Source organism: Halomonas sp. Ps84H-12 (assembly GCF_024124725.1).
GTDB classification, from domain to species: Bacteria; Pseudomonadota; Gammaproteobacteria; order Pseudomonadales; family Halomonadaceae; genus Vreelandella; species Vreelandella aquamarina.
Window position 1 is genome coordinate 55,524 of the sequence record NZ_JAMXSJ010000001.1, and the last position, 176,590, is coordinate 232,113.

Consider the following 176,590-nt stretch of genomic DNA (forward strand, 5'->3'; position numbering starts at 1 on the left):
GCGCTGGCCCGCATCGAGCGTTACCGGGAGGAGCAGCCATGATTCCCCGTCGCCTGCGGCTTGGAGCCGCCGCCGTGCTGCTGTGCAGCGCCACGTCGAGCTTCGCCCTCAACACCGCCACCATCATCTCCTCAACCCTGTCGCCGGACTGCCTCGAATATCGCGTCACCGGGATCTGCTACTGGCTGTACTGCTCTCTGTCGGGCTGCTCGGTGCGCACCTCCATCAAGGTCAGGCACTACGTTCCCGACGCCGTGGTATCGAGCTACTCGAATACTGGGCAGAACCCGTGGATCGAAGTGCGGCCGATGAGCCCGCCCACCCCCTCGGCTCAGGCCGGCGGTGACGGCACCACCAACGAGGATCACGAGAACAACCTGGCGAAATTCAAGAACGCCGACGTCATTGGCCATCCGGGCGGTCAGGTGTTCAGCCAGTTCGCCTCGGCGTCCGGCTACATCTGCCAGGGTGCTGGCACTGCGTTCATGCCGTACCTGCTCAGCACCTTCGACACGCTGGCCTGGCGCTACAACATGCCCGAAGCCGTGTATCCCGAGTCGCTGATTCCCGGCATGCGCGAGATCGGCACCCGCACCCGGCTGAACCTGTGGGGCAACGTCTATCCCAGGGGCGGCTTCCTGCATCAGGCCGACGACTACAAGGCTGGCGCGGTCGTCGCCCAGCGCGCCGGCGACGTCGTAACCCGGCGCGGCCAACTGCATGTGTACCAGCCGCTGATGGCCAACGCGCGAGACGGCTACTGGCCGGCCGGCGCGTTGATCGAAAGCGATGCCAGCACCGGCAAGTGGCAGCGGCTGACGCCGCGCCTTTCCAACACCTGCACCGTGTTTCCCCATGCCGGGCACTTGCCACAGGCGCAACAGGGTGACTACGCGTGGGCGCTGTGGCGCCCGTACAGCTGCTGCCAGCGTCGCGGACAGGTGTTCCTCGGCAGCGTGGATTTCAATTGAGGGTTCCGCCATGAAGCATTCCGAGCTGACGACGCCGCACGACCGCCCCTCACGTCTCTGGCGGCCTGGCGCGCTGGCCTGCGCACTGGCCGTTGCCAGCGGGCTGGCGCTCGCCCAGAGCGGCGGCTTCCAGACCAGCGGCAGCGTGATCGGCGACGAGGTCATGTACTCGATCGGCGGTGGCAACGCCGTCTCGATGAGCGGTGCGGCCGGCATGCGCTCCCTCGGTGTCGGGGTTGGGTGGAACAGCAATCTGGTGTGCGGCGACATGAGCATCAGCACCACGATCCAGAACCAGCTCAACGGCCTGACGAATGGGTTTCAGAACATCATGAGCAACGTGATCCAGAGCGCGACCAGCGCCGTGGCGTCGCTCCCCGCGCTGATCATCCAGAGAGCGGACCCCGGCCTCTACAACCTGCTGACCAATGGTGTGCTCCAGGCAAGGCTGGATTTCGATCGCTCCAAGTTGACCTGCCGGTCGATGGCCGAACGCATGGCGGACATGGCCGGTGGCCAGTTGGGCTGGAGCCAGATGGCCGAAGGCATGGCGCTGCGTGATGCCGTGTCGAGCACGGATGCGGTGTCAGCCGTCGAGCAGGCCGAGACGCGCCGGGGCAATGACGGTGTGCCGTGGGTCGGCGGCAGTAACGCCGGCGGCGCCGGTCAGCCGTCGATCAAGGTGATGGGCGACGTGACGCGCGCGGGCTACAACCTTGTGAACGGGCGCAACGCGACCGATACGTCGGCCATCGATCCGGCGAGCTGCAACAGCCTGGCCTGCCAGACTTGGGCCTCACCGCAGCAAGCGGTCGAATGGGCCACGCGGGTGCTGGGCGAACAGGAGCAACGTACCTGCGACGCCTGCACAAAGACTGAGACGATTCCCGGCGTGGGCCTGCCCCCCCTCATTCAGGAGGAGTACGACGCCAAGCTGCAAACGCTGCAGGAGTTGATCAGCGGTGCGCGCAACACCACCTTCGAGAACCTTGCCGAGGCAGGCAGCGTGTCGTTGCCGATTACCCGCGGCGTCATCGAGGCGCTGCGCGATGAGCCGGATCAGCACGTGCTGGCGCAACGCCTGGCTTCGGAAGTGGCCCTGGCGTCGGTGCTGGAGAAGGCTCTGCTGCTGCAGCGCACCTTGCTGACCGGGCGCAAGGAGCCGAACGTCGCCGCCAACCAGTTGGCGACCGCCGCCGTCGACCAGGAAAGCGACTCGCTGGATCGGGAGATCTCCAACCTCAAGACCGAACTCGAACTGCGCCGCACGCTTGCCAACAACTCGCCGATGGCGATCATCCAGCGCCATGGAACCAGGGCCGCGGGCTCCCGGGGTATCTACGAAGGTGACCCCGTGCCGGATCGCCTCGACCAGTTGCAGCGGGCCAATCCGGGGAGCACGCCATGAACCTGACCTGGGGGCCGCGCTGGCTGCTCATCCGCAGGGTGGCGAAGGTGCTGCTGTGGGCGATGCTGCTGCTCGCGGCAGCCGTGCTCATCAACATCGTGGGCATCCACTTCCTCGGCAGCGTAGTCGGCTGGGAGCGCTGGCTCGTCGAGACCTCCGGTTTCTTCCTGCTGTGGCGGCTGTGCCTGTACGGGGCGACGGTCTGCGGCTGGGTCTGGATGCGTCGGCGTCTGCTGGCGCGTGAATCCGGCATGGAAGCCAGGCGTCGCCTCCTGCGCGCCGAAGTCGCCGGCGTGGTGGGAATCGTCGCGCTCGAGGCCAGCCTGCTGATGCAGGCGACGTAGCGGGAGGATGGCACATGACGCTGTTCACCACGGACTACCTGGAGTACTACCTGACCCTGCTGAGCTGGGTCATCCACAACGGAATTTGGGCGGTGCTCGTTTCCAGCGGTGTGTTCGCCATACCCTTCGTGGCGATCATCATCCAGGAATGGCTGCGCGCGCGAGCCGAAGGTGCGGACGAAGGAAATAAAGGCGCGCTGTCCTCGCTGCGCATCGAGAACCGTGTCTGGGTGGCGATCGTCGTGGTGATGTTCGCGGGCATCCCCTTCATCGACGTTGACCTCAACACCATCAAGTACGACCAGGCGCGCTCGGCGCAATGCCAGGTGAGCGTGCCCGAACCTGGAGAGACCGGCTGGTCGCAGTCGTTCAGCACGCTCAACAACCAGAGCGCACGCGTGCCGGTGTGGTGGGCGTTCATGCACGCGCTGTCGCGCGCGATCACCGGGGCCTCGGTTGCTGCCATCCCATGTGGAACCGACCTGCGGCAGATCCGTATGGAGATCAATGCCACACGCATCGACGACCCGGTTTTGGCGCAGGAAGTCGCCGATTTCACCCACGACTGCTACGGCCCGGCGCGCGCCAAGTTGTTTATGAACCGTCCGAATCTCGATGAAGCACAGATGCACGACGTCACCTGGATCGGCTCGCGGTTCTACCTCGACAACGCCGGCTACTACGACACCTACCGCGCAAGGGCGCCGCGCGATGGATGGGCCTACGACAGCAACCGGGATGCCGGCCTGGCGCAGGTGCCGAGCGGTGCCGGCTATCCGACCTGCCGCCAGTGGTGGAACGACAGCGGCAACGGCCTGCGCGCACGTCTGCTGGATCAGGTCGATCCCAGCCTGCTCAACCGTCTGGCCGGCTGGGCCGGTTTCCTGAGCCGCACCGAAGTGGATGACTCGGTGATCCGCACCATTGCCTCACCGCGCCAGCAGAAACTCAACCAGGGCAGCGTCTACACGGATTACGGCGGGCAAATCGACAAAACGCTGCCCAACGTCATCAACCGCGCCGCCAGCGATGTCGGGATGGCGGTTGGCGGGCTTGCCTATTTCCCGGCGATGGACGTCGTGCGCCAGGCCCTGCCGATGGTGCTGGCGTTCCTGAAAATGGCGCTGGTGATCTGCATCCCGATCGTCTTGCTGATCGGCACCTACGACCTGAAGACCGTTATCACGCTCACCGTCGTCCAGTTTGCATTGTTCTTCACCGACTTTTGGCTGCAACTGGCTCGATGGATCGACAGCACGATCCTCGATGCACTCTACGGTTGGGGGTTCGGATGGAACCGCCCGCATACCAACTTCGATCCCCTGATCGGATTGAACAACACATTCGGCGACATGCTGCTCAATTTCGTCATGGGAGCCATGTTCCTGGTACTGCCTGGATTCTGGATCGCGTCGCTGGGATGGGTCGGCTTTCGCGCAGGTCAGGCCATTCAAGGTATGACCGAAGGCACGAAGGGAGGTGCGCAGGCTGGCGGTAAAGGCGCCGGAGCCATGTCAGGTGGGAAGCTCAAGTAGAGCCGAACCTCAATCGTCCTTGTAATCGACGTGGGTGTGGTCGTTGTAGAGGTTCGGGTCGTACCCCGGCGTGTTGCGAAGCTCGTCCATATCGGTGAAAGGCCAGGCGTCTTCGTCCGGGGAGTTTGCCGCCGAGGCCCAGGCAGCCGCGGTGACGAACACCAGCAGCAGCGCAAGCCAGAAGGCCGCATAGAGCAGCACCCCCAGCACGGCGAGCTTGACGATCCACACCAGCGCGGTCGCGGCGCCGCTCGGCACGCCGACGGAGGCCAGCCACGCGACCGCCCGCCGTTCGCGACGCACGTAGCCCCGCCAGCCACGGCCGAGCCAGCGGCCGAAGCGTTCTGCGGTACTGCTACGGGGTCTAGTGTTCATGATCGTCACCTGCTTGTCTGCGTTACATGGTTGCTCCAGTGTGCGCCGGTGGCCACCACGGTGCGGCCAGCAATGCGGCATGTCTGCTGCGGGATTTCGGCCATCCGAGGCCATCCATGATTAGATTTATACACCAAATTCAATCATGAGGCTAATTTTCAAGCATTGTTCTGTTTCTGAGTGGTGATTGATTAGATTGTGACGTATATTTAGCCTATGAGTGTAAATACGCGGCATCAAGTAATCAAGCGGCTGCTGACGGAGCTTCCTCGTGGAGCCCCGTTCGACCTCGCCATGCTCGAATCCTACGGCGTGTCGCCCCAACTGGCCGCCCGCTACGCGGAAAGCGGCTGGTTGGTGCGTCTGGCGCATGGCGTCTATGCCTTCCCGAATGACGACTTCGACGTCAGCGGCGCCCTGCGGTTCCTGCAGGAGAGGGTCGCCGGCCTGCATGTGGGGGGCAAGAGCGCCTTGGCACTGCAGGGGGTACGGCACAACCTGGCTTCCCGGGAGACCTTGGTGCTCTGGGGTGACGCCCGCTTTGCGCTGCCAGCCTGGTTCACCCAGCGGTTCCCGGCGCGGTACGTCAACGCCAAGCTGTTCGACTGGCCCGACGATACGCTCCCCGGCAAGACCCTGCACACGCCGCCGGGGCAGGCAGCAGGCCTGCGGGTGGCGGTGCCGGAGCGCGCGGTTCTGGAGTTGCTCTACGAGACCGGCCCGCGGGAAAGCCTCGAAGAGGCCCGTAATCTGTTCGACGGCCTGCGATCGCCACGCAAGGATGTACTCGGACGCCTGCTGGCCTGCTGTACCAGCGTCAAGGCCGTGCGCCTGTTCCTGACCTGGGCTCGGGAAACTGGCGTCGTCGACGTCGATGCGCTGCTGGAGCAGTACCCGGTACGTACCGGCAGCAACAAGCGCTGGATGAGCCGCCTCGATGACGGCACCTTGCTGAGCCTGAACCCGCATGGATAAACACTACGCCGACACCGTTCGCCTGTTGCTGAACATCGCTCCCGACGTGTTCGACAACGACATCTTCGCCATGAAGGGCGGCACCGCCATCAACCTGTTCCTGCGGGACATGCCCCGCCTGTCCGTGGACATCGACGTGGTCTACCTGCCTTGGCAGACGCCGCGAGACGAGGCCTTGCAGGCCATCAACCAGGAGCTGGCCGCCATCGCGCAGCGCGTCGAACCCCTCGGCGTGCAGACACGCCTGATCCGCAGCAAGGATCTCGGGGATACCAAGCTGATCGCGGAGAACGAGAGCAGCCAGGTGAAGGTCGAGGTCAATGTGGTGTTTCGCGGCACCGTGCTACCCGCCACACGCAGTCCGCTGAGCGCTCGCACCAGCGATCTGTTCGGCGTCGAGTTCGATGTGCCGACCCTGGTTCCGGACGAGCTTTATGCCAGCAAGCTGGTCGCCGCCCTGGATCGCCAGCACCCTCGGGATCTGTTCGACGTCTGGCAGTTGTTCGAGAGCGGTGGCCTGACCGATGCGATGGTCGAGTGTTTCGTGGTCTATCTGGCGGGACACAACCGACCGACCCACGAAGTGCTGTTCGGCAACGACAAGGACATCACCGGCGAGTATGAGCGCGCCTTCGTCGGCATGACCGAGGTGGCTTGTCCGCTGGACGTCCTGCTCGATACCCGTGCCCGGCTCCGCCATGAGCTACCGAGACGACTCAGCGATGCCCACCGGCAGTTCCTGAGCGGGCTGACCCGCGCGCAACCCGACTGGTCACTGCTGCAATGCCCGCATGCCGACCAGTTGCCCGCACTGCGCTGGAAGTTCGCCAACCTGAGCACATTCCAGAAGCGCCGCCCGAAAGACTTCATCGCGCAGGCCGATGCTCTTGACGCCGGCCTGGCCGTAACCGCCTCCGGCGGCTGAGCCACCTCACCTGGCTCCACCTGGAAAAGGGGACTGCCCCAACATCCGTTTCTTTGTCGTCTGGCACCTGGTTACCGCCTATATGTAAAGGCTTTGAACAAGGGTCAAGGGCGGAAAGGGCAAGGGAATGGGGCGCAAGGGGAAAGGCCCTATCTGGAAAAGGAAAAGGCCCTGTCCCGCTCTCATTTCAGGTCACGGCGATGCTCGCTCTGTTCCAACGAAAACGGCCGCCATTGCCGGAGCCGGCACCGGCGACACCACCGAAAGGGCTGACGCGGCCGGAATCGGCCGCGTCCTTGCTGGCGACGCCGCGTCGGCGAAAGCTGATGGAGCACATCTGGCAGCGCACCTCGCTTTCGCGCAAGCAGTTCACCTCCCTGTACCGTGTGCCACTGGAGCGCTATGCCGAACTGGTGCAGATGTTCCCGGCGTCGGAAAGCCACCACCATGCTTACCTCGGCGGCATGCTCGACCATGGGCTGGAGATCGTCGCCTTCGCGCTCAAGCTGCGGCAATCGCATCTGCTGCCGGCTGGCGCAACACCGGAAGACCAGGCCGCCCAGGCCGAGGCCTGGACGGCGGCCACGGCCTATGCTGCGTTACTCCACGACATCGGCAAGATCGCGGTAGATCTCCACGTCGAGTACGAGGACGGCCGCGTCTGGCACCCCTGGCACGGGCCGCTGCTGCACCCCTATCGCTTCCGCTACAGGGACGACCGAGAGTATCGCCTGCATGGCGCAGCCACCGGCTTGCTCTACCATCAGTTACTCGATGCCGGCATCCTCGACTGGCTCAGCAGCTACCCAGCGCTATGGGCACCGCTGCTCTATGTGCTGGCCGGTCAGTATGAGCATGCGGGCGTGCTGGGCGAGCTCGTCGTTCAGGCGGATCGTGCATCCGTGGCTCAGGAGCTGGGGGGCGATCCCAGCCGCGCCATGGCCGCGCCCAAGCATGCCCTGCAGCGCAAGCTCATCGATGGACTTCGGTATTTGCTGAAGGAGGAGTTGAAGCTGAACCAGCCCCAGGCATCGGACGGCTGGCTGACACAGGATGCCTTGTGGCTGGTGAGCAAGACCGTCTCGGACAAGCTGCGCGCACATCTACTGTCACAAGGCATCGATGGCATCCCCTCGAACAACACGGCCGTCTTCAACGTGTTGCAGGATCACGGCATGCTGCAGCCGGCCCCGGACGGCAAGGCCATTTGGCGTGCCACGGTCAACAGCGAGGCTGGCTGGTCGCACAGTTTTACGCTGCTACGGATGTCACCAGCATTGATCTGGCAGCCGGATGAGCGTCCCGCTCCCTTCGCCGGAACGGTGACGGTGGAAGCGACTTCTGAAACGGGAACCGCCGAACAGCCCGCAGGCAGTTCGGATGAAGCCACCGGCAGCATCGAAACCTGTGCCGACAACATGGCTCTTGCTGCCGGACAGTCGCCTCCCACACCTGCGTCAGCCAACACGACTTTGCCCCAGCCGGAAGGGGAACCTCCTGCGGACGCGGTGGACGATCTGTTGTCCCTGTTCGGACAACCCGCTCAGGAGACCGGCGTAGAGCCCGAGCCCGCTGCTCAGCGCAACAGTGGCCCGCCGACAACTTCTGCCGAGCTGCCCACGAATACCGAAATCAGGCCACCAAAGAACTTGCCTGAAGCTCCTGACTGCGCGGTGCCATCCGGCGAGCACTTCATCGTCTGGCTCCGCCAAGGCATCCAGTCCCGTCGCCTCATCATCAACGATGCGAAAGCACTCGTGCATACCGTGGCGGATACGGTTTATCTGGTCAGCCCTGGCCTGTTTCAGCGCTACGCCCAGGAGCATCCCAGCATCTCGGCGCTCGCCAAGCAGGACAAGGTGCAGGACTGGCAATGGATACAGAAGCGCTTTGAAAAACTCGGACTTCACAGGAAACAGCCGTCGGGTTTGAATATCTGGACATGCGAAGTCATGGGGCCGCGAAAATCCCGTCGATTGCATGGCTACTTGCTCGAAGATCCGTCGCACATATTTGATACCGTTCCCCCGAACAATCCATACCTGTCGCTCAAATAGCAGCCTTCCGAGGAAGAGCCAGAGAGGTAGTTGAAGATGCTGATCGCCTGAGGTTTCTTCTCGTGATGTCAACGACCGCAGGCGAAAGCGCCGAGCGTCGTCGGCGAAGAATGCCTCACGGTCTTGAGCTTTGCGTGCAGACGCGTCCACAACAGCGCTTACAGGGTCCGACCGGGGTCCGCACCGGCGACTCCGCCCGTGACCACGGTCTTCCTTCAGCGGCTCACTGAAGACCGAGCGCCTTCATCAGCCTCGGCTTCTGGCTCGCGAAGGTGCCATAGAAGACCTCGTCGCCGACGATCGTGATCGGGGCCACGCGCACGCCGGTTCGTGACTTGGCCTCCGCGGAAATCTTCGGGTCGGTCAGGTCGCGCTCTTCAAACGCGATGCCCTGCTGGGACAACCACTCCTTTAGTGCCCGGCAGTCCGGGCAAGTTGGAGTGCTATAGATGAGGATGCGCGGGGTGTTGGCTTGGTTCATGGTCGTGCCTTCACTTGCCCCGAGCGACAAGCCAACTCTTCATCATGGCGATCTCGCCTTCCTGCGCGGAGATGACCTCCTGAGCCAACTTGCGGACCTCCGGGTTCTTGCCGTACTGCAGCGCCACCTTGGCCATGTCGATCGCACCCTGGTGGTGCGGGATCATGCCGCGCATGAAGTCCACATCGGCGTCGCCGCTGAAGTCGATCATCATGTCCGCATGCATGCGGTCGTTGCCGGCACGGTAGGCGGCCGTCGAGGCATCGCCCGAGCTGCCGGCCGCCGCCTGCTGGCCGTTGTCGCCCAGCCACTTGTTCATCATGGCGATCTCGCCTTCCTGCACGGTGATGACCTCCTGGGCCAGCTTGTGAACCTCCGGGTCCTTGCCGTACTGCAGCGCCACCTTGGCCATGTCGATCGCGCCCTGGTGGTGCGGGATCATGCCACGCATGAAATCGACGTCGGCGTTGCCAGTGAACTGCGCTCCCATCCCGGCGTGCATCTGGTCGTTCACGGCGCGATACGCGGTCGTGGAAGGACTGTCATTGGCCGAGGCGCTGGAGGGCATCGCGTGCCCTTGGTGACCTCCGCCCGCACTGGCCTGCATCGCTTCACCCGACGGGACGACCACCTTCTTCTGGACGGCCATCAGGCCGGCGGCGACCACGACGGCGCCCGCAATGAACAAGAGGCTGAACTTGTTGACCTTCATGAAAAAACTCCTTGAATGAGGTTGATGGGTTCACTGTAGGGCCTCCCATTGTTGGAAGGTCAAGCCCTTATTTCGCCCGTCACTTGGCGCTGCACGGCGGTGTGCCCATGCCCATTTCAGTTGCAAGTAATTCTCAACAAAGGTAGGATGTTAGGACGTTAATAGCGAGAGTCCAGGATCATGTCCCAGCAACCGAAAGTTCACGACACCAGCGATTTCCCCATCGTCCGCTTCGACGGCGCAAGCATCTACAACGGATACAGCAGCGCCTGGTGCGCGGAAATGGATGAACTCGTCGCCTGCGGAAAGCCCTTCGTGCTTATCTACGTCGCGGGAGGGCCAGAAGAGACTCTCGACGATCGCGCTCAGCGCGGCGTCTGGCTGAAGACTCACAAGGAGACGCTTGGCGGCACATTGCTCGCGCTCATCCACGTCGAACCGGATTCGGATAAGCGAGCCCAGTTGGAGGCCATGCTGCCAAAGCTCGTCCAGGCTTTCGGTACACCGCAGTCCACCCGGGCCACCCACGCCGATGCCGAGGCGCTGGCCCGGTATGTCCTGGCGGGTGGTCGCGTCGAAGATTCGATATGAACAGCACCGTCCGGTCGCTGTAGCGCACCAAGGGCCTATCCATGAGGACCGGCTACCGCGTGCTCTCCGGGAAACAACCCGCGTTCCGATCAACGGGGCCGGCGACCGGCTGCTCGATGGAAAGCGGCATTGCCAGCGCGGGAGTCGCGCTCGGATCAACCCGATTTCTCAAGTGCCGCAATCAGCGGAGCGACCACGTTCCGCACAGCCGCCGCAGCTGCTTCTCCATCCTGGCGCTCGATAGCATCCACGATCGCCTCATGGGTCGCGAGACCCGGCTCGGGCAGTTCCTTGTCCTTCAGCGCAGTCAGCGTGTTCATGCGGACCGAGTTCGCGAAGTAGCGGTACAGCTCAGCCAGCGCGCCGTTGCCGCACATCCCGGCGATCGCGCAGTGGAAAGCCGTATCGGCCTCGGCAAAGGCCGCGCTCGATGCGTGTTGCTCCTGCTCGCCGCGGGCCTTCAACAGTCGGCGCAGCAGCCCAACGTCCGCCTTGGACCGATGCACCGCGGCCAACCTGGCCGCCTCGGTTTCCAGCATGCAGCGCAACGCGAAGTGCTCTCGCAAGCCGGAACGCCCGACACGGCGCATGACCTCGGCCGGATCGATATTGGTTCGCACGTAGGTGCCATCACCCTGGCGGACTTCCAGGACCTGGCCGTGCGAGAGCACGCGAATGGCTTCCCGCACCGTGTTGCGGCCAACCTCCAGCATCTCGGCCAGTTCCTGCTCCCTGGGGATGCGCTCGCCGACCTTCCAGGCGCCTCCCTCGATCTGGCCGCGGATCAGCTCAATCGTCGAATCGACGAGCGAACGCCGCGGCGCCTGTGGGAGTGTGAAGCGGTTATTCATCGCGGTTCTCAAATGACGTAGAGACGGGAGCCCATCGGACCTCGATTGTAGCAACTCAGGCCTTATACATAGGATGATTCTATGTATTTGACAAAAGAGCAATTGCCGACGGCCTGTGCTTCGTTGCGCGCGACATGCGATTTTCCACCACGCCCGTGCGAGCGGGATTTTTTTCAACACCTTTTGGAGTATTTCGACCATGAACAACATGCAGCACGCCCTGTCATTCAGGCCCCTTCGTTCTTCAGACGGCTTGCGCTGCCGTCCGGTGCAGGCTTTGGGAGCGATATTCCTCGGGCTGGCTTCACTCGCCTATAGCGTCACGTCGCAGGCGGCAGATGAGCCAGAGAACGTGAAGGTGGTCCGGCAATACCTTGACGCCTGGAATGGCGGGCGAACCGACGCGATGGAAAAAGTGCTCGATTCCAACGTCGTCTATTTCAATACCAGCAATGAAGCGTCCCGCACTGGGCCTCAAGCCATTACCGAAGTCTCGCAGTTTCTGATGAAAATCCTGCCCGACCGAAAAATGAAAATCCGTTCGCAGCCGGTTGCCTCCGGCGATGGTGTGGCGATCGAGTGGGAATTCACCGCCACCAAGAACAGCAATGGCGGGACGTCGCCCTCCAGTTCGACCATCAGTTATTTCGGCGCGAGCTTCTTCCGTGTTTCGAACGGAAAGATTGTCTATGCCAGCGACTACTACAACCACAACACCATGCAGAAGCAGCTTCAGCAGTAACGTAAATCCGCAAACAGGAAATCACCGACATGTCCCGCTTCATCATGCACAAGCCCTCGGCGCCGCCAGCGCAGCGGTGAGGCAAGCGCTTTTCCTCAATCCAAGGTAATTGCGCTGGTGACTTGATGAATATCTGACACGCCGGTTATCGAGCCTTGTCTCGATGAAATAGAAATCCCGAATGAAACTACCAACCACGAAGCAGGAACTCCTTGACAAGGTTCGCGCCAGCCACCGAAAGCTCGGGGTAGAAGCTGCCACCATTCCCGCCAGCCACTACCGGCACACGGCCATGATCTGGCAGGAGCCGCGCCTGCATACCAACGCTGCGATGGTCCTGGTGGACGTCATCGTCTGGAACACGATGATCCTGCAGTTCGCGCATGATCGGACGCCTGGACCTTCGGCGTCCTTTTACTCGCCGAGTGCGATGGCGCAGCGGGCCGAGCGTCTTTCTGCCGGCTTCCAGCGCCGTTTCGCGGGCAGAGACCTTCGCGAGCTGGAAGCCATGCTCACGGAGGGACAGGACCGGGTGCTCGACTGCGTGGCGCACCATTCGAACGCCTCGCTTTTCGATCCCGCGTTGAGCCCGATGAAGACCCTCGGGCGCAAGATCCAGTTCTTCACCTCCACCGCCTACGACGACGCGCTGTCGAGGCTGCGCCAGTGGAAGCAGGTGCTGTAGCGGCCGAGGCGACCCACTGCGCGGAGCGCCTCTTGCACCGCTCCGATCAGACCGGAGCTGGCAGCGCCGGCTTTCGCGCGGCCTGCCACAGCAGCGGCACCAGGATCAGCGCCAGGGCCGGGAAGATCATCCAGTTGACCGCCTGCCAGCCCGAGCTGTGCAGGATCGATCCCGCGAGGAACGACACGGCCGCCGTGGCGGCGAAGACGAAGAAATCGTTCATGCCCTGCGCCTTGCTGCGCTCGGCCGGGGTGTGGCAATCGGTGACCATCGCCGTCGCGCCGATGAAGCTGAAGTTCCAGCCGATGCCCAGCAGCGCCAGCGAGCCCCAGAAGTGGGACAGGCCGAGCCCGCCCAGGGCCACCACCCCGGAGGCGGCGAGCAGCACCATGCCGACGGCGGTCACGCGCTCCTTGCCGTAGCGCACCATCAGTCGTCCTGTGAAAAAGCTCGGCCCGAACATCGCCAGCAGGTGCCACTGTATTCCTAGGGCGGCGTTGTCCACCGAATGCCCGTGGTTGACCATCGCCACCGGCGCGGCCGTCATCACGAACGCCATCACCCCATAGGACACCACGCCCGCAGCCACGGCCAGCAGATAGCGCGGCATCGCCAAGAGCTGCAGCACCGTCCGACCGCTATCGGCGACTGCTTCGGCCTGGGTCTGGCTCGGCGTGCGCAGCATCAGCAGGATCGGCAAGGCGATCAGCGGCAGCAGCGCCTGGCTGAGGAAGCTGCCAACGTAGGGCGTGCCCGCTACCGCATCGCGCGTGAAGATCACCAACTGCGGCCCGATGATGGCGCCCGCGAGACCGCCCACCATGACCCAGGAAATGGCCTTGGCCTTAAGCGCGTCCTCGGCGGTGACGGCGGCTGCGAAGCAGTAGCCCACAGCAGGAAATCGAACTATGAAACGAATAACCCCTTTCCTTCTGGTCGCAGTACTCGGGGGCACTGAAGCAGGCCAGCGTGTCTACTCATCGCGCATGAATTGCCTGACAACCTTTCAAATTTAGAGAAGATAAATTGAAGTTCTGACGGGAATTTCTCAGTAAAAGAATCCTATCTTTCTCGTCAACAGACTGAACGGCACCCCCTGAGTTTTTATGCATATATTCAAGATCGGCAAATTCTTTAATGATTCACCACAAAAAAGGCGGGAAGCCCATTGAGCGATCCCGTCATAGCAAAAAACTCAAACATGCTCACATCAGGAAACTTTACCCTGAAACGATCCCTTGAAATTTAAGCGCATAGTAATAATAAGATTTAGCCATTAGCCGAATCTTCCAAAGTTGGCGCACTGCTTGCTACGTTTTTAAGCGACTCCGCCATAGTGAAGTACGGAGACCACTGTTTTGCAAGTTGGTCAACCGTAAGTCCTGCGGAGATAATATAGGTTGCAGCTGCAATAACCTCTCCAGCAGATTCGCCTACCATATGAATACCCAGAATCCTTCCTGTCTCACGCTCGGATATCATCTTGATTATCCCTTTGTCGTGACGACTTACAATAGCACGTAGAACAAAGGAAACCGGAATTTCACGAACATCATAGGCAATTTGGGCCGCCTCAGCCTGCATAGGAGTCATGCCGACAGCAGCCATCTCGGGCGACGTGAAAATGACGCGGGGCAAGGCGGTGTAGTCTAGGGACCGAGGCTCGTTGCCCAGAGCATTGCTCGCGGCCACGGTCCCCTGCGCACTAGCGACATACACTAATTGAGCCATACCAGTGACATCGCCCGCTGCCCAGATGCGAGGATTTGAGGTTCGCAGATGTTCGTCCACAATTATTTCGCCTCGATCGCCCCTGGACACATTGACAGCATCCAAGTTGAGTCCTTCAGTTGCCGGACGGCGCCCCGTCGCTATGAGAATCTTATGGGCGAAAATTTGCTGAGTACGTCCTTCGGCGACGACAGTTGCAAGCACCCCGCTCTCGTGTGGTACGACGTTTGTCAGATTGGCGCCAGTATGGAACATGATGCCCTCCGCTGACAGCGCCTGCTCCAGTGCCGCAGAAATCGCGGGATCCTCGAACGGTGCAATTCGAGGAGCTATCTCGACCACTTCAACCTTGCTGCCCAGTCGAGCGAACAATTGACCTTGCTCCAGACCGATCGCATTGCCGCCGACGACCAGCATGGACTCAGGCACCTGCTCAAGGGACATGGCCGAGCCGGAAGTGAGAAAGTCCACCTCACTGAGGCCAGGAATGGAAGGAATGAATGGCGCTGCCCCACTGGCGATCAGTACCTGCTTGGCGTACACCAGGTTTGTGTTTCCGTCTGAGTCCGCGACGACGAGCGCTACGATATCTGGCTCATCTGACGCTACAAAGGTCGCCTTGCCGCGAAATACCGCAATACCTGCATCCTTGGGTGCTTGTACATGGAAAGACTGCCGGAAGTGCCCGATCATTTGATCTTTATCTCTGACAAGCAAAGACAAGTCGACAGGCCCGGCCGAGGTCGCTATACCTGGGAACTTCCCATGCGCAGCAGACATGCGAGCAGAAGCCGCCGCAAGCAACGTCTTTGAAGGAACGCATCCTACATTGAGACAGGTCCCTCCTGCCAACCCCTGTTCGATCATGGCGACTGTTTTGTCGAGCCTACGTGCTTCGTTCGCTGCGGCTCTAGCCGCCGAACCGGAACCTATCGTGACTAGATCATAGATGACGGAGGGCTGTTGTGCGGAAGCCGCTGTTGTCGTGTTCATAAAAGAAGCCTCAAGGAAATTGCAAAGAAAGAGACAGATCGGTCTCCTTGAGGGATTGTAGACAACCCTGTCTCCTTGTGTCAACATGTCGCGTATGAATCCTCACAACGATGAATAACATCATGGACAAAAAAGAACAGTTAGTCGCAACTGCCTTTAACCTTTTTTATAAGTACGGCATTCATGCTGTTGGCATCAATCGGGTACTTGAAGAGTCCGGCATTGCCAAGAAAACGCTATATAACCATTTCTCCAGCAAGGAAGATCTAATTGCTGCGACCGTCGAATATTGTGATCAGCAGTATTTCTCTTGGCTCGATTTGCGTTTGCACGAAGCGACGCCAGGTAGGGACGCCTTGTATGCCATGCTTGATGCTTTTGACGATCTGTTTCAGGGTCTCGATCAATCCAAGCCACTTTTCTTGGGTTGTTATTTCATTAATGTCAGCGCCGAATTCAGCAATCCGGATCATGATATACATAAGCTTTGCGCCCGAAACAAAGAGGCTATGCTGCGATGGATCACACACCACACTTCACTTGTCATAACGTCCAGAGAATCGATAGTTCAAATCTCTGAAACAATTGCTATGTTGCTTGAAGGGGCGATTATTCAGGCTCACGTTCTTGGAGATCTGCACGCTGCTCGCAAAGCCAAAGCCGTGGTTAAACTGCTTCTTGATAAATCTAACTAACTAACTAACTAACTAAATTCATCTGTCCATACAACTCTTTGACCATCAATAAAGGTGGAACGGCAAAGTAGCTTTCCGAAGTTTCAGCAGTGGAGACAAGTCGTGTAGTGCCGGAACGGGCCACTTATCGGCTTCCAGTCCTCGATCAATGCCCCAAGTCAAGTCAGTTGCAACCGTACCGCCCCTGCCACAGCAGCGGCACCAAGATCAGCGCCAAGGCCGGGAAGATCATCCAGTTGACCGCTTGCCAGCCCGAGCTGTGCAGGATCGACCCCGCGAGGAACGACACGGCCGCCGTGGCGGCGAAGACGAAGAAGTCGTTCATGCCCTGCGCCTTGCCCCGCTCGGCCGGGGTGTGGCAGTCGGTGACCATCGCCGTGGCGCCGATGAAACTGAAATTCCAGCCGATGCCCAGCAGCGCCAGCGAGCCCCAGAAGTGGGGCAGGCCGAGCCCGCCCAGGGCCACCACCCCGGAGGCGGCGAGCAGTACCATGCCGACGGCGGTCACGCGCTCCTTGCCGTAGCGCACCATCAGTCGTCCGGTGAAGAAGCTCGGCCCGAACATCGCCAGCAGGTGCCACTGGATGCCCAGGGCGGCGTTGTCCACCGAATGTCCATGGTTGACCATCGCTACAGGTGCGGCCGTCATCACGAACGCCATCACCCCATAGGACACCACGCCCGCAGCCACCGCCAGCAGATAGCGCGGCATCGCCAAGAGCTGCAGCACCGTCCGACCGCTATCGGCGACTGCTTCGGCCTGGGTCTGGCGCGGCGTGCGCAACATCAGCAGGATCGGCAAGGCGATCAGCGGCAGCAGCGCCTGGCTGAGGAAGCTGCCGACGTAGGGCGTGCCCGCTACCGCGTCGCGTGTGAAGATCACCAACTGCGGCCCGATGATGGCGCCCGCGAGGCCGCCCACCATGACCCAGGAAATGGCCTTGGCCTTGAGCGTGTCCTCGGCGGTGTCGGCGGCTGCGAAGCGGTAGCTCTGCACATACGCGCCGTAGAAGCCGGCCAGGAAGGTGCCGGCGCAGAAGATCCAGAACGAAGCCAGCATGATGCCCAGCGCGGCGATCAGGCCCGAGGCTACGCCGAAGCCGACCCCGACCACGTACCCGTTACGGCGGCCATGGTGCCGCATGATGAAGGCGGCAGGCAAGGTGCCGATGGCAAGACCCAGGCCGAACAGACTCACGGGCAAGGTGATCCAGGCCGAATTCTTGGCAAGCTGCTGGCCGACCAGCCCACCCAGCGACATCACGATGGGCGCGCTGGCGCCGCCGAGCGCCTGCGCGGCGGTGAGAACGCCGATGTTTCGGCGCGTGATGCTCTGGTCGGTCATGGGCGTCTTTCTTATTCGTTTGTCTGGCCGGAAATATTACACGCATGAATATATATTCAGTTATATGGACATGCGATGCTCACGAACCATCGCGAGCCGGTCCATCCTCGGAAGCCCCGGCGGAAGCAGCACCGTGCAGGGCCAATGCGAGCAGGTGCTCTTTCACCTGGATCAGTTGCTCCATGCGTTCCTCAACACAGGCGAGATGGCCTTGGACAGCCTGCCTTAGCAGCTCAGGTTCCAGGAACCCCTCATGTGCCCAACCCAGTAGGCGGCGCACGTCATCCAGGCCGATTCCCGAGGCACGGTAGTTGCGAATCAGGTGAAGCCGTTCGACATGGGCCGGGCCATAGCGCCGATAGTTGTTGCGTGACCGCTCCGGGGCTTGCAACAGGCCCTCCCGCTCGTAGAACCGAATGTTCTCCGGGGGGGTGCCCGTCAAGCGCGCAAGTTCACCGATCCTCATCCGGTTCTCCGTGCGCAACGATGGGGAACGCCGCCGTTGCGCATAGCCCTTATCCCGGCGACCGGGCGGATGGTTGCCCGGTGGCGCCCGATTGCACCGTGTGCTCAGTCCAGCCGCCACCCAGCGCCTTGTAGAGGTGGATGAGGTTGTTCAGCCGCGTCAGGCGCGTGCGCACCAGGGTCTGCTGCGCACCGTACTGTGTGCGTTGCGCATCGAGCAAGGTGAGGTTGTCGTCCACGCCTTCCTGGAAGCGTTGCTCGGCTAGTTGGTAGGCTTTCTGGCTAGCCGCTACCAGGAGCTGCTCCGAGCGGATCTGCTCATCAAGCGTGCGCTTGCCCGCCAAGCCGTCAGCCACCTCAGCAAAGGCCGCCTGGATAGACTTCTCGTAGTTGGCGATTTCGATCCTCTTTTGTACCTGTGCCACGTCCAGATTGGCTCGCAACGCGCCGCCGCGGAAGATGGGCAGCGTGATCTGCGGCAGGAAGCTCCAGGCCCGCGAGCCCGAATCGAACAGGCCGTCCAGCGAAGCGCTGGCCGTGCCCGCCGAGCCCGTGAGGCTAATCGTCGGGAAGAACGCGGCCCGCGCCGCGCCGATGTTGGCGTTGGCGCCGATCAGCATCTGCTCGGCGGCGCGGATGTCCGGCCGACGCGCGAGCAGTTCGGACGGCAGGCCGCTCGGCAGGTCGGTCGGCACGATGTCGTCCGGCAGCGCCACGGCCTCGTCAAGCTGCCGGGACAGCTCCGGCGTCAGCGGCTGGCCCAGCAGCAGCACCAGCGCGTTGCGGTCCTTGGCCGCCTGCCGCGTGTAGGCGGCGCGGTTGGCCTCGGCGGTGCGCAGCGCGATCTCCGCGCGGCGCAGGTCGAGCTGCGTGGAATTTCCCGCTTCCACCAGTTGGGTGGTCAGGTCATAGGAGCGCTTCTGTGTGGCGAGGGTGTCGCTCGTCAGGCGCAGCAGTTCCTGGTCGGCGCGCAGCGTGAGGTAGGCGCTGGCCACCTCGGACACCAGGCTCATCTGCGTGGCGATGCGGGTCTCGTCGAGGGCCAGGTAGGACGCCAGCGCCCGGTCGTTGAGGCTGCGGATGCGGCCCCACAGGTCCAGCTCCCAGGCGGCCGTCACCCCGGCCACGTCGTAGCGCCGGAGCACGTCGCTTTGCCCCGTGGTACTGAGGTCGGCCGGTACGCGCTCTGACGCGCCGCGGGCGGAAACGCCCAGGTTCGGCAGCATCTCGGCACGCTGGATACGGTACAGCGCCTGAGCCGCCTCCACGTTGAGCGCGGCTTTGTGCATGTCGCGGTTGTTCTCCAGCGAAATGCCGATCAACTGCTGCAGCAGCGGGTCGCGGAAGAAGTCCCGCCAACCGATCTCGGCCGTGATCGCGTCGTCGGGCGTCGCGGCCGCCAGTTCCACATAGGCCGCGCCCGAGGGATAGGCCGTGTCGATCGGCGCTGCGGGCCGGTCATACTTCGGTGCCATGGAGCAGCCAGCCAGCGCCGCCGCGAGGGCGAGCGGCGCCAGCGTCCTGGCGGGTCGTGTGAATGCGAAAGATGTTTTCATGTCGTATGTCCTCCTGGCCGTCATGCGTGCTGGTCGGTCATGCCGCCACGGGCATGGCGCGCTTCGCGGCGCAGCGCCAGCTTGCGCACCACAACGTAGAACACCGGCGTCAGCACCAGGCCGAATACCGTCACGCCCAGCATGCCGGCGAACACCGCGATGCCCATGGCGTGGCGCATCTCGGCGCCCGCACCGCTGGCCAGCACCAGCGGCACCACGCCAGCGATGAAGGCGAACGACGTCATCAAGATCGGGCGCAGCCGCAAGCGCGCGGCTTCGAGCACGGCTGCCAGCGGATCGGCCCCTTCGCTTTCCTTCGCGCGGGCGAACTCCACGATCAGGATCGCGTTCTTGGCAGCCAGGCCGACCAGCACCACGAAACCGATCTGCGTGAAGATGTTGTTGTCGCCCCCAGAGAGCCAGACGCCGGCGATCGCCGAGAGCAGCGCCATGGGTGCAATCAGCAGCACAGCGAACGGCAGCGACCAACTGTTGTACTGGGCCGCCAGGAACAGGAAGGCGAGCAGCACCGCCAGCGCGAAGATGTAGATCGCCGTGTTGCCAACCCGTTTTTCCTGGAAAGTCAGGTCCGTCCATTCGTAGGTCATACCGTCCGGCAGCGATTCGCTCACGATCTTCTCAATCGCGGCGGTGGCCTGGCCGGACGAGTAGCCCGGCGCTGGCCCGCCGCTGATGTCGGCCGAGGGAAAGCCGTTGTAATGCATCACCCGGTCGGGGCCGGAACTGCGCTCGATGGTCGCGATCGCGCTCAGCGGGATCATGTCGCCCGCTGCATTGCGCACCTTGAGCATGCCTATGTCCTCAGCCTGCATGCGGAACTGCGCATCGGCCTGGGCCATGACCCGGTAGGTGCGACCGAAGCGGTTGAAGTCGTTGACGTAGAGCGAGCCAAGGTTGACCTGCAGGGTGTCGAACACCTCGGTCAGCGATACGCCCTGCGACTTGGCCTTCACCCGGTCGATGTCCACCTGCAACTGCGGCGCATTGGTCTGGAAGCTGGCGAGCATGTTCGCCAGCTCGGGCGCCTGCATGGCCTTGCCCATGATCTGGCCCTGTGCCTGCGCAAGCGCCTCGGGACCCAGGCCCGCCCGGTCCTCGATCTGCAGCTTGAAGCCGCCCATCGAACCCAGGCCCGGCACCGGCGGCGGCGGGAAGATGCCAACGAAGCCGTCCGGGATCTGGCTGAACTTGCCCATGAGCTTGCCCTGGATGGCGAAGGCCGACAGCGACGGGTCCTTGCGCTCATCGAAGGGCTTGAGCATGGCGAACATCAGCGCGGTGTTCGGCTGGTTCACCGGTCCATTGACCGACAGGCCCGGGAAGGCCACCACGCTCTCGACGCCCGGCTCAGCCAGTGCGATCTTGGTCATCTCCTTGACGACCGCCTCGGTGCGATCCAGCGAGGCGCCGGTCGGAAGCTGGGCGATGCCCACGAGATAGTACTTGTCCTGGGCCGGCACGAAGCCCGCAGGCACCTTGTGGAAGCCCAGCCAGGTCAGGCCCAGGAAGCCGACGTAGAGCAGCAGCACGATGGCGCTGCCGCGCACCGCGCGGCGCACGCCCCCGACGTAGGAATTCGAGGCGCGATCGAAGAAGCGGTTGAAGCGGCGGAAGAAGCCGCCGAACACGCCGTCGATGATGCGCGTGAGACGATCGGGCTTGGCCGCGCCGTGGTGCGGCTTGAGCAGGATGGCGGCCAGCGCTGGCGACAGCGTAAGCGAGTTGATCGCCGACAGGATGGTCGAGAACGCGATGGTCAGCGCGAACTGGCGATAGAACTCGCCCTGCAGCCCCGACAGGAACGCCGAGGGGATGAAGACCGCTGCCAGCACCGAGGTGATGGCCAGGATCGGGCCAGTCACTTCATCCATCGCCTTGCGCGCCGCATCCTTGGGCGATTCGCCCAGCGCCATGTGGCGCTCCACGTTCTCCACCACCACGATGGCGTCATCCACCACGATGCCGATGGAGAGCACGAGGCCAAACAGCGACAGCGTGTTCAGCGAGAAGCCGAACATGTGCATCACCGCGAACGTGCCGACCAGCGAGACCGGCACGGCGATCAGTGGAATGATCGACGCGCGCCAAGATTGCAGGAACAGCACCACCACGATCACCACCAGCAGGGTGGCCTCAAGCAGCGTCATCGTCACGGACTTGAGTGAGGCGCGCACGAAGACGGTGGGATCGTAAGCAATGCGGTACTCCAGCCCTTGTGGAAAGTCCGCTTGCAAGCGCTCCATGGTGGCACGCACCGCGTCGGAAGTGTCCAGGGCGTTGGCACCGGGGCTTGTTAGAATTTGCAGGCCCACCGCGTTGTCGCCGTCGAGCAGGCCACGCATAGCATAGTTGTCAGCGCCCATCTGCAGTCGTGCTACGTCACGCAGCTTTGTCACCGCGCCTTGCTCACTGACATTGACAACGATGTCGCCGAATTGCTCTTCGGTGGTCAAGCGCCCCATCGCACTGACGCTGACCTGAAAGGCCGACGACGCATCGGGCTGCTGGCCCACTGAGCCGGCGACCACCTCCACGTTCTGCTCGCGGATGGCCGCGACCACATCGCCTGCCGTCAAGCCGCGTGAGGCTACTTTGGTCGGATCGAGCCAGACGCGCATGGCATATTCGCCCTCACCGCCGATGATTACGTTGGCAACCCCGGACAGTCGTGCGAGTTCGTCGCGCACATGCAGCATTGAGTAGTTGGAGACATAGAGCGGATCGTACTGATTGCCGGGCGAGAGCATATGCACGACCATCAGAATATCTGGCGACGTTTTTTCGGTGACTACACCGATGCGCTGCACCTCCTCGGGAAGGCGCGGCAGTGCTCGTGATACGCGGTTCTGTACCTGAATCTGGGCAAAGTCGGGGTCGATACCTTGCTGGAACGAAATGGTCAGCACCATTTGGCCGTCAGTCGCGGTCTGAGAGGCCATGTAGATCATGCCTTCGACGCCATTGACGGCCTGCTCCAGAGGCGCGGCCACCGTATCAGCGATCACCTGCGGATTTGCACCCGGGTAGCTGGCAGTTACTTGTACTGTGGGTGGGGTAACCGAGGGGTACTCGCTCAAGGGGAGTTGGAACACTGCCATCGCACCGGCAATCAGCATTAGCACCGAGAGCACAACGGCGAAGATTGGCCGGTTGATGAAGAAATGAGGGAATTTCATGAGCGGGACTCCTCCTCACCAGGACGGGTATCAGCCGCCGGACTGTCAGAGTGTTCCGTATCAGCCGCTGCGTCGCTTGAGTCGGCAGCGCCAGTGGACTGCTGCATCGGCACGACATTCGGCGTGATGGGCATGCCGGGGCGCACCAGCCCCTTGAGGACGATCTGTTCACCTTCATTCAGTCCGCCCTCGACGACACGCAGCCCGTCGCGTATCGGCCCGAGTTGGATAGGCCGGTATTGCGCCGTGCTTTCAGCATCGACCACCAGTACATAGTTGCGGTCCTGGTCACTGCCGACGGCCTGATCGTCAATCAGAATGGTCTGGCGCTCAGTGCCAGTAGCAAGTCTGGCTCGCGCAAACATGCCGGGCGTCAGATAACCGTCTGGATTGGGCATGACAGCCCTGGCGCGGACAGTGCCCGTGCCCCGATCAACCTGGTTACCGACAAAATCTAGCGTGCCCTGGAACGGAAAATTGTTGTCCTTGCCCAGGCCGACCTGGACGAGCAAGGCGCTGTTTTCTGGCCTGGAGGCGTCAGGGCGTGCATTGCCTATATGGTTGAGATAGGTGCCTTCGTCAATGTCGAAATAAACGTACATCGGATCGACCGAAACAATGGTCGTGAGCAGCGTTGCCGCGCCCGCGCCACCACCGCTGACCAGATTGCCCTCGGTCACCAGCATGCGATCCACCCGGCCTGCGATCGGTGCGGTCACCCGTGCATAGGACAGGTCGAGCCGGGCGGCAGCCACGCGGCTTTTGCCGCTTGAACCTGCGCCTGTCGTGCATTGCGTGCGGAGACAGCATCGTCATAGGTCTTGCGCGATACCGCACCGGTGGATACCAGCCGCTCGGCACGCTCGAAATCGCTTTGCGCCTGAGCGGTCAGCACTTCGGCCTGGTGCAGTTGTGCCTGAGCGGTGTCGAGAGCGACCTGGAAGGGGCGCGGATCAATCTGAAACAGCAACTGGCCCTTGCTGACCAGACTGCCTTCAGGGACGCTGACCGCGTCGATGGCGCCCCCGACGCGCGAACGTAGCTCCACCGTTTCAGGTGCGGCGAGGTAGCCCGTGAACTCGACCGTCGGTGTCATGGTGCGCACGATTACCTCGGCCACCGGCACCCGAGGCGCCATTGCGCCGGGAGGCCCGCCTGCAGCCGGCCCTTCATTGTTGGATGCGTTGCGGCTGACAACGGCAATGCCCACGCCAGCGACGATTGCCACCGCCAGCAGAACTACTCCAATTTTCTTTTTCATGATGAAAATGACCCTTGCTGTGTGCTCCGCCTCAAGACCACTGTGCGGCGTTGGTGAGGACTCTAGAGGTTTCAATAGTTGGAAGGTCAAGCTCCCGCGAGGAAAAAACTTCCCGGCTTCCCTGACCTCCGCCGTTGACCTTGTGATGGCGAAAGCCGGAGGCATCGAATCTCAACGTCACGAGAATCGGCACCTCCGGCGCACCTGCGGCACACTGGCTTAGCAATGCAGACCTATGTCCAGCCGCTGCCGTCAGTGCGCAGCCTGGGGCTGAGGCGAGCGCGTCGGATGGCCGGTGTCGCGGTCGTCGTCCACACTTTGGGCACCCTTGAACCTCAGCAGGCGCAGCGCATTGAGCGTGACCAGCGCTGTAGCGCCGGTATCGGCCAGAACCGCGACCCACAGGCCCGTCATGCCGAACACGGTGGTGACCAGAAACAAGCCCTTGAGGCCAAGTGCAAACACCACGTTTTGATGGATGTTCGCCATGGTGGCGCGTGACAGTGCTACCAAGTGCGCCACGTCCGTCACGCGGCTCTTGAGCAGCGCCGCATCTGCGGTTTCCAAGGCCACGTCCGTACCGCCACCCATGGCGATACCCACGTCGGCAGTCGCCAGAGCCGGCGCGTCATTGATGCCGTCGCCGACCATGGCCACCTTGGCATCACGCTTCATGTTGTTGACCAGATCCAGCTTGTCCTGCGGCAACAGTTCGGCCTTCCAGTCGATTCCCAAGCTGTCGGCAATGGCTTGTGCGGTACGCTGGTTGTCGCCCGTGAGCATCACGGAGCGAACGCCCATGGCCTTGAGCTGAGCGACACCTTCGCTTGCATCGCGGCGCGGCTCATCGCGCAACGCAAGCAGTCCCAGAGTCTCCTTGCTACGCTCGTCGAACAGAACCGCAACAGTCTTGCCGCTGTTCTCCAGCGCTTCGATTTCCTTACGCTGCTGGGCCGACAGCGTAGCTACCTGACCCGCGTGAGATGGGGAACCCACTGCCAGCATTTTGCCGCCCACAGTGGCTCGCACCGCTTTGCCGGCAATCGCCGATGCCTCCGATGCTTTGGGAATGGCCGTATCCGTGCTTTCTGCATGGACGACGATAGCCTTGGCCAGTGGGTGGTTCGACCCGGACTCGACGGCGGCGGCCAGCGCCAGCACCTGCTTTTGTCTGAGCTGACCAAAAGGAACTACCTCGGTCACGCGCGGCTTGCCCTCGGTCAGCGTGCCGGTTTTGTCGAAGGCGATGGAGCGGACACGGCCAATGGTTTCCAGCGCGTTGCCGCCTTTGATCAGCAGCCCTCGACGCGTCGCAACCGCAAGACCCGAGGCAATCGCCGCCGGAGTGGAGAGCACCAGTGCGCAGGGGCAGGCAATCAACAGAAGAGCCAGGCCACGGTACAGCCAGGTACTCCAGTCCCCCCCCATGGCCAACGGCGGCACCACCACGATCAGCGCGGCGATGGCCATTACGGCCGGGGTGTAGTAGCGGCTGAACTTCTCGATGAAGCGGGCCGTGGGCGCCTTGGAGGATTGCGCCTGTTCAACCAGTTGGATGATGCGCGAGATGGTGTTGTCCGACGCGGCCTTTTCCACCCGGACTTCCAGCACACCGTCGACGTTGATCGAGCCGGCGAAAACAGTGTTGCCAGCAGCCTTTTGACGCGGCACGGATTCTCCCGTGATCGGCGACTCATCGAGGCTGGATTCGCCACGCAGGATCTCTCCATCGGCAGGTACTCGGTCGCCTGGCCTGACCAATACAGTGTCATTGACCTTCAGCGAGGCAGCCGGGACGGTACGCTGACCTCCATTGGGATCGAGCAGCACCGCTGTCTTGGGAACCAGTGATGCCAGTGCCTTGATGCCAGCTCTGGCACGACCGGCGGCTACGCTTTCCAACAGCTCACCGACCGAGAACAGGAAGACCACTGCTGCTGCCTCTTCAGCCTCACCGATGAACAGCGCACCAATCGCAGCGACTGACATCAGGGTTTCAATGGAGAAAGGCGAACCGGATCTCGCCAGCGCGAACGCTTTGCGCGCAAATGGCGTGACACCCGCAATCACGGCAGCAGCGAATATCCATTCGCCGTAGAGCGGCAGCAGCAGGGTCATGGCATAGGCCGAAGCCATCAGCACACCCAATCCGATCACATGCTTGCCTTTTTTCGTCTGCCACCAGCGGCGGTTCTGAATGCTAGTGGCCGGGACAGAGACTGCGCCGGTATCAGAGCCGTCATGGCGGCGTACATCGGAGACTCCGAAACCCAGGCTCTTGATAGTCTTCTCGATGTCGCCGAGCTGCGTGGGAACGCCGGATGCGAGCGTCAGCTCCAGTGTCTCGGCGGTGAAGTTGATGCGTGCGTCGGACACGCCGACCATGCGCGCGAGGGCCGTTTCAATCTTGCCGACGCAACTGGCACAGTCCATGCCTTCGACGCGCATGGAGACGTTGGGTGGCGTGCTGGGTGCAGTACGGATGGCAGGAGCAGCCGCCGCGTGGTCATGCCCGCTGCAGGCTCCGTGCTCGTGGCCGTGGCCATGCTTGTGATCGTGTCCGTGGTCATCACCGCATGCCTTTCCGTGTGCATGATTGTGCCCGTGGTCGTGAGCATGCCCATGGTCATGGTGACCGCCGCAGCCGGCATGGCCATGCGCGTGGGCCGCCTGGCGCGGTACGGGCACCGGGGACACTTCGGACGTGGGCAGTTCCTGCACGTCGAAGCCCAGGGATCGGATTTTCTTGGCGATATCCCGCGTAGTCGCACGGCTGTGCGGTTCACGCCTCAAGATGAGCGTCTCGCTCGCAAAATTGACCTGCACGTCCGACAGGCCGTCGAGGCGGCCAAGGGCCGTCTCGATCTTGCCGACGCAGCTCGCGCAGTCCATCCCTTCAACGCGAAAGCCGAGGTGTTCCCCAGCTTCTTCGCTACGGTCTATTTTTTCCAAAGACATATCGATCTCCAATTTCTCCGAATACCTCACACGGTGGAATGCGCCGCAGACCGATCTGACCGCCTTATCAATAACAAACACATGGACATACGTTCATATGTTTGTTATGAAAAAAAGACATGTTCGTCCTTTTGGCTGCGATCCCCGATGGTTATGGTGTGCGGCGCACGTTCTCTCAGTTCTGGCGCTGTTGCAGGTAGTTCTGGAAGGCGACACGGTATGCAGGGCTGGATGTGTCGGGGGTTTGATCCCCAGCCCAGAACCGATCCAGCCCGGCGCGTTTCCATGCAGCCAGATCGGCTTGAACCTCGGCTCGCGTCAGCCCCACCTCCTGCTGATACTGCTCGCCGTCGCGCAGGTGACGATAGGTGTCGTATGTCGCGCGGTATTGCGAGCTGAACGTGTCGGTGCCGCCGTCGCCGCGTTCGAGTTTGTCTAAGCCGGCACGCTTCCACAGCGCCAGGTCGGCACGCACCTGATCTCTCGTCAAAGCGGTGGACTCACGGTAGTCGGCTCCCAGACGAAGTTGCAGGTAGTTTTTGTAAGCTTGGCGGTATTCCGAGCTGAAAGTGTCAGGCCCGGCGTCTCCCCCGGAAAGCTTATCCAGTCCGGCCTGCTTCCACGCCGCCAGGTCAGCGTTGACTTCCGCGCGCGAAACACCTGCGTCGAAGGGTTGGGCGCCTGCACCAGCCGCAACGAAGGCGGAAAGCAGAACTGCGACGTGAAATTTTTTGGACATCATCAATACTCCTTGACGTTACAAACAATGGCGTGGTGCTCACGCCTCCTTCAGTTGATTCATAGTCGAATAATAACACACATGAAGATATGTTCAATTGTTTATTTGAAGGTACGGATAGGCCTTTTCTGTTCCGGGGCAAGACCTCTGGTTTCAGGCAAAGCGACGAAGGGCTCTGGCCTCCACTCTGATATTGACCACCCAAAAAAAACGGCACGCCCCTTGCCAGAGCGTGCCGCACACATTTGCACACTCAGTCAATCGTCGGATCTATCCTCGGAAATGTGGGAAGCCATGTCCTGAAGCACCTGGCTGACGTGCTGATCCGCGATACCGTAAAAGATGTGCTTTGACTGGCGTTCGCCGCGCACGAGACGCGCGCCACGCAACAGCCGGAGGTGGTGGCTGACCAAGGACTGCGACAGATCGAGCGAGTCGGCGATATCTCCCACAGCGACCGATCCGCGCATGCAATGGAGCAAAATCTTCAACCGCGATTGGTCGCCCAGCAGACGGAAGGTTTCGGCCAGAACAGCGACGTCACTTTGCGACAGTGCAAGAACATCAGTAGCCGCGCCGTGGCTGGAGGTCGAACATTGCGCAATATCGGAGCTGATGGTTTTGCGGAACGTCATGGCTTCAAACCCTCAAGTGAACTGCGAGCCGGCTTGCACGGCCTCAATGCTTGTGACCAGAAGCGGAGTGGTCATGGTTGTGCCCACTGTGGTCATGGCCGCTGTGGGCATGACGGTCCGTCCTGGGTTGCAGGCTGCAGACGTTCTCGTCGGCTTCCGAGTTCCAGTCGATCCCGACCGTGGCGTGTTCGATGCTGAATTGCTCTCGAAGCACCGCCTCGACGCGCTTGACCACGGCTCGCGCTTCCTCGTCCACATTGGGTCGCACGTGTAGCGTGGCCATGGTGCGACCGGAGGTGAGTTGCCACACGTGAACATGGCTGACAGCCGCTAGGCCGGGAACGGCGCTCATCAGGCCTTGTTCCACCTTCTCCGGCGAAGCGTCCTCCGGCGCGCCCTCCAGCAGGATATGGATAGACTTGGCCAGGAGCTTCCAGGCGCTGCGCAGGATCAGCGCCGCCACCAGAACCGACAGGATGGGATCAATGGGCGTCCACCCCGTGAGATAGATGATGACCGCAGCGAGGATTGCTCCCACCGAGCCCAACAGGTCGCCTATCACATGCAGGATGGCACCTTTCACGTTGACGTGCTCGGTATCGCCGCGTGTCATGATCCACAGCACGAGCAGGTTTATCAGCAATCCCAACACGGCGACGATCATCATGGGGCCAGCCAGGATCACCGGCGGCGCTTGCAGCCGCCCCCATGCTTCATAGACGATCCAGGCGACGATGGCGAAGAGCGTGACGGCGTTGATGAAGCCGGCAAGTACCTCGAAGCGTAGATAGCCAAAGGTGCGCTTGCTGTCTGCGGCGCGGCTGCCGAACCGGAACGCCATATAGGCCAAGGCCAGCGCCATCGCATCGGTCAGCATGTGGCCCGCATCGGCCAGCAGCGCCAGCGAGCCGGAAATCACGCCGCCCACCGCCTCCACGATCATGAAGGTGAAGATCAGCACGAAGGAAATGAGAATCTTGCGCTGGTTGGCGCTGGTCACAGTTGGCACATGGCTGTGGTCGTGACCATGGTCATGTGAGTGAGAGTGGGACATGGGAGCCTCGGGCAAGTTAAATTTTGACTACGCGAGGAAATATAACACATGAACACATGTTCATGTGAAGTGTTTTATTTAGCCATACCAGTGTTCGTGGCGGATGCGTTGCAACGCCGCGGCAAGACAGCCCTGTGTGCTGCCATTGCCGAGAAGAGGCCTATCCTCTCGGCCAGATCCGGTGCAGATCGTCCACGATCAGCGAATGATGGTGTCTGCCCTGATCTGCGTGCGTTCGCAAATGAGGGTGATCCGCCGGTAGGTTTGGATGGTCATGGGTCAGATCGGACGGGGCGCTGGCCGGCCACAGCCGAAGCGCCAGCGCCACGCCACTTCGATTTCGCCCAGGCCGAAGCGCGCCTTCACGAGGACCACCGTGTTCACGATCACCATCGAGCCCGCGGCCGAGACGGCCAGGCTGATCGCCAGCAGGCCCGCAGGCGCGGCCGAAACGAGGAAGCAGAGCATCGTTCCCACGAACAGGTTGTGAAAGCTGATGACGGTCAGCAGCGCGGCGGCCAGCATTGGGGAAATCACGCTTTCCAGGTCGTAGGCCTGCGGGACAGCGACAGCGTCTTCTAGTGAGAATGCCTGCAGCAGCGGCCACCCACTGCTGCGCGTAATGGTAGGTTTTGCGATCCGCTCGGCTACTCGTCGTTGTGGTCTTCAGCAATGTGGATGGCCATGTCCAGCAGCACCTGGCTCACGTGCTGGTCGGCCACCTCATAGAAAATCTGCTTGGCCTGGCGCGCACCCTTGACCAGCCGAGCTCCACGCAGCAGCCGCAGATGGTGGCTGACCAGTGATTGCGAGAGGTCGAGGGTCTCCGCGATGTCCCCCACCGAAGTAGACCCCTTCATGCAGCACAGCATGATTTTCAGCCGCGAAGGATCGCCCAGGAGGCGGAAGGTTTCGGCCAGGATGGTTACATCATTGTGCGACAAGGATGTCAGATCGGCGCTTGCGCCGTGAGGTGTGCTTGCTGGTTTGCGTGAAGTCATTTGTCAAAAATTCCTGCTCTCGAACGGCTGTTCATGCCCTTCAGGATCAACGAGGCTGCGGCAGAGCGATCATGCGCAGCTAGGGATCTGGGAAAGCTTGGCAACCAGAACCCGCCGCACCTCTGTCGCCAGCGCTTTCCCAAACCAGACAGTACACATAAAAAAATATGCTTGACCTTCCCACGATGGTAAACCCTAAGCTTCCCTCATGTCGAATCTCAACTACGGGAAATAAACCATGAGCATGCCAATAATGAGTGATGCTCGCGCCACAGCAGCTGCGATCAGCCTGCCCATCGAGGGCATGACCTGCGCGAGCTGCGTCGGCCGAGTCGAGGCCGCCCTGGCCAAGGTCGAGGGCGTGGACACTGTGTCCGTCAATCTGGCTACCGAGCGGGCGGACATCCGCCTGGCTGGTCCTGTTGATCGCATGGCGCTGATTCAGGCGGTGGAGAAAGTGGGCTACGAGGTGCCGGCCGGCGTCACTGAACTGGCGATCGAGGGCATGACCTGCGCATCCTGCGTAGGCCGCGTCGAGAAGGCGCTCAAAGCCATACCAAGCGTCACGGAGGCCACGGTGAATCTGGCGACCGAGCGCGCCACCGTGCGCGGCTTGGCTGCCGTGGAAGATCTGATCGCGGCCGTAGACAAGGTTGGCTACGAAGCCCGCCTGGTCGATACCGGCGCACAGGCCGAAGATGAAGCAGCAGAAAAGAAGGACGCCGAGCGGGCCGAACTCAAGCGTGACCTGACCCTGGCCGGTCTGCTGACATTGCCGGTATTCGTGCTCGAAATGGGCTCGCACATGATTCCCGGCATGCACGAGTGGGTCATGAACACCATCGGCATGCAGCAGAATTGGTATATCCAGTTCGTACTGACCCTGCTGGTGCTGGCCATTCCGGGCCGGCGCTTCTATGAGAAGGGCTTTCCGGCCCTCGTGCGCCTGGGCCCGGACATGAACTCGCTCGTCGCGGTCGGCACGATGGCCGCGTTCGGCTTTTCGATGGTCGCCACCTTCGCGCCCGGCCTGCTGCCAGCAGGCACGGTGAACGTCTATTACGAGGCGGCTGCCGTCATCGTGACGCTGATCCTGCTCGGTCGCTTCCTGGAGGCGCGCGCGAAGGGTCGTACCTCCGAGGCCATCCAGCGGCTGGTCAAGCTGCAGGCCAAGGAGGCCCATGTGTTGCGTGACGGCCGTATGGTGGATATTCCCATCAACGACGTAGCCCTTGGCGACATCGTGGAAGTGCGTCCCGGCGAGCGCGTGCCGGTCGATGGCGAAATCACCGAGGGCCGCAGCTTCGTCGATGAGTCGATGATCACCGGCGAACCGATCCCGGTCGAAAAGGCTGCTGGCAGCACGGTGGTCGGTGGCACCGTCAACCAGAAAGGCGCGCTGACGCTGCGCGCCACCGCCGTGGGCGGGCAGACCATGCTGGCGCAGATCATCCGCATGGTCGAGCAGGCCCAGGGCTCGAAGCTGCCGATTCAGGCCGTGGTGGACAAGGTGACGTTGTGGTTCGTTCCGGCAGTGATGCTGGTCGCCTTGCTGACCTTTCTGGTCTGGCTCGTGTTTGGCCCGTCGCCCGCCCTGACTTTCGCCTTGGTCAACGCCGTAGCCGTGCTCATCATCGCCTGCCCGTGCGCTATGGGCTTGGCGACGCCGACCTCGATCATGGTCGGCACCGGCCGCGGCGCCGAGATGGGCGTGCTGTTCCGCAAGGGCGAGGCCTTGCAACTGCTCAAGGATGCCAAGGTGGTGGCCGTGGACAAGACCGGCACCCTGACAGAGGGTCGCCCGGTGCTGACCGACCTGGAAATCGCTGAAGGCTTCAGCCGCGACCCAGTGCTGGCGAAGGTCGCTGCCGTAGAATCTCGCTCGGAGCACCCGATTGCGCGCGCGATCGTCGAATCTGCGACAGAAGGTGGCATCGCGCTGCCGACCATGACCGATTTTGATTCGGTCACGGGCATGGGCGTGCGCGCAACCGTGGACGGTTCCCGTGTCGAGGTTGGCGCCGACCGCTACATGCGTTCGCTGGGCCTGGACGTCGGTGTATTCGCAGGCACTGCCGAGCGTCTGGGCAACGAGGGCAAATCACCGTTGTACGCCGCGATCGATGGCCGCCTGGCCGCCATCATCGCCGTGGCCGATCCGATCAAGGCTAGCACGCCCGCCGCCATCGCCGCGCTGCATCAGCTTGGCCTGAAAGTGGCAATGATCACCGGCGACAACGCGCGTACCGCACAGGCGATTGCCAAGCAACTGGGCATCGACGAGGTGGTGGCCGAAGTCCTGCCTGAAGGCAAGGTGGATGCGGTGCGCCGGCTGAAAGCCAGCCACGGCCAGATTGCTTACGTGGGTGACGGCATCAACGACGCCCCGGCGCTGGCCGAGGCCGACGTGGGCCTGGCAATCGGCACCGGCACTGACGTGGCAGTCGAGTCAGCCGACGTGGTGTTGATGTCCGGCGACCTGCGAGGCGTGCCCAACGCCATCGCGCTGTCGAAGGCTACGCTGGGCAATATCCGCCAAAACCTATTCTGGGCGTTTGGCTACAACACCGCGCTGATTCCGGTGGCCGCCGGGGCGCTGTACCCAGCATATGGGGTGTTGCTCTCGCCGATCTTCGCCGCCGGCGCGATGGCACTCTCCAGCGTGTTCGTGCTGGGCAACGCGCTACGCCTGCGCGGCTTTCGGCCGCCGCTGGCGGCGGATACCACTCATTGAGAAAGGGGAGGAAGACCATGAACATCGGTGAAGCATCCAAAGCATCCAAGGTCTCGGCCAAGATGATCCGCTACTACGAGCAGATCGGCCTGATTCCGCCAGCGGATCGTACCGAATCTGGCTATCGCACCTACACCCAGGCCGATATCCACCGGCTGCATTTCATCCGCCGCGCGCGCGATCTCGGCTTCTCGGTGGCCGAGATCACGAATCTGCTGGGCCTGTGGAACGACAAGTCGCGCCAGAGTGCCGACGTCAAGCGCCTGGCCCAACAGCACATCGCCGAACTGGACCGACGCATCGAGAGCATGCTGCAGATGACAGAAACGCTCAAGGCGTTGATTCATTGTTGCGCGGGTGATGAACGACCAGACTGCCCGATCCTTCAGACGCTGGAGCAACCCGACACCAGTGAAGACGAACCTGAAGAGCGCACTGGTGCCGTACCGCGCCGCTCGCACGGCACCAGAACAGCGAAACGCTCGCGCTGACGACCAGGAGAGACATGCCCAAAATCACTGTTCTTCCCCACTCAGAACTGGCACCTGAAGGCGCGGTGCTGAACGTGCCAGCAGGCACCTCGATTTGTGAGGCCCTGCTGGACAATGGCATCGAGATCGAGCATGCCTGCGACATGAGTTGCGCATGCACCACCTGCCATTGCATCGTGCGCAAGGGGTTCGACTCTCTAAACGAAGTCGAGGAGTGCGAGGACGACCTGCTCGACAGGGCCTGGGGACTGGAGGCGCAGTCGCGCCTGAGCTGCCAGGCCATCGTGTCGACAGAGGATCTGACCGTCGAAATCCCCAAGTACACGATTAACCACGCCAAGGAGAACCACTAGGGCCTGGCGTGCCGCCGCAGACACGCCGGCCTGTGGCCGGATTGTCCTGGCAGGTGGAGAACAGCCTGACGACCTACCCATGAGCCAGGCGCCTACACACTCTTGCGCCAGGGCGGGTTAGGGTAGAGAGGTAGTCTGAAGTCTTTTGCTCACGGTCGGCTCCGCCGACCTCCCTTAAGGAAGACCCCACAGGAGAAGTCCAGCATGTCTGCGCTCAAGCACGCCAAGCTCTACCGCATGGTCATGCCCGACCATACCTGCCCCTATGGGCTGAAGTCGCTCGATCTGCTCAAACGCAAGGGCTACAAGGTCGAGGACAAGCACTTGGCGAGCCGCGAGCAGACGGATGCGTTCAAGCAGGAACATGGAGTCGAAACCACGCCGCAGACGTTCATCGATGGGCGGCGCATAGGGGGCTACGACGAATTGCGTAAATTCTTCGACATGCCCGTGAAGGACAAGAACGCTGTGACCTATACCCCCGTGGTCGCGCTGTTCCTCATGGCCGCCGCGCTGGCGCTCGGGGCGAGTTGGGCCGCCTTCGGCCAGCTACCGGGCATTCAGACCGCAGAGTGGTTCGTGGCCTTTGCCATGTGCTTGCTGGCGTTGCAGAAACTCAAGAACGTGGACAGTTTCGCGACGATGTTCCTCAACTATGACCTGTTGGCCAAGCGCTGGGTGCGGTATGGCTATCTCTACCCGTTCGCAGAGGGTACCGCTGGCGTGTTGATGGTCGCGGGAGTGGGTATGTGGCTGTCGATTCCGCTGGCACTGTTCATCGGCACCGTCGGGGCCGTGTCGGTCTTCAAGGCGGTTTATGTCGATCGCCGGGAACTCAAGTGCGCCTGCGTGGGCGGGGACAGCAATGTACCGCTGGGCTTCGTATCCCTGACAGAGAACCTGATGATGGTGGCGATGGCCCTTTGGATGTGGGTCAAGGTCGCCTATTTCGGGATGCACTGAGCAACAACATGGCGCGTGCGCCAGCATCGCGGCCAACCTGCGTTCAGGTCGACCGCGATCGGATGTTACTGCGCGCGCGGCGGGAAACCAGCCTCGCGCAGGGCTGCGACGATCTGCCCTTCGGATGCCGACGTTTGCACCTCGACCCGGCGGGATGGCGGATCAGTGACGACACTGGCGTTGGGGTCGATCATCTGAATCGTCTTCGTCACGGTGCGGGCGCATCCACCGCAGGTCATGTCATCGAGATGGAATTGCATGGAAAACTCCTTTCGGGTTGGGGTGCTTGGCAGTTTGGTCCTTGCCACGGTTGGAAGGTCAAGTGGTAGTTGCATCGACGGGACGCAGCGGCTGCCAAGTTCCCTCACGCTGTCACTGACGCGCAACCTTATTGATTCGCGCCGATGGCATTTGCAACGAAGCCAAGCAGCACACCGTCATCAAGCCGGCTCCGATCCCTTATCAAGCTCCAGATCAGAGGCAGGAGGTCTTTTTTGATAAAATATATGAACATATGTATTATTGTTCAATCGAATCAATGGCCTTTTGCCCTGCCCTGAAGGGGAGCACCTGCTACTTCATCCACTGAGCACACTTCGGCATCAATGCGCCGTGGCCAATTGAATTGACCAAGATTGCTGAAGGACGCAACCATGGAACTTCGTCACCTGCGCTGCTTTGTGGCGGTCGCCGAAGAACTGCACTTCACACGAGCTGCCGAGCGCTTGCATATCGAACAATCCCCCCTGTCTCGAACGATCAAAGAGCTTGAGGATGAGCTAGGGGTAATACTTTTTGACCGAAACCGTCGAGGCACTGTGCTGACCCCCGCTGGAGCCGTGTTCTTGCAGGACGTCCGCAGACTGTTCACTGTTTTGGAGCATGCACGGGAGAACGTCCAGGCGGTCGCGGCGGGTCTGCGAGGGAGCCTGCGCATCGCTGTCTCCGATGGTGCAATCGATCCCAGGTTATCGGCGTTTCTGGCTCGTTGTCGCGCAGAAGAGCCGGAGGTCGAGATACGCCTATCCGAAGTACCTCTGGCCGAGCAACTGCGTGGTTTGCGATCAGGCGACTTCATGGCCGGATTCGCGCACACTGCCAACGTCGGTTACGGCATCGTCGCCGAACCGATCTGGCAAGACCCGCTGGTTATCGCGCTCCCCGCCCGCCACGAACTACTCGCTCACAAGAAGGTTCCGCTCCATACCCTCGGGGGGCATCCGCTCATCATGTGCGATCCCCAGGCGTGCGAAGGTTGCTGCCTCGAACTGGCTCGACTTCTTCGGCAACTGGAGCATGAACCGAACATCGTTGAGCACGCGTCCTCACTAGACATGATGCTCACCTTGGTCGGTGCAGGCTACGGCATCGGCTTCACGACGACGACCAGGATTACTGCTTACCAGCGCTCTGACGTTGTAATCCGCCCTCTGGCAGTGGAATCAGCGGTCATCACCACCTACTTGCTGTGGCCCGAAAACACCCGTTTGTCGGTTCCACTGGAGCAGTTCATTGCTCGGCTACGCGACCGATTGAGCGACTAAGGAAACTCTGAAAAAGACTTTCTGATTTGGCAAAATACCGCGACCCCACCCACCGAGTTTCCCGATGAAGCAGATGACCTTCGCCGACGCCGAGTACGCTGGCAAGCGCAAGCAAACCCGCAAGGAGTTGTTCCTGATCGAGATGGATCGGGTGGTGCCGTGGAAGGGCTTGATTGCTTTGATCGAGCCACATTATCCGAAGGGTGAAGGTGGCCGTCCGGCCTACCCGTTGATGGCGATGCTGCGTGTGCATCTGCTGCAGAACTGGTTCGGCTACAGCGATCCAGCGATGGAGGAAGCGCTGTACGAAACCACGATCCTGCGCCAGTTTGCCGGGCTGAACCTGGAGCGCATCCCCGACGAAACCACCATTCTCAACTTCCGCCGCTTGCTGGAGAAACACGAGCTGGCGGCCGGCATCCTCGCTGTCATCAATGGCTATCTGGGCGACCGCGGCCTGTCGCTGCGCCAGGGCACCATCGTCGATGCAACGCTGATCAATGCGCCCAGTTCGACCAAGAACAAGGACGGCAAGCGCGACCCGGAAATGCACCAGACCAAGAAGGGAAACCAGTATTATTTTGGCATGAAGGCCCACATCGGCGCCGATGACGAATCGGGTCTGGTGCACAGCGTAGTGGGCACGGCGGCCAATGTGGCGGATGTCACCCAGGTGGACAAATTGCTGCATGGCGACGAAAACGTGGTCTGCGCCGATGCAGGCTACACCGGTGTCGAAAAGCGGCCCGAGCATGAAGGACGTGAAGTTATCTGGCAGGTGGCGGCACGCCGCAGCACCTACAAAAAACTCGATAAGCGCAGCGTGCTGTACAAAGCCAAGCGCAAGATTGAAAAGGCCAAGGCTCAGGTGCGCGCCAAGGTCGAGCATCCGTTCCGGGTAATCAAGCGCCAGTTCGGTTACACCAAGGTGCGCTTTCGCGGCTTGGCCAAAAACACGGCGCAACTGGTGACACTGTTCGCTCTGTCGAACCTGTGGATGGCGCGCCGACATTTACTGGCGAATGCAGGAGAGGTGCGCCTGTAATGTGGAAAATGGCTGCCGCGAGGTGCTCGCGGCGGCTAAAAACACAGAAATAAGCGGGTGATCTGAGCGTTTTTGATCGATTTGCCGCTTTTAAAATCGGCAGGGGCTGAAGTCAGCCAGAAATACACAACTACTTCAGACCATCCCTAACGAAGCTGGCCAAAGAAGGCAAGGCTCAAGAGCCGTTGCCAGAACCAAGGTTGTCCTCTGTTGCAGTCATCAATTCAGCCGAACTTATCCTGAGCGCCACGGCAATTTTCAGTATCAGAGCCAACGTGGCCATGTGCTGCCCGCGCTCAATCTTGCCCATGTGAGAACGTTCGATCCCGGCCAGTGCAGCCAGTTCTTCCTGAGAGATTCCTTGCGCCTTGCGGGCGGCACGCACTGCCTCCCCGAAGGCCTGTGCTGGCTCGGCTTCAAATGTGGTTGTACCTGGGGGACGGCCTCGTTGAACTATACGCTTCTGCATTGACAGAAGCGTCGGGCAGCCATGAGAATTTAACCACGTTAAATTTAACTCATTGCTATCATATTGGGTTGCTTTTTTGCGGCCAGATAGCTTCGCGGGGCTCTCATGCACCACGCCACCAGCCGATCTTTCAAACTCGCTATAGCGCCCGGCGTACCATCCTCTCGGCTATCAACGCTTCTTGCCCTTCAGCGTGCAGAGGAACCGGATATCGCCATCACGTTCTTCGAGGTCGCAGGCGACGACCTAGCTGTCGGCCTTCAAGAAGGTCGCTACGACGCTGGGATGTCACTTCAAGATACGAGCGCCCCGAGCCTGAGCAGCCAGCCCTTATGGTGTGAAAACATGGCCGTTGCTGTACCGCCACGGTTCCCCTTACCGAACCAGGCGATGCTCACGGTTGCTGAGTTGTTGAGCTATCCCGTTTTTCGCTGGCAGGCAGAGGCCTGCCCCCTGCTGGATCAACGGCTGTCTTCCTTGGCGCCGCCGGTGGATCAGCAGAGCATTCAGCACGTCACTTCGTTCAAGCTGTTGGCCCTATGGGTCGCGGCTGGCTATGGTCTTGGCATCTCTGCGCAACCGCGCATCGAGCGCGCCCATGAGTGGAGGATTACGATGAGGCTGCCCTCGGATGGCCCCTACGAAATCGTGACCCACCTGCAGCGCCCCCACCGGCCAACCAATGCTGTTACGGAGCGGTTCGCGCGCAGAGCGCTGCAGGTTGCCAGGGCCGGCGCACGGTAATGACAACCTATGGCCGGGGCCACTTCCCGGCCATAGGTTGCAGCGTGCAGGTTAGGCTTCCTCAAGAACCACCGCACTATCCATCAGCCGACGAACGCTCTGCCGCACGTCCTCGGGGATCGGCTGTGGGATGACCGTCTCAGGGGCATCCGCATGCTCCTGACCGTTCGTGATGATCCGGATGATTTTGGCCAGATTGGTCGGCGTGACGGTATCGATGGCCGTCCGATCGCCCAATTCCGGATGCGGCCGGGTCAACATGCGGTACAGATCCCACGAATCCGCGTCCGGACACCGCTTCATGAGGGTTTGGGCCAGCTTTTGCTTGAGTGGCACCAATTGCCAATCGGGAACGCGTTGTCCCCGGTTGCCCAAACCGATGGACAGCAATTTGCCGGCTTTCAGTTCGCGGTTGATCTGGTCTTTGGACTTCCCGGCCAACTTGCCGAACAACTGAACCGGCATGTTGCACGGCAATTCGTAGATCTCGAGCATTTCCTCGCGCTCACGCTGGATCGCGGACACTTCCGGCTCCGGAACTGGCTCAGGGGGCGGCGGCACCTGTGACAGCCGCTGAAAGGTGCCTCCCGAGGCGTTTGCCGTCACGACGATGGGAGTTGCCGCTACCGGTGGGATGGTGCCAATAAAAGACGCTTCCTCGGCAGAAACGGTATTTTCCGCCTCTACCATCGTTGGCACCCCATCGATACGGATGGTGAGATGCACGCTGGCGGCCTCCACCTGGCCCTGCTCCAGCAGGTCGAGGCGATCGGCCCAATCCTGCATCATCCTGCGGCGCGGCTCCACGTGTTTGGCGTGGTTATAGGCTGAGCTCACCTTGTTCGGGTCCGAGTGCGAGAGTTGCGCGTCCACCCAAATCTTGGGGTAGCCGATTTCATTGAGCGCCGTCGAGAGGGTTCCACGAATACCGTGGCCGGTCAGTTGATCGTCGTAGCCCATGCGCTTCAAAGCCTGATTGAGCGTGTTCTCACTGATGCGCTTCTTGAGGTCGCTGCGATGCGTCAGCAGGTATCGCTGGGCTGGCCGCATTTCTCCCAAGAGGTGGCGTACGATCTCGACGGCCTGGATGGACAGCGGCACGATATAAGGCGGGATGTCTTGCGCACGCTTGCCAGCCTTGCGCATCTCGTCCAGAAGTTGCTTGACGCTCTCTGGCGGGATGATCCACAGACCCCGGTCGAGGTCGAACTGGTCCGGGGTCGCCAGCCGCAGCTCGCCAGTGCGCACTCCGGTCAAAAACAACAGCCGAATGCCGAGCTGGGTCTGCCAACCACGAGTGTTGTAATGCCTGAGCTTCTGGAGAAACGCGGGAAGCTGGGGCAGAAGCAGGTACGGGTTGTGGTTCACCGGAGGTTTAGGCTCGGCTACGACATCAAGATCCGAGGCCGGATTGATCTCCAGTCCCTCAACGATCACCAGAGCGTAGCGGAACATCTGCCGGAACCAGGTACGAATTTTTTCGGCGGTGGTGTAAGCCTTGCGTCCCTCAACCCTTGCCAGCACACCCAGCAGTTGGGGACGACGGATATCGTAGATCGACATCCTCCCGAGGGTGGGCAGCACATCGTTGTCGAAGATACGGAGTATCTGGGACATCGTGCTTTGCCGGCCTTCCTTGAGCTCCTTGCGGCGATGCTCGACCCAGGCGTCGAAAACCGCCTTGAAGGTGTATTCGGACGCCAGCTTGATCGCGTGCCGCTTCTGCTTACGGTCGGTGTGAGGATTGATGCCCTTGGCCAGGAGCGCCCGGGCCTCGTCACGCAATGCGCGTGCTTCGCGCAGGCCGATCTCAGGGTAGTTGCCCAGCGAGATGCGCTTTTGTTTGCCGAGCCAGTAGTAGCGCAGGTGCCACGACTTGCCGCCAGTGGGAGCGACGACCAGGCCGAGGCCATCGGTGTCGGGGAGGTTGTAGGCTTTGTCAGCGGCCTTGGCTTGCCGCACAGTCAGATCAGAGAGAGTCATCTTTGAGCTCCTAAGTTAAGAACTTAGACTCAATGCTCGTCACGACTCCCGCCCAACCCCAGCAACAATCCGGAACCGGCACCACCCGCATTCTTTGGCCTCAATTTTGGCCTCAAAAACGCTGGCTGTCAGTGGATTTCCATGGCTTTTGCTGGAATGAAAAAAGGGCCTTTCGGCCCTCTTTTCAACGACTTACAGACGTCAGTGGAAGTCTGTAGATCATAAATTGGAGCGGGAAAAGAGATTCGAACTCTCGACCCTCGCCTTGGCAAGGCGATGCTCTACCACTGAGCTATTCCCGCAACGCAAACAATACAGCGATATTTCATAAAGTGAGTGGCGTCCCATAAGGGGTTCGAACCCTTGTTACCGCCGTGAAAGGGCGGTGTCCTAGACCACTAGACGAATGGGACGTGCTGGAGCGGGAAAAGAGATTCGAACTCTCGACCCTCGCCTTGGCAAGGCGATGCTCTACCACTGAGCTATTCCCGCTTAACAAGCTATCACTCTACAAACTACTCACCATCGGAATGGCGTCCCATAAGGGGTTCGAACCCTTGTTACCGCCGTGAAAGGGCGGTGTCCTAGACCACTAGACGAATGGGACGTACTGGAGCGGGAAAAGAGATTCGAACTCTCGACCCTCGCCTTGGCAAGGCGATGCTCTACCACTGAGCTATTCCCGCAATTCCGATACCTTAACGATTTAAGTGGCGTCCCATAAGGGGTTCGAACCCTTGTTACCGCCGTGAAAGGGCGGTGTCCTAGACCACTAGACGAATGGGACGTTTCATTGCCTCGTCGAGGTGGCGCGTATGTTACCCAGACCTCATCTAGCTGTCAAGCACTCTGATATAGAAACGTTTATTGCCCCCTTGTTTGCATGGCTTTGCATGGCAACACCCAGGTGCCGCCTGCAGAATACGCCCCTACTCTAGCGATGCGTCTAGGCGATGCGCAAACTTAGTGCCAGAGCACGCCTTTTAGCAAAACCCCGCGTAACCTCTCTCCCAATCGGGCGGGGATACAAGCGGGAACCGCGCAGCGGTTCTAATCAGCTGTAGCCTGACTCTGCACATACTCTCTCAGTGTTTCGATAGTTGCCCCACCGGCACTACAGGCAAAGTAGGAGCGCGACCAGAGCGCTGCACGTTTGCTTTGCCGAGGTAGGTGGGTATTAAGTATTCGTATCCGGCGTGATGAAACCGATTTCAGGTTGTTCACCAACACCATGCGCCACCCAGACGGGCTGATTGAGAGCGCTCACGACCCACGCAGCAACGGCGGTGCCGCTAGCGTATAAAGCCCACTGGCGAATTTGGCGAGTTTCGCACATGCTGAACTTGGGCAGGCAGCCTATTGTCATTAGCCATAAGAAGGCCTAATGGTGATAGGCTAGTCTGCCAAGTAAGCCTCTGATTAACGGTAACCAGAGGGAGAGGAGATTCCCATGGCGAAAATTGAAAAATCCCCCGACGAGTGGCGCAAGCAGCTTACTCCCGAGCAGTACCGGGTTACCCGGGAGAAAGGCACCGAACGGCCGTTTACCGGTGACTACCAAGTGAGCGATGCCCAAGGTATCTATCACTGCGTTTGCTGCCACGCGCCATTGTTCGAGAATGAGCATAAGTTCGATGCGGGCTGCGGCTGGCCCAGCTTTGATCGCCCGTTGGGGGCTCGTTGTGTCGAGGAGCACCGCGATACGTCCCACGGCATGATTCGCACCGAAGTGGTCTGCTCGCACTGCAACGCTCATCTGGGCCACGTCTTTCCCGATGGACCTCCTGACACCACCGGTTTGCGCTACTGTATCAACTCGGTCTCGTTAGAGTTTCACCCTGACGAGTAACCACCGAAAGGAAGCACGGCAAGGCGGGCACCATCTGCTAGAATGGTCGCCCGCTTTTTTATGCTTGTATTTTTGTGCTTGTAGGAGAAACCCATGCTCGGCTGGTTCCCCGGACATATGAATAAGGCCCGCCGCCAGATCAAGGACGCGCTGCCAGAAATCGATGTGGTCATCGAGGTGCTCGATGCGCGCCTGCCCTACTCCAGCGCAAATCCCATGCTGGCCGAGCTGACCCGCCATAAGCCGGTGCTGAAAATTCTTTCCCGCGCCGACTTGGCCGACCCCGTTCGTACCGACGAGTGGGTGGCCTTTTTTGACGCCCAGGCAGACACTCGCGCCCTGGCGATTACCACCACCAATACCCGCGAGCTTAAGAAGATCCCCAAGCTCTGCCACGAACTGGCGGGAGCGGTGCGTGCCGACCGCGACGTGCGCGTGATGGTGATGGGCATCCCTAACGTAGGCAAATCGACGCTGATTAACGGCCTAGCCGGGCGCAAAATTGCCAAAACCGGCAACGAGCCGGCGGTCACCAAGCGCCAGCAAAAAGTACGCATTGATGGTCGAGTAGCGCTCATCGACACCCCTGGGGTGCTCTGGCCCAAAATCGAAGACCAAGCCAGCGCCTACCGCTTGGCGGCCAGCGGCGCGATTCGCGATACCGCCATTGAGTATACCGACGTGGCCATTGTTGCCAGCGCGGAGCTTGCCAAACGCTACCCCGCCGAGCTAACCGCCCGCTATAAGCTAAAAGCGCTGCCCACCTACGAAGCCCCCGTGGTGGAGGAAGTCGACGCCGACGGCCCGAAAAAGCCTGATTTTCTTGCTATTGCCGGGTTTGACGGCCACGCCATTCTCAAAGAAATCGCCGGAAAGCGCGGCGGCCTGCGCCCTGGCGGCGAAGTAGACCTGCACCGCGGCGCGGAAGTACTGCTGCATGAGTTACGCGATGGCAGGCTTGGCCGCGTCACGCTGGAAACCCCGGCAGATATTCCGCCGCCGCCAGCGCAAAACGACCAAGACAGCCCGGCCTCATCCGACGCATAATGAGCCACACGTCAAACACTTCCACGGCACTGGACACTTTTGGATAACGCACCCCATGGACACCCCGCAGCCTAGAGAATCACACACGCTGAAAAAATCACACAAACTGCACAACGTTTGCTACGACATTCGCGGCCCGGTACTCGACCACGCCAAGCGCCTGGAAGAGGAAGGCCAGCGAATCTTGAAGCTCAACATTGGCAACCCGGCACCGTTTGGCTTCGAAGCGCCGGAAGAGATTTTGCAGGACGTGATGCGCAACCTGCCCACCGCCCAGGGCTACTGTGATTCCAAAGGCCTCTACTCCGCCCGCAAGGCGATTATGCAGGAGTGCCAACGTAAGCAGATTCCTGGGGTGGGTATCGAAGATATCTATATTGGTAATGGCGTTTCTGAGCTAATCGTCATGGCCATGCAGGCGCTGTTGAACGATGGCGACGAAGTGCTGATCCCCGCGCCGGATTACCCGCTCTGGACAGCAGCCGCCCACCTTTCCGGCGGCCACGGCGTGCATTATCTGTGCGACGAGCAAGCCGACTGGGCACCGGATATCGCCGATATTCGCGCAAAAGTCACCAGCCGCACCCGCGCCATTGTGATTATCAACCCCAATAACCCCACCGGTGCGGTCTACCCGCCGGAAGTGGTGCGGGAAGTGTTGGATATTGCCCAAGAGCACAATCTGGTGGTGTTCTCCGATGAGATCTACGACAAGATTCTCTATGACGGCGTTGAGCACACCTCTACCGGCGCGCTGGCCGATGATGACCAGCTGGTGATCACCATGAACGGGCTGTCTAAAAGCTACCGCTGCGCGGGCTTTCGCTCTGGCTGGATGAGCATTTCCGGCACATTGGCCAAACAGCGGGCGCAGGACTTCATTCAAGGCCTTACTATGCTGGCCTCAATGCGGCTATGCGCCAACGTTCCTGCCCAGCACGCCATTCAAACGGCGCTAGGCGGTTATCAGTCGATCAACGATTTAATTCTGCCAGGCGGGCGTTTGCTGGCCCAGCGCGACATTACCGTTGAGAAGCTCAACGCAATTCCTGGGGTCTCCTGTGTAACGCCCAAAGGCGCTCTCTACGCCTTCCCACGTTTAGACCCCAAAGTATTCAACATCAAAGATGACCAACAGCTGGTGCTGGATCTGCTGTTGCAGGAAAAAATACTTCTGGTACAGGGCACCGCCTTTAACTGGCCAGAACCCGATCACGTGCGCATTGTCACGCTGCCCTGGGCCGACCAGCTCGGTGACGCGCTTGACCGCTTTGCCAATTTCTTGTCTCGCTATCGCCAGTAGTTATCGACATCAGTGATAGGCACACAACCAGCGACTTGAAACTGATATGAAAAGCACGTATCTAAGCCATCATTCTATTAACACTTGTTATGACCTTGAGGGAGATCTTAACCCATGATGCGAATCGTGCTGTTTTTAGCCACTAACTTAGCGGTGTTGCTGGTCGCCAGCATTACCCTGCGCCTGTTTGGCGTTGAGAGCTATCTCAACAGCCAAGGCATTAACTTCACCAGCCTACTGATCTTCTGCTTTGTGTTTGGTATGGCAGGCTCACTGGTCTCGCTGTTTATCTCCAAATGGATGGCGAAGCGCTCAACCGGCACGGTGGTTATCGAAACCCCGTCGAACGCCACCGAACAGTGGCTGGTAGACACCGTGGCCGAGCTTTCCCGCGAAGCGGGCATTAAGACGCCGGAAGTGGGCATTTTCCCCGCCCAGCAGTCCAACGCCTTTGCCACCGGCTGGAATAAAAACGATGCCCTGGTAGCGGTATCGGCGGGCTTGCTCAACCGCATGCGTCCTGAAGAAGTTCGCGCGGTGCTGGCGCACGAAATTGGCCACGTGGCTAACGGCGACATGGTGACGTTGGCGCTGATTCAGGGCGTGGTGAATACCTTCGTGATGTTCTTCGCCCGCATTGTCGCCCACTTGGTCGATAGCTTCCTGAAAAGCCGCAGCGACGGCGAAGGTGGCCTGGGCTTTATGGGCTATTTTGCAGTGGTGATGGTGGCAGAAATCGTCTTTGGCATCGTCGCTTCCGCGATTGTGGCTTGGTTCTCTCGCTACCGCGAGTACCGGGCTGATGAAGCGGGTGCCCGCTTGGCAGGCACCGGTGCGATGGTCAACGCCCTGGCACGTTTGAAGGCCGAAACCGAGATGCCCGACCAAATGCCGGACACCCTGCGTGCGATGGCCATCACCAAAGGCCAGACCCGCTCGCTGGTCGAGCAGCTGTTCGCCAGCCACCCGCCGCTGGATGACCGTATTCGCGCCCTAAAAGAAGCCGCTTACCGTCAGTAAGCTGTGAACGCTCAATAAGATACGCCAAGGCCCGCCAATGCGGGCCTTGTGCGTTTAGGTAAACCAATAATGCGTGTTAGCCGCAGCGCACCTGAAAGCCTGCCGCCTGAAGCGACGGCTGCAATGACACAGCGTCGTTTTCCAGAAAGACGGTGAGCGTGGCGAACTCGCGGCGCAGCGGGTAGTTGGCGCGGCAGCTATCAAAGCCCTTGGCAATCCCCTGGTGCGTCACCTGACGCTGCAAGGCATCGTGGTCGTGGCGCACGTCATACACGGCCCGAACACACAGCCGAAGTGCCTCTTCCACCGGCAGTGCGCTCTGCAACGTTAGCGTGGCCAGGGCTGGCGGCGGGCAGAGCTCGCTAAACGGCATACCGCTGGGCTGGTTTAACTGCGCTGCCAACGCTTGCTGAATCATCCAGGTGCCGCGCAGCTTGCCATCCAGACTATGTCCGGCAATATGTGGCGTTGCTAAAGCGACCAAATCACGCAGCCCTGCATCAATGTCCGGCTCGTCTTCCCAAACGTCTAACACGGCGGTGATATCACCCTTCCCTGCCAAACGACTGCGCAGCGCTAGGCCATCAATGCAGTCGCCACGCCCAGCGTTTAGCAGCAGCGTACCAGGGGCCAGCTCGTTGATGCGTTGGGCGTTCAGCAGTTGGTAGGTGGCGTGAGGGCCAGCCTTCACCAGCGGGGTGTGCAGGCAAATCACGTCGCACTCATCAATCAGTTTATCGAGTGACACAAAGCCGCTTGCGCCCTCTTGTTCCGCCCTGGGAGGGTCACACACCCGTACCGCAACGCCGAGCGCCTGTAGGCGACGCTGCAAACGGCTACCCACATTGCCTGCCCCAACAATCCCCACGGTTCGCTCCAGCAGCGGCCACCCTTCTCGCTCGCTCACCGTCAGCAGGCTGCTAAGCACATAATCGACCACCGCCTCCGCATTGCACCCCGGCGCGCTGGCAAAGCCAATATTGCGCTCTTTGAGATAATCGAGATCAATGTGGTCGGTGCCAATGGTGCAGGTGCCCACAAAGCGCACCGGGCTATCGGTAAGTAACGCGCGATTCACTTGAGTGATGGAGCGCACGATCAGCGCATCGGCATTTTGCAGGTCAGCCGCTCGGATCTCGCGGCCCGGCAAGCGGTGCAACGTACCCACGCCCCCAAAACAGGCGTCGGCGGCGGGGATATTAGCGTCGATAACAAGTTTCATAGGCGTTTTGGTATCCGGGCTTTACAATACGCCCGCAATGGCTTGCTGTGCAGGCATGATCAAGAAGTCGTTAAGGAGATGGGTGTGATCGTACGCTGGGAAACCGACCATGACTATGTGTTGGTGCATATTCACCAGGATATGTTCGGCGACTGGATTTTCAGCCGCGCCTGGGGACAAATAGGCACCCAGTTTGGCGGATTGAAGCACCAGTTAGCGGATAGCCTGGAGCAAGCACAGATGTGGCTGGAGGATGAAGCAACGATTCAATCCTCCCGCGGATTCCGCAAGGTGCTGGAAGCCGCCGACCACACACCGGCAGGCCAGGAAGCGATGCGCCAGCTGTCGCTATTAGACGCACTCTGACGCATCACCTGTTAGCCAGATTCGCCCGTTTCGTTAACCTAAGAAGCGCCGTCCATTGCGCTGATGCACCCCCACGGGGGGCGCTTGTTCCGGCGGCGTGGTGAGCGCGGCAAGTGCCGCCTCATCCAACCAGCCCCGCTCGTTCAACCAGTGGCTTAAACGCGCCACATCGAAGCCGCGATCCAGCTCAACGCCGTTGGCATCCACCAACACCGGAATCCGCGTGCCGTATTGCTCCACCAGTGCGTCGTCGTCGCTGATCTCGATGTGATGCAGCCTCACCTCTTGGTTGGCCAGAGTGGCCACCAGCGCCTCTAGCTGGGCGCACAAATGGCACCCCAGCGTCGTATAAATCGATAGTTCAATCATCGCCCTTGCTCTTTATCGGCTCAGGAGGAGTGGATCATGACGAGTGGTGCAGCAAAAACACGTGATGCAGATTGGTGCGCCGCTGGAAATCTGGATCGAAGGTGCGCGTGGTGATCTCCTCTACCGCGTAGCGCTCGCTCAGCGCTTCATCCAGCTTAAAGCGCCGCTGGTTGTTGGAGAACACCAGCGTACCGCCAGGGGCCAGGCGTGCCATGGCCAGTTCCACTAAGCGCGGGTGGTCGCGCTGCACATCCAGCGTGTCGCGCATCTTCTTCGAGTTTGAGAAGGTCGGCGGGTCCATAAAGATCAGATCAAACTGCGCGTTGGCGGTTTCCAGCCAGCGGAAGCAGTCATCACGCACCACACGGTGCAGCCTTGGGTCGAGCTTGTTGAGCGCAAAGTTGTCCCGCGCCCACTCCAGGTAGGTGTTGGACATATCCACGCTAACGCTATCGCTGGCCCCGCCCAGCGCGGCTTGCACAGTGGCCGTCGCGGTATAGCAGAACAGGTTGAGAAAGCGCTTACCGCTGGCCATCTCGCCGAGCATCCGACGTACCGGACGGTGGTCCAGAAACAGGCCAGTATCCAGATAATCGCGCAGGTTGACCCATAGCCGAGCGCTGCCCTCCTGCACTTCAAAACGCTCGCCGCTGGCTTCGCGCTTTTGGTACTGGGCCGCACCGGCTTGCCGCTCGCGGCGTTTGACATAAATCTTACTAGGGTCGACACCCAACGCCTCGGGCAGCACTTCCAGGGCATCGAACAGCCGTTTTTGCGCCTGCGCCGGGTTAATAGAGCTGGGCGCGGCGTACTCCTGCACATGCACGCGGTCGCCGTAACGATCTACCGCCAGCGCGTACTCCGGCATATCGGCATCGTAAATGCGGTAGCAGGTCTCACCGCTCTGCTTCAGCCACTTTTTCAGGCGTTTCTGGTTTTTCGCTAGACGATTGGCAAACATCTGCGCATTTTCCGACACCGCCGGTTTTGCAGTGCTGCTTGCCTGGGGCGCCACGCCCGCTTCTGACGGCTCACCGCTTTGCTGAGGCGCAGGACGAACACTGCCAATCTCCATTAACAGCAGTTTGGCATCCAGCGCGCCGTTTTTTAGCGCGTACTGTTTATGGGCACGCAGGCCTAAGCGGTGGCCAAGATCCGGGTTGCCAGTAAACATCGCTAGCGTCCAACCGGGGAACAGCGCCTTAGCTTTTTCACCGAGCTGGGCGTAAAGCTGCACCAGCTCAGGCAGCTCGCCCAAGCGCTCGCCGTAGGGCGGATTGGTGATCAATAGCCCCTGCTCGGCGGTCAGGGTCTCTGGCCGGGTTAGTTGAGCAAGGCTCTGGCCGTGGAGCGTTATCAGCGCAGGAATGCCCGCCCGCATGGCGTTAGATTTCGCGGCGGTCAGCGCTGCCGGGCTTTGATCAAAGCCCATCAGTTCCGTTTTGCAGCGTTTGCGGCCAATCGAGGCGCGTGCTTCAGCTTCGCGTTTTAATTCACTCCATACGGCCTCTTGATGGCCTGCCCAGCCGTGAAAGCCAAACCGCTCGCGGTTCAGGTTAGGGGCTTGGTCAGCTGCCATCAGCGCCGCCTCAATCAGCAGCGTACCCGCACCGCACAGCGGGTCAATCAGTGGCTCCCCCGCTTTGGCCCGCTCTGGCCAGCCGGCCCGCACCAGCAGTGCTGCCGCTAGGTTCTCTTTAAGCGGCGCGTGGCCCACATCGCGGCGGTAGCCACGGCGGTGCAGGCTCTCGCCAGAGAGATCGATCCCTAGGCTCAGGTTGGCCCGGTGCAGGTGGGCGTAAATGCGCAGGTCGGGGGTTTTGGTATCGACATTGGGCCGTTCTTGACCGGCCAGCTGTAGCGCATCCACCACGCCATCTTTCACCGTTTGTGCGCCAAACCGCGTGTGGCGAATGTGGTCGCTGCGGCCATGAAAATCCACGGCCAGCGTCTTACCGGGGACAAGGTGCTGGCTCCAGGAGATGCGTGCAACCACATCGCGCACCTGCTCTGCGGTCTCTATCATCGCTTCACGCGCCAGTAGCAAAATCACGCGGTTTGCTAAGCGAGACCACAAACATACCCGATAGGCGGTGGCTTGGTCGGCAGAAAAATAGACACCCGCCACAGTGGTTTTACCCGGTTCGGCGCCCAGGGCCGTGAGTTCGTCCGCCAGCAAGCCTTCAATGCCTTTAGGGCAGGTCGCCAGGAGGTTTAGGGGGGCAGTTTGGCTCAGCTCGGTCATGGTGATCGCCGCGCGTAACCGCGCGATATTCCTGTATATGGCAAATGAATGTATGTCTTATGACAATTTGATGGTCGACAAGTGACCCCATCATGGTCTAACAATAAGAGGGTAGCTACTAAAAACGCATGTGTTGCTTGTCAGGGTCATTATTGTGCATGTTTCATAACACCGGTAACGACCCATGGCTTGTTTGAGTTTGCCGCTTCTTCCGTTCTGCACGTGAGTGCTAGGCATTAGCGCTGAGGCAGCAGCTCACTCTTGAACTTGAAGTCACTTCTCGAAGTGGTGTTGGCAATCTGGGTAAAGCATGCCTATGGGCCTGCTGTTACTACGTTGCCTTGTGACCCACTTCTTATCAAAGGCTTTCATGCAAAGAGGTTAGCCAATGAAACGACAAAAACGTGATCGCTTCCAACGGGCTTATGTTCACGGCTATAAAGCGGGCATTACGGGTCGCTCCCGTGATGATTGTCCCAGTCAAGATGTCAATTTACGCGAGTATTGGATGAGTGGTTGGCGTGAAGGTCGCGGCGACCAGTGGGATGGAATGACCGGCGTTTCCGGTATTCATAAAAACCCCATGGTTATGACCTAGTTTATTTACCTTTTATACATACATTTGGAGAACGGAGCCCGCTGCCAAGCGGGCTTTTTAATGCCCCAGCGGTGGCCGCTTCATTCACCCTGCTTGAGCGCTTTCGCACACTGCTGTACCAGCGCTGGGCCTTGGTAAATCAAGCCTGAATAGAGCTGTACTAAGTCCGCACCAGCGGCCATTTTCGCCTTTGCCGCTTCACCGCTATCAATACCGCCCACACCAATAATTGGCAGCGTGGGGAGATGGGCGCGCAGCAGACGAATCACCGTGTTGGACGCCTCAAACACCGGCTTGCCAGAAAGCCCACCCGCTTCTTGAGCCTGGGGGTCATCACTGACCGCGTCCCGGGAAACGGTGGTATTGGTGGCAATCACGCCATCTAGCTCGTTACGGGCAATGCTGCCTGCCACTAATGCCACTTCCTCTTCGCTTATGTCTGGGGCAATTTTCACCAGCAACGGCACGTTGCGGCCTGCTTGGGCATCCAGCTCGCGGCTTTTAGCGCGAATGGGTCCCAAAAGAGCATCTAACTGTTCGCCAAACTGCAGCGTACGCAGCCCCGGCGTATTGGGTGATGAGATATTCACCGCAATGTAGTCCGCCACGCCGTGTACCGCGTTGAGGCAGGCCAGATAATCATCCAGCGCATGCTCAACCGAGGTGGTTAAGTTCTTGCCGATATTGATACCCACAATGCCGTTGTAGTGACGCTTTTTAACCTGGGCAACAAGATGCGCCACCCCTTTGTTGTTGAACCCAAAGCGGTTGATGATCGCCTCATGCCCAACTAGCCGAAACAGGCGCGGTTTGGGGTTACCCGGCTGTGCTTTAGGGGTCACGGTGCCCACTTCTACAAAGCCAAACCCCAGCTCGCCCAGCGCATCAAGGTGGTCGGCGTTTTTGTCCAGCCCGGCGGCAAGCCCGACCCGGTTAGGAAAGCGCAACCCCATGAGTTCGACAGGATCACTCACCGGCTCGCCATACACACGCTTAATGCCGCCCACCTTATGCAGCGCGTCAAGCGCGTTCAGCGCCATGCTATGGGTAGTTTCGGGGTCCAGGCGGAATAGCAGCGAGCGGGCAATTGGGTACATCAGCAAGACTCTCCTGAGCGGTGGGCGAAGTGCGGGGCGGGCGCAGTATAACGCACATCGCCCCCTCTTCGCAGAATGAAAAAAGCCGCGTCCTGGTCTCCCAGAGCGCGGCTTTTCGTTAGAACGTAGCTTTTCTCATAGAACCCGTAAGGGCTTATGCTTTGCTATCGCTCTCCGCTAAATCCACCAACTCACGAACCGCGACGGCAAACAGCGCGAATCCGCCTTCGCTTCCGCCACGCACTTCGTCGATCAAGCGGCACCAGCGGCGGTGTAGCTCGGCGTGCTGCTCCAACCACTGGGCCACCCGCTCCTGGGTGTCGCGGCCGCCCGCCTCCAGCTTCAAGACGCTTGTCGTCAGCGCTAGCTGCTGGCGGTCGATATCATCGCGGAAGGTTTCCCGCGCCTGCGCCTGCCAGGAGTCGCGCACCTCAAGGTGCGTGACCTGCTGAATCATCCAGGGTAGCTCCAGGCGGCTGCCGATTTCGTAGAACACCTCGGCTACCCGCTGGGGTTTCTCGTTGGTGATGCGGGCCGCTTGAATAATGCCCAGGCCAGCGTAGAGGCTCGGTGCCGCTGCCACGGTAGCAGTCAATGCTTCTGGCACACCAGCGGCTTGCAGCTCGTCGCAGCGCTTGCGCCATGCGACCTGCTCTTCACCGCTCAGCAACTCGCCAATGCTCTCCTGCAGCTGCGCTAAGCGCGGACCGAAGTACTCAATGGTGTCCTGGGTCGAAAGCCCCAGGTGCTGACGCAGGAACCAGCGTGTTGCACGGCGAATCATGCGCATCAGGTCCAGCATCATGGAGTACTGCACACGGCTGGGCACTTGGTTATCCAGTGCTTCAATCTGCGCCCATAAATCGGTCAGGTTGAAGGCATCCCGGGCGACGACGTAAGCGCGGGCAATGTCGGCTCGGCCAGCACCGGTCGAGTCCATCAAGCGGCGTACGAACACAATGCCCATGTGATCAACGAGGTCGTTAGCCACCTGCGTTGCCACGATTTCCCTCTTCAGGCGGTGGTCATACATCTCGGTTTGATAGCGCTCGGTGAGCACGGCGGGGAACAAGCGCTCCAGATGACGGTGAATATAGAGATCGTCCGGCACGTCAGAGTTGATCAAGTCGCCCTTCAGGGTGCTCTTGGCGTAGGAGATTAGTACCGACAGCTCCGGCAGGCGCATGCCCTGGTTGTTGCTGGCACGCTCTTTCAGAACGTCATCGGCAGGCAGGAATTCAAGCTCGCGGTCGATTTGACCGGCGGACTCCAGCTCGCTGATGAAGCGACGGTACGGCCCCATGCCCTGGTGAGACAGAATCTCCGACAGATCCAGCGCCTGGGTCTGGCGGTAGTTATCCAGAATCACTAGGTCGGCGACCTCTTCGGTCATGTCGGCCAGCAGTTGGTTACGCTGCTTGTCGGTCATATCGCCACGCTTGACCACTTCATCGATCAAGATTTTGATGTTGACCTCGTGATCCGAGCAGTTCACGCCGCCCGCGTTGTCGATAAAGTCGGTGTAGACGCGCACGCCGTTGGCGGCGGCTTCCATCCGGCCACGCTGGGTCAGGCCCAGGTTACCGCCCTCGCCGACCACGCGGCAGTTCAGCTCTTTACCGTTGATGCGCAGCGCATCGTTGGCTTTATCGCCCACGTCCGCATCGGTCTCTTCTGAGCTTTTCACATAGGTGCCGATACCGCCGTTCCAAATCAGATCCACCTTCGCCTTGAGCATGGCGCGAATCAGATCGTTAGGAGACAAGCGCGTTTCTTCGATACCAAACACCTGCTGCATTTCCGGCGTGATGGTGATCGACTTGGCGCTGCGGCTGAACACCCCACCCCCCTGGGAGATCAGTTCGCTGCTGTAATCTTCCCAGCTGGAGCGCGGCAGATTGAACAGGCGCTTGCGCTCGGCAAAGGCCGCTGCGGCATCCGGGTTCGGGTCGACGAAGATGTGCAGGTGGTTGAAGGCGCCCACCAATTGGATCTTATCGGAAAGGAGCATACCGTTACCGAACACGTCCCCCGCCATGTCACCGATACCCACCACGGTAAACAGGTCCTGCTGGGTGTTCACGCCCAGGTTGCGGAAGTGGCGCTTGACCGACTCCCAGGCGCCCCGTGCGGTGATCCCCATTTTCTTGTGGTCGTAGCCATTGGCGCCACCAGAGGCGAACGCATCCCCCAGCCAGTGGCCATACTCAATGGAAATTGCGTTGGCGATGTCCGAGAAAGTAGCGGTGCCTTTATCTGCGGCAACCACTAAGTAGGTGTCATCTTCATCGTGACGCACCACGTTTTGCGGCGGTACCACCTCGCCACCCACGAGATTATCGGTGACATCCAGCAGCGCGCGAATGAAGATTTGGTAGCACGCGATGCCTTCTTTCTGCTGGGTTTCGCGGTCGGCGTTTTCCGGCATGCGTTTGCACACAAAGCCGCCTTTCGCACCAACGGGCACGATTACCGCGTTTTTCACCTGCTGCGCTTTAACGAGGCCCAGCACTTCGGTACGGAAATCTTCAAGACGGTCCGACCAGCGCAGGCCGCCACGCGCCACTTTGCCACCGCGCAGGTGAACGCCTTCGACACGCGGCGAGCAGACGAAAATCTCGTAGGCCGGACGCGGCTTGGGCATACCGGTCACTTTTGACGGTTCAAGCTTGTAGGCAATGTAATCCTTGAAGCGGCCATCGCCAGTTTTCTGGTAATAGTTGGTGCGCAGCGTGGCCTGGATCAGCTCCATGAAACGGCGCAGCAGCTGGTCGTCATTGAGGCTGGCAACGCCTTCCAGGTGCTCGTTAAGGCGTGCTAAGCAGTCGTCTAGGTTACTGGGCTGTTGGGCCGGGTCGAAACGTAAGCGGAACAGCTCAACCAGGGTTTGGGTGATGGCCGGATAGTTGGCCAGCGTTGCAGCGATGTAGTCCTGGGACATGCCGAAGCGGATCTGTTTCAAATAGCGGGCATAGCCGCGCAACATAGCCACTTCACGCCAGTCCAGGCCAGCACTGATAATCAGACGGTTAAAGGCGTCATTATCGGCCTCGCCTGCCCAAATGCGCTTGAACGCTTCGCTGAAGGTGTCGCGCATTTCGCTCAGGTTGACGCCTTCGCGGCTATGCTCCAGCTCAAAGTCGTGAATCCAATAGCGCTGCTGCGGCGCATTGATATCGTAGGGGCGCTCGCCAATCACGCGCAGGCCGAGATTTTCCATCATCGGCAACACATCAGAGAGCGGAATTTGCGATTCGCGGTGGAACAGTTTCAGGTTCATGCCGCCCGCCTGCTCTTCCAGCGGGCGGTAGAGCGATAGCGACAGGTCATGGACACTATCCAAGGCTAACAGGTGGTGAACGTCAAATACCGCCGTGCGGGCATTGAAGTCTTCCCGGTAACTAGCGGAGAACGCATCGTGGAACTGATCGATCAGATGGTTAGCACGCTCTTCACCAAAACCTTCGACCATGGCTTCCTGCAGCTCGTCGCGCCAGCTGCGCGCCAAGCGGGCGACTTTGCTCTCCAAACGCTTCAGGTCGTACTGGCTGGGGGCATCGCCGTTAAAACGTAGAATGAGCTGGATACGCGCCAGCACCGACTCGGATAAGTAGGTATTGAAGTCGCCAAAGTGGGCATCCAACTCATCACACAGCATACCCTGAATGCGCTGGCGCAGGTCGGTAGAGAACACGTCCCGTGGTACAAACACCAGGCAGGAGTAGAACTTACCGCTGACATCGGCGCGGATAAACAGGCGCACCTGGCGGCGTTCACGAATATTGAGAATACCCAACGCGGTGCTGGCCAAGGATTCCGTGCTGATCTGGAACAGATCATCGCGGGGGTAGACTTCCAACACCTGCAGCAGCTGCTTGCCGTTGTGGCCCTGGGGGTTGAAGCCGGCGATATCCATCACGGCCTTGAGCTTGCGGCGCAGCAGCGGAATATTGCGCGGCGACTCGTTGTATACCGTGGCGGTGAACAAGCCAAAGAAACGACGCTCGCCGATCACATTGCCGTCATCGTCGTAGCGGTCGACGGTGATGTAGTCTGGATAAGTGGGGCGATGCACGCGGGAGTGGTGCGCGCTTTTGGCGAACGAGAGCAGTTGCGGCACCAGCACGTAGTCGTCGTGCTCGTCGATGCCCTCTTCGGTACGGATACGCTCACGGTAGCGCGGCTGATCTAGGCGGAATACGCCCAGCACGCTGTTAGGATCGCGCTGCAGCTCGTTACCGTCCAGCAGGTACTCGTCGTAGCCCAGGAAGGTGAAGTTATCCTTCAACAGCCACTCTAGGAAGGCAATGGCTTCTTCGTGGTCATCCGGGTCAATTTGCGGTGGGCAGCTCTTTTCCAGCTCTTGAATGGCGGAAGTAATCTGACCGCACATGGCATCGAAATCGCTCACGGCGGTACGCACATCGCGCAGCACTTCATGCAGATTGCGCTCAATTTTTGCCAGGAACTCAGCGTCGGTGTGGCGATCGACTTCGATCACAATCAGCGATTCACGGGCGTCCGGTGCATTCTCATCTTTGGGAGAGGTGAGCGCCTTCAGCTGATGCTGGCTATCACGGGCCACGGCGAACACGGCGTTTTGAATGGCGTGTACCGTTAGGCCGCGACGGTTGAGTTCGATGCGCACGGAGTCGACCAAAAACGGCATATCTTCATGGAGCACCGCCACAAAGGTGTGGGTCGACTGCCAACCATGCTCTTCAAAGTCCGGGTTAAAAATACGCACTTTGGGGCTTTGCGGGTCATGGTGCTGTAAAAACTGCCAGATGGAGAGCGTCGCGCCGTAAAGGTCATCCAACCGACGGTCTATTAGGTCTTCCACTGGTACCGTGGCGTAAAAGTGGCGCGCAAAGGCTTCGATGGCGGCCGCCCGTGCTGGCTCCAGTCGCGCTTCCAATCGCTCTTGTAGCTGCTTTAAAAGATCCCGCCGACTCTCTTCGATCGCAACGTAATGCATCCATCACCTCGACTGCCTGGGGCCACTACATAGGCCAAAAAAACGAAGGACAATAGGCCTTTAGGCCACTCTACCTGTTAGCTTACGCTACCCAGGACCGCCACCCTAACCAACTGACAGGTTATTCATGGAGTATGCCGCTTGTGCATCATAAGCACTATTGACAAGTTCAGCGTATCAGCTTTGTGAGGCCACTTGTGGCTGCCGACGGGTCAGCAACACACCACACTCACAGTGGTGGGTAAACGGGAACTGGTCAAATAGCGCAAAACGCTCAATATCGTGGGTCTTAGTCAGTAGCGTTAAGTTTTCGGCAAGCGTGGCCGGGTTGCATGAAATATAGACGATTTGAGCGTATTCGCTGATTTGTTGGCAGCTTTGCTCATCTAGCCCGGCCCTGGGCGGGTCGACTAACACGGTTGAAAAGTCATACTCGTCCAGCGCCATCTCGGCCACGCGGCGGCCCTCTTTTTCCCCTTTCAGTGCCAGTGCAAACTCTTCCGCCGACATGCGGGCCACGTGGGCATTGGTCACGCCATTGGCTTCAAGGTTGACGTTGGCGCTAGCGACGGAGGTACGTGAAATCTCGGTGGCCAGCACGCGACGGAAGTTCTCAGCCAGCGCAATGGTAAAGTTGCCGTTGCCGCAATATAGTTCCACCAGATCTTCTGTTTGGCGGCCTTGCGTGGCTTCTTTAGCCCAGCTCAGCATGGTTTGGCAAATATGCGCGTTGGGCTGGGTAAAGCTATTTTCTACCTGCTGGTAGTGCAGCGTGCGGCCATCCACCGTGAGCCGCTCCCATATGTGATCCTGGGTCAGTACCAGACGCTGCTTACGCGAACGGCCAATGATCATGATATCTAGGGCTTTTTCCAGAGCGCGGGCTTCGGCTTCCCAGGCATCGCCCAACGGGCGGTGATAAATCAGCGTGACCAGCGCTTCCCCGGAGAGCGTGGTTAAAAACTCCACCTGGAACAGGCGGCGGCGCAGCTCATCGCTGGCGAGAAAGGCCTCCCGCAGCTTGGGCATCAGCTCGTTGATCTGAGCGCTGGCCACAGGGAACTGGTCCAGGCGCACCACTCGCTTGTTCTTGGGGTTCTCTGTGTCGACCTCGAACATGGCATAGAACAGGTCATCCTCTTCGTGCCAAATACGAAACTCGCAGCGCTGGCGATAGTGACTAGGCGGTGAGGGATACACCTCCAGCGTCGGCGTATCGAACGCTGCAAAGGTACGTTCTACATAAGCTTTTTTATCAGCTAGCTGCTCGTCGTAGCGTGCTGGATCTACCGTAGGGATCGCCAAGGTGGCTCCTCATCACTCAGTATTAACATTGGAAAAAACGTTTTATGCACCGGCTGCCTAGCAGGCATCGGGCAGTGCGAGCGGCTGTGGTGCGTGAAAGCCGTAGCGGGCGAAGCCATCGGTAAGCGCCTGAGCAGGCGCCGTGGTGAAGCAACGGCCATCGTGTGCACTGCTCACCAGGGTAGTGGCCACCTGCCCCACCCGGCGGGCAATGGCATCACCGGAGTCTACCCATGTGATAGGCGCTGGTGCCAGCGTGACTAATAGTGGTTGCAGCAACGGAAAGTGAGTGCAGCCAAGCACGACAGTATCTAGCGCGGGGCTCTCTAGGGTGGCTTGCCATAGCGGCGCTAGCGCTTGCTGAATGCGCGGTGCGTTGAGCGGCGTTCCGGCTAGCCACGCTTCAGCTTCGGTAACCAGGGCATCTGCCGCTATTTTGGTCACCACGCAGTCACTGGCAAAGCTGTCGATTAGCCCCTGGGTATAGGGGCGATTCACCGTAGCCGTCGTCGCCAACAAGCCAATATGGCGCGATGTACTCATCAGCGCTGCCGGTTTAATCGCGGGCACGGTACCAATGACAGGAATTGAGAGCGTTTGGCGCAGCCCTTCTAGGGCAAGGGTGCTGGCAGTATTACAGGCAACCACCAGCACGCTGGCTTGGCACGCTTGGACTGCCGCCTGGCAAACCATCACAATCCGCTTAGCGAGGGTCGCATCGTCGCGCAGGCCGTAAGGTAGCCAAGCGTTGTCGCAGGCGTAGCACAGGGCAGCCGATGGATAGTGCTGGCGCAGCGCACGGGCAACGGAAAGCCCGCCCACGCCGGAATCAAAAATCAGTATAGGCCCTGACATTACCCCCACCTACCCAGTCCGTTATATTGAAACCCACGCTATTAAAACCAGCGTTCTTGAAACCAGCGTTCTTGAAACCAAGGCGTTAATACCCGCACTGCTTAGGCGGGTCCTGTGCTTCACTACCCCGCCAGCCGCCCATAAAAACGGGGCGTTAGTTTAACACGCCCCGTTAGGCTCAAAAGGGTTCACGGTTGAAAGAGTGGCAGGAAAGCGCTATAGCACTGGAACCTCTGCGCCGCACAGTTCAGCGTATAGCTCTGGATAGGCCATTTGCAGGCGCTCCAGCTCTTTTTCAGCGCCTTCGGGCAGCGCTTGGCGCAGCTCCTCCATATCCTCTTCGTTGAAATGCTGGTCGATCAGCGGGAAAAGCCCCTCCCGCTCGTGGCGCAGATAGCCGCGGTGGGCTTCCAGGTACGCTTTGAGATCTTCGGCAAAGCGATCCATGGGCAGGATGTTATCCATCAGGATCATATCGATATCTTGGGACAGACGCATTAAGCGCGGCTTTAGCTCGCGATAGTCGTTAGTCATTTGCTCCATCAGTGGGAGGTGCTCTGGAGCCTGGGTTTTGAGCCGTTCAACGCAGATGCGCTCAAGGGGCGTAGCAAAACCATCCATGTAGGACAAAATGTAATCGACCACCTCACGCATCAGTTGAAAGTCGGGCCGCTCGCCGTTGGCCAAGGTTTTATGCTTTAACTGCAGCACATGGAGCATTCGCGCCATGTTGGCATGATCTAGACGCAATTGGTTTAACATCGTGCCGTCTCCTTCGTAAGTGTTGTGCCTGCCGTTCTCCCTACAGAGCATTAGGCACACAATCATGAGCTGGGTTCTACTACACTAGCGTTAATCCTTGCCTTGCGCCTCTATGATGACTAACGCTGGTGGGCGCTTCTTATCGTTATGCCACAAGGTAGTCTGACGTTACCCTATTTACCACAGACACTTATTAAGCGTTAGTTGTCCAACGCCCCGATTTACAACGGAAGTTTATATGGATCTTTTTGAAGCCACTCCAGGTGAAGACGCTCCGCTTGCCTTTCGCATGCGCCCTTTGACGCTTGATGACTACATTGGCCAGCAGGCGCTTGTGGGGCCGGACAAACCGCTGCGCCGCATGGCGGAGTCGGGCGTAGTGCGCTCTATGATCTTGTGGGGGCCACCGGGCGTAGGCAAGACCACCCTGGCAGAGCTGTTAGCACGTGCATCTGAAGCGCATCTTGAGCACCTAAGTGCGGTGATGGCTGGCGTAAAAGAGATTCGTGCGGTGGTAGAGCGCGCTCGCCAGCGCTCCTCGCCCACGCTTCTCTTTTTAGATGAGATTCACCGTTTGAACAAGAGCCAACAGGACGCCCTGCTGCCTCATGTGGAGTCCGGCCTGTTAACGCTGATTGGCGCCACCACTGAAAACCCCTCCTTCGAGGTGAACTCAGCGCTGCTCTCACGCGCGCGTGTTTATGTGCTAAAGCCACTAACCCAGCAAGAGCTCATTCAGGTGATGCAGCAAGCATTGGCACATGACCAGCGCGGCCTGGGCAAGCGACCAATTGACATAGAGCCTGGCGTACTGGAAGCCCTCGCCCATGCTAGCGCGGGGGATGCCCGGAGAGCCTTAGGGCTACTGGAAACGGCTTGTGATTTTACCGAACAGCAAGATGGTCGCGAGGTGCTACGCAAAGCGGTACTGGCGGATGTAGTCGGCCATCAGTCCAGCGCGTTTGATAAGCAAGGCGATGCTTACTATGACCTGCTATCCGCCATCCATAAATCGATCCGATCGTCGCGCCCTGATGCCGCACTTTTGTACATGGCGCGCTTTATCCAGGGCGGCGGCGACCCATTGGATATCGTGCGGCGCTTAACCGCCATTGCCTCGGAAGACGTAGGCAATGCCGACCCGCGCGCCCTACCGCTCGTCATCGCCGCCTGGGATGCCTATTTGCGCCTGGGCGATTATGAGGGCCAACGGGCGATTGCCCATGCAGCGATTCATCTGGCAGTGGCACCTAAAAGTAACCGCATTGACCGGGCCTGGAAAAGCGCCCAGCAGTTTGTCCAGCAGCAGTCCCAGGTGGAAGTACCCACCTACCTGCGCAACGCACCTACCAAACTGATGGAGCAGCTAGGCCATGGCGAGGGCTACCGATATGCTCATAACGAAGCGGATGGCTATCCAGCGGGCAGCGCTCACGACTGTTGGCCGGAAGGCGTGCCGAAAACACGCTTTTACGAGCCGAGTCCGTTTGGCCAGGAGAAGCGGTTTGGGGAAATCATGGCGTGGCGGGAGCAGCGGGATCAGGAAGCAGATCAGGCACCCTAAAGTGCCTGATAAACTGTGTTAGCACGGTGAAGTAACCGCCAGAGATTTAAAGCTCTTCGCGGATAACGTCGGTGCCTTCAGGAATCTGGAAATCAAATAGGCCACGATCAATGCTGCCATTGCGAGTAATGTCGCTGAAGGTGATGGCGGTGCGCTGGCCAGTGCTGTCCATCATCCACAGCTCGGTCAGGATCTGACCTTCAAAGACCATGCTCAGCTCTTCAAATAGCGTGTCTGCCAGCGTAGGAATCAGCGTAAACACGTCATCGCCGTCCTGCTGCTCGTAAAACACATCGTAGCTGGCGGTTAGCTCATCGGCGCTACCTGACAGCAATAGCGCGGGCGTGTGGGTAACACGGTCATCCATCGCTTGCACGGTCACTTGCTCAAGATCTGGATCGTAAAGGTAGACATCTTCACCATCAGAGACCACGGTTTGCGAGTACGGAGCTTCAACTTCCCAACGCAGCATACCCGGGCGCGATAACCACATTTCCCCACGGGCACTCTGAAGACGCTCACCGCCACCATCCAGAATCTGCTGTTCAAAAGTCGCGTGGTAGTTTTCCAGAGGATCCAAGCGCTCGGTAAGCCGCTCTGCGGCCTCATTGGCCCACGCTGTCATCGGTGCAGCAAAGGTTAACCCGAGCGCACTGGCGGCAAGTACCAACGCAGGTGAGCGACGGTTAGAGGGTTCGCGCATGTTCTTTCTCCCTAGGCATTCATTGCCGAATAGCGGACGAGGCAAGGAGCGATAAGACGTTCCGTATGCCTCTCAGACGTAAAAAGCGCCGCAGGGTTTCGCCTGCGGCGCGACTTTCACGCTTATTGCATGATTGGTGAGGCCACGCTTAGTGACCAACCGGCGGCGGTGCCAGCACTTCGCGAGCACCGTTGGTGCCCATAGAGGAGACAACGCCTGCGCCCTCCATGGCTTCAACTAAGCGTGCCGCTCGGTTATAGCCAATTTTAAATCGCCGCTGCACGGCAGAAATCGAGGCCTTACGGGTCTCGGTCACAAACTGCACCGCTTCATCGTAAAGCGCATCCTGCTCGGCATCGTCGCCATCAATCCCTTCCGCTTCAAGCCCAGTTAGTGCATCCGCAGAAACACCGCCGGAAAGAATCTCCTCAATGTACTCAGGCTCGCCGCGACGCTTCCAATCATCGACCACCCGATGGACTTCATCGTCGTCCACGAAGGCACCGTGAACCCGATTAGGCGGCCCGGAACCGGCGGGCAGGTAGAGCATATCCCCATGTCCCAGCAGGCTCTCTGCCCCACCTTGATCCAGAATGGTACGCGAATCGATTCGCGAGGAGACCTGGAAGGCCATTCGCGAAGGAATGTTCGCCTTGATCAAACCAGTCACCACATCCACCGATGGACGCTGGGTGGCAAGAATCAGGTGAATACCGGCAGCCCGCGCTTTTTGTGCCAGACGTGCGATTAGCTCTTCGACTTTTTTGCCGACGATCATAAACATATCGGCAAACTCATCGATGACCACCACGATGTAGGGCAGCTTCTCCAGCACCGGCGGCGTTTGGTGCATCTCCCAGGGCTGCGGCTCCCATAATGGGTCGGCCACCTGGGCGCCGGCACGCTCGGCTTCGTCTAGGCGGGCGTTAAAGCCGGCAATATTACGTACGCCCATCGCCGCCATCAGCTTATAGCGACGCTCCATTTCCGCCACGCACCAGCGCAGGCTGTTGGCCGCCTCTTTCATATCGGTGACCACCGGCGCCAGCAGGTGCGGAATACCGTCATACACCGATAGCTCCAGCATCTTGGGGTCGACCATGATCAGCTTGAGCTCATCGGGTTTAGCCTTGAGCAGCATGGAGATCAGCATCGCGTTGACCCCCACCGATTTACCCGAACCGGTCGTACCGGCCACCAGCAGGTGGGGCATTTTGCCTAGGTTCGCGACCACCGGCCCACCGCCAATATCTTGGCCCAGCGCCATCGTTAGCGGTGAGCTCTCCTGCTGATAGCGGTCAGAGTCGATCACTTCACGCAGGCGAATCATCGCGCGGTGCGGGTTAGGAATTTCGATCCCCACCGTTGGCCGACCGGGAATGACCTCTACTACGCGAACGCTTTTCACCATCAGCGAACGAGCAAGGTCTTTCGCCAAATTGCTGATTTTGGAAACCTTCACCCCGGCAGCAGGCTTGATCTCGAAACGTGTAATGACCGGCCCCGGCCACGTATCGACCACTTCAGCTTTTACACCGTATTCACGTAACCTGACTTCCAGGAGTTCCGCCATATCGGCCAGCTGCTCATCCGTGTAGTTCGGCTGATGCGGCTCCGGCGGTGTGAGCAGCTGTAGGCTGGGCACCTCGCCCTCGGGCTCTGGAAGCGTTTCAAACGCTGGGCGCTGGCTCTGCAGATGCTCCACCGTCCACAGCGTGGGGCCGTTATCCGCTTCCTCCTCAACTTGCTCGGTAGAGAAGGTTGGCTCATGGCGCGAGCTGGCAGTAGTAGATGCGACAGGCCTGACGGATAACTCATCGTCATCTTCGTCATCCCACACTGGCTCTGGCACTACTTCCGGCACTCGCTCCCGGCGCGGTTCAGCCGCTATGGAGGGGGCTTGGTAGGCTGGCTGGCTGTCTTCACTGCGCAGCGTGACTGGTTCGGGGTGCTCTGACTCCGGCTCTGGGCGGCTCGTAAACGCGGTGGATGCTGATGGCTCAGTAGCTTCCGGTTCCCACTCATCGCGCGTTGCACGCAGCGGTACAGAAGCTGCATAGAGCTCACGCTCCTGCTCATCTTCAACCCGCAGCGGTTTATTGCTACCCAATTCATGGGTAGGTACCGGCTCGGGTGTTTCAGTTGGCGCAGGTGTTTCAGGCTTAGGCGCTGGAACTTTTTCAACTGCAGACTCAGGCTGTTGCGTTGGCTCCGGTTCTTTAGCGGATAACGACATTAGTGGTTCACTGGGCGCTTCTGGCTCCTGCGTCTTGGCAGGCGCTGGCGGAGTCGCTTCTGGCGCGGCCGTCCGAGGCTCTGAGGTGCTTTGCGGCTTCGCTCCATGGCGTTCGCTCAGTACAGTGGCTGCCTCCCAAGGAATGGAGGTATCCGCAGCAGATGTCTCTTCTTGCGTCTCTTCTGCAGGTGCTGAGAAGCTTGGCTCACGCCGCTCGCGACGACTTGATGGTGAACGCTCACTAACGGCAGGGCGCTCCTGCGGCGCAGGCGATTCACTGGCGCGAGGTGCAGCATTGACGGCTGGCGTCTCTTCTTTCTCATCTACAGCGTCCGTACTGGTATCGCTAGGCTCTGCCCAGGAGCGCTGCTTCACTTTTTTAGACGCCGCTTTAGCAGCCGCACGCACGGCAGCGCGCTCAGCACGCTTTTCGCGACCTTTAGCACGGCGAGCGCTAAACCATCCGCCGATACGGCACAGCTTGCGTCCAACTTCATCGGCCACCTGTAACCATGACATGCCGCTGAATAACGGGAAGCCAATCAGAATTAGCGCGGCGGCAATCAAGCCCACACCGCCGCTACTCACCAACGGTTTCAGCGTACCGACGAGCCCTTCGCCTAAAATACCGCCTGAGGCATAGGGCAGAATGCTATCTGGATGATAAAAGTGCAGTGCGCCCAGCATGGTCGTACCGAACATTAGCAACACCAAACCGCCTGCGCGCACGGCAATGGCCACCGGATCCAGCTCGAAACGCACCTGGCGTGAGCGCATCAGCCACCAAGCGGCGTAACCAAACATTCCCGGCCACCACAGGGCACTGGCCCCGAGCAGTGAATAGAGCACGTCGGCCAGCCATGCACCAACCGGGCCCATCCAGTTACGCACATCGGTTTCAGGCCCTTGGTACGACCAGCCGGGGTCGGCTGGATGGTAGCTAAACAGCGCCAATAGCAAAAAGACGCAGAGCGCCAGCATCACAACCACCACCCCTTCACGGGCGGATCCTTGCAGGCGCAAGCCAAACCGGCGCGCCTTATCCTTTGCGGCATTCACCCGCGTCGATGAATTAGAACTAGATGGTGACTGACGCGACTGTCGCTGCGTTCGCTTGTCTACCGCCTTATTTACTTTCAAGCGATTCTCCCTTTACACCACACGGTGTCTTTAATCCACTTGCGAGTTTGCATCATACCGAGCATCCTTCCGCCGTCACAGCGCTTCTATAGAAGCTATCAGCAACAGGAGCAAGCGATGCTACCTTGGCTCTCATCGCCACACCCTTCATTTCCATCTACCGAACAGGCATTGGAGTCTCCCAACGGCCTCCTAGCCGCCGGTGGAGAGCTTACACCAGCCTGGCTGGTAGACGCTTACCGGAAAGGGATATTTCCTTGGTATAGCGACAAGGACCCCATTTTATGGTGGAGCCCTGACCCGCGCATGATACTGCTGCCTGCTCAGTTTAAACGACGCCGCAGTCTAGCTAAACGGCTGCGACATGGTGGCTTTAGCGTGACACTAGATCAACAGTTCATCCAGGTCGTTGAGGCATGTGCTGCTCCCCGTAAAAATGAACCGGGCACTTGGATTAACCCGGATATGCGTCGTGCCTATCAGCGCCTTCACGAACTTGGCATCGCCCACAGCATTGAGGTACACCGTGACGGCGAGCTGGTCGGCGGGCTGTATGGGCTGGCCATGGGGCCAGTGTTCTTTGGTGAGTCGATGTTTTCACGTCAACCCGACGCTTCCAAAATTGCGCTGGCCTACTTGGCAGGCGCCATGCAACGCCATGGTGGTGAACTCATCGACTGCCAAATGCACACGCCGCATTTAGCCAGCCTGGGTGCGACAACAGTCGCCCGTAGCACGTTCATCAACTACCTTGAACAATGGTTGCCAGAAAAGGCTTTTCGCTTACCACCTGCCCATCAGACGCCATCCGTGCCTGCCTCACCATGGCTGGCGGCGATACCCTCAGGCGCTGAAGCAGAGTGACCGCGCCGTTTTTCACCAAGGAGGCAAGCCGTGAGTAGTAACGCTCCTCGCCGCCCTGTGCGGGATTTGCGCTTCTTCCTAACCGTTCCTCATGCCTGCAGCTATCTTCCTGGCAAAGAGGCAACAACACTGTTTCTGGATCCTCAGGAGTCGCCGGTGCCTGGGGTGTACGACTCGCTGTCTCTACTTGGCTTTCGACGCAGCGGACGCCACTTATACCGCCCTCACTGCGAGGGTTGCAATGCCTGCCGTTCGGTACGCATTCCAGTAGACGAATTTAGCGCCAACCGCACCCAGCGCAAACTTTGGCGACGCAATGCCGATATTGAAACCCGAGTGATTGCCGCACGCTTCGACGCGGCCCACTATGCGCTGTACGCCGACTATATTCGTCAGCGTCATGCCGATGGCGATATGTACCCCCCTAGCCGCGACCAATACCGTACCTTCTTAACGCTAGAAGAGCCCTATGCACACCTACTAGAGATGTATCTAGAGGGCGAACTGGTGGCCGTGGCAGCGTTTGACCAGCTAGAGCATGGTCTTTCGGCCATTTATACGTTTTTCAAAGTGGATGAGTCGCTTGAAAAGCGCTCGCTGGGCACCTTTGCTATCTTAAAGTTGATTGCGCTCTGCCAAGAAAAAGCGCTGCCGCACCTTTATCTCGGGTACTGGATTGAGGAGTGTCGTAAGATGCGCTACAAGCAAGCTTTTTCACCGATTGAACTGCTGGATGGGCGGCACTGGCGACCTATAATTCGTTAAACTGGTCAGCTTTTTTGCCTTGACGGCGGGCTTACGGCACAATATAGCGCTGTTTCTTAGGCGAGCAGGTTTGTGCCAACGCTTATTGAAACAACCATTCGACCAACCACGATGTAAAATAAGTGAGGATCTGCCTATATGGCACGCGAAGATCATATTGAAATGGAAGGCGTTATTGTTGATACCCTTCCCAACACCATGTTCCGGGTTGAGCTGGAAAACGGTCACGTTGTGACCGCTCACATCTCTGGCAAAATGCGTAAAAACTATATCCGCATTCTGACTGGCGACAAGGTCAAGGTAGAACTAACGCCCTACGACCTGTCCAAAGGCCGTATCGTTTATCGCTCGCGCTAAGCCTTGAGTGTGCCCTCAAGCAACGTCTGCTCACAGATCGCGTCCCACGGCTATTAGTAGCACCGCGTAACGACGGCGCCGCCCCCTGGAAACGACAACGCCCCGTCGAAGACAGGGCGCTGTGCGTGCTAGCGAGTATGCATTACTGCTTGTCGGTCATCTTAGCGCCCTTTTCAGGGCGCATCTGCCATTTCCGACTCTGTCGAAAGATGAAGCTCTCCCTCCTCCAGGCTAACATGGACGATACCACCGTGCTCGGCCAGCTCTCCAAACAGAATCATCTCTGCGAGTGGCTTCTTGAGCTTCTCTTGGATCAAGCGAGCCATCGGCCTTGCCCCCATATCCGGGTCGTAGCCTTTCTCTGCTAGCCAATCCCGGGCGACGTCGTCTACATCCAGCTGCACGCGCTTCTCGTCTAGTTGCGCTTGAAGCTCGATCAAGAACTTATCGACCACGTTGCGCACCACCGTCGTGGGCAGCGCATGGAATTGAATGATGCCGTCCAGGCGGTTACGGAATTCCGGCGAGAAGGTCCGACGAATCACTTCCATCGCATCCGTCGAGTGATCCTGACTCTGGAAACCGATAGAGCGACGCGATGCCTGCTCCGCCCCAGCGTTCGAGGTCATGATCAAAATCACATGGCGGAAGTCTGCCTCGCGGCCGTTGTTATCCGTCAAACGACCGTGATCCATGACCTGCAACAGCAGATTGAAAACTTCTGGATGCGCTTTTTCGATTTCGTCGAGAAGCAGCACGCAGTGCGGCTGTTTGGTGACGGCCTCGGTCAGTAGCCCACCCTGGTCATACCCCACATAGCCTGGAGGCGCACCGATCAAACGCGACACGGTGTGACGCTCCATGTACTCCGACATATCGAAACGCACCAGCTCAATGCCCATGATATGCGCCAGTTGCTTGGCTACTTCCGTTTTACCGACCCCAGTCGGGCCTGCGAACAGGAAGCTGCCCACGGGCTTATCGGGAGATTTCAGGCCCGCCCGGGAGAGCTTGATGGCCGCCGACAGTGAATCGATCGCTTCATCTTGACCAAACACCAACATTTTCAGGTCGCGGTCCAACTTCTCGAGCTGTTTACGATCCGAACTCGAGACGCTCTTCGGCGGAATGCGTGCAATGGAGGCCACCACGGCTTCCACCTGCTCCACATCGATCGTCGTAGCACGTACCTCAGGGGGTAGCATCCGCTGATGCGCACCCGCTTCGTCGATCACGTCGATCGCTTTATCGGGCAGGAAGCGATCGTTGATGTAGCGATCCGCCAACCGGGCCGCACTTTCCAACGCACCGTCGGTGTATTTCAGTTCGTGGTGCTCTTCGAAGCGCGAACGCAGCCCTTTGAGAATCTTGATGGTGTCCTCAACGGACGGTGCCAGCACGTCGACCTTTTGGAAGCGGCGTGCCAAGGCGCGGTCTTTCTCGAAAATTCCGCGGAACTCCTGGAACGTGGTCGAACCAATGCAGCGCAGCTCGCCTGAAGAGAGCAGCGGTTTCAACAGATTGGAAGCGTCCATCACGCCGCCCGAGGCAGCGCCCGCGCCAATGACCGTGTGAATCTCATCGATGAACAAGATGGCATTGGGCTGTTTACGCAGCTCGCTTAACAGACTCTTGAGGCGCTTTTCGAAATCGCCACGGTACTTGGTGCCTGCCAGTAGTGCGCCCATATCCAGTGAGTAAACCACCGCGTCGGCAATGACTTCCGGCACGTCTTCTTCGACGATGCGCTTGGCTAAGCCTTCGGCAATAGCGGTTTTACCCACACCCGCTTCACCCACCAGGAGTGGGTTATTTTTACGACGGCGGGCCAGAATTTGCACAACGCGCTCAAGTTCATGGTCGCGGCCAATCAGAGGGTCGATTTTACCCTGACGTGCCTGCTCATTGAGGTTGGTGGCGTAGCCGGTCAGCGGATGAGCAGCACCTTCAGCGCTCCCCTCTTCTGCGTCGTCACTCTCTTGAGAGGAAGGTGATGGCGACGGGCCATGACCAGAGACTTTAGAAATTCCGTGGGCGATGTAGTTCACCGCGTCTACCCGCGCCACGCTTTGTTGTTTAAGGAAGTAAACCGCTTGACTCTCTTGCTCGGAAAAGATGGCCACCAGCACATTAGCGCCAGTCACTTCGCTTTTACCGGAAGATTGAACATGGAATACAGCACGTTGCAGCACGCGCTGGAAACCAAGCGTTGGCTGAGTTTCACGGTCACCCTGACCTTCTGGGATCAGCGGTGTGGTCGAGTTAATGAAATCCTGCAGATCGGACCGCAGCTTGTCGAGGTTTGCCCCACACGCCTTCAGCACATCCACCGCAGAGGCATTGTCTAGCAGCGCCAGAAGCAGGTGCTCTACAGTCATGAATTCGTGGCGCTTTGAGCGAGCCACGGTGAAGGCCGTGTTCAGGGTCAGTTCAAGTTCTTTGCTCAGCATGGCAGTCCCCTTTTCGCTACTACCTAGGGTATATCGACACCTAGGGCTTGCGTCGGATCAGTTTAATCGACCGGCACTTTCAACATCGGGTACAAATGGCGTGGTTGCAAGCCCCTGCGCTACTTTTTTTCAACGTTACTCATTTTAAATAGGCTTAATCAGCAGCTTCGATGTCACTCATTAGCGGGTGCTCACATTCACGGGCATACTCATTCACTTGATAACTTTTAGTTTCAGCAATATCCCGGGTAAAAATGCCGCAGGTGGCTTTCCCCTGGGTGTGCACCGCCAACATCACCTGCACGGCTTTTTCGCTATCCATATTAAAAAAGCTTTGCAGCACTTCAACGACAAACTCCATGGGGGTGTAGTCGTCGTTATGCAACACCACTTTATATAAAGGCGGCTGTGCCAGCGCGGGCTCGGCCGACTGCACCGCTAAGTCATCATCGTGTTCTGGCATGCCTGGACGCGTCATGCCTGCCTGCAGAGTCGCGATCACGTCCAGAGGGTATGTATTAGGCATAAGTCACGTGCATCATCTTCTTGCTGCTGACAGTCAGGGCCTTGGATCAATTCAAAGACGAGGCTTTTACAGTCCAGGCTTCTACAGACTGTACACCTATGTATAAGACGCCTGCCATCAACAAGGGTTCATGAAAGGTAAAAAATTATCACACAGGAGAGAATAAAAATCCCTCGCCCGCAAGGCGGGCGAGGGATCGATCAGCCGTTGAAGCGCGACGGCTCAGCGGATGATCAGCCTTTGGACACCATGGCCAGCGCGTCGTTGAGGGTCTTGCTCGGGCGCATGGCCTGGCTGGCCAGCTCACGGTTGGGGTGGAAGTATCCCTGGATATCCACCGGCTGCCCCTGCACGCTGTTCAGCTCATCAACGATGGTGCTCTCGTTGGCTTGCAGCGTCTCTGCCAGACGACCAAACAGGGATTTCAGTTCGGCGTCCTGGCCCTGAGCGGCCAGTGCTTCTGCCCAGTACATTGCTAGGTAGAAGTGGCTGCCACGGTTATCCAGCTCGCCGACTTTACGCGATGGCGACTTGTTGCTGTCGAGGAATTTGCCATTGGCTTCATCCAGCGCTTTTGCCAACAGCGTCGCGCGGGCGTTACCGAAGGTGCTGCCCAGGTGCTCAAGCGACGCCGCCAGGGCCAGGAACTCACCCAGCGAATCCCAACGCAGGTGGTTCTCTTCCAGGAACTGCTGAACGTGCTTAGGTGCAGAACCGCCAGCGCCGGTTTCAAACAGGCCACCACCGTTCATCAGCGGTACGATAGAGAGCATCTTGGCGCTGGTGCCCAGTTCCATGATCGGGAACAGGTCGGTGAGGTAATCGCGCAGCACGTTACCAGTGACGGAGATGGTGTCTTCGCCTTTACGGATACGCTCCAAAGAAACCTTCATTGCATCGACCGGCGCGAGAATTCGGATATCCAGGCCAGCGGTGTCGTGATCTTTCAGGTACGTCTCGACCTTCTTGATCAGTTGCGCGTCGTGGGCACGGTTAGCGTCGAGCCAGAACAGTGCCGGGGCACCACTGTCGCGGGCACGGGTAACGGCCAGCTTCACCCAGTCTTGAATCGGCGCGTCTTTGGTCTGGCACATACGCCAGATATCGCCTGCTTCTACCGTGTGGCTAAACACAGTTTGGCCTGAATCGTCGGTGACCACGACAGTCCCGTCGGCAGGCATTTGGAAGGTTTTATCGTGAGAGCCGTACTCTTCGGCTTTCTGCGCCATCAGGCCCACGTTAGGTACGCTGCCCATGGTGGTCGGATCGAACGCGCCGTGCTGCTTGCAGTCTTCGATCACCGCCTGGTAAATGGTGGCGTAGCAGCGGTCAGGGATAACAGCCTTCGCATCTTGCAGCTCGTCATTCGCGTTCCACATCTTGCCGGAATCACGAATCATCGCCGGCATAGAGGCATCGATGATCACGTCGCTGGGCACATGCAGGTTGGTGATGCCTTTATGGGAGTTCACCATCGCCATGGCCGGGCGAGTTTGATAAAGGGCCTCTACATCGCCTTTGATCGCCTCTTGCTGGTCGCTGGGCAGCTTCTCAATAGCGCTGTAAAGGTCGCCGATACCGCTGTTCGGGTTGAAGCCAGCACTCTTCAGCACGTCAGCGTGCTTCTCCAGCACCTCTTTATAGAACTCTTCTACCACGATACCGAACATGATTGGGTCGGAGACCTTCATCATGGTGGCTTTCAAGTGCAGCGAGAACAGCACGCCGCTCTCTTTGGCATCGCTGATTTGGCTGTCAATAAAGCTGCGCAGACGGCGGCTACTCATGCTGGCGGCGTCAATGACTTCGCCTGCTTGTACCGCAAGACCCTCTTTTAGCACCACGTTGGTGCCATCTTTTTGCTGCAGCTCAATCTTCAGCGTGCCGGCTTTTTCCATCACCGCCGACTGTTCGCTGCCGTAGAAGTCGCCTTCGCTCATATGAGCCACATGGGACTTAGAGTCAGCGCTCCACTCACCCATGCGGTGCGGGTATTTGCGAGCGTAGTTTTTGACCGATTTCGGCGCGCGGCGGTCGGAGTTACCTTCGCGCAGCACCGGGTTTACCGCACTGCCCTTGACTTTGTCGTAACGCGCTTTAACGGAGGCTTCTTCGTCGTTTTTCGGCTCTTCCGGGTAGTCAGGCAGCGGGTAACCTTGGCTTTGCAGCTCTTTGATGGTTGCTTTTAGCTGCGGGCCAGAGGCGCTGATATTAGGTAGTTTGATAATATTGGCTTCAGGCGTCTTCGCCAGCTGACCAAGCTCCGCCAAGTCATCGCTCACGCGCTGCTCGTCGCTCAGAATATCCGGGAATTGTGCCAATACGCGGGCAGCAAGAGAAATATCGCGGGTCTCTACTTCGACACCGGCAGAGTCGGTAAAGGCATCAATGATGGGTAACAAAGAGTAGGTAGCGAGCGCAGGAGCTTCATCGGTGAGCGTATAAATGATCTTCGGCGTTTTAGACATTTTTGCGTTAACCTCTTTTTTTCGGTCGCTGTGATTATAAAAAATCCTGAGCTACGCGGCTCATTCAACGATTAGCCATGCCGCGAAGCGGGTGGAGCATCCTGTATGCGCTGCCCCTTTGGTCAGTCGGTGGTACTACTGGTCACTCGGTGGTTATTGCGGTAACGATGACGACAGATGAAAACGGTGGTCATCACGATGCCAACGGTTCATCTCAAACAGCTGCGCCAGATTATACCAGCGCTGCACTTTAACCGCATGAGCGATTGTCGACAAATCCTCCACCTCTAGTTCTTGGGACAGCTTGTGAGACGATGAGCACCTTATATTTACTGCACAAACCCTACCGTATGCTCTCCCAGTTTACCGATAGCCAGGGCAGAGCCACCTTGGCAGAAGTGATTCGCACCCCAGGGGTGTACGCCGCTGGCCGCCTTGATTTTGATTCTGAAGGCCTGCTGCTACTGAGTGATGACGGGGGCCTTATTCACCGCATTGCCCACCCCAAACACAAGCAGCCAAAAACCTATTGGGTGCAGCTTGAAGGCCACATTACCGATGAGGCCATCCGTGCGCTCAAAGTAGGCATTACGTTAAAAGATGGCCCAACCCTACCCGCCAAAGCGCGCCGTATAGCGCCGCCTGCTATTGCTGAACGTGACCCGCCGATCGACCCTAAGCGCCACCCTCTTACCAGTTGGCTGGAACTCACTATTAGCGAAGGCCGCAACCGCCAGGTGCGCCGCATGACTGCCCACGTGGGTTTTCCCACGTTGCGCCTGATTCGTGCGGCCATTGGCCCCTGGCAACTGGGCGACCTGGCACCTGGAGAATGGCGTAAAGAAACCCTGCACGCACCGCGCCCCGACAATGCCAAGCAGCCTCGCGCTGTGCCAAAAAAGGCTAAGCCAAAAAACGCCAAGCCGAAAAGCGCCTTACCAAAAGGCTCAGATACCAATAAAGCGCGTGCCGCAAAAGCAGCTCCCAAACGAAGCGCCAAATCCAGAGGCCCTAAAAAATGAATACGCCTTCTCCTACTGTTCGGCCAACCATTCGCAGCACGGTGGCCTGCGTGATTCAGCAGGGCGAGCATTTTTTAATGGTGGAAGAAGATAAAGGTGGTGCCCACACGCTCTTTAATCAGCCAGCCGGGCATGTGGAACTTGGTGAAGGGCCGGTAGCCGCCATACAGCGCGAGGTGCAAGAGGAAACGGCGTGGCAGGTAACGCTCACCGGCTATTTAGGGCTGTACGTTTTTCACACCCCAGAGGGAGAAACGTTTCATAGCCACGGATTTACCGGCGTCCCTGAACAGCCGCTCACCACGGCGATTGACCCAGCCATTGTGGCTACCCATTGGTTAACACGCGATGAGATCGTCGCACTCGCGGCCGCGCAGCGGTTAAGAAGCCCGCTGGTGCTGAAACGCATTGACGATGCCCTGAACCACCGTCACTTCCCGCTTTCGGTGATCCAAGAGTGAAGCACTCGAAGCATCGAGCCCCCATCGTGTATAATCGCCGCCCAATTGCACACCACTTCAACTGAGGATGCCAATGACATCCACCGATGGCACAGCCACCCAGGACACGTCAGACACCCACACCGCTGCCACTGGTAAAGTGATTGTCGGCATGTCCGGCGGCGTCGACTCCTCCGTTTCTGCTCTCCTTCTGCTCCAACAGGGGTACGACGTCGAAGGCCTGTTTATGAAAAACTGGGATGAAGACGACGGCACCGAATACTGCACGGCCAAAGAGGATTTGGCCGACGCGGAAGCCGTGTGCGCCAAGCTGGGTATCAAGCTTCATACCGCCAACTTCGCCGCCGAATATTGGGACAACGTTTTCGAGCATTTTCTAGCGGAGTACAAAGCGGGCCGTACGCCTAATCCCGACATCCTTTGTAACCGGGAGATCAAGTTTAAGGTCTTCTTAGAGTATGCCGAGATGCTGGGTGCCGACAAAATCGCCACCGGCCACTACGTGCGCCAAGGCATCCGTGACGGTCACCCGCGCCTGCTGAAAGGCCTGGATGGCAATAAAGACCAAAGCTACTTCCTACACGCGGTGCCAGAAGCGGCGATTGCCCGCACGCTGTTCCCGGTCGGTGAGCTTGAAAAACCCGAAGTGCGCGCGCTGGCGGAGCAGCACGACCTCGTCACCGCGAAGAAAAAGGACTCCACTGGTATCTGCTTTATCGGTGAGCGTCGTTTCCGCGACTTCCTGCAGCAGTACCTGCCCGCCCAGCCGGGCACCATCGAGACCCCTGAAGGCGATGAAATTGGCCAGCATATGGGCTTGATGTACTACACCCTGGGGCAGCGTCAAGGGTTAGGTATTGGCGGTTTGGCCAACTACTCCGAAGACCCCTGGTACGTGGCGGCAAAAGATCTCGAGCGCAACGTGCTGATCGTGGTGCAAGGCAAGCATCATCCGCTGCTTTACACCAATGCACTCGCCACCGAGGCGATGGACTGGGTCGCTGGAAAGCCGCCGGTTCAGCAAGGCCGCTTTACCGCCAAAACCCGCTACCGCCAAAGCGACTGCCCCTGCGAAATTGTCGCCCAGGCCGATGGCAGCGTTGAGGTCATTTTTGACGACCCGCAGTGGGCGGTCACGCCCGGCCAGTCGCTGGTGCTTTACGATAACGACATCTGCTTAGGCGGCGGCGTTATTCGCGCCACCTGGAATGCCTCGGAGACCGCTGCATGAGCGCAACCCCTATTCACCGCGCGCCCGACACCCCCGCCGCCCGCCAAGCCCTCGCCCTGGCGGGGGTCTTTCAAGCAGCAAGCCTCGTCGACGAGCTCGCCCGTACGGGACAAGTTGATACCCGTGCCTGGGAAACGCTGATCAACGCGACGGTAGACACCAACCCGGAAAGTTTTGAAGCCATCTACGGCGGCCACCCGAACAACCTACGCCGCGGGCTGGACACGCTGGAAGCGCTCGTCGGCCGCAAGCAGGCCAACCCGGTGGTATTGCGCTACGGATTTTCGCTGCTGCTGCTAATGAATAAGCTGCGCACCGACCGCCAGATGATGGACGTGTTAGGTCAAAAGCTGACCCATGTACAAGGTCAAGCAGAACACTTTGGCACTACCCACGAAAACGTCATTGCCAGCCTCGGTGAAACCTACCAAGAAACCATCTCAACGTTTAAAACGCGCATTGTGGTGCAGGGCGACCCCTCGCTACTGCAAACCCGCATGATGCCCGAACGGGTACGCGCCTGTTTAATGGCCGGCATTCGCTTTGCGCTGCTGTGGCATCAGCAGGGCGGCCGCCGCTGGAAGCTGGTGTTTCAACGCAAGGCGCTACGCCGAGCGCTGGATAACTTCAGCTAGCCGCCAAGACACCTTACTTTCGACCTCCGACTTTGACCACTCTGGAAACCAAGCCATGCAACTCTCTGCTCTGACCGCCCTTTCTCCCGTTGACGGCCGCTACGGCGCCAAAGCCGCCGCGCTACGTGAACACTTCAGCGAATTCGGCCTGATCCGTGCGCGCGTGATCGTGGAAGTGCGCTGGCTGCAGCGCCTTGCTGAGCACGGCCAGATTGTCGAAGTCCCGCCGCTTTCCGCAGAAGCCACCGCGTTTCTAGAGCAGCTTATTCGTGACTTCTCAGTCGATGACGCGGAGCGTATCAAAGAGATTGAGCGCACCACCAATCACGACGTTAAAGCGGTGGAGTACTTCCTAAAAGAGAAGATTGCAGGCCAAGCCGAGCTAAACGCCGTTACCGAATTTATCCACTTCGCCTGCACCAGTGAAGACATCAACAACCTCTCTTACGGCGTGATGCTGGCAGATGGCCTAAAAGCTATGCTGCCGACAATGCACGAAGTCGCCGATGAGATTGCCAAGCTGGCGATTGCCCATGCAGGCCAGCCGATGCTGTCACGCACCCATGGCCAAACGGCTAGCCCCACCACGCTAGGTAAAGAGATGGCTAACGTGGCGTATCGCCTCAAGCGCCAGCTCAAGCAGATCGAAAGCGTGGAGATTCTGGGCAAAATCAACGGTGCGGTCGGCAACTACAACGCCCACCTGACCACCTACCCAGATATCGACTGGGAAGCCAACGCGCGCACCTTTGTTGAAGGCTTGGGCTTAAGCTTTAACCCCTATACCACGCAAATCGAACCCCACGACTACATTGCCGAACTGTTCGATGCGATCTGCCGCTACAACACGATCCTGATCGACTTTGACCGCGACGTATGGGGCTATATTTCCCTGGGCTACTTCAAGCAGCGCACCGTAGAGGGCGAAATTGGCTCTTCCACCATGCCGCACAAGGTCAACCCGATTGACTTTGAAAACTCAGAAGGCAACCTGGGCCTCGCCAACGCGGTGATGAGCCACCTAGCACAGAAACTACCGATTTCTCGCTGGCAGCGCGACCTGACCGACTCCACCGTACTGCGTAACCTAGGCGTTGGCTTGGCCTATGGCCTGATTGGCTACCACGCTAGCCTTAAGGGCATCAGCAAGCTGGAAGCTAACCCGTCGCGCTTGGCAGAAGACCTGGATAACAGCTGGGAAGTACTGGCCGAGCCGATCCAAACCGTGATGCGTCGCTACGGCATTGAAAAGCCCTACGAGAAGCTCAAAGAACTTACTCGCGGCAAGCGTATTGACCAAGCGGGCTTTGCGGCCTTTATTGATACCCTTGAGCTGCCCGAGACGGTGAAAAATGAGCTGAAGGCGCTCTCGCCCGCCAGCTATATTGGTAATGCGAAGGCCCAGGCCGAAGCACTCAACCAGCGGCTTGCTGCACTCTAAACGACGCCCTGCGACACTAACGTAGCGCTCACTTGAACTAGGATAACGCCATGAGTCATCACGATAAGCCACTCACCCTGCTGGGCGATTTAACGCCCGCAGACTTCTTGGCCAACTACTGGCAACAGAAGCCACTGCTGATTCGTGGCGCTATCCCTGATTTCGTCAGCCCCATCGACCCCGACGAGCTGGCAGGTCTTGCCTGCGAACCGGGCGTCGAAGCGCGGCTGGTCGAAGAGAACGGCCCTGAAGGCCCTTGGCAGGTCTCCCATGGGCCGTTTGATAACGCTACCTTCGAGCGCCTTCCAGAAGGCCACTGGAGCCTACTGGTTCAAGCGGTGGATCACTATGTGCCCTCTATCGCTGCGCTGATGGAAGAGTTTGATTTTCTACCCCGCTGGCGGCTGGACGACATCATGGTGAGCTATGCACCGCCCGGCGGCAGTGTTGGCCCGCATATCGACCAGTATGATGTGTTTTTACTGCAGGCAAGCGGCCACCGTCGTTGGCAGCTTGGCGGCAAGCAGCCAGGTAATGCTCCCATCATTCAGGGCATCGACCTGCGCATTCTCGAATCTTTCGAGATTGAAGCAGGTTCTGACTGGACCCTGGCACCCGGCGACATGCTCTACCTCCCCCCCGGCTGGGCACATCACGGCGTCAGCCAAACCGACGACTGCATGACGATTTCGGTGGGTTTCCGGGCGCCCTCGGCCGACGAAGCCATCACCTCGTATGCCGATTATGTCGGCGAACAAATGTCGGACTCCCAGCGTTATAGCGATGCGGGCATGGCCCCTGCCGAGGAGGTAGGCGAGCTGGACGATGCCGCCGTCGAACGCATGCGCCAGTTTATTCTCTCCACCCTGGATAATCCTGAACAGGTTGCTCAGTGGTTTGGCCGCGTGATGACCCAGCCCAAATATATCGATCAAGTCGTGCCCCTCGAAGAGCCGATAAGCGAAGCCGACCTTGTTGCTCAACTACAAGACGGTGAGCCACTGTTCCATATGCCGGGTTCTCGCTTTGCATGGCGTAGCGATGCGTCAGGCACCACGCTATTTGTCGATGGCGACGGGCATACCTGCTCAGAGACTCTGGCAAAACGCCTCGCTGACCCAACGCCGATGTACGAAGAGGTGCTGGAAATTGACGGCGCTAAAGCGCTGATTACACAGCTCATCAACAGCGGCAGCCTTGGTTTTATGGGCGAAGGAGACGACGAGGAGTAAGGCGTGGAAGCGGTAACGGTAAAAAGTGGTAGTTGGGCATTACTGGGTGAGCCAGCCTCGCTGATTCGCCGAATCGTCTTTATCGACGAGCAGCAAGTTCCTCAAGAGGAAGAGTGGGATGGCCGCGATACGGAGTGCCTGCACTTTTTAGCCACTCTCAATGGCGAGCCGGTAGGCACCGCGCGACTGCTGCCCGATGGCCACATTGGCCGCGTTGCGGTACTTAGCAGCGCCCGAGGCACGGGCATTGGCTACCAGCTAATGGAGGCGGCCATTAAAGCCGCCCGCGAGGCCGGCCACTCTCATGCAGCGCTTAGCGCCCAGTTACATGCCCTCGCTTTCTATGAACGCCTGGGGTTTGTTGCCCACGGCGACGTGTTTATGGATGCAGGCATTCCCCATCGTGAGATGACGCTGTTTTTGTAGTGATTCAGTTCCAATGTCGCCAAGCGCCACCCCGTGTGGCGCTTTTTTGTGTTCGTAGTCAAAGCCATGACGAAAAACGACTACACAAACAGGGCGTTTGGCGTAGTCGCTGTCGTCGGACTACAACGCCGCATGCCCCCAAGTGACAATTGTTGAATCTCCTTGCCTAGTCGATAGTTATTGCACTGCAGCGTTAAGGACTCTCCTCTTCGGAGACACCGACACTGTGAAACGCAAAGCGCCACACCGCGACGTTTTATTAAGAGACGATGGGTGTAGAGACAGCGTCGCGAATTTGAATAATGCTGGAATCTATCTCGCAGGTGCAGCATAAGAACAAGCTAACGTGCGAACGACGATAACTCTGGAGGAATCAGCTCATGACAGGACTGCTCGACGATATCAAAGCCATGGCCCACCTTCGCGAAGCCCAAGGCGGCAAGTGGTCAGCCATCAAACCTGAATATGCTGCCCGTATGCGCGCTCAAAACCGTTTCCATACCGGTTTGGACATCGCTCGCTACACGGCCAAGATCATGCGCGACGACATGGCCGCCTACGATGCCGACACCTCCCAGTACACTCAGTCGTTGGGCTGCTGGCACGGTTTCATCGGTCAGCAAAAGCTCATCTCGATCAAGAAACACTTCGGCACCACCAAACGCCGCTACCTCTACCTCTCTGGATGGATGGTGGCAGCCCTGCGCTCCGAGTTCGGCCCGCTTCCCGACCAATCCATGCACGAGAAAACCTCGGTCTCGCACCTGATCGAAGAGCTCTATACCTTCTTGAAGCAAGCGGATGCCTGGGAACTCAACCACCTGTTCCGCGCCCTGGACGACGCCAAGGCGGCAGGCGATAGCGCTAAAGAGCAAGAGCTGATCAGCAAGATCGACAACTACGAAACGCATATCGTGCCGATTATTGCCGATATCGACGCCGGTTTCGGTAACGCCGAAGCCACCTACCTACTGGCCAAAAAATTCATTCAAGCGGGCGCTTGCTGTATCCAGCTCGAAAACCAGGTCTCCGACGAGAAGCAGTGCGGCCACCAGGATGGCAAGGTCACCGTTCCCCACGAAGACTTCCTGGCGAAGATCAACGCCGTGCGCTATGCCTTCTTGGAGCTGGGCGTAGAAGATGGCGTGATTGTAGCCCGCACCGACTCTCTGGGCGCTGGCCTGACCCAGAAGATCGCCGTCACCAACGAGCCGGGCGACCTGGGCGACCAGTACAACAGCTTCTTGGATGGGGACGTCATCGAGAACGCGGCAGACATCAACAACGGTGACGTCGTCATCAAGCAAAACGGCAAGCTGGTCAAGCCCAAGCGTTTAGCCTCGGGTCTCTACCAGTTCAAGCCGGGCACGGGGGAAGATCGCGTGGTGCTGGACTGCATCACCAGCCTGCAAAACGGTGCCGACCTGCTGTGGATCGAGACCGAAAAGCCCCACGTTGGCCAAATTGCTAGCATGGTGAACCGTATCCGCGAGGTGGTGCCGGATGCCAAGCTGGTCTACAACAACTCGCCCTCCTTCAACTGGACGCTCAACTTCCGTCAGCAGGTCTTCGATGCCTGGGAGAAAGAGGGCAAGGATGTCTCGGCTTACCAGCGCGACAAGCTGATGAGCGTGGAGTATGACAACACCGAACTTGGTCAATTGGCCGACGAGTGGACGCGTAACTTCCAGCGCGATAGCTCTCGCGAAGCAGGTATCTTCCACCACCTGATTACACTGCCCACGTACCACACCGCAGCGCTCTCTACCGACAACCTGGCTAAGGGCTACTTTGGCGACGAAGGTATGCTGGCCTATGTGGAAGGTGTGCAGCGTCAAGAGATCCGCCAAGGTATCGCCACTGTTAAGCACCAGGACATGGCAGGTTCTAACATCGGTGACGATCATAAAGAGTTCTTCCATGGCGACGCAGCGCTGAAAGCGGGCGGCAAAGACAACACCATGAATCAGTTCGGTTAATCAACCTTACTCGCAATACCTCCAGGAGGCTTCGGCCTCCTGTTTTTTGCCTTCCGTTTAATACTTTGCAATTAACCCAAACGCGTGCAAAATTTTTGCACACTGCTTTCTTAATGCCTGTCTACACTTTACTTTATGACCTTTTTTCTGGATGGCTGGTCAAAGCTGTACGATTCCGTTATCTTTTAACGAACGCTGTTCTAAAATAAATTGTACGCAACGCCTTGCGACCGATTCACGGCCATAGATGCTGATACCCACTGGAGGTTTTAATGAAACGTTTACTACCTGTTGCCGCGTTAAGCATTTTGACACTGGCTGGCTGCGCCAATACCGCGCCCTACTCCGGCGATGTTTACCGTGGTAACCAAGCGCAAACGGGGCAGAGCGTCAGCTATGGCACCATCGTGGCCGTTCGCCCCGTGCAAATTCAGGCCGATAGCCGCACCGGCAATTTGCTGGGTGGTGGCGGCGGCGCCGTGATTGGTGGCCTGCTGGGTAGCCAAATTGGCGGCGGTTCTGGCCGTCAGCTTGCCACCGTTGCTGGTGCCTTGGGCGGTGCCGTTGCCGGTACGGCCGCAGAAGATCGCGCCAACCGGATCAACGCACTGGAAATGGAAATTCGTCGTGATGATGGGACGGATGTGGTCGTCGTGCAAAGCGCCGATCGTCAGTACCAAGCAGGCCAACGGGTTCGTTTGATTGGCAGCGGTGCCAACCTGAGCGTTGCGCCTTACTAGCACCAGAGGTGCCCACTATTCGCCCGACGCTATACGCGTCGCGGCTCGTCAAAACAACAGCCCGGCCGATTTGGCCGGGCTGTTGTTTATTCAGCTATTTGACGATTCGAACCCAGGAGTGGACTCGATGGCGCGACTTAGTGGGCTATTCTGCTTGCCCAGTTGGCAAGTTTCATCACTACCAATGCAATCACCGCGAGCAAAATCGCCACCAGCAGCACATCTACAGGGCGAATCAAAGTTGTAGCACCCAATACGGCCAACGCAACCACCCACAAATAGCGGTTGCCGCCATGGGTTTTCAGCACGCTTGGCAGCATTTTATCTAGCCCCTGGCTAACGCCGTTTTCCCAACGCTTATTAGCAAAATAAGCAATCAGTACAAAGGCGATAACCCAAATTAAGAAGATAGTCATAACAGGCTCCGGTGAGTGTTATTTCAAGAGAAAAATTAATTGCTGTAGGGTATCCCTGCACACCCCCCGGCGCAATAGCGCTAAAGGCGTGGAGGTGGAAAAAGCCCGCTTACCCCCTGACAAGCTGGCCCACACGCGTTACCATGTTGGGACATGCACTCACCGAAAGGTTATTCAATGCAAATTGCGCAAAACTCGGTTGTCGCGTTCCACTACACCCTGACCAACGATGCAGGTGAGGTGCTAGACAGTTCTGAAGGCCGCGAGCCGCTGACGTATCTCCACGGCGCTGGCAACATCATCCCAGGCCTGGAAAAAGAGCTTGAAGGTCGTGTTGCTGGGGACAAACTGAACGTTAAAGTTTCCCCTGAAGAGGGTTACGGCGAAGTTCAAGAGCAGCTGCTGCAAGAAGTACCGCGTGATGCCTTCCAAGGTGTTGAAAGCATTGAGCCAGGTATGCAGTTCCAAGCGCAAACCCAAGGCGGCCCGCTCATGGTTACCGTCAAGAAAGTTGAAGGCGACACCGTTGTGGTTGATGGCAACCACCCGCTGGCGGGTCAGCACCTCAACTTTGACGTTGAAATTGCGACCGTACGCGAAGCAAGCCAGGAAGAAGCCGAGCACGGCCACGTGCACGGCGAAGGCGGCGTAGAGCACTAAGCTCTTGCATGCCACAAAGGGCGGCCAATGGGCCGCCCTTTTTATTTTAATGGCCGCTATGTGATGCTGACTCTTCTGGAATCAACACAAGTTGGCCATAACGCACGCTACGCGATGATGTTACCTCATCGGCAAACTGCTTCAGTGCACTCCCCTGCCCCTTTAAGAGTGCGACTTCCAAGCAGCTATCGTGATTGATATGCACATGCAGCGTTGAGAGCGTTAAATCGTGATGGTCATGAGAGTGACGAGTCAGGCGCTTAGAGAGATCTCGCGCCGCGTGGTCATACACATACACCAGCGCTCCCATACACGGCGCATTGGGCGCAACCTCCTCTTTCACCTGCTTTAACCCGTTGCGGGTCAAGTCACGAATGGCCTCTGAGCGATTTTGATAGCCGCGCAGCGCCATCAGCGCATCGACCTCGCTTAACAGCTCCTCATCCAGCGTTACCGTTACCCGCTGCATACCCTCTCCTTCACTGGTCTGATGTTGTGCGTTGCCGCAACTTCCAGTGCTATTAGTATGATGTTATTGTAAAAACATCATACCAATAGCCTGAAAAAGGTGTCCCATGCGTCGCCCTATCATACTGGCTCTCGCAGCCACATGCGTAGCGCTAAGCGCGCCAGCGTTGGCCAAAGACCAGCTAGTGCTTGCCATTGGTGGTGAGCCGGAGCAAGGGTTTGATCCGCTGTTGGGCTGGGGTCAGTACGGCAGCCCTCTATTTCAGTCTACGCTGCTTACCCGTGGCCAGGACTTAACCCCACAACCAGGCCTAGCCACAGAATGGTCCCTTTCTGAAGATCGCCTGACCTGGACGCTGACTTTACGTACGGACGTACGCTTTTCTGACAATACTCCGCTTACCGCTGAGGATGTGGCCTTCACCTTTAATGCTGCTGCTGAGGCAGGTGGCCGTGCCGATCTCAGCGCACTGGAAAGCGCCCGTGCTATCGATGGTAATACGGTTGAGCTGACGCTCAAAACACCGCGCATCACTTTTATCGACCAGTTGATGACACTGGGTATCGTGCCCAACGCCGAGCGAGAAAACGGCTATGGCGACGAGTATGGCAGGCAGCCGCTGGGGTCAGGCCCTTACCGGTTAGTGGAGTGGCAAGAGGGTGAGCAGCTGATTGTTGAGCGGAACCCCTACTTTTACGGCCCCGCGCCGGTCTTCGAGCGTCTGGTGTTTCTGTTTACCGATGAAGCCGCCACTCTAAGTGCAGCTCACGCAGGCCAGGTGGATCTCGCTGCGGTGCCACCAGCGCTGGCAGAGAACATCCCTGAGCAGATGCAGCGGGTCATTATGAACAGTGTGGACAACCGCGGCATTCTGTTTCCCATGCAGCCTGATGAAGGCGAGCAAGCGGCCAACGGCGCGCCCATCGGGAATAACGTCACGGCTGATCTCGCTATTCGCCAAGCGGTGAATCTAGCCTTAGACCGAGAAACGTTGGTGGACGTAGCACTCAACGGCTTTGGACGCCCGGCCTTTGGGCCAGCGGACGGCCTTCCGTGGAGCCAAGAAGGCGAGAAAGTGGCAGCGCCGAATTTAGCCCGTGCGAATACGCTTCTAAAGGAGGCAGGCTGGGAGCGCCAAGAGGAGGACGGACTGCGCTATAAAGGCGACCAGCCCGCACGCTTTCGTCTCACGTACCCCTCCAGCGACGCCACGCGCCAACAGCTAGCCCAAGTGAGTGCCGAGATGGTGCGGCCGCTCGGCATTGAGATGCAGCCCACTGGCCGCCACTGGGACGAGATTCAGCGGGAAGCCCTCCATCAAGATGCCATTGTGTTTGGTTTTGGTAGCCATAGCCCGCAGGAAGTGTTCTACCTCTTTCATAGCGAGCATGCTGGGTTCGGTTTTTACAACAGTGGTTACTACGCCAACGAGGCGGTCGACCAACACCTGGATGCCGCCCAAGCGGCGGCTAACACCGAAGAAGCCAATCAGCATTGGCAAGCCGCCCAATGGGACGGCGATACCGGCTATGGGGTACAGGGAGACACCAGCTGGGCCTGGATGGTCAACCTTGCCCACGTGTATGCCACCAACCGCTGCCTCGACCTGGGCGAACTGGGCGTTGCCCCTCACGGCCACGGCTGGCCGGTCACCGCCAACTTGCTTGAGTGGCGCTGGACGTGCGATTAACGGCTTGGCTAGCGAGCCGCCTACTTCGGCTGTTGCTGGTACTGCTGAGTGTCGCAGCGGTCTCTTTTGGGCTAATGATGCTATCTCCCATCGACCCGGTGGATGCCTATCTTGGCCCGCAAATGGCCCAGGTCAGCCCTGAGCAGCGCACGCTGATTGCCGAACGCTGGGGGTTTAACGCCCCGGCCAGTGTGCAGTTTCACCACTGGCTGCAACAGTTGCTTAGCGGAGAGCTTGGCTGGAGCCATATCTACAACCAGCCGGTGAGCGACGTCATTAACCAGCGCTTCCAGCGCTCGTTTTTTCTGCTGTTGAGCGCTTGGCTGCTCTCGCTGATACTTGGCGTAGTACTCGGCATCGCCGCAGGAAGCAAAGAGGGCTCCCTGCTGGACCGCTTGATCAGCGGCTATGCTTATATCACTGCTTCGACGCCCACGTTTTGGCTCGCCATGCTGGCGTTGCTACTTTTCTCCGTCACCTTGGGCTGGACCCCCACCTGCTGCGCAGGGCCCACGGGCGTGCTGAGCCAAGAAGTAACGCTGCTCACGCAGCTGCACCATCTTCTTTTACCTACTCTCACCCTCGCCCTGTTAGGCGTTGCCACCATCACGCTACATACCCGGGCCAAGATGGCGGCGTTTATGCGCTCGGATACCGCGTTGCACGCCTTTGCCCAAGGCGCCAGCCGTTTCGATATCGCCTGGCGCCACGGTCTGCGCCACGCCAGCCTGCCAGCGGTCACTTTGGCGTTTGCCTCTCTCGGCGAGCTATTTGGCGGCTCCCTTCTGGTTGAGCAAGTCTTTGCTTACCCAGGACTTGGGCAGGCGACCGTCGCCGCTGGCTTGCGAAGCGATGTGCCGCTACTGCTCGCCATAGCGCTATTTACCGCGCTATTTGTGAGTGTTGGCAACCTCATCGCCGATGGCCTTTACCAGTGGGCCGACCCACGTATCGCACGGGACCGCACTAATGAATAGCCAGCCGCGCCTGGTCGCAGCAGGCTATGCAGGTGTGTTTGGCCTGCTGGTATTACTGTTGCTCAGCAGTTCTCTATGGCTGGGAGATAGCCCACTGCACATGCAGTTCGAGGCCCGCCTCATGCCTCCCAGCGCCGAGCACTGGCTGGGCACCGATGCCCTAGGGCGTGAGCTTTGGGCCCGCACGCTGGCGGGGCTTGCCTTGAGTTTTGGGGTAGGGCTGAGCGCGGCACTGTTGGGCACGCTGATTGCTTTAAGCTTGGCGAGTCTCGCCATGCTCTCGCCCATACTGGATGCGCTGGTGAGCTTACTGATTGATACGCTGCTGAGCGTGCCACACCTGATTTTACTATTGCTGATCGCCTTTGCCCTGGGCGGCGGCACCCAGGCTGTCATTATCGCTGTTGCGCTGACCCACTGGCCAAGCCTTGCCCGCTTGCTCAGAGCCGAACTACTCAGCTTGCGAAACTCCCCTTATGTGGCGATTTCGAAAGGGTTTGGCAAACGCCAAGGATTTATTGTTTGGTACCACTTGCTGCCCCATGTGCTGCCTCACTGCTTGGTCGGCGCACTGCTGCTGTTTCCCCACGCCATTTTGCATGAAGCGGCCCTGACCTTTTTAGGCGTTGGCTTAGACCCTACCCAGCCCGCCATCGGCGTATTACTGGCCGACGCCATGCGCTACCTTACCGGCGGCTACTGGTGGCTAGGGGTGTTTCCTGGGCTGGGTTTACTGCTGATGGTACTGGCGATTGAACGCTTCGCCTCGATGCTGCGCAAAGCGCTGTAAAGATCGCGATGTTTAACAAGGAGCTTGCCATGCTGACCATTGACCGGCTAACCCTGCAACTCCCCTACTACCCCCGCTGGTGGCGACGGGAGTGGACCACCTGTATCGAGTCGCTCTCGCTGCACCTTCAGCCGGGCGAAGTGCATGCTGTGGTGGGTGCGTCAGGCGCAGGTAAAAGCCTGCTGGCCTACGCCATTATGGGGCTACTGCCCCAAGCGGCGCGGGTCGCAGGAGAGCTGCGCTTCCAGGGGGAGGACTTAACACCAGCGCGCCAGCGGCAGCTGAGGGGGCATCAGTTGGCGCTCATTCCTCAATCGTTGAATGCTCTTGACCCGCTCGCCCGCAGCCAGCATCAGGTACGCTGGGCGGCCCAACGGGCAGGATTTGGTCGCTCAGCCGCCCATCAGCGCGCCGATGAGCTATTGAGCCGCTATCAGCTTAGCCACGCGTCTACCCACTACCCTCACGAGCTGTCAGGCGGCATGGCGCGGCGGGTGCTCATCGCTATGGCCCAGGTGAGCAACGCACGTCTGGTGATTGCCGATGAGCCCAGCGTAGGCCTTGACCCCAACCAGCGCGACCGTGTGCTGGCAGCACTAAAAGCTATCGCCCTAGAGGGCAAAGCGGTGATGCTGATTACCCACGATCTGCGCCATGCTCTTACCATTGCCGACAGGGTTTCCGTGATTCGCCAGGGCCAAGCGCTGGAAACCGCACCGGCCCAGGCTTTCCAAGGCCAGGGCGAGCAGCTTATGAGTTGCTATGCGCGAGACTTGTGGCAGGCGCTACCGGATAACGCGTTCAGCACACACCCCTTCCATCCGACGCATCAGGAGCCAGCGCTTGCTTGAAACCCACCAGCTATCGTTCCACTTTGCGGCAGGCACGCCGCTGTTGGCGGATATCTCCCTACGCCTTGCGCCCGGTGAGTGGTTAGGAATCAGCGGTGACTCTGGATCGGGGAAATCAACGCTTGGCAAGCTATTGTCAGGCCAGCTAACGCCTTCCCAAGGCAGTGTTCAGGTAGATGGTTCGCCGCTGCCCACACGCGGGCTGCGGCCAGTGCAGTGGCTGCCCCAGTCGCCGGAGCTCGCGGTGAACCCGCGCTGGCGGGTAGGAAAGATATTGAGGGAAGCGTGGACACCGCCAGATACGCTGATGGCGGCGTTTGGCATTGAAGATGAATGGCTAAAGCGCTTTCCCAGCGCACTCTCCGGCGGCGAGCTACAACGGGTGTGCGTGCTGCGCGCCCTCGCCCCCGGCGTCCGCTATGTGGTGGCCGATGAGATCTCCACCATGCTGGACCCCATCACTCAGCTGTCGCTGTGGCAGGCGCTTAAAGCGCACGCTGAACACCATCAGCTTGGCGTCATCGTGATTAGTCACGACACAGCACTACTCAACCGGCTGTGCCATCAACAGTGGCATCTGGCAGGTGGCAGCTTACGTATTAGCAGCACGGCGCTCAAAGCGCCATAAGCCAACACCAATGGCCAACGTCACGCAGAGCAACAGCCACGAGCCTATCGCCACACCCTGCCACTGTGTCCAGCGCCAGAAAGGCTCTAGCCAAAATCCGCCAATGCTGGCACCGAGGTAGTAAAACACTAGGTAGAGCGCCGAGGCGCTGCCCCGTGCCCCTTGGGCGTAGCGCCCCACCCAGCTAGACGCCAATGAGTGCGCCATAAAGAAGCCGAAGGCGTTAATGGTTAAGCCGAGGATGATGAGCGCCAGCGAGTCCGCCAGGGTGATGGCGGTGCCTAACATGAGAATCACAATGCCCGCACTTATGCAGCGGGCGGGGGAAAAGCGCCCCGCCAACTTGCCCGACACTGTCGAGCCAAAGGTGCCACCTAGGTAGGTGAGAAAGATCAGCCCTAGGCCACTGGCCGCCAGTTGATACGGCGCATCCGCCAAACGGAAAGTAATATAGCTGTACTGGTTAATAAAAATCAGAAAGTTAATGCCGCCAAGGAAGTAGGCAGCGAGCAGCACCGGCGAGCGTAAATGGCCGAGCAGATCCCCCACCGCTTGGCGTAATTGAAAGCGCTTAGGCGTAAAGGCTTGGCTATTGGGCAGTAGCCGCCAAAAAATGATACAGCCCACCACGGTCATGGCACCCACCGCGAGAAACGCAGCGCTAGGCCCACCGATGGCTGCCGCCCCGCCCCCAACAATACGCCCGCTAATACCGCCTAACGAATTGGCCCCAATATAAAGCCCCACGGCACTCAGCAAGGCGGTTTTATCGAACTCGTCCCCCATCCAGGCAATCGCTACGGCGGGCAAGCCGCCGAGCACGAAGCCTTGCAGCAAGCGCAGAAACAATAAACTCTCGAAGGTAGGCGCAAAAGCTAAAGCGAGCGACAAACCACCCGCCAGGAGCAGTGTGATACGCATAATCCCTTCGCGGCCAATGGCATCGGAGAGCGGCCCAAACACCAAAAGCGCCAAGGCCAAAGAGAGCGTAGATACCGACATCAACAGGCTGACGCCTAAGGTGGAAACCCCGTAAGCCTCTTTCAGGCCCGGCAATAACGGTTGCGGCACATACAGGTTAATAAACACCAAAAACGACCCTAAACATAGGGCCGCCGTCGCGCGCCACCAGGCGCGCGTTTTTGCTTCAATCATTGATGGCCTTTCCAATGTTGACCGACGCGCACGGCCGACACTTACGGCGTATAACGACTGCTGAGCTGGGCCAGATTGGTCGGCTCTAGGGCACGACGCGACTGCCAGTAGTAGCGCTGCCAGTAGCTATTATCCAGGCTGGAAATAATCACGCCTTTCGACGTGGACGCATGGAGAAAATAGCCATTGCCTACGTAAATGCCCACGTGGTTGTAGCGTCCGGGTGGGCGGAAGAAGACCAGATCGCCCGCCTGCAGCTCTTGGCGGTCGATCGGGCGTCCCTCATGCACTTGATCTTGGGTAGAACGGGGTAACTCAACGTCAAAGGTATCGCGGAAAACGTTTCTTACCAAGGCAGAGCAGTCGATCCCTCGATCCGTCGTCCCCCCAATCCGATAAGGCGTTCCTGCCCACCGCTGATGCTGCTCTAACAGCGCTTGGCGAACGACCGTTGGCGGGGGCGTCTGCAGGTTACGCAGGTGAGCACTGATAGGATCAACGGGCGACATTTGGGGAGTGACTCCCTCCATACCGGGAAGCGACATCGAGAAATAATCCTCGGGGGCTTCCATGTCCTGGCGTGAGGCAGAGCCTGCACAGCCAGCTAACAAAGCAACGACGACACAAACACTTACAACACGGACAGCGGTCACAGCGGGGTGTGGCGACGCAACCATGCGATTAACCTCGTAACAAAATGGAAATTGAAAAAACCCAAGCATGAGAAAACTCATTTTTTACAACCCCTGGACTATAAGCTAGTTATCCTATGCTTGGCGAGTCTAATGTAAGATTCGTTGATCACCCGGCAGCGTATCGATATGCAGCGGCGCAAAATGCCGCGGCTTGTTACCCGGAAAATCCAGGCTTGCCCAGGGGCCGGCCAGCACTGGCGCGCCGCATAGCCACGCCACTAACGCCTGGCGGAAACCGGCTAAAAAGCTTTCACGCTCAGGGGTTTCGCCCATAAAAAACGAAAAGCCTGCGTACATACCCGCCGCATACTCTTGCCAACCAGAGTAGTGGTCTGCTGCTAGCTGGTAGGCACGATCTAATACTTCTGCAAACGCTGGTTTATCGAGCCAGCCTAACTGCCGTGCCGCAATCGCAAGGTCTACCAACTGGGCAATATCCCAGGCGGCCATGTCGACCTCGTTACAGCCGTCTTCATTGGTGCTGACCCGGCGCAGACGCAACAGGTGATGACGCTCATCCTCGGCGCAGTCACCGGATTCCAAAATAGCGATTTCTGCTGCTAGGCGCTCTGGATTTAGCGTGTAGGGCGCGTAGTTGATCTGATACTCCTGCCGGTCACCTGCTTCCAGCATGAAGGTTAAAAACTCTTGCATATCGTCGGCGCTGGTGAGGTGGTAGTGGCTCTCGACCCATTCGCGAATGTCGGCGCACTCGCGCGGACTTTCCAACTGCGGCTCGCTCCACACTGCACTGTTCAGCGGCCCCACCAGTGACATCGCCGTAAAGTGGCTCAGCGTCGGCCGCTCACCAGGCTCGCACCACGCATCTGGCCGCCAATCTAACCAGTGAAACAGGCTGCCGTGGTCTTCCAGATGCCAGGAAATTTCATTAATGAGCGAGTCGTGCTCTGGCTCCGGCAGGCAGCTCTCCCAGGCAAACCAGGCTTCTAGCAGGCGCTTGGGAGTCGCATAAAAACGGCATAGGCAGCTCCGTAGGGCGCTGGCGTGCTGCATGAGCGGTTCGCGCTCGAACAGGCCGCTATCGAGGGCCATGTGCAGGTAGAAGGCAAACTTCTCGGCCATGTGAATTGTCGCGGCGTGGCGGCTCACGCCTTTTACCGCGTTGCGCTGTTTGAGCTCATCGGGGGTCGGCTGACCAAAGCGCGTCTGCGACGGTGGCAATACGCCATGGGCGGCATCCGCCGCTAGCTGGTTGAGATGGTGCGCCTGGGCGGGTAGCCAATAGCGCGCCAGCACTTGATGGCCTTCATCCGCATGCAGGCCAAGTGAATCCTGTAGGTAGACGGCGGCATCAGCGCGGCGCTGCTCGGCAATCGGGGCCGAGGGATTGAGCTGGCGCAGCATGACATCCGGCTCGCGTACGCCAGCCAGGGCAAGCAGCCAATGGTGCGGCGTGTTGCGCCACGCTTTGATACGCGTACGCGAGGCTTGGCGAGTCGGCTCGTCCAGTAACGCACCCAGCGAGTGCTTCCAGGGGCTATGGGCAGCGTGCATTAACAGCTTATGGCGGGCGCTGGGTGTCATCCCCCGGCGATCAACGCCCTCGAACAGGCTTTGCCCGCGCATGTAGGCTTTCAGTACTGCGTGCCAGTCGTGGTAACGGCGCCCGACGAGGTCAGCCGCATGGGCCGCTAGGTCGTCCGCTTCCGCCTGGCTTAGCCAGCCGCAGCAAGCACCAGCCCAGGCGAGCTCTACTAACCGCAGCCAATCCCAGGCGGCCCACTCCAACGGCTCGCCCTGATTGACGAACGCAGTGAGCACGGGCGCGTAGGGAGCATCCTTCACCGCACCCCGCTGCCACTCTTGGCGCTGGGCGCGATCCATGGTCAGCAGCTCGCGGGCTTCAATATCCCAGCGCTGGCGCTCACCCTGGGCGCTTAGCCATAGCATCACTTCTAATAGTTGCTCGCGGTCATACACTTGCCAGATGTGCCCTAACCACTCGCTGGCATCGGGCCAGTCGGCGGCGCTAGCCGGGTAGCTCACCACTGGGCGAAACAGCGCGCCCAACCGCCAAGGCTGAGCTTCTGGGGCTTGCGGCCATAACGAAGCCGGTGCAGGGCGTTGCGCTAGCTCAGTATCCAGGGTTTGCCATGTGATACCTTCACCTTCACTCTCTAGATCTGCCAATGCTTGGCAGGCGTCGATAAAACGGTCATCTGCGCCAGTTTCCCAACCTTTGCCCCCCAGCGCACGACGTAGATCCGACAGCCACGCTCGCTGATCGCTGTAGTCAGAAGTGATGCGCCGTGTTAAGTGGTGTGCCCAGTTCGTCGCCTGAGCCTGGCTTAGCCAACCCGCCGCCCCGGCGAGTGCTGCCCACTCCAGCGCGCCCAACAGCTGATCGGCGCTGCCTGACGGTGCGCCGAGTGCAAAAAACAGCTGGTCTGCCAACGCGCCACGATCTGTAATACCCAGTTCTAGCAGGCGTTGCTCCGCCGCGACCGCATCCACCGCCAGTGGGTGCGGTGTAAAAGCCCAATCACACAGCACCAGCTGTTGAGCCCACCAGGCATTTAGTGCGTCGAACAAAAGACACCTCGAAGAAACAGAAAGCGATCAATAAAAGCCATAACCAACCAGAGCAGACCAACGAGGCCGCCAAAAGCGGCATAGTGTAACGGAATCTGCTGCCAAGACCGATAGCAGCCGCACAAAACAGCGCTGCCCGGCACAAAGGCCGGGCAGCGATTACCGCAAAGAGCAGCGTGCGCTAAGCGCTTTTGACTTTACTAATGACCCATAGCAAGACCACCGCCCCCACGGTTGCCGTGACCAGCGAGCCGATAAAGCCACCCGCCTGTAAACCCAGCAAACTAAATAAGAAGCCCCCGACGAGCGCGCCAACCACACCCACGCCGATGTTGCCTAAAATACCAAAACCACCGCCACGCATGATGTTGCCAGCAATCCAGCCAGCTAAACCACCAATGATTAACCACGCAATAAAGCCCATACTACCTCCTTGGTTTCACTCAGCTTGGGGTTTTACCTTCCATCTATGCTTGTCCTACCATAGCACACGGCGCTACTGTTCTGCCCATTTGTTGCCTTTTCCCACAAGGATCCTCTTATGATTCCCGACTCCCTTAAACAGCTACTTAGCCATGTTGATGGTCATCAACGCGCCACCTGGGAGGGCCGTGACGTCGCACTCTTCAACATGGCCTGGGGGGAAATGGTCATTAGCCTGCAAGGCGCACAGGTGCTGCACTTTCAGCCAACAAACGACACTGGCTGGCTATGGGTAACGCCAACGCCGCAGGCGCTGCCGGGCGCGATTCGTGGCGGCATTCCGCTTTGCTGGCCCTGGTTTGCCGACGAGCGCTACGCTGACGAAAGCCCCGAGCGTAACGGCCCCTTCCATGGGCTTGCCCGCCACGCCATGTGGCGTCTGGACGCCGTTGACGACCACGCCGAAGGCATCGAGGTCCATCTCTCGCCGGAAGAGTGTCTGCATAGCCAGCTCACCGCCCGCGTGGTCATTCAAGCCAACGCCCAGCGGCTAAACGTTGAGATCATCAGCGAAAACATTGGCGATGCTCCGATCAAAACCAGCGGCGCACTGCATACCTACCTGGCCGTTAATGAGGTGCATCAATGCCGCTTAGAAGGCCTAGCAGGCGCGCGCTATTTGGATAAGCTGCGTGACTTTGCGGAATCTGAGCAACAGGGCACGCTGGCGATTCGTGGCCCGGTCGACCGTATTTATCACACCAATGAAGCGGTGCTGCTCAACGACGGCCAGCGCACGCTGCGCATCGGTAAGCAGTCCAGCGACTCCACGGTGGTCTGGCACCCGGATAGCGACCTGCCCAGCGACACACCCGCCGACGCCGCCAAACACTTTTTATGCGTTGAAGCCGCCAATACTCGCCTTGACCCCGTTTGGTTAGTACCAGGGGCACAGCACCTGCTAGGGACGACAATAAGCCGCGGTTAATGATCGGTTCATCAAGGCTTTGCTATGATCAAGCCATTGATACACCCCCAAGGAGCGACGATGGATCCACAACAATGGCTGGAAGCAGCCACGCTTGCCTTTAACCTGATCGGTATGGTGGTGTGCTTGGTTGGCTTAACGCTTGCACAAAAAATGCAGCGCCGCTGGCCCGGCTATAGCCTCGCGGTCGTCGGTTTTATCATTGCGACCCTGCCCATGCTCTCTCAACTTGTCTTTATGTGGCAGCGCTAACGTTCCACCACCTCGCCAAGATGCCCCACCCGATGAAGGAAGCGACAGGATGCGCCAGCCGTTAAGCCGCGAATTGAGCAATTTGTTAGAGCGAAGCCGAGACCGGCAGCTGCGGCTGGCGGTGACAGGCCTTTCGCAAGCGGGTAAAACGGCGTTTTTAACCTCGCTGGTGAACCAACTACGCCATGCAGGCGTAGAAGCACAGTTAGACCTGCTACCGGTTGCCCGTGAAGGTCGACTGCTAGGCGCGCAGCGTTTAAATCAGCCGGACTTAGGCGTGCCACGCTTCCCTTATGACCCCGGCATGGCATCGCTGAGAGATACACCGCCGCGCTGGCCCGAGCCCACTCGTGGCATTAGCGAGCTTCGCTTGCAGCTGCGCTACCGCCCTGCCCAACAGGGTTGGTTTACGCCGGATATCGCTCACCTGACGCTGGATCTGTTCGACTACCCCGGCGAATGGCTGCTGGATTTGCCGCTGCTGCAGCACGACTTCTACAGCTGGAGCCAGAGCCAAGCCCAGCACGAAGGCCCTCATCGCCGGGCACTGTTTAGCGAATGGCTGGCCGAGTCAGAGCAGCTAGACCCTACGGCAGAAGCCGATGAAGCACAGCTCGCCACGCTGGCCGATGCCTATGCACTCGGCCTGCGTCGTGCCAAGCAGGCGGGCTTCTCTGACCTGCAGCCAGGGCGTTTTTTGCTGCCCGGCGAGCTGGATGGCGCACCGGTGCTGCAGTTCTTCCCGCTGCCCGGATTAGATACTCCCAAAGAAACCCTCGACGCGCTGCCCGAGTCGAGCCTCTACGCCACCCTGGCGGCGCGTTTTCGCTACTACCAGCAGCAGGTGGTGCGCCCCTTCTACCGCGACCACTTTCGCCGCTTTGACCGCCAGATTGTATTGGTGGACGTGCTGGGCGCGCTTAACGCCGGGCCGGAGCGTTTCGAGGATCTTTCCCGCGCGCTGCAACAGCTGATGAAGAGCTTTGATTACGGCAAGCGCAGCCTGCTGACCCGCCTGTTCGCTCCTAAAATTGACCGCCTCGCCATTGCCGCCACCAAGGCGGACCACGTGACACCCGACCAACACACCCACGTGGTGCAACTGTTAGAAGCGCTGCTGGCGGAGCCATTGAAAGACTTACGCTTTGCCGATATCCCGGTGAAAGCGCTGTCGCTGGCGGCCATTCGCGCCACCGAGGCCCGCGAAGTGCTTCATGATGGCAAGCGAACGCCAGCGCTGAAAGGCACCACGTTAGAAGGTGAAGACGTGCTGGTGTACCCCGGCGATGTGCCCAGCCGCCTGCCCAAAGCCGATTTTTGGCAGCAGCAAGGATTTGATTTCCCCAGCTTCCGCCCGCTGCCCGCCGATAGCGAGGCACTGCCCCACATCCGTATGGACGCCGCGATTGACTGGCTGATTGGAGACAAACTGACATGAGCAACCCTCAGCCCCGCCGCGACTTCCAAACCGAAGCGCCGCCCGAACCTACCCAGGAAACCCTGCGCCAGCACGAACGCTTTGCAGCGACTGAGTCGCACCAGCCGCTGGCGACCCAAGCCGAACTCAAAGCGCTGCCGGAAGAGACCCTTGGCGCGCCTCGCAAGCGCCGCTGGGGGCTGATGTTCGCCTTGGCAGGCGGTGCCACACTCGGCACGGTAGAGCTTGCAACCGGCATTCCTGACGCGCTGTTCCAGTCCCAGTGGATGGCGATGGCGTGGCAGCTATTTGGGATTAGCCTGATTGGCTTGGGCGGCGTATCGCTCCTCAAGGAGCTGGGCCGTTTGCGGCGCTTAAAGCGGCACGATCAGCTACGGGCCAACCTAGCCGAGCTTCCCCAGCGCTCCAGCCAGCAGGCCCAGGCGATGGCCGTTCAGTTAAAACAGCAGCTTGCACTGAGCAACGACGACCCGCACTGGCTGGCCTTTCAGCGAGCGTGCCAGCCGCATCATAGCGGGGAAGAGATTCAAACCCTGCTGCGCTACCACCTTCTCGCCCCCCGTGACCGGGAAGCCCAGCGGTTGATTACCCGGATGTCGGGGGAAACCGCCATCATGGTGGCGGTTTCCCCGCTAACCCTGGTGGATATGGCGCTGGTGGCGTGGCGCAGCCTGGCCATGGTGGATCGGCTAAGCCGTCTGTACGGCCTGGAGCTTGGCTACGCCAGCCGCCTGCGGCTATTTCGCCATGTGTTGCACAACATGGCGTTTGCAGGCGCCAGCGAACTAGCCACCGATGCCAGCATGGACATGCTCTCGCTGGATTTGGCAGGCCGCCTTTCAGCAAGAGCCGGCCAGGGCTTAGCGACCGGGTTGCTGAGCGCCCGCCTGGGACTGCGTGCCCAGCGGCTGTGCCGCCCCGTAGTGTTCACGCCAGAGGAGCAGCCCAAATTAGCCGACCTCCGCCAAGACCTCTGGCGGCAGATCAAGCGGCTCGACAAAGAGCCCGCCCCCGCCGCGCGTCACCGCGATTAATACCGCTCAGCCGCACATCCTCTTCGCTGAAGTGCTCTGGCCGTAGACCCATAACCACTGGCTTGTCGGGCTGCTCCACCAGCTCTGCGGTATGGCGGGCCGTTGGCCAGGGCAGCAGCAGGTCGGCTTCGTCGGGGGTGGCAATGCGCAGTGCATAGCCATCGCCGTCGGCTTCCAGCGTGGCGCGGATGAAGTTCATCGACTCCACCGGATTGTTGTAGGCCTCATCGGGGCTGCCCAACGTTTGCGGGCAAGGCTACGTACTGGCCGTCATAACGCATCATATCGGCCACAATTTCTGGTAACAGGTCGTTCCAGCCTTCGGCATTCGCCACTTCATTTAAGTCACCTAGCAGGCCAAGCTCGCCCCACTCCTGAAGATTATTATCGTTTTAGGGGCTAGATGATGGTGGAGCGCTCCGCCTACCGCAAGCGGCTATCGACTAAGGTGGCAGAGCGAAAATGACAGCGACAAATGCTAAAGCCCAAAGCGCTGCTTCAGGAATAACGCCACCGCTGCTTCGCCGTGGTGGCCGATCCGCCGGGCTTCTGGCACGCGATCGAACAGCGCCGGATGAGCGTTGGCCATCACCTGGGCCTCGCCTGCCAGGGTGAGCATTTCGGTGTCGTTGAGGTTATCGCCAAAGGCTAGGCAATCGGCGGCAGTGAGCCCAAGCGACTCCAGCAACGCCGCGAGCGCCACGCCTTTATTCACTCCGCCCGCCATGATCTCTAGCGAGTCCACCGTGGAGTAGGTAATGTGCAGCCCATCGCCATGCGCCGCTTGGGCCTGAGCCTCCAGCTCTGCCAGCGCATCCGGGTTGCCCAAATAGAGCACTTTACCTACGCCGTTGGCGTCCATCTGCTCCGGTGGCACGACCTCATAGCGAAAGCCCGTCGAGGCGTGCAGTGAAAGCAGGTGTGGCGCTTCGGCGTCCACATGCCAGCCCGCTTCGCGGTAAAGGTTGAGGCGCACCTGTGGCGGCCGGGGTAAATGAATCAGCGCGTGGGCGTGATCCGGGTTGAGGTGCGACGCGCTAACCAAGCCACCGTCTGGGTCGTGGGTGTAAGCCCCGTTGGTGCTAATCAGGTGAGCAGGCACGCCCAGCTCATCGCGGAAGACGCGCATATCGTGGTAGTGGCGGCCCGAAGCCAGCGCCAGGTGGTGCCCCTGCCGAACCAACTCTTGGAGCACCTCAATGGTGCTGTCATGTAACCGGTGGTCGCTGCCTAACAGGGTACCGTCAAGGTCGGAAACGATCAGGCGAGGGGTCATCAAAGCGCTCCTTGTGCGTTAGCAGAGTAACGTTGCAGTTCGCTCAGCTTAACCGATTCAGCCAACCGTAAGTAAGTCATTGACTTGCCGTCGCCGTCGCCACTTCCCCAGGGGCAACGATTGGCGCAGCCAGTGGGAATCCGTATAGTGGCAACCTACTCTCGCCAACTGATTGAACACATGCTTCAAAACAACTCCCTGCTTGCCCAGCTCAAGCAACAGATCCGTGAAACCACCCCGCGCGCTGAAGGGGTGATCAAAGCCACAGAAAAAGGCTTTGGTTTTCTTGAAACTGATAGCGGCGAATCCTATTTCGTGCCGCCCCCCGCCATGAAACAGGTGCTGCACGGCGACCGTGTGGAAGCCGTGATTCACGAGAACGGCGATAAAAAATCGGTTGAGCCTGAAAAGCTTATTGAAGCCGGTTTAGACCGCTTCGTTGCTCGCGTGCAAAAGCGCGAAGGCCGCCTCGCGGTGGTGCCGGATCACCCCTCGATTCGCAACGTTCTAAAAGCACGCATCAAAAATAGCCTGGATGAAGACTCCATTGCCGACGGCGATTGGGTCGTGGCGCGTTTGGTGCGTCACCCGCTAAAAGAGAACGACCGCGGCTTCTTCTCCCAGATCGATGAGTTGGTGGCCAAAGCCGACGACCCCGCCGTGCCGTGGCGCGTGACGCTTGCTCGCCACGCGCTGGAGCAAGAGTGCCCGGATGCCGGCAGCGATTGGCCGCTACGCGACGAGGGACTGACGCGGGAAGACCTCACCGCACAGCCCTTCTTTACCATCGACGGCGAAAAGACGCGAGACATGGACGATGCCCTACATGTGGTGACCCGTCCCGAAGGCGGCTGGCAGCTGAGCGTGGCGATTGCCGACCCCACCGCTTATGTGGAAGAGGGCCACGCTGCTGACCTGGAAGCCCGCGTCCGTGCATTTACCGTGTACCTGCCGGGCCAGAACGTGACCATGTTGCCCGAGCAGTTGGCGGATGATCTTTGCTCGCTGCGGGAAGGCCAAGAGCGCCCTGCCCTGGCCTGCACGCTGAACATTAACGCCGACGGCAGCCTGGGCGACTACCGCTTCTTCGCGGCCAACGTGAAGTCCCACGCTAAGCTAGTGTACGAGCGCGTCTCTGATTGGATTGAAGGTCAAGGCGACTGGGCACCGGCAGATAATATTGCCGAGCAGCTACACGCCCTGCGTGAGCTGACCGAAGCGCGTACCGCGTGGCGCAACGAGCACGCGCTGGTATTTAAAGATCGTCCTGATTACGTGTTTGATCTGGATGAAGCGGGCAACGTGCTGGGGATTCACACCGAAGACCGCCGCATTGCCAACCGTATGATCGAAGAGTCGATGATTGCTGCCAACGCCTGCTGCGCGGATTTCCTGGCTAGCCATATCGGCCACGGAATCTTCAACGTACACCGCGCTTTCGAGCCGGAAAAAGCTGAAGCGGCACAAGAGTTCCTGGCGACTCAAGACATCGAAGTGGCCCAGGAAGCACTTACCGAGCTTGCCCACTATAAGGAGCTGAAGCGTGCGCTTGAAAGCCGCGACGACGCTTGGCTGGATGCGCGCCTGCGCCGTTTCCAGGGCTTCACCAGCATGTCGGCTCAGCCTGGCCCGCACTTCGGCCTGGGGCTGCCCGCCTACGCCACCTGGACCTCGCCGATTCGTAAGTATGGCGATATGGTCAACCACCGCTTGATCAAGCGCGTGCTGAAGGGTGAGCAGGCTCCGGCAGAAGCCAGCCAGCAGCTCACCGAGCAGCTCACCGAGCGCCGCCGTCTGAACCGTATGGCCGAGCGCGACGTGAAAGATTGGCTTTACGTGCGCTACCTGACCCCGGCGGCGCAGAATCAGGACACCTTCGACGCCGAAATCATGGCGATCAACCGTGGCGGTATGCGGGTTCGCCTGATAGAAAACGGCGCGACGGCGTTCGTGCCTGCCCCCTTGATGCACAGTGACCGCGATAAAGTGGTCATCGATGACAAAGAGGGCCGCATTCAGATCGAAGGCGAAGAGCGCTTCAAGCTGGGCGATAGCCTGCGCGTATCACTCACGGAAGCCCGTGAAGAGACACGATCGCTGGTCGCCAAACCTGCTGACTAAACGCAGCCAACACGTGTTCGCGCCACGGCTTTGCCGTGGCGTTTTTATTTCTGCTCCAAGGTGACGTTGTCGCAGAACTGACTTATTTCTACCCTAAGGTAATTCGATGACACTCATGTGGCTCGGAGGTTACCTTGCACATCGCCGATGTGACCATGTTCCACGCCCCGGCAAGTGGCGGCGTTCGCACCTATTTACAGGCCAAGCACCGCGTCCTCTCGCGCACACCCAACCTCCGTACCAGCCTGCTGGTGCCAGGGGCTGAGCGTGATAGTTTGGGCGACCACCACACGCTACCAGCGCTGCATCTGCCTCTTGGACAAGGCTATCGATTCCCGCTGCGCCGCCGCCCTTGGCGTGATGCTTTGGTAGACCTCTCCCCCACGTTGATCGAAGCAGGTGATCCGTATGTGACCGCCTGGGCCGCGCTGGAGGCTGGCCAGCGGCTAGGTGTGCCAGTGGTGGGGTTCTACCACTCCGACTTACCTAACTTAATGGGGGACCGTTTTGGCCGCCATGTTCGCCAACGGCTAATTCGCTACGTGGTGGACCTGTACCAGCGCTTTGATAGCGTGCTTGCTCCCTGCCATGCGATGGCCAACCGACTCACCGAGTGGGGCGTGCCCAACGTGCGCGTGCAGTCGTTAGGGGTTGATTTAGAGCAGTTTCACCCTTCACGACGCGACCCCGGCTTCCGTACGGCCATGGGTATTCCTGCGGATAAAAAGCTGCTGATCTTTGTTGGCCGCTTTTCCCGAGAAAAGAATATCGACGTACTACTCGCCACCATGCGGGCGCTTGGCAGCAACTACCACCTGCTGCTGATGGGGCCGGGCATGCCGACTCAAGTACCTAGCAATGTCACGGTGGTAAACCGCTGCTGCGGTAGCCATGAAGTGGCCCGAGCGCTTGCCAGTAGCGATGCGCTGCTGCATGCGGGCACCCGCGAAACCTTTGGGCTGGTGGCCCAGGAAGCGATGGCCAGCGGCCTGCCGGTGATTGGCGCGCGGGCAGGCGCGCTGATCGAGAACGTACCGCTGGGCGCGGGCGTGCTCTGCCAGCCGCTTGACCCTGACGCGATGGCGGACGCCTGCTCCGCGCTGTTTAGCAACGATATTGCCGCCAGCGGACGCTACGCGCGCCATTTTGTTGAGCGCCAGTTTAGCTGGGATAGCGTCATTGGCTCGCTGCTGACGCACTATGTCGACCTCTGTGGACTCGAACAGCCCGATGCCCGTGTCGTCCGTCGCTAAACCTCAACGGCTGCTGCGCTTTCGTCCGCTACACGCCGTTCTACTGCTGGCTGCTCTGGTAGCGCCACTGGTGCTCACATCGCTTGCAGGGGGCAGCAAAGCGTTTGAGCATGTGGCGCAGTTTCCCATTAGCCTACTGGTTCTGATGATCGCCATGGCGGCGCTATGCTGGAACTTGAACGCCGCCCGGCTGCGCCTGATGCTCAACGGCCGAGCTGGCCAGCTTGGGCAGCGCGGCGCGCTGGGCATCGAGCTGGCGGCGAAGTGCGCGCTCTGCGCAACGCCAGGCGGTAGCGGCGGCCCGGCCACTCTGCTGTTATTACTTGCCCAGCGGGGATTTTCGCCCTCAAAAGGCACCGCCGTGTTTCTCATCGACCAGGGGTGCGACCTGCTGTTCTTTCTGCTGATGCTGAGCGGTTTGGTGGCGATGTCGGTTTTCGGGGATGCCCAGTGGCCACACCAGGGGCTGGTACAGCTCTCGTTACTGGGATTGGCGCTGTTAGCGGTGGGCGTCTCGCTGATGATGGGGTACTTACCCAAGCTGCTGCGTACTCAACGCCAGTGGCTAGCCTGGATACGCCCTAGCCGCAGGCGCTGGCTGGTTAGGCGACTGTTACGCTGTCGCCATGCGCTGCGTATGACGCTGGCGCTACCCAAAGCCACGTTGGCAGCGATGCTGGCACTCACGACCCTACACTGGCTGCTGCGCTACAGCTTGCTGTACCTAGCGGTGATTGGCATCGGGGGGCATGCCGACTGGCTCTGGACGTTTTTAACTCAGATGCTAGCTATGGCCGCCAGCCAATTCAGCTTTCTCCCTGGCGGCGCAGGGGCGGCTGAAGTGGGGGTGGGAAGCCTGTTGCTGCCCTTGATGGGCCGGGAGCAGGCCGTGGCCGCCGTGCTGGTCTGGCGGCTGATTAGCTACCACTTGTATCTTGCCGCCGGTGCGCCGCTGCTACTGCTCTACAGCGCGCGACTGCTGCGTCAGCGCTAGCCGCCTCACCGCTTTACTTAACCTCCTCAAACGCAAAAAGGGCACCCAAGGTGCCCTTTTCAGCGTCACGAAGAAAGTGCGCGGCTTACCAGCCGGTCACTTCTTTCAGCGCGTCGCCAATTTGCGCCAAAGAGCGAACGGTTTTCACACCGGCGTCTTCAAGAGCCGCAAATTTCTCATCGGCAGTACCTTTACCGCCAGAGATGATGGCGCCAGCGTGGCCCATACGCTTGCCAGGAGGTGCTGTCACACCGGCAATGTAGGAAACCACCGGCTTGGAAACGTTGGCCTTGATGTAAGCCGCGGCTTCTTCTTCGGCAGTGCCGCCGATTTCGCCGATCATCACGATCGCTTCGGTTTTCGGGTCCTTCTCGAACATCTCCAGGATGTCGATGAAGTTAGAACCCGGAATCGGGTCGCCGCCGATACCGACACAGGTAGACTGACCGAAACCGTGGTCAGTGGTCTGCTTAACGGCTTCGTAAGTCAGGGTACCAGAGCGGGAAACGATACCAACGCGGCCCGGCTGGTGGATGTGACCCGGCATGATACCGATTTTGCACTCACCGGGAGTGATCACGCCCGGGCAGTTCGGGCCGATCAGGCGTACGCCCAGCTCGTCGCATTTTACTTTTGCGTCGAGCATATCGAGGGTCGCGATGCCTTCGGTGATGCACACGATCAGCTTGATGCCAGCGTTCGCAGCTTCAAGGATCGAGTCTTTGCAGAACGGTGCCGGTACGTAGATCACGCTGGCTTCTGCGCCGGTTTTCTCGACCGCTTCTTTCACGGTGTTGAAAACAGGCAGGCCCAGGTGCGTCTGGCCGCCTTTGCCCGGCGTAACACCACCGACCATTTGCGTGCCATAGGCAATCGCCTGCTCGGAGTGGAACGTGCCCTGGCCACCGGTGAAACCTTGGCAGATGACCTTGGTGTTCTTATCGATCAGGATGCTCATTACTTGCCCTCCGCTGCTTTTACAACCTGCTGAGCCGCGTCGGTCAGACTGGTAGCAGCGATGATGTTCAGACCGCTAGACGCCAGTTTTTCAGCGCCCAATTCAGCGTTGTTACCTTCCAGGCGAACGACCACCGGGACGTTAACGCCCACTTGCTCAACGGCACCGATGATGCCTTCAGCAATCATGTCGCAACGAACGATGCCGCCGAAGATGTTCACCAGAACAGCTTTCACGTTGTCGTCAGACAGGATGATCTTGAACGCTTCTGCGACGCGCTCTTTGGTCGCGCCGCCGCCAACGTCCAGGAAGTTAGCGGGTTTGCCGCCACTCAGGTTGACGATATCCATGGTGCCCATAGCCAGGCCTGCGCCGTTGACCATGCAACCGATGTTACCGTCGAGGGCGACGTAGTTAAGTTCCCACTTCGCCGCGTCGGCTTCACGCTGATCTTCCTGGGAAGGATCGCGCATGGCCTGCAGGTCCGGGTGACGGTACAGGGCGTTGCTGTCGAGGCCCAGTTTGGCATCCAAGCAGTGCAGGTTGCCTTCGTCAGTGATGACCAGCGGGTTGATCTCAAGAAGTGCCAAATCCTTGTCGTGGAACAGCTTGGAGAGACCCAGGAAGATCTTGGTGAACTGCTTCACCTGATCGCCTTCCAGACCCAGCGCGAACGCCAGCTCACGCGCCTGGTAGGGCTGTGCGCCGACCAGCGGATCGATTTCAGCTTTGAGAATCTTTTCCGGCGTCTCTTCGGCGACGGTTTCAATCTCAACACCGCCTTCGGTAGAGGCCATGAAGACCACACGGCGGGTAGTACGGTCAACGACCGCGCCCAGGTAGAGCTCGTCGGCGATGTTGGTGCAGGTCTCTACCAGAATCTTGGCAACCGGCTGACCTTTTTCGTCAGTCTGGTAAGTGACCAGGTTCTTGCCCAGCCACTGCTCGGCGAAGGTTTTGGCTTCTGCCGGGTCCTTGATCAGCTTGACGCCGCCCGCTTTACCGCGGCCGCCAGCGTGAACCTGGGCTTTGACGACCCACATGTCGCCGCCGATTTTTTTGCACGCTTCTACTGCTTCTTCGGGAGTGTCCACGGCAAAGCCTTTGGACACTGGCAGACCATAATCAGCAAACAGCTGTTTGCCTTGATACTCGTGAAGGTTCATCGATTCATGCCATTGGTTGCATGTGACTCGAACGATGATCAGTCGCCCTGAAGAACATCTTGCAGGTGCTGGTCATCCCCGTGCTTTCATGACGGCGAGTTGCCCACGCCGCCATGAAAGTGTTGCGCCACCTGACGGTGGCGCTTGGTTGTTGCTTAGCGAATTACTTGCGCTTCTTGCGGTTGGCCATGTGAATGGCATGACCTTCTACCGCCAGAGCAGCTTCGTGCACGGCTTCCGACATGGTCGGGTGCGCGTAGCAGGTCAATGCCAGGTCTTCGGCGCTGGAGCCGAACTCCATGGCGATCACGCCCTGGGCGATCATCTCACCGGCGTGCTGACCCACGATGTGCATACCGAGAATACGGTCGGTTTCCGCATCGGCAATGATCTTAGCGCTGCCTTCGGTGGCGTTGTTGGCCATGGCACGGCCGCTGGCTGCGAAGGGGAAGCTACCGGTCTTGACTTCGATACCCTTGGCCTTGGCGTCCTGCTCGGTCATGCCGACCCAGGCCACTTCCGGGAAGGTATAGATGACGCTGGGGATAGTGTCGTAGTTCATCTCGGCCTTGTGACCGGCGATGATGTCCGCCACCATGATGCCCTCTTCAGACGCTTTGTGCGCCAGCATCGGACCGCGTACACAGTCACCGATGGCGTAGACGCCCGGCACGTTGGTGCGGCACTGGTCGTCCACGAAGATGAAGCCACGCTCGTCCAGCTCGACGCCCACGCCATCGGCCACAACGCCTTTGGTATAAGGACGACGGCCGACACATACGATCAGCTTGTCGAAGGTCATCTCTTGATCGCCGTTGGCATCGGTGTACTTGACGACGACTTCGTCACCGTTCGCTTCCGAACCGGTCACACGGGCACCCAATTTGATGTCCAGCCCCTGCTTCTTGAGCAGTTTCTGGGTCTCTTTGGCAATCGCGGTGTCGACCATCGGCAGGAAGGAGTCCATCGCTTCCAGCACGGTGACTTCAGAACCCAGACGGTTCCATACGCTGCCCAGCTCCAGGCCGATGACGCCCGCGCCAATGACGCCAAGACGCTTCGGCGTTTCCTGGAATTCCAGTGCGCCGGTGGAATCGACGATTAGGCCTTCGGTCAGCGGCGTGGGCGGAATTTCCACCGGCACGGAGCCTGCCGCGATGACGATGTTGTCGGCGTCGTAAGTGGTGGTGTTGCCGTCGAGGTCGGTCACCTCAACCTGCTTGCCAGACACCACTTTACCGGTACCTTCGATGGCGGTCACGCCGTTGGCCTTGAACAGGCCAGAGATGCCGCCGGTCAAGTTCTTAACGATCTTGTCCTTGCGCGCCATCATCTTCTTGACGTCCATGGTCACGTCGCCGGCTTCGATACCCATGTCGTCGAAATCGTGCTTGGCTTCGACGAACTTGTGCGAGGCTTCAAGCAGCGCTTTGGACGGGATACAGCCTACGTTCAAGCAGGTACCGCCGTGAACGACGTTACCTTCTTTACCGATCCATTTTTCAACACAGGCGGCTTTCAAACCCAGCTGCGCAGCGCGGATAGCCGCTACGTAGCCACCAGGGCCTGCACCAATAACGATCACGTCAAACTTGTCAGCCATGTTGGCTCCTTTAGCTTGGTGGCCTCCTCCCGGGTGGATGACAGCGGGTAGGAGGCTGTGTGCGATTAACTCAGCGTGCTCAGCACTAGCGAAGGCGGATCAGCGCGCTTCGTTATACGTCTAGCAGCAGACGGGCCGGGTCTTCCAGCAGCTCTTTAATCGTAACCAGGAATTGTACCGCGTCTTTGCCGTCGATCATGCGGTGGTCGTAAGAGAGTGCCAGATACATCATCGGGCGAATTTCGACCTTACCGTTCACCGCCATCGGGCGTTCCTGGATCTTGTGCATCCCCAGGATAGCGGTTTGCGGCGGGTTGATGATCGGGGTCGACATCAGCGAGCCAAAGATACCACCATTGGTGATGGTAAAGGTGCCGCCCTGCATTTCGTCGATGCCGAGCTTACCGTCACGCGCACGCTTGCCAAAGTCGACAATCGTCTTCTCGACGTCGGCAATTTTCATGTTGTCAGTGTCACGCAGAACCGGCACCACGAGACCACGATCCGTCGATACGGCAACACCGATGTCCTGGTAACCATGGTAAACGATATCGGTGCCATCGATGGAGGCGTTGACATCCGGGAAACGCTTGAGAGCTTCGGAGGCGGCTTTCACGAAGAAGCCCATGAAACCAAGCTTGGTGTCGTGGGCCTTCAGGAAGGTATCTTTGTACTGGGCACGCAGCGACATCACCGCACCCATGTCCACTTCGTTGTACGTGGTCAGCATGGCAGCGGTCTGCTGTGCCTGAACCAAGCGCTTGGCGATGGTTTGACGCAGACGGCTCATCGGTACGCGCTTCTCGGCACGCTCACCCTCGACCGCTGGCGCAGCAGCGGCTTTGGCGGGTGCAGAGGACTTGGCCGCTTTCTTGGCCGAACCATCCTTGACGGCTTTCTGAACGTCTTCTTTCAGAATGCGACCGCCTTTGCCGGTACCTTCGATCTTGGAAACGTCCAGATCGTGCTCGGCAACCATCTTGCGAGCAGCCGGTGCCAACACTTTGCCACCCACCTTCTCATCGGCGCCTTCATCGTCAGCGTCGCTGGAAGCGCTGCTGGAAGAAGAAGCGCTGGCCTGGTCACTGCCACCGCCCTCTACGAAGGTTGCCAGAATCGCTTCGGACTCAACCTGGCTGCCTTCTTCTGCCTTGATTTCCGCCAGGGCACCATCGGCAGGCGCTACGACTTCCAGCACGACCTTGTCGGTTTCGATGTCGGCCAGCACTTCGTCACGCTTGACCGCTTCGCCTACTTTCTTGTGCCAGGTCGCCACGGTGCCTTCCTGAATGGACTCGGGGAAGCTAGGTGCCTTCACGTCGTGCTGCTTGCCTCCGGCTGGCTTGGCGGCTTCTTTGGACTCGGCCTTCTCGGCGCTGTCATCGCTGGCGGCACTCTCTTTCTTGCTGCCAGCACCGCTCGCTTCGCCGATCTTGCCCAATACCTGCTCGGACTCGACGGTATCGCCTTCTTCGGCCATCACGTCGGTCAGGGTTCCCGCTTCCGGTGCGACGACTTCAAGTACCACTTTATCGGTCTCGATTTCAACGATCAGCTCGTCGCGTTCGACGCTGTCACCCGGCTTTTTGTGCCACGCGGCCACGGTGCCTTCGGCAACGGATTCCGGAAAGGTTGGCGCTTTGATCTCAGTAGCCATGTCGTTTCCCTTATGTGTTCTCTAAACCCGGTGGGCGCTTATAGGTTAAAAGCGTCTTCCACCAGCTGGCGCTGCTGTTCAGTGTGGACGGACATGTAGCCCGCTGCCGGAGCAGCCGAGGCAGGACGCCCTGCGAATTTCAACTCACGTCCAAGGCCATCTTTCAACATATCGGCCACGGTACGCATGTGGTGCTGACTGGAGTACCAGGCGCCTTGGTTCAGCGGCTCTTCCTGACACCATACGATGTCTTCCACATTGGCATACGCCTGGAGCACTTCCAGAAGCTCTTCTTTCGGGAAGGGATAGAGCTGCTCTAGACGAATGATCGCCGTGTCGTCACGCTCGTTTTCAGCGCGCCAGTTAACCAGATCGTAGTAGACCTTGCCTGCGCACATAATGACGCGGGTGACGTTGTCGGCGTCGAGATTCGCTTGATCCGGCAGTACCATGTGGAACTTGCCGTAGGCGAGATCTTCCAAGCTCGACACTGCTTCTTTGTGGCGCAGCAGCGACTTAGGCGACATGACCACTAGCGGTTTACGCAGCGGACGAATCACTTGGCGGCGCAGCAGGTGGAAAATCTGCGCTGGCGTCGTCGGTACGCACACCTGCATGTTGTGCTCGGCGCACAGCTGCAAGAAGCGCTCTAGACGGGCAGAAGAGTGCTCGGGCCCTTGGCCTTCATAGCCATGAGGCAGCAGCATGGTCAAGCCGCACAGGCGACCCCACTTGGTCTCACCGGAAGAGATGAACTGATCCACTACCACCTGAGCGCCGTTGACGAAGTCACCAAACTGCGCTTCCCAAATAACCAAGTCATTCGGGGCGGTGGTCGAGTAGCCGTATTCGAATGCCAGCACGGCTTCTTCTGATAGGAAGGAGTCGTGGATGGTAAAGCGCGGCTGACCGTCGGCCATATTCTGCAGCGGCACATAGGTCGACCCGTCTTTCTGGTTGTGCACGACCGCGTGACGGTGGGAGAACGTCCCACGCCCCACATCCTGCCCGGTGATGCGGATAGGATGACCTTGGTCGAGCAACGTGGCGTAGGCCAGCGTTTCGGCAAAGCCCCAGTTGAGCCCCATGCCACCCGCCTGCATTTTACGTCGGTCTTCGTAGATTTTGGCGACCTGACGCTGAACATCGACACCGTCGGGGATTTCACACATCTTCGCCGCCAGCTGTTGCAGGCGTTTCATGTCGAAGGTGGTGTCGGCATTGCCGGTCCACTCATGGCCCAGGTAGGGAGCCCAGTCGACGAACAGCGACTTGTTGGGTTCCTGAACCAGCGCGTTGGCCACGTGATTGCCTGCCACGAGATCATCGCGGTAGGTTTCCACCATGGCTTTGGCGTCGTCTTCGGACAGCACGCCCTGCTCGATCAGGCGCTGCGCATACAGCGTGCGTGAGGAGGGGTGATCCTTGATCTTGGCGTACATCAGCGGCTGGGTGCCCGATGGCTCGTCGGCCTCGTTATGGCCGCGACGGCGGTAGCACACCAGGTCGATGACGACGTCTTTCTTGAACTGCTGACGGTAATCCAGGGCCACTTGGGTGGCGTGAATGACCGCGTCCGGATCATCGCCGTTGACGTGGAAGATCGGCGCCTGAACCATCTTGGCAATGTCAGTACAGTATTCGGTGGAGCGTGCATCGGCCGGGTTGGAGGTCGTGAACCCCACCTGGTTGTTGATGACGATGTGTACCGTGCCACCGGTCTTGTAGGCGCGGGTCTGAGACATCTGGAATGTCTCCATGACCACACCCTGTCCCGCGAAGGCGGCATCGCCATGAACATTGATCGGCAGCACTTTGCTTCCGTCAGCGTCATTGCGGCGATCCTGGCGGGCACGTACCGAGCCTTCCACCACCGGCGCGACGATTTCGAGATGCGACGGGTTGAACGACATGGCCAGGTGGACTTCGCCACCAGGCGACATGACGTTGGAGCTGAAGCCCTGGTGGTATTTCACGTCACCAGAACCACGCTCGATGACTTTCTTGCCATCGAACTCGTCGATCAGATCCGCAGGGTTCTTGCCCAGGATGTTGACCAGCAGATTCAAGCGGCCACGGTGGGCCATGCCGATCACGACTTCCTTGGTGCCATAGCCACCGGCGCGCTGAATCAGCTCGTCCATCATCGGTACGAACGACTCGCCACCTTCCAGGCCGAAGCGCTTGGTACCCGGGTACTTGGAGGCCAGGTAATTTTCCAGGCCTTCCGCAGCCGTCAGGCGTTCCAGTACGTGCTTGCGCACGTCATCGCTGAACTTAGGCGCACTACGTACCGACTCAAACCGACGCTGCAGCCAGCGCTTCTCTTCGGTATCCACGATGTGCATGATTTCGCAGCCGATGGAGCGGCAGTAGGTCTGCTCCAGCGCGTCGACGATCTCGCGCAGCGGTGCTTTATCAATACCCAGGAAGAAAGAACCTGTCTGGAACTCGGTATCAAGATCAGCTTTGGACAGCTGATGGAATGACAGGTCGAGGTCAGGGACGGGGGTGGGATTACGCAGACCAAGCGGGTCGATATTGGCCTTTTGATGGCCACGGAAGCGATACGCGTTGATCAGCTGCAGAACTTTGACCTGCTTTTTGTTTTCACCGCTGTCGGACGCGGCGACTACCCGGCCTGGGCGCCTTTCACGGCCAAGCTGGTAGAACTGATCACGAATGGGGCTTAGTGGAACATCGTGGGAGGCACTGCCTTCAGCACGCGGCAACTGATCGAAATAGCTGCGCCACTCGTCTGAGACAGAATCAGGATCGGCGAGGTACTGCTCGTAAAGCGCTTCCACGTAGTGGACATTGCCACCACTAACGTGAGAGGAACGCCACATCAACTCCATTATGCCTTGTTGCATCTCTCGGTCACCCTGCACTGATGGGGTGGTATCGGCATCGCTGCATGCGTGCAACGACATCGCTATTGCCCTGCCGGCGGGGCGGGACGTTTGCCGGCGGCGCCGACCTGTGGCCGGTAGCCCTTTTCATACACGTATGATGACGCGTTTCATTACCAGTTCATGCTCAAAAGCCGGTACTTGTCGCACCGGCTTTTAAACTTGGCTGATCCATGGTGCGGCGCGTCGCCGCACCATGACAGCCCCTATGATAACAAGCGAAGCGCCACGATTTAAGTAGCTTTGTGATGCAACTTACGTGGTAGTCGCTTTTTTTCACAGGATTAATGAGTTACGTCGCATCTGCGAGCAACATTTCACGAATTTTACCAATTGCACGGGTCGGATTCAGACCTTTCGGGCATACCGCCACGCAGTTCATGATGCCGCGGCAACGGAACACCGAGAACGGGTCTTCCAGGCTGGTCAGACGCTCACGCGTGGCGGTATCGCGACTGTCGGCCAGGAAGCGGTATGACTGCAGCAGACCCGCCGGGCCCACGAACTTGTCCGGGTTCCACCAGAACGACGGGCATGAAGTCGAGCAGCACGCACACAGAATACACTCGTACAGACCATCCAGTTTGTCGCGCTCTTCCGGCGACTGCAGACGCTCAATGGCTGGCGCTGGCGTATCGTTCTGCAGGTACGGCTGAATACGCTCGTACTGCTTATAGAACAGACCCATGTCAACCACCATATCACGGATGACCGGGAGGCCAGGCAGCGGGCGCAGCGTCAGTTTGTTGTTTTTCACAACATCGGACAGCGGCGTGATGCATGCCAAGCCGTTTTTGCCGTTCATGTTCATGCCATCGGAACCGCATACACCTTCACGGCAGCTACGGCGATAGGCTAAACCGCTGTCTTGCTCTTTCATCAGGTGCAAAACATCCAGCACCATCAGATCACGGCCTTTGGTATCGACCTGAAACTCCTGCATATAAGGCGCGGAGTCGGTTTCCGGATTGTAGCGGTATACGGATACCTGAAGATTGGACATGGTGACTCCCTCTCGTCAGTGCGGAGATTAGTAGGTGCGAACCTTAGGCTCGAACGTATCAACAGTTTTCGGCTTGAAGTTAACGTCGCGCTTCTTCAGCTCTTTAGTTGCTGGGAAGTAGAGCGAGTGTTTCAGCCAGTTGACATCATCACGGTCTGGGTAGTCGTAGCGCGAGTGGGCACCACGGCTCTCTTTACGCTCAAGGGCAGCAATCGCCGTTGCTTCTGCCACTTCCATCAGGTTGTCCAGCTCCAGCGCCTCAACACGAGCAGTGTTGAATACATTGGATTTGTCCGGCAGGTGCGCATTGGCAATACGGCCACGCAGTTCCGCTAGCTTTTTGACACCTTCCTGCATGTTTTTCTCTTCACGGAATACACCGAAAGAGTTCTGCATGATGTCTTGAAGCTCGGCTTTCAGCTCAGGAATGCTTTCGCCGCCCTCTTCAGACTCGTTCCAGCGCGTAATACGCTTCATGGCGAATTCGATGTCTGACTCGGAAGCGTCCAGATACTCGATACCTTCGTTCAGCGCGCCTTCGATGAACATGCCCGCAGCGCGACCGAAGACCACCAGATCCAGCAGCGAGTTACCGCCCAAGCGGTTAGCACCGTGTACCGATACACACGCCGCTTCGCCACACGCGAACAGACCGTTGACGATCTTGTCGTTACCGCTCTCGTCCTGGGTGATCGCTTGACCATGAATGTTAGTCGGGATACCGCCCATCATGTAGTGGCAGGTCGGCACGACTGGAATCGGGTCTTTCGCCGGATCAACGTGAGCGAAGGTTTTAGACAGCTCTACGATACCCGGCAGACGCTTACCAAGCACTTCTTCGCCCAGGTGATCCAACTTCAGGAACACGTGGTCGCCCTTCTCGCCACAGCCGCGGCCTTCGAGGATTTCCATGACCATGGAACGCGCCACGACGTCACGGCCCGCCAGGTCTTTGGCGTTGGGCGCATAGCGCTCCATGAAACGCTCGCCATCCTTGTTGACCAGGTAGCCACCTTCACCACGGCAACCTTCGGTGACCAGCGTGCCCGCACCGTAAATACCGGTCGGGTGGAACTGCCACATTTCCATGTCCTGCATCGGGAAGCCGGCGCGTAGCGCCATGCCGATACCGTCACCGGTGTTGATCAGGGCGTTAGTGGTCGACGCGTAGATGCGTCCGGCACCGCCGGTCGCCAGCACGGTGGCTTTCGACTTGACGTGCACCACTTCGCCGGTTTCGATACACATGGCGATACAGCCCACCACGTCACCGTTGGCGTTCTTGACCAGATCCACCGCGTACCACTCGTTCAGGAACGTGGTGTTGTTCTTCAGGTTGTTCTGGTAAAGGGTGTGCAGCAGCGCGTGACCGGTACGGTCGGCGGCGGCGCAGGTACGTGCGGCCTGACCACCTTCACCAAAGTTCTTGGACTGACCACCGAACGGACGCTGATAGATGCGGCCATTGTCGAAACGCGAGAACGGTAGGCCCATGTGCTCGAGTTCGAAGACGGCCTTGGGGCCTTCCGAACACATGTACTCGGCAGCGTCTTGGTCAGCGATATAGTCGCCGCCCTTGACGGTGTCATACATGTGCCAGCGCCAGTCGTCGTTCGGGTCGGCGGAGGCAATCGCACAGGTAATACCGCCTTGAGCAGAAACCGTGTGAGAGCGTGTCGGGAACACTTTGGACAGTACGGCTGTCTTCTTACCAGATTTTGCCAGTTCAAGCGCAGCACGCAGGCCAGAGCCACCACCACCGATGATAATGGCGTCGAATGTCAGGCTACGAAGGTTAGACATGTATCAAGCTCCCCACAGAATTTGAATGCCCCACACCAGGTACACGAAGATGGCCAGAATGATCAGCGTCTGGGCACCCACGCGCAGGCGAGTGGACTTGAGGTAATCGGTGGTGACGGTCCACAAACCGATCCAGGCGTGCGCAGCGATAGAGACAAACGCCAGCAGCGAGAAAATGCGCATCCACGTTTGCTCGAACAGCCCGCTCCAGGTGTAGTAGTCCAGGTTCGGATTAAACAGCAGGTAGGCAACAACGAAAACCGTGTAAAGGGCCAGGATGACCGCAGAAACGCGCTGCATCAGCCAGTCGGACAGCCCGCTACGGCCAAAACTTGTGATATTGGTTACCATACCCAAACTCCTGCCAGAATAATCAGAACTGCACTCACTACCACAGTAGCCTGTGCTTTTTTAACGCCACCTTCTAAGGTCACCCCAATATTGGCGTCCATCAGCAGGTGCTTGATGCCTGCCACAAAGTGGAATGCCAAGGCAGACAGCAGCCCCCACGCAACGAGCTTGGCAAAGAAGTTGTTGGCTAAGGCACTGCTGACAGCATCGAAGCCAGCCGGAGATGACAGGGATTTACCCAACGCCCAAAAAGCGAAAATCAGGCCAACGAACAGGATCACACCCGTGATACGGTGTGTAATCGACGTTAGCGCCGGTAGTGGGAAATGTATCGTCGTTAGATCTAGGTTTACGGGTCGTTTGCTATTCACGGCGTTATACACACTCTCTTGGCCCGCTCAGCGACAGGTCGGGCATAGCCCGAGCGGGCAGTGGTTGCTGGAAGGGGCTCGGCCGTTGCCAAGTCGGGCACGACCACCTACCTGCCGGTCGCGCGCCGTGGATTATAAGAACCTTAGCCCCTGCTGACAAACCGAACTCAGACTGAACTCGACCATGGTGCAAGAAAATAGCCAATGGTCTGAGTCGATTTTGCGATGCAGCATGGTTATAGTGACATTAGATGGACGGTTTGATAAGCCTGTTAACGTATCGTCAACCCTCTGTCACTTAGGTACTATAGACCCCAGTTAATCATATACAATTATTATCCAAAACCGCACATCCCGTACAAGCATGTCTAGCATTACGGCTAATTGACAAAATGTCGCACGCTTCTATAGTGGGCAAGCCTTTTCGCCGGCGCGGCATGCGAAACAACGACTTTACGTCCCAAACCGAACTCGAAAGGAGGCCATCATGGCTGACAGGAAAGCGACATTGACGGTAGACGGTCTCGACAAGACGATCGAACTACCCATGTATTCCGGCACACTTGGCCCCGACGTCATCGACGTGCGCGGCCTAGGTGCTGAAGGCCTGTTTACCTACGATCCCGGCTTCATGGCCACCTCTTCCTGCCAGTCCGCAATCACCTATATCGATGGCGGCAAGGGCGTACTGCTGCACCGCGGCTACCCCATTGAACAACTGGCGAAAGAGTCGAACTTTGTAGAAGTTTGTTACACCCTGCTGTTTGGCGAGCTTCCCAATGATGAGCAGTATGCTGATTTCGAATCTCGCATTCGCAATCACACCATGGTGCATGACCAGATCAACAACTTCTTCAAAGGGTTCCGCCGCGATGCGCACCCGATGTCGATTCTGTGTGGTGTGGTAGGCGGCCTTGCCGCTTTCTACCATGATCACATGGACATTACTCAGGAAGAAGATCGGGTGATCAGCGCTATTCGCCTCATTGCTAAAATGCCGACCCTGGCAGCAATGTCGCACAAATATAACGTTGGCCAACCGTTCAACTATCCGCGCAACGACCTGAGCTATGCAGAGAACTTCCTCTACATGATGTTCAGCAACCCGTGCGAAGAGTACAAGATCAACCCGGTGTACGCGAAAGCCATGGACCGCATCTTTATGCTGCATGCGGACCACGAGCAAAACGCCTCTACCTCGACCGTTCGTCTGGCAGGCTCAACTGGCGCCAACCCGTTTGCCTGTATCAGCGCGGGCATTGCGGCCTTGTGGGGTCCGGCGCATGGCGGTGCCAATGAGGCCGTGCTGAACATGCTCGACGAGATCGGCGACGACTCAGAAGAGAACATTCAGCGCTTCGTCGACAAAGCGAAAGACAAGAACGACCCGTTCAAACTGATGGGCTTCGGTCATCGCGTCTACCGCAACTTCGACCCACGCGCCAAAGTGATGAAAGAGACCTGCGACGAAGTACTGGCCGAACTCGGTATGGCCGATGACCCGCAGCTCAAAATCGCCAAGCGCCTGGAGCAGATCGCCCTGGAAGATGAATACTTCATCGAGCGTAAACTGTACCCGAACGTTGACTTCTACTCAGGCATCATCCTGAAAGCCATGGGTATTCCGACCAATATGTTCACTGTGATCTTTGCAGTATCGCGCACCATTGGCTGGATCTCTCACTGGCACGAAATGCTCAGCGAAAGCTACAAAATCGGCCGCCCGCGCCAGCTGTATATCGGTCACGAAAAACGTGACTATCCTACCAAGTGATTGGCGGCTAACGCGCTAATGCACGCATAGGATGACAAAGGCCACCCACGGGTGGCCTTTTGTTTGCTTCCTACCAACAACAAAGGTGTTTTATGCGATCTATTACCACCGTTGCTTTTATTGGCCTAGGCGTAATGGGCTACCCTATGGCCGGCCACCTTGCCAAACAAGGCCTTACCACTCGCGTTTACAACCGTACTGCCAGCAAGGCAGAGGCATGGGCCAAGGCGTTTGGCGGCACGGCTCATTCAACACCCGCCGAAGCGGCTGAGGGCGCTGATTTAGTGTTGGTATGCGTGGGAAATGACAACGATGTTCGCCAAGTAACCACCGGGCCAGACGGCGCTCTCAGCACCATGATGAGCGGCAGCTACCTAGTAGACCACACCACCGCGTCGGCCGATCTGGCCTTGGAGCTGGACGCAGCTTGCCGAGAGAAAGGCGTTGCATTTATTGATGCACCGGTGTCTGGCGGCCAACAGGGGGCCGAGAACGGCGCGCTAACGATTATGTGCGGCGGTGAGCAAAACCACTTCGACACTGTGGCGCCCTTTCTCAACCACTACGCCCGCGCCGTCACACTGATGGGAACTGCCAGCAGCGGTCAGCTCACCAAGATGGTGAACCAAATCTGTATTGCCGGTTTAGTGCAAGGGCTAGCGGAAGGACTGCATTTTGCGGAACAGGCAGGACTAGACCAGCATCAAGTGATTGACGTCATCTCCAAAGGAGCGGCTGGCTCCTGGCAAATGGAGAACCGCCACAAAACAATGATCGCCAATGAGTATAACCACGGCTTCGCGGTGGACTGGATGCGCAAGGATTTGGGCATTTGCCTAGAGCAAGCACGTAGGCTAAATGCCACCCTCCCCGTTACCGCCCTAGTCGACCAGTTTTATGCGGATGTACAGCGCATGGAAGGTGGCCGCTGGGATACTTCATCGCTATTGAAACGGCTGCGCAAGCCTGAATAACGCTTGACTTTTTAGCACTGCCAGCCTGGACAGGGTTTTCCACACTATCTGTGGATAACCCTGTTCACAACCACTAGAAAACGCCCCACAATCGCCATGGACAGTGACCCAGCCTTAAATTGATCATTTTTTAACCTAACGTAAGACACTGATTTTAAACAAATTAAGCTAAACAGCTGATTTTTTGCTTCATATTTATGTGGCTGTGCACAACCCCTTTCACAAAGATGCAAAAGTGGACAAGTCAAGCACAATATTGACAAAAAACGCGTGAAATAGACGCAAGTTCTAAATGGCGGGAATGCAAAAAGAGCAAGTGAGGAAACTCATTGCTATTTGCTAATCAGAATATTTTGAGGAAGCAGACAAAACGAGGTGGCGTCCCATAAGGGGTTCGAACCCTTGTTACCGCCGTGAAAGGGCGGTGTCCTAGACCACTAGACGAATGGGACGTATCTAACCTGGAAGCATCTTTGACAAGGCAACATCAGTGCTACTGATATTGGTGGAGCCTAGCGGGATCGAACCGCTGACCTCAACACTGCCAGTGTTGCGCTCTCCCAGCTGAGCTAAGGCCCCACATGTCGCGAAGACGGAGCGTATATTACTGATTCGCCTGATCTTCGTCAAGCCTGTTTATCGAAGAAAACGCCGCGCTCTCACGCTAAGATCGCGCGGCGCTCTTCTCAATCACCAGTGACGATGATTATTTACAGGTCGCGGTACTCTTTTTCAAACCGCTTCGCCTGCTTTTTGGACACGCCACCCAATACGGCAATCGCATGGCGAAGCCGTGCACGCGTCACGTCAGAGCCAAGAATAGCCATCGCATCCATCACCGAGGTGCTTGAGGTACTGCCTGTAATGGCAATAAACACTGGTGCCAGGAAGGCCTTCATTTTTAGCTCAAAGTGTTCTGCCAGACTTTTGACTTCCTCCAGCAACGCTTCTTTATGCCAAGCAGAGACGCCTTCAAAGCGCCATACCAGGAACTGCAGCAGCTTCACTAGCTCTTCGTTGTCCAGCTTCACGCTGTCAAAATCATCTTTAGTGATTGTGGGCAAGCCAGAGAAAAAGTGGCCCGCCAGCGGAACAACCTGGGAGAGCGTTTCTACCCGAGGGCGGACTTGCGGCAAAATCTGCTTCACGTAGGCATCATTGAACGCCCACTCACGCAGCGCTTGCAGCAGTGCGTCGTCGTCCAAGTCTTCACGGATATAAACACCGTTCAACCACGTCAATTTCTCTAGGTCGAACACGGGCCCGCCGAGTGAGACACGCTGAATATCAAATTCTGCCATCATCTCTGACAAGCTGAATTTTTCACGCTCATCAGGCATCGACCAACCCATACGGCCCAGGTAATTGGTCACGGCCTGGGGTAAAAAGCCCATGCGGCGATAGTAATTGATCGACGTTGGGTTTTTACGCTTGGAGAGCTTGGACTTATCCGGGTTACGCAGCAGCGGCATATGGCAAAGCTGCGGCATTTCCCAACCAAAGTACTCATACAGCAGTTGATGCTTCGGCGCGGAATTGATCCACTCTTCACCACGCAGCACGTGGGTAATGCCCATTAAATGATCGTCCACCACGTTAGCTAAGTGGTACGTAGGCATACCATCTGATTTCATCAGAATCTGAGCATCAACCTGCGCCCAATCCACTTCAATCGTACCGCGCAGCATATCGCTAACCACGCACACGCCTTCGCTGGGCACGTTCATACGAATCACATAGGGCCAGCTTTCCTGCTCACGACGTGATTGCTCTTCTGCGTCCAGGGCTAAATCAGTTGGCTTCAATGCCAAATGCAGGCCTGCCTCTTTGCGTGACTCGCGCAGCTCATCAAGCTCTTCGCTGGTGCGGTAACACTTAAAGGCATGCCCGGCGTCTAGCAACTGCTGGGCATACTTCGCATAAATATCGCCCCTCTCGCTTTGCCGATACGGCCCGTGGGGACCACCTACATCCGGGCCTTCATCCCACTCAAGCCCCAACCAACGCAATGAGTCGAGAATCATCTGCTCTGACTCAGGAGTGGAGCGTACTTGATCGGTGTCTTCAATACGCAAAATGAACTGACCGCCGTGCTGGCGAGCAAAGCAGAGATTAAACAGTGCAATATAGGCCGTGCCTACATGAGGGTCTCCAGTAGGAGAAGGCGCGATACGAGTACGTACGGTCATCAACAGTTCCCTTTAGCAGTTAAGCGTGGCGCCATTATACGCACCCTAAGAACAACCAACAGCATTGGAAAGGGAACGAGTTTGACTTAAAAGCGTCTGATCGAAAGCTCTCAGAACATAGATAGGAAGATGCGCGTTAAAGCACAATCGCTTAGTATGGTGTAGTACCTATGATTCGTGTTCATAAATGAGAATGGGTTGCACCTTTCTCTGCATGATCAGAGCGCCGTCTTAACGGGCGGAAGTACATTCAACGAGCTGATTTAGCTCATCGATAGGAAAATGAAATGGAATCGCTAGGCTCACGTATCAAGCAACTGCGGCTTAGGGCCAAGCTCAACAAAGCTGCCCTTGCTCGTAAAGTTGGCGTGTCAGATGTCACCATTTCTTACTGGGAGTCCGGGGCGATCAAACAGATCGGCCACGAGCGCTTAGTGGCGCTCGCCGATGCCCTTGATTGCTCGCTGGCGACCCTTTTGGAAGGTGACAGTGCGCCTCAACTGTTGACCCTGACCCATACTGGTCCCCTCCCCTGGGAACAGGTTCAGGCAACGACCATTACCGTACCGCATCATCTGCCGTTGAAGATTGACTGGAAAGCACCTTGCGTGATGGCCACCCCTGGCAAAGAAACGGATTTTTCACCAGTAGCCTCTGGTGATTTGCTGTTGCTTGGCCCAACGCATGTGTTTCATAAAGCAGGCCACTATCTCATCCAGCGTGATGGCCGATTTGTCATTGAGCACTTCTCCAAAGCGCCCACTGACACCTCGATTCATGCGGTGTTGTTAGCACACTGGTGTCCTGCCTAAAGCATCTACCTCCCCATCCCTACTTGTCCTCAATAACGTCCACCTGGTCGCGGGTCCGTCTTGGTTCACTGCCTACCAAGAAACGGCGCGAGTAGGTGGCTACCTGCCCTAACCCATGGCGGGACTGGCTGATGAGCTCTCCCGCCAAGTATTCACCCTGGGTACCAATGCGCGCCTGCACGCTTTCTGGCTGAACGGCAGCCTCACCTAACTGCACGGTGACAAGATAATTGCCATCCGGTAAGCCACTGCCAGAGCCTAGTGGGCCAGCTTCAAATTTACCATTCACCACACGTGTACGCTCTTGCCAGCGTACGCGGCTAATTTCTCGCTCTACCACTACTTGTAGCTGGGCATCATTTGGCAGATTGGTTTCGCCTTCCACCATCAAACGCCGGTCTGGACGTAAAAAAGCAGCGGTTGAAATCATTACATTGAGCGGCTCAACCTGTTGTGCAGGCGGCTCAGGTTCAGAAGCACGCTCTTCGGCCACTGAGTGTGGCTGGTGTTGTGCGACCTCTTCCTCAGGCCCACTACAGCCGTACAACAGCAGGGTACCCACTAGCGCCACGCCAACATAACCTAGCGTTTTCCCCATAATGACTCCTCATCTTCTGTAATAGGCGTAATGCTGCCTCTCTCGGGCTCTCACCATACCGCTTTTGACCACAAAATACGCAAAGTGATGCAGGGGTTTATAAGAGCTGATGAGGGCTGCGCGATAATTGAGACAGACCCCTCACCCCTTCTTAGAGACGCCATGCCTCTCCAAGGGGTCCACAGTGTTAGGACCTCAACGGTCGTACAGAGATAGCTTAGCTTTGTACTGTTCATAGCTTCTTGCGTACAATCGCACGTCAACGATGCCCCTTCGAATACATAGCCATGGTGCACCACCGCTTTTCGCTACACGGCAAGAAACTTGCTATTGGTACATTAGTGGTACATAGAGCATGACTTATAGATAGCATCTTATGATGCAAGTGATTGATATGAAGAAACAAAGCCCAGCAGACATGGCACGCCGATTCTCCGTCGCCCCTATGATGGATTGGACTACCCGAGACTACCGCGCCTTCGCCCGCACGCTCACCAAGCGGGCGCTGCTGTATACCGAGATGGTGACCACCGGTGCGGTGCTGCACGGCTCCCCGCGTGAGCGCTTTTTGGGCTATAGCGAGGTGGAGCATCCGATTGCTTTGCAGTTGGGGGGCAGCGATGCGGGTGAGCTGGCGGAGTGCGCAGCGATTGCGCAGGCGTGGGGCTATGATGAGGTCAACTTAAACGTTGGCTGCCCCAGCGACCGGGTGCAGAACAATATGATTGGCGCGTGCCTGATGGGCCATCCCGAAAAAGTGGCGGCGGCGGTGAAGGCCATGCAGGCGGCGGTGTCGATTCCGGTCACGGTGAAGTGCCGTATTGGTATTGATGACCAGGATGAAGACGCGGATTTAGCGCGGTTTATTGATATTGTGGCCTCAGCAGGCTGTGAAGTATTTACCGTGCACGCCCGAAAGGCGTGGCTTCAGGGGCTATCGCCGAAAGAGAATCGCGATATTCCGCCGCTGAATTACCCAAGAGTGCACCGGCTAAAGCAGAGCCATCCTGAGCTGCATATTGGTATCAACGGCGGGATTAAAACCCTGGCGGAGTGCCAAGCGCAACTTGAGCAGGTGGATAGCGTGATGGTGGGTCGTGAGGCGTACCAAAATCCGTGGTTATTGGCAGGCGTGGATGAGCAGCTCTTTGGCGAGCCGGGCCCGGTGCGTACACGCTTGGAAGCGGCCACGGCGTTTCGCCCATACATTCAGCAGCGGTTGGATGAAGGTGCCAAGCTGAACCATATCACTCGCCACTTGCTGGGGCTTTTTCAGGGCTGCCCTGGCGGGCGTCGGTTCCGTCGTCATCTCTCGGAGCACGCACATAAAGAGGGTGCAGGCTTACGCTTGTTTGATGACGCGCTCGGCTTGGTTCGTGAGCCTGAGTTCGAAGCGGAGCCTCTCGACGAGCAAACAAACCGCCAGCCCGTGACCTAACGACCAACAGGCTGGCGGTTTAACGAACGCCCAGCGATTTTATCGTTGGGCGTTTTCTTTTGGGAGGCTACTGCGCGCGAACGCCTTGCTCAATACGCTCGCCTACTTCTTGATCGATGTTGCGCCAATACTCAAACGCGCGCTCCAACACCGGCTCGGTGACGCCACCGGAAAGGTGCCCCACCACGTTGGAAACCAACCGGTCACGCTGGGCATCGTCCATCACCTCACGCACCAGGGTGTGCGCTTGGCTCCAGTCGTCGTCATCTTTGCGCAGCGTGTACGCGGTGCGTACGAATTGCCCATCCGTCGACCACACCGCATCTTCCGGGTAACGCTGCCCATCTGCCTTGGGGCCGCCTTTGCTATTGGGCGTGTACACCGGGTCGGTAGAGTGACGAATGCGCATCGCGCCGCCCTGGGTATAGCTATGCACGGGGCTCTTGGGCGTATTAACCGGAATATGCTTGTAGTTCACCCCTAACCGCGCACGGTGGGCATCGGCGTAGGAAATAGAACGAGCCAAGAGCATTTTATCCGGCGACAGCCCGGTGCCGGGCACCATGTTGTTGGGTTCGAACGCGGCCTGCTCGATTTCGCTATGGAAATCGGTAGGGTTACGGTCGAGCGTCAGTTTACCCACTTCGATCAAGGGGTAATCTTTGTGTGACCACACCTTGGTCAGATCGAAGGGATTAACGCGGTAGGTCTTGGCATCCTCAAACGGCATGATCTGCATGTGCAGCGTCCAGGTGGGGTAATCCCCGCGCTTGATCGCCTCAAACAGGTCGCGGCGGTGGTAATCCGCATCGCTGCCAGCCATCTGGTCAGCCTGTTCCTGGGTCATGCATTTGATACCTTGATCGGTTTTAAAGTGATACTTCACCCAAAACCGCTCGCCTTCTGCGTTTACCCACATATAGGTATGGCTGGAGTAGCCGTTCATGTGCCGCCAGGTGGCGGGAACGCCGCGGTCGCCCATGAGCCAAGCCACTTGGTGAGCAGATTCAGGCACCAGCGTCCAAAAATCCCACTGCATGTCGTGGTCGCGCAAGCCATTATCGGCGCGACGCTTTTGGGAATGGATAAAGTGCTGGAACTTCATTGGGTCGCGAACAAAGAACACGGGGGTGTTGTTACCCACCATGTCGAAGTTACCTTCTTCGGTGTAGAACTTGATCGAGAAGCCGCGCGGATCGCGCCATGTATCCGGGCTACCGCTCTCCCCTGCTACAGTGGAAAAGCGAATGAGGACATCGGTCTTCGCGCCTGGCTGCAGAAATTTTGCTTTGGTGTATTGGCTAACGTCTTGAGTGATTTCGAAGTGACCAAAAGCGCCACTGCCTTTCGCATGGGGCTGCCGATCGGGAATCATTTCCCGGTTAAACGCCGCCATTTGCTCCATCAGGTAGTGATCGTGCATCACGATCGGACCATCCGCGCCTACCGACAGCGAATGCTCATCGCTCGCTACCGGAATACCTGCTTCATTGGTGGTGGGATGCTGGCTACCACTGCTCATTGCTCTTCCTCCTTGTCACACTCGACATGGCACGGTCTGTACCACTGAAAATCACCGCTACTGCTTTTTAACGTAAGCTAAGACGGCCCCATACAGGTATAGTCAACAAGCCAGCGTCGCGCCATCCATGGCGCTGGTTATAGGGATATTGCTTTAATAGTTGATAGCTATAGAAGTAACGTCAATACAGCGCGTCTGGTGGAGGCGTCAGGCTGGACTGGAAGCTTTCGATGGCTGTCTCGGCTTCTTCGATCTCGTCGAAACGGGCAATGTGGTAAAGCGCCTCTCCTTCGTTGGCAAGCGGTAAGCGGCTCATGCCGATGACAATGCCGTCCGCCATGGCGCGCACTTCGTCTTCATCGTTGCCGAATGGATCTGCCACTTTGCCAAGCACCTCGCCTTTGGCCACTCGCGCCCCCAAGCGCACCTTGGGGCGCAAGATACCGTCGATGGGTGCGCGCGCCCAGCTTGAGCCATTGGCCAGTTCGGCCGGAGCCGGGGCACGGCGACGCTGCTCGCCTGTGAGCATGCCCAAGCGGCGCATGACGCGCAGCACGCCTTGCACCCCTGGGACAATGGCCCATTCATCGAAGCGCAGCGCTTCACCCGCCTCATAGGTGAGCACCGGAATACCGCGGCTTTGGGCGTAATGACGCAGGCTGCCCTCACGTAGTTCCGCATTCAAAATAACCGGCGCACCAAAGGCGTCTGCCATGCGCTCGGTTTCGCTGCCCGTACTTAGCTGTGCACGGATTTGCGGCAAGTTCGTGCGGTGAAGGGCGCCGGTATGCAGGTCAATGATATGGGTGGCGTGACCAACGATCTCATCGCGAAACAGCGCCGCGATTCGGCCGCCCAGCGAACCTTTTTCGCTACCAGGAAAACAGCGGTTCAAGTCGCGACGGTCAGGCAGGTAACGCGTCTGTTGGAGAAAGCCGAAAACATTGACCACCGGCACCGCAATCAGCGTACCACGTAGGCTATTGATCGTCTTCGAGCGCAGCAAACGGCGGACGATCTCCACACCATTGATCTCATCGCCATGAATCCCTCCACACACTAACATTACCGGCCCCTCTTTGCGGCCATGAACCACTTCGACCGGAATATGCAGCGGCGTATGGGTATACAGGCGCGCCACCGGCACGTCGATCTGTAAACGTTGCCCAGGCATCACGGTATGCCCAGCGAGGGAGAAAGGAGCTCGCGCCATGGCCATTCCTTATACATGCAGGGAGACATAGCCTGATACGCCATTTCTAAGTGGCGCCAGGGCTTTGAAAGGTTTTAAAACAGCGTTTCAAAATGAAATCATATCCGTTTCCAACCATTAAGTAACGTGCTTGATAACCTAGATTATCAACTTAGACCCATTATCCATACAGTTTTGAATGTAAAAAGGCACCACATCAGATAAAATAACGCCATTGTGTATCGAGAGTGAGGTAATGGTTTCATGGCAAGAAAAACCAAAGCGGAGGCTGCGGCAACTCGCGAAGCGCTGTTGGATGCTGCTGAAGAGGTGTTTTTCGCAAAAGGCGTTGCGCGCACGTCATTGGAGCAAATTGCTCGCCATGCTGGCCTTACCCGAGGTGCCGTTTATTGGCACTTCAAAAACAAGGGTGACCTCTTCATGGCGCTGGTACAGCGGGTGCGCATGCCATTTCAGTCGTTGATGGAAGAGGTCAATAACGCCGACCCCACGGTATCACCACTCGATGCCATCCGTCTTGCCTGCCATGCGGGCCTGAACCGTTTGGAGCAGCCCTCTCACCAGCGCATCCTATCGATTCTGCTGCATCGCTGTGAGTTCTTTAGCGACATCAATCCCATCGAAATGCAGGATGAAATTGCCGAAGAATGCTTCGACGAGATGCTTCTGGTGTTTCAGCTCGCCCAACAGCAGCAGCTATTACGCGATGATATAACACCGGAGATTGCCACGAGGCTCATGCAGTCTACTCTTGGCGGCCTGTTTCACGACTGGCTACGTAATCCCGATGCGTTTTCCCTACGCGAGCGCGGCGGAGTGTTGATTGACGCTTTAATGGCCATGCTCCACCGCTGAGATGACTTTCCTTCTCTGTTGCACTGCAACAAATCGCCTATACTGGAGCTATCTCATGAAAGGAGCCCAGTATGGATGCTTTGGAATTTATCCGCGTGCGCGAGTTGGACGTGGCCGTACGCATTTGGAACCCAAAAGCAACGCGCACTCTGATCGCTTGGCACGGGCTTGCCCGCCACGGCGGTGATTTCGCCGCGCTGGCGAGAGAGCTGGGCAGCGAGTGGCGCATCATCGCCCCAGACACTCCGGGTCGCGGACTCTCCAGCTGGTCGCTGTTTCCCGCCCATGACTATCTCTACAGTCACTACATCACCATTGCCGTTGCGTTGCTGGATCATTACGAGCTCGACCAGGTGGACTGGCTGGGGACGTCCATGGGCGGCCTGCTGGGCATGTTGATCGCAGCAGACACACAGCACCGCTCGCGCATTTCACGGCTGATACTCAACGACGTGGGGCCCGAGCTGAATAAAGAGGGTCTGATCGCCCTGTCGAGCTACTTTGGCGTGATACATCGGTTCAACAACTTTGCCGACTTAAAAGCAGAACTTACCCAGCATTACGCCAGTTTTGGTATCACCTGCGAGGAGGAGTGGCGAGAGCTGGCCTTGAACAGCGCACGCCGCCTACCCGACGGAAGCTGGACCTACCACTTCGACCCGCGCATTGGCGAACAGTTTATCCACGACACACCCAGAGACACCTGGGCCGACTGGGCCAACATTCGCTGCCCGCTGATGGTGATTCGCGGAGAGACATCGACCCTATTGGATGCCGAGACGCTACCCAAGATGGCCGAGGTCCAGCCTACCTTGACGACCTTGACCGTCACAGGATGCGGCCACGCTCCGATGCTCAACACGCCCGAACAGGTCACGCCCATACGCCACTTCCTCGACGCGCCTGCACGCACACATCGCGAACGTGCCGCCACCGCTGCGCCCACCCTATTGACCTGGCTGACGAGACAGTGGCAGCGCTGGTTTCATCGCTGAAGGCAGCCGTTAGGTGGAGTATCCGTTAAGATGCTGCTTGTGCTGCAAACGAAGCTTATTGATACGCACCCATGTATCCAGATAGTGCTGCTCTAGCACGCTGCGGTATGCCCCTTCCTTGGCTAGATACTTCACCAACACACGGCGCTCACCCGGCTGCGGGCAGTCCCCGGCTTTACAGTGCAATGTGACCGTACTGCTGGGCTCATTGAGCAGCGTAGCGCTGGCAGATTCGTCGTTTTGGCGCTCTGCCACCACGACGGTAGCGCCCAGCAGACAGCGACGTTTGAAGGGTTGATAACGGTGCAGCGCACGCTGCAGCGCATGGCATAAAGCGGCAGCGATGGGGGAAGCTACCGCGAGCGCAGCCCACACGACCAACACCCCGACCGGCACCCTGAGCAATCCAAGCGGCATCCATCGCAGAGCGAGCAGCTCGACGGCTAGTGATAACGCACCGGCAATGAGCATCAAGAAGCTGAGCGCCAGCGTGGCGGGAACCCCGGCAAACCCAAGCGATACCAACGTGCTGGCCATATGATCATCGCGTAAGCTGTCGCGCTCGAAAAGCTCCAAGGGGGCTAGCCGAATGAGCACTAGCAGCCAATAGAGCGCGATCAGCGCCAACAGGAAGGTAAATACGATGGTAGGAAACTGCAGAGCAGCCGATATGAGAGTTTGCATGGCGTGTTCTCCTCCAGGCATATTGCCCAGTGTTGTTTTCGCCTGACCTAAGCTTTATTTATTAGCGTTTATTAGCACAAGCTGAAAACGGTGGTCTCTACTAGCGTAGCGCATCTTATCGGCTTATGAAGTCCTTCATTTGACTCGTGTCAGGCCCCCATACAAAAAACGGGCGCCCTGTTAAAGGGCGCCCGTCGTAGGCCTAGCAAGAACGCTTAAGCGTTATCGTGGCCAAGCTCCGCTTGCTCTTGGCGATCCTGGTTCGGATGGCGCTTGCGGTAGAGCCAATCCGAGACCGACGCGATCATGGCGTAGAAGCTGGGAATAAACAGGCTGCCCAGAATCGCCACTGACGCCATACCCATCGCCACTGTGGTACCGATGTGGTGGCTACTCACGTCACTTGCGCCGGTCGCCAGGGCCAACGGCAAAGTGCCGAAGATAAACGCCAGCGAGGTCATGACGATTGGCCGGAAGCGCAGCTCAGCGGCGGTAATCGCCGCTTCGCGAATCGATTTACCCAGCTCTTTACGCTGCAGCTCGGCAAACTCGACGATCAGGATAGCGTTCTTCGCCGCCAGGCCAACCACCACCAGCATGCCGATCTGCACGTAGACACTGGTATCCAATCCGCGTAGCACGATACCCGCGATGCCGCCAAGGAAGGCGAAAGGTGTAGCGGTGAGAACCGCCAACGGCAACGACCAGCTTTCGTACTGTGCCGCCAGAATCAAGAACACCATCAAGATACCGAACACGATGGCCAGCGTGGCGGTATTACCCAGGTTGGACTCCTGATACGCCGTTCCGGTCCAGCCCATGCCCCAGTTATCGCCCAGCGTCTCTTGCACCACTTCTTCCATGGCCTCGATGGCTTGGGCCGAGCTGTAGCCGGGTGCAGGGTTACCCTGGAATTGCGCCCCCGCGTAGACCCCAAAACGCGACACCACCGCAGGTCCCGTTTGACGCTCTAGCGTGACGAACTCAGAGAGTGGAATACGCTCGCCATTACCGCCGCGCACGTAGACGTTGTTGACGTCTTCCGGTGTTTTACGGAACTCGTCCTCGTTCTGTAAGTACACCTGGAAGTTGCGGTTTTGGTAGCTAAAGTAGTTCACAAACCCATTACCAAAGGTGTTCGCCAGCGCCGAATTGATGTTCTCCAGCGCAACGCCGTAGCTGAGTGCTTTTTGCTGGTCGATCTCCGCCCGGTAAGAGGGCACGTTCACGTTAAACGTACTGAACACTCGGTTAAGCACAGGGTGCTGATTCGCGGCCTGCATGATTTTCAGCGAAGCTTCATACAGCTCACGGGTGGAGGCACCATCGAACGACTGCAGGTAACCGGTGAAACCACCCGTGGTGGATAGCCCCATGATCGGCGGCACGTTGAAGGCCATGGCCGAACCACCGTCGATGCTGGCACCCAGCTGCATGATACGGCCCACCAGCTCGTTGGCGGTCAGGTCGCGCTCCGACCAGGGCTGCATGTTGACGAACATGATCCCGCGTGCGGTGTTCACCGCGCTGGACAGAATGTCATACCCTGCCACCGCCGAGGAGTACTGCACGCCAGGGATATCTTCAATGGCAGCACTTAGCTCGGCCATGTAGTTCTGGGTACGATCCAGCGAAGCGGCGTCCGGCAGCGACACGCTGACCAGCACGATCCCCTGGTCCGTTTCGGGCACCAGCGTGGAGGGCGTATTGGCATACAGCCAATAAGAGCCCGCCCCTACTGCCACGGTCAGCGCCAGCGCCAGCACCCAGAAGCGCACCAGCTTCTTCACGAACCACATGTAGAGCGCCGTGAAGCCTGCGAAGAAACGATCGAACAGGCGCAGCGGCGTGGTAATCGCACGCTTGAAAGCGGACTGACGGGTCTTGTGCAGGTTGTGCTTGATGAAGATCGCGGACAGCGCCGGGGTGAAGGTCAGTGCCATCAGCGCCGACAATGCCACCGAGATCGCCACGGTAATCGCGAACTGCTGGTAGATCTGGCCCGTGAAGCCGCCCATGAAGGCGACCGGCACGAACACCGCCGCCATGATCAACGACGTGGCGATGACCGGCCCACCGACCTCTTTCATGGCGCGAATGGTGGCATCGCGAACGCTGATATCGTCCTCTTCGCTGAGCACCCGCTCGACGTTCTCCACCACCAGAATCGCGTCATCCACCACGATACCGATCGACAGCACCAGCGCGAACAGCGTCAACAGGTTGATCGAGAAATCGAACAGATAGAAGCCCGCAAAGGTACCAATCACCGACACCGGCACCACCGACATCGCGATGACGGTAAAGCGCCAGTTCTGCAGGAAGATAAACAGAATCACGATAACGATCAGGAACGCTTCGATGAACGTCTTGAGCACCGTCTCGACGGACGCATCGATGAACAGCGTCGTATCGTAAGGCGTCACGTACTCGAGCCCCGGCGGGAAGCGTTCAGCCAGATCTTCCATGGTCGCCCGAACCGAGTTGGCCGTCTCCAGCGCGTTGGCGCCCGGCTGCTGGTTGATGATGATGGGCGTCATGGTCGCGCCGTTCAACCGCGCATCCACGCCGTAGAAAGAGGCGCCCAGCTCGATCCGCGCCACGTCTTCCAGGCGCAGTGAAGAGCCATCGGCATTGGTGCGCAGGAAGATGTTACGGAAATCATCCGGGCTGGAAAGACGCCCGCCAGCGGTAATGGTGTAGGTATAGGCACGCGGCTCGCTCTGGGGCGTCGCGGCAAGATTACCGGCCGGAATTTCGGTGTTCTGAGCGCGAATGGCACTGGCCACTTCGCTCGGGGTCAGGTCGTACTGGGCCAGTTTGTCGGGATCCATCCAGATCCGCATGGCAAACTCGCCGCCCCCCAGCACCTCGGCGTTGCCCACCCCAGGCACCTGGCGCAGCTCATCGAGAATGTTGAGCGTGGCATAGTTCTGCATGTAGACGTTGTTGTAGTCACCGCTGGGCGAGGTCAGCGCCACCAGCATCAGAATGGAGTCGGAACGCAGCTCCACGGTGACACCCTGAGACTGAACGGCCTCTGGCAACTGGGACAGTGCCCCCTGCACGCGGTTGTTAACGTTGATGGTGTTGATATCACCATCGGTACCGATGTTGAATGCCACGCTCAGGCTCATCAGGCCGTTGTCGGCGCTGTTGGAGGTCATGTACAGCATGTCCTCCACGCCGTTGATGGCTTCCGCCAGGGGCGCGGCCACGGTTTGTGCCACGGTCTCCGCATCGGCACCGGGGAACTGCGCCTGTACCGAGACCGTAGGCGGCACCACGCTGGGATACTGCTCGATGGGCAATATCCGCATCGCCATCGCGCCTACCAGCGTCAGGATAATCGCCAGCACCGTGGCGAATATCGGACGACTGATAAAGAAGTTAGAGAAATTCATTATTGGGCACCCTCTTCCCCTTCCGCGGGCGCATCACCGGCGCCTTCGGACATCTCGGCAGCCGCTTCGGCCTGCTCCTGCTGCTCCTGCGCTTCGGCTTCTTCCACGTCATCGACCAGCTGTTCTGCATCGCCATCGAAACGCACCGGGTCGATCTCCATGCCCGGCTCGATACCCGCCGGGTCACCTACCACAACGCGCTCGCCAGGCTCCAGGCCATCCAGGATGATCTGCCAGGGACCAGCCACATCGCCCAGTTGAACCGTCCGCTCACGCGCCTTGCTTTCGTCGTCCAGCACGAAGACACGAGGGCCCATCAACCCTTGGGTAACGGCAATTTCAGGCACCGCCATGACGTCGAAGCGCTTCAGGCCTTCAAGGCGTACGCGCACGAACTGGCCCGGCAGTACTTCCCCGTCAGGGTTGTCGAACGTGGCCGATGCTTGCACCGTACTGGTGCCGGTATCCACGCGGGAACCGAGGAAATTCAGGCGGCCCGCCAGCTCACCACCGGCGCTACCCGCTAACCCGGGCACGCTGAGATGGGCGGTAATGGAGGACATGTCACCGGCGCTGTCGGCCAGCTGACGACGCAGCTCGAAGGCATCACGCTGGGGTAGCTGAAAGCGCACTTCCAGCGGATCCAGAGGCGTGATCGTGGCAAGCTCGGTGCCCGACGTCACCAAGTTGCCCACGTTGATCTGGCTCAAGCTGATCATGCCCGACACGGGCGCGGTGACGTTGGAGTATCCCAGATCCAGATTGGCACTGGTGAGCGCGGCTTCCGCCTGTGCCACTCTGGCCTGCGCGACCCGCTGCTCTGCCAGCGCCTGGTCGTACTGCTGGCGGCTGACCGAGTTCTGGCTCAGCAGCTGCTCGAAACGCTGCGCATCCCGCTGGGCGCGTGCCAGCTCTGCCCGGGCGCTCTGCAGGTCTGCTTCACGCTGGTTCACCGTGGCCTGGTACAAGTCCGGCTCGATGGTGTAGAGGCGATCTCCCTCCTCGACCATTTGCCCGGGTTCGAAGTGGCGCTCTTCCAAAAAGCCGCTGACGCGTGCCACGAGCGTCACTTCAATATCGCTGCGCAACAGCGAGGGGTAGGATTTATCCAGCGGTATGTCCCGACGCGCTATCTCAGTGACCTCCACCGGGTGGGGCGGCGCTTCCTGCTGCTGGCTTTGCTGCTCCTGTGGCTGCTCCTGTCCACACGCCGTGAGCGCTAATGCGGCGATCAGCGTCACTAGACTCGCTCTACCTGAGTAAATCACTCTTTTCATGCGTCGAATTCCCATTCATTTTTCTAAACATTGACCGATCGCCAAGAAGGCATGCACAGCGTACGTCAGGCACCTGGAGTGGGCGGTGCACCAATATCCATTGCACGCTGATACGCGTCGGGCTCATTGCTTTCCGGTAGGATAAAGTGGATGTCCTCGCCCGTGAGCCACGCGTTCACTTCTTCGATGGCCTCGACATCGAGCAGCCCTGCCTGCTGACGCAGCGACAGCAGATTCACGACATAGTCGTAACGCGCCTCGGCATAATTGGCGATGGCGTTATAGAGGCTTTGCTCGGCATTGAGCACGTCGACGATATTGCGCGTACCCACTTCGTAACCCGCGCGGGTCGCTTCCAGCGCGCTGCGGTTGGACACGATGGCCTGCTGGCGCGCTTCGACCGTTTCGACGTTGTTGCTGACCTGGGTATAGAGCGAGCGAACCTGTTGAATCGTAGTGCGGCGCTGAGACTCGAAGTCGTACTGGCTGCTCTCCAATTGGAAAGTGCCTTGTCGAATGCTGGCACTGGTGCTGCCGCCGGTATAGATCGGCACGTTTGCAGACACACCGACCTGAGCGGAGGTGACGTAACCGCTGACCAGCACCAGCTCGCTATCGCTGTCAGCGTACTGATAGTTGGCAAACGCTTGTACTGTGGGCAGGCGGCCAGCACGCGCCAGCTCGACACCCACGCGGGACACTTCAATACCCGCCTGCTGGGCGAGCACCTGGGGGTTACGCTCAATGGCTTGCTCAACCCAGTAGTTACGATCGGTGGGAGAAGGCACCGCGATGGGCATGCTGTCACCGAGCGCCTCGATGCTGGCATAGCGCTGGCCGGTAAGTTGCTCCAACACCTCAAAGGCTACCTGGAGGTTGCTCTCTGCGGCAATACGGTCCGCCCGGGACTGGTCGAAGCTCGCCCGCGCCTCTTCCACCTCGGTGATCGCAATCAAGCCCACCTCAAACTGCTCACGAGCCTGCTCCAACTGGCGTCCGATGGCACGCTCTTGGGCTAGCCGTGCTTCCAACACTTCATAGGCACGCAAGATATCGAAGTAGGCGCTGGCCACATCAATCAGCAGCTGCTGTTCGGTGGCAGCCAGCAAATAAACCTGTTGATCAATCTGGCGCTCTGCCTGAGTTACTTCCTGGCGCGTCACGGCATTGAACAGCGCTTGCGTGGCTTCCAGCGTTAATGAAACGGTGTTGTAGCTGTCATCACCACCACCTGCGCCTGTGTTACGGGCAGACCCCTGGCTCTCAAACTGCTCGTTATGCGTGGCGCTACCGGAGGCATTCACCTGGGGCAGCAACCCACCCCGCGCTACGTCTCGCGCCGCTTCTACACCGGAAAACTCTGACCGGGCTGATGCCAATGCCGTATTGTTGTTCAGCGCATCACGGGTGATGGTCACAAGATCCGCCGCTTGAGCTGGCAGGATAAAAGAAGACGTGAGCACTGCTAACAACAGGGGGCGAAAGGGGGCATTGACTGCCCAGTGTGCTAGTCGCATGGGATTGCCTCTAGGTGTCAACGTAAGACGGCGCAGCACGGCACCATTATGAAAGAGTGGCATTATAGTTACATTCATGTATGTATGCTAGACTTGAAGTTGCCTGATTTGTGTGTACAACACTGATGTCAAGCAGATCGACTTCACCATGGAAGTGGACAAAATCGAAGACCCCAAGGGCGACCGCGTGCTGCTCACCTTGAACGGCAAGTTCCTGCCTTATAAATCCTGGTAAGCAGCCTGCATAAAACACGCTAATACACGAACGCCAGCACCCTTCGATGATCAAGGTGCTGGCGTTGTTATTTATAGAGTTATTTCTAAAGCGAGTGGCGCTGCCCTAGCGCGGCCAAATAGCGCTGATAGGCTCCTTCATAGGCGGCCACACGCTCGGCATCAGGCTCCGCTAGCGATGCCGCATCCAGATGCACTAAACGCTCGCAGAGTGATGCCAGGCTAACGCCCTCGGGTTGTAAATCGCACCAGGCCGCTTGAATGGCTGCTCCTAGCGCGGCGGCATCGGTAATCTCGGGGCAAATCACCTGGGTGTTGGTAATATCAGCGACCATTTGCCGCCACACCGGGCTTTTCGCCCCGCCGCCAATCAATCGAATCTGGCTGGTGCCCGCCGCCAGCTCGCCTAGCAGCTCCAGCCCATAGCGTAGGCCAAAGGTCGCACCCTCCATCACGCCTCGGCAGAGGTTGGCCTGGGTCATATTCAGGCTGGTCAACCCGAGAAAATCGCCGGTGGCATCGGGCAGCATGGGCACCCGTTCGCCGTTAAAGAACGGCAGCACGGTGACGCCATCGGCACCAATCGGGGCGCTGGCGACCTGTTCGCCAAAGGTAGCCAAGTCCAACCCAAACAGCTCACGCACGCGAGTCGTTGCCGAGGTCACGTTCATGGTGCAGATCAGCGGCAGCCACCCCCCGTGGCTGGCGCAAAAATTCGCCACCATGGCGCTGTCACACACCACGGAATTAGGTGAGTAAGCACACACCGTGCCGGAAGTGCCCAAACTGAGCGTGACCAGTCCCTGGGTAATATTTCCGGTGCCAATCGCCCCCATCATGTTGTCGCCACCGCCGGAGGAGACCACCACGTTATCGCCTAGCCCCAGCTCCTGAGCCACTAACGGGCGAACGCGGCCAGCGGGTTCATGGGCGTCAATGATCCGAGGCAGTACACGGTCAGGGTCGAGCTCCGGCGCAATGGCGGCAAACACCTCTTTTTGCCAGCACTGGGCGCGGGTATCAAAGTAACCGGTGCCCGAGGCGTCGCCTGCCTCGGTAACCCGTTCGCCGGTCAGCCAGAAATTCAGGTAGTCATGGGGCAGCAAGAGCGTAGCAATACGCTGGTAGGCATCCGGCTGATGCTCGCGTAACCAAGCCACTTTGGAAGCGGTATAGCCCGTTTGCAGCACCAGGCCCAGCTTCTCCAGGCAGCCCGCCTCGCCCCCCAGCGTTTCTACCAACGCGCTATTTTGAGCGCTGGTTTCGGTATCGCACCACAGCTTGGCGGGATACACCGGCACGCCATCGGCATCGAGTGCCACCATGCCGTGCTGCTGGCCAGACACACCAATACCGCGCACCTGCTTGGCATCGATCCCGGCGCGCTCAATCGCTTGAAAGAACGCGCCCTTGAGCGCCGCCAGCCACTCTGCCGGTGCCTGCTCCCGGCGGCCATGCTCCCCTTCATCCAGGCGATGCGGGCGGCTGCCCTCGCCCAGAATGACGCCCCGCTCTACATCCACCACCACGACTTTGGTACTTTGCGTACCGCAATCCACCCCGATATACATCACAACGTTCCTTTGGACGCGACCAGAGCCTCAAGAGTAGCCCGTGCGCCCCGTTCATGCAGCGACTTCAGCGCCTCCAGGTAGGCGTTAAGGAAGCGAGGCTGGTCCGCCAAGTCGCCAAACAGCTCCCGGTTTTCCACGAAGGCCGCTGGATGGGTGCGGTTATTGGTGGCAATGGCCATTAACGGCTCGCGCAAGCGGTCCACGATCTCAATGGTCTGCCCCTGCTCATCGACGCCTTCGGCGTAGCGTGCCCAGCTGGCCACCACGGCGGCACTGCGCTCAATCTCACCGCCCTGGGCAAGCTGCTGGCGAATCACCGGCACTAACCATTTAGGAATGCGATCCGAGCTTTCGGCGCACAGCCGCGCCAAGGTATCTCTGATTTGTGGGTTCGCAAAGCGCTCGATCAGCGTCAGCCGGTAGGCTTCTAGATCCACCCCCGGCACGGGGGCCAGCGTCGGCGTGCCCTCTTCGCGCATGTAGCCGAGCAAGAACTCGACAAACAGCGGGTCTTGGCACACCTCATGGGCGTAGCGGTAGCCCGCCAGATAGCCAAAGTAGGTAAGCGCTTGGTGGCTGGCATTGAGCAGGCGCAGCTTCATGAGCTCGTACGGCTCGACATCCTCAACAACTTGCACGCCGACCTTCTCGAACGCCGGGCGGCCCAAGGGGAAGTGATCTTCCAACACCCACTGGGTAAAAGGCTCGCACACCACGGGCCAGGCATCTTCAACGCCAAAGCGCTGGGAGAGCTCTTCGATATCCGTGGGCGCGGTCACTGGCGTGATGCGGTCTACCATGGCGTTGGGGAACGCCACCTCGGCGGCCAGCCAGTCGCCCAGCTCCGCACTGCGGGCGCGGGCGTAGGCGCTGAACATACGCTTGGCGACATCGCCGTTGCCTTGAATGTTATCGCAGGACATCACCGTAAACGGCGCAATACCCCGTGCCCGGCGGCGTACCAGGGCTTCCACCACTAAGCCAAAGCTGGTGGAGGGGCGCTCAGGATGGGCGAGATCGTCGCGCACCTGGGGGGCGTCCAGGTTGAATTCTCCGGACACCGGATGAAAGTTGTAGCCGCCCTCCGTAACGGTGAGCGAGACAATTTTGATGGCGGGGTCGGCCATGGTTTCGATCACCGCCTCGGGGTCTTCCGGGGCAAACAGGTAGTTCACCATGCTGCCAATCACCCGAGGCTGATATTCACCGTCAGGGTGCTTGACCACGAGGGTGTAAAGGTAGTCTTGTGCGGCGAGGGCCTGCTGCATGCGTTTGTCGCCGGGCATGACCCCCACGCCCACAATGCCCCAATCCAGCGCTTCGCCTTGGTTCATCAGCGCATCTACGTACATCGCCTGATGGGCACGATGAAAACCACCGACGCCAATATGGACGATGCCAGGCGTCACGGCCTGACGATCATAGGTCGGCGTCTCAACCGCCGCGCTGAGGGAACCCACATTGTGGTTATTAAGCTGGGTCATCGTCACTCTCCGGGTTATTGGCTGGGCAAGCGCGTCCTAGCGCCAGCGCTGGTCAGGTGGCACGCTGCTGGTTTTTACCAGCGCGGCGTTCAGCATGTCTTTTTGGTGGGTGCGCTCAAGCGCGCCGCTGTGGTCTTGGCCCATACAGAGCCAGCGGTTCACCAACCGCTCTACGAGCACTGCGTCGTCGACGTCGATCATTAGCGTCCAGTCGAACAGCGCGTGCAGTGAACGCCACGGATCTTGGTTCAATAGCAGATAATTGCCTTCCACAATCACAATGCGATGCGCGGGGGTGATTAACCGCCCACCGGCACGGGCAAGGTCCAGCGGCCGATCAAAGACCGGCACGGCCACCGGCTTATCCGCCCGACGGATGCGCATTAAATCGTGATGCAAGCCCTCCACATCGAAGGTGTGGGGCGCACCTTTCACAGGCAGCTGCTCATCGCCCAGTACGGCGTTATCGAAGTGGTAGCCATCCATCGGCACCACCGCCGCGTGCCCTGGGCGCAGTTGATTAATCGCTTCACAGAGCAGCGCGCTGCGGTAGGATTTTCCGGCCCCCGGCGGCCCCGCCAGGGCAACCATAAAGCGCGGCTTGCCTTCGGCGGCATCCAGCAGTTGGTGGCTTAACGAAACAAGATCAGGGCTCATAGGCGTCTTAGCTCATCCAGTTGCCGCCATCGACGTTGAGCGTCTGGGCGACGACGTAATCGCTATCCTGGCTGGCAAGAAACACGGCGGCGCCGGTGTGATCTTCCGGCAGCCCCATACGGCCATAGGGCACCGCCTCGCCCACTAGGCGCTTTTTCTCGCCTAATGGGCGGTTCTCGTAGCGAGCAAACAGCGCATCGACCTCTTCCCACATCGGGGTATCCACCACGCCGGGGGCAATGCCGTTGACGTTAATGCGGTGTTTGATCAAATCGAGCCCGCAGGACTGGGTCAGGCTAATCACGGCGGCTTTGCTGGCGCAGTAAACACTCACTAGCGGTTCGCCACGCCGACCCGCCTGGGAGGCCATATTGATAATTTTGCCTCCCTGACCTTGGGCCACCATGGCGCGGGCCACGGCCTGCAGGGTGAAAAACATGCCTTTGGTGTTCACCGCAAACTGTTTGTCAAAGCTGGCCTGGGTCACTTCCAGCACCGGCGCCATATCGAACACCGCCGCGTTATTGACCAAAATATCAATGCCACCAAAGCGCTCGGTGACGCTCTCCACCATGGCATCGATAGAGCCTTGGTCGCACACGTTCAGCACTACGCCCATAACCCGCTCGGCGCTGGCATCCTGCTGCAGCGTGGTGAGCGCGTCTTCGATGGCCTTGGCATCGATATCGGCCACCACGACACTGGCCCCTTCGGCCAAATAGCGCTGGGCAATGGCGAGTCCGATGCCACGGGCACCACCGGTAATCACGGCACGTTTATTGAGCAGTTTCATTGTTATCTTGTCCTTGCAGATGTAGTTGCCACTCGTCCACTAAGGCGCGGAGCCCGCGCATATGAGGCAAAATTCGCCAAGCACCCGCCGCGAGCAGGCGGTTAGGCTGCTCGTCGTCGATATGGCTGGCGCCCACAAAACCAATCACCCGCATGCCGGCGGCATGGGCAGCGGTAACGCCTGCCACGCTATCCTCAACCACTAGGCAGCGGCTGGGCGGGCAGCCAAGCTCATGCGCCGCCAAGCGGTAAATTGCTGGGTCCGGCTTAGGGTTATCGACCTGCTCGGCCGTGAAAATCGGCACATTGCCCAACGCCTCTTCCAATTGCGTTGTTGCAAGCGATGCCAATACGCGGCAGCGGCGGCTGTTGGAGACCACGGCCTTAGGTAAATCGAGACTACTCACGGCGTCGTGAACCCCTGCAATCGCGGTAAGTTCTCGTGCCAGACGCGCTTCTATGGCGCTATCGACCCGCTCGGAGGCATCGGGCGGCAACTGATGGCGGCTTAACTGCGCCAAGTGCTTAAGGATGTCGGCGGTCGTCATGCCCAGGGCTTGGCTGAGCAGCGTGGGAATATCCAGATCCGGCAGCCACTGCCCAAGGTGAGTTTCCAGGGTCTCTTCAGCCAGGGCTTCGCTATCCACCAGGACGCCGTCACAATCAAAAATCAGCGCTTTCATACCTGCGCCCCTGGCGCAGCAGGCTCGGTAGCCGCACGGTTATCCTGGCGGGTCAGGCTGGCCAGCGGGTGCTGTGACAGGCTCTCTAGCGCCAAGCCTTGGGCATCGAACAGGTGAGCACGCTCAGCGGCAAAGCCAAACTGCACGGTATCGTTCACCCGGTAGGCCACGTCGCCATCGGCCATAATGGTGATCAGTAGCTCGCCCATCTGCACGTACAGCGAGGTCTGCCCGCCTAAGCGCTCCAACACTTTAATCTGCCCACTCAGCGGGCCGTTTTCATCCAGCTGTAGATGCTCAGGACGAATACCCAGCTCCAGCGCTTCATCGCTGGCGAGCTGTTCGCCCGCCACAGGGATAGTGCAGGGCCGCCCGCCGGGCAGGCGCACGGTGACGCCATCATCACCAATGGACTGCTGCTCGACGCTGAAGAAATTCATCTTCGGCGAGCCGATAAAGCCTGCCACAAAGCGGTTACGCGGGTGGTGATAGAGCGCCATGGGCGAGCCCACCTGCTCCACCACGCCATCGTGTAGCACGACGATTTTATCGGCCATGGTCATGGCTTCTATCTGGTCGTGGGTCACGTAAATCATCGTGGCATCCAGCTCTTCATGCAGCCGCGCCAGCTCGATACGCATCTGCACCCGCAACGCCGCGTCTAGGTTGGAGAGCGGCTCATCAAACAGGAAGATGCTGGGGTTGCGCACAATCGCTCGGCCAATCGCCACCCGCTGGCGCTGCCCGCCGGACAGCGCTTTGGGCTTGCGATCCAGCAGCGGCTCAAGCTGAAGGATCTTGGCAGCTTCCAGCACCTTGGCGCGGCGCTCCTCTTTGGGCACCCCAGCCAAGCGCATGCTGAAGCCCATGTTGCCCTCAACGGTCATGTGCGGGTAAAGCGCGTAGCTTTGAAACACCATCGCCAAACCGCGGTCGGCGGGGCCCACCTCGTTCATGCGCTTGCCATCGATGAGAATATCGCCGTCGCTGGCGCTCTCCAGGCCCGCGATCATGCGCATCAGCGTGGATTTACCGCAGCCCGAGGGGCCAACGAACACCACGAACTCACGATCATTAACGTCGAGATCAATGCCCTTGATGACCTTGGTGTCGCCAAACTGCTTGGTAATGTTCTTGAGTTGTAAGGTTGCCATGGGGAACTCCTTTACTTGACGGCGCCAAAGGTCAGGCCGCGCACCATTTGTTTTTGGGTCATCCAGCCGAGGATTAGGATGGGGGCGATGGCCATGGTAGAAGCCGCCGACAGCTTGGCCCAGAACAGCCCTTCGGGGCTTGAGAACGAGGCAATGTAGGCGGTCAACGGCGCGGCTTTCGACGAGGTGAGGTTGAGACTCCAGAACGCTTCGTTCCAGCTCAAAATCACCGAGAGCAGCCCGGTCGACGCAATCCCTGGCAGGGTCAGCGGCAGTAGCAGGAAGAACACTTCCTGCAGAGTGGAGGCACCGTCCATCCGGCCCGCTTCGAGAATGTCTTTGGGCATATCTTTAAAGAAGGTGTAGAGCATCCACACCACGATGGGCAGGTTCATCAAGGTATAAATAATGATCAGCCCGGTGCGGGTGTCCAGCAGCCCGACATCGCGGAAAATCAGATAGATAGGCACCAGAACACCCACCGGCGGCAGCATTTTGGTGGAGAGCATCCACAGCAGCGTGCCCTTGGTGCGCTTAGTGGGCAAAAAAGCCATGGCATAGGCCGAAGGAGTGGCGATGAGCAGCGCTAAAAACGTAGAGCCAAACGCCACCGCGATGCTGTTCAGCGCGAAACGGGCATAGCCCGAGCGTGCCTGCACCTCCTGATAGCTTTCCAGCGTGGGTGAAAAGAGAAAGCTGGGGTCGGCTATCGCCGCCGTCTCGGTTTTAAAACCGGTCAGCACCATCCACAGGATAGGGAAAAAGATAATCAGCGCGATCGACCAGCCCAACAGGGTCAATACCAGTTGCCGGACAGGCAACGAGCGAGTGTGTGCCGGTGCGCTATTACGATGAGTTGTCATTGAAATGCTCCCAAGACGCCCTGGTGCCGGGGTCAGTCTTCTAAGTTCTTAGCGACCATACGGACAAGGAAAATCGCGACGATATTGGCCAGAATGATGGCGATCACCCCACCCGCCGAGGCCATGCCCACATCGAAATCCAGCAGCGCTTGGATGTAGATCAAATAAGCCAAGTTGGTGGTGGCGAGCCCAGGCCCACCGGAGGTAGTGACAAAGATCTCGGCAAAAATCGTCAGCAGGAAGATCATTTCAATCATGATCACCACGCTAATCGCCCGCTTTAGGTGCGGTAGCGTGATAAAGAAGAAAATCGCCAGCGGCCCCGCGCCATCCATCCGTGCGGCTTCCACTTGGTCTTCATCCAGCGATTGCATCGCCGTCAGCAGGATCAGTAGCGCAAACGGCAGCCACTGCCACGAGACGATGATGATGATGGAGGTCAGCGGTAGCGATGAGAACCAGTCCAGCGCAGGAAGCCCCAGCGACTGTGCTAACCACGCCAACACCCCGTTAGAGGGGTGCATCATCATGTTTTTCCATACCAGCGCGCTCACCGTTGGCATGACAAAGAAGGGAGAGATCGCCAATACGCGGGCTATGCCCCGCCCGGCAAAATCCTGTTGAAACAGAACCGCTAAGAGCGTACCGCCCACCACGGTAATCACCAGCACCCAACCCACCAGCAGCAGCGTGGTGCCCATGGCCGACCATAGCGCGGGGTCGGTCAGCAGGTACTCATAGTTTTCCAGCCCGGCGAAGCCGGTCATCTCGGGCATCAGTAAGTTGTAACGCTGGAAAGAGAACCAGATGGTCATGCCTAGGGGCACAATCATCCAGAGCAGGAGCAGCGTTACGGCGGGCGCTTGAAGCGAAAGCGTTCTCAGCCCGCCGACCGTACGGCCAGAAGCACGTGTTCTATTCATGGAAATACCTGCAAGAAAACAGACCTGCGAGAACCACCGAAAACGCCTGCCCGTGGCCGGGCAGGCGCAGGAGTGCATTAACGTTCGATGTAGCCCGCCCGCTGCATCGTGCGCTCAGTAGCACGCTGGGCGCTATCTAGCGCCTGCTCAACCGACGTATCACCGGTCAGCGCCGCCGCAATGGTTTGGCCTACCTGAGTTCCAATCGATTGGAACTCAGGAATACCCACAAACTGCACGCCCACATAGGGGTTCGGCTCTAGGCTAGAGTCGGTGGGGTCGGCCTCTTTAATGGCGTTAAGTACGAAGCCAGCAAACGGCGCGGCTGAGGTGTACTGCTCGTTAGCGTAGGTGGATTCACGAGTACCCGGCGGTACGCTGGTCCAGCCGTTAGTCTCACCGACAAGCTCGATATACTCTTCAGAAGTGGCCCAGGTAATGAACTCTTGAGCTGCCTCTTTATGCTCAGAGGAGGCTGGGATAGCCAGTGCCCAAGACCACAGCCAGTGGGAACCTTTGGGAGTTTCCGCGATGGGCGCGGGTGCAAAGCCAAGCGTACCGGCTACGTCGGACTCACTCTCGTCGTAGAGCTTGCCTGCCGCCGAGGTAGCATCGACCCACATGGCGCAGTTACCGCGTGAGAAGAGCGCGAGGTTCTCGTTAAAGCCGTTGGAGCTGGCGCCTGGCGGGCCGTAGTTGCTGAGCAGGTCTACGTAGAACGAAATCGCGTTATTCCACGCCTCAGAGTTCAGCTCCGGGTTCCACTGCTCATCAAACCAGCGGCCGCCGAAGGTGTTCACCAGCGTCGAGACAAAGGCCATGTTCTCGCCCCAGCCCGGCTTGCCGCGCAAACAGATACCCGCCAGGCCCTCTTCGCTACCGTGGAGCTGTTCGGCCCAGTCGCGCACCTGCGCCCAGGTGGGCTGCTCGGGCATCTCAATGCCTGCCTGCTCAAACAGATCGGTGCGATAATACATCATCGAGCTTTCTGCATAGAACGGCAGGGCGTGCAGCGTGCCGTCCAGGCTTAAGCCGTCGCGTACCGATGCCAGCAGATCGTCTTCGTTGTAGTCATCGGGCAGGCTGTCCAGCGGCTCAAGCCAGCCGCGTTCCGCCCAAATGGGCACTTCATAAGTACCGATGGTCATCACGTCGAACTGCCCACCGCCGGTGGCAATATCCGTGGTCATGCGCTGACGCAGCACGTTCTCCTCAAGTACCACCCAGTCCAGCGTGATATCCGGGTGCGCTTGCTCAAAGGCATCGGTCAGGCTCTGCATAATGACCATGTCATTATTGTTCACCGTGGCGACGGTGATCTCAGTTTGAGCCTGGGCTTGGCCAGCTACCGCAATAGCAGCTGCTAGGGTCGTGACGGGCAAATGACGCACGAGACGCATACAGCACTCCTCTTGGCAAATATTGGCATTGTTGTTGCCTTGATCTTATTGATCACCAACCGAACAAAAGATCGCACGCAAGCCAAAAAAAAGCAAAGCCTGCCGCGTTAGACTTTACGCTAATGTATTCAATTGCTTGCATGTTGCAACCGCGAAGATAGCGCTCACTCCATCGCCTCGAGGATATGCCGCGCAGCGATCTCGTCGGTGATCAAGCCCTTCAGCCAGCCACCGCGCAGTGCGGCTAAAATGGCAGGCGCTTTATCACGGCCACCGGCAATCCCCACCATGAGGTGCTTCCCAAAACGCTCCAGCGGCAAGCTGGTGACCCGTCGGGTAATCGAGCAATCGATCACCTCTCCACGACGGTTCAGCGGCCAACCCAGCAGCTCTCCCACCGCTTCGCGGCCCAGCAGCTCATCTAGCTCGCTTTCGCTAATGAAGTGGTCTTGAAAAAGCGTGGCCTGGCGGTCAATACGGCCAATGCCGATAAACGCCGCCTCTGACTCTCGCGCTACATCGGCTATCGCTTTGAACAAGCGCTGGGACAGCATGGCCTCTTTTTCCGCCAGCGACTCCGCCACTACGGGGGCAGGCAATAAAAAGCGCTCGCCGCCGGTTTTATCCGCCAGCACCATCACGGCGTCGTAGCGGTTGGCGGAGCCATCCCGTGCCACGTTGCCCACCAGCGAGACAAACCGATGCTGCGGCCGCTCCAAGCGGCTTAGCGCTTCCACTGCCGCACGTACCGAACGCCCGGTCCCCAGCGAGAGCGTCAGCGGCTCGCTGCGCTCCACCAGCCGCGCAATGCGCTCGGCCCCCGCCACGGCCAGATAGTACGCGCCGCTTTCGGGGGCCTGGGTGTCCGCAGGCACCACGTCGCAGTAAGCCAGCTGGAAGCGCTCCCGCAGCGTGCTGCCGAGCGCCATACAGGTGGAAATGGGGTGATCGATATGCACTTTCACCAACCCCTCTTGGCGCGCCAGGGCTAGTAAGCGTTGGACGCCAGGGCGTGAGACGCCAAGCTGAGTGGCAATCTCATCCTGGGTCATGCCGCCCACATAGGACATCCAGGCAGCCCTGGCTGCTTGGTCGAGCTTTACTTCAAACTTATCCATGGGTTGGTTCGCCGCTTATATTGAAAAACGCCATCATACAAAGCCTGCGCCAAGACCAGTAGTGTGCTATCCGCTAACATTGGCAGTACAGCGTTACGTCATTACCCAAGGGAGGCCTCTGATTATGTATAAGCTCGCGTTTTTTGTTCCCATTGAAAGTGCTGAAAGCGTTAAAAACGCCGTATTCGAAACCGGCGCGGGGCGGATTGGCGATTACGAACACACCTGCTTTCAAACGCGTGGTACTGGCCAGTTTCGTCCCCTCGATGGTGCAGAGCCACATATTGGTCAGATCGGTAAGCTGGAAACCGTTGAGGAGTTCAAGGTCGAGCTGGTCTGCGCCGACGAGCATATTCAGGCCGCTATTGCCGCGCTCAAACTGGCGCATCCTTATGAAGAAGTCGCCTACGACGTATGGCAGCTCGCCGACCTTTAAGACGACTAGGCGCTACCCACATAGCGCTCGCGATCTTCAGGCGTGATTTTGCTGATATGCAGCGGATACGCAGCGTTTTCACGGTCGGCAAAGTAGTGGCGCAGCGTGCGCTCAATGGTAGGAAAAGCCAGCGCATTCCAAGGGATCTCGTGCTCCTCAAACAGCTCCACTTCCAAGCTCTCTGGCCCGGGGCCAAAGTCACCTATCAAGTCGGCAAGAAAAATCATATACACTTGGTTGATATGCGGTAGATCAATCAGCGTGTATAGACCGCCTAAAGTGACCTCGGCAAACGCCTCTTCCCAGGTTTCCCGCGTGGCGGCCTGCTGGGTGGTCTCGGCGTTCTCCATGTACCCCGCCGGTAGCGTCCAGTACCCTTTTCGAGGGGAGATCGCTCGCTTGCAGAGCAGCACTTTGGAGCCGCTCACCGGCAGCGTACCCGCCACGATGCGGGGATTTTGATAGTGGATCGTGCCACAGCCGTCGCACAGGTAGCGGGGGCGGTCGTCTCCCTCGGGAACGGCAAACCGGACTTTCTCACCACACTGACTACAAAAGTTCATCGCGTTTTCTCTACGGCTGGTGGGTCGAGGCATCAACGTGCTTGACGATGATCACCGTGGCTGGGTAAAAGAGAGCAAAGTAAAGAGACTCCTATGTTAGAGAAACTGCGCAAACGGCTGCAACAGCATACCCCTCAACGGCTAGACCATGTAGCACTGCCGGAAGCTGCCGTGCTCATGCCGATTGTTGAGCGCCCTGCCCCCACCCTACTGTTTACTCGCCGAGCCAGCCACTTGAATACCCACCGTGGCCAAGTCGCTTTTCCTGGCGGTAAACGTGAACCGGGTGACGCTGATCTATACGCCACGGCGTTGCGGGAAGCAGAAGAAGAGATTGCGTTAGCCCCTGGCCTGGTACAGCCCCTGGGGCGGCTGTCGGACGTCATTTCGCTTCACGGCATTCGCGTGACGCCCTGGGTGGGTATTATTCCACCGGATCTACCGCTGGTGGCAGACCCAGCGGAGCTGGACGCTATTTTTGAAGTCCCGCTCAGCCACTTTTTAGACGACCAGCGCACCCATACCGATGTGATTACCGTCGATGGCGTCGCCCACTATGTGCCCAGCTATCACGTCGATGGTCACGTGATTTGGGGATTATCTGCCATGATGTTGGTGGAGCTGTTGGCCGAGGGTTTTGGAATGGAGATTGACCTTTATCAGCGCCCGCCCGGCGCCCTACGCCACTACCCCGAACGACGCACCCCCACAAGCAGTCGCTCGGCCAAAGCCGAACGCGCGCCCGTTACGAGAATCACGAAATGATCGCTTTATCTGAACTGGACTCTCCCGCCCTTGACCCGCAAGCCCATTTGGAGCTGGTCGACGCGCTGGTGGAACAAGGTTGGTATGTGGGGAAAGGGGTGATCGACTCGGCTCTGTGTCAAGCGCTGCACCGCGAGATCCACCACCTCGCCGAACACGACGCGCTGGATGAGGCTGGCATTGGCCGAGGCCAGCAGCACCACTTACGTAAAGATATCCGGGGTGATGCTATCCATTGGCTAGACCGAGAGAGCGACGCTCAGCGCCGATACCTGGATGCTATGGCAGAGCTACAGCAGTCTCTCAACCAAGCGCTATTTCTTGGCCTGTTTGAGTACGAAGCCCACTTTGCTCACTACCCTGCCGGAGCCTTCTACCAGCGCCACTTGGACAGCTTTCGCGGGCGGGCCAACCGCGTGATTTCCACCGTCGGCTATTTGAACCCCGACTGGCCGAGCGACGGCGGCGGTGAAATGGTGATTTATCACCCGGACGACCCAACCCTGGAAGTGGCCCGCGTGGTGCCCGAAGCCGGTACGTTTGCCTGCTTTTTATCGGAAACCATTCCCCACGAAGTGCTACCCACCCGCCAGCCTCGCGCTAGCATTGCGGGCTGGTTCCGCCGCAACGCATCCATGGGCGGCGTATTAGATCCTGCCCGCTAATTTATGAGCAATAAGAGAGAGGCAACCCTAGCAGCAAAATTGGCCACCTTAGAAGCGCGCAACGCCGCACTCGAGGAGGAAAAGCGCCACTATCAGTGGCTGGCCGAGAGCACCACCGACCTGATCTCCCGCCACGCCCGAGACGGCACGTTTTTGTATGCCTCTCAGGCCGCGCGGGAGCTGCTGGGCTATGAACCCGACGAGCTCATCGGCGTCTCCGCGTATCAGCTTTTTCACCCAGCGGATTTGAACGACCTGCTCAACAAGTCACCGCGGGTTTACTACCACGACGGTTTCTATCAGCAAACCTACCGTTTCCGCGCCAAAGCGGGCCATTACGTATGGTTTGAAACCACCAGCCGCACCCGGCGGGATACAGAGACCGGCGAATTGATCGATATCCTGTGCGTCTCCCGAGACGTTGGACGTCGTATTGAGGCTGAAGCCACTCGCGAGCGTTTGGCGCAGGTGGTCGAATCCACCACCGACTACGTGCTGTTTTTAGGGCCAAACCAGCAGGTATTCAGCGCTAACGAAGCCGCTCGCCGCTGCTTTGCCTTGCCCAACGAAGCGTCTACTGCACTCAGTGAGCTATACCAAGCCGACTCGCTGCGCTTATTAAATGAGGTGGTATTTCCCGCCGTGGAGCGTTACGGCTCATGGAGCGGTGAGCTGGAGATGCGCACCGCAAGCGGCAGCGTGCCGGTGCTCAGTGTGGTACTGGCCCACCGCAGCCGGGGGGCAGAGCCTGGTCACTTTGCCTTGGTGAATCGCGATATTAGCGCCCGCAAAGCCGCAGAAGCCCAGGCGCGTCGCCACCAAGAGCAGATTGCCCACGCTAACCGGCTAGCTGCCGCAGGCGAACTTGCCTCCAATATCGCCCACGAGCTGAATCAACCCTTAGGCGCCATTGCCAACTACACCAGCGGCGCGTTGCTAAAGTGCCAGCAGCAACCCACGCCCCTCGCCAGCGAGCTTCAACTACCTCTAGAGCGCATCGACGAGCAGGTACAGCGCCTCGCCCAGCGTCTGCGGCATCTGCGCAGCTTCGTCCGAAAGCGTAGCCATCAAGTACGCCCACTGGTTTTGGCTGACGTAGTGACAGCCGCCTGCGGGCTCTGCGACTGGCAGTACCAACAGGCAGCGGTGGGTCTAACGGTAGAGCTTCCCGCTGGGCTGCCGCGGATCTACGGCGACGCGATTGCCTTGGAACAGGTCATCGTTAATTTATTGCTGAATGCGCTGACTGCCAGCCGTCGAGTGGTTGATGCCAAAACAGTGCGCGTCAGCGCACGGCGAAGCGGCCAGCGACAAATCACGCTAAGCGTGGAGGACGAAGGGCCGGGGGTCGACCCGAGGTATCAGCCCATGATTTTTAACGCTTTTTTTACCACCCGTGATGAAGGGCTTGGCATGGGGCTAGCCATTAGCCGCACACTGGTGGAAAGTATGGGAGGCACCCTCTCCCTGCGCACCGACAGCGCTAAAGGTGCCTGTTTTGACGTATTTCTACGCACGGAGACCGACGTTTGATGCCCTCGGCTAATGCGCCTACGACTACCTCTTCGCCCAAGACTAGCGCCATCGCGGTGGTCGATGACGACGACGCGCTTCGGGAATCGCTGGTGTGGCTATTGGAATCGGTAGGGCTCACCTCCCGCGCTTTCGCCAGCGGTGACGCCTTTTTAACCACGGAGCACGAAACCTTTGGCGCGCTACTGCTGGACGTTCGCATGCCGGGTATGAGTGGTCTTCAGGTGCAACAACAGCTCGTTGACCAGGGCAGCCGCCTGCCCCTCATCATGATGACCGGTCACGGCGACGTTCCCATGGCGGTGGCAGCATTGAAGAACGGCGCATTCGACTTTATCGAGAAGCCCTTCAATCATCAGCAGCTCATCGATGTAGTGCAGCAAGCACTCAGCCATACCGAACAGCAGCATCAACAGACCCAGGCACTGGCACGATTACAAACAGAGTTCGACGCCCTGCGCCCCAAAGAGCAGCGCATCGTGCAGCATGTTGCAGAGGGCATGACCAGCCGTGAAATCGCCGATCACATGGGCATCAGCGCCAAAACCGTCGAGGTGTATCGACTGCGGGCGATGAAGGCGATGGGAGCGGCCAATGTGGCCGCCTTAGTGCGTCAGGCGGTAGCGCTCTCGCTGGTCCCCGCGTTGCCGCCTGATGCCGAGTGAACATTGGTTAGCTAAGTGGCACGATCTGGCCGCTGGCTTCTTCCAACACGCGGCTCACCTGCTCGTAGTTGGCACGACCTTCCCCTTTATGCTCTTCGATCAGGCTCACCACGTTCAACAGCGTTTCCATGCCAAAGGCCTGCTCATCGGTCGCCGTGAACGCCTGAATGTAGGCCTCGCCGTCGGCTCCCCACCCCAGCTTGATCGGCGCATCGATGATGTTCACTTGGGTGCCCACTGGCACACGCCAGAAGACTGACTCAATATCCTCGGGGTGCATGCGAATACAGCCGCGACTGGCGCGCATACCAATCCCGTCAGGTTGATTGGTGCCATGAATCAGATAACCGGGAATATCCAACAAAATGGCATATTGACCCAGCGGGTTATCCGGTCCAGGCGGTACGACCGCAGGCGGCGGGTCACCACGCTCGGCGGCCTCGCGGCGGATCGACTCAGGCGGGTACCATGCCGGATTTTCCAAGCGCATGGTGGTTTCGGTGATACCCAACGGCGTATTGTAGGCATCGCGGCCAATGCCGATGGGATAGGTTTCGACACGGGGAGCATGGCCATCTTCGGCCTCGGGGTAGTAATACATGCGCAGCTCGGCAACGTTGATCACGATACCAGTGCGAGGCTCGTCAGGAAGGATGAACTGCCCCGGAATGGTGACCTCGGTGCCTTCGCCAGGCACCCACAGACTCACGTCCGGGTTAGCCATGCGGATCTCTTCGTAGCCCACGTTATGCGCTCGGGCAATATCCAGCAGCGTGTCCTCTTCACTCGCAGTGACGGTATACACTTCGCCCACCATATTGCCCGACTCGGGCAGTAAAAAATGGCCTTTCGGCAGCTCAGTATCGTTGGCGATCGCGCTGGCTGTCATCAGCCAAGCGCCTAATGCCACAACACCGCCAGCCAAGCGCTGTTTCAATGGCTGAAACAGCCATGAAGGGTCTGTCAGGGTCATTGGAAAATCTCTCTATGTCGCTATCGCTCTACGGCGATCTTGATGACGATGAAAATGAATATGCACAGCCATAGGCAGCGGGTCAATTCGCCAGACTGTCGCAGCCGTTTAACCTTTATCTAGCATTTTCTTGATAACGATGATCTTCGCACCGAGCGCGATACCGAGATGAACAATAGCGAAGACAACGCTAACGAGATGCGCGACACAGAGCTAAGCAGTACTTTAACGAGTACATAGCAGCCATTGCTCGCAAAAAGGGCCTTGCCATTCGGCAAGGCCCTTCTCGTATGTGAGTGGCGACAACGGTATACAACACGCTACCAAGCGCTGCCCTAAGGCAGTGCCAGATATTAGCCTTTCAACTTGGCAGACATCGTGATATCGGCCTTGAGGACTTTAGATACTGGACAGTTGGCCTTGGCGGTTTCGGCGGCTTCCTGAAAAGCAGCGTCGTCGGCACCGCTCACGCTGGCTTCCACGTCCAGGTGAATGCTGGAGATATCAAAACCGGCATCGCTTTGCGACAGCGTGACTTTTGCCTGGGTATCGATGGCGTCGGCGGTGTAGCCTTTCTCACCAAGGATCATCGATAGGGCCATCGAGAAACAGCTGGCGTGTGCGGCGCCGATCAACTCTTCTGGGTTGGTGCCGGGCTCGCCTTCGAAACGCTGCTTGAAGGAGTAACCTGCATCCAGTACGCCGCTTTCCGTGGCGACTTTGCCTTGGCCATCTTTCAAACCACCTTCCCAATGTGCGCTTGCTTTACTATCCATTCTGTTCTCCTTTCCTAGGGTAGTGTGCTTCTCGCAGGATGAACGCAGGGTTACGTTCGGTGCTCATTCAGCGTAGCTGATTCTGAGCAGTGATTCTATGTGGCTGTCGAAACCTCTAAACCCCGACGATAAAACTGCTGGCGCTCACTGCGGACAATAAAAAGGATTCGCTGGCTTGGTTTACTGGCAAGCGCGGGCGCAACGGCGGCCTCGACGGTGACGTTTCTCGTCCCCGTTAGCGCCCTGCTGTGGGGCTATGTGCTGCTGGAGGAAACGCTGAGCCTACAGGTCATTGCTGGCATGGTGATTACCCTACTGGGCACTGCCATTGCCACGAAAATGCTACGCTTTAGGCCTAGCGGGGCGTTACGGAGACCACTTCCCCCACACGAATGACGCCACCTTCCCCCGCCGTCAACGTGGCGTTTTGGCCAAAGTGCGCGCCCTTCAAGTGGGGTTGGGTATTCAGTGCCAGCAGCGTTTTCAGTGGCTCGGCTTGAGTAGGAATCGTGCCGGTCTGCTGGTCGACGGTGGTGATTTTGCAGCGCTGGCAGGGTTTGCGCAGGGTGAGCTGATAGCTGCCGCTCTCGATCGTCGCCCAACCATCCTCTTGCCAAGCCTCGTCGCAATCCACCACGATATTGGGCCGAAACCGATTCATGGGCACCGGTGTATTGCCGCCCGCCACCAGCGCGTTGTTCAACGCATCCAGCGAACCGGTAGTGGTGATCAAAAAGGGATAACCATCGGCAAAGTAGGTGTGCGCCTCGCCACCGGCCAGAAAATCGTCCTCCACCGCCCGTGTAAAGGTAGTGGCGAAACGCACCAGACTCACACCCTTGGCCGGTTCACCCAATGCCGCCTCTAGCCACTCGGACACTGCCTCGCTCTCCGGCAGCGCTTTGCAGTGATCACTCCACACCGATACCAGCCGCAAGTTGCCCTTGGGCTCTTCCAGTGAAATGGAAATTGGCTCGACGGTGGGGTGAGAGAGCACCAGAGCATCGGAGGTCAACGCCACGGAGATCGTGGCCAGCGCAGGTAGCTGGCGCTGGGTGACGAAGCGTTGCTGGGCATCCACCAGCATCCAACGGCGATCCCAAGCGAGACCGTGGGCATGAATCTCGCTCTGGGTCACATCGATCCCCTGCAGGGATTTCACCGGGTAAACCGTTAATTGCGTAATCTTCACAGCGGCCTCGTACGCTTTGGGCATGGCAGAATGAACCGTTAGCCTAACGAGGTTCTGATACACCGCCAAACGATTTTTGGTCGCGCCGCTATAGCGTGTCGCCTGCTTCGATGCGGTATCCCAAATCCACGACTCTCTGCGCCAACGTCTCACCACGAATACGCGCCAACAACGCTTTGGCGGCCGCCTCACCGATGGCTTGGCGGGGCGTCACGACACTGGCCAAGCGGGGTGACATCGCTTGGCCCACGTCGTGCCCATGAAAGCCTGCAATCGCCATCTGTTCTGGCACATCAATGCCCTGCCGCTGACACTCAAAATAAGCGCCTACGGCTACGTCGTCGTTGGTACAAAAAATGCCGTCTGCTTCTGGGTAGTCGCGCTGAATTTCCTGCATCAGCGCGGCCCCGACGGTATAGGAGGAGCGCTGGCTGCTCTGCAGGGTCACCGGCGTGAGCCCCTGCTCTTCCATGGCTTGACGATACCCCTGCTCGCGTTGCCGGGTACGCTCATCGAGCCGAACGGCGAGGTAGATCACCTGACGACGACCGCGGCGAATCATCTCGCTGACCATGTCGTAAGCGGCGCGTACATTGTCGTAGCCTACTGCCTGCTGCAGGGGCGGGCGGTGGGTATCCATGATCTCGACGATGGGAATACCCGCCGTTTCCAGCATGCGTAGACTGCGCGGCGTGTGATCATGGTCAGAGAGAATCACCCCATCTACGTTATACGACAGTAGCGAGGCAAGGCTGCGCTCCTCGAGCTCCTGACTATAGCCGTAGTGGGAGAGCATCAAGTGATAGCCTGCCGGTTCGGTATGGGCTTCGATCCCCACGATGACGTCGGCAAATACTTGGTTGGTCAACGAGGGGACCAGTACGCCTATCGAGTGACTGGTCGCGCGGGAGAGCAGATCCGGGGCGCGATTGGGTATATAACCAAGCTGCTCGGCGATGCCGAAGATGCGCTCTCGAAGCCCTTCCGATACCGTTTCCGGGTCGCGTAAACAGCGGCTAACGGTCATCTTGGTGGCACCAACGCGATCAGCAATATCTTGTAATGTAGGGCGTTTTTTCTTCAATGGCGTCGCTGCCTTGTACAATGGATGGCGCTCGAACCCTACCATAACGAATAGTAGAGCCCGTCGCCTATCCCTTCCTTTAGCCTAATGAGCGGCTCTGTTCGGGTACCAGCGTGGCGCTAAAACGCTCGACGATCACCGCCGGTGTTAGTCTGATGGAGAGCGTCACCGCCTCATCTGCTGCCGGTGGTTCTAGGTCGGCTAGCTGGCTGGCTAACATACTGTCGCCCTTAAAGAAGTGCCCGGCACGAGTTTCTAAGCGCTCGCGCAGCAGCCCATGCGTGCCTTCTAGGTAAAGAATACGCAGCGCGCTATCCCCCTCTCTCAGGCGGTCGCGGTAGCGCCGCTTCAGGCCAGAGCAGGCAATCACCACCGACTCACCCCGCGCCTTATACTCGGCAAATAGCCCAGCCAGGGTTGCTAGCCAGTCGCGACGGTCATCGTCGTTCAGCGGTGTACCGCTGGCCATTTTGGCCACATTAGCGGGCGAGTGATGATCATCGCCATCGATGAAGGTGGCACCTAGCGTCGCAGCCAACTGCTGACCAATATGCGACTTCCCCGAACCTGACACCCCCATGACGAGAATGCGATATGAGCCGTTATGATTTGAATCAGTCGTCACACGCGGCTCCTATCAGTTACCGCGCACGGCGGTGAGGTCGGGCAACCAAGTCACGATGCTTGGGAAGGCGATGAGCAGCACCAGCACCACAAGCAGCGCGGCATAATAAGGCAACATGGCCTTGACCAAAGACTCCATGGAGACTTTACCCACGCCACAGCCCACGTAAAGACAGGTGCCCACCGGCGGCGTGAGTAGCCCAATCCCCAGAATGAAGGCCATCAGCACGCCAAAGTAAGCGGCATCCACGCCGACCGATGTGACGATAGGTGCCAGCATCGGCGCCATGATGACCATGGCCGGCGTGAGGTCCATTACAAAGCCCACCAGCAGCAACAGTGCCGCCACAATCAGCAGCAGAAGGAACGGCTCCTGGGTAATCGCCTGTACCTGACGTACCAACGTTTGCGGAACCATATTGATGGTCAAGAACCACGCAATAACGGTGGCAAAGGCCAACAGCATCATTACCATCCCGGTCAGCCTGGCGGTACGAATCAGCATGCCCATGAGTTCGCTGAGCTTGAACTCGCGGTAAACCAGCAGTGAAATCGCCAGCGAGTAAAGCAGTGCAGCGACCGCCGCTTCGGTGGCCGTAAACACACCGCCAATAATGCCGCCAATCACGATGACCGGTAGCACCAGGGCCAGCCAAGCGTCTTTGAAGGCTTTCCAGAGCACGTCCCAGCGGAACTGGCGCACGCCGCCGCCCTGCTTATTGGCCAGAATATAGGTGGTGACCATCAGGGCAGCGCCAATCAGTAGCCCAGGCACAATGCCGGAAATGAACAGGCGGCTGATGGAGGTTTCGGTGACGATGCCGTAAAGAATTAGCGGAATAGAAGGCGGAATAATGATCCCGATCACCGATGAGACAGTGTTAATCGCCGTGGCGTTGGCCGCGGTATAGCCCTGCTGCTTCATCGAGGGAATCATCATGGAGCCAGTGGCCGCCGTATCGGCCACCGCCGAGCCACTAATGCCGCCAAAGAACATGGAGCCAGTAATCGCTACCTGGCCAAGGCCGCCACGCATAAAACCGACCAGCGCTCCCGCAAGCTCCATCAAACGGCGCGCGATGCCGCCGTTACTCATTACTTCACCGACCAAAATAAAGAACGGAATGGCCAGCAGCGGGAAGCTGTTCACCCCACGAATAGACTGCTCAATCATAATCGAGAGCGGAATATCTGAGAGCACCGCCATGACCAGCGCCGCCACTCCCAAACCAAACGCGATGGGCAAGCCGATCACAATCGACACTAATAAAATGGCGAGAAAAATCCACAGCATGACGATTACTCCCCTTGTGCGTTGGCCGACTGGCCGTGTGGTTGAACAATAATGCGTACGCTCATCCATACCCGCCAAAGCGACACAGCGGCGATAAAGATGACGCAGAGCACGAGGGAAAGGCTGACCAAACTGAGAGGCACGCCCATAATCGCAGAGCGCCCGCTGGAGCGTGACAGCACTTGATAGCCGCCAAACACCATGACCAGCATAAGACCGGCAATAATTAGGTGCTGTAAGCAGTACAGCATATGCGCAAAGCGCAGTGGCAAACGCCGCACCAAGGCATCCACGGCAATGTGCTCATAGCGGGCAAACGCAGCGGCCGCGCCAATAAACACCAGCCAAATAAACAGCATGCGCGCCAGCTCATCGACCCAAGGCAGCGAGTGGTTAAATAGCGAACGGCCCACCACATTGCTGGACACCGCCACAATCAGCGCCACTAAAATGGCGCCGATCAAATACTCCATGCCAAGCGTTAACCAGCGAAACAGCGCGGGGCCTTGACGCGTTTCAGTATCAATTTCCAGCAGCTTGCGATTGGGGTCGTCTAAATAGACCGACGGATCTTCAATCGTAGGCGCTCTCAAAGAGGATTCAGCGTTGGGAGGTGTTGAGGAGGATGTCATAAGAACTCCAGGGGCACTGACAAGTCGGGCAGGCACAATGGCCTGCCCGATGGCGCGCTTAATGGTGCGTATTAGTTGCTAGCATCTTCAACGATCTGTTGAATTTCAGCGATCAGATCTTCGCCAATGCGCGGCGCCCACTCTTCATAAACGGGCTGCACGGCGTCTTGGAACGCGGCCAGTTGCTCATCGCTCAAGCGAGTGATCTGCATACCGCGGGCTTCTAACTGCTCACGGGACCAGTCGTCATACTCAGCAGAGAGCTGAATTTCGTACTCGGCGGATTGACGCGCGGCTTCCAGCACCAGCTCTTGGTACTCGGGTGCCATACGGTCCCAGGTACGCTCGGAAAGCATCATGATGAACGGTGTGTAGACGTGGCGGGTTTCGGTGCCGTAATCCTGAACTTCGTTGAAGTTAGAGGTCAGGATGGTGCTCCAGGGGTTTTCCTGGCCATCGACCACGCCCTGCTCTAGGGCAGAGAACAGCTCACCAAACGCCATCGGCGTGGGGTTAGCACCTAATGCTTCCCAAATCGCCAGGTGCACCGGGTTCTGCATGGTACGTACGCTCAAACCGCGAACATCCTGGCCTGCGACATCTTCTGGCGTTTCAACGGGGCGCGCGCTGTTAGAGAGCTGGCGGTAGCCGTTTTCAGAGAAAGTGAGTGCCTTTAAGCCAGTGCCTTCAAAGCCATCTAGCATCTCTTGGGCAACGTCGCTCTGCATCACTGCAATGGCGGCTTCACGGCTGGGCAGCAGGAACGGTAGGTCGAACGCCGACAGCGCTTGCACATAGCCTGTGGTTGCGGAGCTAGATGGGTACGTCATATCCAGCGTGCCGGTCTGCAGCATTTCCATCATCTGAACATCGTCGCCCAACTGGCTGTTGGGGAACACGTTGACCGTGATACGGCCTTCGGTGCGCTGCTCTAGAATCTCGCCAAAGTATTGGCTAGAGAGAAACTGCGGAGAGGTTTCAGAAAGGCCAATGCCCATGCGAAGCGTATGGCTACCGTGGTCCGCCACGACATCCCCTTCAATGGCCGGCGGGTCGGAAAGCTCGGGGCTTTGGGCATGCGCCATGCCAAAAGTAAGGGTGGTTGCACCAACTAAGGTAAGCGTGTTGCGCCAAATCGCTGTCATGACGTTATCTCCAAACATTCATTGTTGTTGAGTGCTGAACTGCTAATTGCTAAGCGGTTATGAACGCTGCCGTGCTATCGCGCCTGTTACGCCGTAGTGTTACCGGTAACATCCAATAAGCGAAGGCTAGTGACCATTCGGCTGGGTGTCAAAGCAAAACTGCCAACTTACGACCAACGTCTAGGGATAGCCACTCACCGCCTAGCGCGCTACATTACCCGCTATGCATCCTGTCCTGGAGTCCACATGCCTGCGTTAGACACTTGCAGCGAACTAGAGCTAGACCATCAGCTCTGCTTCGCCCTCTATTCAACATCGTTGATGATGACAAAAGTTTATAAACCGCTTTTGAAAAAGTTAGGGCTTACTTACCCGCAATACCTAGCCATGCTGGTACTTTGGCAAGAAGATGGCATTACTGTAGGGACACTCAGTAAGCGCTTACTGACAGACCCTGGCTCGCTGACTCCTCTCCTAAAGCGTTTAGAAGCCGACCAGCTATTGCACCGCCAGCGTAGCGTGCAAGATGAGCGCGTGGTGGAGCTATTCCTGACCGATAAAGGCCGTTCCCTGCGCGAGCAGGCGCGTCATATTCCCAGTTGTATGGTGAATGCCAGCGAGAAGTCTATGGAGGCCTTAACGCAGTTGAAAGAGGATTTGGTTCAACTGCGCGATAGCCTGCAAAAAGCCAAGTAGTGCGATTATCGTCCGTGGCACTACAAACTTTCCGATCATTTAACTTGCGCACAAAATAAAGCCGCACTAAATTAATAGTGAATGCGTAATTAACCTGATGTACCAGTCACTATCCAACCATAACGACTGAGCCCCATAAACAGGAGAGACTCAATGTCGATTGAAACGATTGCTTACCGCGCACATGCTCATGCCACGGGTGGCCGTGAAGGTTACGTCCCCATAAAGTAGGGATAACTCAGTAAGCTAGGCTAGGCGATTGCACTGTTTTTTTCTTACCTGATGAACAGCGAGGCTATGATGACCGATACGACCTATACACCACCGAGCGTATGGAAATGGGAGCCGGGCAACGGCGGTAAGTTTGCAAACATCAATCGTCCGGTAGCGGGCGCCACCCATGATAAAGCGCTGCCGGTAGGCAAACATCCGCTACAGCTCTACTCCCTCGCCACGCCCAACGGTGTGAAAGTCACGGTAATGCTAGAAGAGCTGCTGGAAAAAGGTATTGAGGCAGCCGAGTACGATGCGCACCTGATTCAAATCGGCGAAGGCGACCAGTTTGGCAGCGGCTTCGTTGAGGCTAACCCTAACTCCAAGATCCCGGTGCTGGTGGATCACAGTATGAACCCGCCCCAACGGGTGTTTGAGTCAGGGGCTATTTTGCTCTATCTCTCCGAGAAATTCGGTGAATTTCTGCCTACAGACCCGGCCAAACGCACCGAGTGCCTCTCTTGGCTGTTCTGGCAAATGGGCAGCGCTCCCATACTGGGCGGCGGCTTTGGTCACTTCTACGCCTACGCGCCAGAGAAGTACCAGTACCCGATTGACCGCTACACCATGGAAGTCAAACGTCAGCTAGACGTACTGGATCGTCACTTGGCCGACAACCGCTTTATGGCAGGCGATGAGTACACCATTGCCGATATAGCGATTCACCCCTGGTACGGCGCGCTGGTGAAAAACCGCGTGTATGAGGCCGCTGAGTTCCTCGAGGCACACACCTATACGAATGTGCTGCGTTGGACCGAAGAGATTGATGCCCGCCCTGCGGTACAGCGGGGCCGCATGGTAAACCGCACCTGGGGCGAACCCAACGAGCAGCTTCACGAGCGCCACGACGCCAGCGACTTCACCGAGAAAACCGAAGATAAGCGTTAATTCGCGTATTAGGAAAACGTACGATGTTCGATCCGAAATACGCCCAGCTGATATTTTCATGCCTGATGGCACTGTTTATGTCATGCATTATGTCGCTGGTCATAACGCTGTATAACGTGGGACTTGTGGAAGGGATTGTAGTGATTTGGCTCAAGGCGTGGCTGTTTGCCTTTGCCGTCGCGCTGCCGGTGATCAACTTGGTCGCCCCCATCGTGCGGCGTTTGGTGAAGCTACTGGTCAAGCAGCCGCACTAACGCCGCTCACTCACTGAGTCCCATTAACCAAACGGGGCCTGCTCATTGCAGGCCCCGTTTGTTATATCATGATGCGTTAAAACTGATAGCGCACATTCGCCGTGACGCTGCGACGGTCGCCGTAGCCACAGTCGCCGCCATCATAACGGCACCAGGAGACATACTCTTCGTCGGTGGCGTTTTTCAGATCCACCGAGAAATCCCACTCGCCCATAGTGTAACCCACCATCGCATCATACAGCGTGCTGGAAGGCACCACCGGCGCGCCGCCAGAGCCAACGTTGTCGCCGACATAACGAACGCCCGCCCCAACACGCCAGTTATTTCCCACATACAGGCGGTTCCACCAGGAAGCCTGCTCTTCGGCCACATACGGCAAGCGAATACCGGTGCCGTCGTTTTTGGCGTTTAAGTTGGTGTATGCGACCTGGGTTTCAAACTGCTGCCAGCGCTTATTTACCTGTAGCTCCCAGCCATCGACCACGGCACCCACTTGCTCGACGCCGCCCGGAGTAACGCCATCGCTAATGCGGTTTTGCTGAGTAATATCAAAGTACGCCGCGCTCACGGCCAGGGATTGATCTGGAGATACGTACTTAAAGCCAATCTCCTCCTGGTCGCCGGTCGTAGGCTTCAAGGGGCTTGGATTGGCCGTACCGTCGTTACCCAAGTTCATGGCGAACGCTTCGGAGTAGCTGACATAGGGTGAGAATCCGTTATCAAAGCGGTACATCAGCCCCAGCCGGCCGGTGGTTTCACCTTCATCACTGACCGTATCCGGTCCAGACAGTGCCAGCGTGCGATTCTCTGCCCAGTCACGACGCAGGCCTGCGGACACCACTACTGGCCCTACTTCGATATGGTCCGCCAGATACACGCCGACCTGCTCAATCTCATTATCCGGGCGGTCAGTGGGGTTCAGCGAATCCAGCTGAAGATTGCCATACTGAGGGTTATAGACGTTGAACTGGCCACCCCCTCCCGTCATATAGCTGTAATTATCCTGAGCCCAGCGGGCGTCCTGACGGTCGATACCCGCCACCAGGGTATGTTGGGTATTGCCAAGCGCGAACTCGCCTTCCAGGCGGGCATCCATATTGAGAATGCGTGTTTCGGCATCTGCAGTGAAGATGGTGCGGTTGACGTTACCCTCAGCATCGGGGACGCTGGGAATATCGATCCAGTGCTCGCGGGTTTCCGTGCTGGAATCGGTATAGCGGGCGGTGGCAGCAAACGCCCAGCTGTCGTTGAGCTGGTGATCGACAAACAGCGTTGTTTCGGTCTTTTCCCGGTCGTAGCGGTCCCAACCCGGCTCGCCAACAAATCGCTCAGAGCCAATAAAGCCTAATGAACCCGGCGCTAACGTGCCTGCCTGGGGAAGAAACTGCGCCGATACCTGACCTTTGTTTTCCTGGCGGTTCAGTAGCAGCGTAATGTTGGTGGCGTCGCTGGGCCGCCACGTAAACGACGGTGCAAACAGGTAGCCATCATCTTCCACATGATCCACCTGGGTGTCGCTGTCACGGGTTAACACCACGAGGCGATAAAGAAACTCGCCCTCTTCATCGGCCGCCCCGGTCACGTCTAACGCCAGCTGCTTGCGGTCGTAGGAGCCATACTGCGCCCACACCTCACCGCTTCGCTCTTCTTGGGGTAGTTTAGAGACGCCGTTGATAATGCCGCCCAAATCCGCTTGGCCGTACAGCATGGAAGATGGCCCGCGCAGCACCTCCACGCTCTCCAGCGCGTAGACGTTGGTGCGCACGGTGTTGTAAGAGCCATACACTTGGCGCAAACCATCCAAATAGCGACCTGCATCAAGCCCGCGCACTTTAGCGCTGTCGCCACGGGTGTCGAATCCGAAGTTGCCCGCGTACACGCCGGGGGTATACAGCAGCGCATCCTGAATGTTTTTGGCACCGCTATCCTGAATAAATTCTTGGTCGATCACTGACATGGAGTAGGGCTGCTCGGCCAGCGGCACATCCAGCTTGCCTACTGAGGGCTCGCGCTCAGCATCGCTATAGCCAAAGCGGCCAGCCGCCTCAGCGGTAACTTCAACAGTTTCAAGGTTCACGTTCTCTTGCGCGTTAGCCGCCGCTACCACAGCGGTAGAAGCGAGGGCGACCGCAACGCTCAGTGCGCGCAGACGAAAGTTAGGTATAGATTTCATCGTATAAGATCCCGGAGCGAATATTAATGTTAATGATAGTAATTTTTATTCGCGAAAATATAGGAGGCTATACAAAGGATGTCAACGGAGGCGAAAGGTGAGTTGAGTCGGACAGGAAGATGCGTTAATGCAAATATTTCTCAAAAAATGACTGCCTGCCGAAGGTCGGCAGGCAGTACAAGGGGCTCTTCGCTTGCGAGGGGGCTGACATTACTGCAGGCGAGAGTTATTCAACGCGTAGTTCCACACCCGGTAAAAGTAGAAAATATAGCCAAGCCCCAGGGTCAGAAATGAGATCACCATCCACAGAATAATATGGCCAACATTGCTGAAGATATTGATATCGCAAACCATTTTCCGCTCTACGCCGGTTGCGTTATCCACCACGCTGGTGCGGTTGATCACGAAGCGAGCGAAGGAGTAAGGAAAGAAAAACAGCGCAATGCCAAAGGTAATAATGGTGAGCAACACCCAGATGAGCAGGTGGCCAATAATATCTAGAATCGAGAGGTCAGCTTTAATGTTCACAGGTCGCCCTTACGCGTTAAGAAAGGGGCGAAGATTACCACTGTGCTCGCTGCCCGTGAACGGCCAGCAGGTGAAGCCTGCGCTTTAAGGGCCGCCCACCCCTGCTAAGCTGGATTCACCTTTTCCTTCCCCGCGCTTTACCACACTTAGCGAACCGTCGGTTTCCAGCACCACCGCCTGAGCAGCCTCTAAACGTAAAAGCCCGCTGCTGCGTACGGCAGAACGCACTTCATCCTGCGTTACCCTCGCCTTCCTTAGCGACGCTTGCAATAACTCCCCGTCATACAGCAGCAGTATCGGTTCCCCCGTGACGAGCCGCTTTACCCAGCTGACACGCACGCTCAGCCACGTAATGATGAACTGCAGGGAAATCAACAGCCCTAGTGCCAGCGCACCCTCTGCCAACGCCACGTCTTTCGATAGCAGTACGGTGGCAAGCGTAGAACCCAAAGCCACGGTCACAATAAGATCAAAGGCGTTCATTTTGGATAGCGTGCGATTACCCGAGATACGTAAAAACACGATCAGCACCGTGTAGGCAAGTAACCCCACCACCAGGGTACGGGCCAAACTTTCCCAACCGCTAAAAAAGACCATTTCCATTGGCGCTCACCCCTGAGTGACGAAAGACAGATGCCTTCCACCACCCAAGGTAGCAACCATAGTGCCTGGGTGCGATGCCATCCGCTGGATTTAGGCTTCATCAAAAATTAAAATTGCTTGGTAAGCGTCAACGCACCAAATTTATCCTGTTCATCCTGGCCATCGAACTCGCGGGTGCGCTGCACGGCTGCGAAGGTTACCTGCCACTCTTCCCAAGCCAATGCCAGCCCGGTAGAAACATCAGCCACCCACTCGTTACGGTCTACTGAGTGACTATTTCTAAAGGTGTTGCCATCCAGCGTCAGGTTCTGTGCCATGTAATATCCCTCCACGTTTGCGAACAGGTACCACTGCCAGCCACTGCTGCCATTTAGCTGATGGCGGCTGCCAGGATTAGGCGTTAACGTAGGAATACCCTGGGCATCGTCGCCCCAACGAACGCTGTAACCAGCGCTGGCATAGGTATACAGGTTGCCAAGCGCCATCCCGACACCGGGGCCGTGGGAAAACTGTTTACTTGCCAGAGGCGTGTCATACCACCACTGGCGGCGCATGGTCAGGTTGACGATTGCCTCATCGCCCAATTGGTTTTGCCAACCGCGCGGCCGGTCACTATCGGTAACACGGTGAACCTCCCGCTGAATGCTATCCGCCTGGGAGGAAGGGCCTACCAAGCCAACATCCAAATGCAGGTCGGTGGCCTGCTGCCAACGGCCCATCGGCTTATCTTCATAAAGCGACACACCGCCATATACTAAACCCGCGTAGGGGCGGTCATCCTCAATCAGCTCGCGGCGCTCAATCACATTAGGCGTATAAATTTGATGCACTAGGCGGTAGGAGGCGCGATCAGCTTGACTGATGATACTATCCGGCAACGCAGCCGCTAAACGCTGGGGCCAGCTTTGTGGTTCGGGGGTAAACATCCAATTCAACTCGAAGCCACTGGTAAAGTGGCCATCATCACTGCTGGCAAGTCCATCGTTTGCATGCTTAATGGAAAGCGAACTATCGTCGGCCAACGCAATAGCGGGCAGTAAGCTGAACGGTAATACAAACGGCAGCACGGCTTTGCAAAAGATGGCTTTAGAAGATTCATCTCTGCGATGAGGAGCAGACGGCGTCATGGCTCATTCCTTGAGTTGAGAGCTGGGCAGGTAGGCAGCCTATTAGCAGGGGGGGGGCAACAAACATTGCTGATTGTATGTCATCATGCAAATAGATAGCAAGCTACTTGATGGCACCCACTCACCTGCCCGGTATTATTTTCCTATCACATACGCACTATCGGCACGTCAGTAAACCTAGTACAAAACCGCCTACCGCTCCCGTAACAGCCACTGTGGCGTGATCTCATGCTGGCCATTTTCATCGGTGATAAACAGTGAACCATCGCTAATCATGACCGCCCAGTTAATCGCCCGGGGCAAATCCGCTGCCACGGTGGCGAGCGCCTCTTGGGGTAGGCCTGCCACGTGAACATTTTTCAACGAGGCGACGGCGGCCAGCACTTTGCTTTCCCAAATATCCACGCGGCCATACGCCAGCAGCGAGACCCGCTCAGCGCGGCGCGAACACCAGGTTAAGCGCTCGGCGTCGGGCAAACCGACCTCTATCCAGTGCAGCACTCGGCCATCCAGGCTTTTTTCCCAAAGCGCTGGCTCGTCCACGTCTGATAGCCCACGCCCAAATGCCAGCGATTCGCTGTACCAGAGGATATAAGCAATTAGCCGAGCGCATAAACGCTCTTCCGTTTCGGAGGGGTGGCGAGCCACCGTAAAGCGCAGCGTTTCGAAAACGCTGCGGTCCAGGTCGGTCAGGTTAACATCGACTTTATAAGGGGTAGCGCTCAGCGCCATGGCGAAGGTCTCGTTCGAAAAAGAAGTGGCGCGCAGTGTAGTAATGCCAGTCAGTTAAGCCTGACTGGCATTAGGCGCATCCGCCCCCTTCTTAACTTAAACTTAATAAATACAATTTAGAAATTGGGTTTACGCTTTTCGACAAACGCGCTCATGCCCTCTTTCTGCTCCTGGCCTGCAAAGCAGAAAGCGAACAGGCTGGTTTCCAGCGCCAGGGCGCTGTCTAGGTCTTGGTCCATGCCGTCGTGAACGGCTTGTTTGGCCCCGCGTACCGACAGCGGCCCGTTGCCCTTCAGCTGTTTGGTAAGCTCTTCAACATAGCTTTCAAGCTCTGCCTGGGGCATTACGCGGTTAACGAGGCCAATGCGCAGCGCTTCCTGGGCATCGATTTTGCGCCCGGTAGTGACCAAATCAATCGCCATGGCGGGGCCGACTCGGCGCGGCAGGCGCTGGGTGCCGCCAAAGCCGGGAATGACGCCTAGCAGGACTTCCGGCTGGCCGAAGATGGCGTTGTCGCTGGCGACGGCCCAGTCGCAGGCCAGCGCCAGTTCGCAGCCGCCGCCAAGGCAAAACCCGTTGACCAGCGCGACCACCGGCACGGGCAGTGTTTCCAGGCGTTTGATGGTACGCAGTGCCTGGCTGGCAAATGCGCGGGCCTCTTCGGGGGTTTTATCCCGCATTTCGGTGATGTCTGCCCCGGCCACAAAGGATTTTTCCCCGGCCCCCGTAATCAATACCGCCCGCAGGCTGGGGTGAGCTTCCAACTCGACCAGATGCGCTTCCAAAGCGCTGAGCACTTCGCTGTTCAGCGCGTTCAAGGCTTTGGGACGATTAATGGTCAGGCGTACCACGCCATCGTTATCAACCTTCTCGATCACTGCGTCGCTCATGGCGGCTCCTTAATTGTTATTGCGCGTAGAAGTGGTTACCACTCAACCCTAGCGAACGCTTGGTTGGGTGGCAATCACTTCTTTTGTCGCCCCCTAAGCTTTTTGTCGCCCCCTAAGCTCGCTGCCTGCTATTCGTAGATATAGAACCCACGGCCACTTTTGCGGCCCAGATAGCCTGCGGCCACCATGCGCTTGAGCAGCGGGCAGGGTCGGTACTTGGGATCGCCAAAACCTTCCTGCAGCACTTCCATGATCGCCAAGCACACATCCAGGCCAATCAAATCCGCCAGCGCCAGCGGCCCCATGGGATGGGCGGCACCCAGCTTCATGGCGTCATCGATGGCTTCCGGCGTGGCGGTGCCTTCCTGCACGATAAACGCGGCCTCATTGATCATCGGCACCAGCAAACGGTTCACGGCAAAGCCAGGCGCATCGCCCACCGGCACAGCGGTTTTGCCCAGCGCCTTGGTCAGCGCTTCGATGCGCTCTACGGTGGCATCCGAGGTCTGCTCGGCGCGGATCACCTCGACCAACTTGAGTACCGGCACCGGGTTGAAGAAGTGCATGCCTACCACCCGCTCAGGGCGCTCGCAGACCGCCGCCAGTCGAGTCAGTGATAGAGACGACGTGTTCGACGCCAGAATAGCGTCGCTGCTCAAATGGCTGAGATCCCGAAACAGCTTCTCTTTCAATGCGGGCTGCTCGGGGGCAGCCTCGATGATCACGCTGCAGTCGCTGAGCGCATCCAGCGCCGTGGTGGTCGAAAGCCGAGCCAGCGCTTCCTGCTTGCCCTCTGCCGTCATCTTCTCTTTGGCAACGAGCTTCTCGAGCCCTTTATCGATTGCATTTTTGGCGCGGGTGAGCTGCTCATCGGCGACATCGTAGAGCCTCACGTTAAAGCCACTCGCGGCCACCACTTGAGCAATCCCCTGCCCCATGGTGCCTGCGCCTACCACGCCAATCCGCTGTTCGCTCATTGCTGTTCCCCTGACTGGTGCTGTCTGGCTTCTTCGCGCAGCACGAATTTTTGAATTTTGCCCGTGGACGTTTTGGGCAGTTCGCTAAAAACCACCGTTTTCGGCACTTTAAAGCTCGCAAGATGCTTACGGCAGTGGGCAATGATATCCGCCTCGGTGACTTCGCCGTAACCTATTTTCAGTTTGACGAACGCGCAGGGCGTTTCGCCCCACTTTTCATCCGGCTTCGCGACCACGGCGGCCTCTTCCACCGCTGGATGGCTGTAAATGGCATCTTCGACTTCGATGGTGGAGATGTTTTCACCGCCCGAGATGATGATATCTTTCGAGCGATCTTTAATCTCGATATAGCCGTCGGCATGCCATACCGCCAAGTCGCCCGTGTGGTACCAGCCGCCCTCCAGCGCTTTTTCCGTGGCCTCGGCGTTTTTGAGATATCCCTTCATCACGTTGTTGCCGCGCATCAGGATTTCGCCGATGGTTTGGCCATCCTTGGCAACGGGTTCCAGCGTGACCGGATCGGCGACGCAGAGCGCTTCCAGCATGTGGTAGCGCACGCCTTGGCGTGACTTGAGTTTGGCCCGCGACTCCAGCGGCAGTTCGTCCCAGGCCGCGTGCCAGGCACATACCGTGACCGGGCCATACACTTCCGTCAGGCCATAAACGTGGGTCACTTCAATGCCCAGCTTTTCTACCCCGGCTATCACCGAGGCGGGTGGCGCGGCACCGGCGGTGGTCACCTTCACCGGGTGATCGAACACCCGCTTCTGTTCGGCGGGCAGGTTCACCAGCCCATTGAGCACGATTGGCGCACCGCTAAAGTGAGTGACGCCCTCTGCAGCGATCAAATCGGTAATGCGTTTGGGGTCTACCTTGCGTAAGCAAACGCTGACGCCTGCATTGGCGGCAATGGTCCAGGGGAAACACCAGCCGTTGCAGTGGAACATCGGTAGCGTCCACAGGTAGACAGGATGGTGCGGCATGGCCCACTCGAGAATGTTGCTCACCGCGTTCAGGTAGGCACCGCGATGGTGATACACCACCCCTTTGGGTTTGCCCGTGGTCCCAGACGTGTAATTCAATGAAATCGCCTGCCACTCGTCGCTGGGCAGTTGATAAGCGTACTCCGGGTCGCCCTCGGCCAGCAGCGCCTCGTACTCCAGCTCGCCAATGCCTTGGGTTTCACCCAAAAACTCCGGGTCAGCCACGTCGATGATCAGCGGCTTGCTCTCCAGCGTGGCCACTGCCGCTTGAATCACCTCGGCAAACTCAGGGTCTACCAGAATCACCTTGGCTTCGCCGTGGGCCAGCATATAGCTAATGGCGTCGGCATCGAGGCGAATATTGAGCGTATTCAGCACGCAGCCCGCCAGCGGCACGCCGAAGTGAGCCTCGAACATCGCGGGAATATTGGGCAGCATGGCGGCCACCGTTTGCCCAGGTTGAATGTCGCGCTTTTCCAGCGCTGAGGCTAGCTGGCGGCAGCGTGTCCAGGTCTCGGCCCAGGTGCGGCGCGTCGTGCCATGCACCACAGCCGGATAATCGGGATAGATGGCCGCCGAGCGCTCGATAAAGGTGAGCGGCGAGAGCGGCACATGGTTGGCAGCGGTTGGCGGTAAGTCTTGTTCAAAGATGGAGGTCATGATCGGTTCCTGCACTCTCGCTGTTGTTATAGGACGTTTTATTATCGGACACTTATAACGAATACCGCCGCCCATAAGGCGGCGGTGGCGTTAGTGAGCCGCGCTATCGAACTGGCTAAAACAGTGCCAACCAGCCTCAATCACGGCACGCTGGGCGCGGCCAACCGGCAGCCATTGGTGAATGGCAAACTCGGCGCTGCACAGTTTGGCGCGGTAAAACGGCTCATCGCTGCCGCCGTCTACAGCCTGTTGGGCATGCAGCGCTGCAATGCCCATTTGCCAAGCGCACAGTACGTGCCCGGCAAGGTTCAACAGCGGCGTGGCGTACGCCTGTACGGCATCGGGACCGTGTTCAGGGTCGCTGCCCTGCTCCAGTACCAAGGCCATGGCGGCGCGCAGGTCGTCAGCGCCCGCCGCAAGCGCACTGCCCATGCTGGCCAGCGACGCTTCACCCCGCAGCGCTTCGGCCGTTTTATGCACGTCATCGATCAGCGCAGAGAGTGCCGCACCGCCGTCTCGCTGCAGTTTTCGGCCGGCCAAGTCCAGCGCTTGAATGCCGTTGGTGCCTTCATAGATAGGCGCAATGCGCGCATCCCGCAATAGCTGGGCCGCGCCGGTCTCTTCCACGTACCCCATGCCGCCGTGTACCTGCACGCCCATGGAGGCGATATCCACCGCTTGGTCGGTCGAGAAACTCTTCACAATCGGGATCAGAACATCGGCGCAGGCCTGAGCGGCTTGGCGTTCGGCGTCGCTCTCTGCGCGGCGAGCGATATCTAACTGCCCGGCACAGTAGAGCGCCAGGGCACGCAGCGCATCGGTACGGGCACGCATGGAGAGCAGCATCCGGCGCACGTCAAAGTGATCGCTAATGGTGCACTCGCTGCCGCCCCGCTGTTTGGGGGAGCGGCCCTGAGTGCGGTCATTCGCGTAGGCCAAGGCGTGCTGGCAGGCGCGTTCGGCCACGCCAATCCCTTGGATCCCGACCTTATGGCGCGCCTCGTTCATCATGGTGAACATGTGGTTGAGCCCGCGCCCCTCCTCCCCCACCAGATAGCCTACGGCACCGCCGTTTTCCCCAAAGCTCAGCGTGCAAGTGGGCGAGCCGTGAATGCCGAGCTTGTGCTCGATGGAGGCGCAGGTGACGTCGTTACGCTCGCCAAGCGAGCCATCGTCGTTCACCAGAAATTTGGGAACCAGGAACAGCGAAATACCCTTATTACCTTCCGGGGCATCGGGCTTGCGGGCAAGGACGAGGTGAATGATGTTCTCGGCAGCGTCGTGCTCGCCCCAGGTGATGTAGATCTTTTGGCCGCTGATGCGGTAGTGATCGCCTTCCGGAACGGCTTTGGTGCGCACTTTGGAGAGGTCCGACCCCGCCTGGGGTTCGGTGAGGTTCATGGTGCCGGTCCAGGAGCCCTCAACCAGCTTGGGCAGGTAGGTCGCTTTTAAGGCATCGCTGCCGTGATGGGCCAGCGCCTCGATGGCACCGGCGGTGAGCATCGGGCATAGCCCTAACGCCATGTTCGCGCCGTGGAGCATCTCCTGCACCGCACTGGCAACCACTTCGGGTAGGTTCTGCCCGCCCAGCTCTTCAGACACGCCAATACCGTTCCAGCCGCCCTCCACATACGCTTGATAGGCGGCGGCAAAGCCTTCAGGAGTGGTGACGCTGCCATCAGTATGGCGCTTCGCCCCCTGACGGTCGCCAACGCTGTTGAGCGGACCCCAAACGTCGCCCGCCAGCTTCGCGGCCTCTTCCAGCACAGCTTCGACGAGATCAGGCGTCGCCTCTTCAAACCCCGGCAACGCCAAGGAGCGGTGCGCTAACATCTCTTCGAGCACAAAGCGCAGATCTCGGACCGGCGCGGCGTAATAATTCATGGCAAAACCCCAGGCAAATGCGGTGAAATAGTAAAAACACTATCGCTGATAGTAGTTTCCCTACTTTCGCCACACCATTAGCCCAAGGTCTCACCTTACTCGATATTGCAGTTCACCTACCGACGCACCTCGGTTTCTACATCGTCGTAATAGGTAATATGGCTCTCGTCTTCCTGAGGCGGCCCTACTACGGGTTCGGCCACGTCGACCTCAGGCACAACGTCAGACAGGTCTTCCAGGTGCTCGTGCTCAAGCGCCCCTTGTACCAGCTCCTCGGTCACCACCAGCTCAGCACCTGCGGCGGTCATCGGCGCAGTGGCCGTAAACGGTGCCACCGGTACCGGTGCCGGGCGAACACTACGACGCCAGCCGAAGAACAGCACGAAGAATAGACTCAGTGAGCCAAACGCCCAGAACAAGCCAGCATCGCCCATGGCGGTCATCACCGGCGAGATCATCAGCGGGCTGATGGTGGCACCAATCGAGTTAATCAACAAAAGGCCTTGGCTCATGCGCACCAGTGCACCGGCAGGCGCGCGGTCGGCGGCATGACTAACGGCCACCGGGTAAAGCGCAAAGACGCCGCCGCCCAGCAAAAAGAGCAGCACGGCGAGCAGCGGCGTGGAGAGCGGCAACCACAGCATGGCCGCTGAAATCACTACGCAGAAGGCGCTGATACCAATCAGCACCATTTGGCGATCATGGCGATCCGACCAGCGGCCAATGGGGTACTGCAGCAACATCGCGCCAAGGACGAGCACGGCCATCATCTGACCTACCTCGTTTACGCTCATACCAATGCGCTGTAGATAAAGCGGCAGCAGCGTATAAGCAGCGGCCACCACCATGCCGGAACCTAGACTGCCCATCACGCCGGTGGGTGTCATGGTAATCAAGCGGAGAGGCGGTAGCGGTTCGGCGTGTTCGATCAGCGGCGACACGCGGGGAATCATCGCCATCGGCAGTACCGAGAGCGACGCCAACAGGCCAATCACCATAAAGGGCGCGGTGTCGCCCATGGCGCTGGTGACACCGAGCATAAGCTGCCCCAGCACCCCAGCGGCGTAAAGGGAGATCATGTACAGTGCCAGCAGGCGGCCACGCACTTTCTGGTCGCCCGCGGTCAACAGCCAGCTCTCGATGACCAGATAGACGCCTACCGTGGCCCAACCGCCCACCAGGCGCAGGGCAAACCACGCCCAAGGGTCGAAGAACAACCCCTGCAACAGCACGGTGACGGCCACCAGCGATGCAAAACTGCCGTAAGCACGAATATGGCCAATGCGCAGCAACAGGCGATCATTAAACATGGCCCCCAGGGCCAGGCCGATGAAATAGGCTGACGAGACAATCCCGATCACCGTCGCCGATTCACCTGCTGCGTCTAAGCGCACGGTAATCAGCGTGGCGAGAAAGCCATTGCCAATCCCAAGAATAAACAGCCCTAGTAGGGGCGCTAACGCCATGGCCAGCAGTTGCCGCGACATGCGTACCTCACCTTGCTCAATGGATGAATCGTTGCCGTTAACACGCCATCACATCAAACAGGCAAGAAAACGGGCGCGCAATTATTGCTTCCATAGGCGCAAAGTCAATGCTTTTTCGCCCTTATAGCAAGCAGATTAGTGTTTTCTAAAAATTACCACGTCGTTGCCAGTAAATTCGACTGTTAAACCCTGTTCAGCCGCCCACCAGCGGAAGGTCGCTTCACTAAAAAAGCAGACGTGGGTTGGGTCGTTAATATAGTGCCAGCGGGCGAAGGCTTGCTGGCTCGTCACTCGCTTGGTCATCAGCCCAAGATAGCCTCCGGGTAGCAGTTGCGCGACCCGCTGGTTCAGCGCCTCGCCCGGTGCCGCCAAGTGCTCCACTACTTCGGTGGCGGTAATGAAGTCATACTGGCGAGTCAGATTCGCGGCATGGGGCGCGTAAAAGATGTCATACACATCTATATCAAAGCCCGCTTCCTCAAACATCACCGAGAGCGTTGGCCCAGGGCCGCAGCCAAAATCCAGCCCTCTTGCGCCAGGAGCTAGCTTTGTTGCCAACGGATTAAATAAACGCCCCAAAAAGCGCCGATATCCCGTATCCTGCGGCGAGTTTTGGTGCTGGTCGTACTCGGCTTTTTCGGCGGCAGCGGTTAAATGCTGCTCGCTAGGCACAAACACTAGCGCACACGTGGCACACTGGTAGTAATCACGGCGACGGTCTTGGTGGTACAGCGCAGACTCCTGCGCGTGGCATAGCGGACAGCGTCGCATCATCGTATTCTCTGGTTTTACGTTTGTATTAAGGAAAGAGGCATGCTCTCAGGTCTGGATCATCTTGTGGTTACCGTGACCGATATGGGTCGCGCAGTGGATTTTTACTCTCGTGTATTAGGCCTGGATGTACGCTATCGGGACGCTCAGCGCGTTGACTTGATGCTGGGTGACACGGCCCTGCGCTTGCACCAAACCGATACCGATATCGCGCCCATTTCAGCCACGCCAACACCGGGCAGCCTGGATTTATGCCTGCGCTGCCAGCTACCGCTGGACGAGTTTAAGCAGCACCTGGATGCACTGACCATCGAGGTCGAGCTTGGCCCCGTGGCCCGCCAGGGTGCCAGCGGCCCCATCGAGTCGATTTACCTGCGCGACCCCGACGGCAACCTGCTGGAAATCTGCCGCCCGGCAGCGCGTTAAGCGCTCAACCCTAGGCGTGGGTGGCCTGCGGGTGATAAGTCGCACTGCCCACGCTATCATAGCGCGCAGAGAAGGTGTCCGCAGGATGCTCGAATTAAACTGAATAGAAAAGGTACGCCCATGCGTGATGACGCTCCGCTGGAAGGTGAAGTGGTTGACCGACACCCTACGTCGGAAAAACCCTCAGAGACCTCCCCCGCCCCAGACACCACCATGGCCATGGTGATTTACGCTCTCTACCTGGCAAGCTTTGTGTTGGGTTTTACGTCACTAATCGGCGTGATTATTGCTTATGTCTACCGCGGCAAAGGTCCAGTATGGCTAGATGAGCACTACCGCTATCAGATCCGCACCTTCTGGATTGGCCTGCTCTACGGCAGTATCGCTACGCTGCTTACCCTGATTCTTGTTGGCTTCCCCATGCTGTTGGCGTTGGTCGTGTGGTTTATCGTGCGCTGCGTAAAGGGCTTTAAAGGGCTGCAGGAGAAGCGCGCGCCCTCCAATGTCGATAGCTGGCTACTGTAATCCATGACCGAACAGGCAACTCCCCCTGCATCGCGCTTTCAAGCCCGTGCCATTGCAACGCTATGGCGCACGCTCTCCCGCTGGCCGGTGCGCTGGCTCTGGCGCATTGCGGCTCTGGTCGGCCCGCAGGTGTATCGCTTTAGCAAACGCGAGCGCAAGGTAACCGAGATCAATCTGAAGGTGGTCTACCCCGACGCGCCTGCCAATCAACGGCAATCCCTGGCCAAACAGAGCCTACAGCACTCCACCGCGACGATGCTGGAACTCGGTCACGCCTGGATGGCCCCGCCCGAGAAGGTAGAAGCCAGCATTCTAGCGGTACATGGCCGCGACAAGCTGGATAGCGCCCGGGCCGAGGGGCGCGGCGTGATCGTGCTTGCTCCTCACTTTGGAAACTGGGAAGTGCTGAACTTTTGGCTTTCCAGCCACTTTCCGTTTACCGCTATGTACGAGCCGCCCAAAATCGCAGGGCTGGAGCCGATTATCCGCCATGGCCGCGAGCGCATGGGGGCAAAGCTCGTGCCCACTAACCCACGGGGCGTGGCGGCGCTGCTCAAAGCGCTGAAACGTAGCGAGGCCATTGGTATTTTGCCGGACCAAGAGCCGGACTGGGGTAGCGGCGTGTTTGCGCCGTTCTATGGCCGCGATTCCTATACCGCGACGCTGTTACCCAAGCTGGTGGCGCGCACACAGGCACGGGTGGTCACCGGTGTGGCCCTGCGTATTCCTGGCAAAGGCTTCGAGATCCACTTCCTAGACGCTGACGAGCGGGTGTATAGCGCTGATGATACAGAGTCAGCTACCGGCGTGAATGCCAGCGTTGAAGCCTCCGTTGCCCTGGACCCGGCGCAGTATCAGTGGGAGTACAAACGCTACCGCAAAGTGGTGGAAGAGCAGCAAGGGCTGCCTAACGCCAACAATTTCCGTCTCTATTAAGTGAGGATGGGCATGACTGAGCAGTACCTCCCCAAACAGGATACGCGTCCCACGCAAATTATTTATGCCCTCTATTTAGCAGGGCTGGTCACGGCTAATGTCACGCTATTGATCGGTGTGATTATCGCCTATGTCTATCGCAAAGAAGCAGCGCCTTGGCTACAGGCCCACTACCGCTACCTCATCCGCACGTTCTGGATCGGCAGCCTCTATTTCCTGGTCACGTTCACCTTGACCCTGCTGTTTCTCGGCGCGCTGCTGTGGCCGCTGCTGGCCCTTTGGCTGGGCATACGCTGCACGCTTGGCTGGCTGGCGGTACGCAAGGGCCAGCCCCCGGCAAGGCCTGGCAGCTGGCTGTGGTGAAGAAGCATCTAGCTGTGTTGAAGAAGTAGCGGCGGGCTCAGTCGTCGCTGTGGCGCGCGTAAACATCGTCCAGCCGTTCGATGTCATCTTCGCCCAGGTAGCTGCCAGACTGCACCTCGATCAGCTCCAGCGGAATCTTGCCCGGGTTCTCCAGGCGATGCAGCGCCCCTATCGGGATGTAGGTCGATTGGTTCTCGCTGACCAGAAAGGTGCGCTCCTCCACGGTGACCTTGGCAGTGCCGCTCACCACCACCCAGTGCTCGGCGCGATGATGATGGCGCTGCAACGACAGCCGTGCACCGGGGCGCACGGTAATGTGCTTGACCTGATAGCGCTGGCCACTGTCCATGGCCTGAAAACTGCCCCAGGGGCGGTGCACCAGCGGTGACGAGCAGGGCTCACACCGCCCTGCCTCGCTCAAGGCCGCCAACAGTTGCTTGACTCCCTGTGCATGATCGCGGCGAGCTACCAGCACGCTGTCCGACGTTTCCACTACTACCAGGTCTTCGACGCCCAGGGTCGCCACCAGGCGATGATTGGCCACCACCAGCGAGCGCTGGGTATCCCGCAATACGCCGTCACCGGTCACCACGTTGCCCGCCGCATCAGGGGTGTGCGTGGCCATCAGCGCATCGAAGCTACCGATGTCGCTCCACCGCGCGTCCAGCGGCACGACGGCGGCCCTGGCACAGTGCTCCATCACCGCATAGTCGATGGACTCGCTGGGACAGCGCTTGAAGGAGGCCTCGTGCAAGCGCAGGAAATCGAGATCGTGGTGCGCCTCGTCTACCGCTGCCTGACAGGCCGCCAGCATGTCGGGCTGTAGCCGTGCCAGCTCGGCGAGATAATCCGAGGCCCGCAGCAGGAACATGCCGCTGTTCCACAGCGTATTGCCTTCGGCCAGCAGGGCCTTGGCTTTTTCAAGAGGGGGCTTTTCGACGAAGGCGTCCAGATGGTGGCCATCTCCCAACGCCGCGCCGCAGGCAATGTAACCGTAACCGGTTTCCGGATGAGTCGGCACGACGCCAAAGGTCACCAGATAACCTTGCTCGGCCAACGGCGTGGCCCGCCGCACGCTGTCGGTGAACGCGGCCACATCTCCAATCACATGGTCGGCGGGCAGCACCAGCAAAAGCGGGTCGTCCCCCGTCTGGCGTGCCAGCAGCGCGGCACAGGCGATGGCCGGGGCCGTATTGCGCCCTTCCGGTTCCAGCACTACCTGCCCCTGCTGGCCAGCTTCGCGAAGCTGCTCGGCCATCAAAAAACGATGCGCATGATGGCCCATCAACATGGCGGGCTGTGCGGTGATGTCCGCAAGCCGAGCCAGTGTTTGCTGTAACAAGCTTTGCTCGCCGGTCAGGCGCAAAAACTGCTTGGGCATCTGTTCCCGGGAAAGCGGCCACAGCCGTGTACCGCTACCGCCGCTGAGAATGACGGGTTGAATCATGGTGTCGTCCTTGGTGTCGTACCTGGTAACGGTTCCGCTGCGCCAAAATCTTCTTGTAGCCAGTGGCGTAACTGGCTCATGGGTGGGGCATCGAAGGTGGCTGACAGGTCAGGCAGCATGCCGTTCACGAAGCCACGCGCCATGAAAGGGGCCATTCCCACTACATCAACGGCCCTGAAAGCCGGGTACACCTGCACCGGCTGCGCGCCCTGGCCGATGCCGTGGTGGTGGGCGCCGGCACCGCTGCGGCCGACAACCCCCAGCTCACCGTGCGCCATGTCGATGGGCCCAACCCGGTTCGCGTGGTGCTGGACCCACGCGGTCGCGTGCCCACCACCCTGGCGCTGTTTCAACCAGGCGACGTGGCGACGCTGCACATCACCGGGCCTCAGGTAGCCCCGCTGAACAGCGCTGCCGAGCAGTGCTGCCTGCCGCTGAATGCCCATGGGCAATTTCAGCCCCACGATGTCATTGCGCTGCTGGCAGAGCGCGGATTGCACCGCGTTCTGGTGGAAGGTGGCGGCATCACCATTTCCCAGTTCATAGAAGCCCAGGCCGTGGATCGCCTGCACCTGCTGGTGGCCCCGCTGTTGATTGGTTCGGGGCGGCCCGGGCTGGTGATGACCCCCATCGACACCCTGGAGCAGGCGCTGCGCCCCACGATGCGCTCGTTCCGATGCGGCGCCGACACGCTGTTCGACGTCGAGCTGCGCCGCTCCTGACGCGGCAGCCCCCATGGCCCCTTCACTCGAAGAGGCCGGGGAGCTTGCCGGGCTCGCTTGGCCGCGCCGAGCCAGTGCCACGGGGATACCCGGCAGACTGGACAGCAGCACCAGCACGCCATACGCCAGCGAAATGGCCACGCCCTGCGCAGGCGGCATGCCCACCAGCATCCATAAACCTGCTGCGGCGCCTTCGCGTACGCCCCACCCAGCTACCGAGAGCGGCACCAGCATGGAAAGCAGCAGCAACGGTGCCAACGCCAGCAGTTCAAAGGCAGGTATCGGACTCCTGAATCCGTGAAGCCGGCGCCGACACTTTCCCTATCACCGCCAGCGAGCACTTTTTGATCATTCGCCCCGTGCAAGTTGGCTTTCGCAAGCCCGTTATTGCCAAAACCCACCGTGCTGATCGG

The 176,590-nt window shown here is 58.8% G+C and carries 160 protein-coding genes, 8 tRNA genes and 5 pseudogenes (1 of these 173 running past the window's edge); 72 read left to right on the forward strand and 101 right to left on the reverse strand.

Going from position 1 to position 176,590, the window contains the following annotated elements; all coding sequences use genetic code 11:
* The 5 genes in view from NH344_RS00310 to NH344_RS00330 are tightly spaced (at most 14 nt apart) and all read left to right on the forward strand, a layout consistent with a single transcriptional unit that may run on beyond the window.
* Positions 1-42, forward strand: partial view of a TIGR03757 family integrating conjugative element protein gene (locus NH344_RS00310; protein WP_106763757.1) — the final stretch only. The gene continues 381 nt to the left of window position 1, outside the view; 42 of the gene's 423 nt are visible here — the last part of the coding sequence; its start codon lies beyond the left edge, outside the window; the stop codon is at positions 40-42.
* Complete coding sequence (locus tag NH344_RS00315; RefSeq protein ID WP_106763534.1) at positions 39-971, forward strand: TIGR03756 family integrating conjugative element protein; 933 nt, start codon at positions 39-41, stop codon at positions 969-971. Before NH344_RS00310 ends, NH344_RS00315 begins: the two co-directional genes overlap by 4 nt.
* A 10-nt stretch (positions 972-981) precedes the next feature.
* Positions 982-2,379: an integrating conjugative element protein gene (locus NH344_RS00320; protein WP_106763536.1), complete on the forward strand. Its 1,398-nt coding sequence runs from the start codon at positions 982-984 to the stop codon at positions 2,377-2,379.
* A complete protein-coding gene (locus NH344_RS00325) occupies positions 2,376-2,723 on the forward strand; it encodes a hypothetical protein (protein ID WP_106763539.1) in 348 nt (115 codons plus the stop codon). Before NH344_RS00320 ends, NH344_RS00325 begins: the two co-directional genes overlap by 4 nt.
* 14 nt (positions 2,724-2,737) lie before the next feature.
* Complete coding sequence (locus NH344_RS00330; RefSeq protein ID WP_106763541.1) at positions 2,738-4,258, forward strand: conjugal transfer protein TraG N-terminal domain-containing protein; 1,521 nt, start codon at positions 2,738-2,740, stop codon at positions 4,256-4,258.
* 9 nt (positions 4,259-4,267) lie between these two features.
* Here NH344_RS00330 and NH344_RS00335 read toward each other — a convergent pair whose 3' ends face one another.
* Positions 4,268-4,633 (reverse strand): DUF3742 family protein, encoded by a 366-nt coding sequence (locus NH344_RS00335; RefSeq protein ID WP_106763544.1) that lies wholly within the window; start codon positions 4,631-4,633, stop codon positions 4,268-4,270.
* 216 nt (positions 4,634-4,849) lie between these two features.
* Between NH344_RS00335 and NH344_RS00340 the strand changes: the two genes are divergently transcribed.
* From NH344_RS00340 to mobH, 3 genes are all read left to right on the forward strand, one after another.
* Positions 4,850-5,608, forward strand: a complete 759-nt coding sequence (locus tag NH344_RS00340; RefSeq protein WP_106763547.1) for a type IV toxin-antitoxin system AbiEi family antitoxin domain-containing protein — start codon at positions 4,850-4,852, stop codon at positions 5,606-5,608.
* Positions 5,601-6,533, forward strand: coding sequence for a nucleotidyl transferase AbiEii/AbiGii toxin family protein (locus NH344_RS00345; RefSeq protein ID WP_106763550.1), 933 nt, complete (start codon positions 5,601-5,603; stop codon positions 6,531-6,533). The genes NH344_RS00340 and NH344_RS00345 overlap by 8 nt, the downstream gene beginning before the upstream one ends.
* Before the next feature lie 200 nt (positions 6,534-6,733).
* Positions 6,734-8,590: a MobH family relaxase gene (mobH, locus tag NH344_RS00350; protein ID WP_106763553.1), complete on the forward strand. Its 1,857-nt coding sequence runs from the start codon at positions 6,734-6,736 to the stop codon at positions 8,588-8,590.
* A 223-nt stretch (positions 8,591-8,813) separates the two neighbouring features.
* Here the strand turns inward: mobH and NH344_RS00355 are convergent, their stop codons facing one another.
* Positions 8,814-9,071 (reverse strand): glutaredoxin family protein, encoded by a 258-nt coding sequence (locus tag NH344_RS00355; protein WP_003821132.1) that lies wholly within the window; start codon positions 9,069-9,071, stop codon positions 8,814-8,816.
* 10 nt (positions 9,072-9,081) lie between these two features.
* Entirely contained in the window at positions 9,082-9,783 is a 702-nt protein-coding gene (locus tag NH344_RS00360; protein ID WP_003821133.1) for a DUF305 domain-containing protein, read from the reverse strand.
* Between the two features lie 180 nt (positions 9,784-9,963).
* Between NH344_RS00360 and NH344_RS00365 the strand changes: the two genes are divergently transcribed.
* Entirely contained in the window at positions 9,964-10,374 is a 411-nt protein-coding gene (locus NH344_RS00365) for a hypothetical protein (protein WP_012614065.1), read from the forward strand.
* Positions 10,375-10,529: 155 nt separating this feature from the next.
* On the opposite strand, the gene NH344_RS00370 is transcribed toward NH344_RS00365, so the two are convergent.
* A complete protein-coding gene (locus NH344_RS00370) occupies positions 10,530-11,225 on the reverse strand; it encodes a FadR/GntR family transcriptional regulator (RefSeq protein WP_003821135.1) in 696 nt (231 codons plus the stop codon).
* A gap of 199 nt (positions 11,226-11,424) precedes the next feature.
* Here NH344_RS00370 and NH344_RS00375 point away from each other — a divergent pair, with 199 nt between their 5' ends.
* Together NH344_RS00375 and NH344_RS00380 are read left to right on the forward strand one after the other, a co-directional pair.
* Complete coding sequence (locus NH344_RS00375; RefSeq protein ID WP_015912832.1) at positions 11,425-11,967, forward strand: ester cyclase; 543 nt, start codon at positions 11,425-11,427, stop codon at positions 11,965-11,967.
* 181 nt (positions 11,968-12,148) lie between these two features.
* Complete coding sequence (locus NH344_RS00380; RefSeq protein ID WP_003821138.1) at positions 12,149-12,652, forward strand: ClbS/DfsB family four-helix bundle protein; 504 nt, start codon at positions 12,149-12,151, stop codon at positions 12,650-12,652.
* 46 nt (positions 12,653-12,698) lie between these two features.
* On the opposite strand, the gene NH344_RS00385 is transcribed toward NH344_RS00380, so the two are convergent.
* Positions 12,699-13,544 (reverse strand): MFS transporter, encoded by an 846-nt coding sequence (locus NH344_RS00385; protein WP_024082530.1) that lies wholly within the window; start codon positions 13,542-13,544, stop codon positions 12,699-12,701.
* 377 nt (positions 13,545-13,921) lie between these two features.
* Positions 13,922-15,376, reverse strand: a complete 1,455-nt coding sequence (gene merA, locus NH344_RS00390) for a mercury(II) reductase (protein ID WP_003821139.1) — start codon at positions 15,374-15,376, stop codon at positions 13,922-13,924.
* Positions 15,377-15,498: 122 nt separating this feature from the next.
* Here merA and NH344_RS00395 point away from each other — a divergent pair, with 122 nt between their 5' ends.
* Complete coding sequence (locus tag NH344_RS00395) at positions 15,499-16,071, forward strand: TetR/AcrR family transcriptional regulator (protein WP_017638772.1); 573 nt, start codon at positions 15,499-15,501, stop codon at positions 16,069-16,071.
* 163 nt (positions 16,072-16,234) lie between these two features.
* Here NH344_RS00395 and NH344_RS00400 read toward each other — a convergent pair whose 3' ends face one another.
* The 11 genes and pseudogenes from NH344_RS00400 to NH344_RS00450 all read right to left on the reverse strand — a co-directional run bounded on the left by NH344_RS00400 (position 16,235) and on the right by NH344_RS00450 (position 30,282).
* Positions 16,235-17,416: an MFS transporter gene (locus NH344_RS00400; protein WP_253027369.1), complete on the reverse strand. Its 1,182-nt coding sequence runs from the start codon at positions 17,414-17,416 to the stop codon at positions 16,235-16,237.
* Positions 17,417-17,495: 79 nt separating this feature from the next.
* Positions 17,496-17,882 carry a MerR family transcriptional regulator gene (locus tag NH344_RS00405; protein ID WP_015912830.1) on the reverse strand — a complete coding sequence of 129 codons (387 nt, stop codon included), beginning with the start codon at positions 17,880-17,882 and terminating at the stop codon, positions 17,496-17,498.
* 49 nt (positions 17,883-17,931) lie between these two features.
* Positions 17,932-19,437, reverse strand: coding sequence for an efflux transporter outer membrane subunit (locus tag NH344_RS00410; protein ID WP_003821143.1), 1,506 nt, complete (start codon positions 19,435-19,437; stop codon positions 17,932-17,934).
* A 20-nt stretch (positions 19,438-19,457) separates the two neighbouring features.
* Positions 19,458-22,634 (reverse strand): multidrug efflux RND transporter permease subunit, encoded by a 3,177-nt coding sequence (locus NH344_RS00415; RefSeq protein WP_253027371.1) that lies wholly within the window; start codon positions 22,632-22,634, stop codon positions 19,458-19,460.
* Positions 22,631-24,060: pseudogene (locus tag NH344_RS18305) on the reverse strand (efflux RND transporter periplasmic adaptor subunit). Before NH344_RS18305 ends, NH344_RS00415 begins: the two are co-directional and overlap by 4 nt.
* An 87-nt stretch (positions 24,061-24,147) precedes the next feature.
* Positions 24,148-26,853, reverse strand: coding sequence for a heavy metal translocating P-type ATPase (locus NH344_RS00425; RefSeq protein WP_106763571.1), 2,706 nt, complete (start codon positions 26,851-26,853; stop codon positions 24,148-24,150).
* 175 nt (positions 26,854-27,028) lie between these two features.
* Positions 27,029-27,595 (reverse strand): DUF4148 domain-containing protein, encoded by a 567-nt coding sequence (locus tag NH344_RS00430; protein WP_228247428.1) that lies wholly within the window; start codon positions 27,593-27,595, stop codon positions 27,029-27,031.
* Positions 27,596-27,849: 254 nt separating this feature from the next.
* Complete coding sequence (locus tag NH344_RS00435) at positions 27,850-28,227, reverse strand: metalloregulator ArsR/SmtB family transcription factor (RefSeq protein WP_106763572.1); 378 nt, start codon at positions 28,225-28,227, stop codon at positions 27,850-27,852.
* Between the two features lie 43 nt (positions 28,228-28,270).
* Positions 28,271-29,281 carry a cation diffusion facilitator family transporter gene (locus NH344_RS00440; protein ID WP_106763574.1) on the reverse strand — a complete coding sequence of 337 codons (1,011 nt, stop codon included), beginning with the start codon at positions 29,279-29,281 and terminating at the stop codon, positions 28,271-28,273.
* A gap of 279 nt (positions 29,282-29,560) precedes the next feature.
* A complete protein-coding gene (locus tag NH344_RS00445) occupies positions 29,561-29,806 on the reverse strand; it encodes a hypothetical protein (RefSeq protein ID WP_269474868.1) in 246 nt (81 codons plus the stop codon).
* Positions 29,807-29,928: 122 nt separating this feature from the next.
* Positions 29,929-30,282, reverse strand: coding sequence for a metalloregulator ArsR/SmtB family transcription factor (locus tag NH344_RS00450; protein WP_106763577.1), 354 nt, complete (start codon positions 30,280-30,282; stop codon positions 29,929-29,931).
* A 238-nt stretch (positions 30,283-30,520) separates the two neighbouring features.
* Between NH344_RS00450 and NH344_RS00455 the strand changes: the two genes are divergently transcribed.
* The 4 genes from NH344_RS00455 (at position 30,521) to NH344_RS00470 (ending at position 34,823) form a co-directional block, all read left to right on the forward strand.
* Complete coding sequence (locus NH344_RS00455; protein ID WP_106763579.1) at positions 30,521-33,016, forward strand: heavy metal translocating P-type ATPase; 2,496 nt, start codon at positions 30,521-30,523, stop codon at positions 33,014-33,016.
* A gap of 17 nt (positions 33,017-33,033) precedes the next feature.
* Positions 33,034-33,507 carry a Cu(I)-responsive transcriptional regulator gene (cueR, locus tag NH344_RS00460; RefSeq protein ID WP_106763581.1) on the forward strand — a complete coding sequence of 158 codons (474 nt, stop codon included), beginning with the start codon at positions 33,034-33,036 and terminating at the stop codon, positions 33,505-33,507.
* Positions 33,508-33,521: 14 nt separating this feature from the next.
* Entirely contained in the window at positions 33,522-33,860 is a 339-nt protein-coding gene (gene fdx / locus NH344_RS00465) for an ISC system 2Fe-2S type ferredoxin (RefSeq protein ID WP_106763583.1), read from the forward strand.
* A 204-nt stretch (positions 33,861-34,064) separates the two neighbouring features.
* The gene (locus NH344_RS00470) at positions 34,065-34,823 is read left to right on the forward strand and encodes a glutaredoxin (protein WP_106763585.1); all 759 of its coding nucleotides are present in this window, start codon (positions 34,065-34,067) and stop codon (positions 34,821-34,823) included.
* 65 nt (positions 34,824-34,888) lie between these two features.
* On the opposite strand, the gene NH344_RS00475 is transcribed toward NH344_RS00470, so the two are convergent.
* Positions 34,889-35,083 carry a heavy-metal-associated domain-containing protein gene (locus NH344_RS00475; protein ID WP_106763588.1) on the reverse strand — a complete coding sequence of 65 codons (195 nt, stop codon included), beginning with the start codon at positions 35,081-35,083 and terminating at the stop codon, positions 34,889-34,891.
* A 393-nt stretch (positions 35,084-35,476) separates the two neighbouring features.
* Between NH344_RS00475 and NH344_RS00480 the strand changes: the two genes are divergently transcribed.
* Positions 35,477-36,367: a LysR family transcriptional regulator gene (locus NH344_RS00480; protein WP_106763590.1), complete on the forward strand. Its 891-nt coding sequence runs from the start codon at positions 35,477-35,479 to the stop codon at positions 36,365-36,367.
* Positions 36,368-36,431: 64 nt separating this feature from the next.
* Complete coding sequence (locus NH344_RS00485; RefSeq protein WP_012637023.1) at positions 36,432-37,412, forward strand: IS5-like element IS1384 family transposase; 981 nt, start codon at positions 36,432-36,434, stop codon at positions 37,410-37,412.
* A gap of 175 nt (positions 37,413-37,587) precedes the next feature.
* Here the strand turns inward: NH344_RS00485 and NH344_RS00490 are convergent, their stop codons facing one another.
* Positions 37,588-37,881, reverse strand: a complete 294-nt coding sequence (locus NH344_RS00490; RefSeq protein WP_106763593.1) for a helix-turn-helix transcriptional regulator — start codon at positions 37,879-37,881, stop codon at positions 37,588-37,590.
* A gap of 105 nt (positions 37,882-37,986) precedes the next feature.
* Here NH344_RS00490 and NH344_RS00495 point away from each other — a divergent pair, with 105 nt between their 5' ends.
* The gene (locus tag NH344_RS00495) at positions 37,987-38,625 is read left to right on the forward strand and encodes a substrate-binding domain-containing protein (RefSeq protein ID WP_106763595.1); all 639 of its coding nucleotides are present in this window, start codon (positions 37,987-37,989) and stop codon (positions 38,623-38,625) included.
* Positions 38,626-38,676: 51 nt separating this feature from the next.
* Here NH344_RS00495 and NH344_RS00500 read toward each other — a convergent pair whose 3' ends face one another.
* The 8 genes and pseudogenes from NH344_RS00500 to NH344_RS00535 all read right to left on the reverse strand — a co-directional run.
* Positions 38,677-40,608, reverse strand: a complete 1,932-nt coding sequence (locus NH344_RS00500) for an integrase arm-type DNA-binding domain-containing protein (RefSeq protein WP_106763598.1) — start codon at positions 40,606-40,608, stop codon at positions 38,677-38,679.
* 227 nt (positions 40,609-40,835) lie between these two features.
* A tRNA-Gly gene (locus NH344_RS00505) sits at positions 40,836-40,910 on the reverse strand.
* 35 nt (positions 40,911-40,945) lie between these two features.
* A tRNA-Glu gene (locus tag NH344_RS00510) sits at positions 40,946-41,021 on the reverse strand.
* A 4-nt stretch (positions 41,022-41,025) separates the two neighbouring features.
* Positions 41,026-41,100: transfer RNA gene (locus tag NH344_RS00515), tRNA-Gly, on the reverse strand.
* A gap of 39 nt (positions 41,101-41,139) precedes the next feature.
* Positions 41,140-41,215 (reverse strand) — tRNA-Glu (locus tag NH344_RS00520).
* A 4-nt stretch (positions 41,216-41,219) separates the two neighbouring features.
* Positions 41,220-41,294 (reverse strand) — tRNA-Gly (locus NH344_RS00525).
* A gap of 25 nt (positions 41,295-41,319) precedes the next feature.
* A tRNA-Glu gene (locus tag NH344_RS00530) sits at positions 41,320-41,395 on the reverse strand.
* Positions 41,396-41,658: 263 nt separating this feature from the next.
* Positions 41,659-41,838: pseudogene (locus tag NH344_RS00535) on the reverse strand (transposase); the annotation flags it as partial.
* A gap of 220 nt (positions 41,839-42,058) precedes the next feature.
* Between NH344_RS00535 and msrB the strand changes: the two are divergent.
* The 4 genes from msrB to htpX all read left to right on the forward strand — a co-directional run bounded on the left by msrB (position 42,059) and on the right by htpX (position 45,827).
* Positions 42,059-42,457: a peptide-methionine (R)-S-oxide reductase MsrB gene (gene msrB / locus NH344_RS00540; protein WP_089675496.1), complete on the forward strand. Its 399-nt coding sequence runs from the start codon at positions 42,059-42,061 to the stop codon at positions 42,455-42,457.
* A gap of 93 nt (positions 42,458-42,550) precedes the next feature.
* A complete protein-coding gene (ylqF, locus tag NH344_RS00545; protein WP_054641419.1) occupies positions 42,551-43,504 on the forward strand; it encodes a ribosome biogenesis GTPase YlqF in 954 nt (317 codons plus the stop codon).
* Between the two features lie 55 nt (positions 43,505-43,559).
* Complete coding sequence (locus NH344_RS00550) at positions 43,560-44,807, forward strand: pyridoxal phosphate-dependent aminotransferase (protein WP_062359276.1); 1,248 nt, start codon at positions 43,560-43,562, stop codon at positions 44,805-44,807.
* 114 nt (positions 44,808-44,921) lie between these two features.
* Positions 44,922-45,827, forward strand: coding sequence for a protease HtpX (gene htpX, locus NH344_RS00555; protein ID WP_062359277.1), 906 nt, complete (start codon positions 44,922-44,924; stop codon positions 45,825-45,827).
* A 76-nt stretch (positions 45,828-45,903) separates the two neighbouring features.
* Here the strand turns inward: htpX and pdxB are convergent, their stop codons facing one another.
* Positions 45,904-47,049 carry a 4-phosphoerythronate dehydrogenase PdxB gene (pdxB, locus tag NH344_RS00560; protein WP_253027373.1) on the reverse strand — a complete coding sequence of 382 codons (1,146 nt, stop codon included), beginning with the start codon at positions 47,047-47,049 and terminating at the stop codon, positions 45,904-45,906.
* An 84-nt stretch (positions 47,050-47,133) separates the two neighbouring features.
* Between pdxB and NH344_RS00565 the strand changes: the two genes are divergently transcribed.
* On the forward strand, positions 47,134-47,415 hold the full coding sequence (locus NH344_RS00565; protein ID WP_058576952.1) for a WGR domain-containing protein: 282 nt from the start codon (positions 47,134-47,136) through the stop codon (positions 47,413-47,415).
* 33 nt (positions 47,416-47,448) lie between these two features.
* Here NH344_RS00565 and NH344_RS00570 read toward each other — a convergent pair whose 3' ends face one another.
* Positions 47,449-47,784, reverse strand: a complete 336-nt coding sequence (locus NH344_RS00570; RefSeq protein ID WP_044627787.1) for a glutaredoxin family protein — start codon at positions 47,782-47,784, stop codon at positions 47,449-47,451.
* A gap of 34 nt (positions 47,785-47,818) precedes the next feature.
* Positions 47,819-50,029 (reverse strand): bifunctional 23S rRNA (guanine(2069)-N(7))-methyltransferase RlmK/23S rRNA (guanine(2445)-N(2))-methyltransferase RlmL, encoded by a 2,211-nt coding sequence (gene rlmKL / locus NH344_RS00575; protein ID WP_253027375.1) that lies wholly within the window; start codon positions 50,027-50,029, stop codon positions 47,819-47,821.
* Between the two features lie 388 nt (positions 50,030-50,417).
* On the opposite strand from rlmKL, the gene rmf reads away from it, so the two are divergent.
* Entirely contained in the window at positions 50,418-50,627 is a 210-nt protein-coding gene (rmf, locus tag NH344_RS00580) for a ribosome modulation factor (RefSeq protein WP_009722578.1), read from the forward strand.
* 80 nt (positions 50,628-50,707) lie between these two features.
* Here the strand turns inward: rmf and NH344_RS00585 are convergent, their stop codons facing one another.
* The 5 genes from NH344_RS00585 to NH344_RS00605 all read right to left on the reverse strand — a co-directional run bounded on the left by NH344_RS00585 (position 50,708) and on the right by NH344_RS00605 (position 59,624).
* Positions 50,708-51,724, reverse strand: a complete 1,017-nt coding sequence (locus NH344_RS00585) for a quinone-dependent dihydroorotate dehydrogenase (protein ID WP_044627789.1) — start codon at positions 51,722-51,724, stop codon at positions 50,708-50,710.
* 154 nt (positions 51,725-51,878) lie between these two features.
* Entirely contained in the window at positions 51,879-56,702 is a 4,824-nt protein-coding gene (locus NH344_RS00590) for an NAD-glutamate dehydrogenase (RefSeq protein ID WP_044627790.1), read from the reverse strand.
* Positions 56,703-56,879: 177 nt separating this feature from the next.
* Entirely contained in the window at positions 56,880-58,007 is a 1,128-nt protein-coding gene (trmA, locus tag NH344_RS00595) for a tRNA (uridine(54)-C5)-methyltransferase TrmA (RefSeq protein ID WP_044627791.1), read from the reverse strand.
* Between the two features lie 57 nt (positions 58,008-58,064).
* Positions 58,065-58,862, reverse strand: coding sequence for a glutamate racemase (gene murI, locus NH344_RS00600; protein ID WP_044627792.1), 798 nt, complete (start codon positions 58,860-58,862; stop codon positions 58,065-58,067).
* Between the two features lie 216 nt (positions 58,863-59,078).
* A complete protein-coding gene (locus NH344_RS00605) occupies positions 59,079-59,624 on the reverse strand; it encodes a hemerythrin domain-containing protein (protein ID WP_044627793.1) in 546 nt (181 codons plus the stop codon).
* 238 nt (positions 59,625-59,862) lie between these two features.
* Here NH344_RS00605 and NH344_RS00610 point away from each other — a divergent pair, with 238 nt between their 5' ends.
* Positions 59,863-61,188 carry a replication-associated recombination protein A gene (locus NH344_RS00610; RefSeq protein ID WP_044627794.1) on the forward strand — a complete coding sequence of 442 codons (1,326 nt, stop codon included), beginning with the start codon at positions 59,863-59,865 and terminating at the stop codon, positions 61,186-61,188.
* Positions 61,189-61,234: 46 nt separating this feature from the next.
* On the opposite strand, the gene lolA is transcribed toward NH344_RS00610, so the two are convergent.
* The gene (gene lolA, locus NH344_RS00615; RefSeq protein WP_044627795.1) at positions 61,235-61,891 is read right to left on the reverse strand and encodes an outer membrane lipoprotein chaperone LolA; all 657 of its coding nucleotides are present in this window, start codon (positions 61,889-61,891) and stop codon (positions 61,235-61,237) included.
* 148 nt (positions 61,892-62,039) lie between these two features.
* Positions 62,040-65,267, reverse strand: a complete 3,228-nt coding sequence (locus NH344_RS00620) for a DNA translocase FtsK 4TM domain-containing protein (protein WP_253027377.1) — start codon at positions 65,265-65,267, stop codon at positions 62,040-62,042.
* A 117-nt stretch (positions 65,268-65,384) separates the two neighbouring features.
* On the opposite strand from NH344_RS00620, the gene aat reads away from it, so the two are divergent.
* The 3 genes from aat (at position 65,385) to infA (ending at position 67,253) form a co-directional block, all read left to right on the forward strand.
* Positions 65,385-66,131: a leucyl/phenylalanyl-tRNA--protein transferase gene (gene aat, locus NH344_RS00625; protein WP_044627797.1), complete on the forward strand. Its 747-nt coding sequence runs from the start codon at positions 65,385-65,387 to the stop codon at positions 66,129-66,131.
* 30 nt (positions 66,132-66,161) lie between these two features.
* Entirely contained in the window at positions 66,162-66,896 is a 735-nt protein-coding gene (locus NH344_RS00630; RefSeq protein WP_044627798.1) for an arginyltransferase, read from the forward strand.
* 138 nt (positions 66,897-67,034) lie between these two features.
* A complete protein-coding gene (gene infA / locus NH344_RS00635) occupies positions 67,035-67,253 on the forward strand; it encodes a translation initiation factor IF-1 (protein WP_007111068.1) in 219 nt (72 codons plus the stop codon).
* 173 nt (positions 67,254-67,426) lie between these two features.
* On the opposite strand, the gene clpA is transcribed toward infA, so the two are convergent.
* The 4 genes from clpA to NH344_RS18220 all read right to left on the reverse strand — a co-directional run bounded on the left by clpA (position 67,427) and on the right by NH344_RS18220 (position 72,973).
* Positions 67,427-69,703, reverse strand: a complete 2,277-nt coding sequence (gene clpA / locus NH344_RS00640) for an ATP-dependent Clp protease ATP-binding subunit ClpA (protein ID WP_058576915.1) — start codon at positions 69,701-69,703, stop codon at positions 67,427-67,429.
* Positions 69,704-69,857: 154 nt separating this feature from the next.
* Positions 69,858-70,166, reverse strand: a complete 309-nt coding sequence (gene clpS / locus NH344_RS00645; RefSeq protein ID WP_089675197.1) for an ATP-dependent Clp protease adapter ClpS — start codon at positions 70,164-70,166, stop codon at positions 69,858-69,860.
* A gap of 296 nt (positions 70,167-70,462) precedes the next feature.
* The gene (locus tag NH344_RS00650; protein ID WP_089675193.1) at positions 70,463-72,697 is read right to left on the reverse strand and encodes an NADP-dependent isocitrate dehydrogenase; all 2,235 of its coding nucleotides are present in this window, start codon (positions 72,695-72,697) and stop codon (positions 70,463-70,465) included.
* A gap of 153 nt (positions 72,698-72,850) precedes the next feature.
* Complete coding sequence (locus NH344_RS18220; protein WP_266100062.1) at positions 72,851-72,973, reverse strand: hypothetical protein; 123 nt, start codon at positions 72,971-72,973, stop codon at positions 72,851-72,853.
* A 38-nt stretch (positions 72,974-73,011) separates the two neighbouring features.
* Here NH344_RS18220 and NH344_RS00655 point away from each other — a divergent pair, with 38 nt between their 5' ends.
* The 9 genes from NH344_RS00655 to NH344_RS00695 all read left to right on the forward strand — a co-directional run bounded on the left by NH344_RS00655 (position 73,012) and on the right by NH344_RS00695 (position 81,864).
* Positions 73,012-73,719, forward strand: coding sequence for a pseudouridine synthase (locus NH344_RS00655; RefSeq protein ID WP_082051380.1), 708 nt, complete (start codon positions 73,012-73,014; stop codon positions 73,717-73,719).
* A complete protein-coding gene (locus NH344_RS00660) occupies positions 73,716-74,180 on the forward strand; it encodes an NUDIX domain-containing protein (RefSeq protein ID WP_044627801.1) in 465 nt (154 codons plus the stop codon). The genes NH344_RS00655 and NH344_RS00660 overlap by 4 nt, the downstream gene beginning before the upstream one ends.
* A gap of 73 nt (positions 74,181-74,253) precedes the next feature.
* Positions 74,254-75,411, forward strand: a complete 1,158-nt coding sequence (mnmA, locus tag NH344_RS00665; RefSeq protein WP_290443916.1) for a tRNA 2-thiouridine(34) synthase MnmA — start codon at positions 74,254-74,256, stop codon at positions 75,409-75,411.
* Positions 75,408-76,046 carry a high frequency lysogenization protein HflD gene (hflD, locus tag NH344_RS00670; protein WP_062373629.1) on the forward strand — a complete coding sequence of 213 codons (639 nt, stop codon included), beginning with the start codon at positions 75,408-75,410 and terminating at the stop codon, positions 76,044-76,046. Before mnmA ends, hflD begins: the two co-directional genes overlap by 4 nt.
* A gap of 55 nt (positions 76,047-76,101) precedes the next feature.
* Complete coding sequence (gene purB, locus NH344_RS00675) at positions 76,102-77,487, forward strand: adenylosuccinate lyase (RefSeq protein WP_044627804.1); 1,386 nt, start codon at positions 76,102-76,104, stop codon at positions 77,485-77,487.
* 50 nt (positions 77,488-77,537) lie between these two features.
* A complete protein-coding gene (locus tag NH344_RS00680; RefSeq protein ID WP_253027379.1) occupies positions 77,538-78,719 on the forward strand; it encodes a cupin domain-containing protein in 1,182 nt (393 codons plus the stop codon).
* Positions 78,720-78,722: 3 nt separating this feature from the next.
* On the forward strand, positions 78,723-79,145 hold the full coding sequence (locus NH344_RS00685) for a GNAT family N-acetyltransferase (protein ID WP_062373624.1): 423 nt from the start codon (positions 78,723-78,725) through the stop codon (positions 79,143-79,145).
* A gap of 380 nt (positions 79,146-79,525) precedes the next feature.
* The gene (locus NH344_RS00690; RefSeq protein ID WP_044627807.1) at positions 79,526-81,124 is read left to right on the forward strand and encodes an isocitrate lyase; all 1,599 of its coding nucleotides are present in this window, start codon (positions 79,526-79,528) and stop codon (positions 81,122-81,124) included.
* A gap of 272 nt (positions 81,125-81,396) precedes the next feature.
* The gene (locus tag NH344_RS00695; protein WP_054641192.1) at positions 81,397-81,864 is read left to right on the forward strand and encodes a glycine zipper 2TM domain-containing protein; all 468 of its coding nucleotides are present in this window, start codon (positions 81,397-81,399) and stop codon (positions 81,862-81,864) included.
* Between the two features lie 137 nt (positions 81,865-82,001).
* Here the strand turns inward: NH344_RS00695 and NH344_RS00700 are convergent, their stop codons facing one another.
* The gene (locus NH344_RS00700; RefSeq protein ID WP_054641193.1) at positions 82,002-82,280 is read right to left on the reverse strand and encodes a hypothetical protein; all 279 of its coding nucleotides are present in this window, start codon (positions 82,278-82,280) and stop codon (positions 82,002-82,004) included.
* 177 nt (positions 82,281-82,457) lie between these two features.
* On the opposite strand from NH344_RS00700, the gene NH344_RS00705 reads away from it, so the two are divergent.
* Positions 82,458-82,940, forward strand: a complete 483-nt coding sequence (locus NH344_RS00705) for a peptidylprolyl isomerase (protein ID WP_044627810.1) — start codon at positions 82,458-82,460, stop codon at positions 82,938-82,940.
* Positions 82,941-82,986: 46 nt separating this feature from the next.
* On the opposite strand, the gene nikR is transcribed toward NH344_RS00705, so the two are convergent.
* Entirely contained in the window at positions 82,987-83,409 is a 423-nt protein-coding gene (gene nikR, locus NH344_RS00710) for a nickel-responsive transcriptional regulator NikR (RefSeq protein WP_044627811.1), read from the reverse strand.
* 106 nt (positions 83,410-83,515) lie between these two features.
* Here nikR and NH344_RS00715 point away from each other — a divergent pair, with 106 nt between their 5' ends.
* Genes NH344_RS00715 through NH344_RS00735 form a run of 5 tightly spaced genes read left to right on the forward strand, consistent with a single transcriptional unit; the run spans position 83,516 to position 88,345 of the window.
* Positions 83,516-85,099, forward strand: a complete 1,584-nt coding sequence (locus NH344_RS00715; protein WP_058576918.1) for an ABC transporter substrate-binding protein — start codon at positions 83,516-83,518, stop codon at positions 85,097-85,099.
* The gene (locus NH344_RS00720; protein ID WP_058576919.1) at positions 85,090-86,076 is read left to right on the forward strand and encodes an ABC transporter permease; all 987 of its coding nucleotides are present in this window, start codon (positions 85,090-85,092) and stop codon (positions 86,074-86,076) included. The genes NH344_RS00715 and NH344_RS00720 overlap by 10 nt, the downstream gene beginning before the upstream one ends.
* Positions 86,069-86,866 (forward strand): ABC transporter permease, encoded by a 798-nt coding sequence (locus NH344_RS00725; protein ID WP_058576920.1) that lies wholly within the window; start codon positions 86,069-86,071, stop codon positions 86,864-86,866. The genes NH344_RS00720 and NH344_RS00725 overlap by 8 nt, the downstream gene beginning before the upstream one ends.
* 29 nt (positions 86,867-86,895) lie before the next feature.
* Entirely contained in the window at positions 86,896-87,717 is an 822-nt protein-coding gene (locus tag NH344_RS00730; RefSeq protein ID WP_058576921.1) for an ATP-binding cassette domain-containing protein, read from the forward strand.
* Complete coding sequence (locus NH344_RS00735; RefSeq protein ID WP_044627816.1) at positions 87,710-88,345, forward strand: ATP-binding cassette domain-containing protein; 636 nt, start codon at positions 87,710-87,712, stop codon at positions 88,343-88,345. The genes NH344_RS00730 and NH344_RS00735 overlap by 8 nt, the downstream gene beginning before the upstream one ends.
* On the opposite strand, the gene NH344_RS00740 is transcribed toward NH344_RS00735, so the two are convergent.
* The 4 genes from NH344_RS00740 to NH344_RS00755 form a co-directional block, all read right to left on the reverse strand.
* On the reverse strand, positions 88,310-89,500 hold the full coding sequence (locus NH344_RS00740; protein WP_253027381.1) for an MFS transporter: 1,191 nt from the start codon (positions 89,498-89,500) through the stop codon (positions 88,310-88,312). The two genes, NH344_RS00735 and NH344_RS00740, sit on opposite strands and share 36 nt — an antisense overlap.
* 41 nt (positions 89,501-89,541) lie before the next feature.
* Positions 89,542-90,177, reverse strand: coding sequence for an NlpC/P60 family protein (locus tag NH344_RS00745; protein WP_084354485.1), 636 nt, complete (start codon positions 90,175-90,177; stop codon positions 89,542-89,544).
* A gap of 105 nt (positions 90,178-90,282) precedes the next feature.
* Entirely contained in the window at positions 90,283-92,748 is a 2,466-nt protein-coding gene (locus NH344_RS00750) for a YbeU/YbeR family protein (protein WP_253027383.1), read from the reverse strand.
* Between the two features lie 181 nt (positions 92,749-92,929).
* Positions 92,930-93,172 (reverse strand): GlsB/YeaQ/YmgE family stress response membrane protein, encoded by a 243-nt coding sequence (locus tag NH344_RS00755; protein WP_044627819.1) that lies wholly within the window; start codon positions 93,170-93,172, stop codon positions 92,930-92,932.
* Positions 93,173-93,289: 117 nt separating this feature from the next.
* Here NH344_RS00755 and NH344_RS00760 point away from each other — a divergent pair, with 117 nt between their 5' ends.
* From NH344_RS00760 to NH344_RS00775, 4 genes are read left to right on the forward strand one after another with little or no spacing between them, the layout of a single operon-like run.
* Positions 93,290-94,159, forward strand: a complete 870-nt coding sequence (locus NH344_RS00760; RefSeq protein WP_058576923.1) for a D-hexose-6-phosphate mutarotase — start codon at positions 93,290-93,292, stop codon at positions 94,157-94,159.
* A 60-nt stretch (positions 94,160-94,219) separates the two neighbouring features.
* Positions 94,220-94,411 (forward strand): hypothetical protein, encoded by a 192-nt coding sequence (locus NH344_RS00765; protein WP_044627821.1) that lies wholly within the window; start codon positions 94,220-94,222, stop codon positions 94,409-94,411.
* A 49-nt stretch (positions 94,412-94,460) separates the two neighbouring features.
* Positions 94,461-95,849 carry a YcjX family protein gene (locus NH344_RS00770; protein ID WP_044627822.1) on the forward strand — a complete coding sequence of 463 codons (1,389 nt, stop codon included), beginning with the start codon at positions 94,461-94,463 and terminating at the stop codon, positions 95,847-95,849.
* On the forward strand, positions 95,846-96,883 hold the full coding sequence (locus NH344_RS00775; RefSeq protein WP_044627823.1) for a TIGR01620 family protein: 1,038 nt from the start codon (positions 95,846-95,848) through the stop codon (positions 96,881-96,883). Before NH344_RS00770 ends, NH344_RS00775 begins: the two co-directional genes overlap by 4 nt.
* Here the strand turns inward: NH344_RS00775 and NH344_RS00780 are convergent.
* Complete coding sequence (locus tag NH344_RS00780; protein WP_044627824.1) at positions 96,834-97,082, reverse strand: hypothetical protein; 249 nt, start codon at positions 97,080-97,082, stop codon at positions 96,834-96,836. The genes NH344_RS00775 and NH344_RS00780 overlap by 50 nt on opposite strands.
* Positions 97,083-97,361: 279 nt before the next feature.
* Positions 97,362-98,159, reverse strand: a complete 798-nt coding sequence (locus tag NH344_RS00785) for a Cof-type HAD-IIB family hydrolase (RefSeq protein ID WP_044627825.1) — start codon at positions 98,157-98,159, stop codon at positions 97,362-97,364.
* A gap of 180 nt (positions 98,160-98,339) precedes the next feature.
* Between NH344_RS00785 and NH344_RS00790 the strand changes: the two genes are divergently transcribed.
* The 3 genes from NH344_RS00790 (at position 98,340) to NH344_RS00800 (ending at position 102,527) form a co-directional block, all read left to right on the forward strand.
* On the forward strand, positions 98,340-100,280 hold the full coding sequence (locus NH344_RS00790; protein ID WP_253027398.1) for an exoribonuclease II: 1,941 nt from the start codon (positions 98,340-98,342) through the stop codon (positions 100,278-100,280).
* A 134-nt stretch (positions 100,281-100,414) separates the two neighbouring features.
* A complete protein-coding gene (locus NH344_RS00795) occupies positions 100,415-101,533 on the forward strand; it encodes a glycosyltransferase family 1 protein (RefSeq protein ID WP_044627826.1) in 1,119 nt (372 codons plus the stop codon).
* A complete protein-coding gene (locus tag NH344_RS00800) occupies positions 101,511-102,527 on the forward strand; it encodes a lysylphosphatidylglycerol synthase transmembrane domain-containing protein (protein WP_058576927.1) in 1,017 nt (338 codons plus the stop codon). The genes NH344_RS00795 and NH344_RS00800 overlap by 23 nt, the downstream gene beginning before the upstream one ends.
* Before the next feature lie 85 nt (positions 102,528-102,612).
* On the opposite strand, the gene sucD is transcribed toward NH344_RS00800, so the two are convergent.
* The 9 genes from sucD to sdhC all read right to left on the reverse strand — a co-directional run bounded on the left by sucD (position 102,613) and on the right by sdhC (position 114,351).
* Positions 102,613-103,485 (reverse strand): succinate--CoA ligase subunit alpha, encoded by an 873-nt coding sequence (gene sucD / locus NH344_RS00805; protein ID WP_044627828.1) that lies wholly within the window; start codon positions 103,483-103,485, stop codon positions 102,613-102,615.
* Positions 103,485-104,651 carry an ADP-forming succinate--CoA ligase subunit beta gene (gene sucC / locus NH344_RS00810; RefSeq protein ID WP_016914526.1) on the reverse strand — a complete coding sequence of 389 codons (1,167 nt, stop codon included), beginning with the start codon at positions 104,649-104,651 and terminating at the stop codon, positions 103,485-103,487. Before sucC ends, sucD begins: the two co-directional genes overlap by 1 nt.
* 163 nt (positions 104,652-104,814) lie before the next feature.
* Positions 104,815-106,254, reverse strand: coding sequence for a dihydrolipoyl dehydrogenase (lpdA, locus tag NH344_RS00815; RefSeq protein ID WP_044627829.1), 1,440 nt, complete (start codon positions 106,252-106,254; stop codon positions 104,815-104,817).
* 112 nt (positions 106,255-106,366) lie between these two features.
* A complete protein-coding gene (gene odhB / locus NH344_RS00820; protein ID WP_044627830.1) occupies positions 106,367-107,911 on the reverse strand; it encodes a 2-oxoglutarate dehydrogenase complex dihydrolipoyllysine-residue succinyltransferase in 1,545 nt (514 codons plus the stop codon).
* Positions 107,912-107,949: 38 nt separating this feature from the next.
* Positions 107,950-110,784, reverse strand: coding sequence for a 2-oxoglutarate dehydrogenase E1 component (locus NH344_RS00825; RefSeq protein WP_253027399.1), 2,835 nt, complete (start codon positions 110,782-110,784; stop codon positions 107,950-107,952).
* A gap of 331 nt (positions 110,785-111,115) precedes the next feature.
* Entirely contained in the window at positions 111,116-111,826 is a 711-nt protein-coding gene (locus tag NH344_RS00830) for a succinate dehydrogenase iron-sulfur subunit (protein WP_016914530.1), read from the reverse strand.
* A 27-nt stretch (positions 111,827-111,853) separates the two neighbouring features.
* Positions 111,854-113,629, reverse strand: coding sequence for a succinate dehydrogenase flavoprotein subunit (gene sdhA, locus NH344_RS00835; RefSeq protein ID WP_062359303.1), 1,776 nt, complete (start codon positions 113,627-113,629; stop codon positions 111,854-111,856).
* 3 nt (positions 113,630-113,632) lie between these two features.
* The gene (gene sdhD, locus NH344_RS00840) at positions 113,633-113,980 is read right to left on the reverse strand and encodes a succinate dehydrogenase, hydrophobic membrane anchor protein (protein ID WP_062373586.1); all 348 of its coding nucleotides are present in this window, start codon (positions 113,978-113,980) and stop codon (positions 113,633-113,635) included.
* Complete coding sequence (gene sdhC / locus NH344_RS00845; RefSeq protein ID WP_196781579.1) at positions 113,974-114,351, reverse strand: succinate dehydrogenase, cytochrome b556 subunit; 378 nt, start codon at positions 114,349-114,351, stop codon at positions 113,974-113,976. The genes sdhD and sdhC overlap by 7 nt, the downstream gene beginning before the upstream one ends.
* 487 nt (positions 114,352-114,838) lie before the next feature.
* Here sdhC and gltA point away from each other — a divergent pair, with 487 nt between their 5' ends.
* The gene (gene gltA / locus NH344_RS00850; protein ID WP_062359304.1) at positions 114,839-116,125 is read left to right on the forward strand and encodes a citrate synthase; all 1,287 of its coding nucleotides are present in this window, start codon (positions 114,839-114,841) and stop codon (positions 116,123-116,125) included.
* 92 nt (positions 116,126-116,217) lie between these two features.
* Positions 116,218-117,099, forward strand: coding sequence for an NAD(P)-dependent oxidoreductase (locus NH344_RS00855; RefSeq protein ID WP_054640940.1), 882 nt, complete (start codon positions 116,218-116,220; stop codon positions 117,097-117,099).
* A 376-nt stretch (positions 117,100-117,475) separates the two neighbouring features.
* Here NH344_RS00855 and NH344_RS00860 read toward each other — a convergent pair.
* The 3 genes from NH344_RS00860 to gltX form a co-directional block, all read right to left on the reverse strand.
* Positions 117,476-117,551, reverse strand: a tRNA-Glu gene (locus NH344_RS00860).
* Between the two features lie 51 nt (positions 117,552-117,602).
* Positions 117,603-117,678 (reverse strand) — tRNA-Ala (locus NH344_RS00865).
* A gap of 131 nt (positions 117,679-117,809) precedes the next feature.
* Positions 117,810-119,288, reverse strand: a complete 1,479-nt coding sequence (gene gltX / locus NH344_RS00870; protein WP_062359306.1) for a glutamate--tRNA ligase — start codon at positions 119,286-119,288, stop codon at positions 117,810-117,812.
* Between the two features lie 287 nt (positions 119,289-119,575).
* On the opposite strand from gltX, the gene NH344_RS00875 reads away from it, so the two are divergent.
* Positions 119,576-120,100 carry a helix-turn-helix domain-containing protein gene (locus NH344_RS00875; RefSeq protein WP_044627838.1) on the forward strand — a complete coding sequence of 175 codons (525 nt, stop codon included), beginning with the start codon at positions 119,576-119,578 and terminating at the stop codon, positions 120,098-120,100.
* A gap of 19 nt (positions 120,101-120,119) precedes the next feature.
* On the opposite strand, the gene NH344_RS00880 is transcribed toward NH344_RS00875, so the two are convergent.
* Entirely contained in the window at positions 120,120-120,698 is a 579-nt protein-coding gene (locus tag NH344_RS00880; RefSeq protein WP_058576929.1) for a hypothetical protein, read from the reverse strand.
* 394 nt (positions 120,699-121,092) lie between these two features.
* Here NH344_RS00880 and dusA point away from each other — a divergent pair, with 394 nt between their 5' ends.
* On the forward strand, positions 121,093-122,136 hold the full coding sequence (dusA, locus tag NH344_RS00885; protein ID WP_062359351.1) for a tRNA dihydrouridine(20/20a) synthase DusA: 1,044 nt from the start codon (positions 121,093-121,095) through the stop codon (positions 122,134-122,136).
* A 67-nt stretch (positions 122,137-122,203) separates the two neighbouring features.
* On the opposite strand, the gene NH344_RS00890 is transcribed toward dusA, so the two are convergent.
* Positions 122,204-123,658 carry a catalase gene (locus NH344_RS00890; RefSeq protein ID WP_054640939.1) on the reverse strand — a complete coding sequence of 485 codons (1,455 nt, stop codon included), beginning with the start codon at positions 123,656-123,658 and terminating at the stop codon, positions 122,204-122,206.
* Between the two features lie 181 nt (positions 123,659-123,839).
* The gene (locus tag NH344_RS00895; protein WP_058576930.1) at positions 123,840-124,871 is read right to left on the reverse strand and encodes a succinylglutamate desuccinylase/aspartoacylase family protein; all 1,032 of its coding nucleotides are present in this window, start codon (positions 124,869-124,871) and stop codon (positions 123,840-123,842) included.
* A 243-nt stretch (positions 124,872-125,114) separates the two neighbouring features.
* Here NH344_RS00895 and NH344_RS00900 point away from each other — a divergent pair, with 243 nt between their 5' ends.
* Both NH344_RS00900 and NH344_RS00905 read left to right on the forward strand, forming a co-directional pair.
* Positions 125,115-125,726, forward strand: a complete 612-nt coding sequence (locus NH344_RS00900) for a TetR family transcriptional regulator (protein WP_054640938.1) — start codon at positions 125,115-125,117, stop codon at positions 125,724-125,726.
* 71 nt (positions 125,727-125,797) lie between these two features.
* The gene (locus NH344_RS00905) at positions 125,798-126,721 is read left to right on the forward strand and encodes an alpha/beta hydrolase (RefSeq protein ID WP_044627888.1); all 924 of its coding nucleotides are present in this window, start codon (positions 125,798-125,800) and stop codon (positions 126,719-126,721) included.
* Positions 126,722-126,730: 9 nt separating this feature from the next.
* On the opposite strand, the gene NH344_RS00910 is transcribed toward NH344_RS00905, so the two are convergent.
* The 4 genes from NH344_RS00910 to NH344_RS00925 all read right to left on the reverse strand — a co-directional run bounded on the left by NH344_RS00910 (position 126,731) and on the right by NH344_RS00925 (position 133,603).
* Positions 126,731-127,405, reverse strand: a complete 675-nt coding sequence (locus NH344_RS00910) for a hypothetical protein (protein WP_062359311.1) — start codon at positions 127,403-127,405, stop codon at positions 126,731-126,733.
* Positions 127,406-127,620: 215 nt separating this feature from the next.
* Positions 127,621-130,809 carry an efflux RND transporter permease subunit gene (locus NH344_RS00915; protein WP_253027386.1) on the reverse strand — a complete coding sequence of 1,063 codons (3,189 nt, stop codon included), beginning with the start codon at positions 130,807-130,809 and terminating at the stop codon, positions 127,621-127,623.
* Positions 130,809-132,086: an efflux RND transporter periplasmic adaptor subunit gene (locus tag NH344_RS00920; protein WP_137093213.1), complete on the reverse strand. Its 1,278-nt coding sequence runs from the start codon at positions 132,084-132,086 to the stop codon at positions 130,809-130,811. Before NH344_RS00920 ends, NH344_RS00915 begins: the two co-directional genes overlap by 1 nt.
* A 65-nt stretch (positions 132,087-132,151) precedes the next feature.
* Complete coding sequence (locus tag NH344_RS00925; RefSeq protein WP_054640935.1) at positions 132,152-133,603, reverse strand: TolC family outer membrane protein; 1,452 nt, start codon at positions 133,601-133,603, stop codon at positions 132,152-132,154.
* A gap of 136 nt (positions 133,604-133,739) precedes the next feature.
* Here NH344_RS00925 and NH344_RS00930 point away from each other — a divergent pair.
* A pseudogene (locus NH344_RS00930) lies at positions 133,740-133,838 on the forward strand (cyanate hydratase); the annotation flags it as partial.
* A gap of 85 nt (positions 133,839-133,923) precedes the next feature.
* On the opposite strand, the gene xylB reads toward NH344_RS00930, so the two are convergent.
* From xylB to NH344_RS00980, 10 genes are all read right to left on the reverse strand, one after another.
* Positions 133,924-135,408 (reverse strand): xylulokinase, encoded by a 1,485-nt coding sequence (gene xylB, locus NH344_RS00935; RefSeq protein WP_062373553.1) that lies wholly within the window; start codon positions 135,406-135,408, stop codon positions 133,924-133,926.
* Complete coding sequence (locus NH344_RS00940) at positions 135,408-136,895, reverse strand: mannitol dehydrogenase family protein (protein ID WP_074210900.1); 1,488 nt, start codon at positions 136,893-136,895, stop codon at positions 135,408-135,410. The genes xylB and NH344_RS00940 overlap by 1 nt, the downstream gene beginning before the upstream one ends.
* A gap of 36 nt (positions 136,896-136,931) precedes the next feature.
* Positions 136,932-137,552 (reverse strand): nucleoside/nucleotide kinase family protein, encoded by a 621-nt coding sequence (locus tag NH344_RS00945; RefSeq protein ID WP_062373545.1) that lies wholly within the window; start codon positions 137,550-137,552, stop codon positions 136,932-136,934.
* Positions 137,553-137,559: 7 nt separating this feature from the next.
* Positions 137,560-138,345, reverse strand: a complete 786-nt coding sequence (locus tag NH344_RS00950) for an L-iditol 2-dehydrogenase (protein WP_054640932.1) — start codon at positions 138,343-138,345, stop codon at positions 137,560-137,562.
* The gene (locus NH344_RS00955) at positions 138,329-139,027 is read right to left on the reverse strand and encodes an HAD-IA family hydrolase (protein ID WP_253027388.1); all 699 of its coding nucleotides are present in this window, start codon (positions 139,025-139,027) and stop codon (positions 138,329-138,331) included. Before NH344_RS00955 ends, NH344_RS00950 begins: the two co-directional genes overlap by 17 nt.
* Positions 139,024-140,181, reverse strand: coding sequence for a sn-glycerol-3-phosphate ABC transporter ATP-binding protein UgpC (gene ugpC / locus NH344_RS00960; protein ID WP_253017011.1), 1,158 nt, complete (start codon positions 140,179-140,181; stop codon positions 139,024-139,026). The genes NH344_RS00955 and ugpC overlap by 4 nt, the downstream gene beginning before the upstream one ends.
* An 11-nt stretch (positions 140,182-140,192) precedes the next feature.
* Positions 140,193-141,044 (reverse strand): carbohydrate ABC transporter permease, encoded by an 852-nt coding sequence (locus NH344_RS00965; protein ID WP_253027390.1) that lies wholly within the window; start codon positions 141,042-141,044, stop codon positions 140,193-140,195.
* A 32-nt stretch (positions 141,045-141,076) separates the two neighbouring features.
* Entirely contained in the window at positions 141,077-141,967 is an 891-nt protein-coding gene (locus NH344_RS00970) for a sugar ABC transporter permease (protein ID WP_062359322.1), read from the reverse strand.
* A 77-nt stretch (positions 141,968-142,044) separates the two neighbouring features.
* Positions 142,045-143,367 (reverse strand): sugar ABC transporter substrate-binding protein, encoded by a 1,323-nt coding sequence (locus NH344_RS00975; RefSeq protein WP_253027392.1) that lies wholly within the window; start codon positions 143,365-143,367, stop codon positions 142,045-142,047.
* Between the two features lie 164 nt (positions 143,368-143,531).
* A complete protein-coding gene (locus NH344_RS00980; protein ID WP_062359324.1) occupies positions 143,532-144,485 on the reverse strand; it encodes a sugar-binding transcriptional regulator in 954 nt (317 codons plus the stop codon).
* Between the two features lie 124 nt (positions 144,486-144,609).
* On the opposite strand from NH344_RS00980, the gene NH344_RS00985 reads away from it, so the two are divergent.
* On the forward strand, positions 144,610-144,921 hold the full coding sequence (locus tag NH344_RS00985; protein WP_044627897.1) for an NGG1p interacting factor 3 protein, NIF3: 312 nt from the start codon (positions 144,610-144,612) through the stop codon (positions 144,919-144,921).
* Positions 144,922-144,926: 5 nt separating this feature from the next.
* Here the strand turns inward: NH344_RS00985 and NH344_RS00990 are convergent, their stop codons facing one another.
* Entirely contained in the window at positions 144,927-145,484 is a 558-nt protein-coding gene (locus tag NH344_RS00990) for an NUDIX hydrolase (protein ID WP_044627898.1), read from the reverse strand.
* Positions 145,485-145,577: 93 nt separating this feature from the next.
* Here NH344_RS00990 and NH344_RS00995 point away from each other — a divergent pair, with 93 nt between their 5' ends.
* From NH344_RS00995 to NH344_RS01010, 4 genes are read left to right on the forward strand one after another with little or no spacing between them, the layout of a single operon-like run.
* Positions 145,578-146,249 (forward strand): CoA pyrophosphatase, encoded by a 672-nt coding sequence (locus NH344_RS00995; protein ID WP_058576938.1) that lies wholly within the window; start codon positions 145,578-145,580, stop codon positions 146,247-146,249.
* Entirely contained in the window at positions 146,246-146,914 is a 669-nt protein-coding gene (locus NH344_RS01000; RefSeq protein WP_044627900.1) for a 2OG-Fe(II) oxygenase, read from the forward strand. The genes NH344_RS00995 and NH344_RS01000 overlap by 4 nt, the downstream gene beginning before the upstream one ends.
* 3 nt (positions 146,915-146,917) lie before the next feature.
* Complete coding sequence (locus NH344_RS01005; protein ID WP_044627901.1) at positions 146,918-148,447, forward strand: ATP-binding protein; 1,530 nt, start codon at positions 146,918-146,920, stop codon at positions 148,445-148,447.
* Positions 148,447-149,112, forward strand: coding sequence for a sigma-70 family RNA polymerase sigma factor (locus NH344_RS01010; RefSeq protein WP_044627902.1), 666 nt, complete (start codon positions 148,447-148,449; stop codon positions 149,110-149,112). Before NH344_RS01005 ends, NH344_RS01010 begins: the two co-directional genes overlap by 1 nt.
* A 7-nt stretch (positions 149,113-149,119) precedes the next feature.
* Here the strand turns inward: NH344_RS01010 and NH344_RS01015 are convergent, their stop codons facing one another.
* Positions 149,120-150,001 (reverse strand): L,D-transpeptidase family protein, encoded by an 882-nt coding sequence (locus NH344_RS01015; RefSeq protein WP_228219175.1) that lies wholly within the window; start codon positions 149,999-150,001, stop codon positions 149,120-149,122.
* A 437-nt stretch (positions 150,002-150,438) separates the two neighbouring features.
* Complete coding sequence (locus NH344_RS01020) at positions 150,439-150,861, reverse strand: OsmC family protein (RefSeq protein ID WP_044627904.1); 423 nt, start codon at positions 150,859-150,861, stop codon at positions 150,439-150,441.
* A 177-nt stretch (positions 150,862-151,038) separates the two neighbouring features.
* On the opposite strand from NH344_RS01020, the pseudogene NH344_RS01025 reads away from it, so the two are divergent.
* A pseudogene (locus NH344_RS01025) lies at positions 151,039-151,257 on the forward strand (EamA family transporter); the annotation flags it as partial.
* Here NH344_RS01025 and NH344_RS01030 read toward each other — a convergent pair.
* From NH344_RS01030 to NH344_RS01055, 6 genes are all read right to left on the reverse strand, one after another.
* Positions 151,217-152,053, reverse strand: coding sequence for an MOSC N-terminal beta barrel domain-containing protein (locus tag NH344_RS01030; protein ID WP_044627949.1), 837 nt, complete (start codon positions 152,051-152,053; stop codon positions 151,217-151,219). The pseudogene NH344_RS01025 and the gene NH344_RS01030 sit on opposite strands and share 41 nt — an antisense overlap.
* A gap of 88 nt (positions 152,054-152,141) precedes the next feature.
* Positions 152,142-153,137 (reverse strand): gluconate operon transcriptional repressor GntR, encoded by a 996-nt coding sequence (gene gntR, locus NH344_RS01035; protein WP_044627950.1) that lies wholly within the window; start codon positions 153,135-153,137, stop codon positions 152,142-152,144.
* A gap of 79 nt (positions 153,138-153,216) precedes the next feature.
* The gene (locus tag NH344_RS01040; RefSeq protein WP_054640942.1) at positions 153,217-153,717 is read right to left on the reverse strand and encodes a gluconokinase; all 501 of its coding nucleotides are present in this window, start codon (positions 153,715-153,717) and stop codon (positions 153,217-153,219) included.
* A 57-nt stretch (positions 153,718-153,774) separates the two neighbouring features.
* Positions 153,775-155,055 carry a TRAP transporter large permease gene (locus NH344_RS01045; RefSeq protein ID WP_044627905.1) on the reverse strand — a complete coding sequence of 427 codons (1,281 nt, stop codon included), beginning with the start codon at positions 155,053-155,055 and terminating at the stop codon, positions 153,775-153,777.
* 5 nt (positions 155,056-155,060) lie between these two features.
* Positions 155,061-155,687 carry a TRAP transporter small permease gene (locus NH344_RS01050; RefSeq protein WP_054640931.1) on the reverse strand — a complete coding sequence of 209 codons (627 nt, stop codon included), beginning with the start codon at positions 155,685-155,687 and terminating at the stop codon, positions 155,061-155,063.
* Between the two features lie 71 nt (positions 155,688-155,758).
* Entirely contained in the window at positions 155,759-156,832 is a 1,074-nt protein-coding gene (locus NH344_RS01055; protein ID WP_044627907.1) for a TRAP transporter substrate-binding protein, read from the reverse strand.
* Positions 156,833-157,078: 246 nt separating this feature from the next.
* Here NH344_RS01055 and NH344_RS01060 point away from each other — a divergent pair, with 246 nt between their 5' ends.
* From NH344_RS01060 to NH344_RS01070, 3 genes are all read left to right on the forward strand, one after another.
* A complete protein-coding gene (locus tag NH344_RS01060) occupies positions 157,079-157,528 on the forward strand; it encodes a MarR family transcriptional regulator (protein WP_253027393.1) in 450 nt (149 codons plus the stop codon).
* 300 nt (positions 157,529-157,828) lie between these two features.
* Positions 157,829-158,689 carry a glutathione-dependent disulfide-bond oxidoreductase gene (gene yghU, locus NH344_RS01065; protein WP_253027394.1) on the forward strand — a complete coding sequence of 287 codons (861 nt, stop codon included), beginning with the start codon at positions 157,829-157,831 and terminating at the stop codon, positions 158,687-158,689.
* A 23-nt stretch (positions 158,690-158,712) separates the two neighbouring features.
* Positions 158,713-158,943 (forward strand): DUF2798 domain-containing protein, encoded by a 231-nt coding sequence (locus tag NH344_RS01070; RefSeq protein ID WP_159341449.1) that lies wholly within the window; start codon positions 158,713-158,715, stop codon positions 158,941-158,943.
* A gap of 76 nt (positions 158,944-159,019) precedes the next feature.
* Here NH344_RS01070 and NH344_RS01075 read toward each other — a convergent pair whose 3' ends face one another.
* The 11 genes from NH344_RS01075 to NH344_RS01125 all read right to left on the reverse strand — a co-directional run bounded on the left by NH344_RS01075 (position 159,020) and on the right by NH344_RS01125 (position 171,761).
* On the reverse strand, positions 159,020-161,116 hold the full coding sequence (locus tag NH344_RS01075) for a TonB-dependent siderophore receptor (RefSeq protein WP_230834349.1): 2,097 nt from the start codon (positions 161,114-161,116) through the stop codon (positions 159,020-159,022).
* A 210-nt stretch (positions 161,117-161,326) separates the two neighbouring features.
* A complete protein-coding gene (locus NH344_RS01080; protein WP_044627911.1) occupies positions 161,327-161,644 on the reverse strand; it encodes a DUF6693 family protein in 318 nt (105 codons plus the stop codon).
* Positions 161,645-161,728: 84 nt separating this feature from the next.
* Positions 161,729-162,247, reverse strand: a complete 519-nt coding sequence (locus NH344_RS01085) for a YetF domain-containing protein (RefSeq protein ID WP_062359331.1) — start codon at positions 162,245-162,247, stop codon at positions 161,729-161,731.
* Positions 162,248-162,354: 107 nt separating this feature from the next.
* Positions 162,355-163,374 (reverse strand): lipid A deacylase LpxR family protein, encoded by a 1,020-nt coding sequence (locus NH344_RS01090; protein WP_062359332.1) that lies wholly within the window; start codon positions 163,372-163,374, stop codon positions 162,355-162,357.
* A gap of 192 nt (positions 163,375-163,566) precedes the next feature.
* Positions 163,567-164,106, reverse strand: coding sequence for a YaeQ family protein (locus tag NH344_RS01095; RefSeq protein ID WP_062359333.1), 540 nt, complete (start codon positions 164,104-164,106; stop codon positions 163,567-163,569).
* A gap of 116 nt (positions 164,107-164,222) precedes the next feature.
* Positions 164,223-164,996 (reverse strand): enoyl-CoA hydratase-related protein, encoded by a 774-nt coding sequence (locus NH344_RS01100; RefSeq protein ID WP_054640930.1) that lies wholly within the window; start codon positions 164,994-164,996, stop codon positions 164,223-164,225.
* A 128-nt stretch (positions 164,997-165,124) separates the two neighbouring features.
* On the reverse strand, positions 165,125-166,021 hold the full coding sequence (locus tag NH344_RS01105) for a 3-hydroxybutyryl-CoA dehydrogenase (protein WP_081139087.1): 897 nt from the start codon (positions 166,019-166,021) through the stop codon (positions 165,125-165,127).
* Positions 165,970-167,616, reverse strand: coding sequence for an acyl-CoA synthetase (locus NH344_RS01110; RefSeq protein ID WP_213262285.1), 1,647 nt, complete (start codon positions 167,614-167,616; stop codon positions 165,970-165,972). Before NH344_RS01110 ends, NH344_RS01105 begins: the two co-directional genes overlap by 52 nt.
* Before the next feature lie 90 nt (positions 167,617-167,706).
* The gene (locus NH344_RS01115; protein WP_213262286.1) at positions 167,707-169,500 is read right to left on the reverse strand and encodes an acyl-CoA dehydrogenase; all 1,794 of its coding nucleotides are present in this window, start codon (positions 169,498-169,500) and stop codon (positions 167,707-167,709) included.
* 116 nt (positions 169,501-169,616) lie between these two features.
* Positions 169,617-170,987 (reverse strand): MFS transporter, encoded by a 1,371-nt coding sequence (locus tag NH344_RS01120; RefSeq protein WP_062373503.1) that lies wholly within the window; start codon positions 170,985-170,987, stop codon positions 169,617-169,619.
* A gap of 135 nt (positions 170,988-171,122) precedes the next feature.
* The gene (locus NH344_RS01125) at positions 171,123-171,761 is read right to left on the reverse strand and encodes a class I SAM-dependent methyltransferase (RefSeq protein ID WP_137093238.1); all 639 of its coding nucleotides are present in this window, start codon (positions 171,759-171,761) and stop codon (positions 171,123-171,125) included.
* A 39-nt stretch (positions 171,762-171,800) separates the two neighbouring features.
* On the opposite strand from NH344_RS01125, the gene NH344_RS01130 reads away from it, so the two are divergent.
* From NH344_RS01130 to NH344_RS01145, 4 genes are all read left to right on the forward strand, one after another.
* Complete coding sequence (locus tag NH344_RS01130) at positions 171,801-172,184, forward strand: VOC family protein (RefSeq protein ID WP_253027395.1); 384 nt, start codon at positions 171,801-171,803, stop codon at positions 172,182-172,184.
* Between the two features lie 120 nt (positions 172,185-172,304).
* Positions 172,305-172,709 carry a DUF4870 domain-containing protein gene (locus NH344_RS01135; RefSeq protein ID WP_054640928.1) on the forward strand — a complete coding sequence of 135 codons (405 nt, stop codon included), beginning with the start codon at positions 172,305-172,307 and terminating at the stop codon, positions 172,707-172,709.
* Positions 172,710-172,712: 3 nt separating this feature from the next.
* Positions 172,713-173,645 (forward strand): lysophospholipid acyltransferase family protein, encoded by a 933-nt coding sequence (locus NH344_RS01140; protein ID WP_253027396.1) that lies wholly within the window; start codon positions 172,713-172,715, stop codon positions 173,643-173,645.
* A 12-nt stretch (positions 173,646-173,657) separates the two neighbouring features.
* Entirely contained in the window at positions 173,658-174,008 is a 351-nt protein-coding gene (locus tag NH344_RS01145; RefSeq protein ID WP_058576950.1) for a hypothetical protein, read from the forward strand.
* Between the two features lie 37 nt (positions 174,009-174,045).
* Here the strand turns inward: NH344_RS01145 and NH344_RS01150 are convergent, their stop codons facing one another.
* On the reverse strand, positions 174,046-175,455 hold the full coding sequence (locus NH344_RS01150) for a mannose-1-phosphate guanylyltransferase/mannose-6-phosphate isomerase (protein ID WP_058576951.1): 1,410 nt from the start codon (positions 175,453-175,455) through the stop codon (positions 174,046-174,048).
* Positions 175,452-175,733: a hypothetical protein gene (locus NH344_RS01155; protein WP_253027401.1), complete on the reverse strand. Its 282-nt coding sequence runs from the start codon at positions 175,731-175,733 to the stop codon at positions 175,452-175,454. Before NH344_RS01155 ends, NH344_RS01150 begins: the two co-directional genes overlap by 4 nt.
* Between NH344_RS01155 and NH344_RS01160 the strand changes: the two genes are divergently transcribed.
* Positions 175,656-176,177: a RibD family protein gene (locus NH344_RS01160; RefSeq protein WP_253027400.1), complete on the forward strand. Its 522-nt coding sequence runs from the start codon at positions 175,656-175,658 to the stop codon at positions 176,175-176,177. The two genes, NH344_RS01155 and NH344_RS01160, sit on opposite strands and share 78 nt — an antisense overlap.
* A 162-nt stretch (positions 176,178-176,339) precedes the next feature.
* Here NH344_RS01160 and NH344_RS01165 read toward each other — a convergent pair.
* A pseudogene (locus NH344_RS01165) lies at positions 176,340-176,435 on the reverse strand (hypothetical protein); the annotation flags it as partial.
* Positions 176,436-176,590 lie beyond the last annotated feature (155 nt).

Bases quoted from the DNA above. Each gene is read 5' to 3' on its own strand.
- NH344_RS01140 (WP_253027396.1), top strand. From the start codon at position 172,713: ATGACCGAACAGGCAACTCCCCCTGCATCGCGCTTTCAAGCCCGTGCC.
- clpS (WP_089675197.1), bottom strand. From the start codon at position 70,166: ATGCCAGAACACGATGATGACTTAGCGGTGCAGTCGGCCGAGCCCGCG.
- NH344_RS00340 (WP_106763547.1), top strand. From the start codon at position 4,850: ATGAGTGTAAATACGCGGCATCAAGTAATCAAGCGGCTGCTGACGGAG.
- NH344_RS00925 (WP_054640935.1), bottom strand. From the start codon at position 133,603: ATGCGACTAGCACACTGGGCAGTCAATGCCCCCTTTCGCCCCCTGTTG.
- gltA (WP_062359304.1), top strand. From the start codon at position 114,839: ATGGCTGACAGGAAAGCGACATTGACGGTAGACGGTCTCGACAAGACG.
- NH344_RS01095 (WP_062359333.1), bottom strand. From the start codon at position 164,106: ATGGCGCTGAGCGCTACCCCTTATAAAGTCGATGTTAACCTGACCGAC.
- NH344_RS00905 (WP_044627888.1), top strand. From the start codon at position 125,798: ATGGATGCTTTGGAATTTATCCGCGTGCGCGAGTTGGACGTGGCCGTA.
- odhB (WP_044627830.1), bottom strand. From the start codon at position 107,911: ATGGCTACTGAGATCAAAGCGCCAACCTTTCCGGAATCCGTTGCCGAA.
- infA (WP_007111068.1), top strand. From the start codon at position 67,035: ATGGCACGCGAAGATCATATTGAAATGGAAGGCGTTATTGTTGATACC.
- NH344_RS00770 (WP_044627822.1), top strand. From the start codon at position 94,461: ATGCGCCAGCCGTTAAGCCGCGAATTGAGCAATTTGTTAGAGCGAAGC.
- NH344_RS01130 (WP_253027395.1), top strand. From the start codon at position 171,801: ATGCTCTCAGGTCTGGATCATCTTGTGGTTACCGTGACCGATATGGGT.
- aat (WP_044627797.1), top strand. From the start codon at position 65,385: ATGCTACCTTGGCTCTCATCGCCACACCCTTCATTTCCATCTACCGAA.
- NH344_RS00590 (WP_044627790.1), bottom strand. From the start codon at position 56,702: ATGCATTACGTTGCGATCGAAGAGAGTCGGCGGGATCTTTTAAAGCAG.
- NH344_RS00605 (WP_044627793.1), bottom strand. From the start codon at position 59,624: ATGTTAAACCAATTGCGTCTAGATCATGCCAACATGGCGCGAATGCTC.
- NH344_RS00990 (WP_044627898.1), bottom strand. From the start codon at position 145,484: ATGAACTTTTGTAGTCAGTGTGGTGAGAAAGTCCGGTTTGCCGTTCCC.
- NH344_RS00360 (WP_003821133.1), bottom strand. From the start codon at position 9,783: ATGAAGGTCAACAAGTTCAGCCTCTTGTTCATTGCGGGCGCCGTCGTG.
- NH344_RS00365 (WP_012614065.1), top strand. From the start codon at position 9,964: ATGTCCCAGCAACCGAAAGTTCACGACACCAGCGATTTCCCCATCGTC.
- NH344_RS00765 (WP_044627821.1), top strand. From the start codon at position 94,220: ATGGATCCACAACAATGGCTGGAAGCAGCCACGCTTGCCTTTAACCTG.
- NH344_RS01110 (WP_213262285.1), bottom strand. From the start codon at position 167,616: ATGACCTCCATCTTTGAACAAGACTTACCGCCAACCGCTGCCAACCAT.
- NH344_RS00715 (WP_058576918.1), top strand. From the start codon at position 83,516: ATGCGTCGCCCTATCATACTGGCTCTCGCAGCCACATGCGTAGCGCTA.
- NH344_RS00975 (WP_253027392.1), bottom strand. From the start codon at position 143,367: ATGCGTCTCGTGCGTCATTTGCCCGTCACGACCCTAGCAGCTGCTATT.
- NH344_RS00335 (WP_106763544.1), bottom strand. From the start codon at position 4,633: ATGAACACTAGACCCCGTAGCAGTACCGCAGAACGCTTCGGCCGCTGG.
- NH344_RS00825 (WP_253027399.1), bottom strand. From the start codon at position 110,784: ATGCAACAAGGCATAATGGAGTTGATGTGGCGTTCCTCTCACGTTAGT.
- NH344_RS00495 (WP_106763595.1), top strand. From the start codon at position 37,987: ATGCACCACGCCACCAGCCGATCTTTCAAACTCGCTATAGCGCCCGGC.
- NH344_RS00910 (WP_062359311.1), bottom strand. From the start codon at position 127,405: ATGCAAACTCTCATATCGGCTGCTCTGCAGTTTCCTACCATCGTATTT.
- nikR (WP_044627811.1), bottom strand. From the start codon at position 83,409: ATGCAGCGGGTAACGGTAACGCTGGATGAGGAGCTGTTAAGCGAGGTC.
- htpX (WP_062359277.1), top strand. From the start codon at position 44,922: ATGATGCGAATCGTGCTGTTTTTAGCCACTAACTTAGCGGTGTTGCTG.
- NH344_RS00790 (WP_253027398.1), top strand. From the start codon at position 98,340: ATGCTTCAAAACAACTCCCTGCTTGCCCAGCTCAAGCAACAGATCCGT.
- NH344_RS00955 (WP_253027388.1), bottom strand. From the start codon at position 139,027: ATGAAAGCGCTGATTTTTGATTGTGACGGCGTCCTGGTGGATAGCGAA.
- msrB (WP_089675496.1), top strand. From the start codon at position 42,059: ATGGCGAAAATTGAAAAATCCCCCGACGAGTGGCGCAAGCAGCTTACT.
- NH344_RS00415 (WP_253027371.1), bottom strand. From the start codon at position 22,634: ATGAAATTCCCTCATTTCTTCATCAACCGGCCAATCTTCGCCGTTGTG.
- sdhD (WP_062373586.1), bottom strand. From the start codon at position 113,980: ATGGTAACCAATATCACAAGTTTTGGCCGTAGCGGGCTGTCCGACTGG.
- NH344_RS00475 (WP_106763588.1), bottom strand. From the start codon at position 35,083: ATGCAATTCCATCTCGATGACATGACCTGCGGTGGATGCGCCCGCACC.
- NH344_RS00830 (WP_016914530.1), bottom strand. From the start codon at position 111,826: ATGTCCAATCTTCAGGTATCCGTATACCGCTACAATCCGGAAACCGAC.
- NH344_RS01150 (WP_058576951.1), bottom strand. From the start codon at position 175,455: ATGATTCAACCCGTCATTCTCAGCGGCGGTAGCGGTACACGGCTGTGG.
- NH344_RS00440 (WP_106763574.1), bottom strand. From the start codon at position 29,281: ATGTCCCACTCTCACTCACATGACCATGGTCACGACCACAGCCATGTG.
- NH344_RS00435 (WP_106763572.1), bottom strand. From the start codon at position 28,227: ATGACGTTCCGCAAAACCATCAGCTCCGATATTGCGCAATGTTCGACC.
- NH344_RS00700 (WP_054641193.1), bottom strand. From the start codon at position 82,280: ATGACTATCTTCTTAATTTGGGTTATCGCCTTTGTACTGATTGCTTAT.
- NH344_RS00370 (WP_003821135.1), bottom strand. From the start codon at position 11,225: ATGAATAACCGCTTCACACTCCCACAGGCGCCGCGGCGTTCGCTCGTC.
- NH344_RS00410 (WP_003821143.1), bottom strand. From the start codon at position 19,437: ATGAAAACATCTTTCGCATTCACACGACCCGCCAGGACGCTGGCGCCG.
- NH344_RS00450 (WP_106763577.1), bottom strand. From the start codon at position 30,282: ATGACTTCACGCAAACCAGCAAGCACACCTCACGGCGCAAGCGCCGAT.
- cueR (WP_106763581.1), top strand. From the start codon at position 33,034: ATGAACATCGGTGAAGCATCCAAAGCATCCAAGGTCTCGGCCAAGATG.
- NH344_RS00855 (WP_054640940.1), top strand. From the start codon at position 116,218: ATGCGATCTATTACCACCGTTGCTTTTATTGGCCTAGGCGTAATGGGC.
- NH344_RS00470 (WP_106763585.1), top strand. From the start codon at position 34,065: ATGTCTGCGCTCAAGCACGCCAAGCTCTACCGCATGGTCATGCCCGAC.
- NH344_RS01155 (WP_253027401.1), bottom strand. From the start codon at position 175,733: ATGGCGCACGGTGAGCTGGGGGTTGTCGGCCGCAGCGGTGCCGGCGCC.
- NH344_RS00430 (WP_228247428.1), bottom strand. From the start codon at position 27,595: ATGATGTCCAAAAAATTTCACGTCGCAGTTCTGCTTTCCGCCTTCGTT.
- NH344_RS00895 (WP_058576930.1), bottom strand. From the start codon at position 124,871: ATGGCGCGAGCTCCTTTCTCCCTCGCTGGGCATACCGTGATGCCTGGG.
- NH344_RS00690 (WP_044627807.1), top strand. From the start codon at position 79,526: ATGACAGGACTGCTCGACGATATCAAAGCCATGGCCCACCTTCGCGAA.
- NH344_RS00455 (WP_106763579.1), top strand. From the start codon at position 30,521: ATGAGCATGCCAATAATGAGTGATGCTCGCGCCACAGCAGCTGCGATC.
- sucC (WP_016914526.1), bottom strand. From the start codon at position 104,651: ATGAACCTTCACGAGTATCAAGGCAAACAGCTGTTTGCTGATTATGGT.
- NH344_RS01100 (WP_054640930.1), bottom strand. From the start codon at position 164,996: ATGAGCGACGCAGTGATCGAGAAGGTTGATAACGATGGCGTGGTACGC.
- NH344_RS01045 (WP_044627905.1), bottom strand. From the start codon at position 155,055: ATGCTGTGGATTTTTCTCGCCATTTTATTAGTGTCGATTGTGATCGGC.
- NH344_RS00915 (WP_253027386.1), bottom strand. From the start codon at position 130,809: ATGAATTTCTCTAACTTCTTTATCAGTCGTCCGATATTCGCCACGGTG.
- NH344_RS00800 (WP_058576927.1), top strand. From the start codon at position 101,511: ATGCCCGTGTCGTCCGTCGCTAAACCTCAACGGCTGCTGCGCTTTCGT.
- NH344_RS00405 (WP_015912830.1), bottom strand. From the start codon at position 17,882: ATGAGGATCGGTGAACTTGCGCGCTTGACGGGCACCCCCCCGGAGAAC.
- yghU (WP_253027394.1), top strand. From the start codon at position 157,829: ATGACCGATACGACCTATACACCACCGAGCGTATGGAAATGGGAGCCG.
- NH344_RS00760 (WP_058576923.1), top strand. From the start codon at position 93,290: ATGATTCCCGACTCCCTTAAACAGCTACTTAGCCATGTTGATGGTCAT.
- NH344_RS00890 (WP_054640939.1), bottom strand. From the start codon at position 123,658: ATGAGCAGTGGTAGCCAGCATCCCACCACCAATGAAGCAGGTATTCCG.
- dusA (WP_062359351.1), top strand. From the start codon at position 121,093: ATGAAGAAACAAAGCCCAGCAGACATGGCACGCCGATTCTCCGTCGCC.
- lolA (WP_044627795.1), bottom strand. From the start codon at position 61,891: ATGCGCGAACCCTCTAACCGTCGCTCACCTGCGTTGGTACTTGCCGCC.
- NH344_RS01125 (WP_137093238.1), bottom strand. From the start codon at position 171,761: ATGATGCGACGCTGTCCGCTATGCCACGCGCAGGAGTCTGCGCTGTAC.
- NH344_RS00745 (WP_084354485.1), bottom strand. From the start codon at position 90,177: ATGGTTGCGTCGCCACACCCCGCTGTGACCGCTGTCCGTGTTGTAAGT.
- NH344_RS00425 (WP_106763571.1), bottom strand. From the start codon at position 26,853: ATGTCTTTGGAAAAAATAGACCGTAGCGAAGAAGCTGGGGAACACCTC.
- NH344_RS01085 (WP_062359331.1), bottom strand. From the start codon at position 162,247: ATGGAAATGGTCTTTTTTAGCGGTTGGGAAAGTTTGGCCCGTACCCTG.
- pdxB (WP_253027373.1), bottom strand. From the start codon at position 47,049: ATGAAACTTGTTATCGACGCTAATATCCCCGCCGCCGACGCCTGTTTT.
- NH344_RS01050 (WP_054640931.1), bottom strand. From the start codon at position 155,687: ATGACATCCTCCTCAACACCTCCCAACGCTGAATCCTCTTTGAGAGCG.
- NH344_RS00730 (WP_058576921.1), top strand. From the start codon at position 86,896: ATGCTGACCATTGACCGGCTAACCCTGCAACTCCCCTACTACCCCCGC.
- sdhA (WP_062359303.1), bottom strand. From the start codon at position 113,629: ATGTCTAACCTTCGTAGCCTGACATTCGACGCCATTATCATCGGTGGT.
- NH344_RS00740 (WP_253027381.1), bottom strand. From the start codon at position 89,500: ATGATTGAAGCAAAAACGCGCGCCTGGTGGCGCGCGACGGCGGCCCTA.
- sucD (WP_044627828.1), bottom strand. From the start codon at position 103,485: ATGAGCATCCTGATCGATAAGAACACCAAGGTCATCTGCCAAGGTTTC.
- NH344_RS01115 (WP_213262286.1), bottom strand. From the start codon at position 169,500: ATGAATTATTACGCCGCGCCGGTCCGAGATCTGCGCTTTGTGCTCGAA.
- NH344_RS00780 (WP_044627824.1), bottom strand. From the start codon at position 97,082: ATGAACTTCATCCGCGCCACGCTGGAAGCCGACGGCGATGGCTATGCA.
- NH344_RS00705 (WP_044627810.1), top strand. From the start codon at position 82,458: ATGCAAATTGCGCAAAACTCGGTTGTCGCGTTCCACTACACCCTGACC.
- NH344_RS00375 (WP_015912832.1), top strand. From the start codon at position 11,425: ATGAACAACATGCAGCACGCCCTGTCATTCAGGCCCCTTCGTTCTTCA.
- merA (WP_003821139.1), bottom strand. From the start codon at position 15,376: ATGAACACGACAACAGCGGCTTCCGCACAACAGCCCTCCGTCATCTAT.
- NH344_RS00900 (WP_054640938.1), top strand. From the start codon at position 125,115: ATGGCAAGAAAAACCAAAGCGGAGGCTGCGGCAACTCGCGAAGCGCTG.
- hflD (WP_062373629.1), top strand. From the start codon at position 75,408: ATGAGCGCAACCCCTATTCACCGCGCGCCCGACACCCCCGCCGCCCGC.
- NH344_RS00500 (WP_106763598.1), bottom strand. From the start codon at position 40,608: ATGACTCTCTCTGATCTGACTGTGCGGCAAGCCAAGGCCGCTGACAAA.
- NH344_RS00325 (WP_106763539.1), top strand. From the start codon at position 2,376: ATGAACCTGACCTGGGGGCCGCGCTGGCTGCTCATCCGCAGGGTGGCG.
- NH344_RS00695 (WP_054641192.1), top strand. From the start codon at position 81,397: ATGAAACGTTTACTACCTGTTGCCGCGTTAAGCATTTTGACACTGGCT.
- NH344_RS01040 (WP_054640942.1), bottom strand. From the start codon at position 153,717: ATGGGGGTGTCAGGTTCGGGGAAGTCGCATATTGGTCAGCAGTTGGCT.
- NH344_RS00490 (WP_106763593.1), bottom strand. From the start codon at position 37,881: ATGCAGAAGCGTATAGTTCAACGAGGCCGTCCCCCAGGTACAACCACA.
- purB (WP_044627804.1), top strand. From the start codon at position 76,102: ATGCAACTCTCTGCTCTGACCGCCCTTTCTCCCGTTGACGGCCGCTAC.
- NH344_RS00315 (WP_106763534.1), top strand. From the start codon at position 39: ATGATTCCCCGTCGCCTGCGGCTTGGAGCCGCCGCCGTGCTGCTGTGC.
- ylqF (WP_054641419.1), top strand. From the start codon at position 42,551: ATGCTCGGCTGGTTCCCCGGACATATGAATAAGGCCCGCCGCCAGATC.
- NH344_RS00660 (WP_044627801.1), top strand. From the start codon at position 73,716: ATGAATACGCCTTCTCCTACTGTTCGGCCAACCATTCGCAGCACGGTG.
- mnmA (WP_290443916.1), top strand. From the start codon at position 74,254: ATGACATCCACCGATGGCACAGCCACCCAGGACACGTCAGACACCCAC.
- NH344_RS00965 (WP_253027390.1), bottom strand. From the start codon at position 141,044: ATGACAACTCATCGTAATAGCGCACCGGCACACACTCGCTCGTTGCCT.
- NH344_RS01010 (WP_044627902.1), top strand. From the start codon at position 148,447: ATGCCCTCGGCTAATGCGCCTACGACTACCTCTTCGCCCAAGACTAGC.
- NH344_RS01015 (WP_228219175.1), bottom strand. From the start codon at position 150,001: ATGACAGCCAGCGCGATCGCCAACGATACTGAGCTGCCGAAAGGCCAT.
- NH344_RS01000 (WP_044627900.1), top strand. From the start codon at position 146,246: ATGATCGCTTTATCTGAACTGGACTCTCCCGCCCTTGACCCGCAAGCC.
- NH344_RS01060 (WP_253027393.1), top strand. From the start codon at position 157,079: ATGCCTGCGTTAGACACTTGCAGCGAACTAGAGCTAGACCATCAGCTC.
- NH344_RS00355 (WP_003821132.1), bottom strand. From the start codon at position 9,071: ATGAACCAAGCCAACACCCCGCGCATCCTCATCTATAGCACTCCAACT.
- NH344_RS00650 (WP_089675193.1), bottom strand. From the start codon at position 72,697: ATGTCTAAAACGCCGAAGATCATTTATACGCTCACCGATGAAGCTCCT.
- NH344_RS00380 (WP_003821138.1), top strand. From the start codon at position 12,149: ATGAAACTACCAACCACGAAGCAGGAACTCCTTGACAAGGTTCGCGCC.
- NH344_RS00330 (WP_106763541.1), top strand. From the start codon at position 2,738: ATGACGCTGTTCACCACGGACTACCTGGAGTACTACCTGACCCTGCTG.
- NH344_RS00875 (WP_044627838.1), top strand. From the start codon at position 119,576: ATGGAATCGCTAGGCTCACGTATCAAGCAACTGCGGCTTAGGGCCAAG.
- clpA (WP_058576915.1), bottom strand. From the start codon at position 69,703: ATGCTGAGCAAAGAACTTGAACTGACCCTGAACACGGCCTTCACCGTG.
- ugpC (WP_253017011.1), bottom strand. From the start codon at position 140,181: ATGGCAACCTTACAACTCAAGAACATTACCAAGCAGTTTGGCGACACC.
- NH344_RS01070 (WP_159341449.1), top strand. From the start codon at position 158,713: ATGTTCGATCCGAAATACGCCCAGCTGATATTTTCATGCCTGATGGCA.
- NH344_RS00995 (WP_058576938.1), top strand. From the start codon at position 145,578: ATGTTAGAGAAACTGCGCAAACGGCTGCAACAGCATACCCCTCAACGG.
- NH344_RS01005 (WP_044627901.1), top strand. From the start codon at position 146,918: ATGAGCAATAAGAGAGAGGCAACCCTAGCAGCAAAATTGGCCACCTTA.
- mobH (WP_106763553.1), top strand. From the start codon at position 6,734: ATGCTCGCTCTGTTCCAACGAAAACGGCCGCCATTGCCGGAGCCGGCA.
- lpdA (WP_044627829.1), bottom strand. From the start codon at position 106,254: ATGGCTGACAAGTTTGACGTGATCGTTATTGGTGCAGGCCCTGGTGGC.
- fdx (WP_106763583.1), top strand. From the start codon at position 33,522: ATGCCCAAAATCACTGTTCTTCCCCACTCAGAACTGGCACCTGAAGGC.
- NH344_RS00945 (WP_062373545.1), bottom strand. From the start codon at position 137,552: ATGAGCCCTGATCTTGTTTCGTTAAGCCACCAACTGCTGGATGCCGCC.
- NH344_RS00920 (WP_137093213.1), bottom strand. From the start codon at position 132,086: ATGAAAAGAGTGATTTACTCAGGTAGAGCGAGTCTAGTGACGCTGATC.
- NH344_RS00755 (WP_044627819.1), bottom strand. From the start codon at position 93,172: ATGGGCTTTATTGCGTGGTTAATCATTGGTGGTTTAGCTGGCTGGATT.
- NH344_RS01120 (WP_062373503.1), bottom strand. From the start codon at position 170,987: ATGTCGCGGCAACTGCTGGCCATGGCGTTAGCGCCCCTACTAGGGCTG.
- NH344_RS00550 (WP_062359276.1), top strand. From the start codon at position 43,560: ATGGACACCCCGCAGCCTAGAGAATCACACACGCTGAAAAAATCACAC.
- NH344_RS00485 (WP_012637023.1), top strand. From the start codon at position 36,432: ATGAAGCAGATGACCTTCGCCGACGCCGAGTACGCTGGCAAGCGCAAG.
- NH344_RS01020 (WP_044627904.1), bottom strand. From the start codon at position 150,861: ATGGATAGTAAAGCAAGCGCACATTGGGAAGGTGGTTTGAAAGATGGC.
- NH344_RS00585 (WP_044627789.1), bottom strand. From the start codon at position 51,724: ATGTACCCAATTGCCCGCTCGCTGCTATTCCGCCTGGACCCCGAAACT.
- NH344_RS00395 (WP_017638772.1), top strand. From the start codon at position 15,499: ATGGACAAAAAAGAACAGTTAGTCGCAACTGCCTTTAACCTTTTTTAT.
- NH344_RS00785 (WP_044627825.1), bottom strand. From the start codon at position 98,159: ATGACCCCTCGCCTGATCGTTTCCGACCTTGACGGTACCCTGTTAGGC.
- NH344_RS00970 (WP_062359322.1), bottom strand. From the start codon at position 141,967: ATGAATAGAACACGTGCTTCTGGCCGTACGGTCGGCGGGCTGAGAACG.
- NH344_RS00480 (WP_106763590.1), top strand. From the start codon at position 35,477: ATGGAACTTCGTCACCTGCGCTGCTTTGTGGCGGTCGCCGAAGAACTG.
- NH344_RS00345 (WP_106763550.1), top strand. From the start codon at position 5,601: ATGGATAAACACTACGCCGACACCGTTCGCCTGTTGCTGAACATCGCT.
- NH344_RS00775 (WP_044627823.1), top strand. From the start codon at position 95,846: ATGAGCAACCCTCAGCCCCGCCGCGACTTCCAAACCGAAGCGCCGCCC.
- murI (WP_044627792.1), bottom strand. From the start codon at position 58,862: ATGTCAGGGCCTATACTGATTTTTGATTCCGGCGTGGGCGGGCTTTCC.
- NH344_RS00980 (WP_062359324.1), bottom strand. From the start codon at position 144,485: ATGGATAAGTTTGAAGTAAAGCTCGACCAAGCAGCCAGGGCTGCCTGG.
- NH344_RS00320 (WP_106763536.1), top strand. From the start codon at position 982: ATGAAGCATTCCGAGCTGACGACGCCGCACGACCGCCCCTCACGTCTC.
- NH344_RS00570 (WP_044627787.1), bottom strand. From the start codon at position 47,784: ATGATTGAACTATCGATTTATACGACGCTGGGGTGCCATTTGTGCGCC.
- NH344_RS00680 (WP_253027379.1), top strand. From the start codon at position 77,538: ATGAGTCATCACGATAAGCCACTCACCCTGCTGGGCGATTTAACGCCC.
- NH344_RS01145 (WP_058576950.1), top strand. From the start codon at position 173,658: ATGACTGAGCAGTACCTCCCCAAACAGGATACGCGTCCCACGCAAATT.
- NH344_RS00985 (WP_044627897.1), top strand. From the start codon at position 144,610: ATGTATAAGCTCGCGTTTTTTGTTCCCATTGAAAGTGCTGAAAGCGTT.
- gltX (WP_062359306.1), bottom strand. From the start codon at position 119,288: ATGACCGTACGTACTCGTATCGCGCCTTCTCCTACTGGAGACCCTCAT.
- NH344_RS00610 (WP_044627794.1), top strand. From the start codon at position 59,863: ATGGATCTTTTTGAAGCCACTCCAGGTGAAGACGCTCCGCTTGCCTTT.
- NH344_RS00445 (WP_269474868.1), bottom strand. From the start codon at position 29,806: ATGCTGGCCGCCGCGCTGCTGACCGTCATCAGCTTTCACAACCTGTTC.
- NH344_RS00950 (WP_054640932.1), bottom strand. From the start codon at position 138,345: ATGAAACTGCTCAATAAACGTGCCGTGATTACCGGTGGTGCCCGTGGC.
- NH344_RS00400 (WP_253027369.1), bottom strand. From the start codon at position 17,416: ATGACCGACCAGAGCATCACGCGCCGAAACATCGGCGTTCTCACCGCC.
- NH344_RS01055 (WP_044627907.1), bottom strand. From the start codon at position 156,832: ATGACAGCGATTTGGCGCAACACGCTTACCTTAGTTGGTGCAACCACC.
- NH344_RS00725 (WP_058576920.1), top strand. From the start codon at position 86,069: ATGAATAGCCAGCCGCGCCTGGTCGCAGCAGGCTATGCAGGTGTGTTT.
- rmf (WP_009722578.1), top strand. From the start codon at position 50,418: ATGAAACGACAAAAACGTGATCGCTTCCAACGGGCTTATGTTCACGGC.
- NH344_RS01135 (WP_054640928.1), top strand. From the start codon at position 172,305: ATGCGTGATGACGCTCCGCTGGAAGGTGAAGTGGTTGACCGACACCCT.
- rlmKL (WP_253027375.1), bottom strand. From the start codon at position 50,029: ATGACCGAGCTGAGCCAAACTGCCCCCCTAAACCTCCTGGCGACCTGC.
- xylB (WP_062373553.1), bottom strand. From the start codon at position 135,408: ATGTATATCGGGGTGGATTGCGGTACGCAAAGTACCAAAGTCGTGGTG.
- NH344_RS00655 (WP_082051380.1), top strand. From the start codon at position 73,012: ATGAGCACCTTATATTTACTGCACAAACCCTACCGTATGCTCTCCCAG.
- NH344_RS00880 (WP_058576929.1), bottom strand. From the start codon at position 120,698: ATGGGGAAAACGCTAGGTTATGTTGGCGTGGCGCTAGTGGGTACCCTG.
- NH344_RS00940 (WP_074210900.1), bottom strand. From the start codon at position 136,895: ATGACCCAGCTTAATAACCACAATGTGGGTTCCCTCAGCGCGGCGGTT.
- NH344_RS01075 (WP_230834349.1), bottom strand. From the start codon at position 161,116: ATGAAATCTATACCTAACTTTCGTCTGCGCGCACTGAGCGTTGCGGTC.
- NH344_RS01090 (WP_062359332.1), bottom strand. From the start codon at position 163,374: ATGACGCCGTCTGCTCCTCATCGCAGAGATGAATCTTCTAAAGCCATC.